The sequence below is a fragment of the Kaistia geumhonensis genome (genome assembly GCF_030815145.1).
Lineage (GTDB): Bacteria > Pseudomonadota > Alphaproteobacteria > Rhizobiales > Kaistiaceae > Kaistia > Kaistia geumhonensis.
Genome location: NZ_JAUSWJ010000001.1, coordinates 1,182,879 through 1,408,058, shown reverse-complemented (window position 1 = coordinate 1,408,058; position 225,180 = coordinate 1,182,879). Strand labels below are relative to the sequence as shown.

Genomic DNA, 225,180 nt, shown 5'->3' with positions numbered 1-225,180 from the left:
GGCGGTCTCGGGGAGCTTGCGCAGGTCGTGAGGAGTGGCGACGCTGTCGAGAAGAGGCGTGTCGAGCTTGCCGGTCATTGCGAGCCGATATGGTTTGCGTTCGACACGGTTACACGAGCGCGTCGGAAGTCGCAACGCAGCCTCGCCGAGGCGGGTTCCTCGCACACCGTGCAATGAACGGCCGCCATTCGCCGGGCGCAGGCGCCTTTCGGTCGTCGCGCCATCAGGTTTCGGCGGGGCCGAGCGCCTCGCCGATCCGCCGCAACATGTGCGCGCCGGCGTCGCCGATCGTCTCGGGCGCCAGGGCGAGGCCTCCGACGATGTCGGATTTCAGCGTTCCGGCGAGGCCGTGCAGGCTCGACCAGACGAACAGCGCGTCCGCGTCGATCTCCGCCTCGCTCCGCGAAGGCGCGCGTCGGCGCAGCGCGCTCCTGAGCAGGCCGAAGGCATGGTCCGCGCTCGCCAGCATCGCCGGATGGTCCTCGGGCGGCGGCAGGCGCGTCGAGAACATCAACTGGTAGCTGAGCGGCTCGCGCAGCGCATAGTCGAGATAGGCGACGCCCATGGACCAGAGATCGGCATCGGCGTCGCCGCCCTCGGGCCGCGCGTCGAGATGGCGGGCGAAGGCGTCGTAGCAACGCGCGACCACCGCCGCCAGCAGATGATCGCGGCTCTCGAAATGGCGATACGGCGCGCCATGCGACACGCCGAGCCGGCGCGCGACCTCCCGCAGGCTGAGATGCTCGAGGCCCTCATCGGCAATGATCGCGAGTGCTTCGGTGACGCATGCATCCCTCAGCGTCGTCGAGCGGACCGCCGCGACGGTCACGGAATGCCTGCCTTGCCTTGAACCATGCCCTTCATGATACGGCCCATGATGCCGACCCGAAGCGTCCGCGGCAAAGGCCAGAGCGCCATCGTCAACAGCCGTCCGACACGGCCGGGTGTCACCTGACCGCGTTTCCCGAGCGCGCGGAGGATATCGGCCGCGACGATGTCGGCCGTATCCGTCATGGTGAGCGCCATGCCGGCCCGGTTGCCGAACCCCGTGGCGACGGGGCCGGGGGCGGCGACGAGCACATCGACGCCCGCCGGCCGCAGTTCGCGATGGAGCGCCTCGCCGAAGGACTGCACGAACGCCTTGGTCGCGGCATAGGTCGCGGCGAAAGGCGCGCCCTGCCATCCGACCAGGGACGCGAAGATAATCATGCCGCCTTGTCCGCGCGCGACCAGACGCGGCGCCATGCCATGCGCGAGCGCGACCACGGCGCGGCAGTTGACGTCGACCATCGCGAGCTCGTCGGCGAGCGGCAGCGTGTCGAAGCGCCCCGCCGATCCGAAGCCGGCTGCGGCCACGAGAAGGCCGACCCGGTCGACGGACGGATGGCCGAGGATCGCGCCTGCCGCGCCGGGCGCGGAGAGATCGGCCGCGATGACGGTCACGGCGATGCCGTGCCGGGCGGCGAGGTCGTCGGCGAGTTCGCCGAGCGCCGTCTCGTTCCGCGCAACCATCACGAGGTCGAGACCGTATGAAGCGAGGGCGGAGGCGATAGCACGGCCGATGCCGTTGCTGGCGCCGGTCACGAGCGCGGCCGGGCCGTAGAGTCGCAGGAAGGCTTCCGCAGGATGAGACATCGGATTTCGCTCCGCTTGGGATGTAGACAGTGTCTACACCGCAATGTAGACACTGTCTACTCGGTCTCGGAGGCTCAGGCATGATCGACGCGCTCGCAATCTGGTGGCTGCTGGCCACCTCCATGGCGGTCCTCGCCGCTCTCCTGATACCACTGCCCTTCCTCGACCGCCGACGGCTGGACGGCGGCAATGTCTGGGCGAAGCCGATCAAGTTCTCGATCTCGCTGGCCATCCACTTCCTGACGCTGGCGCTCGTCACGGCGGCGCTTGCGCCCGCGGTGTCCGGCAGCCTGCCGCTGACCATCGTCGCCTCCGCCGCGGCAGCGGCCACGCTCTATGAGATGGCCTACATCGTCTTCCGCGCCGCGCGGGGCGAGCGCTCGCATTTCAACGTTGCGACCCGCCTCGCCGCGGCGCTCTATGCCGGCATGGCGTTCGGCGCCGTCGTGATCACGCTGGCGGCGGGCGCCGTCGGTCTCGCCGTCGTCGTCGGAGGCGCGCCAGCCCTCGGGCCCGCGACATGGATGGGGACCGTCATCGGGCTCGTCGGCGGCACGGTCTTGACCTTCCTCACCGCCTTTCCGATCGGCGCCGCGCTGTCGCGCCATGTCGGAAAGCCGCCCGCCGACGAGATGCGCATGCCGCTGACCGGCTGGTCGCTGTCGGTCGCGGATCGGCGGATCCCGCATTTCCTCGGTACCCATGCGATGCAGGCACTGCCGCTCGCGGGGCTGGTGCTGGACCTTCTGCTGCCAGCCGCCGCGGCCGGCGCCGCGATCCTCGTCGCCTCGGCACTGTACGTCCTCGTCGTCCTCGCTTCGGCAAGGCTCGTGGCGCGCGGCGTCGCGCTGCCTGACTGGGGCCGTGCTCTTCTCGGCCACCCTCCGCGCCGGGCGTCGGTCGCCGAGGGACAGACGATCCCCTGACGGAGCGCGATCACGCGGCACTGCTCACTGCCCGGTCGTTTCACCGCCGCTTGGATGCGGCGCGAGCAGCGCGCGCAGCAGCGGGTTGGGGAAACGCCGCGACAGCGTCAGCGCGCAGAAGGTTTCGCTGATCCCCGGCAGGGTGCCGACCTCCTCGAGCATGCCGCTCGCGAGTTCGTCCTGAACGACGATCGGCGGCACGGCGGCGAGGCCGACGCCTTCGCGTGTCAGAAGACGCATCATCGCCATGTCGTCCACCTCCGCCGCGATGCGCGGGCGGATGCCCAGCCGGTCGAGCAGCGCATCGACGCCGCCGCGGATGCTGCTCTCGGGCGTCGGAAGAACCAGCGGCCCGCTTGCGAGCAGCGCCGCGACGTCGCGCGATCCGCCGACGCGCTCGGGCGTCCCCATGAGGCTGACGGGCTGCTCGGCGATGGGATGGGCGATCCACGGCGTCGCCGCGTCGCGCATCGGCGCCAGATTGACCAGCACGACATCGAGCCGATGCGCTTCGAGCGCCTGCAGCAGGTCGCCGGCCGAGCCGGAGCGCAGCACGATCTCGACATCGTCGCGCCCGAGCAGCGGCCTCAGGAACCCGGTCTGGAAATTGCGCGACAGCGTCGCGAGAGACCCGACCCGCAGCACCTGCCGCCGGCCGCCCGACCGCTCGCGCAACGTGCCGAGAAGCTCGTCGCCGGCCGCGAAGATGGCATCGGCATGGTCGAGCGCGATGTGGCCGGCCTCGGTCAGCAGCAACTGCTTGCCGCGCCGCTCGAACAGCGCATGACCGATCCGGTCCTCGAGCTTGCGGATCTGCACCGACAGCGCCGATTGCGAAACCCCGAGCCGATCGGCTGTGCGCGTGAGATTGCCGTCATGCGCGACGGCCCAGAAGTAGCGGAGGTGATTGTAGTTGAGGCCGGACATGCGATGCGTTCTCTTTTATGGAACGATCCGTTCCAAACAATCAATTTAGAAGAACATATGCCCAAGGCTATGGTCCCGCGCAACTCAAGGGAGCGCTCGCCATGCCGGCTTTCCAGGCCTTCATCCCCTACCTCGCCCCGCTCGTCATGCTCGCCGCGGCGGTCCATGCCGGACGGCATCCAGACGATCCCCGCCGCGTGCAGCGCTTCGCCGAGGCGAGCGGCGTCGCCGCGCTCGTCGTGGCGCTCGCGACGCTTCTCGAGCTGCTCCTCGGTGGCAGGCAGACGAGCCCGCTGATCGGCGTCGCCGGCCTCGGCCTGTCCGCCCGCATCGATGCCCTGTCGGTCTCGATGCTGCTGCTGGTCGCGGTGGTCGGTCTCGTCGTGCTGCGCTTCAGCCGCAACTATCTGGCCGGCGATCCCGGACAGCCGCGCTTCGCCGGCGGTCTGGCGCTGACGCTCGCCGCCGTCATGGCACTGGTGATCGCGGGCAACCTCGTGCAGCTCCTACTCGCCTTCGTGGCGACCAGCCTCGCGCTACACCGCCTGCTCCTGTTCTATCCGAACCGTCCCAAGGCGGTGATCGCGGCGCGGAAGAAGTTCCTCGTCGCGCGGCTTGCCGATCTCGCCCTCGCGGCGTCGCTCGCGGTCATCTGGCTCCGCTTCGGAACCGCCGATATCGCCGCTATCGCGGAGGCGGCGAAGGCGGCTCCGCCCGGCGCGACCGACACCGCGCTGGTCGCGGCGGCGATCCTTCTCGCCCTCGCCGCCATGCTGAAGTCGGCGCAGTTCCCGAGCCATGGCTGGCTGCCGGAGATCGTCGAGACCCCGACGCCCGTCTCGGCGCTGCTGCATGCCGGCATCATCAATGCCGGCGGATTCCTGGTGCTGCGTTTGGCCGACGTGATGCTGCTGGCGCCGCCAGCCTTGCATCTCCTCGCGCTCGTCGGCGGCTTCACGGCCCTTTTCGCCAGTGCCGTCATGCTCACCCAGCCCGCCGTGAAGATCCAGTTGGCCTGGTCGACGATCGCGCAGATGGGTTTCATGCTCTTCCAGTGCGGCATCGGCGCCTTCTCGATCGCGCTCCTGCATATCCTCGCCCATTCGCTCTACAAGGCGCATGCCTTCCTCTCTTCCGGGACAGCCGTGGCTGCGATCCGCGCCACCGCGCGGACGCAAGCCGGCGGACGCGATGCAAGGTCTCCAGCGTGGCGCGTTGCGCTTGTGGGCGCGGCCGTCGCTCTTGTGGCGGCAGTCGCGTGGCTGCTGCTGCCGATCGCGGCCGATCCTGCGTCGCTCACGCTCGCCGGCATCTTCGGGCTCGGCCTCGCGCTGCTCGCTCTTCCGGCGGCCGAGGGGCGCGACGGGGTGGGGAGCCTCGTCGCCGCCCTCGGAACGGCGCTCGCCGCGAGCCTCGCCTATGCCCTGCTCCATGCGGGGGCGAACCATCTCTTCGCGGCCGAACTGCCCGTCGCCTCACTGCAGGGCGCCGTCGCAGAAGCGATCCTCATCCTCGCCTTCGCGAGCTTCGCGCTGCTGGCCCTGTTGCAGCTCACGGCGCATCGCTGGATCGCGACGCCCGCCGGGCGCGCGGCCCGCATTCATCTTGCCAACGGCCTCTATCTCGACGCTTTCGCCGACCGCTTCATGGCCAAGGCGCAGCCCAATCTCCCGTCCTGATCCGAACGGAGCCCGCCATGGACGCCCTTCCCAGTCACGCCGCCTCGGCGATCGCCATCACGCCCGCCGATACGCTCGACACCGCGACCGTCCTCGATGCGGCGCGGTCGGCGGCGCGCCGCATCGCTCCGCTCTGGCCGCTCGACAGCTTCGTCGCGGTCAATCCCTATCTCGGCCTCGCCGATCACCGCTTCGTCGAAGCGGCCGCCGCGCTCGCCCGCACCGCCGGAGCGCGGACCACCATGCCGCGTGCCTTCTATGCCGCCGCCCTGGCCGATGGCCGCATGGACATGGCCGATCTCTCGGCGGCGCTCGCGCTTGCACCCCCGTCCAGCGCCCGGCTCTTCGACGCGGGCAGGCTGGCCGCCCTTGCCGTCTCCGGCGAGAGAGAGCGGGAGACGCCGCTCGATACGCTTGCCGATATCGCCGGCCGGCGGATGCGGCGCGACTGGTCCGGCCATGTCGTCGGGCGCATCTCCAGCTTTGCCGCCCGCCATTTCGACCGTGGCCAGGCGTCGTGGCGCAGCATTCCCGCTTACGCCGGGCTCTATGCGGCGTGGAAGGCCGAGGCGGCGATCGACCGCGCTCCTGAAGTGGCGGGGATCGCAGGCTTCCGCGAGGCCGTCGCCGCGCTGCCGGACGATCGCGACGCGATGCTCGTCGAGGGTGTTGAGCGGCTGGCGCTCGCACCCGCCCAGCTTCCGGCCTATTTCGAGCGGCTGCTGCGCAGCGTCGGCGGCTGGGCCGCCTTCGCCCGGGGGCACGACTGGTCGGGCGAACGCGCGGGGCGGCCGGGCGAAACCGTGGTCGACCTTCTCGCGATCAGGCTGGCGCACGAGGTCGCGCTGCATGCCTGGCTCGGAGACGACTCTCTTGTGCGCGGCGCCTTCGCCGCTGCCCGCTGCGCCTATGCGGCGCCGGCCGACCCGCTCTCCGAGGCCGGCGACTGCCTGCTTCAGGCCGCCTATGAACATGCCTGGCAGCGGCGGTTTCTGCCGGCGCTGATGCAGCCGGCGTCGTCCGCCGCGAGCGGCCGGCCGGCGGCGCAGGCGGTCTTTTGCATCGATGTCCGCTCCGAGGTCATACGGCGGGCGCTCGAAGCTGCCGCCCCTGACGTGGAGACGCTCGGCTTCGCCGGCTTCTTCGGCGTGGCCGTCGAGCATGTCGCTGCCGGGGAGACGTCGGGGGAGGCGCTCTGCCCAGTGCTGCTCGAGCCCCGCTTCATGGTCTGCGAAGGCGTCCCGTCGTCAGTGACCGCTGCTGCCGCGCAGCGGCTCGGGCGGGACGCGTCGCGGGTCGTGCAGGGCTTCCGCGGCGCAGCCGTCTCGTCCTTCGCCTTCGTGGAAGCGGCCGGTCTCGGCTATCTCGGCAAGCTGGTGGCGGACAGCCTTCGCCTCGGCCGGCGCCGCGACGCGGAGGCAGCGTCGGGCAGGCCCGCGCTCGATCCATCGGACAGGGACGGGCGGCTCACCGGCATCCCGGCGGCCGATCGGCTGGCGAGCGCCGCGGCGATCCTGCGCGCCATGGGGCTGACGCAGAATCTCGCGCGGCTCGTCCTCCTCGTCGGGCATGGCGCGACGACGCGGAACAATCCGCATGCGGCAGGCCTCGCCTGCGGCGCCTGCGGCGGACATGCCGGCGACGTCAATGCCCGCGTGGCGGCGGCGATCCTGAACGATCCGACCGTCCGGGCCGGCCTCGGCGACATGGGCATCGAGGTTCCCGCGGACACGCTGTTCGTCGCGGCGCTGCACGACACCACCACCGACCTCGTCTCGATCCTCGACGGGGCGATGCTGCCGGCGAGCCATGCGAAGGACCTCGCCTTGCTGAAGGCGCAACTCGCGGAGGCGGGGAGGGCGGCGCGGATCGAGCGGGCGGCGCGACTCGGCCTCGAGGGGGACGTGTCGGTCGAGAGCCGGGTGATGGTCCGGGCGCGCGACTGGAGTGAAATGCGCCCGGAATGGGGCCTCGCGGGCTGCGCCGCGTTCATCGCCGCGCCGCGCGTGCTGACGCGCGGGCTCGACCTCGGCGGCCGCGCCTTCCTGCACAGCTATGACTGGCGGACGGACGACGGCTTCCGCACGCTGGAACTCATCCTGACCGCGCCCCTCGTCGTCGCGAGCTGGATCAACCTGCAATACTACGCCTCGACCGTGGACAATCGCGTCTTCGGCAGCGGCGACAAGGTCCTGCATAATGTCGTCGGCGGCGTCGGCGTCTTCGAGGGCGCGGGCGGCGATCTTCGGGTCGGCCTGCCGCTGCAATCCATCTCCGACGGTCGCGAGCTCGTGCACGAGCCGCTTCGGCTGACCGCGGTGATCGCCGCCCCGACCGATGCGATCGACCGCGTTCTGGCCACCCACCAGCCGGTTCGTGCGCTGGTCGAGAACGGCTGGATCTACATGCTGGCGCTCGACGGCGAAACCTGCCGGCGCCGGACCGCGGCAGGCTGGCAGGCGGTATAGGCAGTTTCGTTCCGCGGTCAGTGAAAGTGCCCGCGCCGGGCAAAAGCGGCTTGCCCGGCGCCGTCGTGCCGGTATGATCAATCGTCTGGTTTTTCATACCCCAATTCGGAGCTGACCATGAGCCGTCGCGCCGTGGCCACTGGCCTTGCTTTCCTTGTCGCCATCGGCGCTACGCCCGTCTTCGCGCATTTCCAGGAGATCATCCCCTCCGCGGAGGTCCTGCCGGAAGGCGGGAGCGTGACGCTCGACATGGTGTTCACCCATCCCTTCGAGGGTGGACCGGTCATGGACATGAAGCGTCCGGTGGCGGTCGGCGTGCTCGCTGGGGGCAAGCGCACCGACCTCACCCCGTCGATCGTCGCGAAGCCGATCGGCGAGGCGACCGCATGGACGCTGACCAGAACGATCGACGAGCCGGGCGCGGCGATCTTCTATGTCGAGCCACAGCCCTATTTCGAGCCGGCCGAGAACAAGCTGATCGTCCACTACGCCAAAGTCCTCGTCGACGGCTATGCCTCGGGCGAAGGGTGGGACGCCCTGGTCGGCCTGCCCGTGGAGATCCGGCCGCTGACCCGGCCGACCGGTCTGTGGACCGGCAATCTCTTTTCCGGCGTCGTGCTCAGGAACGGCGAGCCGGTGCCCTTCGCCGAGATCGAGGTCGAATTCGTCAATGACGGTTCGGTCGCGGCGCCCAACGACGCCTTCGTCACGCAGGTCCTCAAGGCGGACGCGGCCGGTGTCTTCTCCTATGCGATGCCGCGCGCGGGATGGTGGGGCTTCGCGGCGCTGACGGAAGGCGATGCTCCCGGCCGAGCGCCGGACGGCAAGGAGGTTCCGGTCGAGGAGGGCGCACTCATCTGGGTGAAGGCGACCGACATGCCGGTTTCCCGGTAGGGCGGCGATGGCGCATATCCCCGACGGCGTCCTTTCCGGTCCGGTGCTGGTCGGCGGCACGGTGATCGCGGCAGCCGGCGTCGCGCTCGGCCTCAGGCTGCTCGACGATCGGCTGATCCCGCGCGCCGGCGTGCTGGCGGCGGCAGTGTTCGTCGTCTCGCTCATCTCGGTCCCCGTCGGCCCGTCGAGCGTGCATCTCCTGCTCAGCGGCCTGATGGGGCTCATGCTGGGCGCGGCCGTCTTTCCGGCCGTTCTCGTCATGCTGCTGCTGCAGGCGCTGCTGTTCGGCTTCGGCGGGCTGACCACGCTCGGCGTCAACACGGTCAACATCGCGCTGCCGGGCTTCGTGGCCGCGGCGCTTCTCGGCCCTGCGATCCGTGCCAGCACCGGAGCCATGGCGCGCGGCGCGCTGGCGGCACTGCTCGGCGCCCTGTCGGTCGCCGGGACCGGCGGCCTCGTGGCGCTGTCGCTCGCCCTTTCGTCATCGAGCTACACGCCGGTCGCCCGCGTCCTGATCGCCACCTATCTGCCGCTGATGATCGGCGAGGCCCTTGTCACCGTGGCCGTCGTGTCGTTTCTTGCGCGGGTGCAGCCGGATGCGCTGCGGCCGGTGCCCGCATGATCGTGCCGCGCAGGCTGCGCGCGGTTTGGGCGCGACCTCTCCTTGTCCTCGCGGTGTTCCTGTCGCTTGCGCTCCCGGCGGAGGCCCACAAGCTCAAGGTCTTCGCAGCGGTGGAAGGGCGGTCCGTCCATGGCTATGCCTTCTTCATCGGCGGCGGTCGGCCCGAGGGCAGCGCCTGGGTCGCGAAGGACGCCGCAGGCGCCGAGATCGCGAGCGGGACGACCGACGCCGAAGGCCGCTTGGCCTTCGATCTGCCGGCCACATCTTCCAGCGACGTAACGGTAACCGTGGACACCCATGAGGCGCACATCGCCTCGGCGACGCTCGCAGCCCGCACGATCGGCGCCGCCGATGCCGGCGAGGCGCCGACCCCGGCGCGGCCCGCACCCGCCGCCCCTCGCATGACCGAGGACGCCCGCCTCGCGGCGCTCGTCGCCGCCGCCGTCGAGCGGGGAACGGAGCCTCTCCAGGAGCGGATCGAGCTCATGGATTCGCGCCTCCGCTTCGCCGACATCCTCTCCGGCGTCTTCCTCATCATCGGTCTCGCCGGCATCGGTCTCTGGGCGCGGGGACGCAGGCGATGACCGTCATCGACGATCCCCGCCTCGGCCTCGTCGCCAGCCTGATCGCGATCGCGGCGGTCGCGCAGCTTCACGGCCTTCAGGCGGCGCTCACGGCGTTCGGCCTCGCGGCGTTTCTGGCCATCCTGCAGCGGCCGGGTTGGCCGCTCGTCCGGCGCCTGCTGCATGTCGAGGGCTACATGCTTCTCCTCTTCATCATGCTGCCGCTGACGATGCCCGGCCCGGCCATCGCCCGGGTGGGTCCGCTCGCGGTGAGCGCCGACGGCCTCGCGCTCGCAGCGCTGATCGCGCTCAAGGTCTCGGCCTCGGTGCTGCTCCTCGCCGTGCTCGTCGGCTCCATGGAGCCGGCCCGGCTCGGAGCGACGCTGCATGCGCTGCATGTGCCGGAGCGGTTCAACCGGCTGCTCGTGATGACGGCGCGGTATGTCGAGCTCGTCCGCGCCGAGACGATGCGGCTGCGCGAATCGATGCGGGCGCGCGGCTTCCGGCCCCGCTCGAACCGCCATACATGGCGCAGCTACGGCCATCTCGTCGGCATGGTTCTGGTCCGTGCTCTCGACCGCGCCGAGCGCGTGACGGAAGCGATGCGCTGCCGCGGCTATTCGGGCCGCTATCCCTATGCGACCTTCGCGCCTCCGGCGTTCCGCGACTGGACCGCCGCCGCCGCCGTCTCCGCGACGGGTCTCCTCCTGCTGGCGGTCGACCGGCTATGACGAAGCTCATCGAACTCTCCGGCCTTTCCGTCGGCCGTAAGGGCCGGTCGGTCCTCTCCGACGTCCATCTCGACCTCGCGCAAGGCGAGCGTCTGGCCCTCATCGGACCGAACGGGGCGGGCAAGACGACGCTGCTGCGCACCATTCTCGGCCTTGAGGCGAGCGGCGGCGGCAGCATCCGCCTGTTCGGGGAGGAGTGCCGCACGGAGCGGCACTTTGCGAGGCTGCGCCCGAGGATCGGCTTTCTCTTTCAGGACAGCGACGACCAGCTCTTCTGCCCGACCGTGATCGAGGATGTCTCCTTCGGGCCGCTCAATCTCGGCCACGGTCCGGCCGCCGCGCGGTCGATGGCCGAGGCTGCGCTCGCAAGGCTCGGCATCGCCGATCTCGCCGACCGCATCAGCCACCGTCTCTCCGGCGGCGAGAAGCGGCTCGTCTGCCTCGCCGGCCTCTTCGCCATGGAGCCTGACATGCTCATGCTCGACGAGCCGACCAACGGCGTCGACGCCGTCAATGGCGAGCGGCTGCGCAAGGCGCTGCGCGACTTTCCCGGAGCAATGATCCTGGTCTCGCATGATGCCGATTTCGTCGCCGACCTCGCGACGCGCGCGATGGTCGTGCGTGACGGGCGGCTGCTCCCTGCCGAAATCCACGATCACGCCCACACGCACCGCCACCGCCATATCCATGTCGGATCCTAGAGCGGCGGATCGGCCTCGGGGCGGCCGCCCAAGGACGAGCGGTCGCGCACGAGACACGACGCCCTCGCGACACGTCCTGCGCCGACAGGAAGTCCGAGCTGGCGCCAGGTCCGGCTCGGAGGGCACATCGGTCAAGCCTCCTCGGGTTCAGGGGCCGCCATCGAGTTCTCGCCCGGCGGATAGGCGGGCCATCGATGCCCGTCACCCGCAAGCTGTCGCCCCGGCAGCAGGCCGCGCACATAGCCCCGCGAGATCGAGCGCGCCCGCGCGTCGCTGACAAGCAGCAGGACCTCGATCGCCGCGCGCGCGTCGCCGCCATGCGTCGCGAGGATGTCGTCGACGCGCGCGTCGAGCGCCCGCGCCCCCTCTTCGATCCCGCCTGCCATTTCGCTCACGACACCCTCCCGATGAGACAATGTTCCTATTTTGTTCTTGTCGCTGCATGAGTCAATCGTCGCGTCTGGGCAATGCACAGACGCGAGATCGCTTCGCTCCGGCTCACGCGGTAGTGTCGGGTAGGGCGGAGGCATGTGCGGCAGTCGCGGACCTGTATCCTCCGGCAGCCGAAGCCGTTCGCCGTGTCTGCTGCCGGCTGCGCGATCATGCTGCGGCTCGTGCCCATCGGCCGTTGCGCTCCACTTCGCCGCTCGATCGGTTCGGGATGCAGATGATCTGCGAAGAGCGTGAGCCATCGGCCGTATTGCCGTCGTCCTGATCTGCTCCCTCCTCGCGGCCTCTGGAACTGGGCCGGTCGCAGGCACGATCGGCGGCGCCGCGCTGTGACCTGGATCACGCGTTTCTTCGCCAATACCGGGTATAATCGATTAGTTCGAGTCTTCGTGCCCGAGGTGGGTTTCTATCGTCCTAGAATGGCAGAAGAGTCTGAGTCGAAACAAGAATTTTCACCTCGGCTTCAATTCCAAGGCATCATCCTCGACTCGATTCCTGAAAATACGGCTGCGGACCGACAAAATCGCGGCAGCGAACAGGAGTCCATTCTCTTGCGCGGCTAGATATGAATAAAGGAAGGATTGCTGTCATATCGATGAATACGGCTGGCGCCTTCTTGCATGATCTGCTAGACCTGTGCTTAGGGCTTTGATGCAAGCGAACCTGATGGTAAGGATGCATGAGTATCGACGCCGTCGTGGGGCATACGGGGTTTGTCGGCGGAATACTTCTACGGCAGCATAGATTCGACGGACGCTTCAACAGCGCGAACATTGCCGAAATTGGCGGCGAGCAGTTCGATACGCTGGTCTGTGCTGCGGCGCCCGGTTCGATGTTCACCGCCAACCGTGAGCCGGAGCGTGACCGCGAGCAGGTCGATGCGTTGGTCTCTGCTCTCGACCGCGCCCGCGCGCGCCGTTTCGTGCTGATTTCGTCCATCGCCGTGCTCGCCGATTTCGCCGGCGAGGACGATGAGGATACGCAGTCCTTCCAGCAGGAGCTGGCCTATGGCCGTCATCGACGTGCGCTTGAGGCCTTCTGCCAGTCGCGCTTCGACGATTGCCTCGTCGTCCGTTTGCCGGCGCTGTTCGGTCCCGGACTGCGGAAGAACTTCATCTTCGATTTGTTGAACCCCGTCCCGACGATGCTTACGCAGCCGCGCCTTGACGAGTTGTTGCAGCAGGTGCCATCGCGCCTTCGCGAGGCTCTTGCGAGGCTCTACACGCCCAATGCGGCGGGGATGATGGTGCTCGACCGCGAGGGCTTGAACGGCGATCCACTTCGTCCCGAACTTGACGACGCCGTGCGGGCGGCCGGCATGTCGGCGACGCAGTTCCACAACCCGGATACGACCTACCAGTATTACGACATGTCGCGGCTCTGGCGGGATATCGGCGTCGCGACCCGCGCCGGGCTGGGCACCCTGCACCTCGCCGTCGAGCCGCTGCGGGCCGGCAACATCCATGCGCGGCTGCTCGGGGCCGACATGCCCCAGACGGGTGCACGCCTGCATCGTGAAGACATGCACACGCGCCATGCGCCCCTGTGGGGACGGACGGGACCGTATCTCGAGGACGCGGGCACGGTGCTGGACAAGCTGTCCGAGTTCTTCGCCTCGGAGAAGCACGGCCAATGATCCTGTCCGTCTCCAACATCGCCTGGCTGCCTGAGGAGCGCCTGGGCGCTTATGACCTCATGGAGGAGGCCGGATTGAGCGGGCTCGAGATCGCTCCGGCGATCTTCTTCGCCGGCGCCGCGGATCCCTTCGTTCCGGACGATGCCATCGCCGACGCCGCTCTCGCGGAGATCCGCGCCCGCGGCTTTTCGCTGGTGTCGATGCAGGCCCTGCTTTTCGGCGTCCAGGGGGCCGCTCTGTTTGGCGATGCTGCGGCGAGGGCGGCCTTCGAGCGCGGAATGACGCGGGCGATCGACCTCGCGGGACGTTTCGGTATCCCCAACATCGTCTTCGGATCGCCGGGCCAGCGCCGCATACCCGACGACATGGCGCCGGGCGATGCGCTGGATCAGGCGGCCGAGACCTTCCGGAGACTGGGAGATCGGGCCGCCGCATCCGGCACGGTCATCGCGGTGGAGTCGAACCCGCCGGCCTATGGCACGAATTTCCTCAACACGCTGGAGGATGCCGAGGCCTTCGTCGAACTGGTGTCTCACCCGGCCGTGGCCGTGATCCTCGATCTCGGTGCGATGCACATGAACGGCAGTTTTGGAACGGTCGCGGAGCGAGCCGCTGCGCTGGCGCCCCGTCTCAGCCATGTGCATGTCAGCGAGCCCAATCTCGCGCCGGCGCCGGACGACGCGACGGACCTCGCGCCGGTCCTGGCCGGGCTCCGGGCCGGCGGCTATGGCCGCGCCGTATCGATCGAGATGAAACGCCACGAGGGCGGTCTCGCCACGGTGCGGGACCGCATCGCCGCCTTGGTCCGGGCGGCGGAAGGGGAGGGACGATGATGGATGCCGCGCCAGCCCATCTGCCGCCGGTCGCCCTGCGCGAGGACGTTCTCGTGTCGATCTGCTTCGGCGATCTGGCCTCGGATCATGAGACATTCGACGCGATTGCCGCGCTGGCGGCGAGGGTCGATGCGCGCTTTCGTTTCCGCGAGATCATCGTGGTAGCCGACGACAGTCGCCGGGCCGACTTTCTGCCGCTGATCCGCCGCGTCGCCAATGTGCGCCTGTTCACGGTGCGCGACGGCACGGCCTATTACCGTCGTCGGGTGATCGCCGCCGAGGAGGCGATCGGCGATGTCGTTCTCCTCGTCAGTTCGGCGGAGCTCGGCTGTGTCGATCCGATCGAGATGATCGAGAGGGCGGCCGACGAACAGCGCGGGGTGCTGGCGACGAGGCGGCCGAAGATCCGCCATGGCAGCCCCGGATCCGTGCTGGTGCTGCTGGGTCGTCTGGCCGGCTTCAAGGTCAATCCGCGCGACCTGCAGTCTCTGGCGCTTCCGCGCACGCTGCTCAATCAGTTGCTCGCGCATCCCGATCCCGACCTCGCCTTGCGCTTCCCGCCACGCGACCCGAGGGTGCCGCTCGCATTCATCGAGGTGGCGGCCGGCGTGACCGTTCCGCGCAATGCGGGACTGCGGCGGCGCCTCGACCTGCTGCAGAAGCTCCTCGTCTACATGGCGCCGAACCTTCTGCTGGCGGTGACGCTGGCTTCGGCGTTCCTCGCCATGCTCGGCTTCTTCTATGGCCTCTATGTCGTGGCTGCCTGGATCCTGGTGCACGACCTGGCGCCGGGCTGGCTGACCTTGTCGGCGGTTCTCAGCCTGTCGATGGTCTTCCTGGGCATTTCGATCACGGGCCTCAGTCTCGGGTTGCAGCAATTGCTGTCGCGGACCAATGGAGGCCGCCTCGACTCGGTCGCCGCCGAGGTGAATCGCATTGATCTGTTCGGGCAGGTCGCCTCCGATCTCAATGTCGACTTCGAGCACGATCTCGCCGGTCTTCGGCAGATACCGAAGCCATGAGCCCAAGGGAGGTGGACTATCTCGTGATAGGCGGCGGCTTCTATGGCTGCTGCCTCGCGCTGTTCCTGCGGTCGATCTCGTCGCGCGTGCTGCTGGTCGAGGCTGGCGAGACCCTGCTGGATCGCGCATCGCGCGTCAACCAGGCGCGCATTCATACAGGCTTCCATTATCCCCGCTCGGCTCTGACGGCCGTCAAGTCGATGCTGCTGCATCGCCGGTTCATGGACGATTTCCCCGAGGCGGTCGTCGATGATTTCCAGATGCTCTATGCCATCGCCCGCCACCGATCCAAGGTCTCGGCGAAGCGCTTCTATCGCATGTTCCGGGACATCGGTGCGCCGATCAGGCCGGCCTTGCCGAGCCAGGAGGCGCTGTTCGACCAGTCCATGGTCGAGGGCGTGTTCGCCTGCTCCGAGGCTGCCTTCGACTATTCGGTGCTGCGCCGACTGCTCGCCGCGCGGCTGGATCGGGCCGGGGTGGACGTCCTCATGTCCACCGCGGTGGAGGCGGTCGAGGACCGGCCCGGATCGGTCGTGGCCACGCTGTCCGACGGCTCCGAGGTTGCCGCGCGATACGCGTTCAACATCACCTATGCGGGGATCAATGCGGTGCTCGATCGCTCCCGCCTGCCGCGCGCGCAACTCAAATATGAACTGGCCGAGATCGCGTTGGTCGAACCGCCGGAAGAGTTGAAAAATGTCGGTGTGACGTTGATGGATGGCCCGTTCTTCTCGTGCATGCCATACCCGTCGGAGGGGCTGCATTCCCTCACCCATGTCCGCTACACGCCGCATGACAGCTGGACGGACGACGCGGGGCCGGGCATGTCTCCGGCCCGTTTGCAGGAAGCGGTCGCGAACAGCCGCGTCCAGCACATGATCCACGATGGACGACGGTACCTGCCATCCCTCGATAGGGCTATCCCGCGCAAGTCGATCTATGATGTCAAGACGGTTCTGACCAAGAACGAGCGCGACGACGGGCGGCCGATCCTTTACCAGCGCAAGCCGTCCGGCAGCCGGGTCTTGTCCATCCTGGGCGGAAAGCTCGACAATATTTACGATCTGTTCGAGCTCGTGACCCGGATGGAGCCGGAATTCGCCGGAGCCAACGAGACTCTTCTTCTGGATAGGGACGCCTGATGGAGGCTGCGCGCTTCTTCGTCGTCTCGGTCGCGGGGCTGGTGCTCGACCTCGGCGTCGCCTGGAGCGCTGCCCGGCTGCTCGGAGTGCCTCTCTGGCTGGCGGCGGCGGCGGGATTCGTCGTTGCTGCCGGGCTCAACTATGCCCTTCACGAGCTTTGGACTTTTCGCTCCGGTGCCCGCCAGCTCTCCGTCGTCCGCGCGCTGCGCTACGGTATGGCGCTGGTCGCGACATTGGCCGCGCGCGTCGTCGGTGTCGCCGCACTCGTCGCCGTCTTCGGCGATAGCCATGCCTTGCCCGTTCTGGTGGCGGGCGCGGGCATTTCGTTCTGCGTCAACTATCTGGTCAGCAAGTACTTCGTCTTTCTCAAACCTGCCGGACTACAGGATGGAACTTCATGATGTCCGACGCCGAAGCCGATCTGCTTCCCGGTTCGCAGCTGTGGGAAGTTCCGACCTTCACGGTAACTGTCCACGGCATCCGCGAGCATGACCATGCGCTCGTGATCCCGGTCATCAACGAGGGCGACCGTATTCGCGATCAGCTGCTTCGCATCCGCGAGGCGAAGCTGCCGGTCGACGTGATCGTGGCCGATGGCGGCTCGACCGACGGCTCCCTCGATCCGGCATTCATATCCACCGCCGGTGTGCGGGCGGTCCTGACCAAGACGGGCCCGGGAAAGCTCAGCGCTCAGCTGCGGATGGCCTATGCATGGTGTCTGCGCGAGGGCTACACCGGGATCGTCACCATCGACGGCAACGGCAAGGATGGCGTCGAGGCTGTGGCCGATATGGTCGGAAAGCTTGAGCAGGGCTACGACTACGTGCAGGGCTCACGCTACCTGCCGGGTGGCGTGGCGGAGAATACGCCGCTCGAGCGAACCATCGCCAATCGCGGAATTCACGCGCCCGTGCTCAGCCTCGCGGGGCGGCATTGGTTCACCGATACCACCAACGGCTTTCGCGGATATTCGGCGCGTTACCTTCTCGATCCGCGGGTCCAGCCGTTCCGCGACGTCTTCCAGCGCTACGAGCTGCTCTTCTACCTGACCGTCCGCGCCGGACAGATCGGCATGAAGGTGGCACAGGTGCCTGTTCAGCGGCGCTACCCGGCCAATGCCGCGACCCCGACCAAGATCAACGGGCTCGGCGGAAAGTTCGACGTTCTCAAGCAGACCTTCGCGGCCGCTTCCGGCCGCTTTTCGCCGAAGAGCTGATCGCTTTTCCGCAGCGCTGCTCGATACCGGGCACCGGGCCGCCTCAGTCGCAGGCGCCGGCTGCCTTGGCGCGGCAGAGGCTGGCGACGGAATAGACCGAGACCGCGTCGTTGCGATAGGTGGGTTCGACCCCGCCGACGAGGCTCTTCAGGGCAGTCGCCATCCTGTCGGCGCGGACCGCAAGGGTGTCTAGCCAGCCCCGCGGTTTTCCGGCATCTTCGCCCGAGCCGCCGGCCTCCGCGCTCCAGTTCATGACCGTCGCCGGCACGATGATCCAATCCACCCGCGATCGGGCAAGAGATTCGAGGAGTGCGGTTGGCGTCAGATCCAGGCTCGGGTCTGCCCAGGAGCCGCCGAGCTGGTCGTGCACCAGAACCTCATCGCGGGCGAAGTCGAAGGCGTTGGCGCAATCGAGCTTAACTCCGAGCACAACGGCGCCGCCGGGGAAGGCAGACTGCGCGTCGGCGCACCGGTCGGCGAAGGCCGACGTCCAGACGGGCTGCGAGAAACGCTTGCCGAGCGCGTTCGCGGCGACGGCAGACACGGTCGCACCGCGCATAACCAGGACACCGAGAACAAGAACGCCGAGGGCAGCCGCGCCGAATGCGAGTTGCTTCCCGCTCACACGCGGAAAGGCCACTGGACGCGGCGACAGGATCGAGAGACAGGCCGCGCCGACGGAGCAGCCGAAGACCGTCGCAAAGGTGTAGCGGTGCAAGGCGACTCCATCGACGCCGACCGCGATCACGCCGGCGGCGATGACGGCAAGCGCGAGGACGAGCAGTGCGCTCCTGCGGGATTGTGGGCTGCCGAGCAGGATCATCACGGCCGGCAACAGGGCAAAGATCAGCGTTGTCAGTTCGCGGACGGAAGGAGCCGATATTCCGGAGAGCCGGCCGGACGAGACGATGGCCGATCCCGGGATCAGGAGATGCACGCCCTCGCCAAGGAACGGGTAGAAAAGCGTTCTCGAACTCAAAAGCAACAGAAGCGCGAAGGGCGCGATGACCAGGGCAGCCACCGCGCATGCCACCACGAAAGCCTTGATCTGCTTGTTTCTGAGGCTGTCAATCAGCAGCAGGAGACCCAGAAGACCAACGAACGGCAAGGGCGTTGGCCGGAAAAGCAATGATCCCGCGCCGAGTACGAGAGCCGATACCAGGAGCAGGCCAGAGTCGCGTGGCGCGGCGCGCCAGGCGAAGGCTGCCACCACGGCGCCGGCGAGAAGCGATCCGGGCAGGAGCGTCGGCACCGTGTTCGCGAGATAATTCGCCCCGATCACACTGCTGCCGATGACGGCGATGCTCACCACGAAGGCCAGCAGCCGACGCAATCCTCGCGATGTCGGCAGCGTTGCGATCAGCCAACCCAGGACAGTCAGGCCAAGACCCGGCTCCACCACACCGATCAGGCGCAGCCTTGCGAATGACGCGAATGGGGCTTGCAGGGCAAATTGGCCGCCAAAGGTGAAGAGGCGGCGCTCACTGAAGTATTCCGAGCCGGTTGCGCCCGTTTCCGCAAGCTTCTTGGCGAAGACCAGATAGGCCGCGGTGTCGTCGTTGAGATTGATCGCGGGCGGGATGACGACGAACATCAGCCATACGACGGCGATCGGCAGCAGCGTCCAGAGATCGACGCGCTTCGTCCATGCATGTGGACGGAATGCGCTCCAGACCAGCCATCCGCTGCCCACGAGCCCGGCCACGCAATAGACGGCGATGTCGTAGGCCGACGCGATGTTGAGCATCGCGCCGATCAAGCAAAGAAAGACAATGCCGAGGGCGGCAGCCAGTGGTATCGCCTTGGCCTCAACGGTTTTGTCGCGTGAGGCGTTCTGGATGAGGAGTAATCCCCATCCGATGCTGCCTAAAGTCAAGGCTACGGCGCAGGCTGCCGAAATGGCGATATCCGCAAGTCCCAATGATCCATCCCCCAGCCGAAGTTGCCTGCCGCGATCGCTGCTTGGAGGCTAGATGCTTTGCATGTCATCTGCCACCGAGACTTCGCATCGGAATGAACGGCGGAGCCTCTAGAACTGCGATTTTTCGCGAATAGTGTCTTCGTGACCCTATGCGCCTCGTGTTCGAGTCGCGGGCATGCATAACGGTCGGGAAGATCGTGGTCCGACCGGTGCGCTTATCCTGTCGGCCGCGTTGCGGGATCGATCGACGAGGCGCGGATGCGACGCGATCCAGGAAGGGAACCTGCGATCTCCGATTGCTCAACCGGCCTCGATATCCACTGCGCAACCCTCTCGGCAATGAACCCGGCATATGTGGCGGCTTCCGGCAGGCCCATGAGCTTGCCGAAGGTACCACGGGCGAGCGGTCCGGCGATGAGGATGTCCGGTACCCTCTCGCCGGAAGCGGCGAGGAAGCTGCCGTCGAGCGCAGTGTCGATGCCGAAGCTGACTGGATCGGCGCAGATCAGGCCGAGATCGCCGAGGCTCGACAGGAGCGGATGACTGGCGAGGATGCGTCCATGCGCCGGCCCCGTTGCGATCAGGACGGCATGGAGGGCTATTCGCTCGAACCGCCCCCATGACGGCGTCGCAGGGACACGACCATGTCCGACCCGTCGACCGGCGCTGCCACGAGCGACGGCAGGCATCATGTGCTGCGCGGCCGGCCATCTGGCGCGGCGCGCGGGGCGGGCAGACAGGCGACTCTCGCGCCGAGCGCGGGAGCACCGAGTTATCACAAAGCGGGAGCCTCTATCCTGCGGCGCCGGTCTCGGACTTCTGCGGCCCCACCGGCCGATCGCCGAGGATCGTCGCCCGGTGCATGATCCGCCGATGGGGCAGGTAGTCGGCGAGCGCGTAGTGCTGGGTCAAGCGGTTGTCCCAGAAGGCGACGTCGCCTTCTCGCCAGCGCCAGCGGATCGTGAACTCCGGCTTGGCGACGTGAGCGAACAGAAAGCGCAGCACGGCGTCGCTCTCGGGCGCACTCAGCCCCAGGATCCGCGTGGTGAAGCCTTCATTGACGAAGAGGCCCTTGCGACGGGTCACGGGATGGACGCGCACGACCGGATGGATGACGGGCGGGTTCTTCCGCCGCGCCTCTTGCCAGCGATCCTCATTCCCGCCGGCGCCCCAGCGCTCGAAGGGGAAGGACTTCTGGATGTCGTGAACGGCGGAGAGACCGTCGAGAAAGTCCCTCAAGGCCGGCGAGAGAGCCTCATAGGCCGCGATGGTCGAGGACCAGCTCGTATCGCCGCCATTGGGCGGCAGCTGCTTGGCGGCGAGCAGCGCGCCGAGCGGCGGGTTTTCGATGAAGGTGACGTCGGTGTGCCAGTTGTCGTTGTCGGGCAGGTTGTCCGCCGACGTGTCGAGCACGATGATTTCCGGCACATCCTCGACATGTGGGTAGATCGGGTGGATGTGCAGCGAGCCGAAGGCCGCGGCGACGTCGCGCTGCGTCGCGGGCGTGACCTGTTGGCCTTCGAAGAACAGGACATGATGCGTCACCAGCGCCTCCTGCAGCGCTGCGACGAGGACCGGTGTCAGCGGACGCGCGAGGTCGACGCCGCCGACGACGGCACCGAGCGCCGGGGCGATCGGGTGGATTGCGAGAGAGGTTTGGGCAGTCATGCGTGGTCTCCCATAAGGTCAGGACTTGCCGAGCCAGGGCACCAGCCAGCGCTGGAGCAGCCGGATGCCCGCCTCGAGGGCGAAGGCGACGGCGGCGATCAGAACGATGCCCATGATGACGACGTCGGTGACCAGGAACTGCGCGGCCGACTGGATCATGAAGCCGACGCCGCGCGAGGCAGCGACGAGTTCGGCGGCGACGAGGGTCGTCCAGCCTGTGCCGAGCGCGATTCGAATTCCGGTCAGGATCTCGCCAAGCGCCGAGGGCAGCACGACATGACGCAGCAGCTGCAACCGCGTCGCGCCGAGCGAGCGGGCCGCGTTCAGATGGTCGCGCGAGACGGACGCGACGCCCGCCGCCGTCGAGATGACGATCGGTGCCAGCATGGCGATCGCGATGACGAGGATCTTCGAGGCCTCGCCGATGCCGAACCAGATGATGACCAGCGGCAGATAGGCGAGCGGCGGGAGCGGCCGCAGGAACTCGATGATCGGATCGAAGATCCCGCGGCCGACCGGCGAAAGGCCGATCGCAAAGCCGATCGGCACGGCGACGACGATGGAAGCGATGAGGGCCGCGAAGACCCGGGCGAGGCTTGCGGCGAGATGCTGCAGCAGCGTCGCATCGACGAAGCCCGATGTCGCGACGGTCCAGAAGGCCTTGGCGACCGCGGGCGGGGAGGGGAGGAAGAGCGCCGGCACCCAGCCGAGAGAGGACGCCAGCGTCCATGCCGCCAGCAACGCCAGCAGCGTCGCGACCGTGGCGATGGCCCGGGTGCGTCCATGGCGGTTGCGCGCGCGCGGTTTTGCCTTGGCGGGGCGCACCGCGATGGTTCTCGTCTCCTCCGCGACCAGCGTCATGCCGGCACCCGGTCGAAGACGAGGTCGAGCACACTGGCACGCGCGGCTGCGAACTCTGGCGACGTCTTGATCGACCGCGCGCTTTCGCCAGCCAGGATCCGGCGGCTGAAGTCGAATTCGAGGGAGCGCACGATACGGCCGGGGGAGGGCGCCATGACGACAATGCGGGTGGCGAGAAAGAGCGCTTCCTCGACGCTGTGGGTGATGAGCAGGATCCCGGCCCGGGTCTCGTGCGAGATATCGAGCAGCAGTTCCTGCATCTGCTCGCGAGTCATCGCATCGAGCGCGCCGAGCGGTTCGTCCATCAGCAGGAAGTCGGGCTGCGCCGCCAGCGCGCGCGCGAGGCCGATCCGCTGGCGCTGCCCACCCGAGAGCTGCCAGATCGGACGGTCACCGAACGCGTCGAGGCCAACCCTCTGGAGCAGCGCATCGGCAGCCTCACGACGCCCGGCCTTGTCCTCTCCGCGAAGCCGCAGCGCGAACGCGACATTCTCCGCCGTCGTCAGCCATGGAAACAGCGCGTCGTCCTGGAACACCACCGCGCGCTCGGCGCCCGGACCGGTGACCGGCCGACCGTCCAGCGTCACCCGGCCCGCATCAGGCACCGTGAATCCGGCGGCTATGTTGAGAAGCGTGGTCTTGCCGCAGCCGGACCGGCCGATGACGACGACGAATTCCCCGGACGCGATCGACAGCGATACGTCAGACAGCACCGGTGATGCCGCGCCGTCATAGGTCGTCGTGATATGGGCGAAGTCGAGCTGGGCCATGGCATCCTCGACGACCGGCGCGGAAGGAGGAGCTTCCGCGCCGGTCGATCGCGTCAGTTGGTGGCGGCGAGTGCCTCGGTGACGAAGCGGGTCGTCACATAGGGGCTATAGTCGGGGAGCACGGCCGGGATCTTTCCCTGCTCTTTCAGGAAGGCCGACGCGTCGGCGATCGCGGTCGTGGTGCCGCCGCCCAGCAGCCTGGCCGAGGCCTGCTCGTCGAGCAGCGGGAACTCGTAGCCCTTCAGCAGCGCCGGCACTTCGTCCAGCTTGGCGCCGGTCAACCGCGCGATCTTCTCGGCCTCGGGCGAGGTCGCGGTCCAGGCGTCGGGCGCCTTGCGATAGGCGGCGTAGGAGTCGCCGGTGACCTTGACGAACGAGCTCACGACGTCCGGATGGGCGGCGGCATAGTCCTTCCGGACGATCCAGGCGTCGAAGGTCGGAGCACCCCAGGCCCCGACCTCGGCCGAACTCGTCACGACCTTGCCGTTCTCCTTAATCTTGCCGAGCGCCGGATCCCAGACATAGGCAGCGTCGATGTCGCCGCGCGACCAGGCGGCGGCGATCTCCGGCGGGCGCAGGTTCAGGATCTCGACGCTCTTCGGATCGATGCCCCAATGCTTGAGCGCGGCGAGCAGGCTGTAATGAGTCGTCGAGACGAAGGGCACCGCGACCTTCTTGCCGACGAGATCCTTGCCGCTCTCGATGCCGGAGCCGTTGCGCGCCACCAGCGCCTCCGACTCGCCGATGATGCCGACGACGAAGATCGTCTCGATCGGCAGTTCGCGGCTCGCCGCGGCGGCGAGCGGGCTCGAACCGACATAGCCGATATCGACGGCGCCGGATGCGATGGCCGCGATGACGTCGGCGCCGGAGTCGAACTTCCGCCAGTCGATCCTGGCGCCGGTCGCCTGTTCGTAGGTGCCGTCTGCCTGAGGGATCTTCGACGGCTCGACCACGGTCTGGTAGGCGATGGTGAGCGTCTTCTCCTCGGCCTTGAGAGTGCCGATCCCGGCACCGAGCGTCAGGGCGACGGCCGCGGCGGCGGCAAGCGCCGCGCGGCGGGAAATGGGGAATGCGTTCTGGCTCATGTCATGATCCTCATGAAGGCGCACGCGTCCGTTCGCGGAGGCGTCGCGCTGCTGAAATCTGTCCTGAAGGCTGGTCCGATGCGGGTGTTGCGCCGGCGTCAACAGCGAAGGCGGGTCATGCGCGTCGTTCCTTTCGTCGGGAACCACGAAGCCGTTCGTGGCGCTTTAGCCTTTGGTTCGCGGGGCAAGCTGCTCCCTCAAATCTCCGCGGCGGCCGCTCTGCGACCACATCCCCAGTCTGCGTTAGACACCTAACTCGATAAAGATAGTCGTTTTTAATGTTCGAGGCGGGCTGGGTCGTTTGTTCTGCCGCTGCGATGTTGCGAGGGTGCCTTCGTCTCAGGCGCGACTGAGCGTCGTCAGGATGTCGGCAAGGATGTGGGCATGCCTGATCGGCAGACGTACATGCTAGGCGTCACGAAGGTCCGGCGCAGTCATCTCCGGCAGGATGAGGACGCCGAGCGATGATCGGTCAGCTCCGCCGCAAGGGCGCGCAGCTCTCGCCGAGAACGAGGGCAGGCTGGAAGACGACGTTGCGCGGGGGCTTGTCCTTGCCGCGCTGGATGCGATCAACCAACAGACGAAGTGCCTCGTTGGTCATCTCGATGATGGGGTGCTCAGTTCGTGTCAGCCGTGGCCGCAAGCCGCCGATTCCGGAGATCGTGTCGGTCGAGGCGATCGAGATATCGTTGGGGCAATGGATCGACAGATCGGCCAATGCCCGCATGACGCCGAGTGCCATCACGCCGTTGGCCACATACAACGCCGTTGGCCGGTCCGGACGATCGAGCATTTCCCGCGCCACGGAATAGGCGACATCCTCGCGGAACTCGCCCGAGCGGACATGCCCCGGCTCGGGCGCGACGCCGCGCTGCGCCATCGCCTGCAGCATGCCGTCCAGGCGCCCCCGGCCTGTCGTCAGGTGCAGCGGACCGGTGATCGAGCCGATCCGGGTGTGGCCGAGATCGAGCAGATAGTTTGTCACCTGGCTTGCCGCGGCAACGTTGTCGATGGTGACGGTATCGGAATGCCGATCATCGACGACGCGTCCGAAAAGCACTGTCGGAAAGCCGCGCCCCTCCGGATCGCGGAGGGCATAGTGGGCCGGCAGGCCGACGGGAACGACCAGGGCACCATCGCACGATAAAGCCCGGATGCGCGCAAGCGCCTTCCTCTCATTCTCGGGCTTCTCGTCGCTGTTGAACACGACCAGCGAATAGCCCCAGGCTGCCACGGCCGCCTCCGCCGCCCACACCATGCGCGCGAAGAACGGATTGGCGAGATCGGCCACGATCAGCGCGATGAGTTCGCTGCGCCCCTTCTTGAGATTCCGCGCCATCTGGGATGGCTCGTATTTCAGATCATGGATCGCCGCCTGAACGCGCGCCCTCAGCGGAGGGCTGACATAGGCGGAATCGTTGATCACAGCCGATACGGTCGCCGTCGAAACTCCCGCAGCCTTAGCCACATCCTTGATGGTTGCCATACGACACCGAGCTAATCGTTTCGCTGTATTCTAGCCGCCAGAAATGGCTTGTCTAGGCGATTAATCCATAAATGGCTCTTGCCAGACCGCGCATTTTGACTGCACATAGCAAAACGGTTAGCACACGTTCGCTGCATGGTGATGCGTGTTGACGTGGTTCTTTGGGGAGGAAATCAAATGACCAAAATGACACTCGGCATCTCGCTGCTGGCGAGTCTGGTCCTGTCGGCGGGCGCTGCGGCGGCGCAGGAGAAGCCGCTGCTCGGCATCGTTTCGATCGCCGCGACCGAGGCGAACAATGTCCGCTACATCACCGGTGCAAAGGCTGCCGGCGAGGAGCTGGGCTGGGAAGTCTCGGTCATCGACGCGGCCGGAAATGCCGATCAGGCCAATGCGGCAATCCAGAACTTCGCGCAGCGCGGCGCTGTCGCCGTCATCGACATGGTGTTCCCGTATTCCTCGATCGGCGCCGGCCTCGAGGCCGCGAAGACCGCAGGCATCCCGGTCGTCACCTGGGGCGGTGGAATCGGAAGCTCCGTTGCCGCGACCAACGGGTCGGGCGCGCCGATCGCGTTGCCGGTGATCGAGAAGATGGTCGCCGACCTCGGCGACAATGCGAGCCTTCTTGCCCTGACCTACCGCACGGGCGAAGTCTGCCGCAATCGCGAGGCGCTGCTGGACGAGGTTCTTGCCAAGCACCCCGGCATCAAGGTGACCAAGAACGAAGTCCGCATCCCGGGCTATTTCGAGGACGGCGCGCAGTATGCCAACGCCTGGCTCGCTTCGAATCCCCCCGGCGACGGCAATCTCGCCATCTGGGGCTGCTGGGACGATCCGGCGATCGGCGCCATCGGCTCTCTGCGCCAGCAGGACAGGACCGACGTCAAGGTCTATGGCGTGAACGGCAATGCTCAGGCGATCGAGAACATCAAGAACGGTCACATGACCGCGACGGCCTGGGAAGACAGCCGCAAGGAAGGCTATGACATGGTCAAGCTGCTTCCCGAGATCATCAAGGCGAAGGCCGACTGGCAGCCCAAGGCGGTCGAAGTTCCGGCTGTTCTGATCTCGGCCGACAATGTCGCGGCCTTCATTGCCGAGCATCCGGAAGCTGTCGGCAAGTGAACGTCGAGCCGTCAATCCATGCTTTCACCTGACACATCCGTCTCGGCCGCGATGAAGCCTTTCATCGTGGCCGAGGATATCGCCAAGGCTTACGGCGGTGTGCAAGCGCTGACGGGTGTTTCGCTGGCGATCGCGCCGGGCGAGGTGCATGGCCTCGTCGGCGCCAATGGCGCCGGCAAATCGACCTTCATCAAGGTACTGGCCGGCCTCGTTCAACCGGACGCAGGCCGGATCCTGGTCGATGACGCGCCGGTATCCCTGCCGACGCCCCACCACGCCACCGATCTCGGCATGAGCTTCATACATCAGGAGCTCGCCTTCATTCCCGGCATGACCGTCTTGCAGAACATCCTGCTCGGCGTTCCGAAAAAGACCCGGTTCGGGATGGTCGACTGGCAGGCGGCGGCACGCGATGTGGCCCCTATTGCCGAGCGTGTCGGCATCAAGGCGCCCCTCTTCGCCAGTGTGAAGGGCCTTTCGACCGCCGAGAACTGGCTGATCAACATCTGCCGGGCTCTTGTCCGCAACGCCCGGCTCATCGTGATGGACGAGCCGACAGCCTCGCTTTCGGCAGCCGAGGCCGAAAAGCTGTTCGCGATCGTCGAGGACCTGTCGGCATCCGGAGTCGCTGTGCTCTATGTGTCGCACCGGCTCGACGAGATCATGCGGCTTTGCAGCCGCGTCAGCATCTTTCGCGATGGACGTTCCGTCGGCTGTCTCGAGGGTGGCGCGATCACCCGCCCGGCCCTGATCGAAGCGATTGTCGGCGGCAAGGCCGAGCCATCGGTGGCGTTGCAGCGCCGTCCGATCGCTCAAGGGGACGTTGCTCTGACAGTGAGGGCGCTCACCCGGGCGCCGAAGGTCAACGACGTGAGCTTCGAACTGCGCCGGGGAGAGGTGCTGGGCATAGGCGGGCTTGTCGGCGCGGGACGGACGGAGCTGGTGCGCCTGATCTATGGCGCGGACCGAGCCGATTCAGGCGAGATGAGCCTCGATGGAGCAAGCTTCTCGCCGCGTAGCCCCACCGAGGCGGTCAAGGCAGGGCTTGGGTTGGTGCCGGAGGAGCGCCGTGCGGAAGGCCTGTTGCTGACGAAGAGCGTCGCGTTCAATCTGCAAATTGCCAACCTGGCCAATATCGTGCGCAATCCGGCTCTTCGGCTGATCGATCGCCGCAAGCGCGAGGCGCTCTCGCTTCAGATCGTTCGCGATCTGGCGGTCAAGACGCCGAGCATCGACACGCCGACGGGACGCCTCTCAGGCGGCAACCAGCAGAAGGTGGTGATCGGGCGCTGGCTGCTGAGGGCGCCAAAGGTCCTCATCCTCGACGAACCGACGCGGGGCGTCGACATTGGCGCGCGGGGCGAGATCCACCGCCTGGTACGGGAGCTCGCCGCGCGGGGCATGGCGGTCATCGTCATCTCGTCCGAGCCCGATGAGCTTCCCGATCTCTGCGACCGCGTGCTGATCATGGTCGAGGGCCAGATTGTCAGCACGCTCGAAGGCAATGCCATTACTCGCAACGCCATTGTCGAAGCGAGTTATTTTGTCGGCCGCCAGCCGATCCAGGAGGGTACGATATGAGCATGGTGATGAGCGGCGGACGGCGCCTTTCGCCAGGATCGAGGGCAGCACTCGGCTTCTTCGCCCGCTACGCGACCATCATCGGCCTTCTGGCGATGATCGCGGTTTTCGCCTTTCTGTCGCCGCGGGCGTTTCCAACGCTGTCCAACTTCACCAATGTGCTGAACCAGGCGTCGCTCGCGATGATCATCGCGGGTGGATTGACGCTCGCGGTCATCGTCGGCGAACTCGATCTGTCGATCGGCTTCGCGGCGAGCCTGCACGGCGTGCTTGTCACCGGCCTCATTGTCGCCAACCAGCTGCCGATCCCGGTGGCCATCGTGATTGTGATTGCGCTTGGCGCGCTGATCGGTTTCGTCAACGGCATCATCGTCACCAAGGCGAAGGTCAATTCGGTGATCGCGACGCTTGGCGTCGGCACCATCCTGACCGGCCTCGCTTTTGCCTATTCGGCCGGCGTCCCGATCGTTGCCGGCGTGCCCGAGGCGTTCCTGCAGCTGTCGCTCGGCCGCTGGCTGTTCGGCATCCCCAACAACATCATCATCATGGCTGCCGTGCTGGGCGGCCTCTGGATCCTCGTCGAGCGCACGGCCCTCGGTCAGGAGATCCAGGCCGTCGGCGGCAATCCGGCAGCGGCCCGTCTCGCCGGCATCAATGTCGACCGGATCAAGATACTCGGCTTCATGGTCTCCGGCATGTGCGCGGCGCTGACCGGCATCCTGCTCGCCTCTCGCCTCGGCAGCGGCACCACCAGCGCAGCCGACAGTTATCTGCTCACGGCCTTCGCAGCCGTCTTCCTCGGCTCGGCGACGATGCGCGACGGCGAGTTCCATGTGCTTGGCACATTTGTCGGCGTGCTCATCATCGCGTTCGGCTTCAACGGCCTGAACATCTTCGGCGCACCGACTTTTTCGCAGTACATCTTCCAGGGGGCGATCCTGATCGTCGCCGTGGGACTGGCCAGCCTTGGCCGCATGATTTCCGAGAGCTGAGGAGGCATCGATGACAGATGGACAGGCTCTCTGGGACGTTCATGTCCTCGAATTCGCGCGCTCGAAGGACCAACTTGTCGCCGGGCTGATCCTCGGGGCGCACGACGCTGGCGTCGTCGATCTGCCCTTCTCCTTTGTGCTGGCGCGACGTGGCGACCGGGTTGTCCTGATCGATACCGGCTTCATGCGTGAAGGCAGCGGCGCCGCGTTCAGCGAGAAGTTCGGCATCCCCGACTGGATCTCGCCGCTGACGATGCTCAAGGCGCTAGGCGTGGAGGCGGGGGACGTCACCGACATCGTCCTCAGCCACGCGCATTTCGACCATATGGGCTCGATCGGAAAGTTCCCGAATGCGATGATCCATGTGCAGAAGCATGAGATCCTGAGCTGGGTCGAACTGCTTGCGCTGCCGCCGCGGTTCGGGGCCCTCACGGCGATCATCAATCCGGACGATATGCGCCGGGCCTTCGACGCCTCGATCGAACACCGTCTCGACCTCGTGGATGGTGACCGCGACAATCTTCTTCCCGGTCTGCATGTGCGCACCGGTCCAGGCCACACGATCGGCCAGCAATTCATTATCCTCGAGACCGCGAGGGGCCGTCTGGTGGTGGCCGGCGACTGCATCTACACGACCGCCAATATCTGCGGCCACAACCACGACGGCGTCTATGTGCCGCTCGCCAACGCCGTCGGAAGCACCTGGGACCAGCTCAAGACGATCGACAGGATCAATACCGAGATCGGTGGCGATCTCGACCGACTCATCATCCTGCACGATACGAAGCGATGGGCAGGGCTGCCGATCGTCGAGGAGATCGACGGCTTCCGGATCGTGAAGGCTGCTTGACGGCCGTTACCAGGGCTCAGGCGGCAGCTGGAGGAACAGGCACAGGCTCGGAGCTGCTCCATCGGCTCGGCTACGCCAGTGTCGGCGGCCTCGTTGTCAGCCCGATCCTGACGCTCGTCACGACGCCGGTCGTCTTCCTCATGCTCTAGCGCTTTGCGAAGCGCCTCAAGGCATTGAGGCGCCGCAGGGCCATCGTGAACGACTGCCATCCTGGGAGGAGGCAGTCGAGGTGCCGGCCAATCAGGCGTTCCGATGGGACCACCTTGTTCAGGCCAACTTCCACCAGCGTGCGATGTCGATGCGACGCATGAACTCGGCGCCGCCGCGGTCGATCGCGTAGTCGATGAACTCGCGCAGCGCGTGGATGCGGCTGGCCTGGCCGATGATGCGCGGGTGCAGGCCGATCGACATCATGCGCGGACTGGTCTCGCCTTCCTCCCACAGGAGGTCGAAGCCGCGCTTCAGATTATCGAGAAAGTCGGCCGGCGAGCCATAGCTCGGCAGCAGGCTGAAGCGCGCATCGTTGTAGGTCGCCGAATAGGGGACGACGAGATGCTTCTTGCCCGAGACCGTCACCCAATAGGGGAGGTCGTCGTTGTAGGCATCCGAATCGTATTCGAAGCCGCCTTCCTCGACGAGCAATTCGCGCGTGTTGACCGAGGCGCCATAGCGGCAATACCAGCCGAGCGGCCGCTGGCCGCAGGTCTCCTCGAACGAGGCGATGGCGCGGCGAATATGGTCGGCCTCCTCGTTGCGATCGAGCTTCCAGACCTCTTCCCAGCGCCAGCCGTGCGAGCATGGCTCGTGGCCCTTCTCGACGATCCAGGCGGCAACCTCGCGGTTGCGCTCCAGCGCCACGGCGCTCGCGAAGAAGGTAAGCGGGATGTTCCGCGACGAGAACAGCCGCTCGAGCCGCCAGATGCCGACGCGCGAGCCATATTCGTAGACCGACTCGGCGCAGAGATCGCGATATTGCGGATCCATCGCGTAGAGCGACTCCGTCATTCCGTCGTTGCGGCCGTCGCCATTGGGATGGGCATATTCCGACCCTTCCTCGTAGTTGATGACGAAGCTGACGGCGACCCGCCCGCCATTCGGCAGTGGCTTCGACGGGACGGTCCGCCCATAGCCGACGAGATCGCGACGCGGACCGGGAACGGCGGTTTCCTCGAAGGGGCGAAACACGCTCATGTCGCGCCCTTGCTGCCGATGCCGGCGAGATAGGAAAGGACTTCCGCCTGAGGCACGACATCGCCGCAGAAGCGGTTCATGTCGAACAGGCTGATCCGATGCGAGATGTCGATCCGGTCGAACACCGCCTCTTCGGGGATGATCGTGAAGAAGTTGTTCTGCTCGCTGTCGATCGCCGTGGCGCGCACGCAGTTCGACGTCGATCCGCCGACGACGATGCAGGTATCGACCCGCGCGTCGATCAGAAGCGACAGCAACGGGGTCCCGTAGAAGGCCGACTTCTTCTTCTTGTCGAGGACGATCTCGTCGGGCCGCGGCTTCAGCGTCTCGACGATCTCGGCGCCGAACGTGCCGGCGAAATAGAGGTTCTCGCTGCGCCCTGCGCCGACGCCGACCTTGCGGTGGAACATGCCGCAATCGTCGGCATTCGGATTGACGATGAAGCGCGTCTGGAAGACCGGAACGCCGCTGGCCCGGCACGCGGCCTGCAGCTCGGCGATCCGTTCGACGGCGGCGAAGCCGGCCGCTCCGCAGGAGAGCGGAAACTTCTCCGCATTGTCCGCTGCACCGGGAATACCCGTCATATAGTTCTGGGCATCGACTATGATGAGCGCCGGCCGCTGCCCGTAGCCGGCGCGCTGGGCCCACTGTCCCCGCGCGAGTACCGCGCGATCATTCTCGGAGAGGAGGTCGCGCCAGTCAGTATCGGTCACTTTGAACTCCCGGAAAACGTCTCGATGATGCGGCCGGCCGCACTCAGGCCATGTGGTCGCCGCCGTTCATGTTGAGGCAGGCGCCGACATAGTAGGCGCCGCCGTCGCCGGCCAGCAGCAGCACGGTCGGGGCGACCTCGTCGACCGTTCCGAAGCGGCGGATCGGCGTCCCCTCGACCTTGGCCTTCACCCATTCCGGCGGCAGCGTATCCTTGATCGGCGTGTCGATCGGACCAGGCGCGATGGCGTTGACCGTGATGCCGTCGCCGATCACCTCATAGGCGAGCGCGCGGGTGAAGCCGAGCACGCCCGCCTTCGTCGCGCAGTAGTGCACCATGCCCGGCGCGCCCTTGTAGGCACTCTGCGAGGCGGTGTTGATGATGCGGCCCCAGCCCTTGCGCTTCATCGCAGGCAGCACGGCGCGCGTGCAGACATAGAGGCTGCGCAGGTTGACGCGGATCATCTCGTCCCAGACATCGGGCTCCATGTCGACGAGGTCGACCGAATTGTCGATGCCGGCATTGTTGAAGAGGATGTCGATCTCGCCGAATTCCGCGACGACCTTTGCGAAAGCCGCTTCCACCATGGCGACATCGGCGACGTCGGCCACCACGGCGATCGCCGCGACGCCCGCCTCGCGCAGGCCCGCGGCCACCGCCTCGGCAGAGGCCGCATTCCGATCGAGCACGCCGATCGCCGCGCCGGCCTTGCCGAGGGTCATCGCGACACCCTTGCCGATGCCACTGCCCGCACCCGTCACCACGGCGACTTTTCCGCTCAAGTCGGTCATATCGGATCCACTCTCCAACGATCGTCGTATCCGTCTATACCACGCCCCAAAAATTGTCTACAGAAGACAGAATTCGGATTCAGCATGCGAGGTGGCTATGAAGGCGGTGGTGCTCAAGGCCTATGGCGGCACGGACCAGTTGAGCTATCAGGATGTCGGCGATCCCGAGCCGGTCAAGGACGAGGTCGTCGTCCGCGTGCGGGCGTCGGGACTCAATCACTGCGACATTGATGTCCGGCGCGGCGTCTTCGGCGTGACGCAGCCGCTGCCCCATGTCATGGGCGTCGATGCGGCCGGCGAGGTCGCGGCGATCGGGCCGGACGTCACGCGCTGGAAGGTCGGCGATCGCGTATCGCCGCATTTCGTGCTGGCCTGCGGCCACTGCGTCAATTGCCGCGAGGGCCGCGAGAATATCTGCCTCAACGTGCAGATTCTCGGCGTCGATGTTTGGGGCGGCTATGCCGAGAAGCTGAAGGTTCGCCAGACGCAGCTGATCGCCCTGCCTGAGAAGCTGTCCTTCGTCGATGCCGCCGCGTCGATGGTGCCGTTCGCGACCGCCTGGGAGGCGCTGGTTGCCACGGCAAGGATCCGCGTCGGCGAGACGGTGCTCATCAATGCCGCGGCGGGCGGCGTCGGCTCGCATGCCGTCCAGGTCGCGCGGCTCGCAGGGGCGCGCGTGATCGCGAGCGTCGGCGCGGCTGACAAGATCGACAAGGTCAAGGCGCTCGGTGCCCATGACGTCGTAAACTATCGCGAGGAAGACCTCGCTGAGGGCGTCATGCGCCTCACCAACGGCCGCGGCGTCGATCTCGCTTTCGACGGCGTCGGCGGCGACATCCTCAAGGGGACCATCAAGGCGCTCGCCGATGGCGGCCGCATCGCCTCGATCGGCGCTCATGGCGGCGAGGTCGTCGACATCGACATGATCGATTTCTTCCGCCGTCATCTGACCGTGATGGGCTGCGGTCGCTTCACCCGCGAGATCGCCGCGACCGTGCTCGACCTGATGGCGCGGGGCGATCTGAAGCCGGTGATCCACGACGTGTTCGAACTGAGCGCCGCCGCCGAGGCGCAGGCGCTCATGGAGAGCCGGAACTTCTTCGGCCGCATCGTCCTTCAGCCGTGACGAAAAAAGGCCGGGGCGCTGTGCGCCCCGGCCATCATCGTGATCGGCGTCGGTTGAGATGGAAGCCTAGTTCAGGTCGTTGATCGGGATGTCCACGGCGAGGAGCGGCGCGTGCTGCTGCGCGCCATAGACGTCGCTGTCGCCGATCTCGCCGGCCGGGATGCGGCGGGGCACCGTCGCCTTGAAGGCGAGCGCAGCCGGATAGATGGTGAACTGCACGTCGGCGAGATCAACCTTGTAGAGGTCGGCGAAGAGCTGCGCGTTGAGGACATTGGTGCTGCGGACGCGCTCGAACATCTCCTTCTTCTCGAACACCACGTCGATGGTGAAGAAGAAGGGACCGGCATTCTTGCTCTTGCAGACCTGAGCGATGGAAGCGATGGAGGCCATCGACTAGACTTTCTCGTAGCGGATCGGGAACATTTCGGTCGGCGTGTCGACTTCGACCGTGTGAAAGACGCTGAAGCGATACATTGCGCCGGCCTCGAGGTCCGACGGCGAAAACGGGATCGCCATGTTGCCCTCTTTGCAGAGGCGGCCGGGAAAGTCCGAATGCAGCATCGTGGTGCGGGCGATGGCGATGACGGCGGACGCCTGTTCCTGCGTCGGGCAGATCGCTTCGATCACGAAGCAGAGTTCGTGTCCGAGCGGCCCCTTGTAGGGCTCGAGCGCACCCATGACGCCGTCGCGACCATAAACGCGGATCACCAGCTCGTAGTCGGCGGCGGCGATGCCGAAGGCGCTCGTCTTTTCCGCGACGATCTCGCGGACCCGGACCAGATAGGGATCGATGGTCGCGATGAGGACCGGATCGCGCGTGGCGCAGATCGCGACCGCCCGGTAGCCGACGAGTTCGACACCCTCGAGCTTGATGGTCAACCGGTCCGAAGGCTCCCAGCGCATGCCGGAGATGCGCACGGCGCGGTCGCTCACCGCCTCGAAGATGCAGTCGGTCGTGTCGAGCACGCCGCCTGGCTCGACATGGCGCACTGGGCTGGAATTCTCATGCAGGGCGAAGTTCGCGACCGACATGGGCGTGCAGCGGCGGATCGGGTTGGTCGGCTCGCATTCGACGCCGCCCTCAGTCACCGTCACGAAGAGGCAGTCCTCCTTCTTGGGTAGGGCCGGCTCGGCGCCGCATTCGAGCATCTTGCCGGCATACCAGGCCTCGGCCTGGCCCAGACCTGCGCGGATGACGGCCGCCGCCCAGGGCGCCGGATCCGTGCTGCGACCGCCGATGATCACCTGCGCTCCCGCGTCGAGCGCCGCCATATAGGGCTCCGGACCCATCAGGCCGACGATGCGGGTCGCGCGTTCGATGGTCTCGCCGCCGAGCGCCGGCAGGCCGGCGAGGGCGCGGGTCTTGCCCTCGGCCGCCTTCCTCGCGAGGAACGCCTTGTCCTGCTCGGAACCGATCAGCGCCATCTTGAAATCGAGCTTGTCCTCGCGGGCGATCTCGCGAGCAAGCTCCGCCGTCGCCTCGAGATGCGGCGCGCCGCCCGCGCCACCCGCTGTGCTGATGGCGACGGGGACGCCCGTTTCCGCCGAGGCGCGCAGCATGAGCTGAAGGTCGCGCTTGATGGCGCGCGGCGAGGCGAAGCTCTTGCCTGATCCGAGATAATACGGGCCGGGGTCCACGCTGCCGGCATCGGCGCCGATCAGGTGAGGGTTGCGGGCCATGCCGCGCTTCAGCGAATCTTCGGGAAAGCCGTAGCCGAGAATGGCAGTCGTCGAAAGGAGGCGAACCTCTGTCACAATGCGAACTCCTCAATAGGACTCGCATTATCCAGTAGACTGTCTACAGAAGTCAATGCGCGGCGTGCATCACCCCATTCGTGCGCCACCGTTCGCCTGGATGACCTCGCCGTTGATGAAGCTGGCGGCGTCCGAGAGTAGGAAAGCGATCACCGCGGCGATCTCCTCGGGCCGGCCGATGCGTCCCGCCACGGTCGCCGCGGCGATGCGCTCGAGCTCCTCGCGTGCATCGCCCTCGAGCGCCTGCGCCGTCAGCACCATGCCCGGCGCGACCCCGTTGATGCGGATACCGTCGCGAGCGACATCGAGCGCGGCCGCGCGGGTCATCGCGTCGAGGCCGCCCTTGCTGGCGCTGTAGTGGATGCCGCGCGCCGTGCCGAATGCCGCCACGGACGAGACATTGACGATGGCGCCACGGGTGCCGGTGCGGCGCATCTGCGCCACGGCCGCCTGGATAACGAAGGTCGCCGCGCGGAGGTTGACGTCGAGCGTGAGGTCCCACAGCCCGACCGTCAGTTCGTCGAGTGTGGCGCGGTGGAAGATGCCGGCATTGTTGACGACGCCATCGAGCCGACCATGCGTCTCGAAAGCCTCCTCGACGAGGCGCTGCGCGGCGCCGGTATCGACGAGATCGGCGCGGTGGCGGCTGGTGCGTTGGCCGAGGGCCGTGATTTCCTCGCCGAGCGCTACGACAGCAGCCTCATCGTCCAGGAAATGAAGAGCGAGGTCGTAACCCTGCTGCGCGAGCGTCAGCGCGGTCGCGCGGCCGATACCCTGCTGCGCCCCGGTGACAAGGGCGACCTTGGATGCGGATGGCATGATCGGCCTCAATCCAGCTTGATGATGGCGCCGTCCTTGCGGACGTCGCGCGTGATGTAGCTCATGGTCGAGCTCGGGATCGGCTTGTTGATGTTCTGGTAGGCCTTCAGAAGGATGACGCTACGAAACAGCGCCTCCGCCTCGCCCGGATCGCCTGATTCGAGCACTTTCAGGAAGGCGCCGTGACGTCGGGCGACATCGGCTGGCTCGTCGTGATAGAGCGCGCTCTTGGCGAGATAGGCGTAGAGCAGCGTCCGCAGTGACCGCCAGCTCGAGAGCAGGAAGCGGTTACCCGAGCCGATCACGACCGCTTCGTGAAACTTCGAATCGAGGTCGCGATAGGCGGTCTCGTCGCCGCTCTCGGCGGCGCTCACCATGTCCTCGTAGATCTTGCGGATGCCGGCGAGCGATTCAGGTGTAGCGGCGGCGACGAACTGGCGCGCGGCGAGCCCTTCCAGGAGCGCGCGCAGCAGCGACATGTTCTCCACTTCCTCGGCCGTGAGCTGAGCGACCCGGGTGCCGCGGCCCATGCTGGTCTGAACAAGGCCCTGGCCGGCGAGGATCTTGAGCGCTTCGCGCAAGGGACCCCGGCTGACGCCGAGGCGCGCTGCCAGTTTGGTCTCGATCAACCGGTCGCCAGGCTTCAGAGTTCCGCCGACGATCGCGTTGATCAGCTTCTGGACGACCTGCTCGGTCAGCGCCACCTGGGCGGGAACTGCCAGGTCTTCGCCGTCGGCCGGTTGGCTGTCGATGGGCGTCACGTGAAACCTTCCTCGATGGTCCGAATGTCTGGCGGGCTGAAATGTCCAGCCGGTCCAATACACGTTTTACTGGCGAGCGTCGACTGTACGCGGGATTCCGTCGACCACGAAGGCTATCCGGCATGACGGCACCGCGATAACAGCGGCGCCCTGACGTTCCGTCGGCTCGAACCGCCCGAGTCATTCAAAAACCGCTTCCAATCGGAAAGCCATTCTGTAGACTGCATACAGAAACCCATTTATCTTGGTTTCGGCAGTGACGCAACAAGAGGGTCGAAATGACACGACAGCAGGGAAGACTGGCGAGGCTCGCTCTGGGTTTCGCCGCCATGACGTTCGGGGTGGCGGCAAGCGTGATGGCGCAGCCGGCGGCGGCTGATACGCTCGATCTGCAGCCCTTCAAGGACAATCTGGCGCGCTTCCAGCAGAAGCCGGTGTTCAAGGCGGCCGGGCCGGCGTTCGACGCCAAGCAGTGCATGGCGGGCAAGAGCATCCTCTCGATCCCGGTCTCGAGCGAGAACACCTTCACGGCGGCGATCGAGAAGGAAATGAAGTCGATTGCCGACCAGCTCGGCTTCAAGTTCATCATCTGGGAGAACCAGGGCACCAGCCAGCAGTGGGCGCAGGGCATCAATGCCGGCATCACCGAGAAGGTCAACCTGATCGACCTGCTCGCCGGCGCCGATCCGCGCACGCTCGTGCCGCAGGTCCTCGCGGCCAAGGAGGCCGGCATCCCGGTCATCGCCTCGCACAACAGCGGCAAGGAGCAGCGCGACGAGATGCTGAAATATGTCGATGGCGATGCCGTCGTCGACTACCGCACCGTCGGCAACATCCTGGCCGACTGGGCCATCGTGAAGCGCGAGGGCAATCTCAATGCGCTGGTGCTGATCGCCACCGGACCGCTCGCGACCGGCCTGATCGAATCCGGCATCAAGGAAGAGCTCGAGAAGTGCCCGAGCTGCAAGAGCACGACCGTCAACGTGCCGCCGGCGGACTGGGCGACGCGCCTGACGCCGACCGTCCAGTCGGCGCTCACGGCCGATCCGTCGATCAACTACATCATCACCATCTATGACGGCATGACCCAGTTCGTCGTTCCGGGCGTGATCCTGGCCGGCGCGCAGGACCGCGTGCTGATCAACGGCTTCAACGGCACGCCGGGCGCGATCAGCCTGATCCAGAACGGCCAGGTCGACATGACGATCGGCGAGAACCTCAACTGGATCGCCCATGCCGTGCTCGACGCCAACATGCGGCGGGTCTGCGGCCTCGAGCCCGTCGATGATCCGTTCATTCCGTTCTATCTGTTCGATGCGAACAACGCCGCTGAAGCCGGCACGCCGCCCGAACTCTCGAAGGGCTACGGCGACGCCTATGTCGAAGGCTACAAGAAGCTCTGGATGCTGAACTGATGACCGAGGAGGCCATGGGTCTGCAAGCTCTTCACTTTTCGAAGACCTTTGGTGGCCACCGGGCGCTCGACGACGTCTCGTTGACCCTCAGGAAGGGCGAGATTCACGGCCTCCTCGGCCAGAACGGCTGTGGCAAGTCCACCTTCATCAAGATTCTCGCCGGGTATCACGCTCCCGATCCCGGCGCGGAACTCATTCTCGGCGGGCGGCCGGTTTCGCTGCCGCTCCCGTCCGGACGGTCGCAGGCACTCGGCATCAGCATCGTCCACCAGCATCTCGGCCTTATCCCCTCCCTGAGCGTCGTCGAGAACCTGGAACTGTCTCAACTGAGCGCGTCGCGCGAAGTCGCCATCTCGTGGCGGGCGAAGCGCGAGAAGGCGGCTGCCACCTTCGCGCGCTACGGCCTCGACATCGACCCGGCGCTGCCCCTTTCGCGCCTCGCGGCGGTGGAGCGGGCGATGGTGGCCATCATCCGCGCCGTCGAGGACCTCCGCTCGTCCGGCCGCGATGGCGGCGTGCTGATCCTCGACGAGCCAACCCCCTTCCTGCCGAAGCGGGACGTCCAGAAGCTGTTCGAACTGGTGCGCCAGATCGCGGCGACGGGCGCCGGGGTGCTCTTCGTCTCGCACGATATCGACGAGGTGCAGGAAATCACCGACCGGGCGACGATCCTGCGCGACGGACGCAATACCGGGACGGTCGATACCAAGGATTGCAGTCGCCAGCAGATCATCGAACTCATCGTCGGCCGCAAGCTGACGCAGACCTCCGGCGCTCCCCGTCTGCCCGCCGGCGCGCCCGGCCTCGCCAGCATCAGCCGGCTCGCGGGCGGCGGCGTCGAGGCGCTGGATCTCGATCTCAAGGCCGGCGAGATCGTCGGCATGACTGGCCTGCTCGGCTCCGGCTTCGAGCAGGTGAACTATCTTCTCTATGGCGCGCTGCCGGCGAGGGCAGGCACGCTCACGCTCGGCGGCACGACCAGCCATATCCCGGCCCATGATCCGGCAGCCTCGATCCGGGCCGGCATGGTGCTCATTCCCGGCGACCGCAACGAGAAGGCGGCGATCGGCGTGCTGCCGATCGAGGACAATGTCACGATGCCGGTGCTCGGCTCGCGGCTCAGTCGCTGGAACGTCCGCCGCGCGGCGATGCGCAACCTGGCGCTGGAGCTCGGCGAGACATTCGGCGTCTCGCCCAACCGGCCGCACCAGCCGCTGTCGTCGCTTTCGGGCGGCAATGCCCAGAAGGTGGTGCTCGCCAAATGGCTGCAGACGGGTCCGAAGCTCATTCTCCTGGACGAGCCGACCCAAGGCGTCGATGTCGGGGCGCGCGAGCGCGTGTTCGATGCGATCCGCAAGTCGACCGATGGCGGCGCGGCCGTCATCTGCGCCAGTTCCGACTATGAACAGCTCGCGGCCCTCTGCCACCGCGTGCTGATCTTCTCCGGCGGCCGCGTGGTCCGGACCCTCGAAGGGGCCGACGTCAGCAAGGACCAGATCGCGCGCGCCTGCCTCGAAAGCCCATCCCTTCTCCGAGCCGCCTCATGACAAACGCCGTTTCCAGCTCTCCGCCCCGTTCCCGGCAGCTCGTCCTCCAGCTCGAACGCTACGGCCTCGTTCTCGGCCTGCTCGTCCTGGTCGCGGTTTTCGGAGCCATCCGCCCGGACACCTTCCTCAGCTGGGGCAACATCTCCGGCATGCTCGGCAGCCAGGCGATCCTCGCCATCGTGGCGCTGGCGCTGATCATCCCGCTGACCGCCAACGACTTCGACATGTCGCTCGCCAGCGTGCTGACGCTCGCCTCGGTCATCGTCGCGGTCCTCAACGCGCAGATGGGCGTGCCGCTCTGGCTGGCGATCCTCGCGGCGCTGGCCATGGGCCTCGTCGTCGGCCTGATCAACGGCTTCCTGATCACCTATTTCCGCATCCACTCGCTGATCGTGACGATCGGCACAGGGACATTCGCGACCGGCGTCGCCGTCTGGTTCAGCGGTGCCCAGACCATCAGCGGCGTCGACTTCGCGCTCATGCAGTATGTGATCGTGAAGCGCATCTTCGGCATCCCGATCGTCTTCTACTACGCCGTACTGCTCGCCTTTGTGATCTGGTATTTCTTCGAGCGGACGGCCGCGGGGCGTCGGGTGCTGTTCGTCGGACGCGGGCGCGAGGTCGCGCGGCTGAGCGGCATCAACACCGACCGCGTCCGCTGGGCGGCGCTGGTCGCCTCGGGCCTGCTCGGCGCCGTTGCGGGCGTCCTCTATTGCGGCACGCAGGGCGCCGCCGATCCGTCCTCGGGCGTTTCCTTCCAGCTGCCCGCCTTCGCCGCGGCCTTTCTCGGCTCAACGGCGATCACGCCCGGCCGCTTCAATGCCTGGGGCACGCTGATCGCGGTCTATTTCCTCGTCGTCGGCATCACCGGGCTCATCTTCATGGGGATGAGCTCCTATGTGCAATCGATGTTCTACGGCGGCGCGCTGCTGGTGGCCGTCGTGCTGTCGCAGCTTGTGCGCGGCCGCGCCGAACAGCAGTTCTGAGAGCGTGCCAAGCGGGGTCCCCAAGGCCGGGCGCAACGCGCCCGGCCTTTTTGCTGCCGTCAGGCGGCCGCCTTGAGGCTGGCCATGTCGATCACGAACCGATAGCGGACATCGCCCTTTTCGAGACGGCGGAACGCCTCGTTGATATCGGCGATGTCGATCACCTCGACGTCGCTGACGATGCCGTGCTCGGCGCAGAAATCCATCATCTCCTGCGTTTCCGCCGGGCTGCCGATGGAGGACCCGGCGATCGAGCGCCTCGCCGCGATGAGATGGCCGCCGAGCAGCGGCGCGAGCGGGGTCAGCGCGCCCACCACAGCCATGGTCCCGTCAAGGCGCAGCAGAGCCATGTAGGGGTTGGCGTCGTGGCTGACCGGCACGGTGCTCAGCAGGAAATCGAAGCTGCCCGCATGGCGCTCCATCGCGGCGGGGTCAGTCGAAACCAGCACCTCGTCGGCGCCGAGACGCAACGCGTCGGCGCCCTTCGCTTCCGACGTGGTGATCATCACCACCTCGGCGCCGAGCGCCTTCGCGAAGCGAAGGCCGAGATGGCCGAGACCGCCGAGGCCGATCACGCCGACCTTCTGTCCGGGCCCGACCTTCCAGTGCTTCAGCGGCGAATAGGTGGTGATGCCTGCGCAGAGGAGGGGAGCGACAGCCTTCAGGTCGAGCGAGGGGGGAATCCGCACCACGAAATGCTCGTCGACCACGATCCGGTCGGAATAGCCGCCGAAGGCGAGCTGGTCCGAGCCACGCTCGCGGGCATTGTAGGTCCAGGTCGGGATTTCCTCGCAATACTGCTCCAGAGCGCTGCGGCAGGGGCGGCAATGGCGGCAGGAATCGACCATGCAGCCAACGCCGGCGATATCGCCGACGCTGAAGCGGCCCGCCTCGGCGCCGACCGAGACGACACGGCCGACGATCTCGTGACCGGGCACCATGGGGTAGAGCGCATTGCCCCAGTCGTTGCGGCTCTGATGCAGGTCCGTATGGCAGACGCCGCAATAGAGGATCTCGATCTCGACGTCCCGGGGACCGGGGCTACGCCGCTGGAAGGTGAACGGCCGGAGCGGCGAATTGGCATCCTCGGCGGCATATCCGAGCGCATCGATCATCGCGTTGTCCCTGCATCCTGTTTGGTCAACATTTTTCAACATTTCCGGACATTCCCGGAGCGCGCCGGAGCGCGTCGCCGAGGGCTGGCGCTGGCCGGGCAGCGGGCCTGGACCCGCCGGATCACTTTAGCCGGACATACCCGATTTTGTAGACAGAAAATTGGGCTCTTGAAATCCTGTTTCGCATTGATGCGCGAGTACAGAAAATCAAAAAATCCAATTATAATCAACATATTAAGCCAATCGCTATGCCTGGTTGACCGATCGGTTCCGAGAGCGTGGCGCCCAAACAGTCCGATCATTTATGTTTTCTGTTGACAGTCTGTAGGATTTCGCTGACGCTTTCCGTCATCGAGCCGTCAACGGGCCAAGAGGAAAAGCAGGGACCAGACATGACCAACGGCACCAATGCGCCGACGGCGCTCACCCGTCGCGACACGCTCCGTCTTGCATCGCTGTTCGCAGCGTCCACGCTGGCGGGCGACCTGATCGGCGGCTCGGCGGCCCATGCCGCGACGCCCGGCACGCTGGTCGTGGCGGCGCCCGGCACGCCGCAGAGTCTCGACAACGAGTTCGACGGAAGCCTCGGCACGATCGACGCCATCGGCCAGCTCTATGACAGTCTCGTCGCCTACAAGAAGATCCCGGACCCGAAGGTGCCTGGTGTCCTGCGCGAGAACATCGTCGACGATCCGTCGCTGCCCGGCGACGCCGACCTCGAAGGGCGGCTTGCCGAGAGCTGGGAAGTCGCGCCCGACGGCATGATGCTGCGCCTGCGCCTGCGGAAGGGCGTCAAGAGCAACTGGGGCAACGAGCTGACGGCTGAAGACGTCAAGTGGACCTGGGACCGCAAGTTCGCGCTGAACGCGATCGGCGGCTTCCAGGTGGGGCTCATGGATCTCGCCTCGCCCGACGCGGTGAAGGTCGAGGACCGCTACACGGTCTCGTTCCACCCGACCCATCCCAACCCGATCATGTTGAAGATCCAGACGCATCGCTATGCGAACATCTTCGACTCGACGAAGTGCAAGGAGATGGCGACGGCCGAGGACCCGTGGGCGCGCAAGTTCCTCGAGAGCAACTCGGCCGGCTTCGGCCCCTATAGCCTCAAATCGCTGGTGCGCGGCCAGCAGGCCGTCTTCACGGCGCGGCCGGACTACTATCTCGGCAAGCCAGCCATCGACACCATCATCTACAAGGAGGTGCCGACCTCCGCGACCCGCACCGCGCTGCTGCAGGGCGGCGCCGTCGATATCGCGCAGGCGCTCCAGCCGCTCGAGATCAAGCAGCTCGGCAAGGCACCCGGCGTCAAGATCGAGACGGTCGATGCCTCGTCGATGATGTGGATCATCCTCAACGCCAAGGTCGCGCCGTTCGACAAGCCCGAAGTGCGCCAGGCGATGAACTACGCCTTCCCGCGCGACGCGGTGATCGCCTCGGTGTTCCAGAACATCGCGAGCCCGATGAAGGGCTGCATGCCCTCGATCTATCCCGGCTACAGCGACGCCTTCGACCAGTATTCGCTCGACCTCGACAAGGCGAAGGCGCTGCTGGCGGAAGCGGGCCTGCCGGACGGCTTCAAGGTCGAAATCGCCTACAATGCCGGCGATCCGGTGCAGGAGCCGATCGCGCTCCTGTTCCAGAGCTCGCTGCGCAAGATCGGCGTCGAACTCGTGCTGCGGAAGGTCCCGGCCGGCACCTATTTCAACGAGGTCTCGGCGAAGAAGCTGCCGATGCTGTTCTTCGTCGATGCGCCCTGGACCGCCGATCCGGTCTTCGCGCTGCGGCTCTACTTCTATTCGAAGTCCTTCGTCGATTATTCGAACTATGCGAACCCCAAGGTCGACGAGATGATCGAGGCCGGCTCGCAGATGACCGACCTCGCCAAGCGGACCGAGCTGATGCTCGAGATCCAGAAGATCGTGATGGCCGATGCGCCCTGGGTGTTCGTCGCCTCGCCGAACTTCACCATGGCGCGTCGCGACAAGGTCGAGGGCTTCACCTACTACACCTCGAACTCGATCAACTTCGCCGATTTCTCCGTCAAGGCATGACGGCGGTCCCGACATCGAAAGGCGCCGGCTCCTTCGCCGGCGCCCCTGTCTCGCAGCGCAGGGCCGGGGCCGGCATGGTCCGCCAGCTCCGGGCGCTGGCGGCGATCCTGCGATGGCGCCCGCTCTTCGCGGTCGGCTATGTCATCGTCATCGCCGTCGCGGCCTGCGCGATCCTGGCGCCATGGCTGGCGCCCTATGACCCGGTCACCGCCAATCCGGAAGCCTATCTCCAGCCGCCCAGCTGGCAGCACTGGTTCGGCACCGACAATACCGGCATGGACATCTTCAGCCGCATCCTCTACGCGCCGCGCACCGATCTCACCATCGCGCTTCTCGGCACCGGCTTCTCGGCGCTGATCGGCATCCCGCTCGGCGCCGTCGTCGGCTATTACGAGCAGCGCTCGCGCCTGCGCTCGGCCTTCAGCGTCGCGGTGATGCGCTCGGCCGACGTGCTGCAGGCCTTTCCCGTCTTCGTCTTCGCCATCGCGCTGGTCGCGGTGTTCGGGCAGGGCATCGTCAGCGTCGTGATCGCCATCGCCTTCGTGAACATCCCGATCTATCTGCGGCTGATGCGCAGCCAGGTGCTCTCGATCCGCGGCATGCGCTATGTCGACGCCGCCTTTGTCGCCGGCGCCTCCGATTTCGCGATCCTCCATCGCCACATCCTGCCCAACGCGATCGGCGCGGCGCTCGCCCAGCTCTCGATCAATATCGGCTGGTCAGTGCTGCTCACAGCCGGCCTCAGCTTCGTCGGCGCCGGCGTGGTCGCGCCGACGCCGGAATGGGGATCGATGATCGCCACAGGCTTCCAGAACGTGACGACCGGCCAGTGGTGGCCCTCGGTGGTGCCCGGCATCGCGCTCGGCATCACGGTGTTCGGCTTCGCGCTCGTCGGCAGCAGCCTCGAGATCCTCGCCGATCCGGCGCAGATGCGGCTGGCGGTTCGCCGCGCAGAGGCGAGGTGAGGGGACATGGCGCTCGCCCGCTACATCCTGCGCCGGCTCATCTTCGTGGTGCCGCAGCTGCTTGGCATCCTGATGGTCGGCTTCTTCCTCGTGAAGCTCATTCCCGGCGATCCGGCGGTGCTGATGCTCGGCCCCAACGCGACGCCGGAATCGGTGGCCGCGCTGCGCTCCTCGCTCGGGCTCGACCAGTCGATCGTGACGCAGTTCGGCGTCTATATCGGCCATGTGCTGCGCGGTGATCTCGGCATCTCGTGGCAGTCGACGCGCCCGGTCCTCGACGACCTCCTCGAGCGCTTCCCGGCGACGCTGGAACTCGTGACCCTCGGCCTCGGGTTCGCGCTCGTCATCGGCGTGCCGCTCGGCATCGCCTCCGCGGCCGAGCGGAGCGGGCCCGTGCGCCGGGCCGGCGATCTCTACGGGCTGCTCGCCGGCGCCATTCCGGATTTCTGGCTCGCCCTCGTGATGATCTATCTCTTTTATTCGGTGCTCGGCATCGCGCCGCCGCCGCTCGGGCGCATGGACATCGCGCTGTCGAACCCGCCCTTCGTCACCGGCAGCATGATCATCGACAGCCTCCTCGCGGGCGACTTCGAGGCGCTGCGCTCCGTGCTCAGCCATCTCGTGCTGCCCGTCGTGACGCTCGGCCTCATCAATGCGGGGCCGATCCTCAAGGTCACGCAGTCCACGATGCTGCGGGTGCAGGCATCGGACTTCATCCGCTATGCCGAGACCTGCGGCCTGCCGCGCAAGGTGGTGCGCCGCCAGGCGATCCGTGCCTCGCTGCCCTCGATCGTCACCATCGTCAGCGTGCTCTACGGCTTCCTGATCGGTGGCGCCGTGCTCGTCGAGATCGTCTTCAGCTGGGGCGGCGCCGGCCAGTATGCCGTTCAGGCCGTGCTGAACGCCGACATCAATCCGGTACTCGGCTTCGTGGTGTTCTCGGCCGTCTTCTCGCTGGTCGTCTATCTCCTCGTCGACCTCGCCTATTTCATGCTCGACCCGAGGACGCGAGGCTAGGATGTCCGAAACCGCCTTGCCGTCGCCGAACGCGACGACCACCGCCGGCCCGCTGCTCTCCGTCGAGGATCTTCACGTCTCCTTCCCGCATCCGACGGGCAGCGCCGTCGAGGCGCTGCGCGGCATCGACCTCACCATCGCGCGCGGCGAGATGGTCGGCGTCGTCGGCGAATCCGGCGCCGGCAAGACGACGCTCGCCCGCGCCATCCTCGGCATGGTGCCGCGACCGGGCCGCGTGACGCGGGGCCGCGTGACGTTCCGCGGCGAGGTCATGACGGAGCTGGAGGACGACGCGCGCCGCGCGATCCTCGGCCGCGATCTCTCGATGATCATCCCGAACCCGCGCGGCGAGCTCAATCCCGTCCTGACCGTCGGCGAGCATATCGGCAATGTGCTGCGCCATCATCGCGGGCTGGACAAGGCGGCGGCGCGGACGGCCGCGCTCGACCTGCTGCGCGCTGTCGCCATTCCCGACCCGCAGCGCCGGCTCGACGCCTATCCGCACGAACTCAGCGGCGGCATGGCGCAGCGCGTGGTGATCGCCATCGCGCTCGCCTGCTCGCCGACGCTCGTCATCTCAGACGACGCGACCAGCGGCCTCGACGTCACCGTCCAGGCGCAGATCCTCGATCTCCTGAAGGCGCTGATCCGGGCGAACGACGCCTCGGCGATCTTCATCACCCGAGACATTGCCGTCACGGCGCATTTCTGCGATCGCATCGCCGTGCTCTATGCCGGCGAGATCGTGGAACTCGCCGCCGTCGGCACCTTCTTCGACCGGCCCCAGCATCCCTACAGCATCATGCTGCTGGCGGCCTTCGCCTACAGCTCGGAGCTGCGCCGGCACTGGACGCGGCCCCCGGCCGAGGAAGAGACGCTGCCGCCGGGCGGTTGCAGCTTCGCGGCCCGCTGCGTGCGCCGCCAGCAGCGCTGCCTCATGGAGCGGCCGGCGCTCCGCCAGCTTCCCGGCGGCTCCGCGGTCCGCTGCCACTTTCCTGTCGGAGGCGCGACATGACGCTTCTCGAGGTGCGCGATCTCGTCAAGCATTTCCCGATCGGCGGCTCGCGCCGGCGCGTGCAGGCCGTCAACGGCATCAGCTTCTCGATCGAGCGCGGCCAGACCGTCGCGCTGGTCGGGGAATCGGGCTCGGGCAAGACAACCGTCGGGCGCTGCCTGCTCGGCCTCGTGCCGCCGACGAGCGGTACGATCCTGTTCGAGGGCAAACCCGTCGGCGGATCGTTCAATGTCCGCTCGCCGGGGCTGCGCGGCCGCATGCAGATGGTGTTCCAGGAGCCGGCGGAATGCCTCAACCCCCGCAACCGCGTGGCCGACATCCTCGCCGAGCCGCTGATCTATGTCGGCATGCCGCGCGCCGATCGCGACCGGAGGGTCGTCGAGGTGGCAGAGCAGATCGGCCTTCATCCTGCGATGCTGGAAAAGCTGCCGTCAGAGCTCAGCGCCGGCCTGCAGCAGCGCGTCGGCATCGGCCGCGCCATCATCACGCGCCCCGATCTCGTCGTCTTCGACGAGCCGACATCGGCGCTCGATCCGACCGCTCGCGCCGAGATCGTCGAACTGCTGCAGAAGCTGCAGGCCGAACTCGGCACCGCCTATCTCTTCATCTCGCACGATCTTTCCACGGTGCGCTTCCTCAGCGACCGCGTGATCGTGCTCTATCTCGGCAGCATCGTGGAGGACGGCCCGGCGGAGCGCCTCTTCGCAGAGCCCAGCCATCCCTACAGTCTCGGGCTGCTCGCCTCGGTGCTGCTGCCGCACCCCTCGCTCAAGACGGAGACGCGCCTCGCGCTCGCCGGCGAGATCCCGAGCCCGATCGACCTGCCGCCGGGTTGCCCGCTGGCCGGCCGCTGCCCGTTCGTGGAGGAGCGCTGCCGCACCGCCTTTCCGCCGCGCATCGCCATCGACGGCGGGCACGACGTCTTCTGCGTGAACCACCAGAGGGTCACGGCACTCGGCGGGACGACCGACAACGCCGCGCGCTTCCAGAAGATCGTGGCGCGCGTGCTCGATCCCGCCCGCGCCTGATCAGTCCGCGCCGCCCGCACCAGCCGCCGCCGCGCTGCAGCGAAGCGCCCTCCGGCCCATCCCCGACAGTCTTCAAAGCCGCGAGGAGAGCATGAAGCCCTTCATCTTCAGCACCACGAGAAGCATCCAGTTCGGCACCGGCGCGCTTGCCGCGCTCGGCGCGCTGGCAAGCGAGCGCATCGGCCGCCGCGTCATGCTCGTCACCGACCCCGGCATGATCCGCACCGGGATCGTCGAGCGCGCCATTGCCTCGCTCGCCACGGCGGGAGTCGAGGCCGTGCTCTTCGCCGATGTCGAGGCCGACCCGCCCGAGCCGGTCATCCAGGCCGCCGCCCAAGCGGCGCGGGGCGCTGCGGTCGATGGCGTGATCGGCCTCGGCGGCGGCTCCTCGCTCGATGTCGCCAAGCTCGTCGCGGTGCTGGCGCGCGGCGCGGAACGGCTCGAGGACATCTATGGCATCGGCAGGGTCAAGGGCGGCCGGCTGCCGCTCGTCCTCATCCCGACCACGGCAGGCACCGGCTCGGAGGTCACGCCGATCTCGATCGTCACGACGGCGACGAGCGAGAAGATGGGCGTCGTCTCGCCCGTGCTGCTGCCCGACATCGCCATCCTCGATCCCGAGCTGACGCTCGGCCTGCCGCCGCATGTCACCGCCGCGACGGGGATCGACGCCATGGTCCATGCCATCGAGGCCTATGCCTCGCTGAACGCCAACAACAATCCCGTCTCGAGGCTGCTGGCGCGCGAGGCGCTGGCGCTGATGGGCCGCGCGCTGCTCACAGCGGTACGTGACGGCGGCAACATCGAGGCCCGCAGCGCGATGCTGCTCGGTTCCATGCTCGCCGGGCAGGCCTTCGCCAATTCGCCCGTCGCCGCCGTCCACGCGCTCGCCTATCCGCTCGGCGGACATTTCCACATCCCGCACGGGCTCTCGAACGCGCTCGTCCTGCCGCATGTGCTGCGCTTCAACGTCGAGCATGTCTCCGAGCCCTATGCCGAGATGGCGCCCTTCGCCTTCCCCGAGCTCGGCGCGGTCGCCTTCTCGGAGCGCGCGACGGCCTTCTGCGACCGCCTCGCCGCGCTGGCCGCGGATTGCGGCCTGCCGCGCTCGCTGCGCGAGGCCGGCGTGCCCGAGGACTTCCTTCCCGGCCTCGCAGCCGACGCGATGAAGCAGACGCGGCTGCTCGGCAACAATCCGCGGCCGCTGACCGAGGCCGACGCCCTCGCGATCTATGCCGCCGCCTATCGAGGATTCTGACATGACCCTTGCACTCCGCGATCCCGTCCTCCTGGAGACGCGCGCCTTCGTGGCCGGCCGCTGGCAGGCGGGGACGACGACGTTCGACGTCCGCAACCCCGCGACCGGCGACCTGGTCGCCCGCGTCGCCGATCTCGGCGTCGATGCCATGCGGGAGGCGATCGACGCCGCCGCGCTCGCGCAGAAGGACTGGGCGGCGCGAACGGCGAAGGAGCGCTGCACCGTGCTCCTCGGCTGGCAGGCGCTCATGCTGGAGAAGGCCGACGATCTCGCGGAAATCCTGACGGCCGAGATGGGCAAGCCGCTCGCCGAGGCGCGGGCCGAAATCGTCTATGGCGCAAGCTTCATCCAGTGGTTCGCCGAGGAGGCACGCCGCGTCTATGGCGACGTCGTTCCCGGTCACCAGCGCGACAAGCGGATCCTCGTCCTCAAGCAGCCGATCGGCGTCGTCGGCGCGATCACGCCGTGGAACTTCCCCAATGCGATGATCGCGCGCAAGGTCGCCCCGGCTCTCGCGGCGGGCTGCGCCTTTGTCGGCCGTCCGGCGCGCGAGACGCCGCTCTCGGCGCTCGCCATGGCCGTTCTGGCCGAGCGCGCCGGCCTGCCGCCCGGCCTTCTCAGCATCGTGACGGGCACCGACTCGAAGGCGCTCGGCCTCGAGCTCTGCACCAATCCGAAGGTGCGCAAGCTGACCTTCACCGGCTCCACCGAGGTCGGCCGCATCCTGATGCGCCAGTGCGCGCACGACATCAAGAAGCTGTCGCTTGAACTCGGCGGCAACGCGCCCTTCATCGTCTTCGACGACGCCGATCTCGATGCCGCCGTCGAGGGCGCGATCATCGCGAAATACCGCAATTCCGGGCAGACCTGCGTCTGCGCCAACCGGATCTATGTCCAGCAGGGCGTGATGGAGGCCTTCACCGACAAGATCGCCGCCGCGACCGCCCGCCTCGAGGTCGGCAACGGCCGCGATCCCGGCGTGGCCATCGGCCCGCTCATCGACGGCGCCGCGGTGGAAAAGGTCGAGGCGCATGTCGAGGACGCCGTTCGTCTCGGGGCTCGCGTGATCGTCGGCGGCTCGCGCTCCGCGCTCGGCGGAAACTACTTCCAGCCGACGGTGCTCGCGGGCGTCGAGCGCGGCATGCGGATCCTCGAGGAGGAGACCTTCGGACCCGTCGCGCCGCTGGTCGCCTTCGAGAGCGAGGACGAGGTGATCGCGATGGCCAACGACACCGAATTCGGCCTCGCCTCCTATTTCTACGCCCGCGACCTCGGCCGCGTCTGGCGCGTTGCCGAGGCGCTGGAATTCGGCATGGTCGGCGTCAATACCGGCCTCATCTCGACCGCCGAGGCGCCGTTCGGCGGGATCAAGTCGTCGGGCCTCGGCCGCGAGGGCTCCCGCCACGGCATCGACGACTATCTCGAGCTGAAATATGTCTGCATGAGCGTCTGAGCCCGCCGAAGACGCCGGGTTCATCGGTTGCCCGTCCTGCCCGTCCGGCAGGCGTAGCAATCGATGCGGCCGGTCGATCTCGACACGACGTGCTGCGCTCGCTGGCGAAGGCCGACGAGCTTGGCGGCTTCTCACGCGCCGGCGAGGCGCTCGGCGGCACACCGTCCGCGCTGAGCTTGCAGATGAAGCAGCTCGAGGATCAGGTCGGCCGCCCGCTCTTCCGCAAGCAGGACCGCAGCCTGCAGCTCACCGACGCCGGCGCGAGCGTCGCCTCGGGGCGCAAGGCCTGACCCGCACCTTCCGCGCCGATCCAGCCTGTCGCCGGAGGAGCGGGTGAGGCTTGCGGTGCCGACGGGATTTCGCACCGCATTGCCGAGATGGTGCCGCAGGTCGGAGCGTCGGACGCGCGACTGACAACAGGCGCGATCAGGCGTGAGTCAGCGGCACAACTGCCGTGCACACGCGATCCGGATATCGGATGAAACGGCAGGTTCAGGCCATTCTGGAGGGTTGGCTGGGGCGGAAGGATTCGAACCTTCGGATGGCGGTACCAAAAACCGCTGCCTTACCGCTTGGCGACGCCCCATCCAGCGCGGCTCTTGGGCCACGACGCCCGTGCTATAGCGGCAAGGGGCCTTTCCCGCAACGCCGACAAGCGCGCGGCGACGCCGGCTGCGGCCGTGCCGTGGCATTGTCCGGGCCGTTCATCCACAGGCGCGATTTACGCGCTTGCGGCGCCCAGCACGCGTCGCTATAACCCCGCTCGCCGATGGTCACGGAGTGTAGCGCAGCCTGGTAGCGCACATCGTTCGGGACGATGGGGTCGCAGGTTCAAATCCTGCCACTCCGACCATTGACCCTCTTGCATTTTTTGAGGTTTTCCCGATGCGTGCGCGGCGCCGCATCGGTCTCCGGACAGAAACCGGACAGAAACGCCCCCGAATCGCGTGACCGGCACCCTCGGCAGCCTCATTGAAGGCGGATACACGGTCACCGCTCACTGACAGGCATGGGCGTGACGCCCGGCTCATTGGCTCATCAACACGAGCTCCGGCCACGCTCGCCGGTCGCGATCTGGTCTGTCGGGAATGTGCCGGGCGCACGACGTCGATCCGGATCGCGCCCTCTGGCCTGCCGAACGGGCGCGTGTGAGCGGCTGGCAATCACCTCTGTGATTGCAATCGACTGACCTTTCTGAACCCAATGCGGCAACTGATATTGCTGCTGACGTGAAGCCCGAGCAAACTCCTCGGAGCCCCTTGCGCCGCCCCGACGGAACAGACAATGTGGACACCGCCTCCCCCGCCCGCCGACGAGCCCAACCGGCTCGACGAGCTCTACAGCTACGGGCTGCTCGATACACCGCCGGAGGAACGGTTCGACCGCATCACGCGGATCGCGTCGCGAGTTTATGGCGCCGACGTCGCTTTTCTCAGTTTTGTCGACGCTGGCCAACAGTGGATGAAGTCGAAGACATCCGATGCTCTGCACGATTTTATTGAGCGGGATCGCAGTGTCTGCACGCATGTCATCTCGACCGGCGAGCCGCTCGTGATCGAAGACATGCGTTCGTCGCCTCAGCTCGCCGGACATCCGCTGGCGGCTGACCTGCCCTGGCGATTCTACGCCAGCGTGCCGATCCGGGGCGTGAGCAGTTCCGTCGTCGGCACACTCTGCGTGATGCGGTCCGAGGCGGGCCCCCCAGCGGATTTCAATCTGGAGATACTGTCCGATCTCGCGGCGATCACAGGCCACGAGCTGAATCTGACACTGCAGAACGCCAAGCTTCGATCGGACAGCTACACTGACAGTCTGACCGGGCTCTTCAATCGTCGCAAGCTCGACGAGGAACTGCCGAGGGCTGTCCGCCGAGCCGTTCGTACCGCTGCGCCGGTCTCGCTGCTGCTGATCGATCTCGATCACTTCAAAGAGATCAACGACAGCCTGGGACATGCTGGCGGCGACCGCGTGCTTGCCGAGTTCGGCAGGTTGCTCGCGCCATTCGCCCGGCGGCCGGATGACGTGATCTGCCGCTTCGGCGGTGAGGAGTTCGCCTTGATCCTGCCGGGCAGCAGCGCCGACGGTGCCGTAACCGTCGCGGGCCGGCTTCTCCACGGCCTCAACGAAGCGGAGATACGGCACCCGACGCGCGGTCGGCTCACGGCCAGCATCGGCATAGCCGATCATGCCTTGCCTGAAGATCATGCCGACTGGCTGGCACGCGCTGACCAAGCGCTATATGCGGCGAAGGCGCTGGGGCGCGCGACCTTCAGCCTGGCCTAGCCCACAGCGGGCAGCGCGCTTCGGCGATCACGACCGATCGAGGATCCCCGCGTCATCTGCGCCCTTGATCAGTGCGTCTCGCGCGCTCTCGGCCGAGGATGATCCTTCAAGCGCGCCGAGACGGGCCTGCAGCGCATCGCCGTAGCTTCTGGGCTTGATCGCGCCGGCCGGCCAGCGCTCGAGCAACCAGCGGGCAGCCTCCGCCAGGATGAGCTTCTCAAGCGTCAGGTCCGAGACCGCCTTGCGAAGCCGCTCGTTCTCATTCTCGATGTCCTTCAACCGCTTCACCTGATCACTCTTCGGGCCGCCGAACTCTTTGCGCCAAGGGTAATAAGTGAAGGCGGTCACTCCGATCGTGCGGATCGCCTCGGCAACTGGTCGACCTTGCGACAAGAACACGTCGACCTGCCGAAGTTTCGCGACGATCTCTTCAGGCTTATGCTTCTTCTGCGCCCCAGCGGCATCCTCCAAGGCTCAAAAGCCGACTTCACGGAGGACCACTTTTCAGGGGGCAGCCCACAGATCGACGATCCCATGGCGGCAGCCGGCCGCGAATCACCCGGCGTCGCTTCATCCCGTTCCGAACTGCCGATAACCGCTCCGGGCAGGCGCTCGCGCGTCGAGGGTCACCCGATATGTCGACTAGTGCACACTATTGCGGCAGACTGGCGGGGAGAAATGCACTTTCCGCACAATCTCTACGTTTTTTTGCTTTGCAAAACGCGATGTGCGTAGCAACAATAGGAACTGCGAGGCGGTGGTTCCCCCGAGCGCCGGAGACGTCTCCCCCACGGTCGCGTCTCGTCGGAAACGGCCCTCGCACGAAACTCATCTGAAGCAATCGCCGCCGGGATTCCCCCTCCCGGCGGCGGTTCGCTTTTGAGCCCTTCCCATCCGCAGTTTGATCGACATCGAAGACGCCGAGCGCGGCGCGGCGTAGTCAGGACGCGGCGGCCGCCTCGGCGCGGCGGGCGGCGGAGCGCGTCATGACGGCAGGTCGCAGGCGAGGGGCGGGGACGGTCCATCGGGGACAGGCGAAATCCCGGATGGCGGCCTTCTGGCTGGATGGTCTCGATGCCGTCGCCGGCCGGCTCGGCGCGACACCGGCCGGCCTTTCGAGCAGCGAGGCAGATGCGCGGCGCGGGCGCTTCGGCCCCAATCTCGCGGTGGTGCGGACCGAGCGCTCGCTGGTCGCCCGCCTGGCGCACCGGCTGGCCGAGCCGCTGGTCGCCATCCTGCTCATCGCGGCGGCCGTGACCGGCCTCACGGGTGACTGGCAGAGCGCAGCCGTCATTCTCGTGATCGTCGCGGGCTCCATCGGGCTCGACATGGCGCAGGAGCGGCAGGCCGCGCGGACGGTCGCGGCGCTGAAGCGCTCCGTCGCCGTGACGGCCCGCGTGCAGCGCGACGGCGAGGCGGCGGAGATCGCCGTCGCCGAGATCGTGCCGGGCGACATCGTGGAGATCGGCGCCGGCGAACTGGTCCCGGCCGACGGCCTGGTGATCGCGGCGGCCGGCGCAGTCGCGGACGAGGCGGTGCTGACCGGCGAACCCTATGGCGTCGAGAAGCACCCGGCGCCGCCCGCTCCGGGAGAGGGCTGCGACGAGGGCTCGGCGCTTTTCGGCGGCACCAGCCTCGTTTCGGGATCCGCGACGATGCTCGTGGTCGCAACGGGCGCCGATACGCGCTTCGGCGCCATCGCCGAGGCGCTGCAGGCGAGCGCCCCGCCGACCAGCTTCGAGCGGGGCGTGCACGCGCTGGGCATGCTGATCCTTCGCCTCACCGGCTTCCTGGTGCTGGCCGTGCTGCTGGCGCAGCTGCTGCGCCATGGCCTGACGCTGGAGGGCTTCCTGTTCGCCGTCGCGCTCGCCGTCGGCCTGACGCCCGAGCTCCTGCCCATGGTGATGACGGTGACGCTGGCGCGCGGCGCCGCCCGCATGGCGCGGCGCAAGGTGGTCGTGAAGCGCCTCGCCGCGATCCACGACCTCGGCGCCATGGACATCCTCTGTACCGACAAGACCGGAACGCTCACCGAGGCGCGCATCGCCCATGTCGCGAGCCTTGGCTGGACCGGCGCCGGCAGCGCCCGCGTCGCCGGCCTTGCGGCGCTCAATGCCCGCTTCGTCGGCGGCCTTCGCAACAATCTCGACCAGGCCATCCTCGCTGCCCGGTCGGCCAAGGAGGAGGGCTGGACCCGCCTCGACGATCTGCCGTTCGATTTCGAGCGGCGGCGCGCCTCGGTGCTGCTGGAGCGGGGCGGCGAGCGGATCATCGTCACGAAGGGCGCGCCCGAGGCCGTTCTCGCGCGGGCGACCCACTGCGAGGAGCCGGATGGAACGCTCGTGCCGCTGGACGCGGATCGGCGGGCGGCCGTCGATGCGCTGATCGCCGGGAGGGGCAGGGAGGGGCTCCGCCTGCTCGCGGTCGGCTGGCGGCCGGCCGAGGCGAGCGCGCTGACGGCCGAGGGCGAGGCCGGGCTGATCCTGTCGGGCTTCGCGGTGTTCCTCGATCCGCCCAAGGCCTCCGCGACCGCCGCCGTCGCGCGGCTCGTCCGGGCCGGCATCCGCGTCAAGATCATCTCCGGCGATGGCGAGGCGGTGGTGAGCCATCTGGTCGGCACGCTGTCGCTGCCAGCGACGGGCATGCTGACGGGGGCGGAGATCGCCGCGATGAGCGATGCCGCGCTCGCCACGCGCGCGCCGGACACCGATCTCTTCGTTCGCGTCGCGCCGGATCAGAAGGCGCGCATCGTCGCCGCGCTGCGTCGCCGGGGCCATGTCGTCGGCTTCATCGGCGACGGCATCAACGATGCGCCGGCGATCCATGCCGCCGATGTCGGCCTCTCCGTCGATGGCGGCGCCGACGTTGCGCGCGAGGCGGCGGATATCATCCTGCTCGATCCCGATCTCGGCGTCCTCGCCGACGGCGTCGCGGAGGGGCGGCGCACATATGCGAACATCATGAAATATGTCCGCATGGGCACGAGCTCGAATTTCGGCAACATGCTCTCGGTCGCCGTCGCCTCGATGCTGCTGCCCTTCCTGCCGCTGGCGCCGCTGCAGATCCTGCTCAACAACCTCGTCTACGACCTCTCGGAAATCGGCATCCCGTTCGATCGCGACGACGGCGGAGACGAGACGCGTCCGCAGGTGTGGGACATGCACGCGGTCCTTCGCTTCACCCTGGTGATGGGCCCTCTGTCCTCGCTGTTCGACTTCCTCACCTTCGGCGTGCTGCTCTACGGCTTCGACGCCGATGTCGCGACGTTCCGCACCGGCTGGTTCGTCGAATCCATCGCGACGCAGATTCTCGTGATCTTCCTGATCCGGACCGCCGGACCCTTCTGGAAAGGCCGCCCGAACCCGATCCTCGTGCTCACCTCGCTGGGCGCGCTGGCGCTCGCGCTCGGCATCGCACTCGGGCCGTTCGGCGCGGTGTTCGGTTTCGTCGCCCTGCCGGCGCCGCTCCTTCTCGCCATCGCCGTCATCGCCGCCCTCTATCTCGGATCGGCCGAGGTCCTGAAGCGCTTCGCCATGGGGGCGGCGACGAGGGGCGGCGGCGGGATTGTGCCATCGCCGCCCGCCCCCTTGGCGGGGGACCTGCCGCGCCGCTAAAGAGAAGTTGCGGATCGCGGGAGGAGCGGGATGCAGGGGCATGAGGACGGCGCGGCTTCCAGCGGCGCCGGTGACGATGTCGAGGCGTTCGAGCCGCGCGCGCGCCGGCTCGTCGTCGGGCTCGGACTTGCGAGAGAAGACGAGATTCGCGGCGCCGAACCGCTCGCCGGCGGGGTCGCCTCCGATATCGGCGTGGTCGATCTCGGTGACCGGAAAGTCTGTGTCAAGTTCGCGCTGGCGAAGCTGAAGGTCGCCGCCGAATGGCGCGCGCCGGTGCGCCGCGGCCGGGCCGAATATGCCTGGCTCGCCTTCGCCGGCAGCGTCGTGCCGGATGCCGTCCCGCGGCTCTTCGGCTGGTCGGAGGCCGAGAACGGCTTCGCCATGGATTATGTCGGCGGCGATGGCGTGCGGCTCTGGAAGGCGTGCCTTCTCGCCGGATCGCCGCCCGCCGGCGAAGCGGAGGCGGTGGGCGACCGGCTCGGTCGTATTCATGCAGCCTCGACGCGGCCGGGCTTCGACGACGCACCGTTCCGCAATGCCGACGACTTCCGCGCCCTGCGCATCGAGCCCTATCTGCTCTTCGCGGCAGGCCGCCATCCGGACCTCGCGAAGACGCTCGCGACGCTGGCCGGGGGACTCGATCTGGCGCGCACCGTGCTGGTGCACGGCGATATCAGCCCGAAGAACATCCTTCTCGCGCCGACCGGGCCGATCCTGCTCGACGCGGAATGCGCGACCATGGGCGACGCCGCCTTCGACGTCGCCTTCTGTCTCAACCATCTCGTGCTGAAGGCGGTCCATGTCCGCCCGATGCGGGCGCCGCTCCTCGCGTCCGCCGCTGAATTCTGGCGCAGCTATGCGGCGCATGTCGATTTCGAGGATGTCGATACGCTGGAACGGCGCATCGCCGCGCTGCTGCCGGCGCTGATGCTCGCCCGCATCGACGGCAAGTCGCCGGTCGAATATCTCTCGGAGCCCGAGCGCCGCACCGTCCGCGCCATCGCAGCGGCCCTCATCCCGTCGCCCCCTCATCGCCTCGACGATCTCCTCACCCGCATCGGAACGGACCTCGACCATCATGGCTGACATCACCGCGATCCGCGGCCGCCGCGTCTTCGATTCGCGCGGCAATCCGACCGTCGAGGCCGAGGTGACGCTTTCCGACGGCGCCATCGGCCGCGCGATCGCGCCGGCCGGCGCCTCGCGGGGCACGCGCGAGGCGATCGAGCTGCGCGATGGCGGCGAGCGGTTGCGGGGCAAGGACGTGCGCGGCGCTGTCGCCCATGTGAACGGGCTGATCGCCGGGGCGCTGCGCGGCCGCGACGCCGCGGATCAGGCGGGCGTCGACGCCGTGCTGGTCGGGCTCGATCCTTCGCCGCTCAAGGCGACGATCGGCGGCAACGCGACCGTCGCGGTCTCGCTCGCAGTGCTGCATGCGGCGGCGGCCTCGGCCCGCAAGCCGCTCTGGCGCCACATCGCCGACCACTGGTCGCGCACGCCCTCGCTGCCGCTGCCGGAAATCCAGATCTTCGGCGGCGGCGCCCATGCCGGGCGTCGCGTCGATGTCCAGGACTTCATGATCATGGTGCCCGGCGCGACGAGCTTCGACGAGGTGATGGACGTCACCAGCGCCGTCTATTTCGCGGCCGGCGATCTCATGGCGAAGAAGGGGCGCCTCGCGGGTGTCGCCGACGAAGGCGGCTGGTGGCCGGTCTTCTCGTCCAACGAGGAGGCGCTGGAAACCCTGGCGGAGGCAATCGAGCGGGCCGGCGAGGGGAGGAGCGGGCGCGTCGTGATCTCGCTCGACATCGCCGCTTCCGAGTTCGGCAGGGACGGCCGCTATCGCCTGGCGCTCGAGGATCGCGAGCTCGATTCCGGCGCGATGATCGATCTTCTCGGGCGCTGGATCGACGCCTATCCGATCGCCTCGATCGAGGATCCGCTGGCAGAGGACGACACCGCCGGCATGCGCGCCTTCACCGAGCGCTTCGGCGAGAGCGTCCAGATCATCGGCGACGACTATCTCGTCACCAATGCCGCGCTGGTCGAGCGCGCGGCCCGCGAGGGCGCCTGCAACGCGGTGCTGATCAAGGTCAACCAGACCGGCACGGTCAGCCAGGCCTTCGCCACCTTCGCGGCGGCGGAGGCGGCCGGCTGGCGCGCCATCGTCTCGGCCCGCTCGGGCGAGACCGAGGATGTCTCGATCAGCCATATCGCGGCGGGGCTCGGCGCCGGCCAGCTCAAGGTCGGCTCGTTCACGCGGTCCGAGCGCATGGCGAAGTGGAACGAATGCCTGCGCATCGCCGACGCGCTGCCGCACGGCGCCTTCGTCGGCGGCGCGCCGCTCGCCCGCACCTGGTGGGGCCAGGAGCGGCTGACGCTCTAGCGCCCTATGCCGGGCCGGCCGATTGCGGCTTGAAGCGATTCATGGGCCGCGTTAGCCTCTTCCCCCAACCCCCGGGAGGAAGAACAATGTCGCTCAACGTGCTGTTCATCGGCGGCACCGGCCAGATCTCGCTGCCTTGCGTGCAGCTTGCGGTCGAGGCCGGCCACAAGGTCACCGTCTTCAACCGCGGCCGCTCGGAGGAGGAGCTCCCGGGCGGCGTGCGCACCATCACCGGCGACATGAAGGACCCGGCGAGCTATGGCAGGCTCGGCGACGAGCGGTTCGACGTCGTCTGCCAGTTCATGCTGTTCACGCCCGACCAGATGGACGAGGACATCCGCGTCTTCACCGGCAAGACGGGCCAGTATATCTTCATTTCATCGGCCTCCGTCTACGAGAAGCCGGCGCGCCACTATGTGATCACCGAGAAGACGCCGGCGGTAAACCCCTACTGGCTCTACAGCCAGGCCAAGATCGCGGCGGAAGAGAAGCTGCGGGCGACGCGCGGACTGCCCTGGACGATCGTGCGGCCGAGCCACACGGTCCGCAACGGCATTCCGAGCATGATGAACGACGGCGACCTCTCGGCGCGGCGCATGCTGGCCGGCAAGCCGGTCATTGTCTGCGGCGACGGCACGACGCCCTGGACGCTGACGCGCTCGGTCGACCTCGCCAAGCCGTTCGTCGGCCTCTTCGGCAAGGAGAAGGCGATCGGCGAGGACTTCCACATCACCGCCGACCGCGGCCATGGCTGGGACGCGATCTACCGCACGATCGCCAAGGGCCTCGGCGTCGAGGCGAAGATCGTGCATGTGCCGACCGACACGCTCGTACGCTACCACGCCGAATGGGAAGGCCCGCTGATGGGCGACAAGACCTGGGCGGCGCTGTTCGACAACAGCAAGGTCAAGAGCGTGGCCGGCGACTTCACCTGCGCCGAGGACCTCGAGACGATCCTCGAAGAGCCCATCGCGCATGTGAAGCGTCGCCTCGCGGGGCCCGCACCGGACGCCGGCGCGATGGACGCGCTCTTCGACCGCATCGCGGCCGAGCAGTCCGCCCTCGGCAACTGACGAGGCCGTCCGCGGTGCGCTTCAGCGGCTGAAGCGCACCGGCACGGTGAGGGCGATCCTGCCCTTGCCGAAGCCCTCGGGCGGCGGCGGCAGCGGGCTCGCGCGCTTCAGGAGGCTGACCGCCTCTGCGTCGAGCCGCGCATCGCCCGTGGACCCGACCAGCCTCGCGGCGAGAACACGGCCGGCCCGGTCGATCGTGAAGGCGACCGAAGCCGTGCCCGTGCCCGCGCCGCGCGGGAACCGCTTGTTGCGGTTGAGATGGGCGAGCAGGCGGCTCTTCCATGTCGCCGGCGACACCGACTGGACGCCGGCGCCCGAGACCGGTGCCGCCGATTTCGCTCCCTTCGTCGCCGCGGCATCCGCCGCCTTCGGTGAAGGCGCGCTCTTCTGCGAGGCCGCCTTCGGCTTCTTCGCCTCGGGCTTCTTCTCGGCCACCTGCCTGCGCGGCTTCTCGACCTTCGGCTTCGCCGGCTCCACCTTCTTCGGCTCGACGGGCGAGGGCTTCGGCGGCTCGACCTTCGGCTGAGGCGGCTCGGCCTTGGGGGGCTCGACCTTCGGCGGCTCCGGCTTCTGGGGTTCCGGCTTCGGAGGTTCCGGCTTGGGCGGCTCCGGTTTCGGCGGCTCCGGCTTGGGGGGCTCCTCCTTCGGGGGCTCGACCTTGGGTGGCGCGGGCGGAGGCGCAGGCAGAGCCTCCGGAGCCGGCGCCTCGGGAAGGCGCAGCGCGGGCTCGGGCGGCGGCTCTGCCTTGGGCGGCTCGGGCTTTGGCGCCTCGGGCTTTGGCGCCTCGGGCTTGGGCGGTTCGACCTTGGGCGGCTCCGGCACGGGCGGAGGCGGAGGCGGCTCTGCCCTGGGCGGCGGTGTCGGCTCCGGCGGCGGAGGCGCAGGCGGCGGCTCGACCTTGGGCGGCTCCGGCGGCGGCGTCGGTTCCGGCTCGGGCGGCGGCGGCTCGGCGGCCGGCTTCGGCTCCTCCGGGGCGGGTTCGGGCTGCGGTTCGGCTTCGGCGCTGGCGGCGGAGGCGACCGACTGCATCGGCACGCTGTCCGGCGTCACCGCGAGCGGCGCGAGCTCGATCATCATCGCCGGAGGCGGTTCGCTGGCCGCCGCCTCGCGCGTCGTCCATTCCGATACCGCCCAGACGACGGCGCCATGCGCGGTGACGGCCAGCGAGCCGGCCAGCAGCCAGCGCGCCGCCGTGTCCGCGGCGCCGGATCCCCTGCGGCCTGTCCGGCTCATGGTGTTCCGGCTGGCGCTGCCGCGCCCTGGTCCTCCAGCCCGACCAGCGCGATCTTGAGATAGCCCGCCGAGCGCAGGAGGTTCATGACCTGCATCAGCTCGCCATAGGCGACGGCGCCGTCGGCGCGGAGGAAGACGCGCTCCTCGCGGTTGCCCGAGGTCATCGTGTCGAGCCGCGCCTGCAGCGTCTCGCGCGGCACCGTATCGTTGGCGAGGGCGAGCGTCAGGTCCTCGCGCACCGTGAGGAACAGGGGCTTGTCGGGACGCGTGGCCGGTGCCGCATTGGACACCGGGAGGTCGACGGCGACATCGACGGTCGAGAGCGGCGCGGCGACCATGAAGATGATCAGCAGCACGAGGATCACGTCGATGAACGGCGTGACGTTGATCTCCGAGACTTCGCCGAGATCGTCGGCCGACGAATCCTTGAGCGAGACAGCCATGGTCTACTCCGCTGCGGCGAGCTGGGGGGCGCGGCGTGCGGCCGGCGGCGGGGCCGCGGCATGCGCGCGGTCGAGATCGCGCGAGACATGCTGCAGCAGTTCGGCGCCCGCATCGGCGAGCTGTGCGCGATAGCCGGCGATGAGCCGGGCGAAGTGGTTGTAGATGATGACCGCCGGGATCGCGGCGACGAGGCCGATGGCCGTCGCGAGCAGCGCCTCGGCGATGCCGGGGGCCACGACGGCGAGGCTGGTCTGCCGTGTCTCGCTGATGCCGATGAAGGCGTTCATGATTCCCCACACCGTCCCGAACAGCCCGACGAAGGGCGCCGTCGAGCCGATGGTGGCCAGCACGCCCGTGCCGCGCGCCATGGCGCGTCCGGCCCGCGCCTCGATGCGAGCGAGCGCGATGGCGAGCCGTTCCTTGACGCCGTCCGCCGGAAGATCGGCCGACCGGCGCAGCTCCATCGCCGCGGCCTGGGCGAGATCGGCGACCGGCCCGTTGCGCGTCCAGCCATGGTCGAGGGCGCGCAGTCCCTGATCGAGACTGTCGGCCTCGGCGAGGCGGCGCGTCGCTGCGCCGGCCTTCCGCCGCGCGGCCGCGAGCTCCATCGTCTTCGCCAGCCAGATCGTCCATGTGACGAGCGAGGCGAAGGCGAGGCCGCCCATCACGCTCTGCACGACGAGATCGGCGTGCTGGATCATGGTCCAGGGCGAGAGCGGTTCGGCATCGACATCGATGGACGCGATCGGCGTCGGAAGGCCCTGTGCCAGCGCCGGCGCGGCTTGGGCGACCAGCAGCACGAGGGCGAAGGTGGTGGCGGCGATGCGGCAGGGGGCGGGGACGGCCCTTCCAGTCATGGCAGCAGACTCATCACGAGAGATCCGGCAAATACCGGTCGCGCCGGATCTCAGTTTATAATGGATCGAAAGAGTATCGATCGCGGCTGCTGATGACTGCGGCAGCGCGTTGTTCGAATCAAGAAGTAATTGTCTGGTAGCGAAAGATTATACTTGGAATAATTCCAGGTCGCCCGCGGCGATCAGGCGCTGAGGACGCTCCGCAACGCGGTCGGCCGCGGGGCGAAGCTCGCGACGAAGGCGGGAATGCGCTCGCCCGGAAGCGGCTCGGAGACGAGATAGCCCTGCACCAGATGGCAGTCGAGCGCGCGGATGGCGTCGAGTTCGGCCCGCGTCTCGACGCCCTCGGCGACGATCTCGAGACCGAGCGCCGCCGACAGCTGGACCATCGAGCGCACTACCGCGGCGGTACGCGGGCTGGCCCCGAGACCGGAGATGAAGGAACGGTCGATCTTGATCGTGTCGCAGGGTAGCGAGATCAGATGGCTGAGCGAGGCATAGCCCGTTCCGAAGTCGTCCAGCGCCACGGCAAAGCCGAGGGAGCGCAGCTCGGTCAGCGTCGCGGCTATGCGCTGCGAATCGCGCGAGAGCACGGTGGTCTCGGTGACTTCGAGGGCCAGCTGGCCCGTCGTCAGGCCGCGATGCTGCAGGCGGTCCCTGAGATCGGTCGCGAAGCCGTCCATCCGAAGGTCGAAGGCGGTGACGTTGACGCTGACATGCGCCGGGACCGCGGTGTGGCTCCAGCTGCGCAGATCGGACGCGACGGCGTCGACCATCGTCGTCGTGATGGCGCGGGCGAGGTCGGGCTCGTCGAAGGCCTCGGCGAAGAGCCCCGGCGCCAGCACCCCTTCGGTGGGATGATGCCAGCGGGCGAGCGCCTCGAAGCCGACGAGCTGGCCGGTGCGCAGGTCGAGCAGCGGCTGGTAGTGCGGGCGGAGTTCGCCGTTGGCGACGCCCCGGCCGAGCGAGTGCATGAGTCGTGTTCGCCGGTCGGCCTCGGCGCGCATCTCCGGCGCGAAGAAGACGGGTCGTCCGCGGCCGGCCCGCTTGGCGCGATAGACGGCGAGATCGGCCGCCGCCATGAGATCGCTCTCGGTGCCGGCGTCCTGCGGAAAGATCGCGATGCCGGCGCTGAGGCTGACCGGCACGTCCTGGCGAAGCACGGTCAGCGGCCGCATCACTTCGGCGACCATGCGGGCGACCGCGGCGCGTGCCGCCTCCGCGTCCGCCGCGTCGATGAGCAGGACGGCGAATTCGTCGCCCCCCAGCCGCCCGGCGACGTCGGTGGAGCGGATGGTGCGCGTGAGCCGGGCCGAGATTTCGCGCAGGACGACGTCGCCGGTGTTGTGGCCGAAGCGGTCGTTGATCTCCTTGAAATGGTCGACATCGAGGATGCAGAGCGCGACGCGTCGTCCCGAGCGCCGCGCCTCGTCGATGATCTCGTGGAAGCGCGCCTCGAAGTAGCTGCGGTTGGGCAGGTCGGTCAGCCCGTCATAGCGGGCGCGGCGGATGAGCTCGGCTTCGAGCGCGCGGTTGCGATCGATCTCGGCGCGCAGCTCGCGGGCGGTCTCCTCCAGTGCCGCATTGGCGGATCTGAGGTCTTCCGCCTGGCAGGCGAGGAGGCGGTTGGCCGTCAGCAGTTCGTTTCGGTTCCTCTCCACCGCACGGGCGGCCGAGCGATGGGGCCCGACATCGATATTGGTGACGGTCAGCCGGTCCCCGTTCGGGACGAGGCGGAGCTCCCGCTCGACGATCTCGCCCTGCATCGGATAGCGCGTCTCGACGACGTCGCGCACCTGCGTCTCGACCGCATGGATCATGCGCGCGAGGACGCCGTTCGTTCGGGCGAACGGGAAGAACTCCGTCAGCAGCCGGCCCACCATCCCTTCCGGTTCCTGCCTCATGCGCCGCGCCGATTCGGCATTGGCGGCGACGATGCGGAAATCCGCGATGGCGTCGGTGGCGTCGCGCACCGCTTCGATCACGGTGATGCTGTCGCTGCTGGCGTTGAAGACGGAGCGCATCAGGTCGCGCGCGTCGCCGCGGCTGCGCACATAGACGGCGAGCCGCTTGCGCCCGTCGGTCCGCGTCGGCAGCAGCAACCTTTCGTTGGTGCCGATCGAGTTCAGGCTGACCTGGTGCTGGATCGTGAAGACCGGCCGATCGCCGATCGCAGCCTCCCGGTAGCGGTGCTTGAAAGGACGGACGCCCGGATTGTCGATGTCGTCGAGACGGCGTCCGGTCGGGTCATGGCCGAACAGCGACACGACCGCCGAGCCCACGCGGTCATAGACCATGGTCTCGTCCACGGCGCTGAGGAGCAGGAGCCGCTCGATGAACGGGGCGGCCGGTCCGGCGACGAAGGTCGTGTGATCGGGAACGCCGCCAGCCGCCGCGGCCGCCTCGCTCCAGGCGGAAAGAAGGTCGCGGACGTCGCAGAACTGCGTCGCCTGCCCGATTCCTTCGAGATAGTCCTCGACCATGCGGTCCCGCCCCAAGCTCACGGCGCGACTCTAGGATGCGAGCGATTAAGCTACTCTTTCAAGCGAGCCGCAGATACAGCGCGTAGTCGAGGTCGGGAATTTCGGCGAAGAAGCGCGCGCATTCGGCCTCCTTGATCGCGAGGTAATGAGCGACGAAGTCGGCCCCGAGCCGCTCCGGCAGGAAGCGGGACGCGCGCGCAGCCGCGAGCGCCGCGTGCCAGGTGGTGGGCAGGCTCGGCGCGATCTGCTCGTAGCCGTTGCCGGTGATCGGCGGGCCCGGATCGATGCCGCGCTCGATGCCTTCCAGCATGCCGGCGAGCACCGTCGCGAGCGCGACATAGGGGTTGGCATCGGCGCCGCAGACCCGCTGCTCAAGGTGGCGGCTGGCGGGCGGGCCGGCGGTCACGCGGACCGGCACCGAGCGGTTGTCGATGGCCCAGGCCGGGCCGACCGGCGCATAGGAGTTGGGCCGGAAGCGGCGATAGGAATTCGCGTTGGGCGCGAACATCGCCATGCTCTCGGCCATGGTGGCGTTGAGGCCGCCGATCGCCTGCTTCAGGAGCGCGTTGGCGTCGCCCTCGCCGGCGAAGAGATTGGCGCCGTCGTCATCGGCGAGGCTCGCATGCACATGCATGCCGCTGCCGGAATAATCGGCATAAGGCTTGGCCATGAAGGTCGCCACATAGCCATGCTTCTCGGCGACGCCCTTCACGAGGCGCTTGTAGAGGATGGCGTCGTCGGCCGCGCGCAGCGCATCGGTGCGATGGCCGAGCACGATCTCGAGCTGGCCCGGCGCATATTCCGAGATCAGCGTGCGCGCCGGCAGACCCATCGCCTTCGCGCCGGCATAGACGTCGTCGAGAAAGGGCGAGAAGTCCTCGAGATCCTGCAGGAGATAGGCCTGCAACTGCTCCTGTCGGAAGCCGCCCTTGCCCTTCGGCGGCCTCGGCCGGCCCTCCAGCATCGCTTCGCGATCGACGAGGTAGAATTCGAGTTCGATCGCGACCACCGGATAGAGGCCGCGCGCCGCGAGCGCGTCGACGACGCGGGCGACCGCATGACGTGGATCGGCGATCGACGGGCTGCCATCCTTCTCGAACGAGGTCAGGATCATCTGCGCCGTCGGTACCGGCAGCCAGGGCGCGGCGGTCAGCGTGCCGGCGACGGGCATGCAGTCGCGGTCGGAATCGCCCTCGTCCCAGACGAGGCCGGTCTCCTCGACATCGGCGCCGGTGATGTCGAGCGAGAGGATCGAGCAGGGCAGGGGGCGGCCGTGGCGAAAGGCGCCGATGAGTTCCTCCGGGCGCAGGATCTTGCCTCGCTGGACGCCGCTCGGATCGGTGATGAACGCCTCGAACTGCAGGACGTCCGGGTGTGCGGCGAGGAAGGCTTCCGCCTCGCTGGGATCGGGGCGGATCATGGCATGCCTCCGGCTCGGCCGGTCAGGATGTCGAAGGCTTCGCCCATCAGCGTCACCAGCCGTTCGACATCCAATCCGGATGTCGCCGGCGAGACCAGCATCATGTTGTGGAACGGCGTCACGATGACGCCGCGGTTGAGAAGATAGAGATGCAGCGCCCGCTCCATCAGTGGATCGAGGGCCTCGCGCGCTTCGGCGCCGTTCGAGGGTGGCGTCTCGCGGAACACCAGTTCCACCCGCGCGCCGAGGCGGATCACGCACCAGGGCAGGGCCCGCGTGGCGATCGCCGCGTCGAGGCCGTCGGCCAGCGCCGCCGCGAGGCTCGTCATGTGGAGATAGCTGATGTCCGTCATCACCTCCGTCAGGCAGGCGCGCATCGCCGCCATCGTCAGGAGATTGCCGGACAGCGTCGTGCCGATGCCGCTATAGCCGTCCGGCCGCGCGGCCTGGACCCGCCGCATGGCGGCCTCGATCGCGGCGCTGAAACCGTAGACCGCGGCCGGCAGCCCGCCGGCGATCGGCTTGCCGAGCACGAAGAAATCGGGCGAGAGGCGCAGACTGCCGGTATGTCCACCACGGCCGGTCGAAATCGTGTGCGTCTCGTCGAAGGCGACGAGCGTACCCTTCGCGCGCGCCACCCTGAGCAGGCCTTCGAGGAAGCCCGGCTGCGGCAGAACCATGCCGGTATTGGTGAGTGCCGGTTCCGTGAGCAGCAGCGCCACGTCGTTGCCGGCGAGCGCAGCCTCGACGTCGGCAAGGTCGTTGAAGGGCACGAGCAGCGTGTCGTCGCTCGCCGAGGGGATAGGGCCGATCAGTCCCCGCGAGGGAACGACGCGGCCGTCCTCGAGCGTCGCGAAGGTCTCGTCGACCTGTCCGTGATAGCAGCCGTCGAAGACGAGCAGCTTGCGCCGGCCGGTTATCGCCCGCGCCCAGCGGATCACGGCCCGGTTGGCGTCGCTCGCGGTCGCGGTCGTCTGCCAGAAGGGAAGGCCGAACAGGCGCGCGAGTTGCTGTCCGACCAGGGCGGTGTCGGGACCGGGCAGCATGGCCGTCAGCCCGCGCTTCGCCTGATCCGCGATCGCTCGCGCCACGGCGGGCGGCGAGTGGCCGAACAGCGCGCCGCTGTCACCGAGGCAGAAATCGGCATAGCTGAGCCCGTCGGCATCTTCGACGGTGGCGCCGCTGGCGGAAACGATGGAGAGCGGGACGGGCGTCTCCCAGTCCAGCATCCAGTGCATCGGAACGCCGCCGGGATAGTTCTGGCGGGCGATGGCCGCCAGGGCCTCGGACACCGGATGGGCTGCGACGAAGGCGGCGGTTTCCCGTTCGACGAGGGCCTCGGCTCTCGCATGCAGATCGTCGCGCAACGTCACTTTCGCAGATGAACCCCGACAGAGCGGGATCACCATAGCGCGCCGGGCGCGCAAAAGAGAAGGCCCCGCAGCAGGTGCGGGGCCTCGATCGTCAGCCGGCGGCAGCCGCCAGGGCAGTGGCCGGCGGGCCGCGTCTCACCTTGCGCGCGGCGCGCTCCGCCGCGATCGCATCGGGAAACAGCATGCCTTCCAGCACGGAGAAGGTGCGTTCGAGGGCGTGGAACGCGAAGGCGCGGTCGGACCTCACGAGGATGCCGGCGGCCTTGTCGTCGATCTCGATGATGTAGTTGTCGAACACCGAATGCCTCCTTTCGCCATACCCAGCCATGCAAGGACCGGGCCGCGATTGGACTGAAGATATGAATTCATGCCGGACCTTTCGATCCGGCCCGCTTCAATGCCGGTTGCGACAGCGGGTTCCCGTCGCCCGGCGCAGGCAAGTGGCAGCAGCGCATCGGCGGGCGGTACGGGCTCGAAGATCTGTCATCGGATATCTCCTCATTCCAGATTTCGCCAATCTCGACGCTAGGCCGGCATGGTTGACGAATGGTGAATGTCGCGAACCGCCTTCGTTCGAACATCGCCATGGGACACCGGCGAGCGCTTGCCTACCAGCGATGCATTTCCGTTTTGCGACAGGATCGGCGGATGAGATTCCGCGATCCTCACATCGTGGTCGGATGATGCCGAGATCGAGGGTGGGACAGCGCATTTGGGCTTCGCCGGCTCCGCAACGCGCAAAGCCGATCCGGCGCCGCTTCACGATCACCGCCCGGCGAGCGGGCCGAATCGCCGAAAGCCGATGCCGATGCGCAGCAAAGAGGCGGCGCGCACGATGATGCGGCTGCCGCACCGCACCGGACAGGCGCTTCGGGCGGCCGCGGCGCAGCGACGAATCCCGATTGACTCGACCGCATCCCGATCGAATAACTGAAGCAGAATGAATTAATCGACGGCCACAAGGTCGTCTGCCCCGGACAAACGGGGCGCGGGGAGGCGAGGGTGGAGAGGCTGGGCAACGGCCGCGGAAGCAATTCCGCGCAGCTGCGGCGCTATAACGAGCGGCTCGTCCTGCAGCGGCTGCGCCGTGCCGGCGAGGCCTCGAAGGCCGATCTCGCCCGGGCGGCCGACCTCACCAACACCGCCATCGGCGCCATCATCGAGAAGCTGGTCGAACTCGGCCTGATCGAGGCGGTCGGCAAGCGCCATGCCGGCGGGCGCGGCCAGCCCGCGACGATGCTGCGGACCAAGGCGGACGGTGCCTATGGCATCGGCGTGCGTCTCGACCGCCGCTCCATGGAGACGATCCTCATCGATTTCGGCGGCCGCGTTCTGGCCCGCCGCGACTACGACATGGTGCTGCCGGCGCCCGAAGAGGCGCTCGCCATCGTGCTGCGCGACGTCGACGAACTGCTCGCGACGCTCGACCCGCAGGCGCGCACGCGCTTCGCCGGCATCGGCGTCGCCCATCCCTACAATCTCGGCGCATGGCTGGGGCGGCTCGGGCTTCCGCCGTCCACCTTCGAGCGCTGGGACAGCGTCGACTTCCCGGCCCGGCTGGAGGAGGAGACCGGCCTTCCGGTCTTCGGCGAGAACGACGGCAGCGCCGCCGCCATCGCCGAGCTCTTCTACGGCGTCGGACGCGAAGCGGACGATTTCCTCTATCTCTTCGTCGGACCGGCCATCGGCGGCGGCATCGTCACGGGCGGCGATTGCCTCCATGGCAGCCATGGCAATGCAGCCGATGTCGCGGTTCTGCCGGTGGCGCCGAGCCGCCTGGCCTCGGCCCCGCCCGCCGCCGACGGCCGCGAACTGCTGATCACGCGCGCCTCGCTGAATGCCCTCGCGCGTCATCTCGCCTTGCATGGCGTCCCCTCGGCCGGCGGTGCCGCGCTCGAGGCCGCGGTGCGGTCAGGCAATCCCGCGGTCGGCGAGTGGCTGGAGGACATGGTCGATGCCTTGTCGCCCGCCGTGTGGTCGGCGATCGCGCTGCTCGACGTTCCGCTGGTGGTCGTCGATTCCGACATCGACGGCGGGCTCGTCGACGCGGTGCTCGCCCGCCTCGCCGCCGCGCTGGAACGGGACAAGCCGGAGGCGCGGCGGCCGCCGCGCCTTCTGCATGGCTCCTTCGGCCGCAATGCCGGCGCGATCGGGGCCGCCAGCCTGCCGATGTTCTTCAATTTCTCGCCGCGCGCCTCGATCCTGACGCGCGCCGACGGCGAAAGGGGCGTCCGCGACCTCGTCGCGGAAGCCTGAGAGCTTCATGAGGCTGCGGGAGGCAGCTTCATGCGGTCCGGCATTGCCGGAGGCGTTTCGGGGGACTGGTCTCCCCGCTGCGCCGGAGGAACGACGACCAGGGAGGAGAAGTCATGCTGAAGAAGATCATGCTCGCCGGAAGCATTCTGGCGCTCTCTGCCATGCCCGTTCTGGCCGACGAGATCATCGGCCTCATCACCAAGACCGAGACGAATCCGTTCTTCGTGAAGATGCGCGAGGGCGCCCAGGCCAAGGCCGCCGAACTCGGCATCACGCTGCAGACCGCCGCCGGCAAGTATGACGGCGACAATGACGGCCAGGTGGCGGCGATCGAGAACCTGATCGCTGCCGGGGCCAAGGGATTCGCCATCGTTCCCTCGGACTCGAAGGCCATCGTGCCGACCATCCAGAAGGCGCGCGACGCGGGCCTCAAGGTGATCGTGCTCGACACGCCGCTCGACCCGATGAATGCGGCCGACGCCACCTTCGCCACCGACAACCGCAAGGCGGGCCAGCTGATCGGCGCCTGGGCCAACAAGACGCTGGGCGACAAGGCCAAGGACGCGAAGATCGTGTTCCTCGACCTCGCCACCAACCAGCCGACGGTCGACTATCTGCGCGACCAGGGCTTCATGCAGGGCTTCGGCATCGACGTGAAGGACCCGAACAAGTATGGCGACGAGGACGATCCGCGCATCTGCACGCATGAGATCAGCCAGGGCGACCAGGAAAAGGGCCGCACGGCGATGGAGAACGCGCTGCAGAAGTGCCCGGACGTCAATGTCGTCTACACGATCAACGAGCCGGCCGCGGCCGGCGCGTGGGAGGCGCTGAAGGCGGTCGGCAAGGACGACGGCAGCGTCATGATCGTCTCGGTCGACGGCGGCTGCCCGGGCGTCAAGAACGTGGAGGCCGGCGTGATCGGCGCCACCAGCCAGCAGTATCCGCTGAAGATGGCCGCCATGGCCCTTGAGGCGATCCACTCCGGCACGCTGCCCGAGATCGACCCGGCCGTCGGCTTCTTCGACACCGGTGCGCAGCTCGTGACGGCAAAGCCCGCGGACGGCGTCCCCTCGATCACCGTCGAAGAGGGTCTGAAGCTCTGCTGGGGCTGAGCGGACGCGTCGCCTGAAGGCGCTTCATGGTCATGCGGGAGCCGCTCCGGCGGCTCCCGTCATCGGGCGAGAGGGGAGGAGTTCGCCGCATGAGTGATAATTCTGCCGGATCGACGGCCGCCGAGCGCGGTCTCAAGGGTGCCGACGAGACATTCGCCAGCTTCGAGGAGCGGGATGTCGGCTTCGTGCGCCGCGCCCAGGCCTTCCTGCATCGATTCCCGACCAGCATTCCCTTCATCGTGCTGCTGATCGGCATCGTGATCTTCTCGATCGCCGCGCCCGGCAAGTTCCTGGCGCCGTTCAACTTCTCGCTGATCCTGCAGCAGGTGACCATCATCGCGATCCTGGGCGTCGCCCAGACGCTGATCATTCTCACCGCCGGCATCGATCTCTCCGTCGGCGCGATCATGATCCTCGCCTCCGTGGTGATGGGCAGGACCGCGGTGGTCTATGGCGTGCCGGTCGAGATCGCCTTTCCGCTCGGCCTCATCTGCGGGCTCGCCTGCGGCCTCGTGAACGGCATCATCGTAACGATGCTGCGCCTGCCGCCCTTCATCGTGACGCTCGGCACCTGGAGCATCTTCGGCGCGCTCAATGTCTGGTATTCGCGCAGCGAGACCATCCGCTCGCAGGACATGCAGGAGGCGGCGCCGTTCCTGCAATGGACCGGGACGATCATCAAGCCCTACGACTTCTTCTCCAAGACGCTGGGCCTCGACTGGGTCTTCCTCAAGGGCTGGGTGCTGACCTACGGCTCGATCGTGATGCTGCTGGTCGCGCTCGCCGTGTGGTACATCCTGAACAAGACCGCCTTCGGCCGCCATGTCTATGCGACGGGCGACGATCCGGACGCGGCCCGTCTCGCCGGCATCAACACCAACCGCACGCTGATCGGCGTCTACGCGCTTGCCGGCTTCATCTGCGCCATTGCCGCCTGGGTCTTGATCGGCCGCATCGGCGGCGTCAGCCCGCAGGCCGGCCAGACCGCCAATCTCGATTCGATCACCGCCGTGGTGATCGGCGGCACCAGCCTCTTCGGCGGGCGCGGCTCGATCATCGGCACCCTGGTGGGGGCGCTCATCGTCGGCGTCTTCCGCAACGGCCTCGCCCTCTCGGGCCTCGAACTGCTCTGGCAGGATTTCGCCGTCGGCGTGCTGATCATCGTCGCCGTCACCATCGACCAGTGGATCAGGAAGCTCTCGGCATGAGCACGACCATGAATCCAGTCACGAATCCGGTCACGAACCCAAACCCCAACGCGGTCGCCGGCACCGCGCCCGTCCTGCAGGCGCGGGGCCTGATGAAGCGCTACGGCCGTGTCGTCGCGCTCGACAATGCCGATTTCGACCTGATGCCCGGCGAGATCCTCGCCGTCATCGGCGACAATGGCGCCGGCAAGTCGACCCTGATCAAGGCGCTGACCGGCGCGGTGATCCCGGACCATGGCGAGATCCGGCTCGACGGCAGGCCGGTCGCCTTCCGCAGCCCGATCGAGGCCCGCAATCTCGGCATCGAGACCGTCTACCAGAACCTCGCCGTCTCGCCGGCGCTGTCGATCGCCGACAACCTGTTCCTCGGCCGCGAGAAGCGGCGCGACGACTGGATCGGCCGCATCTTCCGCACGCTCGACCGCGGCTACATGCAGCGCGAGGCGCGGCAGAAGCTCTCCGAACTCGGCCTCCTCACGATCCAGAACATCAACCAGCCCGTCGAGACGCTCTCCGGCGGCCAGCGGCAGGGCGTGGCGGTCGCCCGCGCGGCAGCCTTCGGCAGCCGCGTCGTCATCCTCGACGAGCCCACCGCCGCGCTCGGCGTCAAGGAATCCCGCCGCGTCCTCGAACTGATGCTCCGGCTCAAGGCGCGCGGATTGCCGATCGTCCTCATCAGCCACAACATGCCGCATGTCTTCGAGGTCTCGGACCGCATCCATATCCACCGGCTCGGCCGGCGGATCGCCGTCATCGATCCGAAGGCGCATTCCATGTCCGACGCGGTCGCCATCATGACCGGCGCCATGGCGCCGCCGGCGCAGGAGGCCGCCTGAGGCGCGGCTCATCGGCCGGGCGGGTGTGACCACGATCACAGGAGCGGCGTCGATTGCGCCTAAGATGCCCATGGGCAGGACGTGTGGGGCGTCGAACCCGCCGGGGACATCGATGACCGAAGGCGCCGTCGCCGCTCTTGCCGTCCTGGTCTGGCTTCAGATCAAGCACCTATTCTGCGATTTCTTCTTCCAGACCCCGCGTCAGATCGAGATGAAAGGGGTCTATGGCCATCCGGCCGGCCTCTCGCACGCGGCGCAGCACGCGGTGGCCAGCATCCCGGTGTTCCTGCTGATGCCGGTCAGCGCGGTCGTGGCGGCGGCCATCGTCGTCGCCGAATTCGTCACGCACTACCATGTCGACTGGATCAAGGCCGTGATCGGCGACCGCAAGGGCTGGACCGTGCGCGACAAGGAATACTGGCGCGGCCTCGGCAGCGACCAATTCCTGCACCAGATGACCTATCTCGCCATCTGCGCGCTGCTGATCTGGCTCAGGAGCTGAGCGAGGGGCGTCCGAACAGCCGCTTCATCGCGTCGATGATCTCGCCGGCGCGGCCATGCGCGGCCTGCGGCTCGCCCAGCCGGCGCTGGCGGTCGGCGAGCAGCGCGCCGAGCCGGTCGAAGAGGTCCGGCGCCTGCAGGAACATCGCCTCCAGCGCGACCTTGGAAATCTCGACGGCGATCGTCGATTCGAGCGCCGTCACCGTCGCGGCTCGCCGTGCGCCGGTCAGCAGCGCCATTTCGCCGACGATCTCGCCCGGGCCGATCGTCGCCACCGGATGACGTTCGCGGCGGCCGCCGGTCGTCACGCCGAGCCGTCCGCTGATGATCGCCAGCATGAACCCGCCGAAATCGCCCTCGCTCATGACCACCGCGTCGCGCGGATAGGTGACCAGGCGGCAGCGCGCCGCGAGCTGGTCCCGCTGCGACGGTGTCAGGGCATCGGCGAAAAGGCTGATCCGGCCGAGGACGTCCCGGATGTCCATGCTGGGCTCTCCTCCCTGGAGAGACCAAGGATTGTGGAAGCCGGGCCGAAGCCCGTCAAGCCGTCAGGCGACTTCCGCCGGCAGAGCCTCGGCAGCGATCGGCGGCGGCATGTCGGCGCCGAGATCGAGCAGGTTGCGCAGCTGCCCGCGATCGCGCGCGACATCGGCCACGGTATAGCGGTCGAGCACGGCGAAGAAGGCCGCCAGCGCCTCGGACAGGATGCGGTTGACGCCGCAGGCATCGACCAGCGGGCAGTCCCGATGCGTGGTGTCGAAGCAGTCGGTGAGGAAGAAGTTGCTCTCCGTCGCCCGGACGACGGCGCCGATCGATATCTCGTTAGCCGGCCGCGCCAGGCGGATGCCGCCATTGCGGCCACGGATCGTCTCGACGAAGCCGGCCTCGACGAGCACATGCATGATCTTGAAGAGATGCAGCTCGGAGATGTTGTAGGTCGCGGCAATGTCGCGAATCCGGCTGTTGTCGGTCGTGTTCGCCGCGCAATAGAGCAGAACGCGGATCGAGTAGCTGGTCTGCTGGGTAAGGCGCATGCGTCGTCCCTTGCTGACACGGAACCTCGCCGGCGAGCCGTCTGCCCGGCCGGGATCATGTCGTCAGTCTTAAGGATTCCGGCGCGCGGATTCAACCTTTCCCGGCCAGTCAACAAATGCCGAGGCCCGGAAGCGGTGCTTCCGGGCCTCGTCAGATCAATCCGGGAATGCTGGAAGACTCAGATGAGCGAGCCGTTCACCAGCGCCTGGCCGTCCTTGTCGAATAGGTGGACCGTCTTCGGATCGACGATGATCCGGACCGTGTCGCCCGACCGCTGGCCGGCGAGGCCGTCCGCCTTCACGACGGTCGATTCGGTGCCCTCGACATCGACATAGATCATGGTCTCGCCGCCGAGATGCTCGGAGAGAACAACCTTGCCGGGGATGCCGCTCTCGGTCGGGGCGATCGTCAGATGCTCCGGACGAACGCCCATGGTGATCGGGCCGGGCTTGATCGAGGCGCCGCGGGTCGGAACCGCGAGCGTGGAGCCGCCGGGCAGCGCGATGATCGCGTCGTTGCCGGCCACTTCCTTCACGGTCACGTTGAACAGGTTCATCTTCGGGCTGCCGATGAAGGTCGCGACGAAGAGATTGTTCGGCTTGTGGTAGAGCTCGAGCGGCGAGCCGACCTGCTCGATGCGGCCGGCCGAGAGCACGACGATCTTGTCGGCCATGGTCATGGCCTCGACCTGATCGTGGGTCACGTAGATCATCGTCGCCTTGAGGTCGTTGTGCAGGCGCGAGATCTCGATGCGCATCTGGACGCGGAGCGCGGCGTCGAGGTTCGACAGCGGCTCGTCGAACAGGAACACGTCCGGCTCGCGCACGATGGCACGGCCGATGGCGACGCGCTGGCGCTGACCGCCCGAGAGCTGTGCCGGACGGCGGTTCAGCAGTTCGGTCAGATGCAGCATCTTCGCCGCCTTGGCGGTCCGGGCCTGGATCTCAGGCTTCGGCATCTTCGCCATCTTCATGCCGAAGCCGATATTCTCGGCGACGGTCATGTGCGGGTAGAGGGCGTAGGACTGGAACACCATCGACACGCCGCGCTCGGCCGGCGCAAGGCGGGTCACGTCGCGGTCGCCGATCTTGACGGTGCCGTCGGTCGTTCCTTCGAGACCGGCGATGAGGCGCAGCAGCGTGGACTTGCCGCAGCCCGACGGGCCGACGAACACGCAGAATTCGCCATCCTTGACGTCGAGGTCGACGCCCCGGATCACCGGTACCTCCCCGAACGACTTCTGCACCTGACGAAGCGTCAGACTTGCCATTGAATTCATCTCCCAAATGTGACGGCCCGAGCGCTGGGGGCATCGGACCGAGAACGGCGACATTCCTCCGGCGCGTAAAGTCCACGATCCTAAGGCGGGAGTAAAGTACGATTTCGCCCGCGACCGATACGATCCCGTGCCCGGGCGGCGTGCCCCACTGGTCAGCCGGCTTCTCTCGGCTATGATCCGGCCAGCGGTGGGCGCAGGCATGCAGCAGGAATTTCTCGTCGATCCCGACCACATGACGCCGGAACGGGGCTCCTTCAACGTGGGCGCCGTGACGGGCGTGCGTCTCATGCGCTCTGCCCACGTCCATAGTCATGTCGAGATCAATCTCATCGTCGCCGGGCAGATGACCTATCTGTTCAACGGCCGCACCGTAACGCTGAAGCGCGGCGACCTCGCGATGTTCTGGGCGGCGATTCCGCACCGGGTGATCGCCATCGACGAGGGGACGAGCTTCATCTGCAGCGACGTGCCGATCGACATGGTCCTGGCGATGCCCGGCTGCGAGGCGCTGAAGACGGCCCTCCTGCAGGGCGGCCTCCTGGTGGCGAACCGCGTCCGCGCTTTCGAGCAGGACCAGTTCGCCGACTGGCACGAACTGCTCCTCCATCGACGCGCGACCATGCTGCCGGTGGTGCGCGACGAGCTCGCCGCGCGGCTGCGCCGCATCGAGATCGACGGCTGGCGCAATCTCGCCTCCGACGAGGAGGAGCGCCGCGCCCGCGAGGCCGATCCCGACGGTGGCGAGGCGCATCGCGACAAGGTGCACCGCATGGCGCGCTACATCGCCGAGCACGCGACCGAGGCGATCGCGGTCGCGGACATCGCGGCCTCGGTCGGGCTGCATCCCAATTATGCGATGACGCTGTTTCGCCGGACGCTCGGCATGACGATCAACGAATATGTGACGCGCCAGCGGCTCATGCTCGCCCATGGCCGTCTGCTGGCGAGCGAGGACGAGATCGCCGAGATCGCCTTCGAGGCCGGCTTCGGCTCGCTGAGCCGCTTCTACGAAGCGTTCCGCGAGCGCTATGGCTGCACGCCGCGCGACATGCGCCGCAGTTTCCGCGAGACGCGCGCCGCCAGCATCGCCGGCTGACCCCGCATTACCGATATTTAATGCGCTGCAGCGACGGAGCGCGCCTGCCGTGGGCGTTAGAGGCCGAACGCATCTCTACGGGACGGGCCATGGCCTTCTGGAAGCAGCTCCTACTTTCTCTGCTCGTGCTCGCCCTCGCAGGAGGCGGCTGGTACTTCTATGAGCATCGCCAGCAGGCCGCTGGCGGCGATGCCTCGGGAGGACCTGTCGCCGCCGCGCCCGGGGGAGCCGGTGGACAGGGCGGCGCTGCCGGGGGCAATCGCCGCGGCGGCCTCGGCGGGCCGACGCTGGTCGTGACCGAGCCCGTCGGCAGCGACATCGTGACGGACGATGTGCGCGCCGTCGGCACCGTGCTCGTGCCGCAGTCGATCAATGTCTATCCGCAGGTGACCGCCGAGGTCATGGAGGTGCTCTTCAAGGCCGGCGACGCCGTGAAGAAGGGCCAGCCGCTGGTCCGTCTCGACGATTCCGACCAGAAGGCAGCGCTCGATCTCGCCGCGGTCGCGCTCAGTGACGCCAAGAAGACGCTCGAGCGCTCGCAGAAGCTCGCCAGCACAAACAATCTCACGCTGTCGGCGCTCCAGGACGCGCAGTCCGCGGAGCGTCGCGCCGAGATCGGCCTGCTCGGCGCCCAGATCGCGCTCGACCGGCGCACCGTCTCCGCGCCGTTCGACGGCGTCGTCGGCATCAGCACGCTTTCGGTCGGCGACCTCGTGACGCCCACGACCGTGATAACGACGCTGGACGATCCCTCGGTCATGAAGGTCTCGTTCCTCATCCCCGAGCGCTATGCCGGCCGCGTCGAGATCGGGCAGGCCGTCACCGCGTCGGCGGAATCGAAGCCCGACGCCGTCATCAAGGGCTCCGTCTCGGCCATCGACACCCGCGTCGACGCCACCGCGCGGACGCTGAAGGTCGAGGCGACGCTGGATGCCGCGGCGGCGCAGGCAATCGGGGTGCGCCCCGGCATGGCGGTGAAGGTGGACCTGCCCTTCCCGGGCGAGAAGCAGCTCGCCGTCTCGGCGCTCGCCATCCAGTGGGACCGCACCGGCTCCTATGTCTGGAAGCTCGCCGGCAGCGACGGTGTCGCCCGCGCGCCGATCTCCATCCTTCAGCGCCAGAGCGGCCGCGTGCTCGTCTCGAGCAGCGATCTCGCCGAGGGCGACAAGGTCGTGGTCGAGGGGCTCCAGCGCCTGCGGCCGGGCGCCAAGATCGCGGAAGCGGGGCAGGGCGGCGATCAGCCCCAGCCCGCCGGCCAGCCGGCCGCCAAGGGGAGCTGAGGCATGACCGACAAGAGTGCCGGCACCCCGCCGAAGGACGCCTCCCGCGACGGCACCGGCGAGGGCCTCGCCAGGGAGCATGTCCGCGATGCCCATGGCCACGACATGGAGCACGACCCGATCCCGGAATCCGGGACGACGCCCTCCGGCATCTCGGCGCTTTCGGTCCGCCGGCCCGTGCTCGCCATCGTCGCCAATCTCCTGATCGTCGTCGCCGGCCTCGCGGCGATCGGCGGCGTCGAGATCCGCGAGCTGCCGAACATCGACCAGCCGGTCGTGACCATCACCACGACCTATACCGGCGCGACGCCGGACACGATGGACAAGGAGGTCACGAGCGTCATCGAGAACGCCGCCGCCGGCGTCTCGGGCTGGACGGACATCCAGTCGACCTCGACGAGCGGCCGCAGCCGCGTGACGGTGCAGTTCTCGGATTCGACCGACATCAATGTCGCGGCGAGCGACCTGCGCGACGCCGTCGGCAATGCGCAGCGCAATCTCCCCGAAGATGCCGACCCGCCGACCATCGCCAAGGCCGATACCAATGGCGACGCGATCATGCGTCTCGCCGTCACCTCGACCAAGCAGAACATCGAGACGCTGACGCAGCTCGTCGATGACGTCGTCGTCGACCGCCTGAAATCCGTCGAGGGCGTCGCCGATGTGCAGGTCAATGGCGACCGTTCGCCGATGATCAGCATCTATATCGACCCGATGCGGCTCGCCGCCTATGGCCTCACCGTCGCGGACCTCAAGAACGCGCTGGCGACGGTGGCGCTCGACGTGCCGGCCGGCAATCTCACCGACACCAACCGCGCGATGTTCGTGCGCGCCGATGCCAGCGTGAAGGGCGCTGACGACGTCAAGGCGATCCGCATCAAGGGCGACACGCGGGTCGGCGACGTCGCCGACGTGGTGTTCGGCCCGGCCGCCAAGTCCTCGATGCTGCAGGTCAACGGCCGCACCGGCATCGGCCTCGGCATCGTACGTCAGGCGAGCTCGAACACGCTGACCATCTCGGAGGGTGTCCGCAAGGCGGTCGAGGAACTGAAGACCAGCCTTCCCGCCGATGTCAGCATCCGCGTGACCTCCGACGACGCCAACTTCATCGCCGGCTCCTTCGAGGAGGTCGAGCGCAGCCTCGTCCTCGCGATCGTGATCGTCATCGCGATCATCTACCTGTTCCTCGGGTCGCTCCGGACGACGCTCATCCCCGCGATCACGGTGCCCGTGTCGCTGCTCGGCACCATCGCGGCGATGTACATGATGGGCTTCTCGCTCAACATCCTGACGCTGCTGGCGCTGGTGCTGGCGACCGGCCTCGTCGTCGACGACGCCATCGTGGTGCTCGAAAACATCGCCCGGCGACGGCACGAGGGCATGGGCCCGCGCGCTGCGGCCGTGCTTGGCGCCAAGCAGGTGTTCTTCGCGGTGATCTCGACGACGGCGACGCTCGCCGCCGTGTTCATCCCGATCTCCTTCTTCAAGGGCACGGCCGGCCGCCTCTTCTCCGAATTCGGCTTCGTGCTCGCCTTCTCGGTCGCGCTCTCGGCCTTCGTCGCGCTGACGCTGGTGCCGATGATGGCCTCGCGCTTCCTGGGGGAGGGCGGGCATGGCGGCGAGGGCCGCGGCAACCTGTTCAACCGCGCGCTGAACGCCATCGGCCGGCGCGGCCACAAGCTCTACGAAAAGCTGCTCGACGCTTCGCTCGCCGCGCCCATGGTGGTGATCCTGCTCAGCGTGCTGTTCGCCGGCGGCGCCTTCCTCGCCTTCGAGAACCTGCCGCAGCAGCTGACGCCGCAGGAGGACCGCGGCGCCGTCATCATCTCGATGAACACCCCGCAGGGATCGACGGTCGACTACACGCAGGGCCAGATGCAGATCGTGCAGCGCGCCATCCAGCCGCTGCTCGATTCCGGCGAGGCGACCAACGCCTTCTCCGTCGCCGGCAATTTCAACAGCCCCAACAGCGGCTTCATGTTCGTGACGCTGGCGCCCTGGAGCGAGCGCACGCGCAGCCAGCAGGACATCGCCGCCGAGATCCAGGCCAAGGTGCGCAACATCCCCGGCGCTGTCGTCAACCTGCGCCAGGCCAACAGCCTCGGCATTCGCGGCGGCGGCCAGGGCCTGACCTTCGCCGTCACCGGCATCGATTATGACAGCATCTCCAAGGGCGCGACCGACCTGATCGGCACGCTGTCGCAGAACCCGGCCTTCGCCAATGTCCAGCTCAACTACGATCTCAACCAGCCGCAGCTGAAGGTGAATATCGACCGCGATCGCGCCGCCGATCTCGGCGTCTCGGTGGCCGATATCGGCACCATCGTCTCCACGCTGCTCGCCGGCGCCGACATGGGCAATTTCTACATCGGCGACGACAAGATCGACATCCGCGCCATGGCGCCCGACGGCATGATCGTCACGCCGAGCGACCTCGAGAACGTGCAGGTGCGGACCGCCAGCGGCGTGATGATCCCGCTCTCGTCCGTCGTCACGGTTTCGGAGGAATCGACCTCGCCGACGCTCGCGCGCCAGTCGCAGCGCCGCGCCGTGCCGATCACCGCGACGCTGGCACCCGGCGAGGATCTCGGCTCGGCGATGCAGATCCTCGACGAGGTCGCGGCCACCAGCCTGCCGGCCGGCCTCGGCATCGTCTATACCGGCGAGGCGGCCACGCTGAACGAGACCTCGAGCGGCGTCGCCACCACCTTCGGCTTTGCGGTCATCATCATCCTGCTCGTGCTGGCCGCCCAGTTCGAGAGCTTCGTCTCGGCGGCGATCCTGTTCGCAACCGTGCCGTTCGGCGTGGCATCGGGCATCTACGCCATCCTGCTGTCGGGCGGTTCGCTCAACATCTACACGCAGATCGGCCTCGTGATGCTGGTCGGCCTCATGGCGAAGAACGGCATCCTGATCGTGGAATTCGCCAACCAGCTGCGCGACGAGGGCCTCTCGGTGCGCGACGCCATCCGCGACGCCTGCCTCATCCGCCTGCGGCCGGTGCTGATGACCATGATCGCGACCGTGCTCGGCGGCCTGCCGCTGATCCTCACCGGTGGTGCCGGCTCGGAGGCGCGCGCCGCGCTCGGCTGGATCATGGTCGGCGGCCTCGGCTTCTCGGCGCTGGCGACGCTGTTCCTGACGCCGGTCGCCTTCCTGCTGCTCGCCCGGTTCGGCAAGCCGCGCATCGCCGAGGAACAGCGGCTGACGCGCGAACTCGCCGAAGCCGCGGCCGATGATCGCCGGCGGCGCGCCGAAGCCCCGGCGGCGACCCCGCTCGCCAGGTCCGAGCCCGAGACCGGGCCGGACCGGCCGCTCCAGATCGCGGCTGAGTAAGCAGCCATGGCGCCCGTCACCGCATCGGGAGCGAAAAGCGAGGCTGGCCGAAGCCCGCCGATGCGCTATCGTCTGATCGACGGCGGGAGGGTGGATCCGGCCGACCGAGAGGCCGGTACGAAAGGTGACAATTCACCCGTGGGGGATCGAAGCGACAGCGCAGCGGATGCCGCGATCCGCGCCGACGACAGGCTGATGCGGGCGGTCGCGGCCGGCGACGACGAGGCGTTCGGCCGCGTCATCACCGCCGAATCGCCGCGCCTGACGCGTTTCGTCGCCGCGGTCCTGTGCGATCTCGGCGAGGCCGAGGAGGTCGTGCAGGAGGCGCTCGTCCGCCTGTGGCGCAATGCCGACGCCTGGGAGCCGCGCGCCCGCATCGGCACCTGGCTGCACCAGGTCGCCTATAGGCTGTCGATCGATCGCCTGCGCCGCCGCCGCCCGCATGTGGACATCGACGATCTCGACGACGTGCTAGAGGACGACGCGCCGTCGCCAGAGCGCCAGCTCTCGCGGATCGAGGATGTCCGCCTCGTCCACGAGGCGCTCGACCGCATGCCCGACCGGCAGCGGGCGGTGATCGTCCTCGCGCATTTCCAGGAACTCGGCCAGGCGGAAGCCTCGGCCGTCATGGGCATGAGCGAACATGCCTACGAATCCCTGCTCGCAAGAGCCCGGCGGCGCCTGCGTGGCCTGCTCGCGGGACAAAGGGACGAGGACGGGGAGGATTGGACCTGATCATGACCGACATCGACGATATCCATCATCCCCGGGATCGCCGGGACCCGTTCGGCTTCGACGACGCGTCAGACGCGCGCCGCGACATGAGCGAGGAGCTTCACCCGCGACCGACAGGCCTGCGCGACGCCGTTGACCGGTGGGGGCCCGATCCGGCGCTCTGGCCCGACCCGGCGCTGGCGCAACGGGCGCGGGCGGCGCTGCTCTCCGATCGCACCTTCCGTGCCTATCGCGACGATGCCGTGGTGCTGGACCAGCGCCTCGAAGTCGCCGCCGCGGCGCTCGACACCCGCATCGAGGCCGGACCGCTGGCCCGCATCCGCGCCGGCGTACTGGCGCAGATCACGCCCCAGCCGGTGCGCTGGGCAAGGCGGCTCGCGGCAGCGGCCGCGGTCGTCCTCGTCGCCGGCGCGCTCGGCGGCGCGTCGAGCGTGTTCCTTGCGCCCGGCGACGACGACATGCGCGTCGCAAGCATCGTTCAGCTCGATCCGCTGCTGTTCGGGCCGTCCGAGCTCGGCTTCTGATGGCAAGGACCGTTCAGCCGCGTCGCCGGCGCATCTCCTGGCTCTGGGTGGCGCTCGTCCTGTCGCTCGCCGTCAACGCCTTCGTGCTCGGCGCCTTCGTCACCGAGCGCATCGGCGTGCGCAAGGGCGATGGCGGGCCGCGCGTGGTGCGCATGGAACTGCGCTGGCTGAAAGACCGGTTGCCGCCCGAGGCCGTCGACAAGATCGAGACCTCGCTGAGCGGCCTGAAGCCCGATATCGTCGCGCGGATCGACCGTCTGAAGACCCTTCGTGCCGAACTCGCGACGCTGGCCGCGGCGCCGGAGCCCGACCGCGCAGCCATTGACGCCAATCTGCGCGAGATCCGGCTCGAGGTCGGCGCCATGCAGGAGCAGATCCAGTCGCGCACCTTCGATGCCGTGCTGGCGCTGCCGCCGGCCGACCGCGCCCCGCTGGCGAAGCCGGCGGCGAACTAGGCTTCCGCGTTTTCGGGGGAGCGGCTTCCGAGCGCGAAGCAGCCTTCGAGCGCGGTCGCGCCTGCCGGCGTCAGCTTTCCGTGCTCGCGGATCGTCGCCAGCCCCTGCTGGAAGAGAATGCCGTTCTCGCGCCGGCGCGCCGCCACATCCCGCCGCTCCGCCTCCGTCAGGTCGCCCGCCTCGGCGATCTCGGCAAGCGCCATCCCCATGCGGCCGAGGACATAGGTGGCGTGGATGATGCCGTCCATCGGCCGCGCGTCGACCCGGAGCGGGGAGGAATAGCGGGCGTCCTTCGGGTTTGTGGAGAGTTCGCCGGCATCGACGAGGCCGTTCAGCAGCGTGTGCGAAGCCTCGTGCACGAGCGTTTCGGCGAGCGCGATCCGGTTCGCCCTCGCGGGATCGAGCTGGATGCCGCCCCACAGATAGGGGCTCGATGCGCTGGCGAAGGAATTGGCGCCGAAGCCGGTCGCGCTGCCGGCGAAGACGATCTCGTTGCAGAAGACCCGGATTTCGGCTCCGAATTCGGGCGCCGCCCTGTCGAGCAGCGCGAGAGCGTCCAGGACGCGGGCGCGGCCGGAGGCGAAGGCTTCGCTGCCCACCCCGCTGATTTCGATCGGGGCGTCGGGATCGTCGTCGAGCAGGATGGCATAGAGTTCGGAGGCTTCGGCGCCGAGTTCCGCGCCGAAGAGGTCGACGATGCGCAGTGTCACCGCCGCGTCGCGGTCGACGGCGGCGAGCCTCTCGACGCCGCGCGCCACGGCGTCGTCGTCATCGGACTGGATCGCATCGACGAGAGAGGTGTAGAGCGCGAAGACGAGCGGCCTGACAGGTCCGGCCTCGACCCGGTCCGCCAGTTCGCGCAGCGCATGAGCGCCGGTGAAGCCGTTGCTGGCGAGGGCGCCGGCGATTGCGCCGAGGCTCGCCGCGAGATTGCCGCGGACGCGCCGGTCGAGCGCGGCCGCGCGGATCGGATCCGCGCCATAGCCGAAATGAACGGTTGCCGTCTCTTCAACCATGACGCGCTTTCAGGCTGTGACTCAGGCAGTCGCGGCGGTCTCTTCCGCTGTGTTGACCGCTGCTTCTTCCGCCGCGTCGGTATTCAGCGCCAGGATCACGGCTTCCTCGTCCATCTGGACCGGCAGCCCCATCACTTTTTCCATTCTCAGCCCCTTTTGGATCGGTCGGTGTCCACCGACCACATGTGAATGGCGGACAGCGCCCAGCGCGCCGCCGCCTCTCGTCAGGCGCGCGGGGACGCCGAAGCATCCCGCGCGTGATCATGCGATTACGCCGCTTCGGTCGAGGCCGGCCGCTCCTCGCTCGCCGGCAGCTCGGCCTCGGCGGTCTGAACCGTGTTCAGCGTCTCGAGGATCTGCGTCTCGTCGAGCAGGGTTTCGCTCAAGCCGCCTTTGTCGATGCCGCGACGGGCGATCGTCGAACGCGCGCCGGCGCTGAAGCCGAACAGCTGCGAAGACGACAAAAGGGCGCGGGTGGATTCGATCCTGGATGACATGGTTTCCTCCTGATGCTCAAAAGTCTCGGGGATGTCATGGCAGCCGAGCCCCCACGGCCGTCATTGCGCGATAACTTCGTCAGGCTGGCACGTTGCATGGACGCCCGCAAGACGAATTGCTTGTCATCGGACGACCCGGCAAAGACCGGACGCCAGCCGCGAAGATCAGGCTTCGGAACGGTCCTCGCCGGCCGGCGTCGATGCTTCCGGCGTCGTTTCGACGCCGTTCAGTTCGGCCAGGATCGTGCCTTCGTCGGTTGGAAGGTCGAGGCCGGCCTCCTTGCCCGCGCGGCGCGCAGCGGTGCTGCGGCCGGTGCCGGAAAAGCCGAAAAGGCTGCCGGCCGCGAGGCTCGCGCGGGTATTCTTCGCAATGTCGGACACGTGACGGTTCCCCCTGCAGTCATGCGTGGCGGCAATACAGAACAAGCCGTGGATGGATCGCGAATCGACATGACTCAGCTTGCCCCGGTCGATCCGCGGTGATTAGCGTTACATGCTTCATACTGTTCCGCAATCGTCTTCGCCGCGGCGCCCGGTCGGCGCGGCAAGGGGCCCGGCGATGATCCTCTTCCTGACGGCGCGCGGTCACCAGGTGACGGTGGGAACGCTGGTCGCCGATGCACTCGGCGTCCCGATCCCGAAGACGATGGCGCTCAGCTATGACGCGATGCTGCGCGCTCAGCGCGTTCCCGCGGCGACCGTGATCTTCACGGATATCGAACGCCTCTCGCCCTTCGAGCTGCTGCTCGCCTCCGATGTCTTCCGTTCGCTGCGGTCGGCGGGGCTGCGATGCCTCAACGATCCGGCCGTCGTGCCGACCCGCTACGAGCTGCTGCGCAAGCTGAGGCGCGCCGGCATCAATCCGTTCGGCATCTACCGCGCCGAGGACGAGCCGCAGCCCGAGCGGTTCCCCGTTTTCGTCCGCAACGACAACGACCACAACTCCGCCGTCTCCGATCTCATCCAGACTCAGGAGGAACTCGACGCCTTCCTCGCCGAGGGTGTCAGGGCCGGCCGGCCGAGGCGCGGTCTCGTGGTGATCGAGTTCTGCGGCGAACCGGCCGGCGACGGGCTCTGGCGCAAGTTCGGATCGTTCCATATCGGCGGCCATGTCTATCTCGACCACCACATCACCGAGCCGCACTGGATGGTGAAATACGGCCGTGGTGGCGCTCGTCCGCCGGAATGGCTGGCGCGGGACGAGAACCGCCGCGTGTTGGCCAACGAATGTCCGGAGGTCATCGGCGAGGCCTTTCGCATCGCCGGCATCGACTATGGCCGCGCCGATCACGCGACGGTCGCGGGGCGCCCCGTCATCTACGAGATCAACACCAATCCCTCGATCTGGCTGCCCAAGGCGCAATCCTGGCCGATCCGCGACGAGACGCTGGCGGTCGGCCGTCGCCGCATGGCCGAGGCCTTCTGGGCGATCGACAGCGGCGACGGCACGCCGATCCCCTGGGAGCCGACCGAGCGCGTCCGGCTGCATCGCGACGCGCTGACCGACAAAGACTGGTCGCCGCCGAGACCGTGAGCTGCAGGCAAAACCCTGACCGCAAAAGAAAAGGGGCCGCTCGCGCGGCCCCAGTTCGGAGGAAGTCGGTTCGGGCGGCTCAGCGCGCGGCAGTCAGCCGCTCGGCGTCGGCGGCCGTGAGCGGGGCAGGGCGCTCGACGGTCGTCGAGAGCGTGACGACGTTGCGGCTGACGGCCGCATCGAGGATCGAGACCATCACGTCGAGCGCATGCAGTGCGACCCGGCCCGAGCAGCGCGCCTCGCGGCCCTGCTCGGCGGCATCCAGCATGTCGGCGACGCCGAGCATGCGGTAATTCGCATGGCCCTGGTCGGCGCCCCAGTTGCCCTTGCCGAACGGCGCCGTCGAGGTGTCGACGGGGATGTAGTCGCCGCTGCGCTCGGAATACTGCACGGTGCCGCCGAAGAAGTTCGGATCGGGGACCAGCATCGAGCCTTCGGTACCGTAGAGCTCGATCGGGTTGACATGGCCGTGCTTCCACACGTCCCAGCTTGCCGCGAGCGTCACCTGCGCGCCGGTCTTGAACTCTAGGACGGCGTTGATGGTCGTCGGGGTGCCCACGGGGACGGTCTTGCCCTTGAGCGGCCCCTCGGCGGTCACGAGCCGCTCCTCGAAGCCCTTCGAGGCGAAGGCCGCGACATGCGTCACCGGGCCGATCAGATTGACCATCGCGGCGATGTAGTAGGGGCCGAGATCGAGGATCGGGCCGCCGCCGGGCTGAAAGAAGAAGCCCGGATTGGGATGCCAGTGCTCCATGCCGTGGCTCATGACATGCATGGTGCCGGAGACGATGCGGCCGATGGCGCCCTCGTCGAGCAGCTTGCGGGCCGTCTGGCCGCCGCCGCCGAGGAAGGTGTCCGGCGCGCTGCCGAGCTTCAGCCCGCGCGCATCGGCCTCGGCGACCAGCTTCTTGCCGTCCTCGACGCTGAGCGCGAAGGGCTTCTCGGAATAGGCATGCTTGCCGGCCGAGAGGATGGCGTGGCTGATCTCGTAATGGGCCGAGGGAATGGTCAGGTTGATGACCGTGTCGATCTCCTCGTCCTTGAGGAGTTCGTCGACCGTCAGCGCGCGCACGCCGAACTCGTCGGCCCGCTTCTTGGCCGCTTCGGGAGCGATATCCGCCACGGCGACTATCTTGGTGCCGGGGAAGAGCGGCGCCAGCTTCAGATAGGCCTGCGAGATGTTGCCGGCGCCGATCAGGCCGATCTTGTGGATGGTGGACATTCGTGCGGGCCTCAGACGGCGAAGGACTTGATGGCGGCGAAGGAACGCTCGGCGAAGCGCTTCCAGTCGGCCGGGTTGTCATGCTCGGCGACGAGCACGCCGGCTTTCGGCGCCTTGGCGATATGCGGCCACAGTCCCGCCCAGTCGACGGTGCCCTGGCCGACATCCGCCCAGCCGTCCTCGGCGGTCGTGCCGGCGGGGGCGATGTCCTTGATGTGGAAGGCGATGATCTCGGAGGCGAGGCGGTCGATCTCCGGCGCGACGTCCTTGCCGGCGCGCGCCACCCAGCCGAGGTCGAGCTCCGAGGCGACGCCGTTGCCGATCAGGTGGTCGATCGGGCGCGAGCCGTCGGCCAGCGTCGCATATTCGAAGTCGTGATTGTGGTAGCCGAGGCCGAGGCCGGCGGCCTTGGCCGTCCCGGCGGTCTTGGCCAGCGTCTCGCCGAGCTTCTTCCAGCCATCGACATCGGTCGGCCGGTCGTCGGCGCCGATATAGGGGATGACGATGGTGTGGGCGCCGATCGTCTTGGCGATGTCGATAAAGCGGGCGGTGTCGCCGGTCACGCCGTCGAGCGGCGCATGGAAGGTAGGCGTCTTGAGGCCGGCCGCATCGACCTTGGCGCGATAGCCGGCGGCGTCGTCGCCATAGAGCGGGTAATAGGGCTCGACCGCGTCATAGCCGATCTTCGCCAGGCCCTCGAGAACGGTCTCTAGCGGGGGAAAATTGCGCGCGGAATAGAGCTGGAAGGAGATGAGGTGCTTCGGCATGGGATTCTCGCGAAAGCTTTGTGGGGGCGGAAGCCGGGGAGGGGATCCCCGGCATGCGAATCAGAGGCGGGCGCCGCTCGCTTTATCAAAGATCGAGGACTGCGACGGCGAGAAGAAGGCATCGACGGAGGCCGGCGTCGCCACATGATCTTCGCCGTCGATGCGGACGGAGAACTGCGTGCCGGAGACATGGCCCCAGACGAGGCTGTCGGCGCCCATCGGCTCGAGCATCGTCAGCTTGATCGGCAGCACAGTCGCGTCTTCGCTCGTCTTCACCAGGTCGACCTGCTCAGGGCGGATGCCGAGCGTCGCCGCCTGGCCATCCTTCGGCGTCCCCGAGAATTCGTAACCGGCGAGCGAAAGGCGGGTTCCATCCGAGAGGAGGAAACCGGCGCCGTCGGCGTCCATCTTGAGCGTGCCGTCGACGAAATTCATGCCCGGCGAACCGACGAAGCCGGCGACGAAGCGGTTGACCGGCCGGCGGTAGATCTCCTTCGGCGAGGCGAGCTGCTGGATGACGCCGCCATTCATGACCGCGATGCGGTCGGCGAGCGTCAGCGCCTCGATCTGGTCATGCGTCACATAGATCATCGTCGAGCCGAGCTCGTGATGCAGCCGCTTGATCTCGACGCGGAGTTCGGTCCTGAGCTTGGCGTCGAGGTTGGAGAGCGGCTCGTCGAACAGGAACACGTCGACGTCGCGCACCAGGGCCCGGCCGATCGCGACGCGCTGGCGCTGGCCGCCCGAGAGCTCGGCCGGCTTGCGTTCCAGCAGCGGCTCGATCTGCAGGATCTTCGAGGCCTTGGCGACACGCTTCTCGATCTCCTCATGCGGCGTGCGCGCCATCTTGAGACCGAAGGAGAGATTGCCGCGAACGCTCATGCGCGGATAGAGCGCATAGGACTGGAACACCATGCCGATGCCGCGGTCCTTGGGCTCCTCCCAGGTGACGTTCTTGCCGCCGATCCAGATCTGGCCGGCCGTGACGTCGAGAAGACCCGCGACCGCGTTGAGCAGAGTGGACTTGCCGCAGCCGGAGGGCCCGAGCAGCACGATGAACTCGCCCTCGCCGATCTCGAGATTGAGGGTCTTCAGGACCTGGACCGTGCCGAAGTCGATCTCGAGATTGCGGATGGAGACGGTTGCCATGCTTTACCCCTTCACGGCGCCGGCGGCGATGCCGCGAACGAACCAGCGGCCCGACACGAAATAGACGACGAGCGGCACCAGCGCTGTCAGGATCGTCGCGGCCATGTTGACGTTGTAGAGCTTCTCGCCCTGGGTCGAATTGACGATGTTGTTCAGCTGAACGGTCATCGGAAGGTTCTCGCGGCCGGCGAAGACGACGCCGAACAGGAAGTCGTTCCAGATGCCGGTCACCTGCAGAATGACGGCGACGATGATGATCGGCGTCGACATCGGCAGCATCAGGCGGAAGAAGATCGCCCAGAAGCCACCGCCATCGACGCGCGCCGCCTTGAAGAGCTCGATCGGCAGGCTCGAATAATAGTTGCGGAAGAGGAGCGTCATCAGCGGCAGGCCGAAGATCGTGTGCGTGACGACGATGCCCGCCATCGTCCCGTAGATGCCGACCGACGAATAGATGCGCACCAGCGGGTAGATGAACACCTGGTAGGGCAGGAAGGCGCCGAGCAGCAGCACGGCGAAGAGGAGGTTGGAGCCCCGCGCCCGCCACAGCGACAGCGCATAGCCGGTGAGCGCGCCGATGAAGATCGAGATGATGACGCTCGGCACCAGGATGCGGATCGAGTTCCAGAACCCGACCTTGATGCCGCCGCAGTTGAGGCCGGTGCAGGCCGAGTTCCAGGCCTGCAGCCAGGGCTCGATCGTCCACGCCTCGGGCAGCGAGAAGATGTTGCCGAGGCGGATCTCCGACATCGGCTTCAGCGACGTCACGATCATCACATACATCGGCAGCAGGAAGAACGCCGCGGCGATGACGAGGAAGACATAGAGCCCGACACGGTCGGCCGTGAGCCGTTTTGGCCGCGGGCCGGAGGGCTCAAGGGCGGTGGTGCTGGCGGTCATGGTGGCGGTCGCCATCAGCGCCTCTCCCTCTTCGGACGGAAATATTCGTAGTAGAGCCAGGGCGTGATGATCACGAGCACGATCACCAGGAGGATCGACGACGCCGCCGTGGCGAGGCCGATATTCGCGCGGCCGAACAGGTAGTCGAGGATGAACTTGGCCGGCACGTCGGTGGAGATGCCCGGACCGCCGCCGGTGAGCGCCAGCACGAGGTCGTAGACGCGGACCACGGCGAGCGACAGCAGCACCACCGAGGTGATGATGGTCGGGCGCAGCATCGGGATGATGATGTTGAAATAGACGCGCCAGGTCGGGATGCCGTCGATCTTCGCGGCCTTCCAGAGCTCCTGGTCGATGCCCCTGAGGCCGGAAAGCATCAGCGCCATGACGAGGCCGGATGCCTGCCAGACGCCGGCGATGATCACGACATAGATCGCGCGGTCATTGCGGATGATCCAGTCGAACTGGAAGTCGGTCCAGCCGAGATTGCGCACATATTGCTGCAGGCCGAGCGTCGGGTTGAGGATCCACTGCCAGGCGAGGCCGGTCACGATGAAGGACATCGCGTAGGGGTAGAGGAAGATCGTCCGGAACGTGTTCTCGAAGCGGATCTTCTGGTCGAGCGCCGCGGCGAGGAGAAAGCCGAGCACGAGGCAGACGGCGATCAGGCCGATGCCGAAGATGACCATGTTCTCCAGCGAGATCGACCAGCGCGAGGTGGCGAACAGCCGCTCGTACTGACGCAGTCCGGAGAAGGCGAAGGTTGGCAGCAGCTTGGATTCGGTGAAGGAAATCTGCACCGTCCAGAGCATCGTGCCGAGATAGGCGAAGACGACTACGATGAAGGCCGGGAACAACGCCACATAGGTGGCTACATTCATGCGGCGACGGGTCTTCATGCGTCCCGACCTCCCGAGTTTGGCGGGCCACTCAAGAAAAGCCCGGCCGCGCCATCATCGCGCAGCCGGGCCGATGTCGTCGAGGACTACTTGGCCTGGGCGACCGTGTCGTTCCACTTGCCGACGAACTCGTCCGCCGTCATCGTGGGCGTGGCCCAGTATTCGCCGACCACGTCCTGCAGGCTCTGCACGACGTCCTGCGAGGCGAGGATGTCGGTCGCCGGGATCTGCTTCGCCGGGTCCTGGAGGACTTCGACGCCGATCTTGGCGCAGGCGTCGAGCTGGGAGTTGTCGACGTCGAGGCGGACCGGAACCGAGCCCTTCTTGGCGTTGAACTTCACCTGAGCGTCCTTGGACATGAAGACCGTCGCCAGGAGGTCCTGCGCCTTGGTGCCCTGCTCATCCTTCAGCTTCGGGAAGATGAAGACGTCGCCACCCATGACGAAGTTCTTCTCGCCCGGCCCGAGGATACAGCCGAAGTCCTTGCCGGCGACCTGATTGGCCAGCACGAACTCGCCCTTCGCCCAGTCACCCATGAACTGGAAGCCGGCCTTGCCCGAGATGACCATGCCGGTCGCGACGTTCCAGTCGCGGTTGGCGTTGCCGGGGTCCGAGTAGTCGCGCAGCTTGCCGAAGGTCTCGGCGACCTTCTTGAACTCGGGCGACGTGACCGCGGCCGGATCGAGGTCCTTGTAGACCTTCATATAGAGGTCCTTGCCGCCTTCGCCGAGCAGGATGGAGTTGAACATGAGGTTCAGCTGCCAGGGCTGCCCGCCCACGGCGACCGGGATCACGCCGGCGGCCTTGAGCTTGTCGGCGGCGGCGAAGAACTCGTCCCAGGTCGTCGGCTCGGCGATGCCGTTCTTTTCCAGCAGCGCCTTGTTGTACCAGAGCCAGTTCTGGCCATGGTTGTTGACCGGGGCAGCCATGACATGGCCGTCGCGGACGATCGCCTCGTAGAAGGCCGGCGGAAGGGCTTCCTTCCAGCCTTCCTTGGCCGCGACGTCGTCGAGATTGCGCAGCAGACCCTGAGCGGCGAGCTCGTCGATCTGGGTGCCGGTGTTGAACTGCATCGCGCCTGGCGGGTCACCGCCAATGATGCGGTTGATGCCGATCGGGCGCGCCGTCGAGCCCGAGCCGCCGATCGCGGTGTCGACCCACTGGCCGCCGGCCGCGTCGAACTCCTTGGCGAATTCCTGCACCGCGGCCGCTTCGCCGCCCGAAGTCCACCAATGGAACACTTCGAGCTTCAGCGGCTCCTGCGCCAGCGCCGGGCCGGCCATCAGCGCGACCATGGCGGCAGCACCGAAGAGTGCCTTCGTCATCTGCTTCATACTTGAAACCCTCCCAGGTTCAGACGTCTGCATCGGGCAGACGCCTATCGCACCGGACGGCCCGAGTGCTCTTGGCTCAACGGGCCGGCCGAATTCTTGTAATCGATTACATCTACTGTATGCTTCCTGGATCGGCTGTCAACGCGAATATATTTTGCGCTGCAAAAGAAACGTCCGAAGATAGGGATGTCGGCCGACGGGGCAGGAAGGCGGGGCGGGATGACGACGACAGAGGATCATGCGCCGAGCGCGCGAGCCGTGACGATTCAGGACGTTGCGCGCCTTGCCGGCGTATCGACGGCGACCGTGAGCCGCGCGCTGGCCCTGCCGGACCGCGTGACGGAGGCGACTCGCGAGGCCGTCCTGTCCGCGATTCGAGAGACCGGCTACACGCCGAATGCTGCAGCGCGGTCGTTGCGCGCCAAGTCGACCCGCATGGTGCTGGTGCTGCTGCCGGGCATCGGCAACTCCTTCTTCACGCCTGTCCTCAATGCGCTCGAGGAGGTTTTTTCCGACCAGGGCTACGGTGTCCTGGTCGGCTATACGCGCCAGAGCCGCCGGCGCGAGACGCATTATGCGCGGGTGATCCGTGCCGGGCAGGTCGACGGCGTCCTCGTGGTGACGGGCAACGTGCCGCGCGACGAGGAATTCGTCGCGGTGCCCGACCAGGTGCCGATCTCGCTGATGTTCGCCGGCATTCCGGGCGGCGACCGGTTCTCCGTCTTCGATGTGGACAACCGCGCCGCTGCGGCGACCATGGTCGGCCACATGATCGCGGCGGGCCATCGGCGCATCGCCCATATCACCGGGCCGGAAGGCAGCATCGAGACCAACGAGCGCTTCGGCGGCTATTGCGACGCGCTCACGGCGGCCGGGCTCGCGGTCGAGGAGAGCCTCGTATGGCGCGGCGCCGGCAATTTCGACTTCGTCTCGGGCGACCGCGCGGCGGCGCGCTATTTCGCGCTCGATGACCGGCCGACCGCTGTCTTCGCCGCCGCCGACGAGATCGCACTCGGCTTCATCCGCAGTCTGAAGACCGGCGGCGTCTCGGTGCCGCGCGATGTCTCGGTGGGCGGCTTCGACGACACCGAATATGCCGTGCACTACGATCCGGCGCTGACCACCATGCGCCAGCCGCGAACCGAAATGGGCCGGCTTGCCGCCGAGGATCTGCTGCTCCGCATGTCCGGCAAGGGCGGAGTGAAGCCGCCGACCCATGTGCGCCTGCCCTGCGAACTCGTCCTTCGCGAGAGCATCCGCCGCCTCTGATCACGGCGGCGGACGAAGCGACAGGATGAGCGCCAGAAGCGACGAGAGGGCGCCGAAGAGGCATGTTCCGCTCCAGCCCCATGTCGCGAATGCGAGGCCGCCGAGGCCCGCTCCGAGGGATCCAGAGAGGAGCATGGCGGCCATGAAGACGGTGTTCAGCCGGCTGCGCGCCGCGCGGTCGAGCGCATAGACCTGCGTCTGGTTTGCGACCTGCGAGGTCTGGACGGCGAGATCGAGAAGAAGCGTGCCGGTCACCATCACTGCCATGGAGCCTTGGCCGAGGACCAGCAGAACGAACGAGGCCGTGGCGAGGCCGGTGCCGATCGTCACCACCCGTCGAGACCCGGCGCGATCGGCAAAGCGCCCGGCCAGCGGCGCGGCCAGCGCCCCCGCCGCGCCGACCAGCGCCAGCAGGGCGACGGCGCTGGCGCCCAGACGGTAGGGCGGAGCCTCGAGCGCGAGCGCCAGGCTGGACCAGAAGCCGATGAAGCCCATGAAGACGAGGCACTGGATCAGCGTCGCCCGGCGCAGGACCGGATGCGCGGCGACGAGATGCCAGAGCGATGCCAGCAAGCGCCCGTAGGTGAGAGCCGTCGTCGGCTGGATACGCGGCAGCAGGGCGGCGAGCAGCCCTCCGATCGCGGCCATGACGCCGGCCGCGACAAGAAAGACCAGCCGCCAACCCCAGAGATCCGACGCGATGCCGCTGAATACGCGCGCGAGGAGAATGCCGAGCAGGATGCCGCCGGTCACCGTACCCAGCACCCGCCCCCGCCTGTCGTCTGTCGCGATGGTGACGGCAAAGGGAACGATCTGCTGCGCGACGGTCGCGAAGCCGCCGATCGCGACGCTGGCCACGGCGAGGGCGGCGAAGGATTGAGAAGCAGCGGCCGCGAGCAGCGCGAGCACGAGCGCGCCGATGGTGAACAGCATCAGAGACCGCCGCTCCAGCCGGTCTCCGAGCGGCGCAAGGAAGAGCACGCCGATCGCGTTTCCGAGTTGCGTGACGACGGGTATCGCCGCGACCCCGGCGGCCGAGATGGCGAAATCGCGCCCGATATGGCCGAGCATCGCCTGATTGTAATAGCTGTTGGCGACAGCGGCGCCGGCGGCGACGGCGAGCAGACGGACAAGGGCGGCGGAGGCGAAGGGCGGGCTGGTCATCGCCACGTTCTGCGGCGCGCCGCGCGATCGCTCAAACCATAAGCCTTGAGCTTCGCGTTAGGCCGGCTAATGTGAGTTCATGAGTCCATTGCCGTGGCTCGGCCTGCGGGCCTTTGTCGAAGTCGGGCGCCGAGGGGCGATCAAGTCCGCCGCGCCGGCTCTGGGCGTGACGCCCGGAGCGATCAGCCAGCAGATCAAGGCGCTGGAACGCAGGCTCGGCACGCCTCTCTTCGAAAGGCATCATCGGTTGCTTCGTCTCACGCCGGAGGGCGCGCGGCTGCTCGCCGAGATCGACGAGAGCTTTGCGGCGATCGAGCAGGCGGTGGCTCGTCGTTCGGGAACCGCTCACCGATCGGGCATCGTCACCGTCAGCACGACGCCGTCGCTGGCCTCGACCTGGCTCGCCGCGCGGCTCGGGCGCTTCACGGCGGCCCATCCATCGGTCGAGGTGAGACTGCAGACCACGGCCGCGCTCGCCGATGTCAGGGGCGGGGAAGCGGATGTCGCGATCCGGCATGGCAAAGGAACCTATGCCGGCCTCGTCAGCGAACGGCTCTTCGCGCCGCGGCTCGTCCTGGTCGCGAGCCCGGCGCTCTTGCGCATGGCGGCGCCGCTCCGCACGGCGGCCGACTGTCTGTCCTTTCCGCTGCTGCAGGACCGGGACCGTCGCGACTGGTCGGTCTGGTTCGCCGCGGCGGGCCTCCGCCCTGACCCCAGAGCATCGGCGGGATCGAGCTTCGGCGACGACGCCTTGCTCATCCGGGCGGCCATCGCCGGCCAGGGGCTCGCGGTGGTCCGCGATGTCTACGCTGCCGACGACCTCGCGGGCGGTCGCCTCGTTCAGCCGCTCGCCACGGCGGCCGAGACGTCGCTCGCCTACCATGTCGTCGTTGCGCCAGACCGGCTCGCACTGCCGCGCGTTGCCGCCTTCCGTGACTGGATCCGGGCAGAGGCGCTGCAGGGCGCCGCCGGATCCTGAGGGCGTCAGCCGCCGATTTCCTCGCGCAGCATCTCAAGCGTCAGCCACTCGTCCTCCGCCGCGGCCTTTTCGGCATGGGCGGCCGACAGCCGGGCGGTGGCAGTGTCGAAGGTCTTACGGTCGGCCGCGAAGAGGTTCGGGCGTGCCAGCGTCGTCTCGAGCTTCGCGATCTCGGCGTCGAGCGCCTCGATCCGCGCCGGCAGCGTTTCCAGCGCGTGCTTCTGCTTGAAGGAGAGCTTCGCCTTCGAGACCGATGCGCGAGGTTCGGCGGCGGCCTTGGCCGGCTTGCCTTCGCCCTTCGCAGCCGCCTTGGCCGCGGTGCGGGCCGGCGCCGCCGCCCCGCGCTGCGCCAGCATGTCGGTGTATCCGCCGGCATACTCCGTCCAGCGTCCGTCGCCTTCGGAAACGATCACGGAGGTCGCGACGCGGTCGAGGAAGTCTCGGTCGTGGCTGACGACGAGGATGGTGCCGGGATAGTCGTCCAACATCTCCTCGAGCAGGTCGAGCGTCTCGAGGTCGAGGTCGTTGGTCGGCTCGTCGAGGACGAGGAGGTTGGAGGGCCGCGCCAGCGCGCGGGCCAGCATCAGCCGGCCGCGCTCGCCGCCCGAAAGCGCGGTGATCGGGGCGCGGGCCTGTTCGGGCTGGAAGAGGAAATCGCGCATATAGCCGATGACGTGCCGCGCCTCGCCATTGACGATCACCGTGTCGCCGCGCCGGTCGGTCAATGCGTCGGAGAGCGTCATGGTCGGGTCGAGACTGTCGCGGCGCTGGTCGAGCGTGACCATCTCGAGATTGGTGCCGAGTTTCACCGTGCCCTCGTCGGGCGCGAGCGTGCCGGTCATGAGATTGAGCAGCGTCGTCTTGCCGGCTCCGTTGGCGCCGACCAGTCCGATGCGATCACCGCGCAGGATGCGGATCGAGAAGTCGCGCACGATCGCCCGGTCGCCGAACGTCTTGGAGACGTTGCGGGCCTCGATCACCGTCTTGCCGGAGAGTTCGCCGTCGCTGGCGACGAGCTTGACCTGCCCGGTCGGCCCGCGCTGCTCGCGCTTCTCGGTCCGGAGGCCCTCCAGCTTGCGCAGCCGGCCCATGTTGCGCTTGCGCCGGGCGGTCACGCCGTAGCGCACCCAGTCCAGCTCCTGCGCGATCTTGCGGTCGAGCCGCTCGCGCTCCTTCTCTTCCTCGTGAAGGACCGCGTCGCGCCATTCCTCGAAGGCGGCGAAGCCCTGCTCGAGCCGCCGCGTCGTGCCGCGATCGAGCCACAGCGTCGCGCGCGACAGCTTTTCGAGGAACCGGCGATCATGGCTGATCAGCACCAGCGCCGATCTGAGACCCGCCAGGGTCTCCTCCAGCCATTCGATGGCCGGGAGGTCGAGATGGTTGGTCGGCTCGTCGAGCAGAAGGATGTCGGGTTCGGGCGCGATCGCCCGCGCGAGCGCCGCGCGCCGCGCCTCGCCGCCGGAGAGCCGCGCCGGCTCCTCCTCGCCGGTAAGGCCGAGCGCGTCGAGCAGCATGCTGGCGCGATAGGGATCGTCGCCGGGGCCGAGCCCGTCCTCGACATAGGCGCGCGTGTTGGGGAAGGCCGAGAGATCGGGCTCCTGCGGCAGGTAGCGCAGGGTCGCGCCCGGCTGCACGAAGCGGTTGCCGCTGTCGGCCTCGACGAGGCCCGCCGCGATCTTGAGCAGCGTCGACTTGCCCGAGCCGTTGCGGCCGACGAAGCAGAGACGCTCGCCGGGCGAGACGGACAGGGTCGCGCTCTCGATGAGCGGGCGGCCGCCGAAAGTGAGGCGGATGTCCTGGAGGAGGAGAAGGGGGGGAGCCATGGGCCGCGATGTAAGGGTGTGTGCCATGCCGAGGCAAGGCGCGCGTGGCGCGGGGGAGATAAATTTGCGCGCCGCCCATGGACGCCTGCTCTTGCCGCCCTAAAAACCGCAGGTCGGAGTGCAATGCCGGGGGGGCGATCCATTGAGCGAAGCAGGGCGGCTCAGCCAGCCGGGCGAACTCGACGCGCTGATGGCGGATGTTGCGGGGGGCGACGAAACTGCCTTCCGCCGTCTTTACGACCGCATGGCCGGGAAACTCTTCGCCGTCATCCGCCGTATCGCAGGAAGCGAGGCCGCGGCCGAGGAGGCCCTTCAGGAGACGTTCCTCAGAATCTGGAACCACGCCGACCGCTACGATCCGGCGCTGGCCTCGGCGTCGACCTGGATGGTGACGATTGCGCGACATGCGGCGATCGACCTCATCCGCAGAGGGCCGGAGCGTGTCTCGGCGGCGGCGGTGGCGATCGACGACGAACTCGCCGACCGGCTGGCAGGGCCGGCGCCGGCCGACGGGCTCGAGGCGCGCGGGCTCTCGCGCTGCCTCGACGGGCTGGAGCCGGATCGGCGGCAGATGGTCCTGCTCGCCTACTGCCAGGGCTGGAGCCGCGAGGAGCTGTCGCGGCGCTTCGACCGGCCGGTGCCGACCGTGAAGACGCTGCTTCGCCGCAGCCTGATCGCGTTGAAGGAGTGCCTCGGTGGCCGCTGACGGCAAGGAGAGAGACGAAGGAGACGACGCGTCGCCCGAAGCCGAGGCTGCGGAATATGTCCTCGGCACGCTCGACGCGCGGGAGCGGCGCGCCGCCGAGTGGCGCATGCGCCGCGATCCGGCCTTCGCAAGCGCCGTGGCGCGCTGGAGCGAGCGCCTCGCGGTGCTCGATTCTGGCCTTTCACCCGTCCCGCCGCCGGAGCGCGTCTGGCGCGGCATCGAAGCCGGCCTCAAGAGAGGAGGGCAGCCCGCCGCCGATACTGTTCAATTGCGGCGCTCGCTCGCGCGCTGGCGCTGGGCGACGGCCGCGACCGCGCTCGCTGCCGTGCTGGTTGCCGCCGTTGCGCTGCCGCGGCTTCTTGCCCCGCCGCCGGGGCCGGCGAGCTATGTCGCCATCCTGGGCGGGGAGGGCGGTGCGCCGGCCTTCGTGGCCTCGGTGAACACCGCCGAGGGCACCATCCGCCTGCGCCGCGTCGGCTCCCCGCCGCCGCCCGACCGGAGCTTCGAACTCTGGAAGGTTCCGGCGACAGGCCCCACCGTTTCGCTCGGCGTCGCCGATTCCGAACGCGAACTGAAGCCGCTTGACGTGGCGCTCTCGCCGGGCGAACGACTGGCCATATCCGTCGAGCCCAAGGGGGGCTCGCCGACGGGCCAGGCCACCGGACCGGTGGTCTATCTCGGGACGCTTCTGCCAGCGGAATAGCGATGATCGCGGCTAAATCACCATTCGCCGGCGCTGCGTCGCAACCGCTTGGCCCCGATCGGCGTTGCAGGCTGCAGTCTCGCGGAGCGAATGGTTGGGATCAAGGATGCATGACGAGGCCGGTCTCCGGATGACATCGGGCAGTGAAATCCCACCGTTCCTTGTCGATTCCGGCGAGATGGGTGCCCTGATCGCAGCGCGCGACTGGAGCGAGACGCCGCTCGGCCCGATGGCGGAATGGGACGCCGGCCTCAAGGCGATGGTGTCGATGATGCTGGCCGCCGAGCGGCCGGTTGCGCTGCTTTGCGGCGAGAAAGGCACGCTCGTCTACAACAAGGGCTATGCCGAGATCTGCGGCACGCGGCATCCGGCCGTTCTGGGAAAGGACGTCCTGGAAGCCTGGCCCGAGGCGGCCGATTTCAACGGCAACGTGCTCGCGACCTGTCTAGCCGGCGGCAAGCTGACTTACAAGGACACGCATCTGGTCCTGCAGCGCAACGGCGCGCCCGAGGATACCTGGTTCGACCTCGACTACAGCCCGTTCCGCGATGAGACAGGCCGCGTCATCGGCGTTCTGGCGCTGGTCTCGGAGACGACGGCCCACCACCATGCCGGCGAGGCGCTTCGCACCGCCGAGGAGCGCTTTCGCCAGTCGCTCAACGCCGCCGGCGTGATCGGCGTCTGGGACTGGCATTTCGACAGCGATCTCATGTTCGCCGACGCGCCGTTCGCCAGTTTCTTCCAGGTCGATTCCGGCCGCGCCGAGCAGGGCGTGCCGCGCCGCGAGTTCGGCATGCGCATCCACCCCGACGATCGCGCCTATGTCGAGGAGGAAACGCAGCGCTCCTTCGCGACAGGCGCCGATCTCGCGATCGAGCACCGGCTGGTGGATGGGGATGGCCGCGTCCGGTGGGTCATGATCCGGGGAACGTGTTTCCGCGACGGCCAGGGACAGCCGGAGCGCCTCGCAGGCGCCGCCGTCGAGATCACCAACCGGAAGAATGCCGAGGAATCACGCCGCCTCCTGATCCGCGAGCTGCATCATCGCATCAAGAATACCTTCGCGGTGATTGCAGGCATGGTCACGATGACCGCGCGGTCGACATCGGATGTCGGCGAGATGGCCGAGGTGCTTCGCGGGCGTCTGGTGGCGCTCGCCTCGGCCCATGAGCTGATCCGGCCCGCCATCACCGCCGAAGTGGGGCATACCGAGCAGACGACGCTCGCCGACCTCTTCACGGCGATCCTGACGCCGCATCTCTATTTCCCGGAGCAGTTCACGCTGGAGGCGCCGCCGGTCGAGCTCGGGGTGACGGCCGCGACGAGCCTCGCCCTCGTTCTGCACGAGCTCGCCACCAACGCCTCGAAATACGGCGCCCTGTCGACGGCCAAGGGCCTGCTCTCGGTGCGCGGTCATTTCGACGGCGACGTGCTGTCGCTGGAATGGGCCGAGACCGGCGGTCCCGCCGTCAGCGGCCCGCCCGGCCATCAGGGCTTCGGCAGCCGCCTCGCCAGCATGAGCATCGTCGGGCAACTGGCCGGCTCGATTGCCTTCGACTGGCTCGAGACCGGCCTCGTGGTGCGGCTCACGATGGCCCGCGAGCGGCTTCTCCGCTGAGGCGCCCAATGGCTATGCGCTGATCGCTCAGGCGACGGCGCGCGTCCGCTCCGAAAGCCAGTTCCCCAGACGCTCCACGGCGCCGTCGAGGATCTCGTCGCGCTTGGAGAAGCAGAAGCGCACGAAATTGCGCGGTGCCTCGCCCGCATAGAAGGCCGAGACCGGAACCGCGGTCACGCCGGCTTCGACCGTCATCCGTCGGCAGAGTTCGGCGTCGTCGCCGGAGAGACCGAGCGGCGTCACGTCGGCGGTGACGAAATAGGTGCCGCCGCAGGGCACGACCCCGAAGCCGAGGCGCGCGAGCCCCTCGGCCAGACGGTCTCGCTTGGCGGCCAGCGAGGAACCGAGTTCGCCATAATAGGCGTCGTCCTTGCCGAGCCCGAACGCCACCGCCTTCTGCAGGTTGGGCGGCGTGGTGAAGGTCGTGAACTGATGCGCCTTGGCGATCGGGTCGAGCAGCGCCGGCGCGGCCGTGACATAGCCGACCTTCCACCCCGTCAGGGAAAAGGTCTTGCCGGCCGAACCGATGCGGATCGCCCGCTCCCGCATGCCGGGCAGCGTCATCAGCGGAATATGCGCACGGCCGTCGAAGAGGATGTGCTCGTAGACCTCGTCGCAGATCGCATAGGCATCGAAGCGCACGCAGAGCGCGGCGATGGCCTCGAGCTCCTCGCGGGTGAACACCTTGGCGGCCGGGTTCATCGGATTGTTGATGAGGATCGCCTTGGTGCGCGGCGAGAACGCGGCTTCCAGCGCCGCCAGATCGAGCCGCCATTCCGGCGGCGTGATGCGGACGAGGCGGGGAATGCCGCCGGCCCGCCGCACCAGCGGCAGATAGCAGTCATAGAGCGGCTCGATCAGCACCACCTCGTCGCCGGGTTCGATCACGGCCGTGATGATGTCGGAGAGCGCTTCGGTCGCGCCCGAGGTCACGAGAACCTCGCTCTTCCAGTCGACGTCGAGACCATAGAAGCGACGGTTCGCTTCGGCCACCGCCTGCCGCAGCTCCGGCACGCCCATCATGGGCGGATACTGGTTGGGGCCGGCCATCAGCGCGTCGGCGGCGAAGCGGCGGACATCCTCCGGTCCGTCGACATCCGGAAAGCCCTGCCCGAGATTGATCGACTTGTGCTCGATGGCGAGCCGCGACATGACCTCGAAGATGGTCGTGGGCAGGCCGGTATAGACGGGGTTTGTCGGCTTCATGGAATTCTCCGCTCGGCGGCGGACATTAGGTCCGCCGTCCGGGCCGCGCAAGCAAGGCGATGCTCGCGAAACGGCTGGATGCGCAACGACCTGCCGTTCACGCTCTCGTGATCGATAAAAACACCGATCCACGAAACCAAGCTACCAATCGCCTCGTACAAAGTCATGTAAGCAACGACGCCAAGAACGAGTGAATTGGCGGAATAAATCAAACCGGGCCGTTGGATCTATGAGCGCCTGACGCATTCGATATGCGCCATGAATGCCAGTCCATGACTTGGCGATGTCGAGATTTATCAGGATTTGAGATGCGCCGGCTGCAAGGCCTGCGCTGAGGAGGATCAACTATGCGTTCTTTCAGGACCGCCCTCAAGGCTGCGGCCATCGCAGCCGTCGCCTTCACCGGCACCGTGGCCCTCGAGGCCCCGGCGCTCGCCAAAACCGTGACGGTCGGCGGCGCGCCCATGTATCCCTCGAAGAACATCGTCCAGAACGCCGTCAATTCGAAGGACCACACGACCCTGGTCGCTGCCGTCAAGGCTGCCGGGCTCGTCGATACCCTTTCGGGCCCGGGCCCCTTCACCGTCTTTGCGCCGACCAATGCCGCCTTCGCCAAACTGCCGGCGGGCACGGTCGAGACGCTGCTGAAGCCCGAAAACAAGAAGATGCTCGTCGACATCCTCACCTACCATGTGGTGCCGGGCAGGCTGACCGCCGCCGACATCATGGCGGCCGCGAAGAAGACGGGCGGCAAGGCCGAATACAGGACCGTCGAGGGCAAGACGCTCGCCTTCTACGTCAACGGCAAGTCCATCACCGTCGTCGACGCCAAGGGCGACCGCGCCAAGGTGACCATTCCGAACGTCATGCAGTCGAACGGCGTGATCCACGTCATCAACACCGTTCTTCTGCCTGGCTGACGCATGGCGGAGCGGCGTCGCGGACGGCGCCGGCTCCGTCACCCCCCGAAAACCAACGATGAACCAAAACGGAGACACCCGATGATCTCGAGAAACGCCAAGACTTCGCCCTTTGTTACGCTGTCGCGCGCCGTGGCCCTCTCGGCCGCTCTCCTCGCCGGAGCTGCCATGACCGCCCCCGTGGCCTTCGCCCAGGATGCGGTCACCGTCGGCGGCGCGCCGATGTATCCGAACAAGAACATCGTCGAGAATGCGGTCAACTCGAAGGACCACACGACGCTCGTCGCAGCCGTGAAGGCAGCGGGTCTCGTCGAGACGCTGTCGGGCGCCGGTCCGTTCACCGTCTTCGCCCCGACCAACGAGGCCTTCGCCAAGCTGCCGGCCGGCACGGTCGACACACTCTTGATGCCGGCCAACAAGGACCAGCTGGTCGCGGTGCTGACCTATCACGTCATCCCCGGCAAGCTTGCCGCGGCCGATGTCGTGGCGGCGATCAAGAAGGGCGGCGGCAAGGCCGAGGTCAAGACGGTCAACGGCGCGGTGCTGACCTTCACTCAGGAAGGCAACGACGTGATCGTGACCGATACCTCCGGCAACAAGGCCAAGGTGACGATCGCCGACGTCAACCAGTCGAACGGCGTGATCCATGTGATCGATGCCGTCCTGGTGCCGAAGGCCTGATCCGTCGAAGCCAACTGAGGGGCCGTCCCGGACCCACACCGGGGCGGCTCTTCGCGTCGTCAGCCCGGCGCCCGCTGCGCGTAGCCGAGGCGACTGTTCAGGGTCTCCAGCAGGTCCGCGGCCGCCTCGGTGATGACCGTTCCGGGCGGGAAGATCGCCTCGGCGCCCGCCTCGCGCAGCGCCGCGAAATCCTGTGGCGGGATCACGCCACCGACCACGACCATGATGTCGCCGCGCCCGGCCTCGACCAGCGCCTTCTTGAGCGCCGGGACGAGGGTCAGGTGACCCGCCGCGAGCGACGAAACGCCGACGATATGCACGTCGTCGGCGATCGCCTGCGCCGCCGCCTCGCCGGGCGTCTGGAACAGCGGCCCCATGTCGACCTCGAATCCAAGATCGGCGAGCGCCGAAGCGACGACCTTCTGGCCGCGGTCGTGGCCGTCCTGGCCGACCTTCGCCACGAGGATGCGGGGCGGCCGGCCGGCATTCTCGCGAAAGGCCTCCGTCAATCCCCTGATTTCGGCGATGGAATCGACCGCGCCGCTCTCGCGTGCATAGACGCCCTCGACGACGCTCGGCACCGCCTGGTGCCGGCCGAACACCGCCTCGAGCGCTGCGCTCATCTCGCCGACGGTCGCGCCGGCGCGCGCCGCCTCGACGCTCGCGGCGAGGAGATTGCCGCCGGAGCCGGCCGCCTCCGTCAGCGCAGCGAGCGCCGCCGTGACGCGGGCGCCGTCGCGTTCGGCGCGGATTCGCTGCAGCTTCTCGATCTGCGCGGCGCGGACGGCGGAGTTGTCGATCTTCAGGACCTCGACCGGCGGCTCGTCGGTGCGGCGCAGCGCGTTGACGCCGACGACGGTCTGCTCGCCGGAATCGATGCGCGCCTGCGTGCGGGCCGCTGCTTCCTCGATGCGCCTTTGCGGAATACCGGCGGCGATCGCCTTTGCCATGCCGCCGGCCGCGTCGATCTCGGCAATATGGGCGCGCGCCCGCGCCGCGAGCGCGGCCGTCAGGCTCTCGACGAAATAGGAGCCGCCGAACGGATCGATGAAGCGCGTGATGCCGCTTTCCTTCTGGAGGATCAGCTGCGTGTTGCGGGCGATCCGCGCCGAGGCGTCGCTCGGCAGGGCGAGCGCCTCGTCATAGGCGTTGGTGTGCAGCGACTGCGTGCCGCCCTCGGTGGCGGCCATGGCCTCGACGGCGGTGCGCACGATGTTGTTGGCGACGTCCTGCGCGGTCAGCGACCAGCCCGAGGTCTGGCAGTGGGCCCTGAGCGCCAGCGACTTCGCGCTCTTCGGATGGAAGCGCCCTGCCACCAGTTCCGACCACAGAAGCCGCCCGGCGCGGAGCTTCGCGATCTCGGCGAAGAAATCCATGCCGACCGCCCAGAAGAACGAGATCCGGGGCGCGAAGGCGTCGACATCGAGGCCGGCCGCGACGCCGGCGCCGATATAGTCGAGGCCGTCCGCCAGCGTATAGGCGAGCTCGAGGTCGGCGGTCGCTCCCGCTTCCTGCATGTGATAGCCGGACACCGAGATCGAGTTGAATTTCGGCATTTCGCGCGAGGTATAGGCGAAGATGTCCGAGACGATCCGCATCGAGGGCGCCGGCGGATAGATATAGGTATTGCGGACCATGAACTCCTTGAGGATGTCGTTCTGGATGGTCCCGGAAAGCTGGTCGGGCCGCACGCCCTGTTCTTCCGCCGCGACGATATAGAGCGCCATCACCGGCAGGACGGCGCCGTTCATCGTCATCGAGACACTCATCTTGTCGAGTGGGATGCCGTCGAACAGCTGGCGCATGTCGAGGATCGAGTCGATCGCGACGCCCGCCATGCCGACATCGCCCGCGACGCGCGGATGATCGGAATCATAACCGCGATGCGTGGCGAGATCGAAGGCGACGGAGAGGCCCATCTGGCCGCCGGCGAGGTTGCGACGGTAGAAGGCGTTGGACGCCTCGGCGGTCGAGAAACCGGCATATTGCCGGATGGTCCAGGGCTGCTGGACATACATGGTCGGATAGGGGCCGCGCGTGAACGGCGGCAGGCCCGGCATGGTCTCGGCGAAGCCGCCGGCATCGCGCTCGGCCGCCGTCGCGCGGCTCGAAAGCGGGATGCCTTCGGCCGATGTCCAGCGGCGGACGTCGCCGCGCGCCGGCAGATCCTCCACGGCGAAGGGGATGGTCGAGAAGTCGGGCAGACGGCTCATGAGGAACGCCTCTCGAACGGAGCGGCGCGGCGGCGCGCGCCGAAGGGATCGCCGACGGCTTCGTCGACCGGGTCGGGCAGGGGAGCGCCATCGGCGCGATGCAGCGTGACGCCGATGATCGCGGCCTCCCCCGAAGCGAGACGCCGCCGGCCGTCCTCGCGATCAGCGGCGATGCGCGCGGCGAGCCACGACGACGACTCCGCCGCCGGGAGGCCGCCAAGGCCCTCGATCTCTTGCAGGAGCGACCACGCCGCCTCGGCGAGGGCCAGCGTCAGGCTCTCGACCGTGCCGGAGCCCGCGCCAGGATCGTCGACCGCGTGCAGCCGCGCCTCCTCGGCAAGGACCGCCTGCAATGTCAGCGCCAGACGCTCCGCCTCGGCATCGCCGGCCGCGCTCGCCGCACGATGCGGCAGCACGGCGATGGAATCGGCGCCGCCGAGCGCTGCGGCGAGTGCGGCGATCGTCGCGCGCACCACATTCGATCCCTCGTCCTCGGCGGCCAGCATCGACCAGGCCGTCTCGGCATGCAGGGGGAGGGCGGCGGGCGGCAGGCCGGCGGCAGCGAGGATGCGCGCCTGCAGGAGGCGCATGGCCCTCAGCTTCGACATCGTCACGAACTGGTCGGCGTCGGCGGCGAGCGCGACATCGATCGCGGCGAGCGCAACGCCATCGACGACACCGCCGTCGAGGAGGGCGCGCAGCAGCGACACATAGGCCGCGGCGGCATAGGCGAGCTCGGTGCTCGCAAAACCGCCGGCGGCATGGATCGGCCGGGCATCGGCACTGAGGACGGGGCCGCGATAGCCGCGCCCCGCGAGGCGCTCGACCGTCGCAACGAGGGCGTCCCGCTGCCCCTTCGCCAACGTCGCCCCGCCACGCGCCGCGCCGCCGATCGGATCGAGCCCGAACGAGACGCGCATCAGCGACGGATCGAGCCGCGCGGCGGCGATGGCGTCGTCGATGGTCGCCGCGACCTCCAGCCGGGACCCGGCGGAAAAGCGGAGGGCGAGACGGTCGATCGGAAGCTCTCCGAGGAGCGGCGCGAGGGCGGCGTGCTCGATGCCGCCTCTCCAGGCGGTCGGCGCTCCGGCCAGCACGAACTCGATACCGTCCGCGCCGTTCTCGAGCCCGCGCCTGGCGGAAGCGATGTCGTCACGATCGAGGCGTTGCAGCCGCGTCCAGGCCGAGCCGCCGCGCGACCACAGCGGCGGCAGCCGGCCGGCCGGGGCCAGCGGCTCCACCAGCATCGACGGTTCGATCCGCGCTGCCAGCGACGATGCCGGCCGCCCGCCCAATGTCCGTTCCACAAGCCGAAGCCAGGCGGCCCTGGCCTCGTCGCCCTCATGCGGCGCCAAGCGTTCATCCTCCGGTTCCGGTCGCGGCCGGTTGTCGGCACGCGGCCAGTCTATCCGCCGGGCGGGCGCCGGTTAAGCCCGTGCCGGTCCGGCCTCAGTAGGTGAGGACGGACGGCAGGCCCTTGGCATGCTCGATCCAGCCGGCGACCTGCTTCTCCGAGGGAAGCTGGCGCACGAGCTTCTTCGCCGCGTTGATTTCCGCCAATCTCGCGGTGAGATTGTCAGCGCGGCGGTTGCGCAGTTCCTTGACGGTGTCGACGCCGGCGGCTTCCAGAAGGTCGGAATATTCCTCGCCGATTCCCTTGACCCGCATCAGGTCGGCCTTGTTGGCCCAGCCGAGGATCCTGCTCTCCTCGATGCCCGTCGAAGCGGCGAGCGCCTTGCGCCCCTTCGGATCCTTGGCCGCGTCCAGCAGCGCGCCGGTCGTCCTGAGGCCGGCGGCGGTCAGCTTGTCGGCGAAGGCCTTGCCGATTCCCTCGATGTCGATGATCGGATAGCTCATGGCGGTTTCCCCCGAAACAGGCCGTCTGCGCGGCCACCGCTCGATGTTCGCGCCAAGGTCGGTGAAACGCAACCATGGGCCTCGCTTGATTTCGCCGCGCCAAATCGCGACGCTCACGCCAACTGAACAAGACGCCCCGGAGACGCCCGATGCCGCTGCTTCAGCCCGACAGGATCTTCCTCGGCGCGAGCGAGACGCCGCAATATCTGTTGCTCGGCCTCGCCAACCGCCACGGGCTGGTGACGGGCGCGACCGGCACCGGCAAGACAGTGACGCTGCAGGTGCTGGCGGAGGGCTTCTCCCATGCCGGCGTCCCGGTGTTCTGCGCCGACATCAAGGGTGACCTTTCCGGCATCTCGCGGCCCGGCACGGCGCGCGACTGGGTGGTGAAGCGCGCCGAGGAGATCGGGCTCGCTCCCGAACTCGCCTATTCGCCTTGCCCGACGGTGTTCTGGGACCTGTTCGGCCAGCAGGGTCATCCGATCCGCACGACCGTGAGCGAGATGGGGCCGCTGCTCCTCGCCCGGCTGATGGGCCTCAACGAGACGCAGGAGGGCGTCCTCAACATCGCCTTCCGCATGGCCGACGACAACGGGCTGCTGCTGCTCGACCTCAAGGACCTGAGGGCGATGCTCGCCTTCCTCATCGAGAACAACACCGAGGCGATGCGCTACGGCAATGTCGCAAGGGCGACGGTCGGCGCCATCCAGCGCCAGCTGCTCATCCTCGAGAACCAGGGTGGCGACGCATTCTTCGGCGAGCCGGCGCTGGCGATCGCCGACCTCATGCGCACCACCGTCGATGGCCGAGGCGTCGTCAACGTTCTCGCCGCCGACAAGCTGATGGCCTCGCCGCAGCTCTACGCCACCTTCCTGCTCTGGCTGATGTCCGAGCTGTTCGAGGCGCTGCCGGAAGTGGGCGATCCCGAAAAGCCGCGTCTCGTCTTCTTCTTCGACGAGGCACATCTGCTCTTCAACGACGCGCCGAAGGCGCTGCTCGCCAAGGTCGAGCAGGTGGTGCGTCTGATCCGCTCCAAGGGGGTCGGCGTCTATTTCGTGACGCAGAACCCGCTGGATATTCCCGATACGGTACTCGGCCAGCTCGGCAACCGCGTGCAGCATGCGCTGCGCGCCTATACGCCGCGCGACCAGAAGGCGGTGAAGGTCGCCGCCGATACGTTCCGCCCCAACCCGGCCTTCAAGACCGCCGATGCGATCACCGAACTCGGGGTCGGCGAGGCGCTGGTGTCGATGCTGGAGCCGAAGGGCATTCCGAGCATGGTCGAGCGCACCTTCGTCCGGCCGCCATCCTCGCAGGTCGGCCCGATCAGCGACGACGAGCGCCGGGCGATCATCGCGATGAGCCCGGTCGGCATGACCTATGACCGGACGATCGATCGCGAGTCGGCCTATGAGGTGCTGGGCCGCCAGGCCGCGGCCACCGCGCCGGTTCCCCAGCAGGCGCCCGCCGGCCAGCCGCCGGCGGGAGCGCCGACCGCCGAGGCGCCGCAGGGCGCGGGCGGCGTCGATCTCGGCGGCATCCTTGGTGGGCTGCTCGGCACCAATGTCCGGCGCGGCGAGCGGCTGACGGCGACGCAGCGCGTCGCTCGCGAAGTGACGCGCACCGTCACCAACCGCGTCGCCGGCCAGGTCGCCGCCGATATCGGCCGCAGTATCGGTGGCACCACCGGGGCATCCGTCGGCAGGGCGATCGTGCGCGGCATGCTCGGCGGCATCCTGCGGAGAGGATGATTGCTGCCGTTGCTGTGCAGACACGATATTGCGGTGTCTGCACAGGGGACGCCGATGCCGCGCTGGCGGTCCGACGATGGATCGAGTCGACCGTCGACGATCCGGCCCGGAACCTGGCGATCAAGGTCGTGGCGATCGAAAGCGGGCAGGGCCATCGGGCGCTCGAAGCCTTCGATGGCTTCGGCAAGGGCCGCCATGCCGCCGCGCTCAACATGGGCGACTGCTTCGCCGATGCCCTCGCCGAGGCGCATGATGCCACCCTGCTTTTCAAGGGTGACGATTTCGTGAAGACCGATATCGCGATCGCCGTCGAATCGCCCTGACGCGAGCCCGTCCTTCACAGGCATACTGGCTGCTCGACCATGAAACGTCGGAGCCCGCCATGCGGACCTTGCTGATCGCGCTTCTCGTCGCCCTCGCGTTTCCGGCGCTCGCCGAGGAAGTGGATGTCGAGCTCGTCCTGGCGGCGGACGGCTCCGGCTCGATCGACGACGACGAACTCGCTCTGCAGCGGCGCGGCTATGCCGAGGCGATCACCAGCGCCGAGGTGCTCGCGGCGATCGGCTCCGGACCCGTCGGCGCCATCGCGATCACCTATGTCGAATGGGGAGGGGCCGCCTCGCAGCACACGATCGTCGACTGGCATGTCGTGCGCGACGGCGCGAGCGCCGCCGTCTTTGCCGACAAGCTCGTCGCCAGCCCGCGCCAGGCCTATGGCTATAATTCCATCTCCGGCGCCATCGCCTATGCGGCCGACCGCATCCGCGAGAACGGCTATGAAGGCCTCTCCAAGGTGATCGACGTCTCGGGGGACGGGCCGCAGATCGGCGGACCGCCGCTCGCCGAGACGCGCGCCGCGGCGCTCGCCGAGGGCATCACGATCAACGGCCTCGTCATCGCCCGGCCCGGCGGCGGGGTCCGCGGGCCGGGCGGCATGAGCCTTTCGGAGCACTATGCCCGCGACGTCATCGGCGGGCCCGCCTCCTTCGTCATGGTCGCCGAAGGCACTGACCGCTTCGCCGACGCCGTCCGGCGCAAGCTCATCCAGGAGATCGCGCTCGCCGATCCTCCGCTGCACCCTCGCAGCACCGCGACGCGCTGATGGCGCCTTTCCATCGGCCCGGCGGCGGCGTATGCAATTTCGCTCCCTGAACGATCGAGGGCCTGACCGCCCTGCCTGCCGGAGACCTCCCTTGACCGACCGCCTCGACGACGTCCTCGCCCATATCGATGCCGACATCGGCCACAGCCTCGAGCGTCTGTTCCGCCTTGTCGAGATCGAGAGCATCTCGACCGATCCGGCCTATGCCGGCGCCTGCCTCCAGGCGGCCGAGTGGCTCGCCGACGCGCTGTCGGGAATCGGCTTCGAGGCTTCGGTCCGCCCGACGCCCGGACACCCGATGGTGGTCGGCCATGCCGGCGGCGACGCCGGGCCGCATGTCCTCTTCTACGGCCACTACGATGTTCAGCCGGTCGATCCGCTCGAGCTGTGGAACGCGCCGCCCTTCCAGCCGAAGGTCGTCACCGGGCCGAATGGCGCGAAGCAGATCGTCGGCCGCGGCACCTCCGACGACAAGGGCCAGCTCATGACCTTCGTCGAGGCCTGCCGGGCCTGGAAGGCCGTAACCGGTTCGCTGCCGGTGCAGGTCTCGATCCTCTTCGAGGGCGAAGAGGAATCGGGCGGCCACAACCTCGTGCCGTTCATGGAGGCCAACAAGGCGGAGCTTGCCGCCGACCTCGCCTTCGTCTGCGACACCGGTATGTGGGACGCGACGACGCCGGCGGTCACCACCATGCTGCGCGGCATGGTCGGCGAGGAGATCGTCGTCACCGCCGCCTCGCGCGATCTGCATTCCGGCATGTATGGCGGCGCGGCGCGCAACCCGATCCATGTCCTCTGCAACATCCTCGACGGCCTGCGCGACGAAACCGGCCGCGTCACGCTGCCGGGCTTCTATGACGGCGTCGGCGAAGTGCCCGAGGCGACCAAGGCCGAATGGCGAGGCCTCGGCTTCGACGAGGCGGCCTTTCTCGGCGAGGTCGGCCTTTCGGTGCCGGCCGGCGAGCAGGGGCGCAGCATCATCGAGAAGGTGTGGGCGCGGCCGACCTGCGAAGTCAACGGCATCTGGGGCGGCTACACCGGCAAGGGCTTCAAGACGGTGATCCCGTCCAAGGCCCATGCCAAGGTTTCTTTCCGTCTCGTCGACCGTCAGGATCCGGAGGCGATCCGCGAGAGCTTCCGTGCCTATGTGCGTGCGAAGCTGCCCGCCGATTGCTCGGTCGAGTTCATCGGCCATGGCGGTTCGCCCGGCGTGCGCCTGCCGGCCGATATCCCCGCGCTGGTGAAGACCCGCGCCGCGCTGACGGACGAATGGGGCAAGCCCTGCGTCACCATCGGCTCCGGCGGGTCGATCCCCGTCGCGGGCGACTTCAAGTCCGTGCTCGGCCTCGATGCGCTGATGGTCGGCTTCTCGCTCGACGACGACCGCATCCATTCGCCCAACGAGAAATACAATCTCGAAAGCTATCACCGCGGCATCCGCTCCTGGGCCCGCATCCTCGCGGCCCTTTCGGAAGGAGCGCGCTGATGCGGCTCTGCGTCTTCTGCGGCTCCAACGAGGGCTTCCGCCCCGAATACCGGGCCGCCGCCGTTGCGCTCGGCGAGGCGATCGCGGCCCATGACGCCGCGCTCGTCTATGGCGGCTCGAAAGTCGGCCTCATGGGCGCGCTCGCCGACGCGGTGCTCGCGGCCGGCGGAACGGCGATCGGCATCATCCCGCAGGCGCTCGTCGACAAGGAAGTCGCGCATCACGGCCTCACCGAGCTGCACATCGTCGGCTCGATGCACGAGCGCAAGGCCAAGATGGCCGACATGGCCGAGGGCTTCGTTGCGCTCCCGGGCGGTCTCGGAACGCTGGAGGAGCTGTTCGAGATCTGGACCTGGGCGCAGCTCGGCTATCACGGCAAGCCCGTCGGCGTCCTCGACATCGCCGGTTTCTACGGCAAGCTGCTGACCTTCCTCGACCATCAGGCCGACGAAGGCTTCATGCGACGCGAGCATCGGGAGATGCTGATCGTCGAGGAGGACCCCGAGCGGCTGATCACGCGCTATCGCAGCTATGAGCCGCCCGTCATCACCAAATGGATCAAGTCCGGCCAGCGATAGGGTTCAGCTGAGAAGTCGCCGCTGGCGGTCGGCGAGATGATCGCGGACCGCGCCGTCGCCGGTGAGCGCGATCGCAGTCGAAAAGGCCGCGAAGGCCTCTTCGGCTCGCCCCGCGCGGGCCAGCAGGTCCGCCCGTGCGGCGTGATAGGGCTGATAACCGGCCACATGGTCGCCCGGAAGCTCTTCGAGCAGCGCCAGACCCGCCTCGGCTCCGGTGGCATCGGCGACCGCCACCGCCCGCGCCACGGCGACGCCGATGCGCGGCGCGCGTGCCCACAGCGCCTCGTGCAGAAGTGCGATGACGTCGGGACCCGGGCTGCCGGTGAGGCGGGCGCCGACCTGAGCCGACTGGATGGCGGCTTCTAGCTGGAACCGTCCCGGCCGATGCATGGCGGCGGCGCGCCGGAGCGTCGCCTCCGCTTCCGCGATCATCGCGGCTTGCCAGAGAGAGGTCTCCTGCTCCGAGAAGGGCACGTAGCGTCCGGAAGCGTCGCGCCGCGCCGACCGGCGGGCTTCGCTGTGCAGCATCAGGGCAAGAAGGCCGAGCGCCTCCGGTTCGTCCGGCATCAGGCGGGTGAGCACGCGGCCGAGCCAGATCGCCTCCTCCGCAAGGCTTCCCGCCCTGTCCGGACCATCGATGGCGATGTCGTCCCATCCGCTGCCGAAGGCGGCGTAGATGGCTTCGAGCACGCTCTGGACGCGCTCCGGCAGTTCGCTCGCTTCAGGGATCGCGAACGGGACGCCGGCATCGCGGATCTTGGCCTTGGCGCGCACCAGACGCTGGCCCATGGTCGAGGCCGGAACGAGAAAGGCCGCCGCGATCCGCGCGGCATCGAGCCCCAGAACGGTCTGGAGCATGAGCGGCGCGCGGATCGTCTCCTCGATGGCCGGATGGGCGCAGACGAAGAGCAGCCGCAGCCGCTCGTCAGGGAAGGCGGCGCCGTCTGCGGGTTCGTCGATCGAGAGCTCGGCGAGGATCGCCAGTGACCCTTCGAGCGCGGCGTCGGTCTTCGAGCGGCGGAAACGATCCGCGAGCCGGCGGCGGGCGACCGCCACCAGCCAGGCTTCGGGTCGATCCGGGACACCGTCGGCCGGCCAACGTTCCAGCGCAGCCAGAACGGCGTCGGCGAGCGCGTCCTCGGCCGCGGCGAGGTCGCGTCCACGGCTGGCGAGGATGGCGACCAGCCGCCCGAAGCTCTCCCGCACCGCCTGTTCGACCGGCCGCATCGACCCGCGTCCCCTGGAGGGATTGCCGATGTCACATGCCGGGAAGCGTTGGCCGCACCTCGACCCCGATCGGCGCGCAGGGAGCCTTGGCCGCCCAGGCGAGCGCCGCGTCGATGTCGGGCACTTCGATCAGGAAGAAGCCCGCGAGCTGTTCCTTGGCCGCCGCGAAGGGACCGTCCTGGACATGCTTGCGGCCATCCGCGAGCCGGATGGTGGTCGCAGTCTCGGGACCGAGCAGCCCGGCGCCGCCGCGCACAATGCCGCTGGCGCTGATCTCGTCGATATAGGACCGCCATGCGCCCCAGTAGGCGGCACCTTCCTCGGTGTGGTCGCGGGTCGCGAATTCCTTGTCGGTCTCATAGAAAAGAATGGCGTACTGCATCGCATCTCTCCGATGGGGACGGCGCTCGGCCGGAAGCGGGCCATCCCGCTTCACTGCCATGTCGGAGAAAGGACGTCCATTTCGACAACGGACGTTGAAAAATGTCGAATGATCAGTTGCCGCCGCCGTCGCTTCGGTCGAGCGGGGGCAGGTCCTTGAGATAGGCGGCGATGGCCTTGCGGTCCGAGGCGGGGAGCTGGGCCATGTTCTCCTGAACGTCGACCATGGTTCCGCCGACGCTGTCGAAGTCCGGCGTCAGACCGGTCTCGAGGAAGTTGGCGATGTCCTCGGCCGACCAGTCGCCGATGCCGCCCTTGCCACCGGTGATGTTCGGGATGAAGCCCTTGCCCGACGGATTGGGCGCCCCCGCGAGATGATGCGAATAGTCCAGCGCGCCCAGCATGTTGCGCGGCGTGTGGCACTCGTTGCAGTGGCCCGGCCCCTCGACCAGATAGGCGCCGCGATTGATCTCGTCGCTCTTGGCCGGATCCGGCTCGAAAGTCTCGCCGTCGAGATAGAGCAGCTTCCAGAGACCGAGGCCGCGCCTGATCGAGAACGGGAACGGCAGCTCGTGCTGCGGCGCATCCGCCGCGGAGGGCGGCAGCGTGTCGAGATAGGCCTTCAGATCGACGAGGTCGCCGATCGGCATCCTCTGGTAGGAGGTGTAGGGGAAGGACGGATAGAGATGCTCGCCGCCCGGACCGAGGCCGCGCTTCATCGCATTGACGAAGTCGAGCGTCGACCAGTTGCCGATGCCATGCGTCTTGTCGGGCGAGATGTTCGGCGGATGGAAAGTACCGAACGGCGAGACGATCGCCTCGCCGCCCGAGAGGACGAGCTTGTCGTCGCCCTTTGCGCCAGGTGCCGCATGGCAGGAGGCGCAGCCTCCGGCCCAGAACAGCACCTCGCCCTTCGCCGGATCGCCCGGACGGTCGGGAATGTCCGCCGCCGCCAGAGGCTTCGGCGCCGTCAGCACCCAGAAGGCCGCGCCTCCGAGAAGGGCGAGCGCGACCACGGCGATACCGAGGCGACGGAGCATCGGCGGCTACGCTCAGTCGGACAGGCGATAGAGCTGGTGGCAGCTCTTGCAGTTGGCGGCCACGGTGCCGAAGGCGGCCTTGAAGGCCTCGGCGCCGCTGTCGGCGGCCGTGGCGGCTGCCTTCGCGTCGGTGGCGAGCTTGGCGGCATGCGCCTCGAAGTCGGCCTTGTTCTCCCAGATCTTCGGCGAGGCACCGCCGTCGGCCTTCTCGGAACCCTCCGGGAACAGCGTCGGGAACTCGGTCGCCTTGGCCGCGATCGTTTCCATCGCCGACTTGGCGGCGGCAGCGTCGAAGGCTTCCTTGCCCGTGGCAAAACCCGAGGCGGTCTTGAGCGCCCCGCCGATGGCCTTCATGTCGGCCTCGCGCTGCTTGCCGAGATCGGAGGCCGCCATGGCGAAGCCCGCCGACGCAATGACGAGGGCCGCACAGGCCGCCGCAACCAGTTTCCGCATTCCGTCACCCCTTTGTTCGGAACTGTTCAAGAGAGTGACCTGATGCCGTCCCTTGCCACAAGCATCCGCAGGTTCATAACGCAAATATGATCCGCCGTGAGCGGCGCGAAGAGCATGCATTGGCGCGTCGGGGAGCCGATCCGCAATCGGCGCGCGGGGGGTGGAAGTCGCCAATTCGGCGATTGCCGCCAGCCCGCCCGATGCCTATGGTGCCACCCGGAACCAGCACCGGGAACCGCCGTTTCCGATGCGCATGCCCGGTCCTTCCAACCATCCGACAGGAGTTGCTCCGATGGCTTTCGAACTTCCCCCGCTCCCCTATGACTACGAGGCGCTCGCGCCCTTCATGTCGAAGGAGACGCTCGAGTACCATCACGACAAGCATCATCAGGCCTATGTCACCAACGGCAACAACCTGCTGAAGGGCTCGGGCCTCGAGGACAAGAGCCTCGAAGAGATCGTCAAGGAGAGCTACGGCAAGAATGCCGGCCTCTTCAACAATGCCGGCCAGCACTACAACCACATCCATTTCTGGAAGTGGATGAAGAAGGAAGGTGGCGGCAACAAGCTTCCTGGCAAGCTCCAGGCTGCGATCGACAGCGATCTCGGCGGCTACGACAAGTTCCGCACCGATTTCATCGCCGCCGGCACGACGCAGTTCGGTTCGGGCTGGGCCTGGCTGTCGGTCAAGGACGGCAAGCTCGCCATCTCCAAGACCCCGAACGGCGAGAACCCGCTGGTGCACGGCGCGACCCCGATCCTCGGCGTCGACGTCTGGGAGCACAGCTATTACATCGACTATCGCAACGCCCGCCCGAAATATCTCGAGGCGTTCGTCGACAGCCTGATCAACTGGGACTACGTGCTGGAACTCTACGAGAAGGCGTAAGTCCCTCTCGCCCGACCGACGATCAGAGCCCCGGCCGTGTGCCGGGGCTTTTTTCATGGAGCGCTCAGGCCTTCTGCAGTCCGCGCTGGCAGAAGGTGAAGTCCATGAGCTGCGGCCAGCCGGACTGGACGTCGTAGAGCCAGCGCTTGCACTCGGCCTGCTTCTTGAAGCAGCCATTGCCCCAGGCCGGCCAGAGGCCGGTGTCCCATGGGTTGGGCTTCGAACCCGAGAAGCGCGAGAACCAGACATTCTGCGGCCCGACCTCCGCGGCCAATGCCCGGCAGTCACCCGCCGAGACATTGTCGCCGAAACCCTGGAGGCCGTAGAAGCGCTGGCCGCCGCCCGGCGTCGTCGCCGTGCAGGAGGCGACGGCGAAGGCGAGGAGCGCGGCTCCCGCCACATTGCTCATCCCTGGCATGCGCATTGGCGAACCTCCCTTGCCTTCATGGCGTCCGCACATGGCGCCCGCGCATCCGCGGGCTCCCCATTGAAGGTGTCGCTCAACTGCCGGCCGTCAAGCGCGGCCGGTTACCTTGAGGACGAAGGCGGTCGCGAAGGCCGACTCCTTGAGACTGTCGAAACGCCCCGAGGCGCCGCCATGGCCGGCATCCATGTTGGTCTTCAGCAGCAGGAGCGAGTCGCTCGTCTTCGCGGCCCTGAGCTTCGCAACCCACTTTGCGGGCTCCCAATATGTCACGCGCGGATCGGTCAGGCCGCCCACCGCGAGGATCGGCGGATAGGCCCTGGCTGCCACATTGTCATAAGGCGAATAGCCCGCGATCGTCCGGTAGGCTTCCTCGCTTTCGATGGGATTGCCCCATTCGGGCCACTCGGGCGGCGTCAACGGCAGCGTGTCGTCGAGCATCGTGTTGAGCACATCGACGAACGGGACCTCCGCCACGATGCCTCCGAAGAGGTCGGGCGCCATGTTGGCCACCGCGCCCATCAGCATGCCGCCGGCCGAACCACCCCAGCCGACGATCCGCCCGCGCGACGTGAAGCCCTCCTTCGCGAGGAATTCGCCGGCGGAGATGAAGTCGAGGAAGCTGTTCTCCTTCTTCTCGCGCCGGCCTTCGGCATACCAGCGGAAGCCCTTGTCCTTGCCGCCGCGGATATGGGCGATGGCATAGACGATGCCGCGATCGACGAGCGACAGCCGCGTCGTCGAGAACGAGGCGGGGATGGTGATGCCGTAGGAGCCATACCCGTAGAGCAGCAGCGGGGCGCTGCCGTCGAGCGGCGTATCCTTGCGATAGAGCAGCGAGACGGGCACCGTCTCCCCGTCATGCGCCGGGGCGAAGATGCGGCGCGTCACATAGAGCGACGCGTCATGGCCGGAGGGAACCTCCTGCTCCTTCCGCAGGACGCGCGTGCGGGCGGCCATGTCGTAGTCATAGACCCGCGATGGCGTCGTCATCGAGGAATAGGTGAAGCGCAGGACCGTCGTGTCGAACTCGTAGCCTTCCGACAGGCCGAGCGAATAGGCTTCCTCGTCGAAGGCGATCGCGTGTTCCTCGCCGGTCGCCAGGGCGCGGATGACGATCCGCGGCAGCCCGCCCTCGCGCTCCAGGCGAACCATGAAATCCTTGAACAGCGTCACGCCGAGGATGAGGCGCCCCGACCGGTGCGGCACCAGGTCGGTCCAGTTCTCGCGGCCGGGTGCGGCGACGGGGGCGGTGACGATCTTGAAGTCCTCCGCCCCATCCGCATTGGTGAGGATGTAGAAGAGGTCACCATTGTGCTCGAGGTCATATTCCTCGGCCGGGCGCCGCGGGGCGATCAGCCGCGGCGCGGCGTCTGGCGCCTCGGCGTCGATGACATGCAGCTCCGAGGTCTCGTGGTCGTGCGAATCGACGACGAGATAGCGCGCCGACTGCGTCTGGCCAATCCCGAGGAAGTAGCCGGGATTGGTCTCCTCGAAGACGAGAACGTCCTCTGACGTCGGCGCACCCACGCGGTGGCGGTAGATGCGGCAGGGACGGTGATTGTCGTCGAGCACCGTGTAGAACAGCGTCCGGCTGTCGGCCGACCAGACGGCGCCGCCCGTCGTCGTCTCGATCCGGTCGTCGAGATCCGCGCCCGTCGAAAGATCGCGAACACGCAGCGTGTAGGATTCAGAACCCTTGTCGTCGTAGCTCCACGCCATCAGGGCGTGATCGGGGCTGTGGTCGGCGCCGCCCAGGTCATAGTAGGCATGACCCTTGGCGAGCGCATCGACATCGATCAGCACCTCTTCCGCGCCACCGGCGCGCGGGGTGCGGACGATGCGCGGCTGCTCGGCACCTTCGAGGAAGCGGGTGGCATAGGCGAATGGTCCGTCAGGCGCGGGAACGGACGAGTCGTCCTCCTTGATGCGGCCGCGCATCTCCTTGAAGAGCAGCGCCTGCAACGCCTCGGTATCGGCCATTTCGACCTTGGTGTAGGCGTTCTCCGCCTCGAGATAGCCGCGGATGTCGGCCGCCAGCGTCGCGGGATCGCGCATCACCTCCTGCCAGTTGTCGGCTCTGAGCCAGGCATAGTCGTCGACCCGCTCGATGCCGTGGACGGTGTGGCGGACGGGGTGGCGGGCGGCGATGGGCGGGCGCACGGTCATGGATCTCCGGAAGCGATGGCGCAGCGGAACGCGGGCTCCGCCGGACGCCCCTAGATAGAGGCGGCGGCCGCTTCCGCCAAGCGAGCATCAGGGGCGCATCGCAGCCGTCCCGAGCCGCGCCTCCGAGGGGTTTCCCGGGAGGGGGCGCGGCTCCGCGTCTCCCGTTTGATCGGCAATCGGCAAGGCATGGACCGATTCGCCTTGGGATCGCCGAACGGTCGTGTTTTTCTTTCTTTGTCGCGAATCGAACCACACCGTCCAGTCCAATCCAGCCGACATCCAGTCGAACTCAGGTGCCATCCAGTCGATCGGGAAAGGAGCCGATGATCAGAGCCGCCAGTCTCGCCCTCTTCCTGTTCGCATTCTGGCTCCTGATGTCGGGGCATTACACGCTCTGGCTGATCGGCGCCGGGCTGCTGGTGTCGATCGGCATCGCCTGGATTGGCCGCGTCACCGGCTTTGCCGACGAAGAGGGCCATCCGGTCGAACGGATCGTGGCCGGGCTCGGCTACTGGCCCTGGCTCGCGGTTGAGATCATCAAATCCTCCATCGGCGTCGCACGGGTGATCCTCGATGTCCGCCGTCCCGTGGCGCCGGAGTTCTTCGAGCTTCCGACCGGGCGGAAATCGGTCGTCGGCGCGGTGACCTATGCCAACTCGATCACCCTGACGCCCGGGACCGTCACCGTCGGCATCGATCGCGAGCGGCGGCTCTTCCGCGTCCATGCCCTGAGCAGGGAGGCGGCGCAGGATCTCAAGGACGGCGGCATGGAGCGACGTGTCGCGCGCTTCGAAGGGGAGGGGCGCTGATGATCGCCATCTTCGCCGCGCTCGTCGCCGTCCTCGTCGCGATCGTGATGCTCATCACCCGCGCGCTGACCGGCCCGACGATCTTCGACCGCCTGTTGGCGGTGAACACGATCGGCAATGCGGCGATCCTCATCGTCGCACTCTATGGCTTCGTCGGCGGACGGCCGGATTTCATCGATCTCGGGCTGACTTATGCCCTGCTCAATTATGTGGGCACCTTCGCCGTGCTGAAGTTCTTCCGCTCTGGTGCGCTCGGGGCCACAACCGACGAGAATGCGTCATGATCGCCATCGAGTGGGGCGGGCTCGCCGTCCAGATCGTGGGTGGCCTTCTCGTTCTCGCAGGGGCCGGCTTCTTCCTGATCGGAGCCTTCGGCTTCCTGCGCATGCCGGATCTCTTCACGCGCATCCACGCGGCGTCGCTCGCCGACACGACCGGCATGGCGCTGGTGCTGCTCGGCCTGGCGCTGCTGGCTGGACCGAGCTTCGCCGCGGCCAAGCTTGTCTGCCTGGTGCTGTTCCTGCTCTTCATGGGCCCTGCGGCGACGCACGCCCTCGCCGCCGCCGCGCTCGCTGCCGGCATCAAGCCTCTGCACGAAACGGGGGCGAAGCCCTCCATGTCGGCTGCGCGAAACGCCCGGCCCGCCAAACCGCGAAAGGGACGGCGATGACCAACGCGCCGCTGGTCGCCGAGGCGCTGCTGTCGCTGGTCCTCATGGGGTTCGTCGCGGTGCTCGCGGTGGCGATCCTCCGCGTGCGCGGTCTGCTCGCCCTCGTGATCCTGCTCGGCGCGTACAGCTTCATCATGGCGACGCTGTTCGTCGTCCTCGACGCAGTCGACGTGGCGATGACGGAGGCGTCGGTCGGTGCCGGCATCTCGACTGTCCTGTTCCTCGGCGCGCTCTACCTGACAGGCCATGGCGAGGCCGACCGCCAGCGCCGCATCGTCCCGATCCTCGTCTCCGGCATTACCGCCGTCGTGCTGGTCTGGGGCATGAGCGATCTTCCGGCCTTCGGCTCGGCCGATCAGCCGATCCATGCGCAGGGTGCCGATTATCTCGAGCGGTCGCTGCCCGACACCGGCATTCCGAACGTCGTGACCGCAGTCCTCGCCAGCTATCGCGGGTTCGACACGCTGGGTGAGACCGCGGTCGTCTTCACGGCGGCGATCGGCGTGATGGTGCTGCTGCGCCGGCGCGGCGAGAGGTCCTGAGCATGCGGTTCGACATCATTCTGCGCGTCGCCGCCAAGTTCATCCTGGCGCCGCTCCTGCTCTTCGCGCTGTATGTGCAGTTCCATGGCGACTACGGCCCCGGCGGCGGCTTTCAGGCAGGCGTGATCGCGGCTGCGGCCGTGATCCTCTACGCGCTGATCAATGGCCAGGCCGCTGCCGAGCGCATCGTGCCGGGCGGGCTCGTCGAGCGACTGGTTCCGGCCGGCGTCCTGATCTACGCCGCGGTCGGCATCGTCTCGCTGCTGCTCGGCGACAATTTCCTCGACTACGATCATCTCGCCCACGACGCCGTCCATGGACAGGAATGGGGCGTGTTCCTGGTCGAGGCCGGCGTGTTCGTGACCGTCTTCTCGAGCATGATCGCGATCTTCTACGCCTTCGCAGGACGGCGGCCGACATGACCTTCGTCGAGACGCTCGCCTCCGAAGCCACGCGCTATGTGATCGTCATCGTGATGGTCGCGGGACTCTACACGGTCATCGCGCGCGGCAACCTCATCAAGAAGCTCGTCGGTCTGTCGCTGTTCCAGTCCTCGGTCTACCTGCTCTACCTGTTGCCGGCCAAGATCTTCGGCGGCACCGCGCCGATCCTCGACGACCGCTTCGGGGTCTATTCCAACCCTCTGCCGCATGTGCTGATCCTCACCGCCATCGTCGTCGGCATCGGCACGCTGGCGCTCGGTCTCGCCCTCGCGATCCGCATCAAGGGCGCCTATGGCACGATCGAGGAGAGCGAGATCCTGGCACGCGACGCCGCGAGAGCCGAAGGCAAGGAGCGCGGTGCATGAGCCTCGCCGCGCTACAGCATCACCTGCCTGTGCTTGTCGTCCTGATGCCGCTGCTTGGCGGGCTCCTGGTCGCGATCATCCGTCATCCGGCCGCGTCCTGGCCGATCGCGATGGCCGCCACCGCCGCGAGCCTTGCCTGCGCTCTCGCCCTCTCGCGCGAGGTCGCCGCCAACGGCGTGATCTCCTATGCGCTCGGCGGCTTTCCGCCCGAGCTCGGCATCGAGTACCGGGTCGATGCCGTCAACGTCCTCATTCTCGTCGTCGTCACCTTCATGGCACTGGCGACGATCGCCTTCGCCCGCCTCAGCGTGGCGTCCGAGATCGACGAAGGGCGCCAGCCCTGGTTCTACACGATGATGCTCGTCGCCACGTCCGGCCTGCTCGGCATGGCGGTCACCGGCGACGCCTTCAACGCCTTCGTTTTCCTCGAGATTTCGTCGCTCGCCACCTACACGCTGATCGCGCTCGGCCGCGATCGCCGCGCGCTCGTCGCCGCCTACCAGTATCTCATCGTCGGAACCATCGGCGCGACCTTCTATGTCATCGGCGTCGGGCTTCTCTATCTCGCGACGGGCACGCTCAACCTCGCGCTGATCGCCGAGCGCCTGCCGGACGTCGCCTCGCCGCGCGCGCTTCTCGCCGCGGAGGCCTTCATCCTCGTCGGCATCGCCCTCAAGCTGGCGCTCTTCCCGCTGCATGCCTGGCTCCCCAACGCCTATGGCTATGCCCCCTCGGCCGCGACGGTCCTGCTCGCGTCCACGGCGACCAAGGTCGCGGTCTACCTGCTGGCCCGCTACATCTTCGGCATTTTCGGCCTGCATCGCGAGTTCGGCGATATCTCGGGCGCCTCGCTGCTGGTTCTCCTGTCTCTCGCGGCGATGTTCCTCGCTTCGGCGGCTGCGATCTTCCAGAACGACGTGAAGCGTCTTCTCGCTTTCTCGTCGATCGGGCAGATCGGCTACATCACGCTCGGCATCGCCATCGCCAATTCCGATGCGCTCACCGGCGCGTTCCTGCATATCGCCAACCACGCCGTGATGAAGGGGGCAGCCTTCATGGCGATCGGCGCCATCCTCTATCGCTGCGGCAGCGAGCGGCTCGAGGACCTCGCCGGAATCGGCCGCAGCATGCCGGTCACCGGCGCTGTGCTGACGATTGCCGGACTGGCGCTGATCGGCGTCCCTGGCACGAGCGGCTTCGTCTCCAAATGGTATCTGGTCGCCGGCGCCTTCGAGGCCGGCAAGGGCTGGCTCGGCCTCATGATCGTCGCGAGTTCTTTCCTGGCGGTGCTCTATGTCGGGCGGATCATGGAGGTCGTCTGGTTTCGCCCGCCTGGTCGGGTTGCCGCTGCCGCCACCGAGGCCTCTCCCGCGCTGCTCGTTCCGCTTGTGACTCTGGCCGTCCTGACGGTCCTGCTCGGCATCGCGGCGTCCTGGCCGGCGGAGATGGCGAGCAGTGCCGCGCGGGCGCTTCTCGGGGCGCGGCCATGACCACGCTTTTCTCCAACGAGTTGCTGCTCGTCCTCGCCCTGGCGGTTCCGGCCGCGGTCGCCCTGCTCGTGGCGCTGGTCGGCCGCCGGCCGAACCTCCGCGAGGCTGTCAGTCTTGCCGGCGCCCTGTTGCTCGCCGTGGTCGTGTTCCTGCTGCTGGCGCGCGTGCTCGAAGGGGCGCGGCCCTCGCTGCATCTCGTGACGATCGCGCCGGGTCTCGATCTCGCACTGGCGCTTGAGCCGCTCGGCATGCTGTTCGCCTGCGTCGCCGCGACGCTCTGGATCGCCAACACGGTCTATTCGATCGGCTATATGCGCGGAAACGACGAGCCGCGACAGACGCCGTTCTATTGCGCCTTCGCAGTGGCGATCTTCTCCACCATGGGCGTTGCGCTGTCCGGCAATCTCATCACGCTGTTCCTCTTCTACGAACTCCTGTCGATCTCGACCTTCCCGCTCGTGACCCACAAGCAGAGCGCGGAGGCGATGCGGGCCGGTCGCACCTATCTTCTGACGCTGATCGGCGCCTCGATGATCCTGCTGCTGCCGGCCATCGTGTGGACGGCGGTTGCCACGGGCACGACTGCGTTCACGCCCGGCGGCATCCTGGCGGGCCATGTCGGGCCGCTCGGCATGGCGGTGCTGTTCGGCATGTTCGTCTTCGGCGCGGCGAAGGCGGCCGTCATGCCGCTGCATCGATGGCTGCCGGCGGCCATGGTGGCGCCGACGCCTGTCTCGGCGCTCCTGCATGCCGTCGCGGTCGTCAAGGCCGGCGTCTTCACGATCCTCAAGGTCAGTGTCTACGTCTTCGGCCTGGACACGCTGCGCGAGACGGGCGCCTCGGCATGGCTCGTCTATGTCGCCGGGTTCACCGTTGTCGCTGCCTCGCTCGTGGCGCTGACGGCCGACGATCTGAAGCGCCGGCTGGCCTATTCGACGATCGGCCAGCTCTCCTACATCGTCATGGCGGCGGCCATCGCGACCCCGGCCGCCGCCATCGGCGCGGCACTGCACATCGCCGCCCATGCCGTCTCCAAGATCACGCTCTTCTTCGCGGCCGGCTCCGTCTATACCGCCGAACATGTCACCAAGGTCAGCCGCATGAATGGCATCGGCCGCCGCATGCCCTGGACCATGGCGGCCTTCGCGATCGGCACGGTGTCGATGATCGGTCTGCCGCCGACGGCGGGCTTCCTCGGCAAGTGGTTCATGCTCGGCGCCGCGGGCAGCGCAGCCGACTGGTTCGCCGTCGGCGTGATCGTCGTCTCCACCGTGCTGAACGGCGCCTATTTCCTGCCGATCCTGACGGCCGCGTTCCTGAAACCGGCCGGTGGCCCCGTTGCGGAAGCGCCGCTCGCGATCGTCGTGGCCCTGACGGCGACTGCCGCGGGGACGGTGCTTCTCTTCCTCTTCCCGGATGTGCCGCTTCGTCTGGCCAGCGCGATGGTGGCGCCGTGAAAGGACCCCGGTCATGAACTGGAGCAGCATCTTCGCAGGGCTTGGGGGGATGAGGTTGCGCCTGGCGATCGGGCTCGCCGTCCTGCTTGTCGTCCTTGTCGGTTGCGACTTCCTCGTCAGCCACCATCCCGCCTTCGGCATCGACGGCACGCCGGGCTTCGCCGCGTGGTACGGCATCGTCGCCTCAATCTCGGCGATCGCGCTCGCGACCGGCTGGGCCCGTATCGCCCGGCGTCCGGAGACCCGCGCCGGCGAGGAGGAGCGTGATGACTGAGACGCTGCTGCTCGCCCCGTTCTGGCCGCTGCTCGCCGGAAGCCTCGCCGTCCTGTTCGCCCGCGGTCGCCTGCAGGACCTCGTCTTCGTCGCCGCGCCGCTTCTGGCACTCGTCCTCGTCTGGACCGTTCCGGACGGCAACGAGACGGTCGGCTGGCTCGGCATGGTGCTGAAGCCGGTCTCGCCCGACGCCACCGCGCGGCTCTTCGGCACTGCATTCGCCTTTGCGGCGATTGCGGGCGCCGTCTTCGCGCTCGACCAGAAAAGCACGGCGGAGCGCGCTGCCGTGCTTCTTTATGCCGCCGCCGCGCAAGGGGTGGTCTTCGCCGGCGACCTGCTCAGCCTCTTCGTGTTTTGGGAACTGATGGCCATCGGTTCGACGCTGGTCATCTTCGCCAACGGAGCGGCGCGGGCGGGCACCCGCTACGCGCTCATGCATGCTTTCGGCGGCGTGCTGCTCTTCGCGGGCGTCGCCGGTTCGATCGGCGATGGCGGCATCGCGCTTCGACCGTTCGAAGCCGACTCCATCGCATCGCTGCTGATCCTCGCCGGCGTGCTGGTCAATGCCGGTGCGCCGCCCGTTTCGGCCTGGGTTGCCGATGCCTATCCGCGGGCGTCGTGGTCGGGCGCGGTGTTCCTCTCCGCCTTCACGACCAAGGCGGCGGTCGCGGTTCTGATCCGGCTGTTCCCGGGTGAATCCATGCTGATCCCGATCGGCCTCGTCATGGCCGTCTACGGCATGGTCTACGCGCTGATCGAGAACGATATCCGGCGCCTGCTCTCCTATTCGATCGTCGGGCAGGTCGGCTTCATGGTGGTCGCCGTCGGCATCGGCACTCCTCTGGCACTCGGGGCGGCCGCGGCACATGCCTTCGTCCACATCCTCTACAAGTCGCTCCTGATGATGGCGGCGGGCGCCGTCCTGCGAGCGACGGGCACGGCGCGGCTGACGGCGCTCGGTGGTCTGGCGCGGGCCATGCCGGCGACGACGCTCGCGATGATCCTCGGCGGCCTCGCACTCGCGGCCTTGCCTCTGACGGCGGGCTTCGTGAGCAAATCCGCTATCATGCAGGCGCTGGCCGAAGACCACGCCGCGACTGCCTGGTTCCTGTTGACCGCGGTCTCGGCAGGCTCGCTGCTCTATGCCGGGCTTCGTCTGCCCTGGTTCGCCATGCTTCGGCCAAAGCCGGGTCCGGCTACCGCGTGGGCGGCGCCCGTCAGCATGGTTGCCGCGATGGCGATCGTCGCCGCGGCGATTCTCGCGATCGGATTCATGCCGTCCCTGCTGACCATGCTGGTTCCGGCGATCGCGGGCGTCGCCGTGCTGACCCCCGACCATATCCTGTTCCAGATCATGCTGCTTGTCGGCGCGCTGATTTGTTTCGCAATGTTTCTGACAATACTTGCGCCGCGTGCGGGCATTACCGTCGACAGCGACTGGTTGTGGCGAGTGGCGCCGTCCCTATTCGGCCGTCGCGCCAGCGCCGTATGGCGAGCAGCACGGCTCGCCCTCCTTCCTGCCTCCGATGCGGCGCGGCAGGAAAATCGTCTGCTTGCAAGGGCTTGGGTGAGGATGACATCGGATGCCGGCAACTGGCGAACCGGCGATATCGCGCTCGCGGCGACCGCACTTCTGGGTATCGTTCTGTTGATCGCAGCCTTGTGATGGTTGCGGCCGAATTGTGTTCGAATTGAATAGATCGAAACGAGACCAAACGCCGCGTCGTTCTAGTTGTGGGCCGGGCGATCTCAGCGAAACTTGAGGCTTGTATTCGCTGGAGAGCACTTATATAGATCGCCCACAATAACCAATCGGGCGCCGGACGGCTTCGATCGTCGCAATGCGCGTGCGGTAAGCGCGATGATCACATGACCAAGTCCTGCGGGGCCCCGACAGAGTTTTCTCCCCTATATCCAAGAGGTTCGAGCGCAAGATGAGCGACAAAATCGTAGGCAGCGACCTGATCGATCTGACGGCGGATATCGTGTCGGCTTACGTCAGCAACAACTCGGTCTCCGCGGCTGATCTGCCGGGGTTGATCTCCGAGGTTTTCCAGGCGCTCAACCGCACGCATGGCGGCGTCGTCGAGCCGGAGCCGGAGCCGTTGAAGCCCGCCGTGAACCCGAAGAAGTCGGTGTTCCCGGACTACATCGTCTGCCTCGAGGACGGGAAGAAGTTCAAGTCGCTGAAGCGCCACCTGCGCACGCACTATGATCTGTCGCCCGAAGAATATCGCGAGAAGTGGGGCCTGCCGGCCGACTATCCGATGGTCGCCCCGAACTACGCCGCTGCGCGCTCCGAGCTCGCCAAGAAGATGGGCCTCGGCCAGCAGCGCAAGCGCCGCTGATCACCGGCACGGCCGGACACGAGAAATCGACCGAGGGCCTGGCCGTGTGCCGGGCCCTTGTTTTTCCTGGCCACGACACAGCGCGTGGTTGCAGCCAAAAGAATCTATCCCCGCCGCGCGAAACCGAGTTAGCCTACCGATAGGAAGTAATTCCTAATATGGCAATTCGCAGTTGAGTCGGGATGGATGGATCATGCAGTTTCAACAAAGCGGGGCGACTGGGAGCACGCGCGGTCCGGTGGACGGCGAAGAGCGGATGCGGCGCATGCTCACAGAGGCGATCGGCGAGGCGCTCGGCGTCAGGCCTGACCGCATCCTGTCGCCGGTGCGCGGCACGGCCCGTGTGGCACTCGCTCGGCAGGTCGCGATCTATCTCGCTCGCACGAGGCTCGGCCTTTCTTTCACAGAAGCTGGACGGCTCTTCCGCCGAGACCGCACGACCGCCGCCCATGCCTGCCGCCGGATCGAGGAGTCGCGGGACGACGCCCACTTCGATGCGCTCATCGACCGCCTGGATGTCGCGATCGCCGGCCGGCTCGCCACGCGGGACATCTCCCGATGACGATGGATGCTGACGAGCGCAGGCTGGCAAAGCGCCTCTCCGTCGCCGGAGCCATCGTGACCATCTCGTCGGACGAGGCCACACTCGTGAGTGGCGAGCCGAAGGCGCAGCGGTGCAGGGTCGCGGTCAGCGTGGCGGCGGTTCGCGGCCTGCTCGCGCGTGGAGCGCTCGAGGGGGCGGGCGACGCGGGATGCTACCGACTGTCGCCTGCGGGCCGGCTCATGCTTCGCCGGATGCTTGCCGGAGGCGACCTCGCTGCCCAGCATCAGGACCGCACGACGGCGGTGATCACGATGGCCGGCGAGCGGCGCGCGGTCACGGTCAATCGCGGCGAGAGCCCGCTCGCCTGGCTCCGGGCCCGCAAGGGCCGCGACGGCCAGCCGCTCATTGATGCGGCGGCCTTCGATGCGGGCGAGCGGCTTCGCACCGATTTTACGCGTGGCCAGATGATGCCGTCCGTCACCGCGAGCTGGAATCCGGCGGCGAGCGGCGCGCGCGGCAGCGGCCATGCCGGCGGCGTCGCCGAGTTGACCGATGCAGCCCTCGCGGCGCGGCTGCGCGTCGGAAGGGCGGTCGAGTGCCTCGGGCCGGAGCTTGCCGGCGCCGTGGTCGACTTCTGCTGCTTCCTGAAAGGCATCGACCAGATCGAGAGCGAACGCGGCTGGCCCCAGCGTTCGGCAAAGCTGGTGATCCGGCTCGGTCTTTCCGCGCTCGCCCGCCACTACGGCCTCGCCGGCGAGGCGGTCGGGCGGGAGCGCCGGCGCATCGTCTGAAAATGGGTTGGCTCAGGCGGCTGCCGCCGCCTCGGCCCTGATCCGAGCGACCATCGAACGAAGACCGTTCGATCGCTGCTGCGAGAGGTGATCCTTGAGGCCGAGCCGTGCGAAGACCGCCTCGGCATCGGTGGAAAGGATCTCAGCCGGAGTACGCCCCGAGAAGAGAGCGATGACGATGGCGACGAGGCCGCGGACGATCAGTGCATCGCTGTCGCCTTCGAAGTCCAGGCGCCGCCCGTCCTTGCCCTCGCGCAGCGACTTCTGCAGCCACACCTGACTCGCGCAGCCCTGGACCCTGTTGGCGTCGTTATGAGCCTCGTCGGCGAGCGGAGGCAATTGCCGTCCGAGCTCGATGAGATAGCGGTAGCGGTCCTCCCATTCATCGAGAAAGGCGAAGTCGTCGATGATCGTCTCGATCGAGGGCAGTGCGGGCGTGTCCATGCGCGGGATATAGAGGCTTTCGCGACGAAGGGGGAGGGTGCACGCGGACTGCTGTCACCGCTCGCCAGTCGTCAGGCCTTGCCGTCAGGATGAGCCGCCGGCACAGCGCGCGGTGCGATGTCCTCGGCCCTCAGCGTGCCGGTGGCGGGGAGGGCTGCGACGGGTTCCGCGTCCTGATGGGCGTTCGCGCCGGCGGAATGACCGCCGAAGCGCCCGGCGATCATCGCGGCATTCTGCCAGGCGCGCGCACCGAGGCTTTGCAGCGCAGCGCCGCCATGGACGCAGACATCGGGCTGGCGCTGGCAGATGCCTGAAAGATCGGCGACGACGCCGCGCGCCGCGAGCAGGGCATCGGCGGCGCCACTGGTGAAGGATGTTTCGTCCTTGCTTCCGCTGCCGGGGATCAGCAGCAGCACGACCGTCAGCCAGAACACGGCGCGGATGATGAACAAGGGTCGGCCCTCCGAACGCGATACAGGATCGAGGCGTCACGTTTTCCGTGATCTGGGGAAGACCTCACACGCTCCACCTGAAAGCGGAGTTCATCGGATCCGGCGGAATTGATTCAAATTCGAATGATCTCGGCGCAGCTTTCGCTGACCGGCTTTCGGCCTGCCTTCAACGTTCCTTAAGCCGCAACTGCCACGATCCGCCCGTCCCGATCGAGGCCTCGGCGGGGTGCGGCCGACGGCCGGAACGGCACCGGCAGTTGTGTTTTGCGTATGACGGTTTCCTTCGAGCCCTTGCGGCGGATCATGGATGGGCTGGTGCACGGCCGCGCGGCGGAGGACCCGCTGGTCGCCGCCCGTCACCGCAGCTTCATCGCCGCGCATCTCGCCGCCGGGCTGCTGGCGCTGCTCGCGATCCCGGTCTGGCTGGCCGTCGCGGGCTTGCCGTCGCCCGCGGTGGCCATCGCCTTCCTGCTGTTCGTTGCGCCGCTGCCGATCGCGGCGTTCCTTTCGCGCACCGGACGTTATGGGGTAGCTCAACTCCTCTCCTCGGCAGCGCTCGCGACGCTCGTCGCATGGCTCGCGGCCTTTACGGGGGGCATGACCTCGCCCGCCTTGACCTGGCTCGTTCTGGTGCCTGCGGAAGCTGGGCTCGCCGGATCGCGACGCGTGATGGGCGCCGCTGCCGGCCTCGCCGTCGCGGCGCTCGCCGCGGTGCTTCTCCTGACAGCGGCAGGCGCCCTGCCGGTGCAACTCGCGGTTCAGCCGGCGTTCGGCCCGGCCGTGATCGCCGGCGCCGTCCTCTACGCGGCCCTCATCGCGATCCGTGTCGAGACGCTGCATGCTGAGGCCAGCGCGGCGGCGCGGCTCGGCGACAATCGGTATCGCCTGCTCGCGGACAACGCGACCGACCTCATCACCCGGCATTTGGCCAATGGCGACGTGACCTTCGCTTCGCCGGCCGCTCGCGCGCTGGCGGCATGCCCGCCGGCCGACCTTCTCGGGCAGGGCTTGTTCCATCGCGTGCTGATCGGAGACCGGCCGGCCTTTCTCCGCGCGCTGTCCGAAGCGGACCGCACCGGCGAGACCGTGACGGCGGAATTCCGCCTGCGCGTCGGCCCGGAGGAGGCGGGTGGCTTCACCTGGGTCGAGATGCGCTGCCGGCCGGTCGTCGATCCTGCCTCGGGGCGCGGCGTGGTCGCCGTCACCCGCGACATCAACTTCCGCAAGGCGCAGGAAGCCGCCTTCGCCGAAGCGAGCCGGGCCGCCGACGAGGCGAACCGCGCCAAGAGCCAGTTCCTCGCCAATATGAGCCATGAACTGCGAACACCGCTCAACGCCATCATCGGTTTTTCCGACATTCTCGAACAACAGCTCTTCGGCCGATTCGAGTTCGAGCGTCATCGCGACTATGCGCGGCTGATCCGCTCCTCGGGCGAGCACCTCCTCGAGGTGGTGAACAGCATTCTCGACATGTCGAAGATCGAGGCCGGCCGTTTCGAGATCCATGTCGAGCCGGTCCCGGTCGCCGGGCTGGTCGAGAGCGCGATCGAGATGATGTCGCATCAGATCGCGAGCCGTCATCTCCGTCTCGAGCGACGCATCGAGCCCGGCTTGCCGGATCTTCTCGCCGACCGCCGCGCCTGCCGGCAGATCCTGCTCAACCTCCTCTCCAACGCCGCCAAGTTCACCGAGGCGGGCGGGACGGTGACGATCGCCGCGCGGGAAGGTCAGGGCGGCATCGTCGTTGAGGTCGCAGATACCGGCATCGGCATCTCGGCCGACGACCTGCCACGCCTCGGCACGCCCTTCGTCCAGGCGGATGCCGACATCAACCGCCGCTACGAAGGCACCGGGCTCGGCCTCTCTGTAGTGAAGGGCCTCGTGCACCTGCATGGCGGAACGCTCGCCATCGCCAGCAAGCCGGGCGAGGGCACGACGGTCTCCGTCACGCTGCCCGCCGAAACCGTGGCGCGGCCGACCGAACGGCGCGCGGCGCCGGGCGGCATGGCCTATGAGAAGGAGCGCCGCATTGCCTGAGCGTCGCCCGAAGCCGAAGCCGGTGGTGCGCCGCCGCGACGTCTATACCGAGCCGGACGGTCTTTTCGGCCGCATCACCGATGCCGTGATCGAGAATCCGGTCCGCACCGGCGGCTTCGTCATGGTCGTCATCGTCGTCGGAGCCATCGTCACCAACGCGGCCTATTTCCAGACGGCGCATCATCCGGCGCCCTTCTTCGCCACCCGGCCCGATGCAGGCACGGAGGCGACGAGCACGGTGCCGCTGCCGAAGCAGCGGGCTGGGCAGAACGCGGCGAACCAGCCGGCGAAGGCCGAGAAGCCGCTCGCGAGCGCCCCGGCGGCTGCGCCGATCCCAACCGATCCCGTCGCGCTGCTCATGGAGACGCAGCGCTCGCTCGCGGCGCTGAAGCTCTATGACGGCGCGGTCGACGGCAAGATGGGCCGCCAGACCCGCGCCGCGATCACCGCCTTCGAGACCGAGCAGGGCCTGCCGGCAACGGGGCAGCCCAGCGCCAGGCTGCTGGCGCTGCTGAGGAAGGTGCTGCCGAGGTCGAGCAACGCGGCGCCTTCGGGCGATGGTCCAGCCGCCGCCGCCTTGCCGGCGCAGCCAGCCGACCCGACCGCCACCGGCTCGATCGACCCGATCCAGTCCGCCGCCCGCATTCGCAAGGTCCAGTCGGCCCTGAACGATATCGGCTACGGCCCGATCCGCGTCGACGGAAACGGCGGCGGGGATACCGAGGATGCGGTGCGGCGCTTCGAACTCGACAACGGCCTTGCGCTGACCGGCGAGGTCAACGACATGGTGGTCCAGAAGCTGATCGCGATCGGCGCGATGAAATCCATCTAGTCACGACCAGAACGGAATCAGGACATGCGAGTCACCTCGGCGCTCTTCGTGTCGGCGCTGGTGCGACGCGCGATGGTGGGCGGCGCCTTCGCCGCGGTCACGCGGCGCGGCGCTTCCGAGGCCGGCGCCATCTTCGTGGTGGTCGATCGGCTCGACGGCGGCTTCGATCTCTACGGCCAAGCGCCGCAGAGCGCCTTCCTCGACAGCGACAGGCCGACGGATCGCCTCTTCACGCGGATCGAATCCGGCGTCGCGCGCGAGAGGATTCTGACCCGTCTCGGCTCGGAGGAGCGCTTCGATCCCGATCTCTATGTCGTCGAGATCGAGGACAAGCAGGCGCGGCCCTTCCTCAATGTGGTCGAGGCCTGAGCGTCAGCCGCGGCGGAGGCCGAAGGTGCTGCGCTCGGGCGGATCGGACAGGCCGGAGGGGGAAAGAGGCGCGGAGCGGGCGTCGCCCGAATGGATGCCGCGCCGGATCTCGAGATCCGCGAAGACCGGCTGATGGCCGGAGGCCGCGCCCTCCATCGGCTTCGACCGCGGCATCTCCCCGGTCCGCCACAGCGCCAGCAGGTCCGCCGCGACGCTTTCCGGCGTCTCGGAGAGGAGGCGCGCCAGACGATCGAAGCTCTCGACGCCCTGCGCGATCACGGGGTTGGCGAACATCAGAACCTGTTGCGCCTCGCTCTCCGAAAGCCCGATGCCGCGCAGGAGCACGACCAGCGGTTCGCCGGACGGATCATCGAGGAGGGCGGTGACATCCGCTTCCTCAAGGCGCAGGCCCTGGGCCAGCGTGCGGATGAGAGCATCGCGCTGCCGCTGGCGGGCCAGCGAGGCGAGGCGCGCACGGCCGAGCGCAAGGCGGAAGGCATGATCGGCGTCGAGGACGCTGCCGGCGCCTCGGCTGCTGGCGGGCCGCCCGGCGAGATGGTTGAGGACGGCGAGCCGGCCGGCACGGTCGAGATCGAGGAAGGCGCCGGCCGAGGCCGGCAGCGGATCGGCAAGATGCCGGCGCGAAGCCCGGCCGGCCTTATCGCCCGCGATCTCTTCGAAGCTGGTCGCGAGCGCCCGCACCGCGGCGAAAATCTCCATCGCTTCGGGGCCCGGCGCCGGATCGCGAAACTCGGGCTCGTCCTCTGAAGTCGGATCGGGGGCGATGGGAGCGGACTGCGCCGTTGCCGCCTCGTCCGCGGGCACCTCGGCAGCGGCGGCGGGGACGGCTTCGTGCGATCCGAGGATCCGGTCCGGCTCGTCCTCGGCGGCCGGGGCGAGGAATGCGGGTTGCTCGGCCGGGAGTTCCAGCATATCGGCGGCAGCGACGGGCTCGGCCGGCGTGTCGTCCGTCTCGGTGACGACGTCGGGATAGCCGGAAAGGCGGGCGATCACCTCGGCATCGCCGGTGAGCCGCAGGGCGCCGACGACGAGCGCCGACAGGTCGCCGCGCGTCGCGATCAGGCGATGATGCGGCGCCCCGGTTCCGGCGATGATGGTGAGAAGGTCGAACTCGCCGAGCGCCGGCGAGCGCTTGAGCACGGGGCTCGCCACCTCGGGTACATCCTTGCCGAGCAGGCGCAGCACGGAGGCCGGTGCATCGGCGCTCCGCGACAGCCGCTCGGCCACGAAGGCGCGGTCGGCCGCCGGGACGCGGGCGAGAAAATGCGTCGCGAGCTCTTCGAAGCGGCGGATGGCGTCCGCATCGTGGTTCGCCTCAAGGACGAAGAGCTCCGTGGTGGCCCGGAGCAGGGCGGCATCGCGGCTTTGCTGGTTGGACACGGCCATGGCCAGGAGACCATCCGAAGGAAATGAGGGATGCATGATCACGCGGTACCGGGAGCGAAGGCTCGACGCGGAGTCTCGCGGGAATGCATTGACGGACTGTTAACCTTGCGGGCGTTTTAATGAATTTCATAAGAGCCGAAGGCATCCGCCGTGGCTCGGGCATGCGTCCGGCCGGCGGATACGGCAAGGAGGGCCGCATGGGAGCGCTGTTGGCCTTTTCGAGCGATGCGAGGCGCCGCCCGCGACCACTGCGCCGTGGCGAGCCTCGTGGCGAGATCGTGATCTTCTCCGGCGTCCGCATCGAGCGGATCCCCGACCCCCAGCCGGCGCCGAAGTCCGCCCCCGCGAAGACACGTCCCTAGATTTCCCGGAACGTCGAGCAATAAGCGTCCGGCGCTGCGACAGCGCTCGGGCGCTTTCGCTCGTCGCGAGATGCCGCCTTACCCCGCAATGAAAAGAGGCCCGTCTTGCGACGGGCCTCGAAGTCATCCCCGGGGTGAAGGGATGGAGGTCAGGATTATTGTTGTTACCGTGGACCGGTAATTACCAGGAGCGCTTCATCCAGAGGTTGACCGACCAGACGTCGCCGTCGTTGTCGTCGCCATTGTCCGTGATGTCGAGGTGCGAGTACTGGCCGTCGAGCATCAGGTCGAGGCCCGTGACAGGCGTCCAGCCGGTCGAGGCGACGAAGCGATAGGCGTCGATGTTGTAGTTGCCATACTCGGTGCCATCGCCGTCATACGAAGCGTAGCCGCCCGAGACGGCCGACCAGACGGCCGGCGTCCAGACATGCTTGTACGAAGCAAGGGCCGACCAGCTGGAGCCGGGGGCGATCGCCGCGTAGTAGAGCGTGCCAAGATTGGCGGCCGTGCCGGCGACCGAGGTGCCGCCCGCGATGCCGGTGTAGGAGTTGGCGTTGTCGCCATAGGCACCGGTGATGAAGAACTTGTCGCCCGGCGAGAAGCTGTCGAGCGCGAACTCGAGGCTGCCGCCGACGGCCCAGCCGTCCTTCTTCTCGTAGTTGTAGGGGTCGAGGAGCGTGCCCGAGCCCGACTGATCGACGGCGGCGTTCACGTAGGCGCCGGCGAACTTGGCCGAGAAGATGCCCGAGGCGTAGGTGACCGCACCGACGATGTCCGGGATGTTGCTCTGGCCGCCATAGGCATAGGCGCCGTCGATGTCGGTGATGCCGTCGAGGCCCGGAGCCGAGCCACGGTCACGCTGGTCTTCGATCGACAGGGCGAGACCGAAGCCGTTGACGGCATAGGTCGCCTGGATGTGGTCGACGGTCGAGTCCGAACCGAAGGCGCCGGTGTCGGTGTAGCCGCGGCCGAAGTCGAACAGCGAGGTGAAGCGACCAGCCTTGATCGGCCCGATCGACAGCCACGCGCTGTCGACATAGGCGGAGTTCGTCGAGGAGTTGACGATCTGCGAAGCCGACGAGGAGAAGTTGCCGGTGTTGCCGGTCTGGGCGCGGTAGTCGATGAAGCCCGTCAGGTTACCGAACTCGGTGACCGACGACGCGGTGAGCTGAACCGAAGCTTCCGTGTAGAAGTTCGACCAGTTCGAGGTCGGGTAGTAGCTGTTGTAGGTGCCGAAGTCGGTGTCGCCGAAGGCGGTGCCGAACTTCACATAGCCGCCGACCTTGATGCAGGTGTCGGTGCCGGGCGAGTAGAAGAAGCCCGAACCGAAGGCGTCGCAGACCTTCACGTAGTCGACCGGCTCGGCGACCGTCAGATCCGCAGCCTGGGCGCTGCCGGCCACGAGCATGGCGGCGGCAGAGCCAAGGAGAAGAGTCTTCAGATTCATAGTCGTTCTCCAGTTAGATTGGGCCGTCTGCCTCTCCCCCGCCCGTGAGCGTCAGAGCCGCTGACATACTGGCCGTCAGAGCAGGCTCGTCACCTGCTGAACCCAAGCTAACTCCCGCCCGGCATCACCGTGAATAGTAAGGTTCCGATCCGCAGCGGAATCGAGGCGGGGCGTCACAAAAAAGCGACAGACGTTGTTAGAACAGATAGTAAGGGAAGCGAAATGATATTGGAAATCAACGACTTGCCATTCTGCAATCAATTGACCGTGAACAGTCGTTGAATTATTGTTCGGCAATGAACGGTGCGCAAGAAGTCCCAATGTTGCTTTAAGTTGCCAATTGTTGCGAAATGTTGCTGAGCCAGAACTAAGCGGTCCGATCGCACCCTTGTCCGGCTCGATCCACGCGAATCGGCGCGTCGGCGAAATGGGCGCGCGGGCGTGTAAGCGCCGCGGCCGACCGGTTCGATGAACTGGGAGGGTGACGTCAGCCTGCCGTGCAGTCGGCCTCGGCGAGCGCCTTGCTGACCGGGGGCTCCAGCGTCGGATCACCGACGAAGGCGCGGAGCATGACGAAGCCGGCGGTCATGGGAAGTTCGACCACGATCGCGTTGTCCAGGGCTGGTTGCGGGTTCTCGCGCAGCCGGAGCACCTGCAGCGGTGTCGCGACGACGAGATCGAGGTCCCGGCGGCCCGCAGTCCGGTCATTCAGGCTGTAGAGATTGTTGCCGCGATCGTCGAACACGGCGGCCGACCAGAAGTCCTCGGTCATCGGCGCAAAGATATGGAGCGGCCGGTCGGCGAGGGAAAAGCGGCAGGCGACATAGGCCATACGCGGGTCGAGGCCGGCGATCGGCGTATCGCCGCCCTCAGCGGGAACCGCGTGGAAGACATCGTCCGGGCCGAGGCGGGCGAGCGCGCCATAGGCATCGCGCGTGGCGAAGTGCGGGACGAGGAGCACCACCGCGATATGGATGATGCCGCCGAGCAGCAGCCCGCCGATGAGATAGAGCGCCAGCCGTTTCATGGACAGCTCACCCTGGTCAAAGCCGGCAGGATCGCATCCTCGACGCCGCTCTCGGAAAGGGGCGTGTCGTAGAGGCGCAGCGTCAGCAGGATCGGACCGCCGCCGGCGGGAAGCCAGTTCCCGGGCTGCACGTTCCGCGCGAGGGTGATGACGAAGCTGCCGTCTTCGCGCCTCAGGATCTCGCGCGAATGAAAGCCGACGCGGCCCGCGGGATTGACGAAGCTCCGTCCGTCGGTGTCGCTCGCCGTCAGCGTCCAGAGCCGGGCGGGCGGCGCCGTCCCCTCGATGCGGTAGGTGCAGCCGCCGTCGAGCACCGCGCCGGCATCGTCCTGCGCCGCGACGAAGGTCAGTCCCTCTCCCGAGCCGAGAGGCGCGACACCCCGCCGGGCCAGCACGGCGCGGAAATAGGGATCGGCCTCGCCGCGTCCGGCTTCCGGCCACGTCACCCAGGCGCCGCGATGCACGGCCCCGAAGGGCGGACCCGCCGACAGCATCCACCAGGCCGTGCCGAAGCCCGTCGCGAGGGCGACAGCGATCGCGACGAGAAGATGGGCGAGAAGACGCACGCGTTTCCCCTGGCGGACGGCTGAGGATACCGGCGGCGCCGATGCTTCGCCAAGATGCGATCCCGAACGATCCGCCCGGTCAGCGATCGACTCGCGCCGCCCGTGTCCGGATCCTCTCAGCCATAGACCGCATCGCGGACGGCGTCGGGATAGGCCCCTCCGACACCGGCCAGCGCGGTATTGGTGAAGGAGACGACGGAGAGGCGGTTGGCGGGATCGACGAACCAGGAATGGCCGTAGACGCCGCCCCACTGCCAGCTGCCGGGGCCATAGGGAGCCCCGCTCGCCGCGGGCGTGTGATGGATCGACCAGCCGAGGCTGAAGCCGCGCCCTTCGACGCCGGTGTAGAGGGAGCCGATGGCGTTGCTGCCGAGAAGATCGACGCTCTCCGGTGACAGGATCGGCGCGCCGCCGCGGCGCACCGCCTCGAGAAAGCGCAGGAAATCGGGCGCCGTTCCGACCATGCCGGCGCCGCCGGAGGGGAAGGCCTCGCGGTCGAAGGCACGGCCCGGCGAGAAGGTCACCCCGCCCTCGGTGCCCATCACGGTGCAGGGATCGCTCATCGGCACCGCCCGCGGCGCGCCGTCGGCATAGGCGGTGGCGAGGCGGTCGGGATTCGAGGGATGGAACTCGGTGTCGGAAAGGCCGAGCGGCCCCGTGACCTTCCGGGCGACGAGCTCGGGCAGGCTCGCGCCGGCCGCCTGCTCCAGGAGGCCGCCGAGCACGTCGATGGCGACGGAATAGAGGAAGGCCGAGCCCGGCGCGAAGGCGAGGGGCTGTGCGGCGATGCGCGCGAGGTTTTCGGCCATGGCGAGCCGCGGCCCCGCGAGGCCCTCGCAGATGCCGGCCGATGCGTCATAGCCGTAGCGAAGGCCGGCGGTATGCGTCAGCAGATGGCGGACGGTGATGACCGGAACGCTGCCATCGGCGAGCGCCGGACGGAACGCGGGCAGGAAACGGGTCACCGGATCGTCGAGCGACAGGATGCCGTCCTCGACCAGCGCCAGCGCGGTCGCCGCCACCATCGGCTTCGTCACCGAGGCGAGGCGGAACACCGTGTCCGTCTGCGTCGGGACCCCGGCCTCGCGGTCCGCATGGCCGGCGGCGCGCGTGAAGACCGGCACGCCGTCATGGGCGACGAGCAGCACGGCGCCGACGATCCTCCCTTCGGCGATGGCGGCATCGACGACCGGATCCAGGCGAGCGGCGAGGGCCTCGGGCGCGAAGCGTTCGAAAGGTTCGGTCACGTCTGCATCTCCGGGGGAAGGTTGGGATCGGGATAGACCGCCGCCGTGAAAGGCTCAAGAGGCGAGCGAACGGTCGGGGCGGCGTGGATTCAGCGGCCGACCGAGACGAGGCGACCGGTGGCTGGCGTGAGGTCGGCGAGGCCGGTCTGGCGCATCGGCCGGGCGGGGCCCCGATCGGTCCGCCGGCTCGCGGCGGGGGCGGCGGCTTCCTGGAACAGGCGGTCGATCTCGACCAGCCGCGCGGTCGTCGCCGCCGACATGACCAGCCGCGCGGTCGTCGCCGCCGACATGACCAGCGGCGCGTCGCTCTCGCCGCCCGTCGCGGCGATGCCGGCGGCCGGGCGCTCGCCATCCTGCGGCGAGGCGTCGAGATAGGGGATCGGCTTCAATGCGACGCCGTTGTGCGCGGCTGTCATCACCTTGTTCCAGGTCTGCGCCGGCAGCGACCCGCCGGTCACCTTGTTCGTCGAGGTGAAGTCGTCGTTGCCGAACCAGACGCCGCCGACATAGTTGCCGGTGAAGCCCACGAACCAGGCGTCGCGATAGGCATTGGTCGTTCCGGTCTTGCCGGCGGTCTTGATGCCCTGCAGCTTGGCGGCGCGCCCCGTGCCGCGCTCGGGCACCTGCGAGAGCATGAAGTTCATCTTGGCGACCGTGTCGGCATCAAGCACCCGCTCAGGGGGCGATGCGTCGCGCTTGCGATCGTAGACGAGGTCGCCCGCGCTGTTGACGATCTGCGTGAAGGCATAGGGCCGCGCCCGGAAGCCGCCATTGGCGAAGACCGCATAGGCCCCGGTCATGTCCAGCACCGTGACCTCGGTGGCGCCGAGCGGCAGCGACTTGGTGTTGAGGATCTTCGTGGTGATGCCCATGCGATGGGCGAGCTCGATGATGGTGTCGCGGCCGACCGCGCCGGCGAGGCGCACCGCGACGGTGTTGAGCGAGTGGATGAGCGCCGTCGTCAGCGAGATGTTGCCCATGAAGCGGCCGCCGTAATTCTTGGGCGACCAGTTGCCGATCGAAATCGGGGCGTCCTTGACGATCGTCTCCGGCGTGTAGCCGTCCCGGACGGCGGCGGCATAGACAAAGGGCTTGAAGGAAGATCCCGGCTGGCGAAGGGCACCGGTGGCGCGGTTGAACTGGCTCTCGCCATAGTCACGCCCGCCTGCCATGGCCCTGACGGCGCCGTCCGGCTCGGCCACGACCATCGCCGCCTGCGAAACGCGGTAGCGCTCGCCGGACTCGCGCAGCGTGCTCTCGACCGCGTCGTCGACCACGCGCTCCAGTCCGGGATCGACCGTGCTGCGCACGATGAGGCTGCGATCACCGTCCGGCACCTGCCGCTTCACCTCCTCGAAGGCCCAGTCGAGGAAGAAGTCCGGCGCCTCGCCGGCATCCTTGCGCACGACGTCGGCGGGGACGCGGCGGGCGGCCAGCACCTGCCCCTCCGTCATGAAGCCGGCATCCACCATGTTGGTCAGCACCTGGTTGGCGCGGGCGCGGGCAGCGGGCAGGTTCACATGCGGCGCATAGCGGGCCGGCGCCTTGTAGAGGCCGGCCAGCATCGCGGATTCGGCGAGGTCGAGGTCGGTGACCTTCTTGCCGAAATAGAACTCGGCCGCCGCGGCGGCGCCGAAAGTACCGCCGCCCATATAGGCGCGATCCAGATAGAGCTGCAGGATATCGTGCTTGGAGAGGTTCGCCTCCAGCCAGATCGCGAGAAAGGCCTCCTTGATCTTGCGATCGAAGGTTCGCTCGTTGGAGAGGAAGAGGTTCTTCGCGAGCTGCTGGGTGATCGACGAGCCGCCCTGGACGACGTCGTCGGAGCGCAGGTTTTCGAACAGCGCGCGCGAGGTGCCGACGATGTCGATGCCGAAATGCGAATAGAACCGGCGGTCCTCGGTGGCGAGCGTCGCCTTGATGAGGCTGTCCGGCATCTGCTCGAGCGCGACGGCATCGGAATGGCGTACACCGCGCTTGCCGATCTCGGTGCCGTAGCGGTCGAGAAAGGTGACGGAGTAGTCCTGCTGGGCCATCCAGTCGCCCCGCGTCGCATCGAAGGCCGGCAGCGCGAGGGTCAGGAGCACGACGCCGGCTCCGGCACCGAGCGTCAGTCCGTCGCCGAGCAGCTCGACCGGAACGCGGAGAAGCCCGCTGACGCGGAAGCGACGCATGAAGCGGGACGCGGCTTCGGCCGCCTCGGAGACGTCGCGCCAGAGATTGTAGACGCCCGAATCGATGAGCGCGTCGATCTCGATCAGCCTCAGACCGCCGCGGCGCCCGAGCATCGGCTGGCCGGACGCCGGGCGTTCGGCCGTCGGCTGCGATTGTGGCGGAGCGGGCAGGGCAGAGGGCGCATCGCTGCCCCGCAGCGAGCGGACGATCTCGCCGGCCGGCTTCTCCGACGCGCCCGGCTCCAGCGGGGCGAGCCTCCCCTTGCCACGCCGGCGCGCAAAGATCGGCCAGGCCATGATAGAGTCCAGAATGCGCGGCACGGCCTGTTCCAGCACAAGCGCCGGGCCGGCTCGCAGAACCCGTTCCAAATCGGAACGGAAAACTGCTAGGACCTCCCGGTCGCAGAGGTTCGATCAAGGATACGCAACTCTCATGCCCGTTCAAAGCAGCGGAGAGACCGGTGGCGCCGAAAGCCCGTTCTGGAAGCGCCTGACGCTCGAGGAGATGAGCAGCGAAGAGTGGGAATCGCTCTGCGACGGCTGCGCGCGTTGCTGCCTCAACAAGCTGGAGGACTGGGACACTGGCGAGATCGTCTGGACGGCGATCGCCTGCGAGCTGCTCGACGACGAGAGCTGCCGCTGCGCCGACTACCCCAACCGGACGACCCGCGTGCCGGACTGCATCCCGCTCGACCCGCATGCCGTGCGCACGCTCACCTGGCTGCCGGCGACCTGCGGCTACCGCCTCGTGGCCGAAGGGCGCGACCTCTATTGGTGGCATCCGCTCGTCTCGGGTGATCCCGAGACCGTGCACGAAGCCGGCATCTCGGTGGCAGGGCGCACGGTAAGCGAAGCCGATATCCCGGTCGAGGAATACGAAGACTTCGTCGTCACCTGGCCGGGCGAGCGGCCGGACTAGTCTCGCCGGGCTCGATGCGGTTACGCCCGCCGCGCTTTGCGCGATAGAGCGCCGCGTCAGCCTCGTCGATCAGCTGGCGCGTGCGCTCCGCCGGACCCGCTGCGACGCCGAAGCTGGCCGTCACGACGCCTCCCGCCGGGAGCGCGCCATGCGCGATGCGCGCCGTCTCGACCGCGCGCCGCATCGCCTCGGCCACGCCGGCCGCCTGCTCGTGGTCCGCCCCGGGCAGCAGGACGAGGAACTCCTCGCCGCCGAAGCGGTAAAGCTCCGCGTGATTGCCGCCGGCCTCTCCGATGAGCGCCGCCACGCGGCGGATGCAGTCGTCGCCCGCCAGATGGCCGTGATGGTCGTTGAAGGCCTTGAAGTGATCGATATCGGCGATCAGGACACCGATGGGCCCGCCCGACGAGGCGAGCGATGCGAGGCTGCGGTCGATCGCACGGCGATTGCCGCGGCCCGTCAGCGGATCGGCGAGCGACAGGCGCTCGAGCGCCTCGGCCTGTCGCTGCTGCGCGAGGCCCTGCAGATAGATGATGCGCTCCTCGCGCTCGAGCGACCAGCAGGCGAGCAGCGCGAAGATCGCTGTCGCCAGCACGAGGCCGCTGGTGTGCAGGGCGATCTGCGGGGGCACGCCCTGTAGCTCGGTGATCGCGACGACATGCAGCGCGAAGCAGGCCGCGCAGATGGCGAGGGTGAATGGGAAGCGCAGCCTCAGCACTGTCGCGGTATACATCACCACCAGGAGCTGCCCATAGGAGAGATGTTCGCGATAGGGCGCATCGGACAGAAGCATCATCAGCGTCAGCGTTGCCGCGGCGACGAGTACGAAGACCGCCACCGCGCCTTCCCGCGCGAAGGGCGGCGGATCGCGGCGCAGCAGCGCGAGGACGGCGATGCCGAGGCCGGTGACCACGAAGCGCAGCGCTGCCGACAGCGCGAGCACATCCGGCAGCATCACCGCGTCGTTCAGGATGAAGAGATCGAACATGGCGACGGCGATGGCGAGGCGCAGGGAGAGGTGGCGACAGCGCTGCCGCCGCGTCTCGGCCTCGTAGCGCCGTTCGAGCGCCGGCGGGAAAGCGAGCCGCACCGAACGCCGGACAAGGGCGTGATCGAGCAGGTCCGCTTCGGCGGCCGGCAAGGGACGCTGGTGCATGACGGCCTTCCGGGGAGAGGGCCGGGATACCCTAGCGGCGAAACCTTGCCGAAGCCTCACGAATGGTCGTCCAGCCCGCCTCCAGATCCCGCGCGATCCGTCTGCTCACGAAATTATGGGCTGCCGCACAGCCCGAGGCTGGGCTAGGCTTTGAATCGATACGATCGCGCCGCCTCCGCCGCGCGCTCCCCGCCCGGCCGCCTGGCGGCCCCAGCCTTTCCGCATTCCCGGAGGACCCCATGGACTACACGCGTCTCGGCCGCACCGGCCTCGAAGTCTCGCGCATCTGCCTCGGCTGCATGAGCTATGGCGATCCGGCCCGCGGCACCCACAGCTGGACGCTGCCGGAGGATCAGAGCCGCCCCTTCATCCGCAAGGCGCTCGACCTCGGCATCAATTTCTTCGATACGGCCAACGGTTATTCGGAGGGGACCAGCGAGGAGATTCTCGGCCGCGCGCTCAAGGAGTTCGCCAGGCGCGACGAGGTGGTGATCGCCACCAAGGTCTATGGCCGCATGCGCCCCGGGCCGAACGGCGCCGGCCTTTCGAGGAAGGCGATCCTCTCCGAGATCGACAACAGCCTGCGCCGGCTCGGCACCGACTATGTCGATCTCTACCAGGTGCATCGCTTCGACTACGCGACGCCGATCGAGGAAACGCTGGAAGCGCTCGAGGATGTCGTGCGCGCCGGCAAGGCCCGCTATATCGGCGCCTCGTCGATGTTCGCCTGGCAGTTCGCCAAGATGCTGGCGCTGCAGGAGAAGAACGGCTGGACCCGCTTCGTCTCGATGCAGAATTACGTCAACCTGCTCTATCGCGAGGAAGAGCGCGAGATGCTGCCGCTCTGCGTCTCGGAGGGCATCGGCGTCATTCCCTGGAGCCCGCTCGCCCGCGGCCGCCTGACGCGCGACTGGGACACCGCGACGGCCCGCGGCGAGAAAGACGAATTCGGCAAGAGCCTCTACGACAAGACGGCCGACGCCGACCGGAAGGTGGTCGAGGCCGTGGCGCATGTGGCGGCGGAGCGCGGCATTCCGCGTGCGCAGGTCGCGCTCGCCTGGGTGCTTCAGAAGTCCCCCGTCGCGGCCCCGATCGTCGGCGCCACCAAGGTGGAGCATCTCGACGATGCCGCAGCCGCTCTTTCGGTGAGGCTCGACGACTACGAGCTCAGCGAGCTCGAGGCGCCCTATGTGCCGCATGCGGTGGTCGGCTTCGCCTGAAGCCCGGCCGACGGGGAGGGCCTCATCCCCGCGCGCCAGGATCGCCGGTTGATCGCGATCAAGGCGCCTGGCTGGCGCTCCGCCATGGTTTCCCCGCCTCAAGACGCGCGGCGGAGCAACACCATGGCGAAGCGCATTCTCATCATCGACGGCCATCCCGATGCGGCGGAGGGCCGACTCTGCCACGCGCTCGCGGCGGCCTATGCCGAGGGCGCTGCCGCCGCCGGCCATGACGCGTCGGTGATCCGCCTCGCGAGCCTCGACATCCCCTTCCTGCGCTCGCAGCAGGAGTTCGAGCACGGCGCCGTTCCCGAGGGGCTGACCGCGGCGGCCGAGGCGCTGCTCGCCGCCGACCATGTCGTGCTCGTCTTCCCGCTGTGGCTCGGCACGATGCCAGCGCTGCTCAAGGCCTTTCTCGAGCAGGTCTTCCGCCCGGGCACGGCCTTCGCCTATCAGGAAAACGGCTTCCCGAAGAAGCTGCTCGCCGGACGCTCGGCCCGCGTCGTCGTCACCATGGGCATGCCGGCGATGATCTATCGCTGGTTCTTCGGCGCCCATGGCGTGCGGGGACTGGAGCGAAATATCCTCGCCTTCACGGGCATGAAGCCGATCCACGAGACACTTTTCGGCAATGTCGAGGGCGCGAGCGAGCAGACGCGCAACGGCTGGCTGGCGCAGATGCGGGAACTGGGGCGGCGGGCGGACTAGGGGCGCGAGCAATCGCCGACGCACGCGCCGGACGCCGGCACCGGCGTGATCCGGGCGCATGGCTGCCCGGCCCTTTGTCGCGAAGTGAGATTGGCGGCGCAACTCCGGCATCCTAGCATTCACGTGACCATCAACTCGGGGAAAATCACGATGGATCCGACATTACTCCTCCGCCGGCCGGCCGCGCTCGCGGCGGGCCTGATGCTGCTCGGCGCGGCTTCGGCCCTGGCCGAGACGCCGACCTATTCCGCAGACGTCCCGGCCAAGATCACGACGCCCGAGAGCGTCGAGACGCGGCTGGGGACGCTGCGCTTCAAGCATGGCGCGCCGGACGCGGCGACGGTCAAGCTCGTCTACGACAATCTCGATTTCTCGCGCGGCGTCGAGGCCTTCATGGAGGGCATGCCGGCCACCTCGGTCCGCGCCGTCTGCAACGGCCTCGAGGCCGCCGGCGCCAAGGCGAACCAGGGCGTCGCCATCACCGAAGGCCTGATGGACGCGCGCACGCTGTTCCTGACGCCGAACACGACCACCGTCTAGGCCCTTGCCTGCATTGATCTTTCCGCCGGGCCGACGGTGCTCAAGGTGCCGACCGGCGTGCTCGGCCCGGTCGATGACGGCTATTTCCGCTGGGTGACCGATATCGGGCTGACGGGGCCGGATGCGGGCAAGGGCGGGCGCTATCTCTTCCTGCCGCCGGGCTGGAAGGGCGAGGTCCCGGCGGAGGGCTATTTCGTCAAGGAGCCGCGCACCAACACGCTGCTCGTCTTCTTCCGCGTCTTCGTGAAGGACGGCGACATCGCCGCGTCCGTCGCCCATGCCAAGGCGGGAACGAACATCCATCCGCTCGGCGCGTCGACCGAGAGCGGCGAAACGCCGAAGGCGACATTCGTCAACATTTCCGGCGCAAAATTCAACACGATCAGCGCAAACGACGTGAGCTTCTACGACGAGCTGAACGAGGTGGTGCAGCGCGAGCCGGCCGACTTCGTCGAGCCCGACCTCGTCGGCCTCTTCGCCTCGATCGGCATCGCCAAGGGCAAGCCCTTCGCCCCCGACGAGCGGATGAAGACGATCCTCGCCGACGCGGTGGCGGTCGGCAACGCGACGGCGCGCACGATCCTCTTCGACAGCCGCGATCCGGGCACGAAATTCTACCCCGACCGGCAGTGGTTCACCCCCTTCGTGGGCGGCAGCTACCAGTTCCTCGACGGCGCAGCGCGGCTGCTCGACGCGAAGGCGATGTTCTTCTACTACGCGACCGGCATCACCCCGGCGATGGCCTATTCCAAGGTCGGCTCCGGCTCGGCCTATGCCGGCTCGTTCAAGGACGCGAAGGGCAATGTCCTCGATGGCGGCAAGACCTACAAGGTGACGCTGCCCGGTCCGGTGCCGGCCAAGGAGTTCTGGTCGTTCGTCGTCTATGACAACGAGACCCGCTCGCTGCTGGAGACCGACCAGAAGACCGCCGGCGTCGACAGCAACCACCCGAACCTCAAGACCAGCGCCGACGGATCGGTGACGATCTGGTTCGGCCCCAAGGCGCCGGAAGGCCAGGAAGATAACTGGGTCCAGACCATGCCCGGCAAGGGCTGGAACACGCTGCTCCGCCTCTACGGCCCGCTGGAACCCTGGTTCGACAAGAGCTGGAAGCCGGGGGATATCGAACTGGTGGAGTAGGGGGAGGGAAGGATGGGGGCGGCCGCTGAGGGAGGGCGGCCGCCGCCTTGCCGTTCGGGATACGGAGGTATTGCGGACAGTGGAATTCCGACGCGGTTTTCGGACCGAGGCCGGAACCCGGTCAATTCCAATGAAACTGGCGGAGACGACGTCGGGAAAGCGTTCGTTTTGGGGACACGAGCAAACATCTATAGTCGAGCCATTGCTGAGGTCCGGAATGTCTGCTCTCGTACGAAATGGAACACGGATCATATGATACCCGCCGAAGTGCGTGCCTGCGCTCTCAGTTCGGCGTAGCCTTCCTTATATCGATCAATCGATCCGCGTTCCGCCGATATCGTCGAGCCAATGGCGCCGAGCCTGGGGCAAGAATTTGGCCCCGTCTGCTAGTCGTCATCGAAATTGATTGGGAGGGAATGCGTGGAAGCTTCACCAGCGCAGGTTATCCAGTACTTCAATGGCGAAAAGCAGAACCTGATTCCACTGTTCCAGCGCCCGTACTCCTGGCGCCTGCCAAACTGGAAGACTCTGTGGGACGACATGCTCGTTCAGTACGATGCTGACGAAAAGTCGGCGCACTTCATGGGCACGATAGTCTCCGTCCCGGCGCGTAGTGTGCCGGTAGGCGTTAGCAAATATCTGATCATCGACGGTCAGCAGCGCCTGACGACGGTCTCAATCCTGCTAGCGGCGCTACGCGATACGCTCGACAAGAACTCGTCCGACCGTATCCAGGAGGTCTATCTCACGAACCGGTTCCGAGAGCCGGAGGACACGCTAAAGTTTGTTCCCACGCAGATTGATCGCGACCGCTACCGTGCGATCATACTGGATCGCGTGGTCCCCGACGATCAAAGTCTGATGTCCGAAGCATATGCCTACTTCAAGAACCAACTGCTTCGCGGCCTTGATCCCAACGGTGATGCCATCGACCGCGCCAAGGTGCTGACGACTGTCGAGCGTGCGTTGCAGGTGGTTATGATCAACTTGGGGGACGACGACGACCCTTACCTTATCTTCGAAAGCCTAAATTTTAAGGGTGAGCCGCTCACCCAAGCCGACTTGGTCCGAAACTACATTCTGATGCGCTTTCGTCACTCAATGTCAACCGGGGGTGATCAAGAGCGCATTTACACCAAGTATTGGGCGCCGATGGAGCAGCGGCTCGGTGATAACATTACGGAGTTCCTTCGGCACTACGCGATGAAAGGCGGCGATAACGTCTACCAGCGCGGCATATACGCAGCGACGAAGGCCCTCCTAAAGGGTATGCAGGAACCAGCTGACGTCGAGGCTGAATTGGGTCGGATGACGAACTTCTCAGTCATTTACGCCAGCATCCTCGATCCGTCCCTCGAACAGACGCCTTCGATCCGGAAGCGTCTCATGAACTTGAGAAGCCTGGATGTCGGCACCTCCTACCCGTTGCTCCTTCGGCTATTTGAGGCGCGAAATGCCGGCACCATCAGCTCAGAAGATCTGGAAAAGTGCCTTGATCTGGTGGAGTCCTTCGTCGTCCGTCGGGCGGTTTGCGTGGTACCCACCAACGCTCTCAACAAACTCTTTCTTCAATGGGCACGGCAGTTTCCTCGGGAGAATCATGTCTCGTGGCTACACGTAGCGATGTCGACTGGAGCGGGTGGTCGGCGTTTCCCGAACGACGCGGAGTTCGGCGAGAACTTCAAGAATTTTGCGCAGTACGGGCGGGGCTACACCCGTTATGTGCTGCTCCGACTTGAAGAGGCTTTCGGTCACAGGGAGCGGGTCGATCTGACCAACGCGACGATCGAGCACATCATGCCGCAGACCATGACTGCGGAATGGGAGAACGAGATTGGCTTGCACGCGGACTCCGTGCATGCACGCCTAAAGGACACCTTTGGCAATCTTTCGCTGACTGCCTACAATACTGAGTTGGGCAACCTGCCGTTTCGGGAGAAAAAGGCGAAGCTGGCCAACACTCACATCGAACTAAATCGCTTCGTGCTCGATCGAGCGCAATGGGACGAAACCGCAATCAAACACCGCGCTGAAACCCTGTTTTCGAAGGCCGAAGCGCTGTGGCGGGGACCGATCGAGTCAACTGCCGCGGCCACGCCAATGCCGGAAGCGAAGGCCGAATAGCCAAGCCATATTCTATGATGTGGTGAGCATGCGCTGTTGGCGCCAAGTCGCCAAGTCATTCCAGCCTCAAATGTCCCGAAAACGGTCGTTTTCTGAACGAGCCAACCATCTCGTTTATCTGTCATGGCCGCGCTTTTCGTAGCCATCCACGTCTTGCTGCCTGCTAGCCGCGCCCCACAGAGAAAGACGTGGATGCCCGGGACGAGCCCGGGCATGACGGTGGAGGGGGCGCGGCATGTCGCGCGGCTTGTCGCGGCGGGGGTCGGGGTCAGGGCCGGACCATGACTGCGTCATCGCTGGCCAGATCCACTGAGGCCAGTTGCTTGGCGTGTGAAAAGGGATCGGCGAGACAGAGAAAGATCGGCGCGCGCTTTAGTCCGACCGTGGGTCCCGATCCTCTGAATTCGAGAGCCGTCGATCAACAGATGGCCGATGCGGCCTCGCGTTTTCCAGGACCGTTCACGGGCTGGCCCCGACGGCAAAGCCGGCATCGACGTGCTGGACGATTTCCTCGATCCTGAACAGGAGCTCCTCCCGGGCGGCGAGGAAGCTCTTCTCGTCCTCGCATCGCAAATAGGCGAAGACCTCGATATCCTTCGAGAAGGCGCCATAGCCGACGAAGCGGACGTGGCAGCTCTCGGGCACCACGAGCGGATCGGCGGCGAGGAGAGCGCGGAGCTCCGCGAGCAGACGGCGCATCTGCTCGATCGTCGTGTCATGGCGGATATGCAGCAGCGTCTTCAGAAGGCGCAGGCGGCGCGCCGTGAAATTGTCGAGATGCATCTGCGAGAATTCGCTGTTGGGAACGGTGACGAGGCTCTGCTCCAATGTGCGGATGCGCGTCGAGCGCAGCCCGATTTCCTCGACCGTCCCGACATTCTCGCCATAGCGGCAAAAGTCGCCGACCCGCACCGGCCGGTCGGCGAACAGCGTCAGCCCGCCGATGATGTTTTCCAGAGTGTGCCTCACCGCGAGGGCGATGGCGAGGCCGCCCGCGCCGAGACCGGCCACCAGGGGCGCGATCGGAATCCCGATCCGGCTGGCCGCGAAAGCGACGAGGAGGATCATGAAGCAGAGGCTGATCAGGCGGAACAGCATCCGCGTCATGGCCGCATCGAGATGCGACCGTCCGTCCGATCCGTATCTGAGCCCGCCGATCGCATCGGCGAGTCTGTTCGACAGCACGAACACCAGCCAGGCGAGCCCTGCCGCCTGAATGGCGAGGACGAAGAAGCCGGTGATCTCCATGGGGAGTTCGAGAAGGCCGATCACGTTCTCGGCAAGGTTTTCGAAAAGCTCCGCCATGGCGACGACGAGGATCAGCGCGGCCGGCGTCCCGAAGCGGAGCCAAGGGCTGTTCGAGCGTCGTCTGGCGTCCCAACGGATTCCGGCGCGCAGGATGACCGCGACGAGCGGCAGGCAGACGGCGATGAGAACCACCAGCGCGATCCACTGCCATATGGCATGCCCGGCGGCCACGCTGGTCGCCCAGACGGGCAGCGTGTCGCGAAACCTCTCGGGCACCCAGTCGCCGGGGCTCGACAGCACGTCCTCATAGATGCCGGCGAGCGCCCCGGGCTGGTAGGGCACGTCCTTCACGAGGTCGTAATAGGCGTGAAGGTCCTCGACGGTCTCCTTCGAGAACAGATATTCGCCGGCGCGCGGCCCCTCGGTGATCTTCACGATCTCGAGCCGGGTGTTGGGGATCACCCAGCGTGTCAGCTCGTCGTCCCTGTCAGACGAAAGATCGGCATCGCCGGGGATGTCCGCCAGCGGCGGGAGCTGCACGCGGTCGAGCACCTCGCTCAGCAGCGCCATGTCGATCAGCGTCGCCGCGCCATAGCCGAGGGCCGGCACGTCGCTGAAGTCGATGGTGTCACGCGCGCGCGCCAGCGCCCGGTCGATCACGTCGCGGCTCTTGCCGCTCCGCCAGGCCTCCGCACTGTCACGGAACTCGCGGAGAAACGTGCTCAGCGTGTCGCGCGGGCTGGACGTGTCGGCGGCCCGAAGCGGAAAGGCGTCCTCGACCGCCTGGGCCGGAACGGCCTCTGCCCTGGCGGCTGACGCGCTGCAGACGACCAAGACCCACAGCATCGCGACACGGCAGATCAGTCGCAGGCAATTCAGTCCGGTCAAGGGATTCTCCGATCTGGTGCCGGGGGAACACCGCGAAGCCGAGGGAGCGTCGGTTTCATCCTGACCCGACACCGCGCGCGAAGCCGCGGCGCCGCTGGATACCAGATCGAATTGACGGGCGTGGAGCGCGTGGATCCTGGGCCGACCATTCTCGACAAGCTGCCCCCCGGGCCGGCACTCGCGACGCCTCGCCGCCTCAGGCCCGGGCCCATCGTTCCGATTTCGGCGGCAATGACAAGCGTTGAAAACCTCCGACGTTCCGGGGCCGGGCGTGATGATCGAGGGTGCGCGGTGTGTGGCGGCGGAGGGCAGGGGGCGGCGGCTGGCGCGGAGGCTTCCTACCAGCCGAAGGTGACGGCGGCGCCGGTGCTGGCGTTGCCTTGCTGGGTGATGGCGCTCCTCGTGCCGCGGCCGAACTGGAAGAGGCCGTAGGAATTGCCGTTGCCGCGCTGGTCGATGGTGCCTTCATGGCCTTCGCCGCGCTGGGTGACGAGGCCGAGATTGCCGCTGCCGTTCTGCGCGACGCCGGCGCTGTTGCCGCGCCCCTTTTGGTCGATGCGCGCGCCGCCGTTCTTCAGGCCGTTATAGAGCCCATAGGCGCGCAGCCCGAAATCCATCAGCTGCGCCTGCTGCGCGTCGCGCGGCGAAAGAGTGAGCGCGATCGAGCCGCCGGCCTCGGCCGGCGTCGTCAGCGCCGGCGCCGCGATGAGGGCGGCGAGGGCGGCGGCGAGGAGGGTGCGGGTCTGGCTGGTCATCTTTCTTCTCCCGTGATGGATGGGTTGACGGTGAGGCGCGGATCGTGGCGCGCGGGCTAGAGAGCGCCGCCGACCTTGCCGGCGCAGACGGCCTTGCCGCCGCCCGCCGACACTTCGAGCCTCGCGCGATAGACGCCGCCGCCATCGAGGCTCACCTGGCCGAGGCTGGTGGCGCGGCCGGGCGGGGCGGTGAAGCCGCCGCCCTGGCTGATGGTCGACGAATTGCCGGAGCCGCCGCCCGCGAGCGTCAGGGAATAGCTGCCGCTCGCCCCCGAAGCCGCGCTCACCATCGGCTCCAGCATCAGCTGGCCGCGCGCGCGGCTCTGGCGGATCTCGCAGGAGAGCGCCGCCGTGCCGGCGCCGGCGAGCGTGCCGGCGCTTCCTCCGCTGCCGGCGCCTGCCCCGCTGCCGGCTGCCGCGAGGTTTGCCGGGATGCATCCGGCTGCGAGGGCGGCGCCGGCCAGCACGAGGGCGCCGAGCGCCAGCGGGCGGCGGGTGGCGCGCATCGGGATGGGGTTGGTCAGGCTCGGCTTCGTCATGGCTTTTCTCCCGGTTGGGCGGTGGCGAAAGCGGCTAGGGGCAGCTCTGCACGAAGGCGGCGACATTGCCGTTGCCGCCCTGCGCGACATCGGCGGCGCAGCCATTGCCCACCTGCACGCCGGCCGCGATGTTGCCGTTGCCGTCCTGCGTCAGGATGGCGGTGTGGTTGCTGCCGAACTGGCCGATGCCGGCGGCGTTGCGGTTGCCCGTCTGGTAGGTCGCGGCGGAATTGCGCCAGCCTTCCTGGCCGATGACGGAGAGATTGCGCCCGCCATACTGCTGCGCGGTGGCGCCGTTCCAGTTGCCGCCCTGATGCACGCGGATGCGGTTGCTCCAGCCGTTCTGCGCGCCGCCGGCGCTGTTGCCCCAGCCATACTGGTCGATGCGCACGTCGTTGGCGGCGGCCGGCAGCGCGGCGGCGAGGCTGAGCGCAGCGGCGGAAAGGCCGAGCGCGGCGGCGGCGAGGGTGGTCTTGACGAGAGAAGTGCGGATCATCGGGGCTCTCCATCGTTGCGGCGCTTGCCGCGGGTTGATGGAAGCTGTTCTAGAAGGGCGCCGCGGAACCGGACCTGAAGGCGGCGTTCACCGGGCGTTCAGCCGCCGGACGCCCGCGGCGATGCCATGCGAAGGAGCGATCCCGATGACCCACACCGCCTCCTGCCTCTGCGGCGATGTCCGCCTCGTCGTCAGCGGCGAGCCGTATCGCGTCGGGGTCTGCCACTGCATGGACTGCCGCAAGCATCATGGCGCGCTGTTCCATGCCTCGGCCATCTTCCCCGAAGGCGCGGTGACCATCAGCGGCGAGACGCGCGATTATCGCGGCCGGCATTTCTGCCCCCGCTGCGGCGCGTCGCTCTTCGGCGTCAGCGGCGACGAGGTCGAGGTCAATCTCGGCGCCTTCGACGCGCCGGACGCCTTCCGCCCGACCTATGAACTCTGGACCATCCGCCGCGAGCGCTTCCTGCCTTCCTTCCCGGGGCTCCGCCTCTACGAGCGCGACCGGCCGGACGGGGCGCCGCGCGCGGAGGGTTGAGCGACCAGCGAGAGCGCGGCGGCAGGCGGGGTTTCCTCGGGAGAGCGGCGCCTCGAGGACACCAACCGCGCCGCCGACGGAACGATGAACTGCCCCCGGCACAAGCAGCCAGGACGCCAACGCATGCTCGTCCCCTCGGGAGCCGGCGGCTCGGCCGGCCCGGGCGGCGGCACCGCCGGCTCCAGCTCCGGCGGCTGATCGTCAAGGCTCGGACTAGGTCACGGCCGCGCAGGACGCGGCCGTGATAGCGGCAAGACCTGCGAAGCGAGACTTGCCACTCAAGACTTGCCAAGACATCCAAGGAGACGCTGCCCGGCCCGGGGCCGGCCGGGTGTTCTGGTCCTTCGTCGTCTCTGACAATGGGACCCCCGCGTTTCCGACGTTCAGGTGTCTACTCTGTTTCCACCATAATTGGTGTTGCCTAACCCGAGCGCGCAGGCCGGCCGATAACGTGGCGCTCGCGATGATTATAAGTATACCACCACCGTACTAAAATTAATAGTCTCAAAACGAGATAGTATTCACTTGAGGTTCCTTATCTTCATCCTCGAATTTCGGCCCCTCGATTCTCAGCCAATCTCTCTCTTCGGAGGGAAGAATGTAGTTCCTCCCGTCATATGTATTAAATCTATTTATGCGGAAGTCTTGCTTCCTAGTATGGCGTCCCTTACTGTCTATAGTTATGATGTATTGATTTGGCGACGACACTGTCCATGCATCTATTCTTCTCTCAGGTAGGCGATCAATAAATTCAAGAATCCTTTCCCTCATGCCTACTTTCGATACGAGCGTTGACCATGCTTCGGTTGGGAGGTGTATCGTTGAGTACAAAGCGGACGCGAGTTCGTCGTCCGAGCAGTTAGCATCCAAGTTAGCTGGATCCACGCGACGATGTCTAGTTAGGGCCGCGGCCAAAGCATGATCTTTGTTCAGCGCCACTTGCCCGTCGCATACTACACACAGCAGGCCTCTCAAAGACTCAGGGAACGATCGCGCGCCCCGCCTAAACTCCGATGGCATCGTATCCCAAATTACAGCGGCCTGAAGCAAAGAGTACCTGGAATTATCTCGGGTGAGAACAAGGCGGCCACCTCCTACAAGTCGTGATACGCTTCGTTGGGAACCGCTCGAGCCCATCGTGAGCACCCTCTGAACCTCCCTCCCGTTGTTAGTGGCTCTGCCACCGGTTGGTTCGCGCTCGTATGAAAACTTGAGAACCTCAGCAAACGGAGCTTCAACCGCAGACCACTTGTCGGATTCTCTTTGCCAGTAAAATCCCGAGTCGTCGTCCATACCAATATTGAGGGTGCCCAAATTGAGGACTTTAAACTGAGACCTAATGTTCTCATTGGCAAATGAACTACGCAGTTTCTGCGCGACCTCCGAGATCGCCTCGAAAATATCATCTGTGGGAAACGACAAATGCCCGCGATCGACCGAGATTGTTGCTCCCGCACCTAAGTCAATTTCCACAGATACATTGGCTGGCAGTTTTATGGGGTCGCGGCTTATTGCCTTGAAGCCTCGCCAAGAGAGGAATGCGTGCCGCTGCGGAACAAGAAATTGATCGTTATTACGAAGTTGAACGACCGCGTCATCTTCCAAATGTAAGTATACGCAACTATTTCCGCCGGGTAGTTCGAAATATGGAAGCCAAACTCGAATTCGGGCCGCGAGAGGCTCAAATGTTAGTTCTTCAGGTCCTAGCCATCTAAGCCGGTTCCGGGCGTCCGATTTGAAGTTGGCTTGCCCGTCACGAAGTTCGGTCATACGCTTTCCGCGCTTATTGAGCTCTAGGCAGTAATCCGAAAGCATATCAGATGAATCGACCCAGCCGGCAGCAAATTGTAGTGCCGGTCCTCCATTGATGTTGTCTTTAAATTCCATCCTGCATGGTAAGAACGAAACAGTGTCCAATATATATTGTGATATCTGCGAAAATATCGGGGTATTAATGTCAAATATGTCTGCGCGAAGCCTGAGGCGTGCTTCAGTTCCATTTGTAGAGCGGCTGGCGCGGGAGAGTTCGCCAAATGACCCTATGCCCTCGGTCGTGAAACGCCAAGCAGTATGATCATGGTCGCCCGCATGGTTGCTGCGGCGTGTCGTCAGCTCAAGTCTGTCCGCAATCATAAAGTAGCTGAGGGCGCCGACTCCGAACTGACCAGTTCGGCCGACGGCGAACCCTTTAGCGTCGGCTTCCCTCTCAAGTGTCCGGGTCGATACGCGGGCCGCGGAGCCGCTCACAAGCAGGTGATTTTCAATTATGTCCTTTGTCATGCCGACACCGTTGTCGACGCACCTTAGCCAGATCCCGTCAATGTCTTCCTCAAGACTCAGGCGGATGCGATGGAATTCGCTCCACTTAGGTGAGAAGTCCGAGGAGCCGGGCTCATCATCTTCAAGCCTCTCGTAAGCAATCTGCTCTTTAACGGCATCAACCGCGTTTTGAAGAAGCTCACGAATTGCGGCTAGCGGATTGCCATAAAGAGCAACGCCAGAGAGAAGGTCTAGAATCCGCTTCGAGTCGGGCCGAAATGCCCCTTCAATATATACGAAGCTGTTGTCCTTCTCCGAAATGTCCGTCGCGAGACGGGAGGGCCATTCCCATTTATATCGATCCCGTTCTATGTCGGGTATTTTGCCCACTCGGAATAGCCCTTCGTGCTCAAGGGCTGCGCAAGTGGCGAGTTCGTGATCCACCGACAGCACGACATCAAGAACAGCCCTGTGCACAGGCGCACTCGGGGTGCGCGCCGTAAGCGAGATGCTCCTGTTCTCAGCGTCCAGATGAAACGCAATCTCGTGATCGCGCTGCCAGAAAATGCGACTCTTGGGAGCGATGTCACGTCGCTCCAAAATGATGCTGGGTGTCCGCTCCGGGTCGAACTCCAGCACGTCTGCAAGCCTCAAAAGCGCGGCGAGATACCTCAGATTCACCGATTGACTAGGGGCGCCCACCAGCTTGGCCTCGAACCGCTCCGAGCGCAGCGCGGAGAGTCCCTCATGATGGCTACGACAAAGTGTGACAAGATCCTCCACCCAGTTCGCGTACAATGATGATTGCAGCTCGGGGAGCGCATTTCTGATCCACTCCTCGCTCCAATCGTTATGCTTATGCCGGCAGTAATAGGAGACGATTTCCTCAACCGTCCTCAAGTTCGACGGCGTGAGCGCATCTGGAGAAATAGGTGCTGTAACCCCGTTGTAGTGTGCATCCAGCCAATGCTGAAAATCTTTGAGATGTTGGGGCGTTAAGTCTCCCGCCAGTCCCGTTAATAGATAGTCGTTGTGTGCTCGCACGATCTTCCTAGAGGGCGACATACCGATGTCGTGCATGTAAGAGCCAAGAAGAAGGAGCGCTAATTCATATGGCCCAAGGGAAACGTCAGGGATTATTAGATCAAATATTCGTTCAGCCACACGAAAGCTATGGTCTTGATCGTGCAGAGTAAAGTCGATAGGTGCTGTACTCGTGCTCCGTAATACCGATTGAGCCTGGTCAAGAGCCAAGCTGAGCGCTGTTTGCTCCTTCCGCGTTAGCTTGCCATCAACTGCCTTCGAGAGCCGTGTTTCATTCCAATTAGGCATACCCACTGACCTATAAACAAGTTTCTCCGCAATATGGCACGACTTCAAAATTTGCCATAGCCGAACCTGGATACGAAAGGCAGCTTGACATGAGCTGTCGCGTATATGTTCGGGGTTTGCTTTCGGTCCACCTACTGGGCGTTCCGACACGCATTCTCCAAGGTCTGCATTTGACGCAAAGCGTACTAAGCGGCAGTTCCAGTTGAGAATGTTCCGAAAACGGTCGTTTTCCGCACCAGCCAACGCCCCTAGCCGTCCGTCATTGCCGCCCGTCGCGGCCATCGCGTCTTGGCCATCCACGTCCCACCCGTCGTCTTGTCCCCGGTCCTTCAAGAAAGACGTGGATGCCCGGGACGGGCCCGGGCATGACGGCGGTGAGGGGTAGCGGCTTGTCGCGCCGGGGAGTCGGGCGGCCTTCGGGCCTTGGCGGGTGGCCCTGCGGTGGGGGTGGCGGAACCGCCTTGGGGCTCGCGGCGACCGGGGGCGTTGCCCCCTGCCATCCGAACGGGAACGCGGCGCCGGTGAACGTGCGGTTGAGGAACCATCGCGGACGCCGCGGATGCGGGGGCAATCGTCCGCCCCTCCACCCGACTAGGAATAAAATCCTTGACAGCGTAACGGTGGTTCGGTAGGGTTCAGGCATCGTCCAAGAGGTGCGGATGCGGCGGCGTTTTGGGGGGCGCGCGTCGTCGGGGCCGGGATCGTCGAGTTTTGCGGAGGCGCCTTGCGGCGCCTTTTTTCATGGCCGCCCTGATGTGGCGGCTGCCTGCTTGTCGTCTGGTCCGGAGGATCGTTTGCCGAGGCTTTCGAAGGCGGATTGGCAGGCGGTGCGGGGGCGCTACGAGGCGACGCTCGATCCGCTGCGCGACATCGCCGAGGCCTTCGGAACGAACGTCGCCGCGCTCTCGGCGCAGGCGAAGCGGGGCGGCTGGCTGCGGCCGGGCGCGACGCCCGGGCCTCCGGTCGAGGGCGACGACGGCAAGCTGCTCGGGCGGCTCTTCCGCGCCTTCGAACGGCAGGTGACCGATCTCGAACAGCGCTTCGCCGCCGGCGGCGGCAGCGTCGAGGAAAAGGATGCGAGGACGCTCGCCGTGCTCGCCAAGACCTTCGAGACCCTTTCGAAGCTGCGCGACGAGCGCGGGGAGGATGTCGATGCAGGTGCTGTCGATCTCGGCGAACTCAGGGCGCGCCTTGCGCAGCGCCTGGCAGCACTCTCTCCGGATGGGCATCCCGGCGTCGACGCTCTCGGAGACGCTGGCGGCGGCGATGACGCCGCGCGAGCTGGCGCTCTTCAACCATGACTGGGATTTCTGGGCGCGCGACGACCAACTGCCGCCGCCCGGCGACTGGCTGACCTGGCTGATGATCGGCGGGCGCGGCGCCGGCAAGACGCGCGCCGGAGCGGAATGGATCCGCGGGCTGGCGCTCGGGCGGCCGGGCTATGCCGCGCGGCCGGTCGGGCGCATCGCGCTGATCGGCGAGACGCTGGCCGATGTCCGCGACGTGATGATCGAGGGCGTCTCCGGGCTGCTCGCGGTGCATCCCAGGGACGAGCGGCCGCAATGGCAGCCCTCGCGGCGGCGACTCGAATGGCCGAACGGGGCGGTGGCGCTCTGCTTCTCGTCCGAGGACCCGGAAAGCCTGCGCGGCCCGCAATTCGAGGCCGCCTGGGCCGATGAACTCGGCAAGTGGCGCCATCAGGAGGCGAGCTGGGACATGCTGCAGTTCGGCCTTCGGCTCGGCGCGCTGCCACGCCAGCTGGTCACCACGACGCCGCGCCCGACTCCGCTCGTGAAGCGGCTGGTCAGGGCCGAGCGCACGGTGATCACGCGGGCCGGCACGGCGGCCAATCTCGGCAATCTCGCGCCGGGCTTCCTGGAGCGGGTCATCGGCCGCTATCGCGGCACGCGGCTCGGACGGCAGGAGATCGACGGCGAGCTGATCGACGATCGCGCCGATGCGCTGTGGAGCCGCGAGGTGATCGAGCGGCTCCGGCTCGGCGCGCCGCCGAAGCTCGCCCGCGTCGTGGTGGCGGTCGATCCCCCGGCGAGCGGGCGGCGCGGGGCGGATGCCTGCGGCATCGTCGGCTGCGGCCTCGCCGAGGACGGCACGGGCTATGTGCTCGCCGATGCGACCATCGCCGAGGTGAAGCCCGAGCGCTGGGCGGCGGCGGCGGTGACGCTCTATCACGCGCTGGAGGCCGATGCGCTAGTGGCCGAGGTCAACCAGGGCGGCGACATGGTGACGAGCGTCATCGGCGAGGTCGATGCGAGCGTGCCGGTGACGCCGGTCCGCGCGACGCGGGGCAAATATCTGCGGGCCGAGCCGGTCGCGGCGCTCTATGCGCAGGGCCGCGTCCGCCATGCCGGCACCTTTCCCCAGCTCGAGGACGAACTGGCTGATTTCGGGCCCGAAGGACTTTCGAGCGGCCGCTCGCCGGACCGGCTCGACGCGCTCGTCTGGGCGCTCACGCATCTCATGCTGCGCCCGGCCGGCGAGCCGCGGCTGCGCAGCCTTTGAAAGGACGATCCGTCATGCTGGAAAGGCTGAGGGCGCGGCTCGCCGCGCTCGCCCCGCCGCGCCGCGAGAGCGGCCGCCCGCCCGAGGCGAAGGCCTCGCGGGCCGGTCCGCTGATCGCGCTGCAGGGGCAGGGACGGGCTGTCTGGTCGCCGCGCGACGCGGCGAGCCTCGCCCGCGAAGGCTTCATGAAGAACGCGGTCGTGCATCGCGCCGTCATGATGATCGCCTCCAGCGCGGCGAGCGTGCCGCTCGTCGCCTATGAGGGCGATGCCGAGCGGCCGGACCATCCGCTGCTCGGCCTTCTCGCCGAGCCGAACCGCCGCCAGAACGGACCCGCCTTCCTCGAGGCGCTGATCGCCAACCTCCTCGTCGCCGGCAACGCCTATGCCGAACTGGTGATGCTGGGCGGCCAGCCGGCGGAGCTGCATGTTCTGCGGCCGGACCGCATGCGCGTCGTGCCGGGGCCGGACGGCTGGCCGGAGGCGTATGAATATAGCGTCGCCGGCCGCACCATCCGCTTCCCCGATCCCGGGGCGGGCGGGCTCGCGCCGATCCTGCACCTGAAGCTCTTTCACCCGCTCGACGACCATTACGGCTTCGCGCCGATCGAGGCGGCGGCGCGGGCGCTCGACCTGCACAACACCGCCGCCGAATGGAACAAGGCGCTGCTCGACAATTCGGCGCGGCCCTCCGGCGCGCTGGTCTATCGCGGCGAGGGCGGCGCCAATCTCTCGCAGGAACAGTTCGAGCGGCTGAAGGCTGAACTGGAGCAGAACTATTCCGGCGCCGTCGCGGCGGGCCGCCCGCTGCTGCTCGAGGGCGGGCTCGACTGGACGTCGATGGCGCTCTCGCCGCGCGACATGGATTTTCTCGAGGCGAAGAACGGCGCGGCGCGCGAGATCGCGCTCGCCTTCGGCGTGCCGCCGATGCTGCTCGCCATCCCCGGCGACAACACCTACGCGAACTATGCCGAGGCCAACCGCGCCTTCTGGCGCCAGACCGTATTGCCGCTCGTCGGGCGGACCGCGGCGGCGCTGACGGCCTGGCTCGCCCCCGCCTATGGCGGCGCGGTGCGCCTCGATTTCGACGCCGACGGCGTGGAGGCGCTCGCCGCCGACCGCGAGTCGCTCTGGCGGCGGGTCGAGGCGGCGAGCTTCCTCAGCCGCGACGAGAAGCGGCAGGCGGTCGGCTATGGCGCCGGGGAGGATGGGGACGGCGAAGGGGAGGGTGGTCCGAAGGGGAGGGCGGCATGAACGAGGTGACAGCATGGACGAGGTGACCCACGCCTTCGCGACGCGCGGCGATCTCGGGCATCTCGCGCTCTTCCTCTGGGCGTCGGGATCGAGCGGGCTGCTCGTCTGGGCGCTGCGCGAGCTTGCCGCCTCCAACCGCCGCTTCAACGACTTCGTCGCCGAGATCGCGCGGCTCAACCACTTCTTCAGCGACGACGGCTAAGCGATTCAGGAGATTCGAGAATGGCAACGCTCTTCAAGCGCCTGATGAAGCGCGAGCATGACGACCACCGGCAGGTGTTCCGCGATTTCGCCGGCGTGCTGGAGCGGCTCGTGCGGCGGAGATAACGGTCAGTCGAGGGCGATGCCGGTTTCGACCGGAAGGCCGGGCCCGGCATTGCCGAGATAGCCGCCGGCGAGAGCGAAATCGTCGGCGACGGGCGCGGGATCAGGGAGAGGGCTCCGATCGGGGATCGGAAGCCGATCGCGACATGCGCCGCCCCTTCAGGGGCGATCTGACCGGCCGTCAACGGCTCCCCGACTTCCAGAAAGATCTCATGACCGGCGCGCGCAAGCGGGCCGGCGAAGGAGAACGCATGCTTCCACAGAACCCGACCGCGATACCCGCTCTCGAGCAGAAGGCGGCCGCGGCCGACCTTTCCGGGGTCGATGCCGAGGGCAGCTTCCACGGCTATGCGAGCCTTTTCGGCATCGCCGATCTCGCCGGCGACACGGTCATGCGCGGCGCGTTCCAGCGCTCCATCGCCGCCCGCCAGCCCTCGGGCATCCGCATGCTCTACCAGCACGATCCCGCCGAGCCGATCGGCGTCTGGACCGAGATCCGCGAGGACGGCCGCGGCCTCTTCGTGCGCGGCCGGCTGATGCTCGATGTCGGGCGGGCCCGCGAGGTCGCGAGCCTGATGCGGGCCGGCGCGCTCGACGGGCTCTCGATCGGCTTCAAGACCGTCCGCGCCCGTGCCGACCGGCAGGCCGGCGTGCGCCGCCTCACCGAGATCGACCTCTGGGAGATCTCGGTCGTCACCTTCCCCATGCAGCCCGACGCCCGCGTCAGCGCGGTCAAGGCCGACCCGAACCAGCCCTCGTCACGCCTGGCGGCGCGCATGCGCCACGCCGCGCTGAGCCTCAACCGAAGGAACCCGAAATGAGCACTCCGAACACGCGCGTCGCCGCCCCCGAGACGAAGGCGGCGGATCCGAAGGCCGCCGAGACCAAGTCTGCCGAAACAAAGGCCGCCGAGAGTGGCGATGTCGCCGCCGCCTTCGATGACTTCATGCATGCCTTCGAGGCCTTCAAGGAGACGAATGACGAACGGCTCGCCGAAATCGAGCAGAAGCTCGTGGCCGATCCGCTGACCTCCGAGAAGCTCGACCGCATCAACCGCGCGCTCGACGAACTGACGCTGAAGGGTCGCCGCCCGCCGCTCGGCTCCGAGCCGCGCGGCACGCGCGGGCCGAGCGAGCACAAGGCGGCCTTCGAGGCCTATGTGCGCGGCGGCGACGAGGACGGGCTGCGCCGGGTCGAGCAGAAGGCGCTTTCGGCCGGCTCCAATGCCGATGGCGGCTATCTGGTGCCGGTCGAGACCGAGACGGAGATCGCCAAGCGCCTCGCCGCCATCTCGCCGATCCGCGCCATCGCCGATGTGCGCCAGGTCTCGTCGGGCACCTATCGCAAGCCCTTCATGACCGCCGGTCCCGCCGTCGGCTGGGCCGGCGAGACGGACGCCCGCAGCCAGACTACCTCGCCCACCATCGCAGCGCTCGATTTCCCGGCGATGGAACTCTATGCGATGCCCGCCGCGACGCCGGCGCTGCTCGACGACGCCGCGGTCAATATCGACGAGTGGATCGCCGCCGAGGTCGAGGCCGCCTTCGCCTCGCAGGAGGGCACCGCCTTCGTCTCCGGCGACGGCACCAACAAGCCGAAGGGCTTCCTCGCCTATACGACGGCCGCCGAAACCGCCTGGAGCTGGGGCAAGATCGGCTATGTCGTGACCGGCGTCTCCGGCGCGCTGCCGGCCTCGAACCCGTCCGACGTGCTCATCGATCTCGTCTATGCGCTGAAGGCCGGCTACCGCGCCAATGCCCGCTTCGTGCTCAACCGCCGCACCCAGGCGGCGATCCGCAAGCTGAAGGACGCGGACGGCAACTATCTCTGGCAGCCCGCGGCGAGCGCCGGCGGCGAAGCCTCGCTGCTCGGCTTTCCCGTCTCCGAGGCCGAGGACATGCCCGATATCGGCGCCAACGCGCTCGCGCTCGCCTTCGGCGATTTCCGTCGCGGCTATCTCGTCGTCGACCGCATCGGCGTGCGCGTGCTGCGCGATCCCTATTCGGCCAAGCCCTATGTCCTCTTCTACACGACCAAGCGTGTCGGCGGCGGCGTCCAGGACTTCGACGCGATCAAGCTGCTGAAATTCGGCACGAGCTGAGGAGCGCGCCTCCCGCTTCCGCGAGGCTCATGCCGAGGAGCGGCGCCGACCTCCCGCGGCGCCGCTCCACCCCTTTCTCCTTCGACGATTTCCATGCGAGGCACCCATGACCACCGCCCTCATCTCCGGGCCGACTATCGAGCCCGTGACGCTCGCCGACGTGAAGGCGCATCTCAGGCTCGACACGCCCGACGAGGACGCTCTGCTTCAGGCCGCGATCGTCGCGGCGCGCGTCCATATCGAGGCCGTCACGCGGCGCTGCCTGATCCGCCAGCTCTGGCGCATCTATCGCGACGACTGGCCGGAGGGCCGGGCGGTGCCGATCCCGCTCTCGCCGATCATCGCCGTCAACGCCGTCACCTTCTACGACATTGCGGGCGTCGCGCGGAGCTGGGGTCCGGAGCACTGGCGGATCGACCTTTCGGCACAACCGGCGCGGCTCGTCGCGAAGATGCGGCCGGCGGCGGCGCTCTACGACAACGGCATCGAGATCGACGTCGTCGCCGGCTATGGCGTGTCGTCGATCGACGTGCCGGCGCCGCTCCGCCAGGCGGTGATGGTGCTGGTCGCGGCCTGGTACGAGGCGCGCGGCACGGTCGGGCATGATTTCGCGGGCGCGATCGCGCCGCCCGGTTTCGATGCGCTGATCGCGCCCTTCAAGGTGCGCTCGCTGTGAGGCCCGAATTCGAACCGGGCTGGATCGCCCATCGCATCGTGATCGAACAGCCGACATCGACGGCGGACGGCAGCGGCGGCGCGATCGTCGCCTTCGCGACGCTCGCGACCGTCTGGGCCGCGGTCGAGCCGGTGCGGGCGGCGGCGACCGCGGATGCCGACCGCCTCGGTGCCGCGATCACCCACCGCGTCACCATCCGCTGGCGCGACGATGTCGTCCCCGGCATGCGCATCCGCCATCGCGGCCGCAAGCTCGCGGTCGAGACGGTGACCGATCCCGACGAGCGGCGGCGCTTCCTGTTGATCGAGGCGAGGGAGGAACTGTGATGGCGAGAACCGAAAAGGGCGGCGATCTGGCGCGCTCCATCGCCGCCGGGTTGCGGGTGCCGATCGAGACGGCCGTCCGCGCCCGCGCCGGCGAGGTGGCGGCGGCGCTCGGCGGCGCGGTCGAGGGCGGCAGCGCGCGCGCCGAGACATCGGCGGGCGGCGCCAGCGTGCATGTGGCCGGGCCGGGGTTGTTCGCGCGCGAGTTCGGCGCGATCGACGGCACCAGCGATCCCGCGCTCGCCCCGGCGCTCGGCCGCCTGAAACGGAGGCGCCCGTGACCGCCGACAGCACCGCCGCGCTCGACCTGCAGGCCGCGATCCGCGCCCATCTCCTCGCCGACGCCGATCTCCTCGCGGCGCTCGGCGGCCCGAAGCTCTTCGACGGCGCGCCGCGCGGCACGCCCTTTCCCTATGTGACCTTCGGACCGGCGAGCCAGGGCGACTGGAGTGACGGCGAGACCTCGGGCGCCGATGTCGCGCTGACGCAGAATGTCTGGTCGCGCGCGGCCGGCAAGCGCGAGGCCTGGGCGATCGTCGGGCTGCTGATGCGCCTCCTGCACGACGCCACGCTGGCGCTCGGCGCGCGGCGGCTCGTCAAGCTCACAGCCGTCTTCGCCGAGGTGCGGCGCGAGGCGGACGGCATCACCGAGCGCGGCGTGCTGCGCCTCTCCGCGCTCGTCGAGGGCTGAGGCCCGTCACCGCAAAGGATCGGATCATGACCGCTCAGAAGGGCAGGGATCTCCTGCTCAAGATCGACACGACCGGCAGCGGCGCCTTCCAGACCGTTGCCGGGCTTCGGACCCGCCGGCTCGCGCTGAATGCCGAGACGGTGGACATCACCGACGCGGATTCGGCCGGCCGCTGGCGCGAGCTGCTCGCCGGCGCCGGCGTGCGCCGCGCGAGCCTTTCCGGCTCCGGCATCTTTCGCGACGCCGCCACCGACGCCGCGGCGCGCAGCCTGTTCTTCGACGGCACGATCCGCGCCTGGCAGGTGATCCTGCCCGATTTCGGCACGCTGGCCGGGCCGTTCCAGATCACCGCGCTCGAATATGCCGGCGAGCATGACGGCGCGGTGACCTACGAGATCGCGCTCGAATCCGCCGGCGCGCTCACCTTCACGGAGGCCTGAGCCATGGCCAACCGCCACCGCGGCGAGATCGAGGCCATGCTCGACGGCCGGCCGCGCACGCTGTGCCTGACGCTGGGCGCGCTGGCCGAACTCGAAGGCGCGTTCGGCGCCGAGGACCTGCCGGCGCTCGCCGCGCGCTTCTCCGGTGGCCGACTCTCCGCGACCGATCTCGTGCGCATCATCGGCGCGGGCCTGCGCGGCGCCGGGGAGGATATCGACGATGCCGCCGTCGCGGCTCTGCGTGCCGATGGCGGCGCCGGCGGCTTCGCGCGCATCGCCGCCGACCTTCTCACCGCCACCTTCGGCGGGGGCGAGGCGTGACGGCGGAGCCGTTCCCCTGGCGCGCCGCCATGGCCTTCGGCTTCGGTACGCTGCGCCTTGCGAGCCGCGACTTCTGGGCCATGACGCCGCGCGAACTCGCCGCCGCGATCGAAGGCGTCTCCGGTCGCCGCGCCGCGCCGATGGACCGCGCGGCCTTCGATGCGCTGGCGGCGCGGTTTCCCGATACGCGGCCCGAAGGAGGCTGACCATGACGGCATCGATCGACGAACTCACCGTGACGGTTTCGGCCGATACGAGCGGCTTCCGGCAGGCGCTGGACGATCTCGGCAAGCGGGCCGACAGCTTCGCCTCCGCCATCACCAGGGCCTTCGCCGGCGCCGTCACGGGCGGCAAGGATCTCGACGACGTCCTGAAGGGGCTGGCGCTGCGGCTCTCCTCGATCGCGCTCGACGCGGCGCTGAAGCCGCTCTCGAACGGGTTCGGCGCGATCCTCGGCGGTCTCGCCGGCAGCCTCGGCGCCACCGCCTTCGCCAAGGGCGGGATCGTGCCCTTTGCCGATGGCGGCGTCGTCTCGCGGCCGACCTATTTCCCGCTATCGGGCGGCCTCGGGCTCGCCGGCGAAGCGGGAAGCGAGGCCATCCTGCCGCTCCGGCGCGGCGCCGATGGCAGCCTCGGCGTCGCCGGCGGCGGAGCGGGCGCCGTCACCGTCAATGTCGCGATCCAGACGGCGGATGCCGCGAGCTTCCGCAAATCCGAAGCGCAGGTGACGGCGGCGCTGGCGCGCGCCGTCGGCCGCGGCCGACGCGGCCTTTGAGGAGAGCCCGATGCCGCTCATCGAGGGATTTCACGATGTCCGCTTCCCGACGGGGATCAGCCTGCGCTCCGGCGGAGGGCCGGAGCGCAAGACCGAGATCGTGGCGCTGGCTTCGGGACGGGAAAAGCGCAACCAGCGCTGGGCCGACTCCCGCCGCCGCTACGACGCCGGCTATGGCGTGCGCTCGCTCGCCGACATCCATGCCGTGATCGCTTTCTTCGAGGAGCGGCGCGGCCGGCTGTTCGGCTTCCGCTGGCTCGACCGCACCGACGACGCCTCGGCGCCGCCCGGGACCGAGCCGACGCCCTTCGACCAGGTGCTCGGCACGGGCGACGGCGCGACGGCCGTCTTCCAGCTCGTGAAGCGCTATGGCAGCGACCACGCGCCCTATGCGCGGACGATCGCCAAGCCCGTCGCCGGCAGCGTCCGCGTCGCGGTCGGCTCGGCCGAGGCGGCGCCGGGGCATGTCGCGATCGATCACGCCACCGGCCGCGTGACCTTCGCGCCGGGCCATATCCCGCCGTCCGGCGCCATCGTCACCGCCGGCTTCCGCTTCGACGTGCCGGTGCGCTTCGATACCGACGCCCTCAGCATCAACCTCGCCGCCTTCGAGGCCGGCGAAATCCCGTCCATTCCGCTCGTGGAGATCCGGCCGTGAGGGCACTTCCCGAGGGCCTCGCCGCCCATGTCGCCGGCGAGGCGACGACGCTCTGCCAATGCTGGCGGCTGACGCTGAAGGACGGCACGCGGCTCGGCTTCACCGATCACGACCGCGATCTCGCCTTCGACGGCACGCTGTTCGAGGCGGCGAGCGGGCTCTCGGCGAGCGAGGCGGTCAGCGAGGCGGGCTTCGCGACCGGCGGGCTCGAGGTCGCCGGCGCGCTCACCTCCGACCGCATCTCGGCCCATGACCTCGCCATCGGCCGCTTCGACCATGCCGCCGTCGAGGTCTTCACCGTGAACTGGCAGGCGCCGGACGAGCGCCTCCTTGTTCGCGCCGGGCATGTCGGCGAGGTGGTGAGCGAGGACGGCGCCTTCCGCGCCGAAATCCGCGGGCCGGCGGCGGTGCTGGACGAGCCGCGCGGACGGTTCTTCCGCTCGGCCTGCGACGCCGATCTCGGCGATACACGCTGCGGTGTCGACCTCACGTCGCCCGCCTATGCCGCGACTGCCACCGTCCTTGCCGCGACCGACGCCCGGCTGTTCGCGGTGTCGGGGCTCGGCGACTTCGGGGCGTCCTGGTTCGAGCGCGGCCGCGCCCGCTTCACAAGCGGCGCCAATGCGGGCTTCGCCTCGGCGATCAAGATGCAGCGCGTCGTCGAGGGCGCGATGGTCCTCGCGCTCTGGTCGGCGGCGCCGTTCCCGATCGCGCCGGGCGACACGCTGGCGCTCACCGCCGGCTGCGACAAGCGCTTCGCCACCTGCCGCGACCGCTTCGGCAACGCGCTCAACTTCCGCGGCTTCCCCCATATGCCGGGCAACGATTTCACCCTCGGCTACGCCCGCTCCGGCAGCCACAATGACGGCTCGCCGGTGGGGTGAGGCACGGCCGCTTCCCTCTCCCGCGAAGCTGGGAGGGGCAGGGCGGGGGCTCCTTGAGACGGCCGGGCCAGATGCACCGGCCGCGAGGCCTCCTCTCCAGCTCTCCCCCACGAGGGGGGCCGATCGCGGACTGCATCGGGGGGGCGGGCTACCCGGGATCCGTTCAGAGGAGGCTGTCATGACCGTCGTCATGCGGGACGTCATTGTCGGCGCTGCGCTCGATTGGCTCGGCACGCCCTATCGGCATCAGGCGTCGCTGAAGGGCGTCGGGGCGGATTGCCTGGGGCTGGTGCGCGGGGTGTGGCGCGAGATCTATGGCGCCGAGGCCGAGGCGGTGCCGGCCTATACGCCGGACTGGGCGGAGGCGCGCGGGGCGGAGACGCTGCGCGATGCCGCGCGGCGGCACATGACCGAGGTCGCGGTGAGCGCGGTGCTGCCCGGCGACCTGCTGCTCTTTCGCTGGCGCGAGGGGATGCCCGCCAAGCATGCGGCGATCCTCGTCGCGCCGGAGCGCCTTATCCACGCCCATGACGGCGCCGCCGTCGCGCTCGCGCATCTGGCGCCATGGTGGCGCCGCCGCCTCGCCTTCGCCTTCGTCTTTCCCGGAGTGACGCCCTGATGGCCACCATCGTCCTGCAGGCCGCCGGCGCGGCCGTCGGCGGCGTCTTCGGTCCGCTCGGCGCCGTCATCGGCGGAGCGGTCGGCGCGCTCGCCGGCAATGTCATCGACCGCTCGCTGTTCGGCAGCGACAGCGAGGGCGCGCGGCTCTCCGATCTCGACGTGCAGCGCTCGGAAGAGGGCGCGCCGATCCCGCGGCTCTACGGCCGCGCGCGCCTCTCGGGCCAGGTGATCTGGGCGACGCGCTTCGAGGAGGTGACGAGCGAGGAGGGCGGCAAGGGCGGCCCGACCGTCACCAGCTATGCCTATTACGCGAACTTCGCCGTCGCGCTGTGCGAAGGGCCGGTTGCGCGGGTCGGCCGCTGCTGGGCCGATGGCGAGGAACTCGATCTCTCGACGCTCGCCTGCCGCCTCCTGACCGGCGCCGAGGACCAGATGCCGGACAGCCTGATCGAGGCCAAGCAGGGCGCGGCCGGCACGCCCGCCTATCGCGGCACCGCCGTCATGGTGTTCGAGCGGCTGCCGGTCGGCGCGTTCGGCAACCGCCTGCCGCAGCTGGCCTTCGAGGTGTTCCGCCCGGTCGGCGGCGTCGAGGAGGCGGTGCGCGCGGTGGTGGTGATCCCGGCGGCGTCGGAATTCGCCTATGACCCCGAGCCCGTCTACCGCATCGGCACGCCCGGCAGCCGTCCGGCGCTCAACCGCCACCAGGATGTGGTGAAGACCGACTGGCGCGCCTCGCTCGACGAATTGCAGGCGATCTGCCCGAACCTCGAACGGGTCGCGCTCGCCGTGAGCTGGTTCGGAGACGATCTCCGCGCCGATCGCTGCACGGTGGCGCCGCGGGTCGAGACGGCGAGCGGCGCGACGGTGCCGGAATGGCGCGTCGCGGGGCTCGCGCGCGGCTCCGCGCAGCTGGTCAGCCAGATCGACGGCCGGCCGGCCTTCGGCGGCACGCCCTCGGACGACGGCGTCGTCCGCGCGCTCCGCGACGTGAAGGCGCGCGGGCTCGGCGTGACTTTCTATCCGTTTCTGATGATGGACATCCCGGCCGGCAGCGGCCTCGCCGATCCCTATGGCCGGGGCGAGCAGCAGGCCTATCCCTGGCGCGGCCTGATCACCGCCTCGCTCGCGCCGGGCGTTTCCGGCTCGCCCGACAGGACGGCGGCGGTCGCGGCCGAGATCGCCGCCTTCATGGGCACCGCGGCGCCGGCCGACTACGCCGTCTCGGGCGGCGCCGTCGTCTATTCCGGCCCGGCCGAATGGTCGTATCGGCGCATGGTCCTGCATGCCGCGCATCTCTGCGTGGCGGCGGGCGGCGTCGACGGCTTCCTGATCGGCTCGGAGCTGCGCGGCCTCACCACGCTGCGATCCGGCCCCTCGGCCTATCCCTTCGTCGCGGCGCTTCGCACGCTCGCCGCCGATGTGCGCAGCGTGCTCGGCAGCGGCACGAAGATCTCCTATGCCGCCGACTGGAGCGAGTATTTCGGCCACCAGCCGGGCGACGGCAGCGGCGACGTGCATTTCCATCTCGATCCGCTTTGGGCGGACGCGGCGATCGACGCGGTCGGCATCGATCTCTATGTGCCGCTGTCCGACTGGCGTGACGGGGCGGGCCATCGCGACGCCGCGCGGGCGGAGAGCGGCCACGACACGGCCTATCTCGCGGCCAATATCGAGGGCGGCGAGGGCTTCGACTGGTATTATGCGAGCGAGGCCGACCGGGCGGCGCAGATCCGCTCGCCGATCACCGACGGCGCCCATGGCAAGCCCTGGGTCTACCGGTACAAGGCGCTGGCCGACTGGTGGGGCAACCGCCATTTCGACCGGCCGGGCGGCGTCGAGGCGGCGGCGCCGACCGCATGGCTCGCCGGCATGAAGCCCATCTGGCTGACCGAGCTCGGCTGCCCGGCCGTCGACAAGGGCGCCAACGAGCCGAACGTCTTTCCCGATCCGAAGGTCGGCGGCGCGCGGCTGCCGCATTTCTCGAGCGGCGGGCGCGATGGCCTGATGCAGGAGCGGGCGCTCGCGGCGCTGCTCGCCTATCGCGATCCGGCCGCGCCGGGCTTCGTTGCTGCGCGCAATCCCCTCTCCGCCGTCTATGGCGGACGCATGATCGATGTCGCGTGGAGCCATGTCTGGGCCTGGGACGCGCGGCCGTTCCCGGCCTTTCCCCTCATGACGGATGTCTGGTCGGACGGCGGCAACTGGGAGACGGGCCACTGGCTGAACGGGCGGCTCGGCGCGCTGTCGCTGACGCGGCTCATTGCCCGCATCCTCGCCGACTACGGGATCTCCGGCGCCTCGATCGGCGATCTCGACGGCATGGTCGACGGTTATGTCGTCGAGCGGGCCGGCGCCGCGCGCGACGCTTTGAAGCCGCTTGCCGACATCTTCGGCTTCACGGTCGGCGAGCGGGGCGCGGGGCTCGCCTTCCTGCGGCGCGGCCTGCCGCGCATGACCATCGCGCCGGAGGATTTCGTGGAAGAGGACGGCGTGCCGATGCTCCAGATCCGGCGGGCGCAGGAGACCGAACTGCCGGCCGAACTCGCGCTCTCGTTCCGCGACGGCCTCTCCGACTATCGCAGCCGGTCGGTCGCCTCGCGGCGGCTGGAGACGGCGAGCCGGCGGCAGGCGGCGCTCGCGGCGGCGATCGTCACCGACGACGGCGTCGCCACCACGCTCGCCGATGCGAGGCTGCAGGACGCCTTCGACGGCCGCGAAACGCTCGCCTTCGCGCTGCCGCCCGGCGCGCTCGCCCTCGAGGCGGGCGATGTCGTGACGCTCGCCGGCAGCGGCGGAGCGCGGATGCTGCATGTGACACGGATCGAGGACGCCGCAGCCCGGCGCATCGAGGCGCGCGCCCTCGATCCGACCGCCTCGGCGCAGCCGATCGGAAGCGGCGCCAGCGCGCCCCCGGTCCGGCGCGCCGAGGCGGGCCCACCAGCGGTGACGGTGCTCGACCTGCCGTCGCTCACCAGTGCCGAGGCGGGCGCGGCGCCGCGCCTCGCGGTCTTCGCCGATCCTTGGCCGGGGCCGATGTCGGTCGCCATCGGCAGTGCGGAGGCCGGGTTCCGCCATCGCCAGCGGGTCGACCAGCGCGCGACGACCGGCACGATCGATGGGCCCGTTCCCGCAGGCCCCATCGCCCGCTTCGACGAGGCGGCGGCGATCGAGGTCACGCTCGCCAGCGGCGCACTGTCCTCGCTGCCGGCCGAAGCGGTGCTGAATGGCGGCAATCTCGCGGCGATCGGCAGCGAGGCGGCCGGCTTCGAACTGATCCAGTACCGGAGCGCGACGCTGATCGGCCCGCGGCGCTATCGCCTGACGGGGCTCCTGCGCGGGCAGGGCGGCACCGGCGACCGCGCGGCGGCGGGGCACGCGGCGGGAGCGCGGTTCGTCCGGCTCGACGCCGCCGTTCCGCTCCTCGAACTCGACGCGTCGGAGATCGGCCTCGAACGGCGGATGCGCGTCGGCCCGCTCGGCGCGGCCTATGACGCCGACCGGTTCACGGATCGCGCCTTCGCCGTGGCGGGGAGGGGGCTCGTCTGCCTCGCCCCGGTGCATCTTCGCGGCGGCCGCGAGGCGAGCGGCGACGTGGCGCTGACATGGATCCGCCAGACGCGCCGCGACGGCGACCGCTGGGACCAAGCCGAGGTGCCGCTCGGCGAGGAGCGCGAGGCCTATCGCGTCGATCTGCTCGAAGGGTCGGCGGTCCGCGCCAGCCGCACCGTCGCGGTGCCGGCGGCGCTGTTCACGGCCGCGGAACTCGCGGCCGTCCTGTCATCGCCCGGCGCCGCCTTCACGGCGCGCGTCTGCCAGCTCGGCGCCACCTCCGGCGCCGGCCTCACCACGGAGATCGTCGTTCATGGCTGATCCGCTCGCGACGCCGCATCTGGCGCTGCCCTATCTCGCGGCCGCGCAGGCGCAGAAGCATGTGACCCACAACGAGGCGCTCCGGCTCATCGACGCGATGATGCATCTCGCCGTGGAGGCCTCCGGCGCGACGGTGCCGCCATCGGCGCCGGTGGAGGGCAGCCGCTACCTGCTCGGCGCGAGCCCCTCGGGCGCCTGGGCCGGCAAGGGCGGCATGCTCGCGATCTTCGTCGACGGCGCCTGGCTGTTCGCGGCGCCGTCGATCGGCTGGCTCGCCTATGACAAGGCGGCGGACGCCGTCCTTGTCAGGAAGGCGTCGGGCTGGGTCGCGATCTAGGGCGCGGGGACGACCTGGTAGACGACGCCCGACGGGCCGTAATAGGGGCTGTAGTAGACCCCGCCGCAGCTGTAGATCACGGTCGGGCCGGCGATCGTCACGCAGCTGCGCGGCAGCGAGGCGACGGTCGCCCCGACGGCGGCGCCGACCACCGCACCGGCGACGGCCGCGCCCGCGACAGCGCCGGCCGGAGCGCCCCAGCCGCCATAGCCGTAGCGCGGCGCATAGCCATAGCGCGGCCCGCCGGCGGCGAAGCTGTCGCTATAGGCATGGACACCGCCGGCCGGGCCGCGCCAGACGCCGGCGCTGTGCGCGGCGACCCAGGCGGAAGCCGGCATCGCGGAGGCGAGGAGCGAGCCGGCGGCAAGAAGAGCGAGAACCGGCTTCGAGACAGAAATCTTCGACATGGCTGTTTCCTTCAGCGTCGCGGTTCGTTTCAGTTCTGGCCGACCGGCAGGAAGTCGATCGAGGACGCACCGGCGGGCGGCACGAAGGCAAAGGCCTCCGGCGGTGGCGTCGCCTTCAGGTTCCAGCCACGGAAATTGACCATGAAGCGGGGCTCGCGCGGCGCGTCGGTGTAGGTGACGGCGAAGAAGATCGGCAGGTTGTTGCCGGCATCGAGCCAGAGCTGCCATTCGAGCCCCGGCGCGGAGAAGACGAGATGATTGGCGTTCTGGCCGTCGATCGTCGTCGGACCGGCGTCGTAGGCGTTGACGAGGTTCTTCGTCAGCACCGCATAGGGATCGGGGGAGAGGAAATCGGCGATCGAGAATTCGATGCCACGTTCCTCGGCGAGCTTCTTGAAGAACTCCTCGATCTGGCCGGCGGCGAACGGCGCCGTGACGTAGAGATTCTTCGCGTGATCGAAGGCGGTGAAGGTCTTGCCGTCATAGACGAAGGTCGTGTCGGCACCGTTGACGACCGCGTCGGCGCGGAACTTGTTCGGCCGCTCGGCAATCACCTCCGAGGTCGTGATCTGCGTGATCATCTGGCCCTGCGAGGTCGGTACCTCGCGGAAATCGATCGCGCCGAGCTGGATCACCTGGGCCGAAGCGAGCGTGTCGCTCATCTTCTTCAGCAGCGTCAGCGCGCTCTGCTCGACAATCGGCTTCGGCGCCTCGTCGGCCGCCAGGGCCGGTGCCGCGAAGGGCGCAAGGCCCAGGAAGCCGCTGATCACGGCAGCGCACCAGAACGTCTTCTTCATCATCGATGGCCTCGCAAGCGAATAGACGAACCGCGCTTCGGCGGCAGCCGGCGGCGATCCCGCGCGAAGCAGAATCAATATTCGTTACGGATCGATGAAAGGCGAGGGCGGATCGCACCGCGCACAAAGAAAGAGCCCGCCGTCGGGGGATCGGCGGGCTCACCGGCGTGGGGCCGGGTTTGGATCGCGAACGATCCGGCCATACAACAGCCGGGTTCGTCGTCGGTTCCACCGGGTCTCGATTTTTTCGCAAGGTGGCGCGCCGAGCCGCCGCGTTGCGCAAAACCCCGGTTCTCACTAAGCGGATGTCCGAGGGCTCGACCGACGGGGATGTTTCATGATCGGCGCCGATTCGCAGGCCAAGGTTCAGGACGGATCGAAACGCGATATCGTCTTCATTCATTTCCTCCGGGGCCTTGCACCGCTCCTGGTTATCTTTGCGCACGTTCCGGGCCTGTGGCTGCTCGAGCGGAACGAGACCTGGTCCGTTTTCCAGTTCTACAAGATCGCGATCCTCGGTCCGCTCCAGATATCGGACGGAGGCGGCCATTTCGGCGTCGTGGTCTTTTTCCTCATCAGCGGCTACATCATCAGTGCCGTCGCCGTTCGGGAGACGCGGACCGAGTTCTTCGTCAAGCGCGTCCTCAGAATTTTCCCGACACTCCTTGCAGCGACGGCTATCGCCTTCGTCATCGTCAAGTTGTCGGAGGCCTTCGCGTTGGGGCCGATCTATTCGACGGATGCGACGAAGCTGATCGACTTCCTCAAGAGCGCGGTGATGATCAGCTGGATCTTTCCCTCCCCGCGCGCGCTCTCCGTCGCCTGGAGCCTGATGCCGGAGCTCATCTTCTATCTTATCGTCTTCGTTCTTCTCGGCCTCATGAAGAGGGCTCCCATCAAGGCGACGCTGGTCATGATCCTGATCTACTGCGCCTTGACCTTTCCGATGGCCCTGTCGCCGTATCTCGCCTATCTGGGCTACTTTACCATCTATCTGCCGATCCTGATCATCGGGCGGATTTTTTACCTCGAACAGCGGAAGCAGATCGAGGTCCGGGCTGCGATGGCCCTGATCATCCTTTGCGCCGCCATGTTCGTGTCCGTCTACAGCGTCCGGTTTCCGGGCGAGTTGTTCAATGTCGGAAACGGGCGCATCTGGAACTATATATATGCCCTCGGTCTGTTCTACGGCCTGATGGTCTCCGATATGAAATATGTCCCGAGGCCGATCGCGTATTGTGCCGATATCAGCTACGCGCTCTATCTCGTTCATCTTCCCGTCGGCATTTTCGTGCTGAACCTGTTGGACGGCTCACCGATCCCGTTCGGGCTGCGCAGCTTCCTCGCGATCGCCGCCGCATTCGCTGCCGCGCATGTCGTCCACATCGTTGTGGAGCGGCCGGCGCAGCAATGGGCGCGTCGCATTCTGAGGCGTGGACCCCCGCTCGCCGTGACGCAAACATCCGTCACTCCTGCCGGCTGACCGCCCAGGCGGCACAGCTCGCCCTCAGCCCGACAGCAGTTCGCCGACCAGGACGGCGCCGGAGCCGACGGTGTCGAGGATGCCGAACGCGCCGATGTCGTGGCGGCCCGACCAGTGGTGATGGATCGCCTCATAGGCGGTCTCGGCGCCGATCAGCGCGATGACCAGGAACAGGGCGCGCCAGCCGTTCCGAACATAGTGCCCCGACAGCATGCCGCCGAGAGCCGAGACGAGGATCGCCTTCAGCATGATTCACCTTCCCCGATCCCCAGCGCCCGATGGGATCGGCCACGATCCCGGCGAAGCTGTGGCAGACATCTTCACCGAAGAAGGAGACACCCCATGATGCGCGACAACGATGCCGCAGGCCGCCTCGCGCAGGCCCTTCTCCCCGCCGTCGCCGAGGCGGCCGGGCGCAGCGGCGCGCCGCTTTCCGAGCAGCAGCTGCCCGCCCTTGCCGGATCGCTCGCCGGTGCGATCGCCGGCGACCCCGCCCTCGCCCATGCCGTGAACGGCGAGCCCTGGTATCGCTCGCGCGTCACCTGGGGCGCGCTGGTGGCCGCCTTCGCTCCGCTCGTCGGCCTCCTTGTGGGTCACGAACTTCGACCGGACGAACGCTCGATGCTGGTGGACCTCGCCACGGCAGGCGGTACGATGGCCGGCGCGGCGCTCGCGCTCTATGGCCGCTGGGCGGCGCGGGTGCCGATCGGCGGGCGCTGAAGGGGGCGTTCAGCCGGCGTTCATTCGACCCTGCTAGAAGAACGGCCATGATCTCGCCGCGCCTCTTGCTTCTCATCGCCGTCATCGGGCTCCTCCAGCCCGGGACGGCGTTCGCGCAGGGCTGCCTCTCGCAGGCCGAGGCGCGCCAGGCGGTGCAGAACGGCGAGGCGATCTCGCTCAGCCAGGTGCGGGGCAGCCTTCCGGGCGACGTCGTCTCGGCGCAGCTCTGCCGCGGGGGCGGCGGGCTCGTCTATGTGGTCAACGTGCTGGGCGAGGGGGGCAAGGTCCAGCGGCTCACGATCGACGCCCGCAGCGGCGCCGTCGCCGGCAACTGAACCGGCTCGCCGGTCACTGACTTGGGAACTGCCCATGCGAATTCTCGTCGTCGAAGACGATCCCGACCTGAACCGCCAGCTCGGCGAAGCCTTCCGCAATGCCGGCTACACGGTGGACACCGCGCGCGACGGCGAGGAGGGGCATTATCTCGGCGACACCGAGCCCTATGACGCCGTCGTGCTCGATATCGGCCTGCCGCGCATGGACGGCATCAGCGTGCTCGAGGCCTGGCGCCGCGAGGGACGCAACATGCCGGTGTTGATCCTCACGGCGCGCGACCGCTGGAGCGACAAGGTGCAGGGCATCGACGCCGGCGCCGACGACTATGTCGCCAAGCCCTTCCATATCGAGGAGGTGCTGGCCCGCATCCGCGCGCTTGTGCGCCGCGCCGCCGGCCACGCCACCAACGAGATCGAGTGCGGCCCGGTGCGCATCGACACCAAGGCGAGCCGCGTCACCGTCGACGGCAATCCGGTGAAGCTCACCTCGCATGAATACAAGGTGCTCGAATATCTGATGCACCACCGCGACCGCGTCGTATCGCGCACCGAGCTGATCGAGCATCTCTACGACCAGGATTTCGACCGCGACTCGAACACGATCGAGGTCTTTGTCGGGCGGCTGCGCAAGAAGGTGGCGCCCGACCTCATCGATACGGTGCGCGGGCTCGGCTACCGGATCGTCACGCCGAAAAGCTCATGAGCGGCGACGGCAGGCTCGCCAGGCCCGCGAGGGCGGGCGGTCGGCGCGGCTGGCGGCCGCGCCTCGATTCGCTCGCCTTCCGCCTCGTCGCCGGCGCCGCGGTCTGGGCGGCGATCGCGCTCGTCGCCGCGGCGCTGATCCTCACCGCGCTCTATCGCGACACGGTCGAGCGCGGCTTCGACGAGCGGCTCGCCGTCTATCTGAAGACGCTGGTCGGCAACCTCGCCAACCAGACGCCCGGCCAGCTCGGCGATCCCGGCAATCTCGGCGAACAGCGCTTCGAACTCATCTATTCCGGCTGGTACTGGCAGGTGCGCCAGGAGGGCGGCCCGGTGGTGCTCGCCTCGCGCTCGCTGGCGACCGACACGCTCGATCTCGCCAAGGCGCGCGACGCGAAGACGGTCGACGGCGTCGAATCGGCCGTCATGACCGGGCCCGACGGGCAGGAGCTGCGCGTCCTCAGCCGCACGATCATCTTCGATGCCGATCACCGCTACGACGTGCTGATCGCGGGCAATGCCAGCGATCTGGAGCAGGAGATCCGCTCCTTCCGCACCAGCGTGATGCTGACGCTGGCCGTGTTCGGCGCCGGGCTCATCGCCGCGACGGGCGTGCTGATCCGCCTCGGGCTGCGGCCGCTCGACCGCGTACGGCGCAGCCTCGCCGAGATGCGCTCCGGCCGCGAGCAGCGGCTGGAAGGACCATTCCCCGCCGAACTCGAACCGCTCGCCCGCGAACTCAACGCGCTCATCGCCTCCAACCAGGAGATCATCGAGCGGGCGCGCACCCATGTCGGCAACCTCGCTCATGCGCTGAAGACGCCGCTTTCCGTCATCACCAACGAGGCGCGATCGGCGGGCGGTCCGCTCGCGGCCAAGGTGATCGAGCAGGCCGAGATCATGCGCATGCAGATCAACCACCATCTCGACCGCGCGCGCATCGCGGCGCGCTCCAAGGTGATCGGAGCGGTGACCGAGGTGCAGCCGGTTCTGGAGCGGCTGGTGCGCGCCATGGGCCGCATCCATGGCGACCGCGGCATCGAGGTCGCGCTCACCGTCGCGCCGGGCGCCCGCTTCCGCGGCGAGCAGCAGGATCTCGAGGAGATCACCGGCAATCTCGTCGACAATGCCTGCAAATGGGCGGCGTCGCGGGTCGCGGTCACGGTCGAGCGGATCGGGGAGGGCGAGGATGCCGTCGTCGTCGTCCGCGTCGACGACGACGGCCCCGGCCTGACGGAAGCGGAAATGGCCGAGGCCACCCGCCGTGGCCGCCGCCTCGACGAGAGCAAGCCGGGCTCGGGGCTTGGCCTTTCGATCGTCACCGACCTCGCCGGGCTCTATGGCGGCGACTTCGCGATGGACAGGTCGCCGCTGGGCGGATTGCGCGCGGTGGTCACGCTGCCGGCCGCCGACGCCTGAGACGACGCGTCGTCATCGATCGGTAACCAAATTTCCGCCATCTCGGTGTAGGAAGGGCGGCAGTGACAACCAAGGCGCATCCCCGGGCGCCATAAAACGTGAGAGGCAGCATGCGGTTCGCACCCATCGTCGTCGTCGGCCTGACCAGCCTCGCGCTGGCATCCTGCCAGGGCGGCCCCACCAACCAGCAGGTCGGCGTCGTTTCCGGCGCCGCTCTCGGCGCGCTGGTCGGCAACCAGTTCGGCTCGGGCGACGGCAAGGTCGCCGCGACGATCGCCGGCGGCCTGGTCGGTGCGTTCATCGGCAATGCCATCGGCGTCAGCCTCGACGCGCAGCAGCAGCAGCGCGCCGCCGCGGCGCAGGTGCAGGCGCTGGAGACCGGCCGCCCCGGCACGCCGGTCGGCTGGTCGCAGGGCAATGCGCGCGGCGAGGTCGTCCCCGGCCCGGCCTATCGCGTCAACAACTACGAGTGCCGCGACTACACGCACCAGATCTGGATCGACGGCCAGCCGCAGACGGCGCGCGGCACCGCCTGCCGCCAGCCCGACGGCACCTGGCGCCCCGTGAGCTGATCGCGGGGCCGCGACTCTCCGCCCGATCCTGGGCGCGAGGGAATGTGATATGCACCGGCGCGCCCGGCCCGCTAAGCATGGGCCGGGACAGTGGAACCGATGCTGCAATGGATCCTCATGGCCGTCATGACGGTGGCCGCCGCGCTTGCCGTGCTGGTGCCGATCGGGCGCCGGCCCGCGGCTGCGGAGGGGTCCGCCAGGTCCATCTACCGCGACCAGCTCGACGAACTGACGCGTGACCGCGAGCGCGGCCTCATCGGCGAGACGGAGGCCGAGGCCGCGCGGATCGAGCTGTCGCGACGGCTCCTGAAGGCTGACGGCGCAGCGGCGGACTCCGGCCCCGACGGGCGCCGGGCCGGCCGCATCGGCTTCGTCGCCGCCGCCATTCTCGTTCCCGCCATCGCGCTCGGCGTCTATCTCAGGATCGGTGCGCCACAGCTGCCGGACCAGCCGCTCGCCGCCCGCCAGACGGCCACCGCGGCCGACGCGGAAATCGCGACGCTGATCGGCCGCGTCGAGCAGCATCTGAAGGAATCGCCGGAGGACGGCACCGGCTGGGAGATCCTCGGCCCCGTCTATGCCCGGCTCGGCCGCGACGACGACGCGGTTCGCGCCTTCGGCAACGCCATCCGCCTGCTCGGCTCGACCGCCGACCGCGAGGCGCGGCTCGGCGAGGCGATGACCGCCCGCGACGGGGGCGTGGTGACGGCCGATGCCAAGGCCGCGTTCGCGCGGGCGCTGGCGCTTGATCCGAACAACGACCGCGCGCGCTTCTACAGTGCCGTCGCGGTGACCCAGTCGGGCGACAGGCCGGCTGCGATCGCCGCCTGGCAGGCGCTGATCGACGGTGCGCCGCAGGATGCGCCCTGGCTGCCGGTCGCGAAGAGCGAACTCGCCAGCCTCGAAAACCCGCAGCCCGGCCCGACCGCCTCTGACATGCAGGCGGCGGCCGGGAAGTCGCCGCAGGAGCAGCAGGCGATGATCGAGGGCATGGTGGCCTCGCTGGCGGCGCGGCTCGATGCCGCGCCCGAGGATGCCGAGGGGTGGGCGCGCCTTTTCCGCGCCTATATGGTGCTCGGCAGGCCGGACGACGCCAGCGCGGCGCTGGCCAGGGCGCGCACGGCACTGGCCTCGAAGCCGGAGCTTCTCGCGGCCGTCGAGAAGGTGGCGAGCGAGAACGGCGTCGGCACGGCGAAGCCTTGAGCGGAGAGGAAGCGGAGCAAGGATGACGCGGAAGCAGCGACGTCTCACCCTGATCGGCCTCGCCGGACTGGTGCTCGCCAGCGCGGTCGGGCTGATCCTCTTCGCGCTGTCGGACGGTATCGCCTTCTTCGCGACCCCTTCGGAGGTCGCGTCCAATCCGCCTCCGCCCGAGCGGCGCCTCAGGCTCGGCGGTCTCGTCGAGGCCGGAAGCGTCGTCAAGGACGGGACAGAGGTCCGCTTCGCCGTCACCGACGGCAAGGCGGCGATCCCGGTTCACTATACCGGCATGCTGCCCGACCTCTTCCGGGAGGGGCAGGGCGTCGTTGCCGAGGGCAAGGTGGACGGCGCCGGCCTCTTCCAGGCCGACACGATCCTCGCCAAGCATGACGAGACCTATATGCCCAAGGAGGTCGTCGAGGCGCTGAAGAAGAGCGGCGAGTGGCGGCCCGAGGCGGCGGCCGAAGGTCCGGCTCCCGAGACGGTGACGCGGTGATCGTCGAACTCGGCCACTACGCGCTGGTCCTCGCTCTGGCGCTTTCCATCGCCGGTGCGATCCTGCCGCTCTATGGCGCGCTCGTCGGCGACCGGCGGCTGATGGCGGTGGCGCCGAGCGCCTCGCTGGTCGTTCTCGTCTTCGTCGCCTTCAGCTTCGGCGCGCTGACGCATGCCTATCTCGTCTCGGATTTCTCGGTCCGCAACGTCGTCGAGAACTCGCATTCGCTGAAGCCGCTCATCTTCAAGATCAGCGGCGTCTGGGGCAATCACGAAGGCTCGATGCTGCTCTGGGTGCTGATCCTCGCCTTGTTCGGCGGGCTGGTCGCGCTGTTCGGAAACAATCTGCCGCTGAAGCTGAAGGCGCTCGTCCTCGCCGTCCAGTCGGCGATCGGCACCGCCTTCCTCGCCTTCATCCTGGCGACGTCCAACCCCTTCCTGCGCCTCGATCCCGCGCCCGCGCAGGGCCGCGATCTCAATCCCGTGCTGCAGGATATCGGCCTCGCGATCCATCCGCCGCTGCTCTATCTCGGCTATGTCGGCTGCTCGATCTCGTTCGCCTTCGCCATCGCGGCGCTGATCGACGGACGCATCGACGCCGCCTGGGCGCGCTGGGTGCGGCCCTGGACGCTGGCGGCCTGGGTGTTCCTGACGCTCGGCATCACCATGGGCTCCTACTGGGCCTATTACGAGCTCGGCTGGGGCGGCTGGTGGTTCTGGGACCCGGTCGAGAATGCGAGCTTCATGCCCTGGCTCGCGGCGACCGCGCTGCTCCATTCGGCGATCGTGATGGAGAAGCGCGACGCACTGAAGATCTGGACGGTTCTGCTCGCCATCCTGACCTTCTCGCTGTCGCTGCTCGGCACCTTCCTCGTCCGCTCGGGTGTCTTGACCTCGGTGCATGCCTTCGCCTCCGATCCGGCGCGCGGCGTCTTCATCCTCGTCATCCTCTGCCTCTTCATCGGCGGCAGCTTCTCGCTGTTCGCGCTGCGCGCCGGGACGCTGGCGCAAGGCGGGCTGTTCGCGCCGATCAGCCGCGAGGGGGCGCTCGTCCTCAACAATCTGCTGCTCACGGCGGCCTGCGCGACCGTTCTCACCGGCACGCTCTATCCGCTGGCGCTGGAGGCGGTGACGGGCGAGAAGATCTCGGTCGGCGCGCCCTTCTTCGACATGACCTTCGGGCCGCTGATGGTGCCGCTGCTCATCGCGGTTCCGTTCGGACCGCTGCTCGCCTGGAAGCGCGGCGATCTCTATGCCGCCGCCCAGCGCCTCTTCGCGGCCTTCGTCCTCGTCCTCGCGACGATCGTCGTCGGCCTCGCTCTCGCCGGCACCGGAAAGGCGCTGGCCGTGCTCGGCCTCGCGCTCGCGGTGTGGCTGATCACGGGTTCGCTTTGCGAGATCGCCTTCCGCGTCAAGCTGTTCCGCGCGCCGCTCGCCGAGAGCTTCCGCCGCGCGTCCGGGCTGCCGCGCGCCGCCTTCGGCACGACGCTCGCCCATCTCGGCCTCGGCCTCACGGTGCTCGGCATCGTCGCGTCGAACGCCTGGAACACCGAGCTGATCACCACGATGAAGCCGGGCGACACCGTCGAGGCCGGCGGCCGGTCGCTGACGATGGACGGCTTCCTGCCGGTGTCGGGCGGCACCTATAGCGGCACGGCGGCGCGCTTCACCGTCCGCGAGGGCGGCGCCGTCGTGGCGACGCTGGCGCCCGAAAAGCGGCTCTACACGGTGCAGAACATGCCGACCACGGAATCGGCGATCCAGACCTTCGGCCTCTCGCAGCTCTATGTCTCGCTCGGCGACATCAAGCCCGACGGCGCGACGGTGGTGCGCGTCTACTGGAAGTCGCTGGTGACGCTGATCTGGATCGGCGCCGTGGTCATGGCGCTCGGCGGCGCGCTGTCGCTGTCCGACCGGCGGCTGCGCGTCGGAGCACCGAAGCCGGCCCGGCGCGGCGCGGCCGTGGCGGCGGCGGAGTGACGGCCATGGCGCGGCTCGCGGCCGTCCTGCTGGCGCTCATGGTCGGCCTTTCCCCGGCGCTCGCCGTGCAGCCGGACGAAATGCTGCCCGACCCGGCGCTCGAGGCGCGGGCGCGCGCGCTTTCGACGGAGCTGCGCTGCCTCATCTGCCAGAGCCAGTCGATCGACGAATCGGACGCCGAGATTGCCCGTGACCTGCGCGTGCTCATCCGCGAGCGGTTGAAGGCGGGCGACAGCGACGCCGCCGTCAAGGATTTCCTCGTGGCGCGCTACGGCGAGTATGTGCTGCTGAAGCCGGCCTTCGCCTGGCACACGGCCCTGCTGTGGGGCGCCGCGCCGCTGGTGCTGATCGCCGGCGCCGCGCTCTCGATCGGGCTCTTCCGCCGCCGCCGGGCCGCGGAGCCCCAGCGTCTCTCGGCCGAGGAGGAGGCCCGCGTCGAGGCTCTCCTCGCCCGGGACGACTGACCGGCGGCCACATTACGAAACATTCATCGGGGTGACAGCCGTCCGTAAGGTCGCCGGCGTCACTCTCCTCCTCGAGAATTGCGGTTTCGCCCCCCGGGCCGCGGTTCACCCGATACGGAAATCGAGAAGGAAATCCCGATGAGCGATCTCAACAGCTCCCGCCAGCCCCGTCACGGCATCCGCTCCCGCGTGCTGCTCGGCACCGCGGCCGCGGCGCTGATCGTCGGCGGTCTGGCCGGCGGCGCCGTCATGGATGTGCGCACCCCGGCCTATGCCGAGCCGGTGCGGGTCCAGAGCCAGGCGCAGCTCCCCAATTTCGCCGACCTCGTCGACAAGGTGAAGCCGGCCGTCGTGTCGGTCCGCGTCAAGGCCGAGGTGTCCGATGTCTCGGACGAGGACAGCGGCAACGGCCTGCCGATCCCCAATCCCGGCCAGTTCCCGCCCGGCTCGCCGATGGAGCGCTTCTTCAAGCAGTTCCAGGACCAGCAGAACGGTCTCGGCAAGCGTCCGCAGATGCACAGGGCCGTCGGCCTCGGCTCGGGCTTCTTCATCTCCGAGGATGGCTATCTCGTCACCAACAACCATGTCGTCGACGGCTCGAGCGACTTCACGATCACCGATTCGAACGGCAAGGAATACTCCGCCCGCCTGATCGGCACCGATCCGAAGACCGACCTCGCGCTCCTGAAGGTCGATGCGCCGGAGAAGTTCACCTATGTCGAGTTCTCGCCGGGCACGGTTCGGGTCGGCGAGTGGGTGGTCGCGGTCGGCAATCCGTTCGGCCTCGGCGGCACGGTGACGGCCGGTATCGTCTCGGCGCTCGGCCGTGACATCGGCGCCAGCTCCTACGACGACTTCATCCAGATCGACGCCTCGGTGAACAAGGGCAACTCCGGCGGCCCGACCTTCAACATGGACGGCCAGGTCATCGGCATCAACACCGCCATCTATTCGCCCTCGGGCGGCAATGTCGGCATCGCCTTCGACATTCCGGCCGCGACGGCGCAGCGCGTCATCGCCGACCTGAAGGATCATGGCGAAGTGGTGCGCGGCTGGCTCGGCGTTCAGATCCAGCCGATCACCCGCGATATCGCCGACAGCCTCAAGCTCGCTGACGCCAAGGGCGCGCTCGTTGCCGAGCCGCAGGCGGACAGCCCCGCTGCCCAGGCCGGAATCAAGTCCGGCGACGCGATCCTCTCGGTCGACGGCAAGCCGGTCGAGGATGCCCGCAAGCTGTCGCAGATCATCGCCGGCTATGCGCCGGGCACGACGGTCAAGATCGGCATCGTGCGTGGCGGCAAGGACCAGACCGTCGAGGTCAAGCTCGGCAAGCTGCCGAACGAGGAGAAGATGGCGAGCGCCGACGAGCCGGCGAAGCCGGCTTCCGTGGCCGATCTCGGCCTCGCTCTGACCTCGGCACCCGACGACAAGGGCGTCGTCGTCTCCGAGGTCGACCCGAACGGCACCGCCGCCGAGCAGGGCATCCAGGCCGGCGACGTCATCCTCGCCGTGGGCGGCAGCGAAGTCAGACGCCCGGCCGATGTCGAGCGCGAGGTCGTCGATGCCAAGAAGTCGGGCATGAAGGCCGTGCTGGTCCGCGTGAAGTCGGGCGATCACACCCGCTTCGTCGCGCTGCCCTTCGGCAAGGCCTGATCGCAGGGCCTCGAAGCCTTCGCTTCGCGACGGTTGCCGGCGTTGTATTGCCGGCAGCCGCCGCAAGATCGGCAGGCGGCGCCCCCCGCCTGCCGTTTCATTTCGGGGGCCTCCCTTCCGGCGCCGCTGTCCCGCCGGCGTGAATCGGCTAACCTCCCGCCATGCGCATCCTGCTTGTCGAAGACGACCGAGAGACCGCCGCCTATCTCGTCAAGGCGCTCAAGGAGGCGGGCCATGTGCCCGACCACGCCGCCGACGGGGAGGAGGGCGCCTTCCTCGCCGAGGCCAACCGCTACGACGTGATGATCGTCGACCGCATGCTGCCGAAGAAGGATGGGCTGACGCTCGTCGCCGAGGCGCGGGCGAAGGGCAACGATACCCCGGTGCTCATCCTCTCCGCGCTCGGCCAGGTCGACGACCGCGTCACCGGCCTCAGGGCCGGCGGCGACGACTATCTCGGCAAGCCCTATGCCTTTTCCGAACTGCTTGCCCGCATCGAGGTCCTCGCCCGCCGCCGCAAGCCGGGCGAGGCGGAGACGCTGCTGCGCGTCGGAGACCTCGAGCTCGACCGCCTGAGCCATCAGGTCCGCCGCGCGGGCACGCCGATCCCGTTGCAGCCGCGCGAGTTCCGCCTGCTCGAATATCTGATGAAGCATGCCGGCCAGGTCGTGACGCGGACGATGCTGCTCGAGAATGTCTGGGACTATCACTTCGATCCCCAGACCAACGTCATCGACGTCCATATCTCGCGCCTGCGCTCCAAGGTCGACAAGGGCTTCAAGGACACGCTGGTGCACACCGTGCGCGGCGCCGGATACATGATCCGTGACAGCCATCGGTAAGGTCGTCCGCACGACGGCGTTCAAGCTATCGGCGATCTATTTCATCGTCTTCACGGTGTTCGCGATCGCCTTCGTCGGCTGGATCTCGCGCGAGACGGACCGCGTGCTCACCCAGCAGGTGCGCGATTCGATCGAGGCCGAGATCGGCATCCTCGCCGACGAGGGGCTGTCCAAGGGCCTGACCGGCATCGTCGCGGCGATCGAGCAGAGGAGCCGCGTGCCCGGCGCCAGCCTCTATGTCATCGCAGACAAGGACGGCAACGTCGTCGCGGGCAACGTCACCGAAGTGCCGCCGGCGCTGCTGAAGCAGAGCGGCCTCGATCCCGTCACCGTGCCCTACAAGCGGCTCGAGGGAGAGCGGACGAGCAATCTCGCCATGGTGCAGGTGCTGCCGCTGCCGAACGGCCTCATCATGCTGGTCGGCCGCGACATCAGCGAAATCGACCGCATCCGCACCGTCGTCGCGAAGGCCATGGTGATCGGCGTCGGCCTGCTGATCATGCTCGCGCTCACGTCGTGGTTCTTCGTCTCGCGGCGCGTGCTGAAGCGCATCGACCAGGTTTCGGCGACGAGCCTGCGCATCATGGCCGGCGATCTCTCGGGCCGGCTCGAGGTCACCGGTTCGGGCGACGAGTTCGACCGTCTCGCTTCCAGCCTCAACGCCATGCTCGACCGGATCGAGACCCTGCTCTCCGGGCTCAAGGAGGTGTCCGACAATATCGCGCACGATCTGAAGACGCCGCTGACGCGCATGCGAACCCGCGTCGAGGCCGCGCTGGCGGGCGAAGGCCGGAACGAGGAATATCGCGAGGCGCTGGAGGCGACGATCGAGGACGCCGACCAGCTGATCCGCACCTTCAATGCGCTGCTGATGATCGCGCGCGTCGAGGCGGGCTCGCCCGACGCGGCGCTGACCGCGCTCGATCTCGCCCGCATCGTCGCCGATGTCGCCGAGTTCTACGAGCCGGTTGCCGAGGAGGCCGAGGTCTATCTCGAGCTCTCGCTGGAGGAGCCGCTTCCCATGGTCGGCAGCCGCGAGCTGGTCAGCCAGGCGCTCGGCAATCTCGTCGACAACGCGATCAAATATGTGCGCAGCGGCGAGAACCCGCCCAGGACCGCGCGGGTGCGCGTCACGGCGCGGCGCGAGGGGCCGGACATCGTCGTCAGCGTCGCAGACAACGGCCCCGGCATCCCGGCGGCGGATCGCGAGCGCGTGCTGCAGCGCTTCGTCCGCCTCGAGAAGAGCCGCTCGCAACCCGGCAGCGGGCTCGGCCTCAGCCTGGTCGAGGCCGTGACAAAGCTCCATCACGGTGCGATATCGCTTTCGGATGCCGGTCCGGGGCTCGTCGTGACGCTCCGTTTCCCGGCAGGGAGCTGACGCGGAGGGATCATGGCGAGGGACCGGCGGAACCAGGACGGCGCCGATCCCGCCGGGGAGACCGACGCGGCGTCGCTCGCCGCGCGCATCGCGCCGGTGGTGCCCCCGCCGAAAGCCGCCGAGCGGAAGATCGCCACGGCAGCCATCGTCGAGGCGCTCCGCGATGCCGGCCTGCTGGATGCGTGGCGCGCGCTCGCTGCCGCGCATCCCCCTCTCGAAGCCTTCCACGAAAGCGTCTTCGCGGCGTCGACCTTCCTCAAGGAAACGGCGCTCGCCGATCCCGCCCGCTGGCTGGCCATCCTCGGCGCGCCGCCGGAGGCCCGGTTCGATGCCCTCATCGCGGCAACGCGCGCGCTCGGCAGCGCCGAGGACGAGGCGGCCGTGATGCAGGGGCTGCGCAGGGCGCGGGCCGAGGTCGCGCTGGTCGTCGGTCTCGCCGACCTCGGCGGCGTCTGGGGCGTCGACGAGGTGACAGGGCGGCTCACCACCTTCGCCGATGCCGCGCTCGGCGCCGCCGTCGCCTTCCTGCTGCGCGACGCGGCCCGCGCGGGCGCCGTCACGCTCGCCGATGCCGGCGACCCGGCCGCCGGGAGTGGCTGGATCATCCTCGGCATGGGCAAATACGGCGCCGCCGAGCTGAACTACTCTTCCGACATCGACCTCATCGTACTGTTCGATCCGGACATCGCGCGGGTCGCGGATCGTGACGAGATCGGGACCTTCTTCGTGCGGCTGACGCGCCGGCTCGTGCGGCTCATGCAGGAGCGCACCGCCGACGGCTATGTCTTCCGCACCGACCTCCGCCTCAGGCCCGACCCCGGCTCGACGCCGCTCGCCATCTCGACGCCGGCCGCCTTCCAGTATTACGAATCGAGCGGGCAGAACTGGGAGCGCGCGGCCATGATCAAGGCGCGCGCGGTGGCGGGCGACATCGCAGCGGGCGACGCCTTCCTCGCCGAGCTGACGCCCTTCGTCTGGCGCAAATATCTCGATTTCGCCGCCATTGCCGACATCCACTCGATCAAGCGCCAGATCCACGACCACCGCGGGCACGAGAGCGTCGCCATCGCTGGCCACAACATCAAGCTCGGGCGGGGCGGCATCCGCGAGATCGAGTTCTTCGTGCAGACTCAGCAGCTGATCGCCGGCGGCCGCGATCCCGGGCTGCGCGGTCGCCAGACCATCGCGATGCTGGACGCGCTCGAGGCGAAAGGCTGGATCGACGGCGAAACCGCCACCAGTCTCGCCCGCTGCTATCGCGAGCTGCGCGCCGTCGAGCATCGCCTTCAGATGCGCGCCGACGAGCAGACGCATGTGCTGCCCGAGGACGAGGCCGGTCTCGACGCGGTCGCCCGGCTCAGCGGCTTTCGTGGCGTGAAGCCGTTCTCGGCCGCGCTGCGCAAGACGCTGGAGGCGGTGCGCGACCACTATATCCGCCTGTTCGAGACGGCGCCGCCGCTCGCCTCCAGCCTCGGAAGCCTCGTTTTCACCGGCGACGACGAGGATCCGGAAACGGTCGCGACGCTCGCCTCGCTCGGCTATGTCAATCCGCGCGAGGTGAGCCGCACGGTGCGCGGCTGGCATTTCGGCCGCTATCCGGCCATGCGTTCCTCGGCCGCCCGCGAGCGGCTGACCGAGATCACGCCGTCCCTGCTCGAAGCCTTCGCCGGCTCCGACAATGCCGACGCTGCCTTCAACGCCTTCGACCGCCTGCTGTCGCGCCTTCCGGCCGGCGTCCAGCTCTTCGCGCTGCTCGCCTCCAATCCCGGCCTTCTGAACCTCCTCGCGCTTGTGATGGGAACCGCGCCGCGCCTCGCCGACATCGTGACCGCGCGGCCGCATGTGCTCGACGCGCTGCTCGACCCGGCCTTTTTCGGGCGGCTTCCCGATCGCGCGACGCTCGCCGCGCGGCTCGAAGCGCTGCTGGACGGCGCCGGCGCGATCGAGGAGGTGCTCGACCGCGTCCGCATCTTCGGCAAGGAGCAGTCCTTCCTGATCGGGGTCCGTGTCCTCGCCGGCACGGTGGCGGCGCGCGCGGCCGGCTTCGCCTATGCCGATCTCGCCGAACTTCTCGTCGGCACGCTGCTCGACAATGTGCGGCGGGCGTTCGAGGCGGCGCATGGCCAGATGAAGCAGGGTCGCGTCGCGCTGGTCGCTATGGGCAAGCTCGGCGGGCGCGAGATGACGGCGGCCTCCGATCTCGACCTGATCCTGCTCTACGATTTCGACGAGAGCGAGCCGGCCTCGGACGGACCGCGCCCGCTGATGGGCAGCCAGTATTACGCGCGCCTGACGCAGCGCCTGATCGCGGCGATCTCGGCCCCCACGGCGGAGGGCGCGCTCTACGCTGTCGATTTCCGCCTGCGCCCCTCCGGCAATGCGGGACCGCTCGCGACCCATATCCGCGCCTTCGCCGACTACCAGGCAGGAGCGGCCTGGACCTGGGAGCACATGGCGCTGACGCGCGCGCGGCCGATCGCCGGCGATCCTTCGCTGATGCGCGAGGCCGCCGCCGCGGTGCACGCCGTCCTATCCGGCCATCATGAACCGAAGAAGGTCATCGGCGACGTTCTCGACATGCGCGCGCTGCTCCAGATCGAGAAGCCCTCAGAGGGCGCGTGGGACCTGAAGCAGACGGCGGGCGGACTCGTCGACATCGAGTTCATCGCGCAGACGCAGCAATTGCTGCATGGCCGCGCCATTCCGGAGCTGCTGCAGACCGAGACGGAGACGGCGCTCGCCGCCGCCTCGCGCGCCAGGCTCATCCCGAAGGCCGAGGCCGAGATCCTCCTGCCGGCGCTGCGGCTCTATCAGCGGCTGACGCAGCTGCTGCGGCTCTGCGTCGATGGTCCGTTCAAGGCGGAGGAAGCGCCGCGCGGACTGCTCGCGCTTCTGTCGCGCGCCGCCGAGCTGCCGGATTTCCCGACGCTCGACGCGCATCTGAAATCGGTCGAGGCGGAGGTGCGCGCCTCGTTCACGCGCGTTATCGGGAAGGTTCCGCCGAAGCCCCGAGCCTGAGCGCGGCACCGGCCGAGGCGCCGGTCGGCGTCGGCGGGCCGGGCGGCAGGCGCAGCGGCAGGCGGATCGAGACGATCGTGCCCTTGCCCTCGTGGCTGCGGATACGCATCGCGCCGCCATGCAGCTCGGCCAGCGAGCGGGTGATGGCGAGCCCGAGACCCGAGCCCTTGTGGCTCTTGGTGAACTGGTTCTGCACCTGCTCGAAGGGCCGGCCGAGCTTCTTCAGCGCGTCCTTCGGAATTCCGATGCCGGTATCCTCGATCGAGATCGTCACCGCCTCACCGATATGGCGGGCGCGGATGTTCACGCGGCCGCCGTCCGGCGTGAACTTCACGGCGTTGGAGAGAAGGTTCAGCACCATCTGCTTCACCGCGCGGCGGTCGGCCACGAGCTTCAGATCGGCCTCGACATCGGCCTCGACCGTCAGATGGCGCATCTCGGCTTCGGCGCCCATGACGCGGGAGGCTTCCTCGACGATCTGGTCGAGCGGCAGCGGCTCGAAGTCGAGCGCCATGCGGCCCGCCTCGATGCGCGACATGTCGAGCACGTCGTTGATGACGTTGAGCAGGAAATTGCCGCTCGCATGGATGTCGTCGCAATATTCGAGATAGCGCGGCGAGCCGAGCGGCCCGAACAGGCCGGTGCGCATGATCTCGGAGAAGCCGATGATGGCGTTGAGCGGCGTGCGCAGCTCGTGGCTGATATTGGCGAGGAACTCGGACTTCGCCTGGTTGGCGGCGTTGGCGCGGTCCTTCTCGGCGGCGTATTTCTGCGCCAGCTCCTCGTTCTCGTTCGACTGGACCTCGAGGGCGCGGGCCTGCTGCTCGAGCTTCTGGCGCGACTGGCGGAGGTCGGCGATGGTCGCCATCAGCCGCCGCTCGCCGTCGATGAGCTTCTCTTCGTGGCGCTTGATGGTCGTGATGTCGGTGCCGACCGAGACGAAGCCGCCGTCCTTCGTCCGCCGCTCGTTGATCTGCAGCCAGCGGCCGTCATTGAGCTGCGCCTCGAAGCTGCGTCCGCCGGCCTCGTGCCGCTCGTCCGTCGGGATCTGCGTGCGCACGATCGGCTGGTGGCCGGCGGCGATCACCTGCGCATAGGGCGTGCCCGCCTCGAGCGCGGCATCCGGAATGCCGTGCAATTGCTGGTATTTCGAGTTGCACATCACGAGGCGGTTGTCGGCGTCCCAGAGCACGAAGGCTTCCGAGATGGTCTCGATCGCGTCGCGAAGGCGAAGGTCGGCAGTGCGCGAGCTTTCGGCGAGGCGCATCTGCTCGGTGACGTCGACGGCGATGCCGATGAGATGTGGCTCGGCCTCGTCGGCATCGACCAGCTCGACCCGGATGCGCAGCCAGACATAGCCGCCGCCGGCCCGGCGCATGCGGAACATGCGGTCGACCGTGGTCTCGCCCGTCTCGTACAGCGCCTCGACGAGGTCCATGAGGTCGCCGTCGTCGGGATGGATCAGCGCGTTGACCTCGCCGAAGCCGAGCAGGGCGTCGCGCGGCGCCATGCCGACGAGCTCGAACATGGATTTCGACCAGAACAGACGGCCGCGCGCGACGTCCCAGTCCCAGAGGCCGCAGCGGCCGCGCCGGAGCGCCGTATCGAAGCGCGCATAGGTCTCGTGATAGATGCGGTCCGCCTGCCGGGCGCGGGCCGACTGCGCGAAATAGCCGTAGAGGATCACCAGAAGGATCGCGCTGGTGCCGACGAAGACGGTGACGTTGAGCGAGACGTCGTCACGCCAGCCCTTGTAGATGGCCGACTGCGGCGCCACGACCGCGACATAGCCGAGCCCGCCCGAAAGCTGGCGCAGCGTGCCGAGCGCCGGCCCGCCATCCTCCAGCGTCACGGGGAGGACCCCGGCGCGCTCGCCGAAGATCACCATCGGCTGCGCGTCGCCCACCGCGTCGTCGAACTTGCGGCCCTCGTCGGACGGGCTGCGCGGCGCGGTGGCGACGATGCGGCCGGTCGGGTCGGTGACGAGAATGCGCCGGCCGCCGTCGAGCGCCGCCGCCGGCAACGCGTTGTCGAGCAGCGTCTGCACGGCCATACGGTAACCGTCGGGCGGCAGCGCCGGCTCGCCGGCCGCGAGGCGGTCGGCGATCACCGTCGCGACCATCGTCATCATGTCGCGCGCCTCGGCGTCGCGCTCGAGACGCAGGTCGTAGAGATGCACGATGCGCGAAAAGGCGACGAAGATCAGGAAGATGATGATGATGATCGGGATGAGCCGGCGCAGGATCGGCTCGGCGGCGAGCAGCTTCTCATAGGCCGGCTGGGCGAGCAGTCGCGCATGGCCCGGAATGGCATCCTTCTGCGCGAACATGGTCTTCGACATCGGCAAATGTTCGCCCTGAGACGCACCGGCAAATCCCGCCCGCGCCATGCCAGCCCCCTGATTTCTGCTGTCATCGGGGATACGCCGACGCCCCGAATCAGGCTCATTTGAATCGAGGTGATTCGCCTTGTCTAGGCGGAATTAGCCTTTCGTTAATCATATTCGTTAACCAAGCCGAAGCCGTGGATAACCCGCTGGAAAACCGGCGGGCCGGGCTTCAGGCGAGCGTGCGCGTGACGATGTCGAGCGTGTCGGGGGAGAGCTTCGGCGCCGACGCGATCCGCCGGAGCGCCGCTTCCGCCGCGGCGCGGCGGACGGGCTCCATCGACCGCCAGGAGCGGAAGGCAACCAGGAGGCGCGCCGCCGTCTGTGGATTGCGGCGATCGAGGTCGAGCACGAAATCCGCCACGAAGTCGTAGCCTGCGCCATCCGCGCGATTGAACTGCGCCTGGTTGAGGCTCGCGAAGCCGCCGACGAGCGCGCGCACGCGGTTGGGATTGGAGGCGGCGAAGGAGGGATGCGCGAGCAGCGCCTTGACGCGGTCGAGCGTCTCCGGAGCGGGCACGCTCGCCTCCAGCGTCAGCCACTTGTCGAGCACCAGCGGATCGCTGCGATAGGCCTCGTGGAAGGTATGGAGCGCGGACAGCCGCTCCGGCAGCGCTGCATGGCAGAGGGCGGCGAGCGCCGCGAGGCGGTCGGTCATGTTGTCCGCCGTCTCGAACTGCCAGACAGCGGCGCCGACCGCGGCGCGGCTGCCCGAGGCGACCATCAGGTCGAGGACCGCGTTGCGCAGCGCCCGCACGCCGGCATTGCCCGCGTCGGGCGAATAGGACTGCTCGGCGCCGAGCGCGGTATGAACCGCGAGGAGGCGCGGCCCGAGGCTCGACACGATGGCGAGCCGCAGCCGCTTGCGCGACGCCGCCACGGCGTCGGGATCGACATTTTCGCCGATCTCGCGGGCAATGTCGGCCTCGCTCGGAATCTGAAGCACCTGCGCGCGGAAGGCCGGCTCCAGCTTTTCGTCGTCCAGCACGGCGCCGAGCGCGTCAATCAGCGCCGGTTCGGCGGCCCCGTTCCGCCCTTCGGCAGTCGCGGAGGCTCCCGCCACGAGGCTGCGCATCGCCAGCGTCTGAGCCGCCTGCCAGCGGTTGAACGGATCGCGGTCGGCGCGCACCTGGAAGAGCAGGTCCTCCGCCGAGGCATCGATCGCGAGCCGCACCGGCGCCGAGAACCCGCGCAGCAGCGAGGGCACCGGCCGCGTCGAGACGCCCTCGAAGGTGACGGTCTGGCTGGCCGCGGTCAGATGGATCACGTCGCCGTCGACCCGGGCGCCGGACACCGAGGCGAAGTCCAGGTCCTCGCCGTTCGGGCCGATGAGGCCAAACCGGACGGGGATCTGCATCGGCCGCTTGACCGGCTGGCCCGGCGTGGCGGGGATGCTCTGTGCCAGCGTCAGGCGATAGCGGCGATGCCGGGCATCGAACTCGCCCCGCGCGGCGACCTGCGGCGTCCCGGCCTGGCTGTACCAGAGACTGAACTGGGTGAGATCCTCTCCGGTCGCTTCGGCGAAGCAGGCGAGAAAGTCCTCGATCGTCGCGGCATCGCCGTCGTGTCGGTTGAAATAGAGATCCATGCCGCGCCTGAACCCGTCCTCGCCGAGGATGGTTTGCAGCATCCGCACGACCTCGGCGCCCTTCTCGTAGACGGTGGGCGTGTAGAAGTTGCTGATCTCGTGGTAGATTTCCGGCCGGACGGGATGGGCGAGGGGGCCGCCGTCCTCGGGGAACTGCCGCGCCTGCAGCGTACGCACGTCGGCGATGCGCTTCACGGCGCGCGAGCGCATGTCGGACGAGAATTCCTGGTCGCGGAAGACGGTCAGGCCTTCCTTCAGGCAGAGCTGGAACCAGTCGCGGCAGGTGATGCGGTTGCCGGTCCAGTTGTGGAAATATTCGTGAGCGATGACGCCCTCGACATTGGCATAGTCGACATCGGTCGCCGTGTTCGGGTCTGCGAGCACGTATTTGTCGTTGAAGATGTTGAGGCCCTTGTTCTCCATCGCGCCCATGTTGAAGTCGGACACGGCGACGATGTTGAACACGTCGAGGTCGTATTCGCGGCCGAACGCCGTCTCGTCCCAGCGCATCGAGCGCTTGAGCGCGTCCATCGCGTAGAGGCAACGTGCCTCCTTGCCATGCTCGCAATAGATGGCGAGATCGACCTTGCGGCCCGACATGGTGGTGAAGCTGTCCTTCACCGCGCCGAGATCGCCCGCCACCAGCGCGAACAGATAGGAGGGCTTCGGGAACGGATCGTGCCAGACCGCGAAATGCCGGCCGCTGCCGGGAATGTCGCCATGCGCGCCGGGATTGCCGTTGGCGAGCAGCAGCGGAGCCTCGCTCTTCAGCGCCTCGATGCGGGTCGTGTAGACCGAGAGGACGTCCGGACGGTCGAGGAAATAGGTGATGCGGCGGAAGCCCTCGGCCTCGCACTGCGTGCAATAGGCACCGGTCGACCGGTAGAGCCCCATCAGCTTGGTGTTGGCGGAGGGATCGATGACCGTCTCGATCTCGAGCAGGAAGGGCCGGTCCGGCACGGCCCGAACGGTCAGGAGGGACGGCGTCGCCGTGAAGGCATCCGCGGCAAGCGGCGCGCCATCGAGGGAAAGGCCGGCGAGCACGAGCTCGTCGCCGACGAGTTCCAGCACGGTGGCGGTGCCGCGCGGCCGGATCGAAAGCCGCGCCAGAACACGCGTCTCCGTGCGGTCCAGCCGGAAATCGAGATCGACATGCGTGATATCGAAGGCGGGCGGCGCGTAATCGGCCAGTCGGAACGGCGCCTCGGCAGCCTTCATGCTTCGTCCTCCCTGTCGCGTCCGCCCCCTTGCGTGGCTGTTCGCGTCCTCTGCAGACCGCGCCGTCTGCGTTCGGTCCCCGATCCCGGCAACCCTTGGTCGATTAGAATCCTTTCATAGTCCGCCGTCTTGCGCAAACCTCGGCGGCGTCGGGGCTGCAAAATCGGGCAACTGTCCACGGTGCATTTCCTCCATGATCGCAAGGGTCTGAGTTGCCTACCTCAGTTTCTGATGGTAACTCGTCAGACGAGGAGGAACGGCGCTTGGGCAAGACGACGCTTCAGGATGTCGCCCGGGAGGCGGGTGTCAGCCTCGCGACGGTCGACCGTGTCCTGAACGGCCGCGCCGGCGTGCATGCGCGCACCATCGAGCGGGTCCAGGCGGCGATCGAACGCCTCAACTACCAGCCCGACCGTCTCGCCTCCCGCCTCGCGCGCGGCCGCGACTATCGGTTCGAGGTCGTGCTGCCGACCGGCGCCAACGAGTTCATGACGCTCCTGGAGCAGGAGTTCCGCGCGACGGCGGACCGCTATCTGCACGAGCGCGTCCGGATCACCTTCACCCATGTCGACGTCTTCGACGGCGAGATGCTGGCGACGGCGCTGGAAAGGCTGCCGGCCGATCTCGACGGCGTCGCGCTGGTGGCGCTCGACCATCCGGCGGTCGCCGAAGCGGTGAACATGCTGGCCGACCGCGGCACCACGGTCGTGACGCTCGTCTCGGACCTGCCGGGAACGCGGCGCGCGCATTTCGTCGGCGTCGACAACTACGCCGCCGGGCGGACGGCCGCGACGCTGCTCGGCCGCTTTCTCGGCCGCCGCAGCGGCAAGGTCGGCCTGATCGCCGGCTCGCTGGCGCTGCGCGACCATATCGAGCGGCAATACGGCTTCGAACAGGTGGTGGAGCGGGAATATCCCGATCTCGAGGTGCTTCCGATCCGCGAGGGCCGCGACGACGACGACCGCGCCGAGCGGGTCGCCGACGCGCTGCTCGCCGAGCATCGCGACCTCGTCGGCGTCTACAATGTCGGCGCCGGTACGGCGGGCATCGTCGCCGCGCTGGAGAGGGCTGGCCGCGCCCGCGACGTCGTGTTCATCGCGCACGAGCTGACGCCCTTCAACCGCCGCCAGCTCATCCGCGGCACCATCGACGCGCTCATCAACCAGGATGCCGGCCACATGGCGCGGAGCGCCGCGCGGCTGCTGCTCGCCGCCCGCGAAGGTCTGCCGATCATCCCCGGGCAGGAGCGTATCAGGATCGACATCTTCGTCAGGGACAACGTGCCCTGACCGTGCAAAGCGCCGCTCCGGCGACGCGACAACGAACCCCGACAGTCCAAGGAGGATGCTCATGAAGACGATCAAGGGACCGGCGATATTCCTCGCCCAGTTCGCCGGCGACACCGCGCCGTTCAACTCGTTCGACGCCATCTGCGAATGGGCGGCCTCGCTCGGCTACAAGGGCGTGCAGATCCCGACCTGGGACGGCCGCCTGATCGACCTCAAGAAGGCCTCGGACTCGAAGGATTATTGCGACGAGCTGGCCGGCACCGCGGCCAAGCACGGCCTCGAGATCACCGAGCTCTCGACCCATCTGCAGGGCCAGCTGGTCGCCGTGCATCCGGTCTATGACGAGCTGATGGACGGCTTTGCCGCTCCGGAAGTCCGCGGCAATCCAAAGGCCCGGCAGGAATGGGCCGTCGACCAGGTGAAGCGGGCGCTGCGCGCTTCGAAGCATCTCGGCATCACGGCCCATGCCACCTTCTCGGGCGCGCTCGCCTGGCCGTTCCTCTATCCCTTCCCGCAGCGCCCGGCCGGTCTCGTCGAGGCGGCCTTCGCGGAGCTCGGCAAGCGCTGGACGCCGCTGCTCGACTATGCCGACGAGCATGGCGTCGACCTCGCCTACGAGATCCATCCCGGCGAGGACCTGCATGACGGCGTCACCTTCGAGATGTTCCTCGCCGAGGTGAAGAACCACCCGCGGGCGAACCTGCTCTACGATCCGTCGCACTTCGTGCTGCAGCAGCTCGACTATCTCGACTACATCGACATCTATCACGAGCGCATCAAGGCGTTCCACGTGAAGGACGCCGAGTTCAACCCGACGGGCCGCCAGGGCGTCTATGGCGGCTACCAGAGCTGGGTGAACCGCGCGGGCCGCTTCCGCTCGCTCGGCGACGGCCAGGTCGATTTCGGGGCGGTGTTCTCGAAGCTCACCCAGTATGACTATGCCTCCTGGGCGGTCCTCGAATGGGAATGTGCGCTGAAGCATCCCGAGGATGGCGCGCGCGAGGGCGCCGAGTTCATCAAGCACCACATCATCCGCGTCACGGAGCGCGCGTTCGACGACTTCGCCGGTGCCGGCACCGACGACGTCGCCAATCGCCGCATCCTCGGCATCGCCTGAGCGGCAAGGAAAGGAACAGTCCCCATGGCCATCGAAGGCAGCAAGGAAGAAGCCGCGAGCGGTCGCATCCGCCTCGGCATGGTGGGCGGCGGGCAGGGCGCCTTCATCGGCGCCGTCCACCGCATCGCCGCGCGCATCGACGACCAGTACGAGCTGGTCGCCGGCGCGCTGTCGTCCGAACCGGCTCGCGCCAAGGCCTCCGCCAAGGATCTCGGCATCGCCGACGACCGCGCCTATGGCTCGTTCGAGGAGATGGCGAAGGCCGAGGCCGCCCGTCCGGACGGCATCGAGGCGGTCGCCATCGTCACGCCGAACCACATGCATGCGCCGGCCGCCAAGGCCTTCCTCGAGGCCGGCATCCATGTCATCTGCGACAAGCCGCTGACGACCACGGTCGCCGAGGCGGAGGAACTGGTGGCGCTCGTCAAGAAGACCGGCAAGGTCTTCGCGGTGACGCACAACTACACCGGCTATCCGATGATCCGCCAGGCGCGGGCCATGGTGGCGGCCGGCGAGCTCGGCACCATCCGCCTCATCCAGGCCGAGTATCCGCAGGACTGGCTGACAGAGCGGGCCGAGGCCTCGGGCTCCAAGCAGGCCGAGTGGCGCACCGATCCCAAGCGTTCGGGCGCCGGCGGCTGCATCGGCGATATCGGCACGCATGCCTACAACCTCGCCTGCTTCGTCTCCGGCCTCGAACTCGACGAATTGCTGGCGCAGCTGACGACCTTCGTCGAAGGCCGCCTGCTCGACGACGACGTCGAGATCCTGCTGCGCTGGAAGGGCGGCGCCAAGGGCATGCTCTGGGCAAGCCAGGTGGCGGTCGGCCACGAGAACGGCCTCAAGCTGCGCGTCTACGGCACCAAGGGCGGCCTCGAATGGACGCAGGCCGATCCGAACTATCTGTGGTTCACGAAGTTCGGTGAGCCGAAGCAGCTGCTCACCCGCGGCGGCGCCGGCGCCTGGCCGGAAGCGGCGCGCGTCACGCGCGTTCCCGGCGGCCATCCGGAAGGCTATCTCGAAGGCTTCGCCAACATCTACACCGAAGCGGCCCGCGCCATCCGCGCGGCACGCGACGGCGGCACCGTCGGCGCGGACGTCATCTATCCGAGCGTCGAGGACGGTCTCGTCGGCATGAAGTTCATCGAGGCGGCCGTGAAGTCGTCCAATGCCGGGAATGTCTGGACCAAGGTCTGACAGTCCGCCCGCCGCGCGGCGGGCTCGACCAGCGAATGACCAGGGGCGCCGCGAGGCGCCCCTTTTTTCATGCGCGCAAGACCGTGTCGACGCCTGCCCGAATTACTAAACTCGGTTTAGCAAATCACTGTTGCGCTGCACAACAAGTGGCGGAAATTTGCCGTTGCTTAGTTTAGTGAATTGGTTATCACTAAACACAATCACTAAACAGAAGGCCGGGAGCAACCGGCGTCGGGGAACGCTTCAATTCACCTGCCCCGGATCGCCCGAGGAAGCGGTCCAGCGCATGAGCCGTCCTTTTGCGCAGGCGCGCCACGGGCAATTCAGGGAGGATCGCATGCGGAATTTGCTGAAGCTGGCCGCCGCGCTGGGCACGGCCACCGTGCTCACCTGCGCGATGTCGGCGGGCGCCAAGGCGGCCGACAAGTCGCTGACGCTGTGCTGGGCCGCCTGGGACCCGGCCAATGCGCTGGTCGAGCTCTCCAAGGATTTCACCAAAGAGAGCGGCATCGACATGAAGTTCGAGTTCGTCCCCTGGACGAGCTATGCCGACCGCTTCCTGAACGAGCTGAACTCACGCGGGAAGCTGTGCGACCTCATCATCGGCGACAGCCAGTGGGTCGGCGGCTCGGCCGAGAACGGCCACTATGTGAAGCTGAACGACTTCTTCGACAAGGAGGGCATCAAGATGTCCGACTTCGTCGACGCGACGGTCGTCGGCTATTCGGAATGGCCGAAGAACACGCCGAACTACTGGGCGCTGCCGGCCATGGCCGACGCGGTCGGCTGGACCTATCGCAAGGACTGGTTCGAGAAACCGGAACTGCAGAAGGAGTTCAAGGAGAAATACGGCCGCGATCTCGCGCCGCCCAAGACCTATGAGGAGCTCAAGGACATCGCGACCTTCTTCCAGGGCCGCGAGATCGACGGCAAGAAGGTCTACGGCGCCTATATCTTCACGGAGCGCGGCTCCGAAGGCATCACGATGGGCGTCACCAACGTCCTCTACGACTACGGCTTCCAGTATGACGATCCGAAGAAACCCTACAGCATGGAAGGCTTCGTCAATTCTCCGGAGGCGGTGAAGGGGCTCGAATTCTACAAGGAGCTCTACAAGTGCTGCACGGCGCCGGGCATGACCAATGCCTACATGTCCGAGGGTCTCGACGCGTTCAAGTCGGGCCAGGTGGCGATGCAGATGAACTGGTTCGCCTTCTTCCCCGGCCTCTACAAGGACCCGAATGTCGGCGGCGACAAGATTGGCTTCTTCCCGAACCCGGCCGGTCCTGACGGGCATTTCACCCAGCTCGGCGGCCAGGGCATCTCGGTCGTCGCCTATTCCGACCACAAGGACGACGCGCTCGAATACATCAAATGGTTCGCGCAGCCCGCCGTCCAGCAGAAGTGGTGGGAACTCGGCGGCTATTCGGCCCTGAAGGCCGTCGTCGACGCGCCGTCCTTCCCGCAGAGCGCGCCCTTCGCGCCCGACTTCCTCGTCTCCATGAACATGGTCAAGGACTTCTGGGCCGAGCCTGCCTATGCCGAGCTGATGCAGGCGATGCAGAAGCGCGTGCACGACTATGTGGTCGCCGACCAGGGCACCGCGCAGGAGGCCCTCGACGGTCTCGTCAAGGACTGGACGACCGTCTTCGAGGACGAAGGCAAGATCTGACGCGGCATCGCGCATGCCTCGCGGCGCCGGTGACCCGGCGCCGCGTCCCCGCCGACGACCGACGATGCCGGACCGAACCATGACCGAAGCGACGACATCAGGCGCGCTGACCGAGAAGGTCGCCGGCGCCACGCCGGATAGCCTTGCCCGGCCGCTGCGCGGTCTCTCGGACAGGGCCATCGCCTGGCTCTTCATCGGGCCGACCATCGTCCTCCTGCTCGCGATCAACATCTTCCCGCTGATCTGGACGATCTGGCTCTCGTTCACGAATTACCGCGCCAACAAGCCGAACGCCGAGGTGAAGACGGTCGGGCTGCAATGGTACGAGCGCATCCTGACCGACGCCGATGTCTGGTTCGCGATGCAGACCACGGCGCATTTCGTGATCTGGACGATCGTCATCGAGACCGTGCTCGGTTTCGGCCTCGCCTGGCTGATCGACAAGAAGTTCCGCGGCCACGGCGTGTGGACGACCATCATTCTCATTCCGATGATGCTGTCGCCGGCGGTGGTGGGGAACTTCTGGACCTTCCTCTACCAGCCGCAGAGCGGGCTCTTCAATTATGCCGTCTCGTTCTTCACGGGCATCGAGCCCTCGTCCTTCCAGATGCTCGGCGATGTGCGCCTCTCGCCCTGGGCGATCGTCATCGTCGATGCCTGGATGTGGACGCCCTATGTGATGCTGATCTGCCTCGCCGGGCTGCGCTCGATCCCCGACTACATCTACGAGGCGGCCGAGGTCGACCGCGCCTCGCCCTGGCGGCAGTTCTGGTCGATCACGCTGCCGATGGCGCTGCCCTTCATCATGCTGGCGGTGCTCTTCCGCGGCATCGAGAACTTCAAGATGTTCGACATGGTGAACCTGCTGACGGGCGGCGGGCCCGGCTCGACCACCGAGGTCGTGTCCATCACGCTGAAGCGGCAGGCCTTCGAGAGCTGGCGCACCGGCTATTCCTCGGCGCTCGCCATCATCCTCTTCGTGACCGTCTTCGGCCTCGCCAACATCTATGTGAAGGCGCTCAACCGGGTGAAGCAGCGATGAACACCTGCCAGTCTCTCGTCGGAAGCCCGTCATGGCGGGGAGAGCCCGTGCATGTCGGCCGGGGCAGCGTTTCGGCAGCGGGAGGTCGGCGATGAGCGCCGCGGACCAGGCCCATTCGATCGTCGCCCCGACGAGCCTGATGCGGCGCGTCGCCGGAGCGCTCGTCATCGTCTATGCGATCGTCACCATGATCCCGCTCGTCTGGATCATCGCGACCAGCTTCAAGACGCCGCCGGATTCGATCGCCTATCCGCCGAAGATCGTCTTCACGCCCTCGCTCGAAGGCTATGTGAACCTGTTCACGACGCGCACGCGCCAGTCGCCCGAGATGCTGGCGCAATTGCCGCCGCCGACGACATGGTACGACGCGCTGGTTCGCTCGCGGAACATGGTGATCGCCGGCCCGTCCAATGTCGTGCCGCGCTTCGTCAACTCGATCATCATCGCCTTCGGCTCGACGTTCCTCGCGGTCTTCCTCGGCACGCTCGCCGCCTACGGCTTCTCGCGCTTCCGCGTGCCGTTCAAGGACGACCTGCTCTTCTTCATCCTGTCGACGCGCATGATGCCGCCGATCGCCGTCGCGATCCCGATCTATCTCATGTACCGCCAGCTCGGCCTCAACGACACCAAGCTCGGCATGATCCTGCTCTATACGGCGGTCAATGTGTCGCTCGCCGTCTGGCTGCTGAAGGGCTTCATCGACGAGATCCCGCGCGAATACGAGGAAGCGGCGATGATCGACGGCTATACGCGGCTGCAGGCCTTCCGCCTCGCCGTGCTGCCCCAGGCCGCGACCGGCATCGCCGCGACCGCCATCTTCTGCCTGATCTTCGCCTGGAACGAATATGCCTTCGCGGTGCTGCTGACCTCCGGCTCGGCGCAGACCATGCCGCCCTTCATTCCCTTCATCATCGGCGAGGGCGGCCAGGACTGGCCGGCCGTCGCCGCCGCGACGACCCTGTTCGTGGTGCCGATCTTCGTCTTCACGCTGCTGCTGCGGAAGCATCTCCTGCGCGGCATCACCTTCGGGGCGGTGCGGAAATGAGCGTCGAAACGCCGCCCTCGGTCCCGCCCCGTCGCGGCTTCTTCGCCGGCCTCGCGCGCCTTCGCCGCGGTCCCTGGGAGGCGGTCGCGACCGTCCTGATCGGGCTCGGCGTCGTCATGCTCATGCAGCCCGTCTCGGCGACCGCCTATGCCTATTCCTTCGTCACGATCCTGGCGGGCACGGTGATGTTCGCCGTCGTCAGCCATTTCCCGGAGTAGGCGATGGCCGAGATCAGGGTCGAGAATGTCAGGAAGTCGTTCGGCGCCTTTACGGCCGTGAAGGGCTCCACCTTCACCATCAATGACGGCGAGTTCTTCGTCATGCTGGGCCCGTCCGGCTGCGGCAAGACCACGACGCTCAGGATGATCGCCGGGCTGGAGCTGCCGACATCGGGGCGCATCCTCCTCGGCGGCGAGGACGTCACCTTCAACCGCGCGGCGGCGCGCGACATCGCCTTCGTCTTCCAGCTCTTCGCTCTCTATCCGCATATGAATGTCAGGAAGAACATCGGCTTCCCGCTCAAGTGCCAGGGCATGGGCGGCGCCGAGATCGACCGGGCCGTCGAGGAAGCGGCGCGGCTGCTGCGCATCGACCATCTGCTCGACCGCCCGGTCTCGGGCCTCGCCGGCGGCGACCGTCAGCGCGTCGCGCTCGGCCGCGCTATCGTCCGCCGCCCGAAGGCCTTCCTGATGGACGAGCCGCTCGGCACGCTCGACACAGAATTCCGCGACCTGATGGTCCGCGAACTGCGCGAGCTCCATAACCGCATCGGCGCCACCACCGTCTATGTGACCCATGACCAGCTCGAGGCCATGGCCATGGCCGACAAGATCGCCGTCATGAACCACGGCGTGATCGAGCAGTTCGGCCGCCCGCAGGAGATCTATGACCGGCCGGCGACAATGTTCGTCGCCGATTTCCTCGGCTCGCCACCGATGAACTTCCTCTCCTTCCATGGCGGCGTCCGGTCGGGCGACCGCTCGGTGCGGCTCGCTTCAGCGGAGATCGCGGTTCCAGAACTGCATGAGGAGCGTGCGCCGGGCGATCTCGCGCTCGGCATCCGGCCCGAGCATGTCCGCCTCGACGACCGCGCGCCGCTGCGCGGGACCGTATTCGGAACCGAATATCTCGGCACCACGCAGATCGTGGCGATCGAAACCGCGCATGGCCCGCTCAAGGCGCGCCTTCCCGCCGACCTGCCGGTCGAGACGGGCGAGAATGTCGGCCTCAGCTTCCGTTCCGAGCGGCTGTCCGTGTTCGACAAGGGCTCCGGCCGCGCTCTGGCCTCGGCCCTCTATGCGGGAGGCGGGCAATTGCCGGGAGGTGCACATGGCTGACGTGACGCTCGACCATGTCACCAAGCGCTTCGGCCAGGCAGTGGCGATCGACGATCTCTCGCTCACCGTCGCGGACGGCGAACTCGTCGTGCTGCTCGGCCCGACCGGCGCCGGCAAGACGACGACGCTGCGGCTCGTCGCCGGGCTCGAGGCGGCGGATGCCGGCCGCGTGTCGATCGGCGGCCGCGACGTGACCGGCATGGCGCCGGCCGGCCGCGACGTCACCTTCGTCTTCCAGCAATATTCGCTCTATCCGCATCTCTCGGTCTTCGACAACCTGGCCTTTCCGCTGCGTTCGCCGCAGCGGCGGCTGCCGGCGGACGAGATCAAGCGCCGCGTCACCGAGGTGGCGACGATGCTGCGCATCGCCCACAAGCTGGAGAATCGCGCCACCCGGCTCTCCGGCGGCGAGATGCAGCGCGTCGCGATCGGCCGGGCGCTGGTACGGCGTCCGGCGATCTATCTGATGGACGAGCCGCTCTCCTCGCTCGACGCCAAGCTGCGGTCCGATCTGAGGCTGGAGCTGAAGCATATCCAGCACGATCTCGGCGCCACCATCCTCTATGTGACGCATGACCAGACCGAGGCGATGACGCTGGCCTCGCGCATCGGCGTGATGAATGCGGGACGGCTCATCCAGATCGGCACGCCGCGCGAGGTCTACAAGCAGCCCGCCAATCTCTATGTCGCGGCGCGGCTCGGCCAGCCGGCGATCAACATCTTCCCCGAGGGACTCATTCCGGCTGGCGGGGCGCCGCCGGGTGCGAAGACGGTCGGCGCCCGGACGGAACACCTGCGCATCGAGCGCGCCACGAACGGCGAGGCCAATGGCAAGGTCGACTGGATCGAGCATCTCGGCGACCAGAACCATCTCCATGTCAGCATCGGCGACCGCAAGCTGACGACGCTGGTCGACCCGGCGACGGAACTCGTCGCCGGAGACGCGGTTGCGCTCAGTCTCGTCGATCCGCTCTATTTCGACGGCGAGGGGAATCGGATCGCGGGAGGCAGAGGATGATCGACTACAAGGGCCGCCGGGCCCTGATCGAGGCCATGGCGGGCGCTATGATCGCCCATGCCGACGAACTGACCGCGCTCGACCAGGCGATCGGCGACGGCGACCACGGCCTCAACATGAAGCGCGGCTTCGAGGCGGTGCTCGCGGATGTCGACGGGCTGGCGGCGAAGCCCATTCCCGACGCGCTGAAGGCGATCGGCACGACGCTCGTGATGAAGGTCGGCGGCGCTTCCGGCCCGCTCTACGGCACGCTGGCGCTCGCGCTCGCCAAGGAGCTCCCGGCCGATCCCTCGCGCGCCGATCTCGCCCGTGCGCTGAAGGCGGCCATCGAGGCGGTGAAGGCGCGCGGCAAGTCCGAGATCGGCCAGAAGACGATGCTGGACGTGCTGGCGCCCGTCGCCGCGGCGCTCGAAAGCGGCGCCGATCCGGTCGCCGCGGCAGAAGCGGCGGCCGAGGCTACCGTGCCGATGAAGGCGATCCGCGGCCGCGCCTCCTTCCTGGGCGACCGGTCGATCGGTCACATGGACCCCGGCGCCCGGTCGAGCGCATTGCTCGTCGCCGCCATCGCTGAGAAACTGGACGAGATCGCATGAGCGCCTCCGCTTCCCCATCCGCCAATGTCGGCATCGTCATCGTCTCGCATTCGCCCGACGTGGCGCGAGGCACGGCCGAGATGGTCCGCCAGATGGTCGGCGACGAGGTGCCGCTCGCCTTCTGCGGCGGCAATCCCGATGGCGGGCTTGGAACGAGCGTCGAGGCGATTCTCGGGGCGATCGATCGCGCCTGGTCGGAAAAGGGCGTCGCGATCCTCGTCGATCTCGGCGGTGCCGAGACCAACAGCGAGATGGCGATCGAGATGCAGCCGGAAGAGCGGGCGGGGCGGATCGTCGTCTGCAACGCGCCGATCGTCGAGGGCGCGGTGATCGCCGCGACGGAAGCGTCGGGCGGCGCCTCGCTCGACATCGTCCGCCGCACGGCGGAAGAGCTTTCGCCGGCCTGAGGCGGCGGGAAAGGAACAGGCCATGGCCGAGCAGGAATCCACCGCAAGCGTCCTTCTGACCCATGAGGTGGGCCTCCATGCGCGCCCCTCGGTGAAGCTGACCAAGCTCGCCAAGACCTATTCGTCCGATATCGCGCTGGCGACCGCCGAGGGCGGGCCGTGGATCGATGCCAAGAGCATCGTGCGCGTCATGGCCGCCAAGGCGCCGCAGGGCACCGTGCTGCATTTCCGCGCCAGCGGCCCCGACGCCGACGCCGCGCTGGCCGCGCTGGTCTCGCTGGTGAAGCGCGATTTCGACGAGGCCGGAGTCCATGTCTCCGAAAGATCCCATGCCGGCGATTGAGCTTACCGGACGCGCCGCGGCGCCGGGCCTCGCGCTCGGCGCGCTCTACAGGCTCGCGGAGCGAGCGGGGCCGCGCCGCGTAGCCGGGACCCCCGAAGAGGAGGCCGCCGCGCTGACCACGGCCATCGCCAGCGCTTCGGCGGCGCTCATTGCCATCATGGCGGAAGCGGAAGGTGAAGGCGCCGACATCCTGGAATTCCAGGTCGCGATGCTCGCCGACGACGAACTCGCCGCGCCGGCCCTCGCCGCGATCGGGGCCGGCATCGACGCCGCCAGCGCCTGGCGAGCGGCACTCGACGAAGCCATCGCCGGCTATCGCGACGGCGGCGACGCCTATTTCGCGGCGCGGGCCTCGGATCTCGAGGATATCCGCGACCGGGTGCTCGCCGCGCTCGACGACGGGGAGGCTGGCGAGCCCATCGTGCCGCCCGGCGCGATCCTCGTCGGCCGCGACGTGACGCCGAGCCTCTTTCTCTCGGTCGACTGGAAGGCGGGCGGCGCGATCGCCCTTTCCGAAGGCAGCCCCTCCAGCCATGTCGCCATGCTGGCGCGGGCGCGCGGCGTTCCCATGGTGGTCGGCCTCGGCAGCCTGCCGACCTCTGGCGCAGCCGAGGCGATCGTCGACGGCGATGGCGGCCGCCTGATCCTCGATCCCGATGCAAGGGCGAAATCCGCCTTCGCCCGTGGCGCGGCCGGCGCGGCCGACCGCGCCGTCGTCGAGGCCGAGGCAGCGCGGCTTCCCGGCCGCCTCGCCGACGGATCGCCCGTCCGCGTGCTGATCAATGTCGCCGAGCCGGAAGAGCTCGACGCGATCGACCCGGCGATCTGCGACGGCATCGGGCTCGTCCGCACCGAATTCCTTTTCCACAGCCCCGGCGGACTGCCGGACGAGGAGACACAGTTCCGCGCCTATCGGCGCATGCTGGAATGGGCCGGCGAGCGGCCCGTCACCATCCGCACGGTCGATGCCGGTGGCGACAAGCCGGTGCCGGGGCTCACCATCGACGGCGAATCGAATCCGTTTCTCGGCACGCGCGGCGTTCGGCTGTCTCTGCTGAGGCCGGAGATCTTTCGCATCCAGCTGCGCGCGCTCGCCCGCGCCGCACCGCATGGCAATCTCAAGGTGATGCTGCCCATGGTCACCGTGCCCGGCGAGATCGAGGCGGCAACACGGCTGCTCGACGCCGCCGTCGCCGAGCTTGCCGCCGAGGGCATCTCGCATATGCGCCCGCCGCTCGGCATCATGGTCGAGGTGCCGGCGGTCGCCGTGGTGCCGGATCTCTATGCCGATGCGGCGTTCTTCTCGATCGGCTCCAACGACCTCACGCAATATGCGACCGCTGCGGCGCGTGACATCGCCGCCGTGGCGCCGCTCTGCGACGCAGGCCATCCGGCCGTGGCGGCGCTGGTCGCCAATGTGGTGAGGGCCGGCGAGCGGCTCGGGCGCGAGGTGAGCCTTTGCGGCGACATGGGCGGCGATCCGCGCCATCTGCCGGCGCTGGTCGCCGCGGGGCTGCGCGCCGTCTCGGTCGCGCCGCGCCTCGTCGGCCGCGTCAAGCAGGCGCTTGCCGCCATCGGGCCGGATGGTGCGGCATGAGCGCAGCCGAGGAAGGCGCCGCGCCGGCGGTCGCCACCTACAAGGCGATCCTGCAGCGCGTGCTCGACAACCGCCCGTCGGGGACGCGCGGCCGCCTGGCGCAGGCGCTCGGCAAGAACCGCTCCTTCGTCAGCCACATCACCAATCCAGCCTATCCGACGCCGATCCCGGCGCAGCATCTCGAGACGATCTTCGAGGTCGGCCATTTCTCGCCCGACGATCGCCGCCTCTTTCTCGACGCCTATGCGCTCGCCCATCCGCGCCGCGTGCCGTCGCTGAAGGAAGCGCGGCGCCTTCGTCCGCATGTGATCTATCTTCCTGATCTCGGCGACAGCGAGAAGAACCAGGATCTCGACCGCCTCGTCGGCGAGTTCGTGCAGCGGTTGACGCGGCTGGTGGACGGTTAGGGCTGAGGGCTTGCCGGTCACGCGCGAACGGCGCCCCTTTCCCGCTGGGAGAGGGGCAGGGTGAGGGCCTTCCGGCCCGGAGAAGACAAGCGGGAGGGAGACCGATGAAGAAGCTGATCAATGCGCCGGACACGGTGCTCAGCGAGAGCCTCGATGGCTTCGCCGAAGCGCATGCCGATATCGTCCTGCTCGGCGAGGAGCGGAAATTCGTCCGCCGCCGTACCCTGAAGCCGGGAAAGCCGGCGCTGGTCTCGGGCGGCGGATCGGGCCATGAGCCTCTGCATGCCGGCTTCGTCGGCTTCGGCATGCTCGACGCCGCCTGTCCCGGCCAGGTGTTCACCTCGCCGACGCCCGACCAGATGATCGCGGCGGTGGCGGAGGTCGATACCGGCGGCGGCGCGCTGTTCATCGTCAAGAACTACGAGGGCGACGTCATGAACTTCGAGATGGCGGCCGAGATGGCCGGCTCGGAGGTGCTGACCGTCATCACCGACGACGATGTCGCGGTCGAGACCTCGACCTATTCGCTCGGCCGGCGCGGCGTCGCCGGGACGATGATCGTCGAGAAGGTGGTCGGCGCAGCCGCCGAGGCGGGCATGGGGCTCGGCGCCCTGAAGGTGCTCGGCGACCGGGTCAACGCGGCGTCGCGCTCGATGGGCGTCGCGCTCACGAGCTGCATCGTGCCGGCGGCGGGAACGCCGACCTTCACGCTGCCCGAGGACGAGATGGAGATGGGCGTCGGCATCCATGGCGAGCCCGGCCGGCGGCGCGTGAAGCTCGAAGGCGCCGATGCGATCGCCGAGGAGATGGTCGCGGCCATCGCCGGCGATCTCGGCAGGGGAGGCGACGCGCTGCTGCTCGTCAACGGCTTCGGCGGCACGCCGGCCATGGAGCTCTATCTGATGCGGCACGCCGCCGGGAAGGCGCTGGCCAAGCACGGCATCCGCATCGCCCGCGGCCTCGTCGGCAACTATGTGACCTCGCTGGAGATGGCCGGCTGCTCGCTGACCGTGACGCTGCTCGACGATGAGATCGCGCGGCTCTGGGATGCCCCGGTCCATACGTCCGCCCTGCGCTGGGGGCTCTGACGCGCTCAGTGCTGCGGGACGGTCCGCGTCGAGGACAGGACCGTCACGTGGCAGCCGGCCGCATCGCGCGCGCGGATGCGCTCGTCCGCGCAGCGCTTCGGCCGGACGGTGGTGCCGCTCGCGGTGATGCGCACCGAGCGGATGCCGATCATGCTCGACAGCGTCGTCGGCACCGCCGCGGAGACCGTGCCCGACAGGCTTTCGCCGCGCTCGACGAAATGCCAGCCGTCCGGCCGCGCGATGGAGCCTGTCGGCATGCGGTCGAAAGCGACTTCCGCCGTCTCGGCGCGGATGTCGTCGCGCGCCCGGGCGCCGGCGGAGAGCGCCGCGTCGAGGCGCTGCTGGAGTTCGCTGCGCGCCGAGGCGAGCCGCGAGAGATCGACCATCGCGCCGAGGACGACGAGCAGAGCGAGCGAAGCGACGGCGAAGAGGGCTATGCCCTTGCCGCCGATCGTCGCGCGCACCATTTCATCGCGCACGGCAGCGTGCTTCTCTGGTGATCCGGCAGGATCGGCGTTGGGGGACACGTTTCTTCCTTGGGGACTTTGCCGGCTCGTGTTCGGTAAAACTTGAACCAGATGCGTTTTAACCGGGGCTTTCCCGGAGCGGCTGAAAGCAGTGAATTTCCGTTAACGATCGGGCGCCGATCAGAGTGAAGTCGCGGACAGAGGCGAACGCCGGATGAGCGTTTTCCTTGTAAGGGTGCTGCTTTCCGCTATCGTTGTGCGATGCACTCGATCTGCTATAAGCACGCCCTGCCGCCGGTGGGCGCGGTAAACGAGATGACGTGTCGATGTCTCTGAATGTGCAGGGCGGAGGCGAGGCTGTGCAAGCAGCGCCGCCCGCCGCAGGCGGTCCGGCCGGAGATCACACCGGCGGAGGTACCGCTCACGCCGGCTTCTGGACGTTGGCCCTCGGCTCCGTCGGCGTCGTCTATGGCGACATCGGCACGAGCGTGATCTACGCGCTGCGCGAGGCGCTGCATGCGGCGAACCACGCCCATGGCGGCATCGTGCGCGAGGACGTGATCAGCATCATCTCGCTGATCCTCTGGACGCTGACGATCATCGTCACGCTCAAATATGTCGTCATTTTGCTCAGGGCCGACAACAATGGCGAGGGCGGCACGCTCTCGCTGATGGCGCTGGCCCAGCGCGCAATGGGGCGCGGCGCCCCGGTCGTCTTCATCCTCGGCGTCGCCGGCGCGGCGCTCTTCTACGGCGACGCGGTCATCACGCCGGCCATCTCGGTGCTTTCCGCCGTCGAGGGCCTGAAGCTGGTGACGCCGGCCTTCGACGAATATGTCATCCCGATCACGATCGCCATCATCGCGGCGCTCTTCCTCGTCCAGCGCTACGGCACGGCGCGCGTCGCCTCGCTGTTCGGGCCGATCACGGCGCTCTGGTTCGTCGTGATGACGATCGGCGGCTTCATGCACATCGCCGACGATCCGGGCATCTTCGCCGCGCTCAACCCCTATCACGCCGTCCGCTACATCATGACCAACGGCCATACCGGCCTCGTGGTCATCGGCGCGGTGTTCCTCTCGGTGACGGGCGCCGAGGCGCTCTATGCCGATCTCGGCCATTTCGGCCGCAAGCCGATCCAGGCGGCCTGGCTCGGCTTCGTGTTTCCCGCGCTTGCCGCCAACTATCTGGGGCAGGGCGCGCTCGTCCTCGCCAATCCCGAGGCGCTGGCCAATCCCTTCTTCCTGCTGTTCCCCGAATGGGCGCTGCTTCCGGTTGTCATCCTCGCCACGATGGCGACGGTGATCGCTTCGCAGGCGGTGATCTCCGGCGCTTTCTCCATGACGCGCCAGGCGATCCAGCTGAAGCTGCTGCCGCGCATGGACATCGAGCACACCTCCGAGCAGCATGTCGGCCAGATCTACATGCCGCAGGTCAACACGCTGCTGATGATCGCGGTGCTGGTGCTGGTCGTGATGTTCGGCTCGTCGAGCCGCCTCGCCACCGCCTACGGCATCTCGGTCACCGCCGAGATGGTGATCACGGCGCTGCTCGCCTTCATTGTCGTGTGGCGCTTCTGGCGCTGGCCGGTCTGGGTCGCGGCGCTGCTCATCGCGCCGTTCCTCGTCATCGACGTCGTCTTCCTCGGCGCCAATCTCATCAAGGTCACCGAGGGTGGCTGGGTGCCGCTGCTCTTCGCCTTCTCGATCATGGTGATCATGCGCTCCTGGGTGCGCGGCACCAAGATCCTGTTCGACAAGAGCCGGCGCAACGACGTGCCGCTCAACGAACTCGTGAAGAACCTCGAGAAGAGCAGCGTCGTGCGCGTGCCCGGAACGGCGGTGTTCCTGACCTCGGACCCCGAGACGGCGCCGTCCTCGCTGCTGCACAGCCTCAAGCACTATCGCGTGCTGCACCAGAAGAACGTGCTGCTGACGGTCATCTCGTCCAATGTGCCGCGCATCGACGATGCCGACCGAATCCGGATCGAGCCGATCAACGACAGCTTCACGCGCGTCTTCATGACCTTCGGCTACATGGAAACGCCGAACGTGCCCAAGGCGCTCGGCCTCTGCCGCAAGCAGGGCTGGAAATACGACATCATGTCGACGTCGTTCTTCCTATCCCGCCGCTCGATCAAGCCGGCCAAGGACCGCATCTTCTCGCGGCTCCAGGACAAGCTGTTCATCAAGCTCGCCATCAACGCCAGCGACGCGACGGAATATTTCCATATTCCGACCGGCCGCGTGGTCGAGATCGGCACGCAGATGACGATCTGAGCCGACATCGCTCCGTTCAGACGGCCGGCGCCTCGGCACTCGCCGGCAGGCCGGCGCCGGTGATCCCCGCGCGAGCCAGCGCGGCCTGCGCCGCCGCCAGCCTTGCGACCGGAACGCGGAACGGCGAGCAGGACACGTAATCGAAATCCAGCCCGGCGAAGAACCGGATCGACGCCGGGTCGCCGCCATGCTCGCCGCAGACGCCGATCTTGAGCCCAGGCCGAACGGCTCGGCCGCGCTCGGTCGCGATGCGGATGAGTTCGCCGACACCGGTCTCGTCGAGCGTCGCGAAGGGATCGGACGGCATCAGCCCGAGCGCGAGATAGGCATTGAGGAACGGCGCGGCGTCGTCGCGCGAGATGCCGAAGGTCGTCTGCGTCAAATCGTTGGTGCCGAAGGAGAAGAAGCTGGCGCTGCGGGCGAGGTCGCCGGCCGCCAGCGCCGCGCGCGGCAGTTCGATCATCGTGCCGAGCTCGTAGCGCGGCGCGCGGCCATGCAGCCGCACCACCTGCGCCTCGGCGGCGCGGATGCGCTGGTAGATGAGGTCGAGCTCCGCCTTGCTGGCGACGAGCGGCACCATGATCTCGAGCTCGACGGGCCGGCCGCTCGCCTCGCCGACATCCAGGGCGGCCTCCAGGATGGCGCGGATCTGCATCTCGACGATCTCCGGGAAGGAGATCGCGAGGCGGACCCCGCGATGGCCGAGCATCGGATTGGCTTCCGCGAGCGCTTCGCTGCGGGCGCGGATGCGGGCGGGCGGGATGCCCATCGCCGCCGACAGCTCCTCGATCTCGGCGTCCCCGGTCGGCAGGAACTCGTGCAGCGGCGGATCGAGAAGGCGGACCGTCACCGGCAGCCCCGACATGATCTCGAACAGTGACGCGAAATCGGTACGCTGCATCGGCAGGAGCCGTGCCAGCGCGTCGGCGCGCGCTGCCGGCGTCTCGGCGAGGATCATCTCGCGGACGACCGCGATGCGGCGCTGGTCGAAGAACATGTGCTCGGTGCGGCAGAGACCGATGCCCTCCGCGCCGAAGCTGCGCGCCGCGCGCGCATCGGCGGGCGTATCGACATTGGTCCTGATCTTCAGCGTGCGGAAATCGTCGGCCCAGCGCATCAGCGTCGCGAAATCGCCCGAGAGCTCCGGCTCGCGCAGCGGCACCGCGCCGATCAGCACCTGGCCGGTGCCTCCATCGATGGTTATGGTGTCGCCGCGCCGGATCGTGCGGCCGCCGGCCGTCATGGTTCCGGCCTTGAAGTCGACACGGATGCCGCCGGCGCCGGAAACGCAGGGCTTGCCCATGCCGCGCGCCACCACGGCGGCGTGGCTCGTCATGCCACCGCGCGTTGTCAGGATGCCGCGCGCGGCGTGCATGCCATGCACGTCCTCGGGGCTGGTCTCGACGCGGACGAGGATCACCTTGCGGCCCTGCGTGCGCGCCAGTTCCGCCTCGTCGGGCGTGAAGACGACGGCGCCGCTCGCCGCGCCCGGCGAGGCCGGCAGCCCGCGGGCGAAGAGATCGGCGCCGTTTTCTGGGTCGATCGTCGGATGGAGCAACTGGTCGAGCGTGCGCGGTTCGATCCGCGCGACGGCCTCGGCCCGGCTGATGAGACCCTCGCCCGCCATCTCCACGGCGCTGCGCAGCGCGGCGCGGATCGTGCGCTTCGCCGGGCGCACCTGGAGCATCCACAGGCGGCCGCGCTCGATCGTGAATTCGAGGTCGAGCATGTCGCGGTGGTGGCGCTCCAGCCGGTCGGCCACCGCCGAGAAGGCGGCGAATGCCTCCGGCATCAGCGATTCGAGCGACGCCGCCTCGGAGCCCGTCTCCTGTCGCGCGCGCTCGGTGAGGTCCTGCGGCGTGCGCGTGCCGGCGACGACATCCTCGCCCTGCGCGTTCGGCAGGAACTCGCCCCAGAGGATCTTCTCACCTGTCGACGGATTGCGGGTGAAGGCTACGCCCGTCGCCGAGGTCTCGCCGAGATTGCCGAACACCATGGCCTGCACGGTGACGGCCGTCCCGGCATCGCCGGCTATCGCGTTCATGCGGCGGTAGGCGACGGCGCGCGGGTTGTTCCATGAGGAGATGACGGCGCGGATGGCGCCCCAGAGCTGCGCGGTCGGCGCCTGCGGGAAGGCGGCGTCGGTCTCCTCGATGACGAGCCCCTTGAAGAGATCGGAGACCGCCTGCCAATCCTCGGCGGCCAGTTCGCCGTCGAGCACGAGGCCGCGCGCGAGCTTGTAGTCCTCCAGCTTCTCCTCGAAGAGACCATGGTCGAGCCCGAGCACGACATGGCCATACATCTGGATGAAGCGGCGATAGCTGTCGAAGGCGAAGCGCCGGTCGCCCGAGACGCGGGCGAGACCCTCGACTGTCTCGTCGTTGAGGCCGAGATTGAGCACCGTGTCCATCATGCCCGGCATCGAGACGGCCGCGCCCGAGCGGACCGAGACGAGCAGAGGATCGCGGGCATCGCCGAAACGGCGGCCGGCGATGCGCCCGACAGCCGCGAGCGCGCCGTCGACCTCGTCCGCGAGGCCATCGGGAAAGACATGGCCGCTGGCGAGATAGAGCCGGCCGATCTCGGTCGAGAGTGTGAAGCCGGGCGGCACCGGCAGTCCGAGCGCGCTCATTTCGGCGAGACCGGCACCCTTGCCGCCGATGAGGTCGCGATCGGCGAGACCACCCTCGGCGAAGCCGCCGCCGAACGCGTACACCCACTTCGCCATTGCTTCCCGCTCCCGCCGGCGGCCACAGGCCGAACGGCTCTAGCTAAATCAGCCTCTTGCTGCGCCGCAACACGAAAATATTCGGGGGCGCTCAGCGGTTCGGCCGTGTGACGACGAATGCCGCCGAGGCGAGGAGGAGGGCGGCGACGACCGCCGCCAGCCAGAGAGGCGGCTCGGTCAGGAAGAGAAAGACGGCGAAGCCGCCGACCATGCTGCCGACGGCGAAGATCTTGGCGGGGAGGGGAATGGCGCCGCGTTCGCGCCATTGGCGGATCGGCGGCCCGAACAGCCTGTGTTCCAGCAGCCAGGCCTCGAAGCGCGGCGAGGAGCGCGAGAAGAACCACGCCGCCAGGATCATGAAGATGGTGGTCGGCATCACGGGCAGGACGAGCCCGACGAGGCCGAGCGCGACCATCAGCCAGCCGGCCGCGGCATAGAGCGGCCGTCTCACGCCCGGGCGCTCACGGATCGAGCGGCAGCGCGAACGGATGCCCTTCGAAGGCATCATGGCCACGTCCTATCTCCTCGATGGCCCGCACCATGCGGCCGCGGCGGCCGAGCAACTCGTCGGCGAAGCGCACCAGACGAAGATTGGGCGTTGCGGAAGGCGAACCGGCCCGGATCAGGCTGGCAATCTCGGCCTCGTCGCGTTCCGGGCGCAGCGCGCAGACCGTGATGAAGGCGGCGGCGGTCGAGCGGCTGATGCCCGCGAAGCAATGCACGACGATCGGCTTGTCGCCCTTCCAGCCATCGACGAAGTCGAGCAGCTGCTCGACATGCTCGACCGCCGGCGCGGTCATGCCGTCCATGGGCTCAAGGATGTCGTTGAAGCCGAGAAAGAGATGCCGCTCTTCGGGGATCGAGACAGGACGCTCCACCGGCGTTCCGATGTTGATCAGCGTCACCAGATGGCTGGCTCCCGTCTGCGCGACGGTGGCTCCGATGCGGGAGAGCGAGCACACATGGACGCGCGGCATGGGAAACTCCTTGTTGTTGTTCGGATCGTCTTCGGGCCGGTCTCCGGCTCGCCAGTGTTCATGTAGTGCGCCGGGCGCGCCCGGTCACGACGAAAGCGCCGCCTCCGGCACCAGCGTCTCGAACAGGGCGAGGAATCGCCGCTCGGCCTCGGCCGTCGGCCAGGGCTCCAGCGCGAGATGGTCCGCGGCGATGCCGCGCGGGCGGCCGAAGAACTGCGTCGCCTCGTCCGCGCCGAAACCGGCCAGCGCCGTCGCCTCGTGATAGGCGGCGATGCGGTCCGCCGCCTTGATGGCGCGCGTCAGTTCGGCGCGACGCTCCGCCGGCAGGCCGAAGCGCAGATGGATGGCCGCGAGGAGCCGGGCCTCGACGGCCTTGTAGGCGCCGCCGACCAGCGCCTTGAAGGGCGAGATCATGTCGCCGATGACATATTCCGGCGCGTCGTGCAGCAGCGCCGCCAGGCGGTCGGCATTCGACAGCGACCCGTCGAGCCGCACCGCGATGTCGACGACGAGCACCGAATGCTGCGCGACGGAGAATGCGTGCGGGCCGCGGGTCTGCCCGTTCCAGCGCGCGACGCGGGCAAGGCCGTGCGCGATGTCGCCGATCTCGACGTCGAAAGGCGAGGGGTCGGCAAGGTCGAGCCTGCGGCCGGACAGCATGCGCTGCCAGACGCGCGGCGGCCGGGCCGAAGCGCTCACGCCGCGCCCTCGTCTTCGCTGCCGGCCGGCCAGCCGAAGCGCGCGAAAGCGGGAAGGGTTACCGAAAGCGGTACGCCGCCGGCGCTGATCGTCGCCCCGGAATCGAGCGCGAGGCGGGTCCGGTCGAGGCGGAGAAGCGCGATGCCCGTCGCCCCGGCATGCGAGCCCATCGCGCCGAGCGCCTTGCCATTGCCTTCGACCGAGGTTCCAGCGTCCGGAAGCGCGCCCTCGCCGGTCACGATGACGGCGCGCCGGCGCGCCGTGCCGCGATGCTGCATGCGCGAGACGATCTCCTGGCCGACATAGCAGCCCTTGCGGAAGTCGAGCCCGTCGAGATCGTCCATGTCGACATCGTGCGGAAAGGCCTCGCCGAACGCGAAGTCGCGTCCGCCCTCGGGAACGCCGAGCGCGATGCGATGGGCGTGCCACGCATCCGCCGAGGTCTCGTTCTCCAGAGATGCGTCGCCGGGCAGGATGGCGCGGTGGCCGAGCTCGGCCAGCCGCGGATCGGGCACGGCGCCGTCGGGCGCGTCGCCGCGCCAGAAGACGGCGACCTTGCGCTCGGTCGAGAGGTCGGCGATCTCGACCTTGGCGCGCAGGCGATAAAGCGTCATCCGCTTCACGAAATCGGCCAGTGCGGCCTTCGGCAGGTCGATGAGGAAGCCGCCGTCATCGGCGAAGACGAGGAAATCCGCGAGGATCTTCCCCTGCGGCGACAGCAGCGCGCCGAATCCGGCCCGATCCACCGCGACACGGTCCATGTCGGTCGTGACGATGTTCTGCAGGAAGCCGCGCGCCTCCGCGCCGCCGATCCGCACCACGCCCCGATCGGCGAGGACGGCAGAGTACCCCTTACGCATTGGCATGGTTCCCATGCATTTGCCGCGCTTGTGCTCCCCGCCGCGCAACCTTAAGCCGGAGAAGCGTTTGTGCCATGAGCGGCGACGAACACAGGCTGGCGCTGGGGAGGGCAGCCATGACGACAAGCGACAAGTCCACCTACGAGCTTTTGTTCCGCAACGGCACCGTCGTCAACCATGACGGCATCGGTACGCCCGACATCGCCGTGCGCAACGGGCGAATCGCGGCGATCGGCGACATCGATCCGCGCCGCGCCGCCCGCGTCGTCGATTGCACCGGGCTGCATATATTGCCGGGCGTCATCGACAGCCAGGTCCATTTCCGCGAGCCGGGCGCCGAGCACAAGGAAGACCTCGAGACCGGATCGCGCGCCGCCGTCATGGGCGGCGTCACGGCGGTCTTCGAAATGCCGAATACCAAGCCGACCACGACCAGCGCCGATGCACTCGCCGACAAGATCGCGCGGGCGCGCGGGCGCATGCATTGCGACTTTGCCTTCTGGGTCGGCGGCACGCGCGACAACGTCGCCGACATTCCCGATCTCGAGCGCCTCCCGGGCGCTGCCGGCATCAAGGTCTTCATCGGTTCGTCGACCGGCGATCTCCTCGTCGAAGACGACGCCGGCATCGCCGCCATCCTCGGGGCGACGCGCCGCCGCGCCGCCTTCCATGCCGAGGACGAGATGCGGCTCAACGACCGCAAGGATCTGCGCGTGCCCGGCGATGCGTCTTCCCACCCCGTCTGGCGCGACGCGACGGCGGCGCTGATGGCGACCGAGCGGCTGGTGCGCATCGCCCGCTCGAAGGGTGCCCGCATCCATATCCTGCACATCTCGACCGTCGATGAGATCGCCTATCTCGCCGACCACAAGGACATCGTCACCGCGGAGGCGACGCCGCATCACCTGACGCTGTCCGCCGACGACTATGCCCGCCTCGGCACGAAGCTGCAGATGAACCCGCCGGTGCGCGACAAGGCGCACCAGGCCGGCATCTGGAAGGGCATCTCCAGCGGCATCATCGACGTGCTCGGCTCCGACCATGCCCCGCACACGCTGGAGGAGAAGGCGAAGCCCTATCCCGAAAGCCCGTCCGGCATGACCGGCGTGCAGACGCTGGTCCCGGTCATGCTCGACCATGTGAATGCCGGCCGCCTGTCGCTGGAGCGCTTCGTCGACCTGACCTCCGCGGGGCCGGCGCGCCTCTTCGGCATCGCGCGCAAGGGCCGCATCGCCGTCGGCTATGATGCGGACTTCACCATCGTCGATCTCAAGCGCCGGGCGACGATCACCAATGGCTGGATCGCCTCGCGCGCCGGCTGGACGCCCTATGACGGCAAGCGCGTCTTCGGCTGGCCGGTCGGGACCATCGTGCGCGGACGCCAGGTGATGTGGGAGGGTGAACTCGTCGGCCCGTCCGGCGGCGAGCCGGTTCTCTTCAGCGAGGCGCTGCCGCGCGGCTGAGCCTCCGTCCTTCATCGTCAGTCGTCGACGTCGAGCAGCACCGACGCCGCCGAGCGGCGATGCGCGCCGTGATAGACGGCCTCGATATTGTTGCCGTCGGGATCGAGCAGGAAGGCCGCGTAGTAGCCCGGATGATAAGAGCGCTCGCCGGGGCCGCCATTGTCGCGGCCGCCTGCCGCGAGGCCAGCGGCATGAAAGGCGTCGACCGTCCCGGCATCGGCGGCCTGGAAGGCGAGATGGCAGCGGCCCGTCAGCGGCGTTCCGCCCGAGACGAACAATTCATCCGCGTAGAACCACTCCCCGCCGCCCTCGACGGGAATGCCGAGGACGCCGAGCACGGCGTCGTAGAAGCGCCGGCTCGCGGCGACATCCGCCGAAACGATCTGGATATGGTCGATGAGCCGCCCGCGATGGAACTGCATGCCGTCCTCCGTTTGAGAGGAACAGATCATGAACGAACCATCGCGTCAAGGCGCGCTCAGTCGCCCGCCTGGAACTCGCTCCACTGGCCGTTCGGCGTGATCCCGACGCGGTAGAAGAGATAGGCGCCGTAGTTCTTCATCTCGTCGTAGTCGGACGAGGTGAGCAGGCGGAAGAGCTCCACCATCTGCGGCGGCGTGAGCTTGTCGAGCGGATAGCGCGCGAAATAGGGCCAGATATAGAGCTCGTCGGGCGTCCCGACATCGACATGGACATAGCCCGCCTCGAGGATCTCGCTGAGGATGGCGAGGAGCTCGCGGCCGTCCGGATCGCCCGAGAGCGTCTTGAGATAGGCGATGGGATCGGCTTCGTCGTCGTCGCTGGCGCCGAGATTGGTCGGGCGTGGCCCGGCCTCGATGAGCGGCTTCAGCGCGTTGATGTCGCCGGTCTTCGCTGCGTCGAGGATCTTCTGGCGCAGCGCCTGCACGGCGGGCGGCAGCTTGGAGACGTCATACTCGATGACCGGAACCGGCTCGTCCTGCTGTGCGGCGGCCGGCGGAGGCGGATTCGGCTGGGTGTTTGCGGGCGCGGCATCGCCGTCGCCGTCCTCGACGGCGCCGGGCGGGGGCGTGATCGTCTGGGTCGGCACGGATTTCGAGGGGGCGGGCGCCGTCTCGACCGGCGCCGCCGCAAAGACGGGTCCGCTCGATGCGAGGATGAAAGCGATGGCTGCCGTTGCAAAAAGCGCCGCCGGATCTCTTCCGCGCATGGCCAACTCCTGACTAAGGGATTGTCACGACCGAGCCCGACGCGTCGGGACGATCAACGGCCGGACGGGCTCGGAAGCGGCATGATCGCCGCAATGCGGCGATACCAGCAAGAGATTGCGGCGGAACGCTGTCCCGCGCCTACTGGATCGTGCGCTGAAGCGTGAACTCGCCGCGGCGGATCCGGTCGGGCAGCGAGACCGCGAGTTCGGCGACCGCGTCCTCGCCATAGGTGTCGATCAGGTCGGACAACGAGGCGAACAGCGCGGCATGGGCCATGATGTCGGGCTCGATGCCTTCCGCGACAGCCTCGTCCCAGGCTTCGGTCAGATAGGCGAGGGCGGCCCGCTTCTGCTCCGCGATCTCGGCGTCGGCGATGTCGCGATCCTGATCCATCAAAGGCAAGCCTTCCCGTGCTTTGCGGCGACCGGCGCCTCCACGCCTCGAATCACCCTCATTCGAACCTAGCACGCGAGGAGTCGCGACAGACAGCGATCCTGAAGGAGGGGTTAATTCAAACCTAAGAATCCGGTTAATTCGGTTAACGTGGCGGCGACGCATCACCCCCGTAGCGGGTGGTCACCTCGCGTGTCAGCTTGCTGCCTTCGGCGCGGTAGCGCTCGATCGCGAGTTCTGCCGAGGGCGTGCATCGCCGGTAGAGCGCGGCGAACCCCTGGTAGCCGCCGTTGAAGGCGGCGGTCAGCCGCGCCTGCCGCTCGGGCGACGGCGATTCGGCGGCGATCAGCGCCTCCATCTGGTCGCGCCATTCGCTCGGCCGCGCAACCCCGCAGAGCGGACCGAGAAACTGAAGCGCGCCGAGGATCTCCGCGAGGCGGACAAGAGCCGGGTCATAGGCGGGCTCGGCGGCGAGGGCCGATGGCGGCGGCGGGAAGGCCAGCGCCGTCGAGACGGCAAGGGCGGAGAGGATCCTGCGCATCAGGCGGCGGGCCGGGAGAGCGCTAGGACGTCGAGAAGACCCGGCGTTACCGCCAGACCCGCCGCAGCCTCGAGCGTGACGAACACCGCGGCGGCGGCGTCGCTCGCGGCCTTGGCCTCGCCCTCCGCCTCGCCGGTGAAGCTGACGACGACGAAATGGCTTCGCACGGCGTCGTCCTCGCGGTGGATGGCATCGATTGCCGACACAAGGCGGAGCGGACCGGCGCGGAGGCCGGTTTCCTCCAGAAGCTCGCGGCGCGCTGCGTCCTGCAGCCTCTCGCCCCATTCGACGCGCCCGCCGGGCAGCGACCATGCGCCGGCGAAGGGCGGGCGGGCGCGCTGCACGAGCAGCACGCGGTCCTCGCGCCAGATCGCGACGCTGACGCCGATCCCCGGCCGCGCCGCCACGCTCGCTCCGTCCACGCTGCCCGTTTCGCTCATGCGGCCGAGGTTGGCCCGAAAGGCGCGCGAGCGGAAGAGGGCTCTCGCGCCTCCTCGCGCCTCTGTGCAAGGGCATGCCCAGCGCCTAAAAGGGCAGGGACTGAGGATCGGGACGATGTGTGGACGATACGCGCTAGCGGTGGCGCCGGCGGAACTCGAGGAAGAGTTCTCGCTGATCCGCATCGAGTGGTTTCCGCCGCGCTATAACATCGCGCCGACGCAGCCGATCAATGTCGTTCGGGCGGAGAAGGGCGCGCGGTCGCTGGCGTTGGTGCGCTGGGGCCTCATTCCGTCCTGGGCGAAGAACCCGGCCGAGCTTCCGCTCTTCTTCAACGCGCGTGCCGAAACGGCGCCGGACAAGCCGGCCTTTCGCGGGCCATTCCGCCACCGGCGCTGCCTCGTGCCCGCAACGGGCTTCTACGAGTGGAAGAGGGAATCGGGAGGCCGCAAGCAGCCCTATCTCGTCCGGGCGCCGCGGCGTCGCATCCTGGCCCTGGCAGGGCTTTGGGACGAATATGCCGATGCGAACGGCAATCTTCTCGACAGCGCGACGATCCTGACGACTGCCGCCAATCCCGACCTCGCGCCGATCCATGACCGCATGCCGGTCGTGATCGAGCCGGAGGACTACGACCGCTGGCTGGGCCTTGTTCCGGCGGAGCGGGACGAACTCGCCGGCCTCCTGCGGCCGCCGCCAACCGGCCTGCTTGAAACCGTCGCCGTCGGCCCGCGCGTCAACAGCGCCCGGGACGATGATGCCGCGCTGCAGGAGCCCTTCGAGGCGCCGGAGGCGCAGTCGGCGCCGCCCGCCAAACCGAAGCCCGCCGTCACGCCCGAGCCTTCCGCGGCGGAACGGCAGCTGAAGCTCTTCTGATCAAACGTTCCCGGATTTCGTCATGACCCTGCCGCTCGCCGCACCGGCGCTTGAAGGCTTCCTGCTCGGTGCCAGCCTCATCGTCGCCATCGGCGCCCAGAATGCCTTCGTGCTGCGCCAGGGGCTCGCCCGCCGGCATGTCTTCGCGGTGGCGGCCTTCTGCACCCTTTCGGACGCCCTGCTCATCGTGGCCGGCGTCGCCGGGCTCGGAACTCTGGTCCAGAGCTCGCCGCTCGTGCTCACGATCGTGACGCTCGCCGGCGCGGCTTTTCTTTTCACCTATGGCGCGATGGCACTCCGCCGCGCACTGCATCCCGGCGGCCTCTCCGCGCGCGGTGCCGCCGAATCGCGGCTGGGGCCGGCGCTGGCCACGGTGGCGGCGCTGACCTTCCTCAATCCGCATGTCTATCTGGATACGGTCGTGCTGCTCGGCTCGCTCTCGGCGCGCCATGTCGGTATGGAGCGGGTCGCGTTCGCAGCCGGCGCCGCGAGCGCCTCGGCAGTCTGGTTCTTTTCGCTTGGCTATGGCGCGCGCCTGGCGGCGCCGCTGTTCGCGCGGCCGGCGGCCTGGCGCGTGCTCGACGGGCTGATCGCCTTCGTCATGGCGGCCATCGCGATGTCGCTGCTGGTGCAGGTGACCAGGCCGCTGCTCGGCTGATCGGCAGCATGGCCAAAAGCGGCTAAGCCCAAGGGGAGCCCGCCTTGCAAGCGCATGGTCATCCACGCGCCCGCCGTCTACTCTTTACGCGTCGTCGCCCGGCGAGGCCGGTCAGTCCTGCTCGCGCGCGGCGATGGCCATCTCCATCTGCGGAGAGCCGACCGAGCTGCGCTTCGGCGTGCTTTTGGCCGTCTTCTGCTGACGGAGGGCCGCGACGAGGTCGGGATTGCCCAGCGCGCCATACTTGGCGCACAGGTCGTCCCCGTGTTCACGTTGCGTCTTGTTCGTAAAGGTTGCGTGATCTTTGTTGGTCATGATGATGCTTCAGTCCCAGGCGTATTTCCGCCGTCGTGCCGATCTTCCGCCGGCTGCTCTTCGTGCAAGGCGGATATGGTAAGCCAATATGGCATCTTCGTGGTTTAGATTTTCGTTAATGGGCTAAACAGACGCGTGATGTCGTGCATTGAACTTGATGGGCGTCGGCTGTTGCCTTTTGGGCACAACGCATCGTCCGCGTTCTATTGCCGAGCTTTCGCTGCGGAGCGGAAAAAATGATGCGCCGTCCGCCGCAGCGCTACGCGCCAGGCGCGCGCGCCGCACTCCGCCTTGCGATGCTGCCGCTGCCGCTCATGATCCTCGCGATCATTCTCAGGCAGTTCGGCCTGCTGGAGATCGCGCCGCTCTTCGTGACTCTTTCCATCGCATGGCTGCTGGCGGGCTTGGCACTCGTCGCCGCGACCATTGCCCTTCGTTCCGTCTGGCGCGACGGCGACCAGGGGGCCGGCACGGCGATCGGAGCCATTGTCCTCGCTCTCGTGGCACTGGTTCTGCCGGCGCTCGTTGTCGTCGATCTCGCCCGGTTGCCGCGCCTCGCCGATGTCTCGACCGACGTGATCGATCCGCCGCTCTTCACGGCAGCGCCCGACGCCGTCGTGATGCGGCCGCTGCCCGGCGAGGCGCTGCAGGCGGCGCAACTCGCCGCCTATCCGGCGATCGTGCCGCGCCACTATCCGCTGTCGCCGGAACGGGTCTACCAGGCGATCGAGTCGCTTGCTGGCGCGCGCGGCTGGCGGATCACCGACGCGCGCGCGCCCGACGCCGACAACGAGGTCGGATGGATCGAGGCGGGCGCGACCACCTTCCTTCTGGCGCTGCCGGTCGATGTCGTCATTCGCGTCATCGCCGATGGATCGGGCACGCTGGTCGACATGCGCTCGGCGGTCCGGATCGGCGCGCACGACCTCGGCGACGACGCCGCGCGCATCGGCGGCTTCTTCGCCGATCTCGACAGCTTACTGCAGGGCGTCGCCGAGCCGGACGACGATGCGCGCCCGGCCGACATGGTCGACGACGCCGCGCCGCTGCCGCCGATCCCGGAGCGGGCCCCGCTCAGCCGCCGCTGACCGCCTCGTAGCGCGCGTGGAGGCCGGCGCCGTCCGCGACGCGGACGCGGCCCTTCGCGACAAGCTCCTCGA

At 68.0% G+C, this 225,180-nt stretch carries 222 protein-coding genes, 2 tRNA genes and 1 pseudogene (2 of these 225 running past the window's edge); 138 read left to right on the top strand and 87 right to left on the bottom strand.

Going from position 1 to position 225,180, the window contains the following annotated elements:
• From dxs to QO015_RS06705, 3 genes are all read right to left on the bottom strand, one after another.
• Positions 1-78: the 5' portion of a 1-deoxy-D-xylulose-5-phosphate synthase gene (dxs, locus tag QO015_RS06715; RefSeq protein WP_266280622.1), read on the bottom strand. It extends 1,845 nt beyond the left edge of the window; only the first 78 of its 1,923 coding nucleotides appear in the window; its start codon is at positions 76-78; its stop codon lies beyond the left edge, outside the window.
• A 145-nt stretch (positions 79-223) separates the two neighbouring features.
• Positions 224-829: a TetR/AcrR family transcriptional regulator gene (locus QO015_RS06710; protein ID WP_266280625.1), complete on the bottom strand. Its 606-nt coding sequence runs from the start codon at positions 827-829 to the stop codon at positions 224-226.
• Positions 826-1,635 (bottom strand): SDR family NAD(P)-dependent oxidoreductase, encoded by an 810-nt coding sequence (locus QO015_RS06705; RefSeq protein ID WP_266280627.1) that lies wholly within the window; start codon positions 1,633-1,635, stop codon positions 826-828. Before QO015_RS06705 ends, QO015_RS06710 begins: the two co-directional genes overlap by 4 nt.
• Positions 1,636-1,715: 80 nt before the next feature.
• On the opposite strand from QO015_RS06705, the gene QO015_RS06700 reads away from it, so the two are divergent.
• Positions 1,716-2,561 (top strand): hypothetical protein, encoded by an 846-nt coding sequence (locus QO015_RS06700; RefSeq protein ID WP_266280629.1) that lies wholly within the window; start codon positions 1,716-1,718, stop codon positions 2,559-2,561.
• A 24-nt stretch (positions 2,562-2,585) separates the two neighbouring features.
• Here the strand turns inward: QO015_RS06700 and QO015_RS06695 are convergent, their stop codons facing one another.
• Positions 2,586-3,488 (bottom strand): LysR family transcriptional regulator, encoded by a 903-nt coding sequence (locus QO015_RS06695; protein WP_266280631.1) that lies wholly within the window; start codon positions 3,486-3,488, stop codon positions 2,586-2,588.
• 101 nt (positions 3,489-3,589) lie between these two features.
• Here QO015_RS06695 and QO015_RS06690 point away from each other — a divergent pair, with 101 nt between their 5' ends.
• The 7 genes from QO015_RS06690 (at position 3,590) to QO015_RS06660 (ending at position 11,146) form a co-directional block, all read left to right on the top strand.
• Entirely contained in the window at positions 3,590-5,167 is a 1,578-nt protein-coding gene (locus QO015_RS06690; RefSeq protein ID WP_266280632.1) for a proton-conducting transporter transmembrane domain-containing protein, read from the top strand.
• Between the two features lie 17 nt (positions 5,168-5,184).
• Positions 5,185-7,635: a YbcC family protein gene (locus tag QO015_RS06685; RefSeq protein ID WP_266280634.1), complete on the top strand. Its 2,451-nt coding sequence runs from the start codon at positions 5,185-5,187 to the stop codon at positions 7,633-7,635.
• 117 nt (positions 7,636-7,752) lie between these two features.
• On the top strand, positions 7,753-8,529 hold the full coding sequence (locus QO015_RS06680) for a DUF4198 domain-containing protein (protein WP_266280636.1): 777 nt from the start codon (positions 7,753-7,755) through the stop codon (positions 8,527-8,529).
• Positions 8,530-8,536: 7 nt separating this feature from the next.
• Positions 8,537-9,151 (top strand): cobalt transporter CbiM, encoded by a 615-nt coding sequence (gene cbiM, locus QO015_RS06675; protein ID WP_266280639.1) that lies wholly within the window; start codon positions 8,537-8,539, stop codon positions 9,149-9,151.
• Positions 9,148-9,735 (top strand): NikL family nickel/cobalt ECF transporter subunit, encoded by a 588-nt coding sequence (locus QO015_RS06670; RefSeq protein ID WP_266280642.1) that lies wholly within the window; start codon positions 9,148-9,150, stop codon positions 9,733-9,735. Before cbiM ends, QO015_RS06670 begins: the two co-directional genes overlap by 4 nt.
• Complete coding sequence (gene cbiQ / locus QO015_RS06665; protein ID WP_266280644.1) at positions 9,732-10,445, top strand: cobalt ECF transporter T component CbiQ; 714 nt, start codon at positions 9,732-9,734, stop codon at positions 10,443-10,445. Before QO015_RS06670 ends, cbiQ begins: the two co-directional genes overlap by 4 nt.
• Positions 10,442-11,146, top strand: a complete 705-nt coding sequence (locus QO015_RS06660; protein WP_266280647.1) for an energy-coupling factor ABC transporter ATP-binding protein — start codon at positions 10,442-10,444, stop codon at positions 11,144-11,146. The genes cbiQ and QO015_RS06660 overlap by 4 nt, the downstream gene beginning before the upstream one ends.
• A 131-nt stretch (positions 11,147-11,277) precedes the next feature.
• Here the strand turns inward: QO015_RS06660 and QO015_RS06655 are convergent, their stop codons facing one another.
• Positions 11,278-11,541, bottom strand: a complete 264-nt coding sequence (locus tag QO015_RS06655) for a nucleoside/nucleotide kinase family protein (protein WP_266280649.1) — start codon at positions 11,539-11,541, stop codon at positions 11,278-11,280.
• Positions 11,542-12,275: 734 nt separating this feature from the next.
• On the opposite strand from QO015_RS06655, the gene QO015_RS06650 reads away from it, so the two are divergent.
• The 6 genes from QO015_RS06650 to QO015_RS06625 are packed head-to-tail and all read left to right on the top strand — an operon-like array spanning position 12,276 to position 17,445.
• A complete protein-coding gene (locus QO015_RS06650) occupies positions 12,276-13,232 on the top strand; it encodes an NAD-dependent epimerase/dehydratase family protein (protein WP_266280651.1) in 957 nt (318 codons plus the stop codon).
• A complete protein-coding gene (locus tag QO015_RS06645) occupies positions 13,229-14,065 on the top strand; it encodes a sugar phosphate isomerase/epimerase family protein (protein ID WP_266280653.1) in 837 nt (278 codons plus the stop codon). Before QO015_RS06650 ends, QO015_RS06645 begins: the two co-directional genes overlap by 4 nt.
• The gene (locus QO015_RS06640) at positions 14,062-15,087 is read left to right on the top strand and encodes a hypothetical protein (protein ID WP_266280655.1); all 1,026 of its coding nucleotides are present in this window, start codon (positions 14,062-14,064) and stop codon (positions 15,085-15,087) included. Before QO015_RS06645 ends, QO015_RS06640 begins: the two co-directional genes overlap by 4 nt.
• 11 nt (positions 15,088-15,098) lie before the next feature.
• Positions 15,099-16,229, top strand: coding sequence for an FAD-dependent oxidoreductase (locus QO015_RS06635; RefSeq protein ID WP_266280657.1), 1,131 nt, complete (start codon positions 15,099-15,101; stop codon positions 16,227-16,229).
• Positions 16,229-16,630, top strand: coding sequence for a GtrA family protein (locus QO015_RS06630; protein ID WP_266280660.1), 402 nt, complete (start codon positions 16,229-16,231; stop codon positions 16,628-16,630). The genes QO015_RS06635 and QO015_RS06630 overlap by 1 nt, the downstream gene beginning before the upstream one ends.
• Complete coding sequence (locus tag QO015_RS06625) at positions 16,627-17,445, top strand: glycosyltransferase family 2 protein (protein WP_266280662.1); 819 nt, start codon at positions 16,627-16,629, stop codon at positions 17,443-17,445. The genes QO015_RS06630 and QO015_RS06625 overlap by 4 nt, the downstream gene beginning before the upstream one ends.
• Positions 17,446-17,488: 43 nt before the next feature.
• Here QO015_RS06625 and QO015_RS06620 read toward each other — a convergent pair whose 3' ends face one another.
• The 7 genes from QO015_RS06620 to QO015_RS06590 all read right to left on the bottom strand — a co-directional run bounded on the left by QO015_RS06620 (position 17,489) and on the right by QO015_RS06590 (position 25,239).
• Positions 17,489-19,366, bottom strand: a complete 1,878-nt coding sequence (locus QO015_RS06620; protein WP_266280664.1) for a hypothetical protein — start codon at positions 19,364-19,366, stop codon at positions 17,489-17,491.
• 215 nt (positions 19,367-19,581) lie between these two features.
• Positions 19,582-20,058, bottom strand: a complete 477-nt coding sequence (locus QO015_RS06615; RefSeq protein ID WP_266280665.1) for an FAD/NAD(P)-binding protein — start codon at positions 20,056-20,058, stop codon at positions 19,582-19,584.
• Between the two features lie 100 nt (positions 20,059-20,158).
• Positions 20,159-21,034 carry a taurine dioxygenase gene (gene tauD, locus QO015_RS06610; protein WP_266280667.1) on the bottom strand — a complete coding sequence of 292 codons (876 nt, stop codon included), beginning with the start codon at positions 21,032-21,034 and terminating at the stop codon, positions 20,159-20,161.
• A gap of 18 nt (positions 21,035-21,052) precedes the next feature.
• Complete coding sequence (locus tag QO015_RS06605) at positions 21,053-21,895, bottom strand: ABC transporter permease subunit (protein WP_266280668.1); 843 nt, start codon at positions 21,893-21,895, stop codon at positions 21,053-21,055.
• Positions 21,892-22,665: a taurine ABC transporter ATP-binding protein gene (locus QO015_RS06600; RefSeq protein WP_266280670.1), complete on the bottom strand. Its 774-nt coding sequence runs from the start codon at positions 22,663-22,665 to the stop codon at positions 21,892-21,894. The genes QO015_RS06605 and QO015_RS06600 overlap by 4 nt, the downstream gene beginning before the upstream one ends.
• 53 nt (positions 22,666-22,718) lie before the next feature.
• Positions 22,719-23,753: a taurine ABC transporter substrate-binding protein gene (gene tauA, locus QO015_RS06595; protein ID WP_266280671.1), complete on the bottom strand. Its 1,035-nt coding sequence runs from the start codon at positions 23,751-23,753 to the stop codon at positions 22,719-22,721.
• A 472-nt stretch (positions 23,754-24,225) separates the two neighbouring features.
• A complete protein-coding gene (locus tag QO015_RS06590) occupies positions 24,226-25,239 on the bottom strand; it encodes a LacI family DNA-binding transcriptional regulator (protein WP_266280672.1) in 1,014 nt (337 codons plus the stop codon).
• 177 nt (positions 25,240-25,416) lie between these two features.
• Here QO015_RS06590 and QO015_RS06585 point away from each other — a divergent pair, with 177 nt between their 5' ends.
• The 5 genes from QO015_RS06585 to QO015_RS06565 all read left to right on the top strand — a co-directional run bounded on the left by QO015_RS06585 (position 25,417) and on the right by QO015_RS06565 (position 29,936).
• Entirely contained in the window at positions 25,417-26,364 is a 948-nt protein-coding gene (locus tag QO015_RS06585) for a sugar ABC transporter substrate-binding protein (protein WP_266280673.1), read from the top strand.
• A gap of 66 nt (positions 26,365-26,430) precedes the next feature.
• Complete coding sequence (locus QO015_RS06580; RefSeq protein ID WP_266280675.1) at positions 26,431-27,945, top strand: sugar ABC transporter ATP-binding protein; 1,515 nt, start codon at positions 26,431-26,433, stop codon at positions 27,943-27,945.
• Entirely contained in the window at positions 27,942-28,937 is a 996-nt protein-coding gene (locus QO015_RS06575; RefSeq protein WP_266280676.1) for an ABC transporter permease, read from the top strand. The genes QO015_RS06580 and QO015_RS06575 overlap by 4 nt, the downstream gene beginning before the upstream one ends.
• A 10-nt stretch (positions 28,938-28,947) precedes the next feature.
• Complete coding sequence (locus tag QO015_RS06570; RefSeq protein ID WP_266280677.1) at positions 28,948-29,787, top strand: N-acyl homoserine lactonase family protein; 840 nt, start codon at positions 28,948-28,950, stop codon at positions 29,785-29,787.
• On the top strand, positions 29,784-29,936 hold the full coding sequence (locus QO015_RS06565; protein WP_266282542.1) for a hypothetical protein: 153 nt from the start codon (positions 29,784-29,786) through the stop codon (positions 29,934-29,936). The genes QO015_RS06570 and QO015_RS06565 overlap by 4 nt, the downstream gene beginning before the upstream one ends.
• Positions 29,937-30,054: 118 nt before the next feature.
• On the opposite strand, the gene QO015_RS06560 is transcribed toward QO015_RS06565, so the two are convergent.
• From QO015_RS06560 to QO015_RS06550, 3 genes are read right to left on the bottom strand one after another with little or no spacing between them, the layout of a single operon-like run.
• Positions 30,055-30,978 carry a polysaccharide deacetylase family protein gene (locus tag QO015_RS06560; protein ID WP_266280679.1) on the bottom strand — a complete coding sequence of 308 codons (924 nt, stop codon included), beginning with the start codon at positions 30,976-30,978 and terminating at the stop codon, positions 30,055-30,057.
• Positions 30,975-31,691: an isochorismatase family protein gene (locus QO015_RS06555; RefSeq protein WP_266280682.1), complete on the bottom strand. Its 717-nt coding sequence runs from the start codon at positions 31,689-31,691 to the stop codon at positions 30,975-30,977. Before QO015_RS06555 ends, QO015_RS06560 begins: the two co-directional genes overlap by 4 nt.
• Before the next feature lie 43 nt (positions 31,692-31,734).
• Complete coding sequence (locus QO015_RS06550; RefSeq protein ID WP_266280684.1) at positions 31,735-32,481, bottom strand: SDR family NAD(P)-dependent oxidoreductase; 747 nt, start codon at positions 32,479-32,481, stop codon at positions 31,735-31,737.
• A 97-nt stretch (positions 32,482-32,578) separates the two neighbouring features.
• On the opposite strand from QO015_RS06550, the gene QO015_RS06545 reads away from it, so the two are divergent.
• The gene (locus tag QO015_RS06545; protein ID WP_266282425.1) at positions 32,579-33,607 is read left to right on the top strand and encodes a zinc-binding dehydrogenase; all 1,029 of its coding nucleotides are present in this window, start codon (positions 32,579-32,581) and stop codon (positions 33,605-33,607) included.
• Positions 33,608-33,673: 66 nt separating this feature from the next.
• Here the strand turns inward: QO015_RS06545 and QO015_RS06540 are convergent, their stop codons facing one another.
• From QO015_RS06540 to QO015_RS06525, 4 genes are all read right to left on the bottom strand, one after another.
• Positions 33,674-33,997 (bottom strand): DUF4387 domain-containing protein, encoded by a 324-nt coding sequence (locus QO015_RS06540; protein ID WP_266280686.1) that lies wholly within the window; start codon positions 33,995-33,997, stop codon positions 33,674-33,676.
• Positions 33,998-34,000: 3 nt separating this feature from the next.
• Positions 34,001-35,362 carry an acyclic terpene utilization AtuA family protein gene (locus QO015_RS06535; RefSeq protein WP_266280688.1) on the bottom strand — a complete coding sequence of 454 codons (1,362 nt, stop codon included), beginning with the start codon at positions 35,360-35,362 and terminating at the stop codon, positions 34,001-34,003.
• Between the two features lie 69 nt (positions 35,363-35,431).
• The gene (locus QO015_RS06530; RefSeq protein WP_266280690.1) at positions 35,432-36,181 is read right to left on the bottom strand and encodes an SDR family NAD(P)-dependent oxidoreductase; all 750 of its coding nucleotides are present in this window, start codon (positions 36,179-36,181) and stop codon (positions 35,432-35,434) included.
• Between the two features lie 8 nt (positions 36,182-36,189).
• Complete coding sequence (locus QO015_RS06525) at positions 36,190-36,942, bottom strand: GntR family transcriptional regulator (protein ID WP_266280692.1); 753 nt, start codon at positions 36,940-36,942, stop codon at positions 36,190-36,192.
• Between the two features lie 278 nt (positions 36,943-37,220).
• On the opposite strand from QO015_RS06525, the gene QO015_RS06520 reads away from it, so the two are divergent.
• From QO015_RS06520 to QO015_RS06510, 3 genes are read left to right on the top strand one after another with little or no spacing between them, the layout of a single operon-like run.
• Positions 37,221-38,357, top strand: a complete 1,137-nt coding sequence (locus QO015_RS06520) for a sugar ABC transporter substrate-binding protein (RefSeq protein WP_266280694.1) — start codon at positions 37,221-37,223, stop codon at positions 38,355-38,357.
• Entirely contained in the window at positions 38,357-39,904 is a 1,548-nt protein-coding gene (locus QO015_RS06515; protein ID WP_266280697.1) for a sugar ABC transporter ATP-binding protein, read from the top strand. The genes QO015_RS06520 and QO015_RS06515 overlap by 1 nt, the downstream gene beginning before the upstream one ends.
• Positions 39,901-40,890 carry an ABC transporter permease gene (locus QO015_RS06510; protein ID WP_266280699.1) on the top strand — a complete coding sequence of 330 codons (990 nt, stop codon included), beginning with the start codon at positions 39,901-39,903 and terminating at the stop codon, positions 40,888-40,890. The genes QO015_RS06515 and QO015_RS06510 overlap by 4 nt, the downstream gene beginning before the upstream one ends.
• A 59-nt stretch (positions 40,891-40,949) precedes the next feature.
• Here QO015_RS06510 and QO015_RS06505 read toward each other — a convergent pair whose 3' ends face one another.
• Positions 40,950-42,005 carry an NAD(P)-dependent alcohol dehydrogenase gene (locus tag QO015_RS06505; RefSeq protein WP_266280700.1) on the bottom strand — a complete coding sequence of 352 codons (1,056 nt, stop codon included), beginning with the start codon at positions 42,003-42,005 and terminating at the stop codon, positions 40,950-40,952.
• 392 nt (positions 42,006-42,397) lie between these two features.
• On the opposite strand from QO015_RS06505, the gene QO015_RS06500 reads away from it, so the two are divergent.
• The 8 genes from QO015_RS06500 to QO015_RS06465 all read left to right on the top strand — a co-directional run bounded on the left by QO015_RS06500 (position 42,398) and on the right by QO015_RS06465 (position 51,085).
• Complete coding sequence (locus QO015_RS06500) at positions 42,398-44,059, top strand: ABC transporter substrate-binding protein (protein WP_266280701.1); 1,662 nt, start codon at positions 42,398-42,400, stop codon at positions 44,057-44,059.
• Between the two features lie 74 nt (positions 44,060-44,133).
• On the top strand, positions 44,134-45,024 hold the full coding sequence (locus QO015_RS06495; RefSeq protein WP_266280702.1) for an ABC transporter permease: 891 nt from the start codon (positions 44,134-44,136) through the stop codon (positions 45,022-45,024).
• 6 nt (positions 45,025-45,030) lie between these two features.
• The gene (locus tag QO015_RS06490) at positions 45,031-46,041 is read left to right on the top strand and encodes an ABC transporter permease (protein ID WP_266280703.1); all 1,011 of its coding nucleotides are present in this window, start codon (positions 45,031-45,033) and stop codon (positions 46,039-46,041) included.
• A gap of 1 nt (position 46,042) precedes the next feature.
• Positions 46,043-47,056, top strand: coding sequence for an ABC transporter ATP-binding protein (locus QO015_RS06485; protein WP_266280705.1), 1,014 nt, complete (start codon positions 46,043-46,045; stop codon positions 47,054-47,056).
• Positions 47,053-48,084, top strand: a complete 1,032-nt coding sequence (locus tag QO015_RS06480) for an oligopeptide/dipeptide ABC transporter ATP-binding protein (protein ID WP_266280706.1) — start codon at positions 47,053-47,055, stop codon at positions 48,082-48,084. Before QO015_RS06485 ends, QO015_RS06480 begins: the two co-directional genes overlap by 4 nt.
• Positions 48,085-48,175: 91 nt before the next feature.
• Entirely contained in the window at positions 48,176-49,342 is a 1,167-nt protein-coding gene (locus QO015_RS06475; protein WP_266280707.1) for an iron-containing alcohol dehydrogenase, read from the top strand.
• Between the two features lies 1 nt (position 49,343).
• Positions 49,344-50,795, top strand: a complete 1,452-nt coding sequence (locus QO015_RS06470; RefSeq protein WP_266280709.1) for an NAD-dependent succinate-semialdehyde dehydrogenase — start codon at positions 49,344-49,346, stop codon at positions 50,793-50,795.
• A gap of 89 nt (positions 50,796-50,884) precedes the next feature.
• On the top strand, positions 50,885-51,085 hold the full coding sequence (locus tag QO015_RS06465; RefSeq protein WP_266280711.1) for a helix-turn-helix domain-containing protein: 201 nt from the start codon (positions 50,885-50,887) through the stop codon (positions 51,083-51,085).
• A gap of 221 nt (positions 51,086-51,306) precedes the next feature.
• Here the strand turns inward: QO015_RS06465 and QO015_RS06460 are convergent.
• Positions 51,307-51,381: transfer RNA gene (locus QO015_RS06460), tRNA-Gln, on the bottom strand.
• Positions 51,382-51,571: 190 nt separating this feature from the next.
• On the opposite strand from QO015_RS06460, the gene QO015_RS06455 reads away from it, so the two are divergent.
• Positions 51,572-51,648, top strand: a tRNA-Pro gene (locus tag QO015_RS06455).
• Between the two features lie 431 nt (positions 51,649-52,079).
• The gene (locus QO015_RS06450; protein WP_266280713.1) at positions 52,080-53,078 is read left to right on the top strand and encodes a sensor domain-containing diguanylate cyclase; all 999 of its coding nucleotides are present in this window, start codon (positions 52,080-52,082) and stop codon (positions 53,076-53,078) included.
• A gap of 27 nt (positions 53,079-53,105) precedes the next feature.
• On the opposite strand, the gene QO015_RS06445 is transcribed toward QO015_RS06450, so the two are convergent.
• Complete coding sequence (locus QO015_RS06445; protein WP_266282426.1) at positions 53,106-53,264, bottom strand: DUF982 domain-containing protein; 159 nt, start codon at positions 53,262-53,264, stop codon at positions 53,106-53,108.
• A gap of 3 nt (positions 53,265-53,267) precedes the next feature.
• Positions 53,268-53,549 (bottom strand): annotated as a pseudogene (locus tag QO015_RS06440) (transposase); the annotation flags it as partial.
• A 575-nt stretch (positions 53,550-54,124) separates the two neighbouring features.
• Between QO015_RS06440 and mgtA the strand changes: the two are divergent.
• The 4 genes from mgtA to QO015_RS06420 all read left to right on the top strand — a co-directional run bounded on the left by mgtA (position 54,125) and on the right by QO015_RS06420 (position 60,151).
• The gene (gene mgtA, locus QO015_RS06435; RefSeq protein ID WP_266280715.1) at positions 54,125-56,692 is read left to right on the top strand and encodes a magnesium-translocating P-type ATPase; all 2,568 of its coding nucleotides are present in this window, start codon (positions 54,125-54,127) and stop codon (positions 56,690-56,692) included.
• 30 nt (positions 56,693-56,722) lie between these two features.
• A complete protein-coding gene (locus tag QO015_RS06430; protein ID WP_266280716.1) occupies positions 56,723-57,778 on the top strand; it encodes a phosphotransferase family protein in 1,056 nt (351 codons plus the stop codon).
• Positions 57,771-59,078 (top strand): phosphopyruvate hydratase, encoded by a 1,308-nt coding sequence (gene eno, locus QO015_RS06425; RefSeq protein ID WP_266280717.1) that lies wholly within the window; start codon positions 57,771-57,773, stop codon positions 59,076-59,078. Before QO015_RS06430 ends, eno begins: the two co-directional genes overlap by 8 nt.
• Positions 59,079-59,164: 86 nt before the next feature.
• Complete coding sequence (locus tag QO015_RS06420; RefSeq protein WP_266280719.1) at positions 59,165-60,151, top strand: SDR family oxidoreductase; 987 nt, start codon at positions 59,165-59,167, stop codon at positions 60,149-60,151.
• Positions 60,152-60,172: 21 nt separating this feature from the next.
• On the opposite strand, the gene QO015_RS06415 is transcribed toward QO015_RS06420, so the two are convergent.
• The 7 genes from QO015_RS06415 to QO015_RS06385 all read right to left on the bottom strand — a co-directional run bounded on the left by QO015_RS06415 (position 60,173) and on the right by QO015_RS06385 (position 68,259).
• Entirely contained in the window at positions 60,173-61,384 is a 1,212-nt protein-coding gene (locus QO015_RS06415; RefSeq protein ID WP_266280721.1) for an energy transducer TonB, read from the bottom strand.
• Positions 61,381-61,827 (bottom strand): TonB system transport protein ExbD, encoded by a 447-nt coding sequence (gene exbD / locus QO015_RS06410; RefSeq protein WP_266280724.1) that lies wholly within the window; start codon positions 61,825-61,827, stop codon positions 61,381-61,383. The genes QO015_RS06415 and exbD overlap by 4 nt, the downstream gene beginning before the upstream one ends.
• Positions 61,828-61,830: 3 nt before the next feature.
• On the bottom strand, positions 61,831-62,685 hold the full coding sequence (exbB, locus tag QO015_RS06405) for a tonB-system energizer ExbB (protein WP_266280726.1): 855 nt from the start codon (positions 62,683-62,685) through the stop codon (positions 61,831-61,833).
• A 182-nt stretch (positions 62,686-62,867) separates the two neighbouring features.
• Positions 62,868-65,189: a putative bifunctional diguanylate cyclase/phosphodiesterase gene (locus tag QO015_RS06400; RefSeq protein ID WP_266280728.1), complete on the bottom strand. Its 2,322-nt coding sequence runs from the start codon at positions 65,187-65,189 to the stop codon at positions 62,868-62,870.
• Between the two features lie 37 nt (positions 65,190-65,226).
• Positions 65,227-66,588: a glutamine synthetase family protein gene (locus tag QO015_RS06395; protein ID WP_266280729.1), complete on the bottom strand. Its 1,362-nt coding sequence runs from the start codon at positions 66,586-66,588 to the stop codon at positions 65,227-65,229.
• Complete coding sequence (locus QO015_RS06390; protein ID WP_266280731.1) at positions 66,585-67,961, bottom strand: transaminase; 1,377 nt, start codon at positions 67,959-67,961, stop codon at positions 66,585-66,587. The genes QO015_RS06395 and QO015_RS06390 overlap by 4 nt, the downstream gene beginning before the upstream one ends.
• 91 nt (positions 67,962-68,052) lie before the next feature.
• Positions 68,053-68,259, bottom strand: a complete 207-nt coding sequence (locus QO015_RS06385; protein WP_266280733.1) for a hypothetical protein — start codon at positions 68,257-68,259, stop codon at positions 68,053-68,055.
• 704 nt (positions 68,260-68,963) lie between these two features.
• Between QO015_RS06385 and QO015_RS06380 the strand changes: the two genes are divergently transcribed.
• From QO015_RS06380 to QO015_RS06360, 5 genes are all read left to right on the top strand, one after another.
• Entirely contained in the window at positions 68,964-70,217 is a 1,254-nt protein-coding gene (locus QO015_RS06380) for an ROK family transcriptional regulator (RefSeq protein ID WP_266280734.1), read from the top strand.
• Positions 70,218-70,330: 113 nt separating this feature from the next.
• Entirely contained in the window at positions 70,331-71,332 is a 1,002-nt protein-coding gene (locus tag QO015_RS06375) for a sugar ABC transporter substrate-binding protein (RefSeq protein WP_370877401.1), read from the top strand.
• Between the two features lie 89 nt (positions 71,333-71,421).
• Positions 71,422-72,540 carry an ABC transporter permease gene (locus QO015_RS06370; protein WP_266280735.1) on the top strand — a complete coding sequence of 373 codons (1,119 nt, stop codon included), beginning with the start codon at positions 71,422-71,424 and terminating at the stop codon, positions 72,538-72,540.
• A gap of 8 nt (positions 72,541-72,548) precedes the next feature.
• Positions 72,549-73,376 (top strand): ATP-binding cassette domain-containing protein, encoded by an 828-nt coding sequence (locus QO015_RS06365; RefSeq protein ID WP_266282429.1) that lies wholly within the window; start codon positions 72,549-72,551, stop codon positions 73,374-73,376.
• Between the two features lie 112 nt (positions 73,377-73,488).
• The gene (locus tag QO015_RS06360; protein WP_266280736.1) at positions 73,489-73,878 is read left to right on the top strand and encodes a DUF3307 domain-containing protein; all 390 of its coding nucleotides are present in this window, start codon (positions 73,489-73,491) and stop codon (positions 73,876-73,878) included.
• On the opposite strand, the gene QO015_RS06355 is transcribed toward QO015_RS06360, so the two are convergent.
• From QO015_RS06355 to QO015_RS06345, 3 genes are all read right to left on the bottom strand, one after another.
• A complete protein-coding gene (locus tag QO015_RS06355; RefSeq protein WP_266280737.1) occupies positions 73,868-74,362 on the bottom strand; it encodes a Crp/Fnr family transcriptional regulator in 495 nt (164 codons plus the stop codon). The two genes, QO015_RS06360 and QO015_RS06355, sit on opposite strands and share 11 nt — an antisense overlap.
• Positions 74,363-74,425: 63 nt before the next feature.
• A complete protein-coding gene (gene rirA, locus QO015_RS06350) occupies positions 74,426-74,911 on the bottom strand; it encodes an iron-responsive transcriptional regulator RirA (protein WP_266280739.1) in 486 nt (161 codons plus the stop codon).
• A gap of 179 nt (positions 74,912-75,090) precedes the next feature.
• A complete protein-coding gene (locus tag QO015_RS06345; protein ID WP_266280740.1) occupies positions 75,091-76,182 on the bottom strand; it encodes an ABC transporter ATP-binding protein in 1,092 nt (363 codons plus the stop codon).
• 208 nt (positions 76,183-76,390) lie between these two features.
• Between QO015_RS06345 and QO015_RS06340 the strand changes: the two genes are divergently transcribed.
• The 6 genes from QO015_RS06340 to QO015_RS06315 all read left to right on the top strand — a co-directional run bounded on the left by QO015_RS06340 (position 76,391) and on the right by QO015_RS06315 (position 83,617).
• Positions 76,391-77,287, top strand: a complete 897-nt coding sequence (locus QO015_RS06340; protein WP_266280742.1) for a helix-turn-helix domain-containing protein — start codon at positions 76,391-76,393, stop codon at positions 77,285-77,287.
• A gap of 89 nt (positions 77,288-77,376) precedes the next feature.
• A complete protein-coding gene (locus QO015_RS06335; RefSeq protein ID WP_266280743.1) occupies positions 77,377-78,567 on the top strand; it encodes an efflux RND transporter periplasmic adaptor subunit in 1,191 nt (396 codons plus the stop codon).
• Positions 78,568-78,672: 105 nt separating this feature from the next.
• Positions 78,673-81,903, top strand: coding sequence for an efflux RND transporter permease subunit (locus QO015_RS06330; RefSeq protein ID WP_266282431.1), 3,231 nt, complete (start codon positions 78,673-78,675; stop codon positions 81,901-81,903).
• A 138-nt stretch (positions 81,904-82,041) separates the two neighbouring features.
• The gene (locus QO015_RS06325) at positions 82,042-82,638 is read left to right on the top strand and encodes an RNA polymerase sigma factor (RefSeq protein WP_266280745.1); all 597 of its coding nucleotides are present in this window, start codon (positions 82,042-82,044) and stop codon (positions 82,636-82,638) included.
• A gap of 2 nt (positions 82,639-82,640) precedes the next feature.
• The gene (locus QO015_RS06320) at positions 82,641-83,162 is read left to right on the top strand and encodes a hypothetical protein (RefSeq protein WP_266280747.1); all 522 of its coding nucleotides are present in this window, start codon (positions 82,641-82,643) and stop codon (positions 83,160-83,162) included.
• Positions 83,162-83,617 carry a periplasmic heavy metal sensor gene (locus tag QO015_RS06315; RefSeq protein WP_266280749.1) on the top strand — a complete coding sequence of 152 codons (456 nt, stop codon included), beginning with the start codon at positions 83,162-83,164 and terminating at the stop codon, positions 83,615-83,617. Before QO015_RS06320 ends, QO015_RS06315 begins: the two co-directional genes overlap by 1 nt.
• Here the strand turns inward: QO015_RS06315 and QO015_RS06310 are convergent.
• From QO015_RS06310 to QO015_RS06295, 4 genes are all read right to left on the bottom strand, one after another.
• The gene (locus QO015_RS06310) at positions 83,614-84,633 is read right to left on the bottom strand and encodes an aKG-HExxH-type peptide beta-hydroxylase (RefSeq protein ID WP_266280751.1); all 1,020 of its coding nucleotides are present in this window, start codon (positions 84,631-84,633) and stop codon (positions 83,614-83,616) included. The genes QO015_RS06315 and QO015_RS06310 overlap by 4 nt on opposite strands.
• A gap of 21 nt (positions 84,634-84,654) precedes the next feature.
• A complete protein-coding gene (locus tag QO015_RS06305) occupies positions 84,655-84,777 on the bottom strand; it encodes a hypothetical protein (RefSeq protein ID WP_266280753.1) in 123 nt (40 codons plus the stop codon).
• A 125-nt stretch (positions 84,778-84,902) separates the two neighbouring features.
• Positions 84,903-85,130, bottom strand: a complete 228-nt coding sequence (locus QO015_RS06300; RefSeq protein WP_266280755.1) for a hypothetical protein — start codon at positions 85,128-85,130, stop codon at positions 84,903-84,905.
• Positions 85,131-85,295: 165 nt separating this feature from the next.
• Positions 85,296-85,511, bottom strand: coding sequence for a hypothetical protein (locus QO015_RS06295; RefSeq protein WP_266280757.1), 216 nt, complete (start codon positions 85,509-85,511; stop codon positions 85,296-85,298).
• Between the two features lie 178 nt (positions 85,512-85,689).
• On the opposite strand from QO015_RS06295, the gene QO015_RS06290 reads away from it, so the two are divergent.
• Entirely contained in the window at positions 85,690-86,664 is a 975-nt protein-coding gene (locus QO015_RS06290) for a hypothetical protein (protein ID WP_266280759.1), read from the top strand.
• A 79-nt stretch (positions 86,665-86,743) separates the two neighbouring features.
• On the opposite strand, the gene QO015_RS06285 is transcribed toward QO015_RS06290, so the two are convergent.
• The 6 genes from QO015_RS06285 to QO015_RS06260 form a co-directional block, all read right to left on the bottom strand.
• Entirely contained in the window at positions 86,744-87,886 is a 1,143-nt protein-coding gene (locus tag QO015_RS06285) for a Gfo/Idh/MocA family protein (RefSeq protein ID WP_266280761.1), read from the bottom strand.
• Positions 87,887-87,897: 11 nt separating this feature from the next.
• On the bottom strand, positions 87,898-88,653 hold the full coding sequence (locus QO015_RS06280) for a sugar phosphate isomerase/epimerase family protein (RefSeq protein ID WP_266280762.1): 756 nt from the start codon (positions 88,651-88,653) through the stop codon (positions 87,898-87,900).
• Positions 88,654-88,713: 60 nt separating this feature from the next.
• Positions 88,714-89,802, bottom strand: a complete 1,089-nt coding sequence (locus QO015_RS06275; protein WP_266280763.1) for an ABC transporter ATP-binding protein — start codon at positions 89,800-89,802, stop codon at positions 88,714-88,716.
• Positions 89,803-89,805: 3 nt separating this feature from the next.
• The gene (locus QO015_RS06270; protein WP_266280764.1) at positions 89,806-90,717 is read right to left on the bottom strand and encodes a carbohydrate ABC transporter permease; all 912 of its coding nucleotides are present in this window, start codon (positions 90,715-90,717) and stop codon (positions 89,806-89,808) included.
• The gene (locus tag QO015_RS06265; RefSeq protein ID WP_266280765.1) at positions 90,717-91,601 is read right to left on the bottom strand and encodes a carbohydrate ABC transporter permease; all 885 of its coding nucleotides are present in this window, start codon (positions 91,599-91,601) and stop codon (positions 90,717-90,719) included. Before QO015_RS06265 ends, QO015_RS06270 begins: the two co-directional genes overlap by 1 nt.
• 86 nt (positions 91,602-91,687) lie before the next feature.
• A complete protein-coding gene (locus QO015_RS06260; protein WP_266280766.1) occupies positions 91,688-92,926 on the bottom strand; it encodes an ABC transporter substrate-binding protein in 1,239 nt (412 codons plus the stop codon).
• A gap of 228 nt (positions 92,927-93,154) precedes the next feature.
• Between QO015_RS06260 and QO015_RS06255 the strand changes: the two genes are divergently transcribed.
• Positions 93,155-94,204 (top strand): LacI family DNA-binding transcriptional regulator, encoded by a 1,050-nt coding sequence (locus tag QO015_RS06255; protein WP_266280767.1) that lies wholly within the window; start codon positions 93,155-93,157, stop codon positions 94,202-94,204.
• On the opposite strand, the gene QO015_RS06250 is transcribed toward QO015_RS06255, so the two are convergent.
• Entirely contained in the window at positions 94,205-95,368 is a 1,164-nt protein-coding gene (locus QO015_RS06250; RefSeq protein WP_266280768.1) for an MFS transporter, read from the bottom strand.
• A 79-nt stretch (positions 95,369-95,447) separates the two neighbouring features.
• Here QO015_RS06250 and QO015_RS06245 point away from each other — a divergent pair, with 79 nt between their 5' ends.
• A complete protein-coding gene (locus tag QO015_RS06245) occupies positions 95,448-96,347 on the top strand; it encodes a LysR substrate-binding domain-containing protein (protein ID WP_266280769.1) in 900 nt (299 codons plus the stop codon).
• 5 nt (positions 96,348-96,352) lie between these two features.
• On the opposite strand, the gene QO015_RS06240 is transcribed toward QO015_RS06245, so the two are convergent.
• Positions 96,353-98,170: an ABC-F family ATP-binding cassette domain-containing protein gene (locus QO015_RS06240; protein ID WP_266280770.1), complete on the bottom strand. Its 1,818-nt coding sequence runs from the start codon at positions 98,168-98,170 to the stop codon at positions 96,353-96,355.
• A gap of 142 nt (positions 98,171-98,312) precedes the next feature.
• Here QO015_RS06240 and QO015_RS06235 point away from each other — a divergent pair, with 142 nt between their 5' ends.
• From QO015_RS06235 to QO015_RS06225, 3 genes are all read left to right on the top strand, one after another.
• Entirely contained in the window at positions 98,313-98,876 is a 564-nt protein-coding gene (locus tag QO015_RS06235) for a sigma-70 family RNA polymerase sigma factor (RefSeq protein ID WP_266280771.1), read from the top strand.
• A complete protein-coding gene (locus QO015_RS06230) occupies positions 98,866-99,579 on the top strand; it encodes an anti-sigma factor (protein ID WP_266280772.1) in 714 nt (237 codons plus the stop codon). Before QO015_RS06235 ends, QO015_RS06230 begins: the two co-directional genes overlap by 11 nt.
• A gap of 178 nt (positions 99,580-99,757) precedes the next feature.
• Positions 99,758-101,197 (top strand): PAS domain-containing HWE histidine kinase family protein, encoded by a 1,440-nt coding sequence (locus QO015_RS06225; RefSeq protein ID WP_266280773.1) that lies wholly within the window; start codon positions 99,758-99,760, stop codon positions 101,195-101,197.
• 27 nt (positions 101,198-101,224) lie between these two features.
• Here the strand turns inward: QO015_RS06225 and QO015_RS06220 are convergent, their stop codons facing one another.
• Positions 101,225-102,403 (bottom strand): aminotransferase, encoded by a 1,179-nt coding sequence (locus QO015_RS06220; protein ID WP_266280775.1) that lies wholly within the window; start codon positions 102,401-102,403, stop codon positions 101,225-101,227.
• A gap of 347 nt (positions 102,404-102,750) precedes the next feature.
• On the opposite strand from QO015_RS06220, the gene QO015_RS06215 reads away from it, so the two are divergent.
• Both QO015_RS06215 and QO015_RS06210 read left to right on the top strand, forming a co-directional pair.
• Positions 102,751-103,323 carry a fasciclin domain-containing protein gene (locus tag QO015_RS06215; protein ID WP_266280777.1) on the top strand — a complete coding sequence of 191 codons (573 nt, stop codon included), beginning with the start codon at positions 102,751-102,753 and terminating at the stop codon, positions 103,321-103,323.
• An 81-nt stretch (positions 103,324-103,404) separates the two neighbouring features.
• Positions 103,405-104,004 (top strand): fasciclin domain-containing protein, encoded by a 600-nt coding sequence (locus QO015_RS06210; RefSeq protein WP_370877400.1) that lies wholly within the window; start codon positions 103,405-103,407, stop codon positions 104,002-104,004.
• A gap of 59 nt (positions 104,005-104,063) precedes the next feature.
• On the opposite strand, the gene scpA is transcribed toward QO015_RS06210, so the two are convergent.
• The 3 genes from scpA to QO015_RS06195 form a co-directional block, all read right to left on the bottom strand.
• The gene (gene scpA, locus QO015_RS06205; protein WP_266280778.1) at positions 104,064-106,217 is read right to left on the bottom strand and encodes a methylmalonyl-CoA mutase; all 2,154 of its coding nucleotides are present in this window, start codon (positions 106,215-106,217) and stop codon (positions 104,064-104,066) included.
• Complete coding sequence (locus QO015_RS06200; RefSeq protein WP_266280779.1) at positions 106,214-107,572, bottom strand: methylmalonyl-CoA mutase family protein; 1,359 nt, start codon at positions 107,570-107,572, stop codon at positions 106,214-106,216. The genes scpA and QO015_RS06200 overlap by 4 nt, the downstream gene beginning before the upstream one ends.
• 94 nt (positions 107,573-107,666) lie before the next feature.
• Positions 107,667-108,074 (bottom strand): DUF4332 domain-containing protein, encoded by a 408-nt coding sequence (locus QO015_RS06195; protein WP_266280780.1) that lies wholly within the window; start codon positions 108,072-108,074, stop codon positions 107,667-107,669.
• A gap of 149 nt (positions 108,075-108,223) precedes the next feature.
• Here QO015_RS06195 and QO015_RS06190 point away from each other — a divergent pair, with 149 nt between their 5' ends.
• The 5 genes from QO015_RS06190 to QO015_RS06170 all read left to right on the top strand — a co-directional run bounded on the left by QO015_RS06190 (position 108,224) and on the right by QO015_RS06170 (position 112,991).
• Complete coding sequence (locus tag QO015_RS06190; protein WP_266280781.1) at positions 108,224-109,825, top strand: helicase HerA-like domain-containing protein; 1,602 nt, start codon at positions 108,224-108,226, stop codon at positions 109,823-109,825.
• Positions 109,822-110,148 carry a type II toxin-antitoxin system VapC family toxin gene (locus tag QO015_RS06185; RefSeq protein ID WP_266280782.1) on the top strand — a complete coding sequence of 109 codons (327 nt, stop codon included), beginning with the start codon at positions 109,822-109,824 and terminating at the stop codon, positions 110,146-110,148. The genes QO015_RS06190 and QO015_RS06185 overlap by 4 nt, the downstream gene beginning before the upstream one ends.
• Positions 110,149-110,207: 59 nt before the next feature.
• Complete coding sequence (locus tag QO015_RS06180) at positions 110,208-110,927, top strand: DUF1194 domain-containing protein (protein WP_266280783.1); 720 nt, start codon at positions 110,208-110,210, stop codon at positions 110,925-110,927.
• Between the two features lie 91 nt (positions 110,928-111,018).
• Complete coding sequence (locus tag QO015_RS06175) at positions 111,019-112,413, top strand: M20/M25/M40 family metallo-hydrolase (RefSeq protein WP_266280784.1); 1,395 nt, start codon at positions 111,019-111,021, stop codon at positions 112,411-112,413.
• Positions 112,413-112,991 (top strand): LOG family protein, encoded by a 579-nt coding sequence (locus tag QO015_RS06170; protein WP_266280785.1) that lies wholly within the window; start codon positions 112,413-112,415, stop codon positions 112,989-112,991. Before QO015_RS06175 ends, QO015_RS06170 begins: the two co-directional genes overlap by 1 nt.
• Positions 112,992-112,994: 3 nt before the next feature.
• Here QO015_RS06170 and QO015_RS06165 read toward each other — a convergent pair whose 3' ends face one another.
• The 4 genes from QO015_RS06165 to QO015_RS06150 all read right to left on the bottom strand — a co-directional run bounded on the left by QO015_RS06165 (position 112,995) and on the right by QO015_RS06150 (position 116,092).
• Positions 112,995-114,218 carry an RNA polymerase sigma factor gene (locus QO015_RS06165; protein ID WP_266280786.1) on the bottom strand — a complete coding sequence of 408 codons (1,224 nt, stop codon included), beginning with the start codon at positions 114,216-114,218 and terminating at the stop codon, positions 112,995-112,997.
• 31 nt (positions 114,219-114,249) lie between these two features.
• A complete protein-coding gene (locus tag QO015_RS06160; RefSeq protein ID WP_266280787.1) occupies positions 114,250-114,600 on the bottom strand; it encodes a YciI family protein in 351 nt (116 codons plus the stop codon).
• 112 nt (positions 114,601-114,712) lie between these two features.
• Positions 114,713-115,639: a c-type cytochrome gene (locus tag QO015_RS06155; RefSeq protein ID WP_266280788.1), complete on the bottom strand. Its 927-nt coding sequence runs from the start codon at positions 115,637-115,639 to the stop codon at positions 114,713-114,715.
• Between the two features lie 12 nt (positions 115,640-115,651).
• Positions 115,652-116,092: a c-type cytochrome gene (locus tag QO015_RS06150; protein ID WP_266280789.1), complete on the bottom strand. Its 441-nt coding sequence runs from the start codon at positions 116,090-116,092 to the stop codon at positions 115,652-115,654.
• A 292-nt stretch (positions 116,093-116,384) separates the two neighbouring features.
• Between QO015_RS06150 and QO015_RS06145 the strand changes: the two genes are divergently transcribed.
• A complete protein-coding gene (locus QO015_RS06145) occupies positions 116,385-116,981 on the top strand; it encodes a superoxide dismutase (protein WP_266280790.1) in 597 nt (198 codons plus the stop codon).
• Between the two features lie 64 nt (positions 116,982-117,045).
• On the opposite strand, the gene QO015_RS06140 is transcribed toward QO015_RS06145, so the two are convergent.
• On the bottom strand, positions 117,046-117,405 hold the full coding sequence (locus QO015_RS06140; RefSeq protein WP_266280791.1) for a hypothetical protein: 360 nt from the start codon (positions 117,403-117,405) through the stop codon (positions 117,046-117,048).
• Positions 117,406-117,495: 90 nt separating this feature from the next.
• Positions 117,496-119,574, bottom strand: coding sequence for a S9 family peptidase (locus QO015_RS06135; RefSeq protein ID WP_266280792.1), 2,079 nt, complete (start codon positions 119,572-119,574; stop codon positions 117,496-117,498).
• Between the two features lie 323 nt (positions 119,575-119,897).
• On the opposite strand from QO015_RS06135, the gene QO015_RS06130 reads away from it, so the two are divergent.
• From QO015_RS06130 to QO015_RS06070, 13 genes are all read left to right on the top strand, one after another.
• Positions 119,898-120,383 (top strand): Na+/H+ antiporter subunit E, encoded by a 486-nt coding sequence (locus QO015_RS06130; protein WP_266280793.1) that lies wholly within the window; start codon positions 119,898-119,900, stop codon positions 120,381-120,383.
• A complete protein-coding gene (locus QO015_RS06125) occupies positions 120,383-120,667 on the top strand; it encodes an MrpF/PhaF family protein (protein ID WP_266280794.1) in 285 nt (94 codons plus the stop codon). The genes QO015_RS06130 and QO015_RS06125 overlap by 1 nt, the downstream gene beginning before the upstream one ends.
• Entirely contained in the window at positions 120,664-121,053 is a 390-nt protein-coding gene (mnhG, locus tag QO015_RS06120) for a monovalent cation/H(+) antiporter subunit G (protein WP_266280795.1), read from the top strand. The genes QO015_RS06125 and mnhG overlap by 4 nt, the downstream gene beginning before the upstream one ends.
• Entirely contained in the window at positions 121,050-121,595 is a 546-nt protein-coding gene (locus tag QO015_RS06115; protein WP_266280796.1) for a DUF4040 domain-containing protein, read from the top strand. Before mnhG ends, QO015_RS06115 begins: the two co-directional genes overlap by 4 nt.
• A gap of 2 nt (positions 121,596-121,597) precedes the next feature.
• A complete protein-coding gene (locus QO015_RS06110; RefSeq protein WP_266280797.1) occupies positions 121,598-122,017 on the top strand; it encodes a Na(+)/H(+) antiporter subunit B in 420 nt (139 codons plus the stop codon).
• Positions 122,014-122,403: a cation:proton antiporter subunit C gene (locus QO015_RS06105; RefSeq protein WP_266280798.1), complete on the top strand. Its 390-nt coding sequence runs from the start codon at positions 122,014-122,016 to the stop codon at positions 122,401-122,403. Before QO015_RS06110 ends, QO015_RS06105 begins: the two co-directional genes overlap by 4 nt.
• On the top strand, positions 122,400-123,893 hold the full coding sequence (locus QO015_RS06100) for a monovalent cation/H+ antiporter subunit D family protein (RefSeq protein WP_266280799.1): 1,494 nt from the start codon (positions 122,400-122,402) through the stop codon (positions 123,891-123,893). The genes QO015_RS06105 and QO015_RS06100 overlap by 4 nt, the downstream gene beginning before the upstream one ends.
• Entirely contained in the window at positions 123,890-125,350 is a 1,461-nt protein-coding gene (locus tag QO015_RS06095) for a proton-conducting transporter transmembrane domain-containing protein (RefSeq protein WP_266280800.1), read from the top strand. Before QO015_RS06100 ends, QO015_RS06095 begins: the two co-directional genes overlap by 4 nt.
• Positions 125,351-125,363: 13 nt before the next feature.
• Entirely contained in the window at positions 125,364-125,624 is a 261-nt protein-coding gene (locus QO015_RS06090; RefSeq protein ID WP_266280801.1) for a hypothetical protein, read from the top strand.
• A complete protein-coding gene (locus QO015_RS06085; protein ID WP_266280802.1) occupies positions 125,617-127,290 on the top strand; it encodes a proton-conducting transporter transmembrane domain-containing protein in 1,674 nt (557 codons plus the stop codon). The genes QO015_RS06090 and QO015_RS06085 overlap by 8 nt, the downstream gene beginning before the upstream one ends.
• 268 nt (positions 127,291-127,558) lie before the next feature.
• Positions 127,559-127,972, top strand: coding sequence for a Ros/MucR family transcriptional regulator (locus tag QO015_RS06080; protein WP_266280803.1), 414 nt, complete (start codon positions 127,559-127,561; stop codon positions 127,970-127,972).
• Between the two features lie 265 nt (positions 127,973-128,237).
• On the top strand, positions 128,238-128,534 hold the full coding sequence (locus QO015_RS06075; RefSeq protein ID WP_266280804.1) for a helix-turn-helix domain-containing protein: 297 nt from the start codon (positions 128,238-128,240) through the stop codon (positions 128,532-128,534).
• On the top strand, positions 128,531-129,307 hold the full coding sequence (locus QO015_RS06070; protein ID WP_266280805.1) for a DUF6456 domain-containing protein: 777 nt from the start codon (positions 128,531-128,533) through the stop codon (positions 129,305-129,307). Before QO015_RS06075 ends, QO015_RS06070 begins: the two co-directional genes overlap by 4 nt.
• A gap of 12 nt (positions 129,308-129,319) precedes the next feature.
• Here the strand turns inward: QO015_RS06070 and QO015_RS06065 are convergent, their stop codons facing one another.
• Together QO015_RS06065 and QO015_RS06060 are read right to left on the bottom strand one after the other, a co-directional pair.
• On the bottom strand, positions 129,320-129,751 hold the full coding sequence (locus QO015_RS06065) for a SufE family protein (RefSeq protein ID WP_266280806.1): 432 nt from the start codon (positions 129,749-129,751) through the stop codon (positions 129,320-129,322).
• 71 nt (positions 129,752-129,822) lie between these two features.
• Positions 129,823-130,203, bottom strand: a complete 381-nt coding sequence (locus QO015_RS06060) for a DUF5330 domain-containing protein (RefSeq protein ID WP_266280807.1) — start codon at positions 130,201-130,203, stop codon at positions 129,823-129,825.
• Positions 130,204-130,473: 270 nt separating this feature from the next.
• On the opposite strand from QO015_RS06060, the gene QO015_RS06055 reads away from it, so the two are divergent.
• Genes QO015_RS06055 through QO015_RS06045 form a run of 3 tightly spaced genes read left to right on the top strand, consistent with a single transcriptional unit; the run spans position 130,474 to position 133,441 of the window.
• Positions 130,474-132,240, top strand: a complete 1,767-nt coding sequence (locus tag QO015_RS06055) for a sensor histidine kinase (RefSeq protein WP_266280808.1) — start codon at positions 130,474-130,476, stop codon at positions 132,238-132,240.
• Positions 132,233-133,072, top strand: coding sequence for a peptidoglycan-binding domain-containing protein (locus QO015_RS06050; RefSeq protein WP_266280809.1), 840 nt, complete (start codon positions 132,233-132,235; stop codon positions 133,070-133,072). The genes QO015_RS06055 and QO015_RS06050 overlap by 8 nt, the downstream gene beginning before the upstream one ends.
• Positions 133,073-133,096: 24 nt before the next feature.
• Positions 133,097-133,441 (top strand): DUF1491 family protein, encoded by a 345-nt coding sequence (locus QO015_RS06045; protein ID WP_266280810.1) that lies wholly within the window; start codon positions 133,097-133,099, stop codon positions 133,439-133,441.
• A gap of 3 nt (positions 133,442-133,444) precedes the next feature.
• On the opposite strand, the gene QO015_RS06040 is transcribed toward QO015_RS06045, so the two are convergent.
• From QO015_RS06040 to QO015_RS06015, 6 genes are all read right to left on the bottom strand, one after another.
• A complete protein-coding gene (locus QO015_RS06040; RefSeq protein WP_266280811.1) occupies positions 133,445-134,848 on the bottom strand; it encodes a DUF2336 domain-containing protein in 1,404 nt (467 codons plus the stop codon).
• A gap of 543 nt (positions 134,849-135,391) precedes the next feature.
• Entirely contained in the window at positions 135,392-136,657 is a 1,266-nt protein-coding gene (locus QO015_RS06035; RefSeq protein WP_266280812.1) for a porin, read from the bottom strand.
• A 487-nt stretch (positions 136,658-137,144) separates the two neighbouring features.
• Entirely contained in the window at positions 137,145-137,684 is a 540-nt protein-coding gene (locus QO015_RS06030) for a DUF1254 domain-containing protein (protein ID WP_266280813.1), read from the bottom strand.
• Positions 137,681-138,250: a DUF1214 domain-containing protein gene (locus tag QO015_RS06025; protein WP_266280814.1), complete on the bottom strand. Its 570-nt coding sequence runs from the start codon at positions 138,248-138,250 to the stop codon at positions 137,681-137,683. Before QO015_RS06025 ends, QO015_RS06030 begins: the two co-directional genes overlap by 4 nt.
• Before the next feature lie 116 nt (positions 138,251-138,366).
• Positions 138,367-139,497 carry a serine hydrolase domain-containing protein gene (locus QO015_RS06020; protein ID WP_266280815.1) on the bottom strand — a complete coding sequence of 377 codons (1,131 nt, stop codon included), beginning with the start codon at positions 139,495-139,497 and terminating at the stop codon, positions 138,367-138,369.
• Between the two features lie 89 nt (positions 139,498-139,586).
• Complete coding sequence (locus tag QO015_RS06015) at positions 139,587-141,785, bottom strand: transglycosylase domain-containing protein (protein ID WP_266282435.1); 2,199 nt, start codon at positions 141,783-141,785, stop codon at positions 139,587-139,589.
• Between the two features lie 319 nt (positions 141,786-142,104).
• On the opposite strand from QO015_RS06015, the gene QO015_RS06010 reads away from it, so the two are divergent.
• The gene (locus tag QO015_RS06010; RefSeq protein WP_266280816.1) at positions 142,105-142,590 is read left to right on the top strand and encodes a YcgN family cysteine cluster protein; all 486 of its coding nucleotides are present in this window, start codon (positions 142,105-142,107) and stop codon (positions 142,588-142,590) included.
• Here QO015_RS06010 and QO015_RS06005 read toward each other — a convergent pair.
• Positions 142,562-143,746, bottom strand: coding sequence for a GGDEF domain-containing protein (locus QO015_RS06005; protein ID WP_266280817.1), 1,185 nt, complete (start codon positions 143,744-143,746; stop codon positions 142,562-142,564). The genes QO015_RS06010 and QO015_RS06005 overlap by 29 nt on opposite strands.
• Before the next feature lie 239 nt (positions 143,747-143,985).
• On the opposite strand from QO015_RS06005, the gene QO015_RS06000 reads away from it, so the two are divergent.
• The 5 genes from QO015_RS06000 (at position 143,986) to QO015_RS05980 (ending at position 149,478) form a co-directional block, all read left to right on the top strand.
• Positions 143,986-144,966, top strand: a complete 981-nt coding sequence (locus QO015_RS06000) for an aldo/keto reductase (RefSeq protein ID WP_266280818.1) — start codon at positions 143,986-143,988, stop codon at positions 144,964-144,966.
• A 123-nt stretch (positions 144,967-145,089) separates the two neighbouring features.
• The gene (locus tag QO015_RS05995) at positions 145,090-145,674 is read left to right on the top strand and encodes an NAD(P)H-dependent oxidoreductase (protein WP_266280819.1); all 585 of its coding nucleotides are present in this window, start codon (positions 145,090-145,092) and stop codon (positions 145,672-145,674) included.
• Between the two features lie 150 nt (positions 145,675-145,824).
• Complete coding sequence (locus QO015_RS05990) at positions 145,825-146,214, top strand: hypothetical protein (RefSeq protein ID WP_266280820.1); 390 nt, start codon at positions 145,825-145,827, stop codon at positions 146,212-146,214.
• Between the two features lie 12 nt (positions 146,215-146,226).
• On the top strand, positions 146,227-147,354 hold the full coding sequence (locus QO015_RS05985; RefSeq protein WP_266282437.1) for a DUF1254 domain-containing protein: 1,128 nt from the start codon (positions 146,227-146,229) through the stop codon (positions 147,352-147,354).
• A 420-nt stretch (positions 147,355-147,774) separates the two neighbouring features.
• Entirely contained in the window at positions 147,775-149,478 is a 1,704-nt protein-coding gene (locus tag QO015_RS05980) for a DUF262 domain-containing protein (protein WP_266280821.1), read from the top strand.
• 459 nt (positions 149,479-149,937) lie between these two features.
• On the opposite strand, the gene QO015_RS05975 is transcribed toward QO015_RS05980, so the two are convergent.
• From QO015_RS05975 to QO015_RS05960, 4 genes are all read right to left on the bottom strand, one after another.
• Entirely contained in the window at positions 149,938-151,614 is a 1,677-nt protein-coding gene (locus tag QO015_RS05975) for a mechanosensitive ion channel family protein (RefSeq protein WP_266280822.1), read from the bottom strand.
• Between the two features lie 338 nt (positions 151,615-151,952).
• Positions 151,953-152,369 (bottom strand): curlin, encoded by a 417-nt coding sequence (locus QO015_RS05970; RefSeq protein WP_266280824.1) that lies wholly within the window; start codon positions 152,367-152,369, stop codon positions 151,953-151,955.
• Positions 152,370-152,425: 56 nt separating this feature from the next.
• Positions 152,426-152,908 carry a curli-like amyloid fiber formation chaperone CsgH gene (gene csgH / locus QO015_RS05965; protein WP_266280825.1) on the bottom strand — a complete coding sequence of 161 codons (483 nt, stop codon included), beginning with the start codon at positions 152,906-152,908 and terminating at the stop codon, positions 152,426-152,428.
• Between the two features lie 34 nt (positions 152,909-152,942).
• Entirely contained in the window at positions 152,943-153,404 is a 462-nt protein-coding gene (locus QO015_RS05960; RefSeq protein WP_266280826.1) for a curlin, read from the bottom strand.
• A 145-nt stretch (positions 153,405-153,549) separates the two neighbouring features.
• Between QO015_RS05960 and QO015_RS05955 the strand changes: the two genes are divergently transcribed.
• A complete protein-coding gene (locus QO015_RS05955) occupies positions 153,550-153,942 on the top strand; it encodes a GFA family protein (protein WP_266280827.1) in 393 nt (130 codons plus the stop codon).
• Positions 153,943-154,446: 504 nt separating this feature from the next.
• On the opposite strand, the gene QO015_RS05950 is transcribed toward QO015_RS05955, so the two are convergent.
• A complete protein-coding gene (locus QO015_RS05950) occupies positions 154,447-157,533 on the bottom strand; it encodes an HD domain-containing protein (RefSeq protein ID WP_442358270.1) in 3,087 nt (1,028 codons plus the stop codon).
• Between the two features lie 794 nt (positions 157,534-158,327).
• Between QO015_RS05950 and QO015_RS05945 the strand changes: the two genes are divergently transcribed.
• From QO015_RS05945 to QO015_RS05855, 19 genes are all read left to right on the top strand, one after another.
• Positions 158,328-158,834 carry a hypothetical protein gene (locus QO015_RS05945; RefSeq protein WP_266280831.1) on the top strand — a complete coding sequence of 169 codons (507 nt, stop codon included), beginning with the start codon at positions 158,328-158,330 and terminating at the stop codon, positions 158,832-158,834.
• Positions 158,755-160,053: a DNA-packaging protein gene (locus QO015_RS05940; RefSeq protein ID WP_370877399.1), complete on the top strand. Its 1,299-nt coding sequence runs from the start codon at positions 158,755-158,757 to the stop codon at positions 160,051-160,053. Before QO015_RS05945 ends, QO015_RS05940 begins: the two co-directional genes overlap by 80 nt.
• A 14-nt stretch (positions 160,054-160,067) precedes the next feature.
• Positions 160,068-161,306 (top strand): phage portal protein, encoded by a 1,239-nt coding sequence (locus QO015_RS05935; protein WP_266280833.1) that lies wholly within the window; start codon positions 160,068-160,070, stop codon positions 161,304-161,306.
• Between the two features lie 13 nt (positions 161,307-161,319).
• Entirely contained in the window at positions 161,320-161,508 is a 189-nt protein-coding gene (locus QO015_RS05930; protein ID WP_266280835.1) for a hypothetical protein, read from the top strand.
• Positions 161,509-161,881: 373 nt separating this feature from the next.
• Complete coding sequence (locus tag QO015_RS05925; RefSeq protein ID WP_266280836.1) at positions 161,882-162,451, top strand: HK97 family phage prohead protease; 570 nt, start codon at positions 161,882-161,884, stop codon at positions 162,449-162,451.
• Positions 162,448-163,731 (top strand): phage major capsid protein, encoded by a 1,284-nt coding sequence (locus QO015_RS05920; RefSeq protein ID WP_266280838.1) that lies wholly within the window; start codon positions 162,448-162,450, stop codon positions 163,729-163,731. Before QO015_RS05925 ends, QO015_RS05920 begins: the two co-directional genes overlap by 4 nt.
• Positions 163,732-163,837: 106 nt before the next feature.
• On the top strand, positions 163,838-164,407 hold the full coding sequence (locus QO015_RS05915) for a head-tail connector protein (protein WP_266280839.1): 570 nt from the start codon (positions 163,838-163,840) through the stop codon (positions 164,405-164,407).
• The gene (locus tag QO015_RS05910; RefSeq protein ID WP_266280840.1) at positions 164,404-164,733 is read left to right on the top strand and encodes a phage head closure protein; all 330 of its coding nucleotides are present in this window, start codon (positions 164,404-164,406) and stop codon (positions 164,731-164,733) included. The genes QO015_RS05915 and QO015_RS05910 overlap by 4 nt, the downstream gene beginning before the upstream one ends.
• Positions 164,733-165,011: a hypothetical protein gene (locus tag QO015_RS05905; protein ID WP_266280841.1), complete on the top strand. Its 279-nt coding sequence runs from the start codon at positions 164,733-164,735 to the stop codon at positions 165,009-165,011. Before QO015_RS05910 ends, QO015_RS05905 begins: the two co-directional genes overlap by 1 nt.
• Positions 165,008-165,421, top strand: coding sequence for a DUF3168 domain-containing protein (locus tag QO015_RS05900; RefSeq protein ID WP_266280842.1), 414 nt, complete (start codon positions 165,008-165,010; stop codon positions 165,419-165,421). Before QO015_RS05905 ends, QO015_RS05900 begins: the two co-directional genes overlap by 4 nt.
• A gap of 26 nt (positions 165,422-165,447) precedes the next feature.
• Complete coding sequence (locus QO015_RS05895; RefSeq protein ID WP_266280844.1) at positions 165,448-165,861, top strand: phage major tail protein, TP901-1 family; 414 nt, start codon at positions 165,448-165,450, stop codon at positions 165,859-165,861.
• A 3-nt stretch (positions 165,862-165,864) separates the two neighbouring features.
• Positions 165,865-166,182, top strand: coding sequence for a gene transfer agent family protein (locus tag QO015_RS05890; RefSeq protein WP_266280846.1), 318 nt, complete (start codon positions 165,865-165,867; stop codon positions 166,180-166,182).
• Entirely contained in the window at positions 166,179-166,388 is a 210-nt protein-coding gene (locus tag QO015_RS05885) for a rcc01693 family protein (RefSeq protein ID WP_266280849.1), read from the top strand. Before QO015_RS05890 ends, QO015_RS05885 begins: the two co-directional genes overlap by 4 nt.
• 2 nt (positions 166,389-166,390) lie before the next feature.
• Positions 166,391-166,957: a phage tail tape measure protein gene (locus tag QO015_RS05880; RefSeq protein WP_266280850.1), complete on the top strand. Its 567-nt coding sequence runs from the start codon at positions 166,391-166,393 to the stop codon at positions 166,955-166,957.
• A gap of 10 nt (positions 166,958-166,967) precedes the next feature.
• Positions 166,968-167,615: a DUF2460 domain-containing protein gene (locus QO015_RS05875; RefSeq protein WP_266280852.1), complete on the top strand. Its 648-nt coding sequence runs from the start codon at positions 166,968-166,970 to the stop codon at positions 167,613-167,615.
• The gene (locus QO015_RS05870) at positions 167,612-168,499 is read left to right on the top strand and encodes a phage/gene transfer agent baseplate hub protein (protein WP_266280853.1); all 888 of its coding nucleotides are present in this window, start codon (positions 167,612-167,614) and stop codon (positions 168,497-168,499) included. Before QO015_RS05875 ends, QO015_RS05870 begins: the two co-directional genes overlap by 4 nt.
• Positions 168,500-168,677: 178 nt before the next feature.
• Entirely contained in the window at positions 168,678-169,118 is a 441-nt protein-coding gene (locus QO015_RS05865; RefSeq protein ID WP_266280855.1) for an NlpC/P60 family protein, read from the top strand.
• A complete protein-coding gene (locus QO015_RS05860) occupies positions 169,118-172,990 on the top strand; it encodes a baseplate multidomain protein megatron (RefSeq protein WP_266280857.1) in 3,873 nt (1,290 codons plus the stop codon). The genes QO015_RS05865 and QO015_RS05860 overlap by 1 nt, the downstream gene beginning before the upstream one ends.
• A complete protein-coding gene (locus QO015_RS05855) occupies positions 172,983-173,327 on the top strand; it encodes a DUF2793 domain-containing protein (protein ID WP_266280859.1) in 345 nt (114 codons plus the stop codon). Before QO015_RS05860 ends, QO015_RS05855 begins: the two co-directional genes overlap by 8 nt.
• Here the strand turns inward: QO015_RS05855 and QO015_RS05850 are convergent.
• Entirely contained in the window at positions 173,324-173,734 is a 411-nt protein-coding gene (locus tag QO015_RS05850; protein WP_266280861.1) for a hypothetical protein, read from the bottom strand. The two genes, QO015_RS05855 and QO015_RS05850, sit on opposite strands and share 4 nt — an antisense overlap.
• Positions 173,735-173,763: 29 nt before the next feature.
• Positions 173,764-174,534: a DUF2092 domain-containing protein gene (locus QO015_RS05845; protein ID WP_266280863.1), complete on the bottom strand. Its 771-nt coding sequence runs from the start codon at positions 174,532-174,534 to the stop codon at positions 173,764-173,766.
• Positions 174,535-174,868: 334 nt separating this feature from the next.
• Here QO015_RS05845 and QO015_RS05840 point away from each other — a divergent pair, with 334 nt between their 5' ends.
• Positions 174,869-176,014: an acyltransferase family protein gene (locus tag QO015_RS05840; RefSeq protein ID WP_266280865.1), complete on the top strand. Its 1,146-nt coding sequence runs from the start codon at positions 174,869-174,871 to the stop codon at positions 176,012-176,014.
• A gap of 24 nt (positions 176,015-176,038) precedes the next feature.
• Here QO015_RS05840 and QO015_RS05835 read toward each other — a convergent pair whose 3' ends face one another.
• Positions 176,039-176,263: a hypothetical protein gene (locus QO015_RS05835; RefSeq protein ID WP_266280867.1), complete on the bottom strand. Its 225-nt coding sequence runs from the start codon at positions 176,261-176,263 to the stop codon at positions 176,039-176,041.
• A gap of 93 nt (positions 176,264-176,356) precedes the next feature.
• Here QO015_RS05835 and QO015_RS05830 point away from each other — a divergent pair, with 93 nt between their 5' ends.
• From QO015_RS05830 to QO015_RS05770, 13 genes are all read left to right on the top strand, one after another.
• The gene (locus QO015_RS05830; RefSeq protein WP_266280869.1) at positions 176,357-176,734 is read left to right on the top strand and encodes a hypothetical protein; all 378 of its coding nucleotides are present in this window, start codon (positions 176,357-176,359) and stop codon (positions 176,732-176,734) included.
• Positions 176,735-176,781: 47 nt separating this feature from the next.
• Entirely contained in the window at positions 176,782-177,069 is a 288-nt protein-coding gene (locus QO015_RS05825; protein ID WP_266280871.1) for a PepSY domain-containing protein, read from the top strand.
• 34 nt (positions 177,070-177,103) lie between these two features.
• Positions 177,104-177,772, top strand: a complete 669-nt coding sequence (locus tag QO015_RS05820) for a response regulator transcription factor (protein ID WP_266280873.1) — start codon at positions 177,104-177,106, stop codon at positions 177,770-177,772.
• Complete coding sequence (locus QO015_RS05815) at positions 177,769-179,190, top strand: ATP-binding protein (RefSeq protein WP_266280875.1); 1,422 nt, start codon at positions 177,769-177,771, stop codon at positions 179,188-179,190. The genes QO015_RS05820 and QO015_RS05815 overlap by 4 nt, the downstream gene beginning before the upstream one ends.
• A gap of 110 nt (positions 179,191-179,300) precedes the next feature.
• Positions 179,301-179,762, top strand: a complete 462-nt coding sequence (locus QO015_RS05810; protein ID WP_266280876.1) for an RT0821/Lpp0805 family surface protein — start codon at positions 179,301-179,303, stop codon at positions 179,760-179,762.
• A 99-nt stretch (positions 179,763-179,861) separates the two neighbouring features.
• Complete coding sequence (ccmI, locus tag QO015_RS05805; RefSeq protein ID WP_266280878.1) at positions 179,862-180,965, top strand: c-type cytochrome biogenesis protein CcmI; 1,104 nt, start codon at positions 179,862-179,864, stop codon at positions 180,963-180,965.
• A 22-nt stretch (positions 180,966-180,987) separates the two neighbouring features.
• Positions 180,988-181,458, top strand: a complete 471-nt coding sequence (gene ccmE, locus QO015_RS05800; protein WP_266280880.1) for a cytochrome c maturation protein CcmE — start codon at positions 180,988-180,990, stop codon at positions 181,456-181,458.
• Positions 181,455-183,437 (top strand): heme lyase CcmF/NrfE family subunit, encoded by a 1,983-nt coding sequence (locus QO015_RS05795; RefSeq protein WP_266280883.1) that lies wholly within the window; start codon positions 181,455-181,457, stop codon positions 183,435-183,437. Before ccmE ends, QO015_RS05795 begins: the two co-directional genes overlap by 4 nt.
• 5 nt (positions 183,438-183,442) lie before the next feature.
• On the top strand, positions 183,443-183,901 hold the full coding sequence (locus QO015_RS05790; RefSeq protein WP_266280884.1) for a cytochrome c-type biogenesis protein: 459 nt from the start codon (positions 183,443-183,445) through the stop codon (positions 183,899-183,901).
• A gap of 138 nt (positions 183,902-184,039) precedes the next feature.
• Positions 184,040-185,554, top strand: coding sequence for a Do family serine endopeptidase (locus tag QO015_RS05785; protein WP_266280886.1), 1,515 nt, complete (start codon positions 184,040-184,042; stop codon positions 185,552-185,554).
• Positions 185,555-185,715: 161 nt separating this feature from the next.
• Positions 185,716-186,396, top strand: coding sequence for a response regulator transcription factor (locus tag QO015_RS05780; RefSeq protein ID WP_266280888.1), 681 nt, complete (start codon positions 185,716-185,718; stop codon positions 186,394-186,396).
• Positions 186,380-187,774 (top strand): sensor histidine kinase, encoded by a 1,395-nt coding sequence (locus QO015_RS05775; RefSeq protein WP_266280889.1) that lies wholly within the window; start codon positions 186,380-186,382, stop codon positions 187,772-187,774. Before QO015_RS05780 ends, QO015_RS05775 begins: the two co-directional genes overlap by 17 nt.
• A gap of 12 nt (positions 187,775-187,786) precedes the next feature.
• A complete protein-coding gene (locus QO015_RS05770) occupies positions 187,787-190,792 on the top strand; it encodes a bifunctional [glutamine synthetase] adenylyltransferase/[glutamine synthetase]-adenylyl-L-tyrosine phosphorylase (RefSeq protein ID WP_266280890.1) in 3,006 nt (1,001 codons plus the stop codon).
• Here QO015_RS05770 and QO015_RS05765 read toward each other — a convergent pair.
• Positions 190,758-193,133: a sensor histidine kinase gene (locus tag QO015_RS05765; RefSeq protein ID WP_266280891.1), complete on the bottom strand. Its 2,376-nt coding sequence runs from the start codon at positions 193,131-193,133 to the stop codon at positions 190,758-190,760. The two genes, QO015_RS05770 and QO015_RS05765, sit on opposite strands and share 35 nt — an antisense overlap.
• Before the next feature lie 217 nt (positions 193,134-193,350).
• Positions 193,351-195,984 (bottom strand): aminopeptidase N, encoded by a 2,634-nt coding sequence (gene pepN, locus QO015_RS05760; protein ID WP_266280892.1) that lies wholly within the window; start codon positions 195,982-195,984, stop codon positions 193,351-193,353.
• Between the two features lie 263 nt (positions 195,985-196,247).
• Between pepN and QO015_RS05755 the strand changes: the two genes are divergently transcribed.
• From QO015_RS05755 to dhaK, 15 genes are all read left to right on the top strand, one after another.
• A complete protein-coding gene (locus QO015_RS05755; RefSeq protein WP_266280893.1) occupies positions 196,248-197,273 on the top strand; it encodes a LacI family DNA-binding transcriptional regulator in 1,026 nt (341 codons plus the stop codon).
• A 61-nt stretch (positions 197,274-197,334) separates the two neighbouring features.
• Positions 197,335-198,390 carry a sugar phosphate isomerase/epimerase family protein gene (locus QO015_RS05750; protein ID WP_266280895.1) on the top strand — a complete coding sequence of 352 codons (1,056 nt, stop codon included), beginning with the start codon at positions 197,335-197,337 and terminating at the stop codon, positions 198,388-198,390.
• Positions 198,391-198,414: 24 nt separating this feature from the next.
• On the top strand, positions 198,415-199,587 hold the full coding sequence (locus QO015_RS05745; RefSeq protein WP_266280897.1) for a Gfo/Idh/MocA family protein: 1,173 nt from the start codon (positions 198,415-198,417) through the stop codon (positions 199,585-199,587).
• Between the two features lie 397 nt (positions 199,588-199,984).
• Positions 199,985-201,259, top strand: a complete 1,275-nt coding sequence (locus QO015_RS05740; protein ID WP_370877452.1) for an ABC transporter substrate-binding protein — start codon at positions 199,985-199,987, stop codon at positions 201,257-201,259.
• Positions 201,260-201,338: 79 nt separating this feature from the next.
• Complete coding sequence (locus QO015_RS05735) at positions 201,339-202,301, top strand: carbohydrate ABC transporter permease (RefSeq protein WP_266280901.1); 963 nt, start codon at positions 201,339-201,341, stop codon at positions 202,299-202,301.
• 91 nt (positions 202,302-202,392) lie between these two features.
• Positions 202,393-203,346, top strand: coding sequence for a carbohydrate ABC transporter permease (locus QO015_RS05730; protein ID WP_266280903.1), 954 nt, complete (start codon positions 202,393-202,395; stop codon positions 203,344-203,346).
• A complete protein-coding gene (locus QO015_RS05725) occupies positions 203,343-203,564 on the top strand; it encodes a hypothetical protein (protein ID WP_266280905.1) in 222 nt (73 codons plus the stop codon). Before QO015_RS05730 ends, QO015_RS05725 begins: the two co-directional genes overlap by 4 nt.
• Positions 203,565-203,567: 3 nt before the next feature.
• Positions 203,568-204,683 (top strand): ABC transporter ATP-binding protein, encoded by a 1,116-nt coding sequence (locus QO015_RS05720; RefSeq protein WP_266280906.1) that lies wholly within the window; start codon positions 203,568-203,570, stop codon positions 204,681-204,683.
• The gene (locus QO015_RS05715) at positions 204,676-205,701 is read left to right on the top strand and encodes an ABC transporter ATP-binding protein (RefSeq protein WP_266280908.1); all 1,026 of its coding nucleotides are present in this window, start codon (positions 204,676-204,678) and stop codon (positions 205,699-205,701) included. Before QO015_RS05720 ends, QO015_RS05715 begins: the two co-directional genes overlap by 8 nt.
• The gene (dhaL, locus tag QO015_RS05710) at positions 205,698-206,294 is read left to right on the top strand and encodes a dihydroxyacetone kinase subunit DhaL (protein ID WP_370877398.1); all 597 of its coding nucleotides are present in this window, start codon (positions 205,698-205,700) and stop codon (positions 206,292-206,294) included. Before QO015_RS05715 ends, dhaL begins: the two co-directional genes overlap by 4 nt.
• A complete protein-coding gene (gene dhaM / locus QO015_RS05705; RefSeq protein WP_266280909.1) occupies positions 206,291-206,701 on the top strand; it encodes a dihydroxyacetone kinase phosphoryl donor subunit DhaM in 411 nt (136 codons plus the stop codon). Before dhaL ends, dhaM begins: the two co-directional genes overlap by 4 nt.
• Before the next feature lie 22 nt (positions 206,702-206,723).
• Positions 206,724-207,044, top strand: a complete 321-nt coding sequence (locus QO015_RS05700; protein WP_266280912.1) for an HPr family phosphocarrier protein — start codon at positions 206,724-206,726, stop codon at positions 207,042-207,044.
• The gene (locus QO015_RS05695) at positions 207,031-208,641 is read left to right on the top strand and encodes a putative PEP-binding protein (protein ID WP_266280913.1); all 1,611 of its coding nucleotides are present in this window, start codon (positions 207,031-207,033) and stop codon (positions 208,639-208,641) included. The genes QO015_RS05700 and QO015_RS05695 overlap by 14 nt, the downstream gene beginning before the upstream one ends.
• Entirely contained in the window at positions 208,638-209,048 is a 411-nt protein-coding gene (locus QO015_RS05690; protein ID WP_266280914.1) for a hypothetical protein, read from the top strand. The genes QO015_RS05695 and QO015_RS05690 overlap by 4 nt, the downstream gene beginning before the upstream one ends.
• Before the next feature lie 104 nt (positions 209,049-209,152).
• Complete coding sequence (gene dhaK / locus QO015_RS05685; protein ID WP_266280915.1) at positions 209,153-210,136, top strand: dihydroxyacetone kinase subunit DhaK; 984 nt, start codon at positions 209,153-209,155, stop codon at positions 210,134-210,136.
• Between the two features lie 5 nt (positions 210,137-210,141).
• Here dhaK and QO015_RS05680 read toward each other — a convergent pair whose 3' ends face one another.
• On the bottom strand, positions 210,142-210,663 hold the full coding sequence (locus tag QO015_RS05680) for a Tad domain-containing protein (RefSeq protein WP_266280916.1): 522 nt from the start codon (positions 210,661-210,663) through the stop codon (positions 210,142-210,144).
• Between the two features lie 266 nt (positions 210,664-210,929).
• Between QO015_RS05680 and QO015_RS05675 the strand changes: the two genes are divergently transcribed.
• Positions 210,930-212,882, top strand: a complete 1,953-nt coding sequence (locus QO015_RS05675) for a potassium transporter Kup (protein WP_266282442.1) — start codon at positions 210,930-210,932, stop codon at positions 212,880-212,882.
• A gap of 16 nt (positions 212,883-212,898) precedes the next feature.
• Here the strand turns inward: QO015_RS05675 and ppdK are convergent, their stop codons facing one another.
• The 5 genes from ppdK to ygfZ form a co-directional block, all read right to left on the bottom strand.
• Positions 212,899-215,610: a pyruvate, phosphate dikinase gene (gene ppdK, locus QO015_RS05670; RefSeq protein ID WP_266280917.1), complete on the bottom strand. Its 2,712-nt coding sequence runs from the start codon at positions 215,608-215,610 to the stop codon at positions 212,899-212,901.
• Positions 215,611-215,701: 91 nt separating this feature from the next.
• Entirely contained in the window at positions 215,702-216,061 is a 360-nt protein-coding gene (locus QO015_RS05665; protein ID WP_307288889.1) for a YbaN family protein, read from the bottom strand.
• A gap of 10 nt (positions 216,062-216,071) precedes the next feature.
• On the bottom strand, positions 216,072-216,587 hold the full coding sequence (locus QO015_RS05660) for a tyrosine phosphatase family protein (RefSeq protein ID WP_266280918.1): 516 nt from the start codon (positions 216,585-216,587) through the stop codon (positions 216,072-216,074).
• Between the two features lie 84 nt (positions 216,588-216,671).
• Positions 216,672-217,247: a YfbR-like 5'-deoxynucleotidase gene (locus QO015_RS05655; protein ID WP_266282446.1), complete on the bottom strand. Its 576-nt coding sequence runs from the start codon at positions 217,245-217,247 to the stop codon at positions 216,672-216,674.
• Between the two features lie 35 nt (positions 217,248-217,282).
• Positions 217,283-218,146: a CAF17-like 4Fe-4S cluster assembly/insertion protein YgfZ gene (ygfZ, locus tag QO015_RS05650; protein WP_266280920.1), complete on the bottom strand. Its 864-nt coding sequence runs from the start codon at positions 218,144-218,146 to the stop codon at positions 217,283-217,285.
• A gap of 116 nt (positions 218,147-218,262) precedes the next feature.
• Between ygfZ and QO015_RS05645 the strand changes: the two genes are divergently transcribed.
• On the top strand, positions 218,263-219,609 hold the full coding sequence (locus tag QO015_RS05645) for a dihydroorotase (RefSeq protein WP_266280921.1): 1,347 nt from the start codon (positions 218,263-218,265) through the stop codon (positions 219,607-219,609).
• A gap of 17 nt (positions 219,610-219,626) precedes the next feature.
• On the opposite strand, the gene QO015_RS05640 is transcribed toward QO015_RS05645, so the two are convergent.
• From QO015_RS05640 to QO015_RS05620, 5 genes are all read right to left on the bottom strand, one after another.
• Positions 219,627-220,031 (bottom strand): VOC family protein, encoded by a 405-nt coding sequence (locus QO015_RS05640; protein ID WP_266280923.1) that lies wholly within the window; start codon positions 220,029-220,031, stop codon positions 219,627-219,629.
• Positions 220,032-220,087: 56 nt separating this feature from the next.
• On the bottom strand, positions 220,088-220,798 hold the full coding sequence (locus tag QO015_RS05635; RefSeq protein WP_266280925.1) for a hypothetical protein: 711 nt from the start codon (positions 220,796-220,798) through the stop codon (positions 220,088-220,090).
• A 139-nt stretch (positions 220,799-220,937) separates the two neighbouring features.
• Positions 220,938-221,192, bottom strand: coding sequence for a hypothetical protein (locus tag QO015_RS05630; protein ID WP_266280928.1), 255 nt, complete (start codon positions 221,190-221,192; stop codon positions 220,938-220,940).
• A 145-nt stretch (positions 221,193-221,337) separates the two neighbouring features.
• Positions 221,338-221,733, bottom strand: a complete 396-nt coding sequence (locus tag QO015_RS05625) for a TIGR02301 family protein (RefSeq protein WP_266280930.1) — start codon at positions 221,731-221,733, stop codon at positions 221,338-221,340.
• Positions 221,733-222,155 (bottom strand): NUDIX hydrolase, encoded by a 423-nt coding sequence (locus QO015_RS05620; protein ID WP_266280932.1) that lies wholly within the window; start codon positions 222,153-222,155, stop codon positions 221,733-221,735. The genes QO015_RS05625 and QO015_RS05620 overlap by 1 nt, the downstream gene beginning before the upstream one ends.
• 133 nt (positions 222,156-222,288) lie before the next feature.
• Between QO015_RS05620 and QO015_RS05615 the strand changes: the two genes are divergently transcribed.
• Positions 222,289-223,047 carry an SOS response-associated peptidase gene (locus QO015_RS05615; RefSeq protein WP_266280933.1) on the top strand — a complete coding sequence of 253 codons (759 nt, stop codon included), beginning with the start codon at positions 222,289-222,291 and terminating at the stop codon, positions 223,045-223,047.
• A gap of 22 nt (positions 223,048-223,069) precedes the next feature.
• On the top strand, positions 223,070-223,705 hold the full coding sequence (locus QO015_RS05610; RefSeq protein WP_266280934.1) for a LysE/ArgO family amino acid transporter: 636 nt from the start codon (positions 223,070-223,072) through the stop codon (positions 223,703-223,705).
• A 111-nt stretch (positions 223,706-223,816) separates the two neighbouring features.
• On the opposite strand, the gene QO015_RS05605 is transcribed toward QO015_RS05610, so the two are convergent.
• Positions 223,817-224,020, bottom strand: coding sequence for a hypothetical protein (locus QO015_RS05605; RefSeq protein ID WP_266280936.1), 204 nt, complete (start codon positions 224,018-224,020; stop codon positions 223,817-223,819).
• Positions 224,021-224,256: 236 nt separating this feature from the next.
• Between QO015_RS05605 and QO015_RS05600 the strand changes: the two genes are divergently transcribed.
• Positions 224,257-225,108 (top strand): DUF1499 domain-containing protein, encoded by an 852-nt coding sequence (locus QO015_RS05600; RefSeq protein ID WP_266280938.1) that lies wholly within the window; start codon positions 224,257-224,259, stop codon positions 225,106-225,108.
• Here QO015_RS05600 and QO015_RS05595 read toward each other — a convergent pair.
• Positions 225,095-225,180: the end of an MBL fold metallo-hydrolase gene (locus QO015_RS05595; RefSeq protein WP_266280939.1), read on the bottom strand. 832 nt of this gene lie beyond the right edge of the window; the window shows 86 of its 918 coding nt (coding positions 833-918); the start codon falls outside the window, past its right edge — the gene reads right to left on this strand; the stop codon is at positions 225,095-225,097. The genes QO015_RS05600 and QO015_RS05595 overlap by 14 nt on opposite strands.

Bases quoted from the DNA above. Each gene is read 5' to 3' on its own strand.
- QO015_RS06705 (WP_266280627.1), bottom strand. From the start codon at position 1,635: ATGTCTCATCCTGCGGAAGCCTTCCTGCGACTCTACGGCCCGGCCGCG.
- QO015_RS06700 (WP_266280629.1), top strand. From the start codon at position 1,716: ATGATCGACGCGCTCGCAATCTGGTGGCTGCTGGCCACCTCCATGGCG.
- QO015_RS06695 (WP_266280631.1), bottom strand. From the start codon at position 3,488: ATGTCCGGCCTCAACTACAATCACCTCCGCTACTTCTGGGCCGTCGCG.
- QO015_RS06690 (WP_266280632.1), top strand. From the start codon at position 3,590: ATGCCGGCTTTCCAGGCCTTCATCCCCTACCTCGCCCCGCTCGTCATG.
- QO015_RS06685 (WP_266280634.1), top strand. From the start codon at position 5,185: ATGGACGCCCTTCCCAGTCACGCCGCCTCGGCGATCGCCATCACGCCC.
- QO015_RS06680 (WP_266280636.1), top strand. From the start codon at position 7,753: ATGAGCCGTCGCGCCGTGGCCACTGGCCTTGCTTTCCTTGTCGCCATC.
- cbiM (WP_266280639.1), top strand. From the start codon at position 8,537: ATGGCGCATATCCCCGACGGCGTCCTTTCCGGTCCGGTGCTGGTCGGC.
- QO015_RS06670 (WP_266280642.1), top strand. From the start codon at position 9,148: ATGATCGTGCCGCGCAGGCTGCGCGCGGTTTGGGCGCGACCTCTCCTT.
- cbiQ (WP_266280644.1), top strand. From the start codon at position 9,732: ATGACCGTCATCGACGATCCCCGCCTCGGCCTCGTCGCCAGCCTGATC.
- QO015_RS06660 (WP_266280647.1), top strand. From the start codon at position 10,442: ATGACGAAGCTCATCGAACTCTCCGGCCTTTCCGTCGGCCGTAAGGGC.
- QO015_RS06650 (WP_266280651.1), top strand. From the start codon at position 12,276: ATGAGTATCGACGCCGTCGTGGGGCATACGGGGTTTGTCGGCGGAATA.
- QO015_RS06645 (WP_266280653.1), top strand. From the start codon at position 13,229: ATGATCCTGTCCGTCTCCAACATCGCCTGGCTGCCTGAGGAGCGCCTG.
- QO015_RS06640 (WP_266280655.1), top strand. From the start codon at position 14,062: ATGATGGATGCCGCGCCAGCCCATCTGCCGCCGGTCGCCCTGCGCGAG.
- QO015_RS06630 (WP_266280660.1), top strand. From the start codon at position 16,229: ATGGAGGCTGCGCGCTTCTTCGTCGTCTCGGTCGCGGGGCTGGTGCTC.
- QO015_RS06625 (WP_266280662.1), top strand. From the start codon at position 16,627: ATGATGTCCGACGCCGAAGCCGATCTGCTTCCCGGTTCGCAGCTGTGG.
- QO015_RS06615 (WP_266280665.1), bottom strand. From the start codon at position 20,058: ATGATGCCTGCCGTCGCTCGTGGCAGCGCCGGTCGACGGGTCGGACAT.
- tauD (WP_266280667.1), bottom strand. From the start codon at position 21,034: ATGACTGCCCAAACCTCTCTCGCAATCCACCCGATCGCCCCGGCGCTC.
- QO015_RS06605 (WP_266280668.1), bottom strand. From the start codon at position 21,895: ATGACGCTGGTCGCGGAGGAGACGAGAACCATCGCGGTGCGCCCCGCC.
- QO015_RS06600 (WP_266280670.1), bottom strand. From the start codon at position 22,665: ATGGCCCAGCTCGACTTCGCCCATATCACGACGACCTATGACGGCGCG.
- tauA (WP_266280671.1), bottom strand. From the start codon at position 23,753: ATGAGCCAGAACGCATTCCCCATTTCCCGCCGCGCGGCGCTTGCCGCC.
- QO015_RS06590 (WP_266280672.1), bottom strand. From the start codon at position 25,239: ATGGCAACCATCAAGGATGTGGCTAAGGCTGCGGGAGTTTCGACGGCG.
- QO015_RS06585 (WP_266280673.1), top strand. From the start codon at position 25,417: ATGACCAAAATGACACTCGGCATCTCGCTGCTGGCGAGTCTGGTCCTG.
- QO015_RS06575 (WP_266280676.1), top strand. From the start codon at position 27,942: ATGAGCATGGTGATGAGCGGCGGACGGCGCCTTTCGCCAGGATCGAGG.
- QO015_RS06570 (WP_266280677.1), top strand. From the start codon at position 28,948: ATGACAGATGGACAGGCTCTCTGGGACGTTCATGTCCTCGAATTCGCG.
- QO015_RS06560 (WP_266280679.1), bottom strand. From the start codon at position 30,978: ATGAGCGTGTTTCGCCCCTTCGAGGAAACCGCCGTTCCCGGTCCGCGT.
- QO015_RS06550 (WP_266280684.1), bottom strand. From the start codon at position 32,481: ATGACCGACTTGAGCGGAAAAGTCGCCGTGGTGACGGGTGCGGGCAGT.
- QO015_RS06545 (WP_266282425.1), top strand. From the start codon at position 32,579: ATGAAGGCGGTGGTGCTCAAGGCCTATGGCGGCACGGACCAGTTGAGC.
- QO015_RS06540 (WP_266280686.1), bottom strand. From the start codon at position 33,997: ATGGCCTCCATCGCTTCCATCGCTCAGGTCTGCAAGAGCAAGAATGCC.
- QO015_RS06530 (WP_266280690.1), bottom strand. From the start codon at position 36,181: ATGCCATCCGCATCCAAGGTCGCCCTTGTCACCGGGGCGCAGCAGGGT.
- QO015_RS06520 (WP_266280694.1), top strand. From the start codon at position 37,221: ATGACACGACAGCAGGGAAGACTGGCGAGGCTCGCTCTGGGTTTCGCC.
- QO015_RS06515 (WP_266280697.1), top strand. From the start codon at position 38,357: ATGACCGAGGAGGCCATGGGTCTGCAAGCTCTTCACTTTTCGAAGACC.
- QO015_RS06510 (WP_266280699.1), top strand. From the start codon at position 39,901: ATGACAAACGCCGTTTCCAGCTCTCCGCCCCGTTCCCGGCAGCTCGTC.
- QO015_RS06505 (WP_266280700.1), bottom strand. From the start codon at position 42,005: ATGATCGATGCGCTCGGATATGCCGCCGAGGATGCCAATTCGCCGCTC.
- QO015_RS06500 (WP_266280701.1), top strand. From the start codon at position 42,398: ATGACCAACGGCACCAATGCGCCGACGGCGCTCACCCGTCGCGACACG.
- QO015_RS06495 (WP_266280702.1), top strand. From the start codon at position 44,134: ATGGTCCGCCAGCTCCGGGCGCTGGCGGCGATCCTGCGATGGCGCCCG.
- QO015_RS06490 (WP_266280703.1), top strand. From the start codon at position 45,031: ATGGCGCTCGCCCGCTACATCCTGCGCCGGCTCATCTTCGTGGTGCCG.
- QO015_RS06485 (WP_266280705.1), top strand. From the start codon at position 46,043: ATGTCCGAAACCGCCTTGCCGTCGCCGAACGCGACGACCACCGCCGGC.
- QO015_RS06480 (WP_266280706.1), top strand. From the start codon at position 47,053: ATGACGCTTCTCGAGGTGCGCGATCTCGTCAAGCATTTCCCGATCGGC.
- QO015_RS06475 (WP_266280707.1), top strand. From the start codon at position 48,176: ATGAAGCCCTTCATCTTCAGCACCACGAGAAGCATCCAGTTCGGCACC.
- QO015_RS06470 (WP_266280709.1), top strand. From the start codon at position 49,344: ATGACCCTTGCACTCCGCGATCCCGTCCTCCTGGAGACGCGCGCCTTC.
- QO015_RS06450 (WP_266280713.1), top strand. From the start codon at position 52,080: ATGTGGACACCGCCTCCCCCGCCCGCCGACGAGCCCAACCGGCTCGAC.
- mgtA (WP_266280715.1), top strand. From the start codon at position 54,125: ATGGCGGCCTTCTGGCTGGATGGTCTCGATGCCGTCGCCGGCCGGCTC.
- QO015_RS06430 (WP_266280716.1), top strand. From the start codon at position 56,723: ATGCAGGGGCATGAGGACGGCGCGGCTTCCAGCGGCGCCGGTGACGAT.
- eno (WP_266280717.1), top strand. From the start codon at position 57,771: ATGGCTGACATCACCGCGATCCGCGGCCGCCGCGTCTTCGATTCGCGC.
- QO015_RS06420 (WP_266280719.1), top strand. From the start codon at position 59,165: ATGTCGCTCAACGTGCTGTTCATCGGCGGCACCGGCCAGATCTCGCTG.
- QO015_RS06415 (WP_266280721.1), bottom strand. From the start codon at position 61,384: ATGAGCCGGACAGGCCGCAGGGGATCCGGCGCCGCGGACACGGCGGCG.
- exbD (WP_266280724.1), bottom strand. From the start codon at position 61,827: ATGGCTGTCTCGCTCAAGGATTCGTCGGCCGACGATCTCGGCGAAGTC.
- exbB (WP_266280726.1), bottom strand. From the start codon at position 62,685: ATGACTGGAAGGGCCGTCCCCGCCCCCTGCCGCATCGCCGCCACCACC.
- QO015_RS06395 (WP_266280729.1), bottom strand. From the start codon at position 66,588: ATGATCCGCCCCGATCCCAGCGAGGCGGAAGCCTTCCTCGCCGCACAC.
- QO015_RS06375 (WP_370877401.1), top strand. From the start codon at position 70,331: ATGCTGAAGAAGATCATGCTCGCCGGAAGCATTCTGGCGCTCTCTGCC.
- QO015_RS06370 (WP_266280735.1), top strand. From the start codon at position 71,422: ATGAGTGATAATTCTGCCGGATCGACGGCCGCCGAGCGCGGTCTCAAG.
- QO015_RS06365 (WP_266282429.1), top strand. From the start codon at position 72,549: ATGAATCCAGTCACGAATCCGGTCACGAACCCAAACCCCAACGCGGTC.
- QO015_RS06360 (WP_266280736.1), top strand. From the start codon at position 73,489: ATGACCGAAGGCGCCGTCGCCGCTCTTGCCGTCCTGGTCTGGCTTCAG.
- QO015_RS06355 (WP_266280737.1), bottom strand. From the start codon at position 74,362: ATGGACATCCGGGACGTCCTCGGCCGGATCAGCCTTTTCGCCGATGCC.
- rirA (WP_266280739.1), bottom strand. From the start codon at position 74,911: ATGCGCCTTACCCAGCAGACCAGCTACTCGATCCGCGTTCTGCTCTAT.
- QO015_RS06345 (WP_266280740.1), bottom strand. From the start codon at position 76,182: ATGGCAAGTCTGACGCTTCGTCAGGTGCAGAAGTCGTTCGGGGAGGTA.
- QO015_RS06340 (WP_266280742.1), top strand. From the start codon at position 76,391: ATGCAGCAGGAATTTCTCGTCGATCCCGACCACATGACGCCGGAACGG.
- QO015_RS06335 (WP_266280743.1), top strand. From the start codon at position 77,377: ATGGCCTTCTGGAAGCAGCTCCTACTTTCTCTGCTCGTGCTCGCCCTC.
- QO015_RS06330 (WP_266282431.1), top strand. From the start codon at position 78,673: ATGGAGCACGACCCGATCCCGGAATCCGGGACGACGCCCTCCGGCATC.
- QO015_RS06320 (WP_266280747.1), top strand. From the start codon at position 82,641: ATGACCGACATCGACGATATCCATCATCCCCGGGATCGCCGGGACCCG.
- QO015_RS06315 (WP_266280749.1), top strand. From the start codon at position 83,162: ATGGCAAGGACCGTTCAGCCGCGTCGCCGGCGCATCTCCTGGCTCTGG.
- QO015_RS06310 (WP_266280751.1), bottom strand. From the start codon at position 84,633: ATGGTTGAAGAGACGGCAACCGTTCATTTCGGCTATGGCGCGGATCCG.
- QO015_RS06305 (WP_266280753.1), bottom strand. From the start codon at position 84,777: ATGGAAAAAGTGATGGGGCTGCCGGTCCAGATGGACGAGGAAGCCGTG.
- QO015_RS06300 (WP_266280755.1), bottom strand. From the start codon at position 85,130: ATGTCATCCAGGATCGAATCCACCCGCGCCCTTTTGTCGTCTTCGCAG.
- QO015_RS06290 (WP_266280759.1), top strand. From the start codon at position 85,690: ATGATCCTCTTCCTGACGGCGCGCGGTCACCAGGTGACGGTGGGAACG.
- QO015_RS06285 (WP_266280761.1), bottom strand. From the start codon at position 87,886: ATGTCCACCATCCACAAGATCGGCCTGATCGGCGCCGGCAACATCTCG.
- QO015_RS06280 (WP_266280762.1), bottom strand. From the start codon at position 88,653: ATGCCGAAGCACCTCATCTCCTTCCAGCTCTATTCCGCGCGCAATTTT.
- QO015_RS06275 (WP_266280763.1), bottom strand. From the start codon at position 89,802: ATGGCAACCGTCTCCATCCGCAATCTCGAGATCGACTTCGGCACGGTC.
- QO015_RS06270 (WP_266280764.1), bottom strand. From the start codon at position 90,717: ATGGCGACCGCCACCATGACCGCCAGCACCACCGCCCTTGAGCCCTCC.
- QO015_RS06265 (WP_266280765.1), bottom strand. From the start codon at position 91,601: ATGAAGACCCGTCGCCGCATGAATGTAGCCACCTATGTGGCGTTGTTC.
- QO015_RS06260 (WP_266280766.1), bottom strand. From the start codon at position 92,926: ATGACGAAGGCACTCTTCGGTGCTGCCGCCATGGTCGCGCTGATGGCC.
- QO015_RS06255 (WP_266280767.1), top strand. From the start codon at position 93,155: ATGACGACGACAGAGGATCATGCGCCGAGCGCGCGAGCCGTGACGATT.
- QO015_RS06250 (WP_266280768.1), bottom strand. From the start codon at position 95,368: ATGACCAGCCCGCCCTTCGCCTCCGCCGCCCTTGTCCGTCTGCTCGCC.
- QO015_RS06245 (WP_266280769.1), top strand. From the start codon at position 95,448: ATGAGTCCATTGCCGTGGCTCGGCCTGCGGGCCTTTGTCGAAGTCGGG.
- QO015_RS06240 (WP_266280770.1), bottom strand. From the start codon at position 98,170: ATGGCTCCCCCCCTTCTCCTCCTCCAGGACATCCGCCTCACTTTCGGC.
- QO015_RS06225 (WP_266280773.1), top strand. From the start codon at position 99,758: ATGGGTGCCCTGATCGCAGCGCGCGACTGGAGCGAGACGCCGCTCGGC.
- QO015_RS06220 (WP_266280775.1), bottom strand. From the start codon at position 102,403: ATGAAGCCGACAAACCCCGTCTATACCGGCCTGCCCACGACCATCTTC.
- QO015_RS06215 (WP_266280777.1), top strand. From the start codon at position 102,751: ATGCGTTCTTTCAGGACCGCCCTCAAGGCTGCGGCCATCGCAGCCGTC.
- QO015_RS06210 (WP_370877400.1), top strand. From the start codon at position 103,405: ATGATCTCGAGAAACGCCAAGACTTCGCCCTTTGTTACGCTGTCGCGC.
- scpA (WP_266280778.1), bottom strand. From the start codon at position 106,217: ATGAGCCGTCTGCCCGACTTCTCGACCATCCCCTTCGCCGTGGAGGAT.
- QO015_RS06195 (WP_266280780.1), bottom strand. From the start codon at position 108,074: ATGAGCTATCCGATCATCGACATCGAGGGAATCGGCAAGGCCTTCGCC.
- QO015_RS06190 (WP_266280781.1), top strand. From the start codon at position 108,224: ATGCCGCTGCTTCAGCCCGACAGGATCTTCCTCGGCGCGAGCGAGACG.
- QO015_RS06185 (WP_266280782.1), top strand. From the start codon at position 109,822: ATGATTGCTGCCGTTGCTGTGCAGACACGATATTGCGGTGTCTGCACA.
- QO015_RS06180 (WP_266280783.1), top strand. From the start codon at position 110,208: ATGCGGACCTTGCTGATCGCGCTTCTCGTCGCCCTCGCGTTTCCGGCG.
- QO015_RS06170 (WP_266280785.1), top strand. From the start codon at position 112,413: ATGCGGCTCTGCGTCTTCTGCGGCTCCAACGAGGGCTTCCGCCCCGAA.
- QO015_RS06165 (WP_266280786.1), bottom strand. From the start codon at position 114,218: ATGCGGCCGGTCGAACAGGCGGTGCGGGAGAGCTTCGGGCGGCTGGTC.
- QO015_RS06160 (WP_266280787.1), bottom strand. From the start codon at position 114,600: ATGCAGTACGCCATTCTTTTCTATGAGACCGACAAGGAATTCGCGACC.
- QO015_RS06155 (WP_266280788.1), bottom strand. From the start codon at position 115,639: ATGCTCCGTCGCCTCGGTATCGCCGTGGTCGCGCTCGCCCTTCTCGGA.
- QO015_RS06150 (WP_266280789.1), bottom strand. From the start codon at position 116,092: ATGCGGAAACTGGTTGCGGCGGCCTGTGCGGCCCTCGTCATTGCGTCG.
- QO015_RS06145 (WP_266280790.1), top strand. From the start codon at position 116,385: ATGGCTTTCGAACTTCCCCCGCTCCCCTATGACTACGAGGCGCTCGCG.
- QO015_RS06140 (WP_266280791.1), bottom strand. From the start codon at position 117,405: ATGCGCATGCCAGGGATGAGCAATGTGGCGGGAGCCGCGCTCCTCGCC.
- QO015_RS06135 (WP_266280792.1), bottom strand. From the start codon at position 119,574: ATGACCGTGCGCCCGCCCATCGCCGCCCGCCACCCCGTCCGCCACACC.
- QO015_RS06130 (WP_266280793.1), top strand. From the start codon at position 119,898: ATGATCAGAGCCGCCAGTCTCGCCCTCTTCCTGTTCGCATTCTGGCTC.
- QO015_RS06125 (WP_266280794.1), top strand. From the start codon at position 120,383: ATGATCGCCATCTTCGCCGCGCTCGTCGCCGTCCTCGTCGCGATCGTG.
- mnhG (WP_266280795.1), top strand. From the start codon at position 120,664: ATGATCGCCATCGAGTGGGGCGGGCTCGCCGTCCAGATCGTGGGTGGC.
- QO015_RS06115 (WP_266280796.1), top strand. From the start codon at position 121,050: ATGACCAACGCGCCGCTGGTCGCCGAGGCGCTGCTGTCGCTGGTCCTC.
- QO015_RS06110 (WP_266280797.1), top strand. From the start codon at position 121,598: ATGCGGTTCGACATCATTCTGCGCGTCGCCGCCAAGTTCATCCTGGCG.
- QO015_RS06105 (WP_266280798.1), top strand. From the start codon at position 122,014: ATGACCTTCGTCGAGACGCTCGCCTCCGAAGCCACGCGCTATGTGATC.
- QO015_RS06100 (WP_266280799.1), top strand. From the start codon at position 122,400: ATGAGCCTCGCCGCGCTACAGCATCACCTGCCTGTGCTTGTCGTCCTG.
- QO015_RS06095 (WP_266280800.1), top strand. From the start codon at position 123,890: ATGACCACGCTTTTCTCCAACGAGTTGCTGCTCGTCCTCGCCCTGGCG.
- QO015_RS06090 (WP_266280801.1), top strand. From the start codon at position 125,364: ATGAACTGGAGCAGCATCTTCGCAGGGCTTGGGGGGATGAGGTTGCGC.
- QO015_RS06085 (WP_266280802.1), top strand. From the start codon at position 125,617: ATGACTGAGACGCTGCTGCTCGCCCCGTTCTGGCCGCTGCTCGCCGGA.
- QO015_RS06080 (WP_266280803.1), top strand. From the start codon at position 127,559: ATGAGCGACAAAATCGTAGGCAGCGACCTGATCGATCTGACGGCGGAT.
- QO015_RS06075 (WP_266280804.1), top strand. From the start codon at position 128,238: ATGCTCACAGAGGCGATCGGCGAGGCGCTCGGCGTCAGGCCTGACCGC.
- QO015_RS06070 (WP_266280805.1), top strand. From the start codon at position 128,531: ATGACGATGGATGCTGACGAGCGCAGGCTGGCAAAGCGCCTCTCCGTC.
- QO015_RS06065 (WP_266280806.1), bottom strand. From the start codon at position 129,751: ATGGACACGCCCGCACTGCCCTCGATCGAGACGATCATCGACGACTTC.
- QO015_RS06055 (WP_266280808.1), top strand. From the start codon at position 130,474: ATGACGGTTTCCTTCGAGCCCTTGCGGCGGATCATGGATGGGCTGGTG.
- QO015_RS06045 (WP_266280810.1), top strand. From the start codon at position 133,097: ATGCGAGTCACCTCGGCGCTCTTCGTGTCGGCGCTGGTGCGACGCGCG.
- QO015_RS06040 (WP_266280811.1), bottom strand. From the start codon at position 134,848: ATGGCCGTGTCCAACCAGCAAAGCCGCGATGCCGCCCTGCTCCGGGCC.
- QO015_RS06035 (WP_266280812.1), bottom strand. From the start codon at position 136,657: ATGAATCTGAAGACTCTTCTCCTTGGCTCTGCCGCCGCCATGCTCGTG.
- QO015_RS06030 (WP_266280813.1), bottom strand. From the start codon at position 137,684: ATGAAACGGCTGGCGCTCTATCTCATCGGCGGGCTGCTGCTCGGCGGC.
- QO015_RS06015 (WP_266282435.1), bottom strand. From the start codon at position 141,785: ATGCTCGGGCGCCGCGGCGGTCTGAGGCTGATCGAGATCGACGCGCTC.
- QO015_RS06010 (WP_266280816.1), top strand. From the start codon at position 142,105: ATGCCCGTTCAAAGCAGCGGAGAGACCGGTGGCGCCGAAAGCCCGTTC.
- QO015_RS06005 (WP_266280817.1), bottom strand. From the start codon at position 143,746: ATGCACCAGCGTCCCTTGCCGGCCGCCGAAGCGGACCTGCTCGATCAC.
- QO015_RS06000 (WP_266280818.1), top strand. From the start codon at position 143,986: ATGGACTACACGCGTCTCGGCCGCACCGGCCTCGAAGTCTCGCGCATC.
- QO015_RS05995 (WP_266280819.1), top strand. From the start codon at position 145,090: ATGGCGAAGCGCATTCTCATCATCGACGGCCATCCCGATGCGGCGGAG.
- QO015_RS05990 (WP_266280820.1), top strand. From the start codon at position 145,825: ATGGATCCGACATTACTCCTCCGCCGGCCGGCCGCGCTCGCGGCGGGC.
- QO015_RS05970 (WP_266280824.1), bottom strand. From the start codon at position 152,369: ATGACCAGCCAGACCCGCACCCTCCTCGCCGCCGCCCTCGCCGCCCTC.
- csgH (WP_266280825.1), bottom strand. From the start codon at position 152,908: ATGACGAAGCCGAGCCTGACCAACCCCATCCCGATGCGCGCCACCCGC.
- QO015_RS05960 (WP_266280826.1), bottom strand. From the start codon at position 153,404: ATGATCCGCACTTCTCTCGTCAAGACCACCCTCGCCGCCGCCGCGCTC.
- QO015_RS05955 (WP_266280827.1), top strand. From the start codon at position 153,550: ATGACCCACACCGCCTCCTGCCTCTGCGGCGATGTCCGCCTCGTCGTC.
- QO015_RS05950 (WP_442358270.1), bottom strand. From the start codon at position 157,533: ATGCCTAATTGGAATGAAACACGGCTCTCGAAGGCAGTTGATGGCAAG.
- QO015_RS05940 (WP_370877399.1), top strand. From the start codon at position 158,755: ATGGGCATCCCGGCGTCGACGCTCTCGGAGACGCTGGCGGCGGCGATG.
- QO015_RS05935 (WP_266280833.1), top strand. From the start codon at position 160,068: ATGCTGGAAAGGCTGAGGGCGCGGCTCGCCGCGCTCGCCCCGCCGCGC.
- QO015_RS05930 (WP_266280835.1), top strand. From the start codon at position 161,320: ATGGACGAGGTGACCCACGCCTTCGCGACGCGCGGCGATCTCGGGCAT.
- QO015_RS05925 (WP_266280836.1), top strand. From the start codon at position 161,882: ATGCTTCCACAGAACCCGACCGCGATACCCGCTCTCGAGCAGAAGGCG.
- QO015_RS05920 (WP_266280838.1), top strand. From the start codon at position 162,448: ATGAGCACTCCGAACACGCGCGTCGCCGCCCCCGAGACGAAGGCGGCG.
- QO015_RS05915 (WP_266280839.1), top strand. From the start codon at position 163,838: ATGACCACCGCCCTCATCTCCGGGCCGACTATCGAGCCCGTGACGCTC.
- QO015_RS05905 (WP_266280841.1), top strand. From the start codon at position 164,733: ATGGCGAGAACCGAAAAGGGCGGCGATCTGGCGCGCTCCATCGCCGCC.
- QO015_RS05895 (WP_266280844.1), top strand. From the start codon at position 165,448: ATGACCGCTCAGAAGGGCAGGGATCTCCTGCTCAAGATCGACACGACC.
- QO015_RS05890 (WP_266280846.1), top strand. From the start codon at position 165,865: ATGGCCAACCGCCACCGCGGCGAGATCGAGGCCATGCTCGACGGCCGG.
- QO015_RS05880 (WP_266280850.1), top strand. From the start codon at position 166,391: ATGACGGCATCGATCGACGAACTCACCGTGACGGTTTCGGCCGATACG.
- QO015_RS05875 (WP_266280852.1), top strand. From the start codon at position 166,968: ATGCCGCTCATCGAGGGATTTCACGATGTCCGCTTCCCGACGGGGATC.
- QO015_RS05865 (WP_266280855.1), top strand. From the start codon at position 168,678: ATGACCGTCGTCATGCGGGACGTCATTGTCGGCGCTGCGCTCGATTGG.
- QO015_RS05860 (WP_266280857.1), top strand. From the start codon at position 169,118: ATGGCCACCATCGTCCTGCAGGCCGCCGGCGCGGCCGTCGGCGGCGTC.
- QO015_RS05855 (WP_266280859.1), top strand. From the start codon at position 172,983: ATGGCTGATCCGCTCGCGACGCCGCATCTGGCGCTGCCCTATCTCGCG.
- QO015_RS05850 (WP_266280861.1), bottom strand. From the start codon at position 173,734: ATGTCGAAGATTTCTGTCTCGAAGCCGGTTCTCGCTCTTCTTGCCGCC.
- QO015_RS05845 (WP_266280863.1), bottom strand. From the start codon at position 174,534: ATGATGAAGAAGACGTTCTGGTGCGCTGCCGTGATCAGCGGCTTCCTG.
- QO015_RS05840 (WP_266280865.1), top strand. From the start codon at position 174,869: ATGATCGGCGCCGATTCGCAGGCCAAGGTTCAGGACGGATCGAAACGC.
- QO015_RS05835 (WP_266280867.1), bottom strand. From the start codon at position 176,263: ATGCTGAAGGCGATCCTCGTCTCGGCTCTCGGCGGCATGCTGTCGGGG.
- QO015_RS05830 (WP_266280869.1), top strand. From the start codon at position 176,357: ATGATGCGCGACAACGATGCCGCAGGCCGCCTCGCGCAGGCCCTTCTC.
- QO015_RS05825 (WP_266280871.1), top strand. From the start codon at position 176,782: ATGATCTCGCCGCGCCTCTTGCTTCTCATCGCCGTCATCGGGCTCCTC.
- QO015_RS05820 (WP_266280873.1), top strand. From the start codon at position 177,104: ATGCGAATTCTCGTCGTCGAAGACGATCCCGACCTGAACCGCCAGCTC.
- QO015_RS05815 (WP_266280875.1), top strand. From the start codon at position 177,769: ATGAGCGGCGACGGCAGGCTCGCCAGGCCCGCGAGGGCGGGCGGTCGG.
- QO015_RS05810 (WP_266280876.1), top strand. From the start codon at position 179,301: ATGCGGTTCGCACCCATCGTCGTCGTCGGCCTGACCAGCCTCGCGCTG.
- ccmI (WP_266280878.1), top strand. From the start codon at position 179,862: ATGCTGCAATGGATCCTCATGGCCGTCATGACGGTGGCCGCCGCGCTT.
- ccmE (WP_266280880.1), top strand. From the start codon at position 180,988: ATGACGCGGAAGCAGCGACGTCTCACCCTGATCGGCCTCGCCGGACTG.
- QO015_RS05790 (WP_266280884.1), top strand. From the start codon at position 183,443: ATGGCGCGGCTCGCGGCCGTCCTGCTGGCGCTCATGGTCGGCCTTTCC.
- QO015_RS05785 (WP_266280886.1), top strand. From the start codon at position 184,040: ATGAGCGATCTCAACAGCTCCCGCCAGCCCCGTCACGGCATCCGCTCC.
- QO015_RS05780 (WP_266280888.1), top strand. From the start codon at position 185,716: ATGCGCATCCTGCTTGTCGAAGACGACCGAGAGACCGCCGCCTATCTC.
- QO015_RS05770 (WP_266280890.1), top strand. From the start codon at position 187,787: ATGGCGAGGGACCGGCGGAACCAGGACGGCGCCGATCCCGCCGGGGAG.
- QO015_RS05765 (WP_266280891.1), bottom strand. From the start codon at position 193,133: ATGTCGAAGACCATGTTCGCGCAGAAGGATGCCATTCCGGGCCATGCG.
- pepN (WP_266280892.1), bottom strand. From the start codon at position 195,984: ATGAAGGCTGCCGAGGCGCCGTTCCGACTGGCCGATTACGCGCCGCCC.
- QO015_RS05750 (WP_266280895.1), top strand. From the start codon at position 197,335: ATGAAGACGATCAAGGGACCGGCGATATTCCTCGCCCAGTTCGCCGGC.
- QO015_RS05745 (WP_266280897.1), top strand. From the start codon at position 198,415: ATGGCCATCGAAGGCAGCAAGGAAGAAGCCGCGAGCGGTCGCATCCGC.
- QO015_RS05740 (WP_370877452.1), top strand. From the start codon at position 199,985: ATGTCGGCGGGCGCCAAGGCGGCCGACAAGTCGCTGACGCTGTGCTGG.
- QO015_RS05735 (WP_266280901.1), top strand. From the start codon at position 201,339: ATGACCGAAGCGACGACATCAGGCGCGCTGACCGAGAAGGTCGCCGGC.
- QO015_RS05730 (WP_266280903.1), top strand. From the start codon at position 202,393: ATGAGCGCCGCGGACCAGGCCCATTCGATCGTCGCCCCGACGAGCCTG.
- QO015_RS05725 (WP_266280905.1), top strand. From the start codon at position 203,343: ATGAGCGTCGAAACGCCGCCCTCGGTCCCGCCCCGTCGCGGCTTCTTC.
- QO015_RS05720 (WP_266280906.1), top strand. From the start codon at position 203,568: ATGGCCGAGATCAGGGTCGAGAATGTCAGGAAGTCGTTCGGCGCCTTT.
- QO015_RS05715 (WP_266280908.1), top strand. From the start codon at position 204,676: ATGGCTGACGTGACGCTCGACCATGTCACCAAGCGCTTCGGCCAGGCA.
- dhaL (WP_370877398.1), top strand. From the start codon at position 205,698: ATGATCGACTACAAGGGCCGCCGGGCCCTGATCGAGGCCATGGCGGGC.
- dhaM (WP_266280909.1), top strand. From the start codon at position 206,291: ATGAGCGCCTCCGCTTCCCCATCCGCCAATGTCGGCATCGTCATCGTC.
- QO015_RS05700 (WP_266280912.1), top strand. From the start codon at position 206,724: ATGGCCGAGCAGGAATCCACCGCAAGCGTCCTTCTGACCCATGAGGTG.
- QO015_RS05695 (WP_266280913.1), top strand. From the start codon at position 207,031: ATGCCGGCGATTGAGCTTACCGGACGCGCCGCGGCGCCGGGCCTCGCG.
- QO015_RS05690 (WP_266280914.1), top strand. From the start codon at position 208,638: ATGAGCGCAGCCGAGGAAGGCGCCGCGCCGGCGGTCGCCACCTACAAG.
- dhaK (WP_266280915.1), top strand. From the start codon at position 209,153: ATGAAGAAGCTGATCAATGCGCCGGACACGGTGCTCAGCGAGAGCCTC.
- QO015_RS05675 (WP_266282442.1), top strand. From the start codon at position 210,930: ATGTCTCTGAATGTGCAGGGCGGAGGCGAGGCTGTGCAAGCAGCGCCG.
- ppdK (WP_266280917.1), bottom strand. From the start codon at position 215,610: ATGGCGAAGTGGGTGTACGCGTTCGGCGGCGGCTTCGCCGAGGGTGGT.
- QO015_RS05660 (WP_266280918.1), bottom strand. From the start codon at position 216,587: ATGCCGCGCGTCCATGTGTGCTCGCTCTCCCGCATCGGAGCCACCGTC.
- QO015_RS05655 (WP_266282446.1), bottom strand. From the start codon at position 217,247: ATGCTGTCCGGCCGCAGGCTCGACCTTGCCGACCCCTCGCCTTTCGAC.
- ygfZ (WP_266280920.1), bottom strand. From the start codon at position 218,146: ATGCGTAAGGGGTACTCTGCCGTCCTCGCCGATCGGGGCGTGGTGCGG.
- QO015_RS05645 (WP_266280921.1), top strand. From the start codon at position 218,263: ATGACGACAAGCGACAAGTCCACCTACGAGCTTTTGTTCCGCAACGGC.
- QO015_RS05640 (WP_266280923.1), bottom strand. From the start codon at position 220,031: ATGCAGTTCCATCGCGGGCGGCTCATCGACCATATCCAGATCGTTTCG.
- QO015_RS05635 (WP_266280925.1), bottom strand. From the start codon at position 220,798: ATGCGCGGAAGAGATCCGGCGGCGCTTTTTGCAACGGCAGCCATCGCT.
- QO015_RS05630 (WP_266280928.1), bottom strand. From the start codon at position 221,192: ATGGATCAGGATCGCGACATCGCCGACGCCGAGATCGCGGAGCAGAAG.
- QO015_RS05625 (WP_266280930.1), bottom strand. From the start codon at position 221,733: ATGCGCAGGATCCTCTCCGCCCTTGCCGTCTCGACGGCGCTGGCCTTC.
- QO015_RS05615 (WP_266280933.1), top strand. From the start codon at position 222,289: ATGTGTGGACGATACGCGCTAGCGGTGGCGCCGGCGGAACTCGAGGAA.
- QO015_RS05610 (WP_266280934.1), top strand. From the start codon at position 223,070: ATGACCCTGCCGCTCGCCGCACCGGCGCTTGAAGGCTTCCTGCTCGGT.
- QO015_RS05605 (WP_266280936.1), bottom strand. From the start codon at position 224,020: ATGACCAACAAAGATCACGCAACCTTTACGAACAAGACGCAACGTGAA.
- QO015_RS05600 (WP_266280938.1), top strand. From the start codon at position 224,257: ATGATGCGCCGTCCGCCGCAGCGCTACGCGCCAGGCGCGCGCGCCGCA.